Raw genomic sequence first — 230,686 nt, forward strand, 5'->3', positions numbered from 1 at the left:
CCAGAGAGGCCTGCTGGCGCTGCGCCGGAGTAGACGCTTTCTCTTCAGACTTGGCGCTGGACTCTTTGCCCGCGCTGTTGCCTTCACGCAGGCGGCCCAGGATCTGACGAGAGGTGACGGTCGTGCCTTCGTCTTCCAGGACTGCATCCAGAATGCCATCCGCTGAAGCCGGTACTTCCAGTACCACTTTGTCAGTTTCGATTTCTACCAGCACTTCATCGCGCTTAACGGCATCGCCAGGTTTTTTGTGCCAGGTGGCGACGGTCGCATCTGCTACGGACTCAGGCAGGTCGGGAACAAGAATATCTACGCTACTCATTATGTATCCTTTAATTAATCGACGTTCAGCGCGTCATTGACCAGATCTTGTTGCTGCTTCTGGTGAACGGACATATACCCTACCGCCGGAGAGGCGGAGGCCGGGCGACCTGCGTAACGCAGGGCAGACCCAAATGGAATCACTTCACGGAAATGATGCTGGCTGCAGTACCATGCGCCCTGGTTGAGCGGCTCTTCCTGGCACCAGACAAAATCATGCACGTGAGCGTATTGTTTCAGTACTTCCTGCATCGCCTGATGCGGGAAAGGATAAAGCTGTTCGATACGCACGATGGCGACATCTTTCTGATCGTTCTTACGGCGCTGTTCCAGCAGGTCGTAATAAACCTTACCAGAACACATTACGACACGCTTGACACCCTTCGGATCCAGCTCGTCAACTTCGCCGATGGCCGGCAGGAAGGTGCCATTCGCCAGCTCATCCAGGCTCGAAACGGCCAGCGGATGACGCAGCAGGGATTTCGGCGACATCACCACCAGCGGACGGCGCATACCGCGCAGCGCCTGACGACGCAGCATGTGGTAAACCTGAGCCGGGGTAGACGGTACGCAAACCTGCATGTTCTGCTCGGCGCAGAGCTGCAGGTAACGTTCCAGACGCGCGGAGGAGTGCTCCGGGCCCTGCCCTTCGTAGCCGTGCGGCAGCAGCATCACCAGGCCACACATACGGCCCCACTTCTGCTCGCCGGACGAGATGAACTGGTCGATAACGACCTGAGCACCGTTGGCAAAGTCACCGAACTGCGCTTCCCAGATGGTCAGGGTGCGCGGTTCTGCCGTGGCGTAACCGTATTCGAAGGCCAGCACCGCTTCTTCAGACAGCACGGAGTCCCAGACCTTGAACTGGCCCTGACCGTTATGCACGTGCTGCAGCGGGGTGTAGGTTGAACCGTTAGACTGGTTGTGAACAACCGCGTGACGGTGGAAGAAGGTGCCGCGGCCCGCATCTTCACCGGACAGACGAACGGGAATACCTTCGTCAACCAGCGTTGCGTAAGCCAGGGTTTCCGCACCGCCCCAGTCGAACAGCTTCTCGCCTGCTGCCATGGACTGACGGTCACCGTAGATTTTCGCTACGCGAGACTGCATCTCGATAGCGTCCGGTACGGTGCTGATGCGTTTAGCCAACTCCTGCAGGCGCTTCATCTCTACCTTGTTCGGGTAGCTCTCATCCCAGTCGTGGTTGAGGTACGGTGACCAGGTAAAGGAGTGCATGTTCATTGGGCGCAGCTCTTTCACTACGCATTCACCCGCATCCAGCGCGTCGCGGTAAAGATTGACCAGCTCGGTCGCATCTTCCAGCGTCGCCACCTTGTCGCCTTCCAGCTTGTCAGCATAGATTTTGCGCGGCGTCGGGTGTTTTTTGATTTTCTGGTACATCAACGGCTGCGTTGCGCTTGGCTCATCCGCTTCGTTGTGGCCGTGACGGCGGTAGCAGAACAGGTCAATCAGCACGTCGCGTTTGAAGGTATTGCGGTAGTCCAGCGCCAGACGGGTGACGAAAGCAACCGCTTCCGGGTCATCCGCGTTCACGTGGAAGATTGGCGCCTGTACCATTTTACCGATGTCGGTGCAGTATGGCGTTGAACGTGCGTCCAGCGGGTTAGAGGTGGTGAAGCCCACCTGGTTGTTGATTACGATGCGAACGGTACCGCCTACTTCGTAACCACGCGCTTTCGACATGTTCAGGGTTTCCTGAACCACGCCCTGGCCGGTAATCGCCGCATCACCGTGAATGGTGATTGGCAACACTTTATTGCTGCTTGGCTCGTCCAGACGGTCCAGACGCGCGCGCACGGAGCCGATAACCACCGGGCTCACGATTTCCAGGTGAGACGGGTTAAATGCCAGCGCCAGGTGTACCTGACCGCCTTCGGTTTCGATATCAGACGAGAAGCCCATGTGGTACTTCACGTCACCGGTGCCGAGGTGTTCTTTATGCTTGCCCGCGAACTCGTCGAACAGGTCCTGAGGTTTCTTACCCAGCACGTTAACCAGCACGTTCAGACGACCACGGTGCGCCATGCCCAGTACCACTTCACGGGTACCGCTCTTGCCTGCGTGGCGAATCAGCTCTTTCAGCATTGGTACTAACGCATCGCCGCCTTCCAGCGAGAAGCGTTTTGCGCCCGGGAATTTCGCGCCGAGATAGCGCTCAAGGCCTTCTGCTGCGGTCAGTTCGCTGAGGAAACGCTTTTTCTCTTCAACAGAGAAGGTCGCGTGACCGGCCACGGATTCGATACGCTGCTGGATCCAACGCTTCTCTTCGGTGGAGGTAATGTGCATATATTCCGCGCCGATGGAGCCGCAGTAGGTCTGCTTGAGCGCATCAATTAGCTCGCCCAGCTTCATCGTGTCTTTGCCGATGGCAAAGGAACCTACGTTAAAGCTATCCTGGAAATCGGCCTCGGTCAGATCGTGATAAGCCGGATCGAGATCCGCTACACGGTCCTGCTGCCACAGTCCCAGCGGATCGAGATTCGCATGCTGGTGACCACGGAAGCGATAAGCGTTGATAAGCTGCAGGACTTTAACCTGCTTCGCATTGGTGTCAGGGTCGGAAATCGCAGAAGAGTAACGTGAGGCATCCTTCGCCAGACGGCGGAAATAATCACGTGTTTTGGAGTGGAATTGATCCGGTTTGACTCCCGTGCCAGGCAACTCCTGGAACATGGAACGCCAGTTTGCGTCCACTGAGTCAGGATCGGTTAAGAAGTCTTCATAGAGCTGTTCAATCCAGCTCTGGTTCGCACCAGAAAGGAAGGAAGAGTCCAGCCAGGCTTTCATTGCGCCGTTCTGCATCGTGATCCCTTAAGCATTTTTATGCTTACTTTCGCCGTAGAAACTACCACGCACACCACGTGTACGTGCCGGGGTTCACCTGCGAGCTCTTTTCATTTGGCCCGCGAAGGAACCTTTAGAAACTGTCTTAAGGGTTTCCCCTCACCCCGACCCTCTCCCGTGGGGAGAGGGGGAAGGTCGTCGGCAGTTTTTAAAGATTTCCTGCAATCTGTTCCCTCTCCCAGTGGGAGAGGGTTAGGGTGAGGGGAACAGCGCTCCCCTCTCACTACTTACGCACTGCGCTGCAGCAGCATCGACTTAATATGGCCGATGGCGCGCGTCGGGTTCAGCCCCTTAGGACACACACTGACGCAGTTCATGATGCTATGGCAGCGGAATACGCTGAAAGCGTCACTCAGTCCTTCCAGACGGTTATCGGTTTCGGTGTCGCGGCTATCGATCAGGAAGCGATAGGCAGCCAGCAGACCGGCCGGGCCGATGAACTTGTCAGGGTTCCACCAGAACGACGGGCAGGACGTAGAACAACATGCACAGAGAATACACTCGTACAACCCATCGAGTTTTTCACGCTGCTCAGGAGACTGCAGGTGCTCACGAGCGGGTGGATTTTGCCCATTATTCAATAAGTAAGGCTTAATCTTCTCATATTGTGCATAGAATTGCCCCATGTCTACCACCAAATCACGCACGACCGGCAGGCCTGGCAGAGGACGGATAACAATTTTCTGACCGGGACGCTGTAGCGCCGAAATCGGCGTGATGCAGGCCAGGCCATTTTTGCCGTTCATGTTCACACCGTCGGAGCCACAAACCCCTTCTCGGCAGGAGCGACGGAACGACAGTGTCGGATCTTTTTCTTTCAGCTGCATTAAGGCATCCAGCAGCATCATGTCGCGACCTTCTTCCGCTTCCAGGGTGTAATCCTGCATGTGCGGCGCGTCGTCTACATCCGGGTTATAACGATAAACTGAAAATTCGAGTTTCATTGTCCTGTCTCCGCATTAATAAGTACGAATCTTCGGCGGGAACGCCGGACGCAGTTTCGGTTCCATGTTGACGCTACGACGCGTCATGGACTCCGACTCTGGCAAATACAGGGAATGGCACAGCCAGTTTTCGTCATCACGATCCGGGTAGTCGAAGCGGCTATGTGCGCCACGGCTCTCGGTGCGGAAGTTTGCCGACACCGCAGTGGCGTAGGCGGTTTCCATCAGGTTATCCAGCTCCAGACACTCAACGCGCTGGGTGTTGAACTCGCTGGAAGTGTCGTCCAGACGGGCATTTTTCAGACGCTCGCGGATCGCTTTCAGCTGCTCAAGCCCTTTGGCCATCGCGTCACCCTCACGGAAGACCGAGAAGTTGTGCTGCATACATTCCTGCAGCGCTTTGCGGATTTCCACCGGATCTTCACCGTTGCGGTTACCGTTCCAGCGGTTGAGGCGCTCAAGGGAAGCATCGATTTCAGCATCGGTTGCGTCGCGCAGGTCGCCCTGCTCGGCAATGGATTCCTGCAGATGCAGACCCACCGCACGACCAAACACCACCAGGTCCAGCAGGGAGTTGCCGCCCAGACGGTTTGCGCCGTGTACCGATACGCAGGCGATTTCGCCAACCGCGAACAGGCCAGGAATGACCACATCTTCGCCCTGCTCGTTCACGGTCAGCGCCTGACCGGTCACTTTGGTCGGAATACCGCCCATCATGTAGTGGCAGGTTGGGATAACCGGAATCGGCTCTTTCACCGGGTCGACGTGGGCGAAGGTGCGGGACAGCTCCAGGATGCCCGGCAGTCGGGATTCCAGAACCTCTTTACCCAGATGGTCAAGCTTCAGCTTCGCGTGTGGACCCCATGGGCCATCGCAGCCGCGGCCTTCACGGATTTCGATCATGATGGAACGCGCCACCACGTCACGACCCGCCAGGTCTTTCGCATTCGGGGCATAACGCTCCATGAAGCGCTCGCCGTGTTTGTTCAGCAGGTAACCGCCTTCACCACGGCAGCCTTCCGTCACCAGAACACCCGCGCCGGCGATACCGGTTGGGTGGAACTGCCACATCTCCATATCCTGCACCGGCACGCCGGCGCGGATAGCCATACCGACGCCGTCACCGGTGTTGATGTGGGCATTGGTGGTGGACTGATAAATACGGCCTGCGCCGCCCGTTGCCAGCACGGTCGCGCGGGCTTTGAAGTAGACCACTTCACCGGTTTCAATGCACAGCGCGGTACAGCCGACGACGGCGCCATCGGCGTTTTTCACCAGATCCAGCGCGTACCACTCTGAGAAGATGGTAGTGTGGTTTTTCAGGTTCTGCTGATACAGCGTGTGCAGCAGCGCGTGGCCGGTACGGTCGGCCGCTGCCGCGGTACGTGCCGCCTGCTCGCCGCCGAAATCTTTCGACTGGCCGCCAAACGGACGCTGATAGATGGTGCCGTTTTCCAGACGGGAGAACGGCAGACCCATGTGGTCCAGCTCCAGAATCGCTTCCGGGCCGGTTTTACACATATATTCGATGGCGTCCTGGTCACCGATGTAATCGGAACCTTTTACCGTGTCGTACATGTGCCATTCCCAGTTGTCTTCATGGGTATTACCCAGCGCGACGGTGATACCGCCCTGCGCAGACACGGTGTGGGAACGGGTTGGGAACACTTTAGAGAGCAGCGCACAGGTCTGGCCGCTCTGGGAAATTTGCAGCGCTGCGCGCATACCTGCGCCACCAGCACCAATCACGACAGCATCAAATTCTCTGACTGGCAGTTTCATTACACACCCCACACCACAACGAATCCATAAATAACGTAAACCACCAGCGCAACAACAACGATCAGCTGCAGCGGAAGGCGAATTGCCAGCGGTTTAACGTAATCGGTCAACACCTGCCACATGCCAATCCAGGCATGGATAAGGATGGAGAACAGCGCCAGCAGGGTGAACACTTTGGTGAAGGCCGATCCGAAGAATCCACTCCAGATCTCCCACGTCAGCGTGCCGCTGGTCGCGAAGAAACCGATCATATAGATGATGTAAAGCGTGAGGACGATGGCGGTAGCGCGGACCAGAATGAAGTCATGTACGCCGTTGCGTCCTAATGCGGAGGCGTTGCTTACCATACGAGAACTCCTGCGAGAAGTGAAAGCACGACAGTAATCACAAATGAAATGTTAGCGGAGCGTTTCCCGGCTTCGAAGGTCTCTTCGAGGTAGCCAAAGTCCATCAGCATATGGCGAACGCCCACAACGACGTGGTACGCCAGCGCGGTCAGAATGCCCCACATGATAAATTTCACGAAGAAGCTGTTCATAATGGCTGAGGCCTGGAGGAATCCTTCAGGAGATGAGAGGCTGGTTCCCAGCAGCCACAGCAGAATACCGACCGCCACAAACGTAATCACACCCGACACACGGTGCAAAATGGACGCTATTGCTGTTACAGGGAACCGGATCGTTTTGAGATCCAGATTGACAGGTCTTTGTTTTTTCACATTTCTTATCATGAATAACGCCCACATGCTGTTCTTATTGTTTCCTTCCTCCGGACTGCGATGCGGGTCAAGCAGCGTTCCTTTTCTATAACTGCGCGTCATGCAAAACATTGCTTCCAAATGCTAAAACGACACGTTACAACGCTGGGTGGCTCGGGATTGCAGGGTGTTCCGGAGACCTGGCGGCAGTATAGGCCGTTCACAAAATCATTACAATTAACCTACATACAGTTTGTCGGGTTTTCTCTGGAACAGTGATCAGGGTCACGATAACAACATCTTTTTAATTTTTAATCATCTGATTTGACAAATGTTAAACAATATTGTTACAAACGTCATCAGAAAAGGCATATAATGCGCAAAAGTTATGAGGTCTTACTTTCACCTGACAAATAGTTATGTAACAGTGTGATGGTATTGACCGAAGTTATCAGGACAGTTATTAGTGATATACAGGTTTGAATAATTCGGACTGCAAAAACGCTGATTTGCTGTTGTTTCACTGATATTTCATTCGTTTACCTGCAAGGCGCCATAGCTCTGTACCCTGGTTTCTCCTCGCGAGCTGAGCGGCAAGCCAAATAACAATCTGGTAACGATGAATAACAGCTGAAGGCAAATCCGGTGAACCGCAGTCTTAAGCATAAGGCGCTAAGGAGACCGTAAATGGCTGATACAAAGGCAAAGCTCACCCTCGGTGGTGACACTGCTATTGAACTGGATGTGCTAAAAGGCACGCTCGGTCAGGATGTTATTGATATCCGTACGCTGGGTTCCAAAGGAGTTTTCACCTTTGACCCTGGATTTACCTCTACCGCATCTTGCGAATCCAAAATCACCTATATCGACGGTGACGAAGGTATCCTGCTCCATCGCGGCTTCCCCATCGATCAGTTAGCCACTGAATCCAACTATCTGGAAGTGTGCTACATCCTGCTGAACGGCGAAAAACCGACCCAGGCTGAATACGATGAATTCGTGACCACCGTGACCCGTCACACCATGATCCATGAGCAGATTACCCGTCTGTTCCATGCGTTCCGTCGTGACTCTCACCCGATGGCGGTCATGTGCGGCATCACCGGCGCGCTGGCGGCGTTCTACCACGACTCCCTGGACGTGAATAACCCACGTCACCGTGATATCGCGGCGTTCCGTCTGCTGTCCAAAATGCCGACCATGGCGGCAATGTGTTACAAGTACTCCATCGGCCAGCCGTTTGTTTACCCGCGTAATGACCTCTCCTACTCCGGTAACTTCCTGCGCATGATGTTCTCCACGCCGTGTGAAGAGTACGTTGTTAACCCGGTACTGGAACGCGCCATGGACCGAATTCTGATCCTGCACGCTGACCACGAACAAAACGCCTCAACCTCCACCGTCCGTACCGCTGGCTCTTCCGGCGCGAACCCGTTCGCCTGTATCGCAGCGGGCATCGCCTCCCTGTGGGGACCGGCGCACGGTGGCGCGAACGAAGCGGCGCTGAAGATGCTGGAAGAGATCAGCTCCGTTGAGCACATTCCTGAGTTCGTGCGTCGCGCGAAAGACAAGAATGACTCCTTCCGCCTGATGGGCTTCGGTCACCGTGTTTACAAAAACTATGACCCACGCGCGACCGTGATGCGTGAAACCTGCCACGAAGTGCTGAAAGAGCTGGGTACCAAAGACGATCTGCTGGAAGTGGCGATGGAGCTGGAACACATCGCGCTGAATGACCCGTACTTCATCGAGAAGAAACTCTACCCGAACGTGGACTTCTACTCCGGTATCATCCTGAAAGCGATGGGCATTCCGTCCTCCATGTTCACCGTAATCTTCGCTATGGCACGTACCGTAGGCTGGATTGCGCACTGGAACGAAATGCACAGCGAAGGCATGAAAATCGCCCGTCCTCGTCAGCTGTATACCGGCTACGAGCAGCGTGATTTTAAGTCTGATATTAAGCGCTAACAGGAGTTGGGTGCGGTCTGATGCCCTCACCCCGACCCTCTCCCACAGGGAGAGGGAGAAAACCTTAAAAAACGGTAACCTTTGGGTTACCGTTTTACTTTTATTTCTGACAGTGTGGACACCAGTAAAAAGGTCTCGAGGAGAGCATAATCCTGTCGATAATACCGCCGCACCGCTCGCACTTCTTCCCCGCCCGATGAAACACCTTGAACCGGAACAGCGCCCCGTGATGCTTGTTCTCATCCACCACGCCGCGCGTGTTGTACGACAGCCGCGGAATATCCAGCAGCGCGTGGGATAACGCATCGAGCTGTTCATCATTGAGCTGAGACGCCTTATGCTGCGCCGCCAGCCCGACTTCCCAGAGGATCTCTACCCGCAGATAGTTACCCAACCCGGCCAGAAAGGCCTGGTCGAGGAACAGGCCGGAAAACTGTCGATTGCGGAATTTAGGTGATAACAACCGGGCCTTCACGTCGCTCGCCGTCAGGCGCAGATCCAGCACGTCCGGACCTACCCGCTGCAAGAACGGGTGAGTGAGCAGCTGCTCCGGCGTTAACATTTCGATATCAGAGGCGCTATACAACAGGATGGCTTTATCCGCCGTTTGCAGCCTGACGCGCAGCACGCGCGTAGTTTGGAGCTGCTCATCCGCATCAACCACCCGCCAGACGCCGTAAAGCTGGTTATGGCTATATAACGTCAGGTTATGGGAAAAGTGGGTGAGCAAGGCTTTGCCTCGCGTTTCAATGTGGGTCACCGTCTGCCCCACCAGCTGGGATTCAAACGGCTTAAGCTGAGGAAAGGCAAACCAGACTTCCGTCAGGGGTTTGCCCTTTATCGCCGCCTCCAGGCTATCCGCCGCGCGGCGGATCTCCGGACCTTCTGGCATCTTTTTGTCCTTATTGTGATTTCAGGCGCTGACGCAAATACCCTGCTCCGCAAATGCCGCCCGCAAGCGGCGTGCGAACTGCAGCGCATGCTCGCCATCACCGTGTAAACAGACCGTGTCAGCCTTCACCGCCGCAGACGTGCCGTCAATCGCCGTGACGTGTCCAGAGCGAACCATCTCCAGCGTCTGCGCCAGCGCCCGCTCTTCATCGGGAATAAGCGCGCCCGGCTGCGGGCGGGGGACCAGACTGCCGTCCGGCTGATAGCCCCGATCGGCAAAGACTTCCTGCCGGGTGGTTAACCCCAGGCGCTCTCCGGCGCGAATCAGTTCGCTACCCGCCAGTCCGACCAGAATCAGCGCCGGATTGCAGTCCCGCACCGCACGGGCGATGGCGTCCGCAAGCGCCGGATCTTTTGCCGCCTGGTTGTAAAGCATGCCGTGCGGCTTCACGTGGCGCAGCACGCCGTTCTCAGCGCGAACAATCGCCTCCAGCGCGCCAATCTGGTAGAGCACCTGAGCGTAGACCGTCTCAGGCGGCAGATCCATCGCCGTGCGGCCAAAGTTCTCCCGGTCAGGAAAGCTCGGATGGGCGCCTATCGCGACGCCATTTTTAACGGCATTACGCACGCTTGTGAGCATGGTGGGCGCGTCGCCCGCGTGGAATCCGCAGGCAATGTTGACCGACGAAACCAATGTCATCAGTTCCGCGTCGGCGCTGCCGCCCTCACCCAGGTCGGCGTTTAAATCAATCTTTACCATCGAGCCTCCACGCCAGCTGCTCAAGATAACGCTGCTGATCCTGCCGGGCTTTCAGCGCCTCCTCAAGCGAACACTGCACGAAGTGAATCGGCTGCCCGAGAGGAATCTGCGCCAGGTGGTAACGATCGGCGTCGATAATGCAGGCAATACGCGGATAACCGCCCGTCGTCTGCGCATCGTTCATCAGAACAATCGGCTGCCCGTTGCCCGGCACCTGAATCACGCCCGGCAACAAACCGTGGGAAAGCAGTTCCCGGTCCGTCGTGCGCGACAGCGGCTGCCCCTGCAGACGGTAGCCCATGCGGTTGCTTTGCGGGCTGATCTTCCACGGCGAGCGCCAGAAGGACTCTTGTGAGGCCTCATCGAACTCATGATATTCCGGCCCCGGTAAGGCGCGGATGTGGTTTCCCCACAGCAGCTGCTTCACGCCCTGAGCCGTCGAAAAATGACGCGCTGAGGGTTTAATTGCCAGGCGATCGCCGTCGCGCAGCAGGCGTCCTTCATGACCGCCTATTCCCGCTTTCTGGTCAGTGCTGGATGAGCCCAACACCTCCGGCACGTCAATACCGCCCGCGACAGCAAGATAGCTGCGCACCCCGTGCAGGGGCCGCCTGAGCGTCAGACGCTGCCCGGCTTTTGCCCGCAGACGCCAGCCTGTCCACACCGCTTTGCCGTCCAGCGTAGCATCGCAACCGGCACCGGTCAGGGCAAACCAGGTTTCCTGACTAAACTCAATCACGCACTGGCCAAGGGTAATCTCCAGCGCTGCGGTGCTGCCGGGGTTACCCACCAGCACGTTGGCAATTTCAAGCGCAGGGCGGTCCAGCGCGCCGCAATAGCTCACGCCCGACTGCCGCATGCCAAAGCGGCCGGCATCCTGCACGGAGGTGTAAAGCCCTGCGCGTATAAGCGTTAACATACCCCCTCCTTCTGCGGGATAAAGCGCAGCGTATCGCCAGGGCGAAGGAGAATCGGTGCATCCTGCCCCGGTTCAAATAACGGCGTGGACGTGTGGCCGATCAGCTGCCAGCCGCCCGGCGACGCGAGCGGATAAATGCCGGTCTGTTCGCCGCCAATCGCTACCGTCCCCGCAGGGACGCTCAGGCGCGGTTCGGCGCGGCGCGGGGTATGCAGCTGCGGAGATAATCCCCCCAGATACGGAAAGCCCGGCTGGAACCCCAGGAACCAGACGATGTAGTCCACTGAACTGTGCAGTTCAACCACCTGTTTTTGGGTTAATCCGGCATGTTCAGCCACCACGCCCAGATCGGGCCCACTCGTTCCGCCATAAACAACCGGGATCTCAATGGTACGGGACGCCGGTTCCAGCGCCTCGCTCTCCTCCCACCAGCGCTGCAGACGTTCGATGGCGTCCAGCGCCAGCGTGTGCGGATTACGCAGCACCACGGTGACATTGTTCATTCCCGGAATGGCCTCAACCACTTCCGGAATATCGGCCAGACGCTGCGTCAGCCGCCAGATACGCTTCTGCGTGGCAAGCGTGACGGGCGGCTCCAGCTCCAGCACCACCGCGGTTTCACCCAGAAGATAACAACGCGCTCGCTGCACTTAATTACCTCTCATCAGGCCGGGTTAGGGATATCAATAAATGTCACATCCAGATCGGTATTTTCCGTCAGCCATTCGCTGAGGGCGCGAATACCGCCGCGCTCGGTGGCATGGTGACCTGCCGCGTAGAAATGCAGCCCCTGCTCGCGGGCCGAGTGAACCGTCTGTTCAGAGACTTCACCCGTAATAAACGCATCGACGCCAAAGCGCGCCGCGCTGTCGATAAAGCCCTGGCCGCCACCGGTGCACCAGGCCACACGCTTCACCGTATCCGGTCCGGTATCGCCGCACCACAGCGGGCGACGCCCCAGACGAGCCTCAATCCACGAGGCTAATTCCAGCCCCGGGACCGGCATCGCCAGCTCGCCCCACGGCACCAGCGGCTCGATTTCGCCCATCACGGCGATCCCCAGCAGCTGCGCCAGCTGTACGTTATTGCCCAGCTCCGGGTGCGCATCCAAAGGCAGGTGGTAACCGTACAGGTTGATATCATTTGCCAGCAGCGTTTTCAGACGATTGCGCTTCATGCCGCGAATAATGGGTGATTCGTTTTTCCAGAAGTAACCGTGATGGACGATGACCGCATCCGCTTCCTGACGCACGGCTTCATCCAGCAACGCCTGGCTTGCCGTCACGCCGGTGATAATTTTCTGCACCGTTTCACGCCCTTCGACCTGCAGACCGTTCGGGCCATAATCGCTAAACGAGGCGGCGTTAAGTTTTTCGTTAATCAGGCTTTCAAGTTCGCTATTTTTCATCATCACTCTCTTATGCTTTACGGGCGGCTTCATACGCCGCCAGCGTGGCGACGCGCGCCTGTTTGTGGTCGACTACCGGGCGAGGGTAATCGAGCGTCATGCCCTGTTTGTCGGCCCAGGCCCACGGGTCGTGGATCGCTTTGGCGGGAACATGCTTAAGTTCTGGCACCCAGCGGCGGATGAACTCGCCGTCAGCGTCAAATCGCTCTCCCTGGGTGGTCGGATTAAAAATCCGGAAATAGGGAGCGGCATCGGTTCCGGTAGAAGCGGCCCACTGCCAGCCGCCGTTATTCGCCGCAAGATCGCCATCGATCAGCTGAGAAATAAAATAGCGCTCCCCGGCGCGCCAGTCGATAAGCAGATCTTTCACCAGAAAGCTGGCGGCGATCATCCGCAGGCGGTTATGCATCCATCCGGTTTCGTTAAGCTGGCGCATGGCGGCATCCACGATCGGGTAGCCCGTTTGCCCGGTTTGCCAGGCGTTAAGCTGCTCATCATTCGTTTGCCACTTTACCTTTTCAGTCCAGCGGATGAAGGGACGATGTTTACATAAATCAGGGTGATACGTCATCAGATGGCGGTAGAACTCGCGCCAGATAAGCTCATTCAGCCAGACAGAACCTGCGCCACCGTCCAGCGCCTGCGGCTGCTCCGCCAGCAGACGGTGCAGACACTGGCGCGGTGAGAGCACGCCCAGCGCTAAACAGGCCGATAAACGGCTCGTGCCTTCAGTCGCAGGGAAATCACGACGCGCTTCGTAGTCAGCGGCTCCCTGCCTGCAGAAGTGGCGCAGCTGAGCGATCGCCGCCTTTTCACTGGCGGGAAATAACGTTTCATCAAACGGCTGCTGCGGGTAATCAAAATTCAGCTCCGGCAAATCGGCTATTGCCTCACCCCTGACGGCGGGTGCGGCAACGCACTCCGGCAGCGCCTCTTTCAGGCGTTTAATGAAGGCATTTTTAAACGGCGTAAAAACTTTATACATCTCGTGGCTGCCGGTCATTACGCTGCCCGGCGCCAGCATCACGCTATCGTCAAACCCTTCGCAAACTACATCCTCAAGCATCTTATCCAGCTGACGATCGCGCTGCTGCTCGTTGAATTCATACTGGTAGTTGTAGAAAAGATGCGTGACGTCGTGCTCCCGACACGTCTCCTGCACCGTCTGCAGCTGCGCGGCAAAATCCCGCACCTCTTTGTAGATCAGCGGTATGCCCTTTTCGGCGAGCGTTTGCTGCAAATCATTCAGGTGCGAGAGGAGATAAGCCGCCTGCCGTGGCGCCATATCATGCTGCTGCCACTGCTCAGGCGTGGCGATAAACAGGGCCAGCACATTAGCGTTTTTGGCGCGGCAGGCGGCCGCAAGGGCGATGTTGTCTTGAATGCGTAAATCCGCACGAAACCAAACCAGATGGGTGGGCATAAAACTCCAGGCAATTGTCCATTATGTCCGTAAGGGCATGCCGCTAAAGGAAAAAGGCACGCTTTTAAATGTACTTTGCCATGAAGTGTAGACGCGATGAAATAAAAAAGGCCGCCCGAGGCGGCCTTAACGCTACTTGTCCTGCGCTGTCATGGCAAAAGCAACGAACACATTCGGTTCATCGCTCTTTACAACGAGTACGCTGGCGACAATGAACGCGATGCAAAAATAGCGTTTCATTATGCGGTCCCTGCTGCTAACCGCTCCACCGTTCACCACCGGTGATAAGTCGGTGGACACAAGCTCTGACGAGAGCCTGACTTACGGTTGTGGTAACACCTCTCCCGGGACCGGTGCCCATGTGCGAGATGGCGGAAAGGGACGCCGCATAATAGTTGGCCCGGGCGTAAAACGTAATCCACTGAAAGGATGTTTAAGAATATATTTAGGGAGTTGCAGTTTGATTACTCAAGGACCCGATATATGCTTGTAAGCCTCTGACGAGGGCTTGAAGTTCACCCAACGGACCGCGAATCCCGAGGGACAAAAAAACCGCCACATTGCTGATGGCGGTTTTTTTATTGCTGTGTGTAATCTTTCTTTTTAGTAGAAATCGCAGGTCGCTTTCTCGGCCTGATCCATCCACACCGGTTTCTCGCTGGTTTTCGCCCAGACGCGGTGCAGATAGCTGTAAAAACGTGCACGATCTTTCCAGAAAAGCATTACCGGCAGTGCCAGCACGCCAGCCACTACGGCGAAGGTGCGGCGCATGAAAACGATATGAGCCGGAAACTCTTTATAAAGATCCATAATTTTCTCCCCTATAGTTGGCCGGAAACGTCATCCGGAAAATTCAAAATCTGTGACCTGGCTAAAATAATATCGCTTTGTTTGTAATTTTACTACTCATCCGACCACTTATTTTCATCCATTTAGTGAATATTTACATTCCCGCCGTAATTAAGTTACAAGAAAGTTAACAGTTTACTTATCAATAGTTAAATTGTGGGCTTAGCCATTTTTATACTTTTTTTACACCCCACCGCCTGATTTTTGCGAAATCTTTGCGCCGTAAATCCTACCGTTAGCACAAATACAAATGTCACCCGGAGGTGGATTGTGAGTGCAGGTCTGATTACCGGCATCGTGCTGGTGTTCCTGTTGCTGGGTTATCTGGTTTATGCCCTGATTAATGCGGAGGCATTCTGATGGCTGCTCAGGCGTTTTTGCTTATTGCCAGCTTTTTACTGGTACTGTTCGTGCTGGCAAGGCCCTTGGGCGCCGGGCTGGCGCGAATGATTAACAACGTGGCGCTGCCCGGTACGGCAAGTGTTGAAAAAGGGATCTGGCGCATTCTGGGAACCCGCGATTCGGAGATGAACTGGCGTCAGTATCTGATGGCGATTCTGCTGCTGAACATCGTTGGCCTGTTTGCCCTCTTTGCCATGCTGATGCTTCAGGACCGTCTGCCGTTCAACCCACAGCAGCTGCCGGGCCTGTCCTGGCACCTGGCGCTGAACACGGCCGTGAGCTTCGTCAGCAATACTAACTGGCAGTCTTACGCTGGCGAAACCACGCTCAGCTATTTCAGCCAGATGGCCGGGTTAACCGTGCAGAACTTCCTCTCTGCGGCGAGCGGTATTGCAGTGATCTTCGCCCTGACCCGCGCGTTTGCCCGTCAGAACGTCAGCACGCTCGGCAATGCCTGGGTCGATTTAACGCGCATTACCTTGTGGATCCTGCTCCCCCTTTCGCTGCTTATTGCGCTGTTCTTTATCCAGCAGGGCACGTTGCAAAACCTGCTGCCCTATGCGCCTTACACCTCGCTTGAAGGGGCGAAACAGCTCCTGCCGATGGGGCCCGTGGCCTCGCAGGAAGCTATCAAGATGCTCGGGACTAACGGCGGCGGGTTCTTTAACGCGAACTCTTCCCACCCGTTTGAAAACCCAACGGCGTTAACCAATTTCGTACAAATGCTGGCGATCTTCCTGATCCCTACCGCGCTCTGCTTTGCCTTTGGCGACGTGGTTAACGATCGCCGCCAGGGCCGCACCCTGCTGTGGGCAATGTCGATTATCTTCGTGGTCTGCGTGGCGCTGGTGATGTGGGCCGAATGGAACGGCAACGGCCACTTCATGCAGCTTGGGGCTGACAGCAGCATCAATATGGAAGGCAAAGAGAGCCGCTTCGGCATTCTTGCCAGCAGCCTGTATGCGGTGGTGACAACGGCAGCCTCCTGCGGGGCGGTGAACGCCATGCACGACTCCTTTACGGCGCTCGGCGGCATGATCCCGATGTGGCTGATGCAGATTGGCGAAGTGGTGTTTGGCGGCGTCGGCTCGGGCCTGTACGGCATGCTGCTGTTCGTGCTGCTGGCCGTGTTTATCGCCGGGCTGATGATTGGCCGCACGCCTGAGTATCTCGGCAAAAAAATCGACGTACGTGAGATGAAATTAACCGCACTGGCGATTCTGGTCACGCCTGCCCTCGTGCTGCTCGGCACCGCGCTGGCGCTGATGACCGAGGCCGGACGCGGCGGCATCTTTAACCCCGGCATCCACGGCTTTAGCGAAGTGCTTTACGCCGTCTCTTCCGCCGCCAACAACAACGGCAGCGCGTTCGCGGGCTTAAGCGCCAACTCGCCTTTCTGGAACTGTCTGCTGGCGTTCTGCATGTTCGTGGGTCGTTTCGGCGTAATCATTCCGGTTATGGCTATCGCTGGCTCTCTGGTGAGTAAAAAAATTCAACCTACTACCACCGGTACCTTGCCAACACACGGCGCGCTGTTCACCGGGCTGTTGATCGGGACCGTGCTGCTGGTCGGCGCCCTGACCTTTATCCCCGCCCTCGCGCTAGGCCCGGTCGCGGAAACCCTCTCTTTACGCTGATTTTGCGGAGAATTTGTCATGAGTCGTAAACAACTGGCCCTGCTCGAACCGTCGTTAGTTCGTCAGGCCCTCATGGATGCGGTGAAAAAGTTAAGCCCGCGCGTTCAGTGGCATAACCCGGTAATGTTTATCGTCTGGATTGGGAGCGTGCTCACCACCGTACTGGCAATTGCCATGGGGACAGGTCACCTTTCCGGAAATACAATGTTTACCGCGGCCATCAGCCTTTGGCTGTGGTTTACCGTGCTGTTCGCCAACTTCGCCGAAGCCCTGGCGGAAGGCCGGAGTAAAGCTCAGGCCAACAGCCTGAAAGGGGTAAAAAAGACCGCATTTGCCCGCAAGCTGCGTGAGCCAAAATACGGCGCGCAGATGGACCACGTTCCGGCAGACGAGCTGCGTAAAGGCGACGTGGTGCTGGTCGAAGCCGGTGACATTATCCCGTGCGACGGGGAAGTGATTGAGGGCGGCGCATCGGTAGACGAAAGCGCCATCACCGGGGAATCCGCGCCGGTGATTCGTGAATCCGGCGGCGATTTTGCCTCCGTGACGGGCGGGACGCGTATTCTCTCCGACTGGCTGGTGATTCAGTGCAGCGTCAACCCGGGCGAAACCTTCCTTGACCGGATGATCGCCATGGTGGAAGGCGCACAGCGTCGTAAAACGCCGAACGAAATTGCCCTGACCATTTTACTGGTCGCCCTGACCATCGTCTTTCTGCTGGCAACCGCCACCCTGTGGCCGTTCTCGGCCTACGGCGGTACGGCAGTCAGTACCACCGTACTGGTTGCCCTGCTGGTGTGCCTGATCCCCACCACCATCGGTGGCCTGCTGTCCGCCATCGGCGTAGCCGGGATGAGCCGTATGCTGGGCGCGAACGTCATCGCCACCAGCGGACGCGCCGTTGAGGCCGCCGGAGACGTCGACGTGCTGCTGCTGGATAAAACCGGGACCATCACGCTGGGCAACCGTCAGGCCTCTGACTTCTTACCTGCACCGGGCGTGGATGAAAAAACGCTGGCAGACGCGGCGCAGCTCTCCTCTCTGGCCGATGAAACCCCGGAAGGCCGCAGCATCGTGATTCTGGCTAAACAGCGATTTAACCTCCGCCAGCGCGACGTGCAGAGCCTGCACGCTACCTTTGTTCCATTCACCGCCCAGACCCGCATGAGCGGAATTAACATTCAGGACCGGATGATCCGCAAAGGCTCCGTGGACGCTATTCGCCGTCATATCGAGGCTAACAGCGGCCATTTCCCGCCCGAGGTGGACAAGCTGGTTGAAAGCGTCGCGCGTCAGGGGGCAACCCCGCTGGTCGTGGCGGAAGGTTCAAACGTGCTGGGCGTGATTGCGCTGAAGGATATCGTTAAAGGCGGCATCAAAGAGCGCTTTGCGCAGCTGCGCAAAATGGGGATCAAAACGGTGATGATCACCGGAGATAACCGTCTGACCGCCGCCGCTATTGCCGCCGAGGCGGGCGTGGACGATTTTCTCGCCGAGGCAACGCCGGAAGCCAAGCTTGCATTGATTCGCCAGTATCAGGCAGAAGGCCGCCTGGTCGCGATGACCGGCGACGGCACCAACGATGCCCCCGCCCTGGCGCAGGCCGACGTGGCGGTGGCGATGAACTCCGGCACGCAGGCGGCTAAAGAGGCGGGCAACATGGTTGACCTCGACTCTAACCCGACCAAGCTGATTGAAGTGGTGCACATCGGCAAACAGATGCTGATGACGCGCGGTTCGCTGACCACGTTCAGCATTGCAAACGACGTGGCGAAGTATTTCGCCATCATCCCGGCGGCGTTTGCCGCCACCTATCCGCAGCTGAACGCGCTGAATGTGATGCATCTGCACTCTCCGTCATCGGCCATTCTTAGCGCGGTGATCTTTAACGCCCTGATTATCGTCTTCCTCATCCCGCTGGCGCTGAAAGGGGTGAGCTATAAGCCGCTGACCGCCGCGGCCATGCTGCGCCGCAACCTGTGGATTTATGGCCTTGGCGGGCTGGTTGTTCCCTTCATTGGGATCAAGGTTATCGACGTGCTGTTGACCCTCTTCGGGCTGGTTTAAAAGGTGAATCAAATGACGATGTTACGCCCCGCTATACTTCTGTTTATTCTGATGTCGCTGATAACCGGCGGGCTTTACCCGCTGGTGACGACGGCGCTCGGCCAGTGGTGGTTCCAGGACCAGGCCAACGGCTCGCTGATAATCCAGAACGGCGAGAGCCGGGGCTCGCGCCTGATTGGGCAGAACTTTACGGACGCACGCTACTTCCAGGGGCGCCCTTCCGCCACCGCGGAAAGCCCGTATAATCCGATGGCATCAGGCGGCAGCAACCTGGCGGGCAGCAACCCGGAGCTGGATAAAGCCGTTGCGGAACGCGTTGCCGCCCTGCGCGCCGCCAACCCGCAGGCCAGCCGCGAAGTGCCTGTTGAGCTGGTCACCGCCTCGGCAAGCGGGCTGGACTATAGCCTGACGCCGGAAGCCGTGGCATGGCAAATCCCGCGCGTGGCCGCTGCCCGCCAGCTGACGCTCGAACAGGTCAGCCAGCTGGTGGCAGAACACACGCAAAAGCCGCTGGTCAGCTTCATCGGCATGCCGGTAGTGAACATTGTTGAGCTGAATCTGGCGCTGGACGCGCTAAGGAAAAACTAAATGACCGACGAGCCCATGCGCCCGGATCCGGACAGGCTGCTCGAACAGACGGCTGAAGCCCATCGCGGCAAACTGAAAATTTTCTTCGGCGCCTGCGCGGGCGTCGGGAAAACCTTCGCCATGCTGACGGAAGCCCAGCGGCTTCGGGCGCAGGGGCTCGACATTCTGATCGGCGTGGTGGAAACCCACGGGCGTAAGGAGACGGCATCGCTGCTAAAGGGGCTGGCTACCCAGCCACCCCGGCGCATCAGCCACCGCGGTCGGTTAGTCACCGAATTCGATCTCGATGCCGCCCTCGCCCGCCGTCCGGCCCTGATCCTGATGGACGAACTGGCGCACAGCAATGCGCCAGGCTCGCGTCATCCGAAACGCTGGCAGGACGTGGAAGAGCTGCTGGAAGCCGGCATCGACGTGTTCACCACCGTTAACGTTCAGCATCTGGAGAGCCTGAACGACGTGGTGAGCGGCGTTACCGGCATTCAGGTGCGGGAGACGGTGCCCGATCCCTTCTTTGACTCCGCCGATGAGGTGGTGCTTGTCGACCTACCGCCCGACGACCTGCGCCAGCGCCTGCATGAGGGCAAAGTCTATATCGCAGGCCAGGCCGAACGCGCCATCGAACATTTCTTCCGCAAAGGCAACCTGATTGCCCTGCGCGAGCTGGCCCTGCGCCGTACCGCCGACCGCGTTGATGACCAGATGCGCGCCTGGCGCGACCTGCAGGGGCAAGAGCGCGTCTGGCACACGCGGGATGCCATTCTGCTGTGTATTGGCCACGGCAGCGGCAATGAGAAACTCATCCGTACCGCCGCCCGGCTCGCCGCGAAATTTGGCAGCGTCTGGCACGCGGTGTATGTCGAGACGCCGCAGCTTCACGCCCTGCCGGAAAACCAGCGTCGCGCGATCCTGAGCTCGCTGCGGCTGGCGCAGGAGCTGGGTGCGGAAACCGCCACGCTCTCCGACCCGGCAGAAGATAAAGCCATTCTGCGCTACGCGCGCGAGCACAACCTGGGCAAAATTGTGATTGGCCGTCGCCAGCACCGCCGCTGGTTTAGCCGCGAATCGTTCGCGGACAGGCTGGCCCGCCGCGCGCCGGATCTGGATCTGGTGATCGTGGCGCTGGACGACAAGCCCACGCTCCTGCCCAACCGCGCGCCGGACGCCCGCGCCTTCGGTGATAAATGGCGAATTCAAATCCGAGGCTGCCTTGTCGCCGTCGTGCTCTGCGCCCTGATTACCGTGATTGCCAGCCAGTGGCTGATTGCCTTCGACGCCGCCAACCTGGTGATGATTTACCTGCTCGGCGTGGTCGTGGTGGCGCTCTTTTACGGACGCTGGCCGTCCGTGCTGGCGACGGTTATCAACGTGGTCAGTTTCGATCTTTTCTTCATTGCTCCGCGCGGTACCCTCGCGGTATCCGACGTGCAGTACATTCTCACGTTCGGCGTAATGCTCACCGTCGGGCTGGTGATCGGGAACCTGACGGCGGGCGTTCGCTACCAGGCGCGGATTGCCCGCTATCGCGAGCAGCGCACGCGCCATCTGTATGAGATGTCCAAATCGCTGGCGGTCGGCCGTACGCCGCTGGATATTGTCCAGACCAGCGAGCAGTTTATTCGCTCCACTTTTCACGCCAGTAACCTCATCCTGCTTCCGGACGAGCATGGCACGCTTCGCCCCCTCACCTCCGCCACGGGAATGACGCCCTGGGATGAGGCCATCGCGCGCTGGAGTTTTGATAAAGGCCTGCCTGCGGGCGCGGGCACAGACACCCTGCCCGGCGTGCCGTATCAGATCCTGCCGCTGCGCAGTGCGGATAAAAATCAGGGGCTGGTCATCGTCGAGCCGTCAAACCTGCGCCAGCTGATGATCCCCGAGCAGCAGCGCCTGCTGGAGACCTTTACGCTGCTGGTTGCCAGCGCGCTGGAGCGCCTGGCGCTGACCGCCAGTGAAGAGCAGGCGCGGCTGGCAAGCGAGCGCGAAAGTATCCGCAATTCACTGCTGGCGGCGCTTTCTCACGACCTGCGCACGCCCCTCACCGTTCTGTTTGGGCAGTCCGAAATCCTGACGCTGGACCTGGCGGCCGAAGGGTCAAAACACGCGATGCAGGCCAGCGAGATCCGCCAGCACGTGCTTAACACCACGCGCCTGGTGAATAATCTGCTTGATATGGCACGCATTCAGTCAGGCGGGTTTAACCTCAAAAAAGAGTGGCTTACGCTTGAAGAAGTGGTGGGCAGCGCCTTAAAGATGCTGGAGCCGGGCCTGGGTGGCCGCCACATTGCGCTGAATATGCCTGATCCGCTGACGCTCATCCACGTCGATGGGCCGCTGTTCGAACGCGTGTTGATCAACCTGCTGGAAAATGCGGGTAAATACGCGGGCGCAAAGGCACACATTGGCGTGAATGCCTCGGTGGAAAATCAGGTGCTGCTGCTGGACGTCTGGGATACCGGGCCGGGCATTCCTGCCGGGCAGGAGCAGGCTATTTTTGAGAAATTCGCGCGCGGAAACAAGGAGTCAGCCATTCCCGGCGTTGGGCTGGGGCTGGCGATTTGCCAGGCCATCATCGAGGTGCACGGTGGAACGATTTCGGCAGAAAACCGTCCGGAAGGCGGGGCGCGTTTTTGTGTTAAACTTCCACTCGATGCGCCACCAGAACTTGATGAATTACCAGAGGATTTGTGATTAACGTCCTGATTGTTGAAGATGAACTCGCCATTAGCCGATTTCTGCGCGCCGCGCTGGAAGGCGACGGCCTGCGCGTTCATGATGCGGGCACGCTTCAACGGGGGTTAATTGAGGCCGCCACGCGTAAGCCGGATCTGGTGATCCTCGATTTAGGGCTGCCGGACGGTGACGGTATCGATTTTATCCGCGAAGTTCGCCAGTGGAGTCAGATGCCGATTCTGGTGCTCTCGGCCCGAACCGAAGAGACGGATAAAATCGCCGCGCTGGACGCCGGGGCGGATGATTACCTGATCAAACCTTTTGGCATTGGCGAACTGCAGGCCCGGCTTCGCGTGGCCCTGCGCCGACACAGTGGAACAACGCCTTCCGACCCGGTGCATACTTTTGGTGACATTCGCGTCGACCTTGCGGCGCGACGAATCGCGCGTGGAGAAGAAGAGATCCATCTCACGCCCATTGAGTTTCGTCTGCTCGCTGTACTGCTCAACAACCACGGCAAAGTCCTCACCCAGCGCCAGCTGTTAAGCCAGGTCTGGGGCCCTAACGCCGTCGAGCATAGTCATTATTTACGCATTTATATGGGCCACCTTCGCCAGAAACTCGAAGCCGACCCCGCGCGCCCGCGCCATTTATTAACCGAAACCGGTATCGGTTATCGGTTTATGCTGTGAATAACTATTCACTTTTATTTTTTATTAAATCTAAAAACATCGGCAAATATTAACTTCTTCTCGCTGGCCCGTTATTATCCCGCCCATTTTCGTCGCCATTAAACATTCCAAAAACAGACTATTAACATAACACCCACAAAACAGCGTTTTGATCTGCGATATGCACTCCTGACGACTAATTATTTCTGAAATGATCGGTTAACGGTGATCTTCTTCACAGTTAATCATCCTTTCATGGATAAAATGACCATGCTTTCAATTACTGAAAGGAATTTAAGCATGGAAAACAATAATCGTTTAATGCCCCATATAAGGCGAACAACGCATATCATGATGTTTGCCCACCGCAACTGCTTTGACTTTCATCTCTTTAACGCCCGGTAGTCCTTCGACTTCTGGCGCATCCGCTCACGGGTTATCCTGAAAAACGTTAGTTAACAGGCTGTTGCCTGTGGACACTTGCGCTTATTTATCTTGATCCAGACGTATCCGCAGCCGGGCGGCCTGGGTTTCATTTAACGAAAAGCAATTAACTGATTTTTTATCAGCGACCTCCTTTTGCTTTTTTACCGGTGAATATCGATTTCTTTTTTTTCGAGAAATCGAGGGACTCCTGTTGTCAAAATAAAGAGATAAAGATGAAAAATTTAAAAATCGCCGCCAGCCGTAACTGCCCCGACTGTTTTACCACCCGCCGCGAAATAGTGGATATCCACGCGACCGACTATATTGACGTTGCCGCCGTCGTGCTGGCCGTCAGCGATATTGCCGAGGGTGCGATAGAAGAAATAGAAGCAACCGGCTTTGGCATTCCTGTATTTATTGCCACCCATAAAGAAGAGATTGTTCCGGCGGATTATTTGTCGCGTATTCAGGGCGTTTTTGAGGACTCAGTGACCAGCAGTGATTTTTACGGTCGCCAGCTGGAAGCGGCAGCCCTTAAGTATGAAACCCAGCTGCGCCCGCCGTTCTTCCGCGCGCTGGTCGATTACGTTAAACAGGGCAACAGCGCGTTTGACTGTCCGGGGCATCAGGGAGGGCAGTTCTTCCGCCGCCATCCTGCCGGAAACCAGTTTGTTGATTTCTTTGGCGAAACGCTTTTCCGCTCGGACCTGTGCAACGCCGACGTGGCCATGGGGGATCTGCTGATTCACGAAGGCGCGCCCTGCATTGCCCAGCAGCATGCCGCCAAAGTCTTTAACGCCGATAAGACTTACTTCGTGCTGAACGGGACGTCATCGTCAAACAAAGTGGTGCTTAACGCCCTGCTTACCCCCGGTGACCTTGTGCTGTTCGATCGCAATAACCATAAATCCAACCACCACGGCGCGCTGCTGCAGGCGGGGGCAACGCCCGTGTATCTGGAAACGGCGCGCAACCCGTACGGTTTCATCGGCGGCATCGACGCGCACTGCTTTGAGGAGGGCTATCTGCGCGAGCGGGTATCCGAGGTTGCACCGGGCCGCGCGCGCGACGAACGTCCGTTCCGTCTGGCGGTGATCCAGCTGGGTACCTACGACGGCACGATTTATAACGCTCGTCAGGTGGTGGATAAAATTGGGCACCTGTGTGATTACATCCTGTTTGACTCTGCCTGGGTGGGCTACGAGCAGTTTATTCCGATGATGGCCGACTGCTCCCCGCTGCTGCTGGAGCTGAACGAAAACGATCCCGGTATTCTGGTTACGCAATCGGTGCATAAACAGCAGGCCGGCTTCTCGCAGACCTCGCAAATCCATAAGAAAGACAGCCACATCAAAGGCCAGCCGCGCTACGTCCCTCACAAGCGTCTCAACAACGCCTTTATGATGCACGCCTCCACCAGCCCGTTCTATCCGCTGTTTGCTGCCCTTGATATCAACGCCCGCATGCACGAGGGCCAGAGCGGTCGCAACATGTGGATGGACTGCGTGGTCACCGGTATTGAGGCGCGCAAGCTGATCCTGGAGAACTGCCGGTTTATCCGCCCATTCGTACCGGAGACGGTGGATGGCCGCGCGTGGGAAAGCTGGGATACCGCGGAGATAGCCACCGACCTGCGCTTCTTCCACTTCGTTCCCGGTGAACGCTGGCACGCCTTTGATGGCTACGCCGAGCATCAGTATTTTATCGACCCGTGCAAGCTGCTGCTGACCACGCCGGGCATCAACGCCCGCACCGGTGAGTATGAAGATTTCGGCGTGCCCGCCACTATCCTCGCCAACTTCCTGCGTGAAAACGGCATCGTGCCGGAAAAATGCGATCTCAACTCAATCCTGTTCCTGCTCACCCCTGCGGAGGATATGGGCAAACTGCAGCAGCTGGTCGCCCAGCTGGTGCGCTTCGAGAAACTGCTCCAGACGGATGCGCCGTTAAAAGAGGTGCTGCCATCCATCTGTAAACAGTATCCGGAACGCTACGCGGACTACACGCTGCGTCAGATTTGCCGGGAAATGCATGCGCTCTATGCCCGTAACAACGTGAAGCAGCTGCAAAAAGAGATGTTCCGCAAGTCCCACTTCCCGCGCGTGATGATGAGCCCGCAGGAGGCGAACTACGCGTATCTGCGCGGCAATGTCGAGCTGGTCTCCCTGCGCGACGCAGAAGGCCGCATCGCGGCCGAGGGTGCGCTTCCTTACCCACCGGGAGTGCTCTGCGTAGTGCCTGGTGAAGTCTGGGGCGGTTCCGTGCTGCGCTACTTTGCCGCGCTTGAGGAAGGCATCAACCTGTTACCCGGCTTTGCCCCTGAGCTACAGGGCGTGTACATCGAAGAGTGCGACGGTCGCAAACAGGTTCGCTGCTACGTGATCAAACAGCCTGCCGCTCAGCCTGCGCTGCTGAAAGGAGAAATGTTATGAGTAAGTCCAATAAGATGGGCGTGGTGCAGCTCACCATCCTCACCATGGTCAACATGATGGGTTCCGGAATTATCATGCTGCCCACCAAGCTTGCCGAAGTGGGAACCATCTCTATTATCTCCTGGCTGGTGACGGCGGTAGGCTCGATGGCGCTGGCGTGGGCCTTTGCCAAGTGCGGGATGTTCAGCCGTAAGTCCGGTGGAATGGGCGGCTATGCGGAATACGCGTTTGGCAAGTCGGGCAACTTTATGGCGAACTACACCTACGGCGTATCGCTGCTGATCGCCAACGTCGCAATAGCCATCTCGGCGGTCGGCTACGGTACGGAACTGTTTGGCGCCACGCTCAGCCCGGTGCAAATCGGGCTGGCAACCATCGGCGTGCTGTGGATCTGCACCGTGGCAAACTTTGGCGGCGCGCGTATTACCGGGCAGCTCAGCAGCATCACCGTCTGGGGCGTGATTATTCCGGTTGTTGGCCTGTGCATCATCGGCTGGTTCTGGTTTAGCCCAACGCTGTACGCGAACTCCTGGAACCCGCACCACGTGCCGTTCTTTACCGCGGTTGGTTCCTCCATCGCCATGACGCTGTGGGCTTTCCTCGGTCTGGAATCCGCCTGCGCGAACGCGGAGGTGGTTGAGAACCCGGAAAAGAACGTGCCGATTGCGGTACTCGGCGGCACGCTCGGCGCGGCGGTGATCTATATCGTTTCGACTAACGTGATTGCGGGCATCGTTCCGAATATGGATCTGGCTAAGTCTACGGCGCCGTTCGGGCTGGCCTTCGCGCAGATGTTCACGCCTGAGGTCGGAAAAGTGATCATGGGTCTGATGGTCATGTCCTGCTGCGGCTCGCTGCTCGGCTGGCAGTTCACCATCGCACAGGTGTTTAAATCCTCCGCTGACGAAGGCTATTTCCCGAAAATCTTCTCCCGCGTGAGCAAAGCAGATGCGCCGGTACAGGGCATGCTGGCAATTGTTATCTTCCAGAGCGGTCTGTCGCTGATGACCATCAGCCCGTCGCTGAACAGCCAGTTCAACGTGCTGGTCAACCTGGCGGTAGTGACGAACATCATTCCGTATATTCTGTCGATGGCGGCGCTGGTGATTATTCAGAAAGTCGCGAAGGTGGATCCACGCAAGGCGCGTGCGGCCAATATCGTGGCGCTGATTGGGGCAATCTACAGCTTCTATGCGCTCTACTCATCCGGCCAGGAAGCGATGCTGTATGGCGCGATGGTGACCTTTATGGGCTGGACGCTGTACGGCCTGGTATCGCCGAGATTTGAATTGAAGAATAAACATAGTTAGGTAAAAGCAAAACGGCAACCCTGAGGTTGCCGTTTTTAATGTTTTCTCCCTCTCCCTGTGGGAGAGGGATGGGGTGAGGGCATCAGCCCGCACCAAACACCACTTATGCGTTTTTCAGCACTTCGCTGACGATCTCTACCGCTTCTTTCTCGATCTGCTGACGGTGCTCAGCGCCGAGGAAGCTTTCACAGTAGATTTTATACGCATCTTCCGTACCGGATGGACGCGCGGCGAACCAGCCGTTTTCGGTCATCACCTTCAGTCCGCCGATAGAGGCACCGTTACCCGGCGCCGCCGTCAGGCGCGCGGTGATCGGATCGCCTGCCAGGGTGCTGGCGCTAACCATCTCCGGAGAGAGTTTGGACAGAGCCGCCTTCTGGGCAGAGGTCGCGCCGGCCTGAATACGGTTGTAGCTTGGCGCACCAAAGCGTTCCGCCAGCTCGTTGTAGTGCTCCTGCGGGTTTTTACCGGTGACCGCGGTGATTTCTGCCGCCAGCAGGCACATGATGATGCCGTCTTTATCGGTTGACCACGGCGTGCCGTCGAAGCGCAGGAAGGACGCGCCCGCGCTCTCCTCACCGCCGAAGCCAAAGCTGCCGTCGTGCAGGCCATCAACGAACCACTTGAAGCCCACCGGCACTTCCACCAGCTTGCGGCCCAGCGCGTCAACCACGCGGTCGATCATCGCGGAGGAAACCAGGGTTTTACCCACGGCAACCTCTTTGCCCCACTGCGGACGGTGCTGGAACAGGTAGTTAATGGCGACGGCCAGGTAATGGTTCGGGTTCATCAGCCCTGCCGGGGTAACGATACCGTGGCGGTCGTAATCCGGGTCGTTAGCAAACGCCAGATCGAATTTGTCGCGCAGCGCCAGCAGGCCCGCCATCGCGCACTCGGAGGAGCAGTCCATGCGGATCGCGCCGTCTTTATCCAGGTGCATAAAGCGGAAGGTCTGATCGACGTGATCGTTCACGATGGTCAGATCCAGCTTGTAATGTTCGGCGATGCGCTTCCAGTACTCAATACCGGAGCCGCCAAGCGGATCCACGCCCAGCTTCAGGCCGGCTTTCTGGATAGCCGCCATATCGACGATATCCGCCAGCCCTTCCACGAACGGCTGAACCAGGTCCTGCTCTTTCACGTGGCCGGACGCCATGGCGGCATCCAGAGAGATGCGCTTAACGCCTTTCAGATCGTCAGCCAGCAGCGCGTTGGCACGATCTTCCACCACTTTAGTGACGTTGGTGTCTGCCGGACCACCGTTAGGCGGGTTGTATTTGATCCCACCGTCATCCGGCGGGTTGTGGGATGGCGTGATAACGATACCGTCAGCCTGCGCACCGCCTTTTTTGTTGTGCACCAGGATGGCGTTAGAGACCGCAGGCGTTGGCGTAAAACCGTTGTTCTCCTGAACAATCACATCAACGCCGTTCGCCGCCAGCACTTCCAGCACGGAGATGAACGCCGGTTCAGACAGAGCATGGGTATCTTTCCCTACGTAGCACGGACCGGTGACGCCATTTTTGGCGCGCTCTTCCGCGATGGCCTGGGCAATGGCCAGAATGTGCGGCTCGTTAAAGCTATGGCGCGCCGCGCTGCCGCGGTGACCGGATGTACCAAACTTCACTGCGTGTTCTGCGTTGCCCACGGCCGGCTTCAGTACGTAATACTGTGCGGTCAGTTGAGCGACGTTAATCAAATCGCTTTGTTGTGCAGGTTGGCCTGCACGGCTGTGATTTGCCATTGCCTGGTCCTTCTGATGCAAGGGTTAAATTGTACCGCAAACCTTCTCAATCAATTCCGCCGGGAACTGCATGGACTGCATGATATGTTCAACCATGCTGCACTTGCGGCCCGTGTTGGTATTGGTGATTACCCAGTACGGTGTGCCCGGGACGTGTTTGGGTTTGGTTTGATTGCCATTTTGCAGCAGCGTCTGCTCATCGCCCGCGAAATACACGCGTGTGCGACCGTGCAGCGACTCGGTCGCTTCAGCAAATGCGTTGTTATCGAGTGAATAAAGTGTAGACAGCACCAGCATAAAGCGGTTAACCGCCTTTTTCTGCTCTGCGTATTCGTCAGAGAGCAGCAGTTCACGCACCGCGCGCACTTTATCTTTTACAGGCGTCACGGCAGGTTTTGCTTGTGCAACAACGCTCGGCTGAGACGCGACATCTTTTGTGGCTGGGGTAGCAGGCTGTGAAGCGGCGGAAATTTTAAGCATACGCCGTAAAATGTCGGACGCGCTCTCCCCGATATGCCGCGTTTGGCTGGCAATAAACTGATAGAGTTCGTCATCAACTTCGATTGTTTTCATCTTAATCCAGTGCGATATCTTATCTGAATACAAGTCGTTGGGATTATAGGGTCAAATCCCAACAGCGGATAGCGTCAAACCCGGTTGGCGGCAAAAGTCAGATTAAACTGGATCCTTGCAGCCGGGCGGCAGAATGGTCAACATGATACCCTAACCTGACATACGTAAAAAAAGAACTTTGCCATGAAATTGAATACCCGAGCGCAAACTGCACAATCGCCGAACAATAATTCTCCCATCGTACTGGTTCACGGGCTTTTTGGCAGCCTGGATAACCTGGGCGTGCTGGCGCGCGATTTGGTTATCGATCACGATATTTTGCAGGTCGATATGCGAAATCACGGCCTTTCCGGGCGCTCGGAGGAGATGACTTACGCGGCGATGGCGCAGGATCTGCTGGATACGCTGGACGCTAACGGCCTGCAGAAGGTGACACTCATCGGGCATTCAATGGGTGGCAAAGCGGTGATGGCCCTGACGGCGCTGGCGCCGGAACGTATCAATGGCCTGGTGGTCATTGACGTTGCGCCCGTGGATTACGACGTGCGTCGCCACGATGAGATTTTTGCTGCCATCAATGCGGTAACAGAAGCGGGGGTCTCTACCCGCCAGCAGGCTGCCGCGGTGATGCGTGAGCATCTGGATGAGGAAGGGGTTGTGCAGTTCCTGCTGAAATCCTTCGTCGACGGAGAGTGGCGCTTTAACGTGCCGGTCCTGTGGGATCAGTATTCTCATATTGTGGGCTGGGAAGCTGTTCCCGCCTGGCCGCACCCTACCCTCTTTATTCGTGGCGGAAACTCCCCTTACGTCACCGACGCTTATCGCGACACGCTGCTGGCGCAATTCCCGCAGGCTCGAGCCCATGTCATTGCAGGTGCCGGGCACTGGGTTCACGCGGAAAAACCGGACGCTGTTCTGCGCGCTATCCGTCGCTATCTCACTGATACTGCGAATTGATTAAAAAGACAGCGACTGGACGGCGATGGGCTTCCAGTCGTTGGCGCGCCGTTTTCGCTGATGTATGATGGCGCGCTTATCGCCCGGGCTTTAGCAGGGCGGCGTGTTTCCCCCGAAGTCTCAGAATTATGGCCAAAGAACAAACGGACCGTACGACACTAGATCTGTTCGCGAATGAGCGTCGCCCGGGAAGACCCAAGACGAATCCGCTTTCACGCGATGAACAGCTGCGTATCAATAAACGCAACCAGCTTAAACGCGATAAAACTCGTGGACTTAAGCGTGTCGAACTGAAGCTGAACGCCGATGCTGTCGATGCACTAAATGAGCTGGCAGAGGCGCGCAACATCAGCCGCAGCGAACTGATCGAAGAGATACTGATCGCTCAACTCGAGGCTTTGCGCAGCAAGGCATAAGTCTGAAAATCCCCTTTATTACCCTTTTCATGTAGCACAGAGTGCAGTCCTGCGTGATAGCTGTTTCCGCAGGGTTGTCTGTTCTGCTATTATTGCCCTTATCCGTGGACAAATTGCGCCACCATACCATTAAGTTTCAAGAGGTTATTTTACTCATGGCAATCATCGGCATTTTCTTCGGCAGTGATACCGGCAATACCGAAAATATCGCAAAAAACATTCAAAAACAGCTCGGTAAAGACGTTGCCGATGTGCACGACATCGCCAAGAGCAGCAAAGAAGACCTCGAAGGCTATGACATCCTGCTGCTGGGTATCCCAACCTGGTACTACGGTGAAGCCCAGTGTGACTGGGACGATTTCTTCCCGACGCTGGAAGAGGTGGACTTCAACGGCAAGCTGGTTGCGCTGTTTGGCTGTGGCGATCAGGAAGACTACGCAGAGTACTTCTGTGACGCACTGGGCACCATCCGCGACATCATCGAGCCACGCGGTGCTGCTATCGTGGGCCACTGGCCAACGGCGGGTTATCACTTTGAAGCGTCCAAAGGCCTGGCGGATGACGATCACTTCGTGGGCCTGGCTATCGATGAAGATCGTCAGCCGGAACTCACCGCTGAGCGCGTTGAAAAATGGGTTAAGCAGGTTCGCGAAGAGCTGAATCTGGACGACATTCTGAACGCCTGATGGCCCTGCGGCGCAGCCTTGGTTGCGCCCATTTTCCAGGTAAAACCGATTAAATTAATTGCTACAAACTTTTAACTTTTTCGCTCAGACCTGTACAATATCCCCCTGGTAAAAAGTGGGTGCCATCGAACAAGTTTGTTGGTGATACCACGTTTTTATAAGCATACTTTGCTTGAGACTTGCAGTTTTCATTTAGCCATGGCAGTTCTATAATGAGACGCATTATCCCAAGTGCATTTTCTGTCACTTCTTCATTAGAAGTGAATCGTTTAGCAACAGGACAGATTCCGCATGACTGACAACAATACCGCATTAAAGAAGGCTGGCCTGAAAGTAACGCTTCCTCGGTTAAAAATCCTTGAAGTGCTTCAGGGACCAGACAATCACCATGTCAGTGCGGAAGACCTTTATAAGCGTCTTATCGACATGGGCGAAGAGATTGGGCTGGCAACCGTGTATCGCGTGCTGAACCAGTTCGATGACGCGGGCATTGTGACCCGTCATAATTTCGAAGGCGGTAAGTCTGTTTTCGAACTGACCCAGCAGCATCACCACGATCACCTGATCTGCCTCGACTGTGGCAAGGTCATTGAATTTAGCGATGATTCCATCGAATCACGCCAGCGTGAAATCGCTGCCCGTCACGGCATCCGCCTGACCAATCACAGCCTGTACCTGTATGGTCACTGCGCTGAAGGCGACTGCCGCGAAAACGACCACGCGCACGACGCGAAGTAAGTTCGTGTTTATACTCTGAGCCAGCCATTAGGTTGGCTTTTTTTTTGCGTTAAAAAGCCCGGTGGCGCTGCGCTTGCCGGGCCTACGGGCTATGACACCTTTGTAGGACCGGTAAGCGCAGCGCCACCGGGCATAATAACAGCGAATTAATTACTGTTATTGCTTCGAATTTCTTTCCAAATCTGGTCGCAACGCTTCGCCACTTCCTGATCGTTACCGGTTTTACGCGCCTGAATGCAGGCCTGGTAATCCATCACGCGGACGTTTTCCTGCGTCGCGAACTGCTCGTGCGCTTTCTCTTTCTTCAGCACGTTAAGCACGCTCTGACAGGCCTCGATTTTCTCCGGCGAACCTTCCGCAGTATTGATGCAGGCGCTATACGCCTCCTTCAGACGGGTGTCCTCTTTCGGCGCCTGTGTCTGAGCACACGCCACCAGCCCTGATGCCAGCAACGCGACGATTACAATTTTTTTCATCATGTGCAGTCTCCATACCGGCGGGACTCAGCCCGCCGGTGCGTTCATCAGAAGATGGTGAATGGTGCGATAACCATGAATTTCACGTCACGTTCATCCTGGAAGATGTTGCCGTAACCGCCCGCATAGCTCGGAATGTCAGAGTGGTTGTCATACTGCGTGAAGTGCAGTTTAAACATCGTGCCTTTCGCGCGCCCATCCTGCAGGGTGTAGATCGCATCCAGGCTGTAAGAGGACTCTTTCAGACGGTAGTTTGGATCGTAGTATGCGTCCGGAGTGGCCATATCAGCAGGCTTCGCGTCCCAGGCATAAGCGTAAGATGCCCCCACCGCCCAGCCAGGCAGGTTCCAGTTTTTGAGGTCGTACATCGCGCCGAAGAAGAGCGCTTTTTCGCCGTCGGCGTTGAAGTCAGAGCGGTTATCCCACCAGATATCCAGACGACCGTTGGACGATGCATAGGTTGGCGTCATACGCTGCAGGAAGTAACCCTGCTGCCCTTCCGCCTTCACCCATGTCCCTTCAAGACGCAGATCAACCTGGCCCACTTTGTAGCCGAAGGTCAGCGCCTGCAGCCATGCGGTGCCGTCATAGATATCGTTGACGGTGCCATTGCTCGCTTTATCACGGGTACCGTAGAACTGATAGCTGGTGCTCAGCGGGCTGCCCGCAACATCAAATTTGTAGCTGGCTTTTGCAAAGTACTGGTCAATATACCCTTCCGCCTGACCAAAAGCGGCTTCAAGCACCAGGTCGTTTTTGAAGTCATACTTCGCGCCCAGAGAGTGGAGATAGTCCACTTTGGTCTTTTTATCGTTCTGGTAAAACTTGTCCATCTCGATGTGCCACGGCGCTTTATATTCGTTGGTCCACATGTAGGAGAAGCTCAACGCGCCCGCATCGCCGTAGTCAAAGTTAGCCCCGGCTTCGGCCCCCTGATAGGTGCCCGGCATAAAGCTCCAGTGCGGTGCTAACAGCGTTTGACCGGTTGGCTGAATATAACCACCGCGCGCCCATACCGGGCCGTATTTGAATTTCGCTGCTGCCTTATACAGGCTGACGCCGCTTTTATCGCCGGACCAGTCTTCTTTATAGGCTTTATTACTGGAGGAGAAGGCGATTTCGTTCGGGTGACCGCTGTCGCCGTTTTCCGCCATTTCAATGGCCGTGAAGGCGGCAATATCCAGACCGAACATATCTGCAGCATAGCCCGACTGGAAATCGAGGTTGGCGTTCCAGGTTGAGTGAGCAAGGTTGGTTTTATATTTGTTTTCGGTGACGTCTTTACGGTCACGTTGACGCTGCCAGTAATAAATACCGCCCGTGAGGGTAGAATCATCGATGAAACCTTCGGCCTTAGCTTCTGGGGTAATCACCAAGCTCGACATTGCTGTCACACCGGCGATAGCCAGCGCCAGCGCACTACGTTTGCCACTGAACGTACGCATAGATTATTCCTCTTTGACGAATTAAAACGCCTAAAACGGCGAAAATATAAAAGACCTAATGGTCAGGGGTAGTCAGAAATACCCTCGAATTAACTACCGCCTTTAGGTTATTTTTCGCGACGCGAATTATCAATGCTTTTTAATAAGCAAAAGTCAGGATTATGACGAAGTGCACATAATTAGTAGTGCTTTGTAACATTTACGGGGAGACGAGGAATGGCGGGATATAGCGAGAAATTTCAGGGCGTAAAGGCAGACTACCCCGTATGTTTTTTAGTCATCTCCATTTCCGTAAAAATAGAAACTTTATTTAAAAAAATAAGTAGCACCTCATTGACCTGATTTCCCGGCAGAGAATATTTCCTCAGACCGTTAATAGCATGATCGTTAAATAAAAAAACGCCGCATATAGCGGCGTTTGTCTCTCATTGACCAGAGCAGCGATATTATTCGCCGATCTTAGCCCAGGTATCACGCAGACCGACGGTACGGTTAAATACCGGCTTTTCAGCGGTGCTGTAGCGGCTGTCCAGGCAGAAGTACCCTTCGCGTTCGAACTGGAACGCTTTACCGGCTTCAGCGGCTTTCAGAGACGGCTCGGCATAACCCTGCTTGATAATCAGCGACTCGGTATTGATAACCGAGAGGAAGTCTTCCGCTGCGCCCGGGTTAGGCACGCTGAACAGACGGTCGTACAGGCGGATTTCCACCGGCAGCGCATGCGTCGCGCTCACCCAGTGAATAACGCCCTTCACTTTACGTCCGTCAGCAGGATCTTTGCTCAGGGTCTCTGCATCGTAAGAACAGAAGATGGTGGTGATATTCCCTTCTGCATCTTTCTCTACGCGCTCGGCTTTGATCACGTACGCGTTACGCAGACGCACTTCTTTGCCCAGCACCAGACGCTTGTACTGCTTGTTCGCTTCTTCGCGGAAGTCAGCACGATCGATCCAGATTTCGCCGCTGAACGGCACGTCGCGGGTCCCCATCTCCGGCTTGCTCGGATGGTTAGGCATTGCCACCAGCTCGCTCTTGCCCTGCGGGTAGTTTTCGATAACCAGCTTAACCGGGTCGATCACCGCCATCGCGCGCGGAGCGTTTTCGTTCAGGTCTTCACGGATGCAGGATTCCAGAGAAGCGATTTCAATGGTGTTGTCCTGTTTGGTGACGCCGATGCGTTTGCAGAACTCGCGAATTGACGCAGAGGTGTAGCCACGACGGCGCAGACCAGAGATGGTCGGCATGCGCGGATCATCCCAGCCTTCAACGTGCTTGTCGGTGACCAGCAGGTTCAGCTTACGTTTGGACATCACGGTGTATTCCAGGTTCAGACGAGAGAACTCGTACTGGCGCGGATGCACAGGAATAGTGATGTTATCCAGCACCCAGTCGTACAGACGGCGGTTGTCCTGGAACTCCAGCGTACAGAGTGAATGCGTGATGCCTTCCAGCGCATCGCTGATGCAGTGGGTGAAGTCGTACATCGGGTAGATGCACCACTTGTTGCCGGTCTGGTGGTGTTCCGCAAACTTAATGCGGTACAGCACCGGATCGCGCATCACGATGAACGGGGACGCCATGTCAATTTTGGCACGCAGGCACGCTTTGCCTTCTTCGAAGCCGCCGGCACGCATTTTTTCAAACAGCGCCAGGTTCTCTTCTACGCTGCGATCGCGGTACGGGCTGTTTTTGCCCGGCGCGGTCAGGGAGCCACGGTATTCGCGAATCTCGTCGGCAGACAGTTCGTCCACATACGCCAGACCTTTGTTGATAAGCTCTACAGCGTAGGCATACAGCTGATCGAAATAGTCAGAGGAGTAGCAGATATCGCCAGACCAGCTGAAGCCCAGCCACTGCACGTCGTTCTTGATGGACTCAACGTATTCGATGTCTTCTTTTACTGGGTTGGTGTCATCGAAACGCAGGTTGCACTGACCCTGATAGTCTTGCGCAATACCAAAGTTCAGGCAGATAGATTTCGCATGCCCAATATGCAGGTAGCCGTTCGGCTCCGGCGGGAAGCGGGTATGAACTGTGGTGTGCTTACCACTGGCCAGATCTTCATCGATGATCTGACGAATAAAGTTACTCGGGCGGGCTTCTGCCTCACTCATCGTGGATTCCTCAAAGCGTAAACAACGTATAACGGCATATGATCTTATAAGCCGGACGTAGTGACAACCCTTAAAACGTCTCTTGAGAAAATAATGGGGGCAGTTGCTGCAAAAAAAAGCGGCGGAGGATATCCCCCGCCGCTTAAGGCATGACTCTACTCAGGAGCGATTACTTGCCTTTAATCTCATACAGTGGCGTTTCGCCCGCAACAACCTGACCTTTCGCCTGGATAACCAGGCCGCTGAAGTCGTCGATGTTGCTGCACACGACCGGGCTGATCATCGAGCGCGCGTTGGCGTTCAGGAAGTCCAGATCCATTTCCAGAATCGGCTGGCCTGCGACCACTTCGGCACCCTCTTCTACCAGGCGAGTAAAGCCCTGACCGTTCAGCGCAACGGTATCGATACCCATATGGACAACGATTTCCGCGCCTTTTTCGGTTTCGAGGCAGAACGCGTGGTTGGTGTTGAAGATTTTCACGATGGTACCGGCAGCAGGAGACACAACGGTTTTGTCCGTTGGCTTCACGGCCACGCCGTCACCCACCGCTTTGCTGGCGAAGGCTTCGTCAGGCACCTGCTCAATGGCAACCACGTCACCGGTGACCGGGGATACCAGCGCGGCGATGGTCACGGCATTTGGCACAGCCTGTGGCCTGGCGGCGGCTGGTGCAGCAGCAGGGGCAGCTGACGCTTCCGCTGCGGCTACCGGACCGGTAGTTTTCATGGCGTTAGCAATTTTCTCCGCCACGAAGCCGACGATAATCTGCACGCTGGTTTTGTTCAGGCGGATAACGCCGGAGGCACCCAGGCGTTTTGCCAGCGCTTCGTTTACCAGGGAAGAGTCTTTCACGTTCAGACGCAGACGAGTGATACAGGCGTCGATACCGGTCAGGTTGTCAGAACCGCCCACGGCAGCGATGTACTGACGCGCCAGACCTGCAACGTCCTGCTCTTTGTCCGCGCTCACGTTCACGTCCTGACCATCCGCTTCGCTACCGGCAACTGCCAGCTCACGGCCCGGGGTCATCAGGTTGAATTTAGTGATGGTGAAGCGGAATACCACGTAGTAGATAGCGAAGAACACCAGACCTTGCGGGATCAGCATCCACCAGTGGGTCGCCAGCGGGTTACGGGACGACAGCACCATATCCACCAGACCGGCACTGAAGCCGAAGCCAGCAATCCACTGCATGCTTGCAGCGATGAACACGGAGATACCGGTCAGCACGGCGTGGATCACATACAGAACCGGGGCAACGAACATGAAGGAGAATTCCAGCGGCTCGGTGATACCGGTAAAGAAGGCGGCAAATGCACCCGCCATCATGATACCCAGCACCTTCGCTTTGTTCTCAGGACGCGCGCAGTGGTAGATAGCCAGCGCGGCACCCGGCAGGCCGAACATCATGATTGGGAAGAAGCCCGCCTGGTAACGACCGGTGATACCCACAACCGCTTTACCCGCTTCGATGGACTGTGCGCCACCCAGGAAGTTAGGAATATCGTTGATACCGGCAACGTCGAACCAGAATACGGAGTTCAGCGCGTGGTGCAGACCCACCGGGATCAGCAGACGGTTGAAGAACGCATAGACGCCCGCACCGACAGAGCCCAGCTTCTGGATGTGTTCACCGAAGTTCACCAGACCGTCGAAAATCACCGGCCAGATGTACATCAGGATGAACGCAACGAGGATCATCACGAAGGAGGTGAGGATTGGCACCAGACGACGGCCGCTGAAGAACGACAGCGCTTTCGGCAGCTCAACGCTGCTGAAGCGGTTGTACAGTTCCGCAGAGATGATACCGACGAGAATACCCACGAACTGGTTGCTGATCTTACCGAACGCGGCAGGAACCTGGTCCGCCGGGATCTTCTGGATCATGGAAACCGCAGCCGGCGAGCAGAGCGTGGTCAGCACCAGGAAGCCCACGAAGCCGGTCAGCGCCGCAGCGCCGTCTTTATCTTTGGACATACCGTAAGCCACACCAATGGCAAACAGCACGGACATGTTGTCGATGATGGCGGAACCAGACTTAATGAAGAACGCCGCTAACGCGTTGTCCCCACCCCAGCCTACTGGGTCAATCCAGTAACCGACACCCATTAATATCGCTGCCGCTGGCAGCGTGGCGACCGGCACCATAAGTGCGCGACCAACCTTCTGTAAATAACCTAGAATACTCACTTTCTTCCCCCTATGAGACCCCGTTAAGGCACGTTCTCAGCTGTGTTTTTTATTGTGTCACTAACTATAAATACAGTTGATGATTCACTGGCATTGTGAGTGTGTGGAAAATTAATTCGTATCGCAAATTAAACACCCATTTTTTGTGATTTTTGTCACCAAATATCGTAATCCCCCCTCCCTTTCACTGGCTAACAGCGAAAACTTATTTTATCATTCAAAAAATCAAGACGGATTGATCCGGCCTGAAAGGTTCCAGGTTACGCTTAAGTATCAGGCTGCACTAATCATCCGCCCACTTTTTTACTTTAACTTTAGAGGTGAACAATGAGACTGATTCCCCTGGCAACAGCTGAACAAGTCGGTAAATGGGCTGCACGTCATATCGTTAACCGCATCAACGCGTTCAAACCTACCGCCGATCGTCCTTTCGTTCTCGGCCTTCCAACCGGCGGCACCCCGCTGACCGCATATAAAGCTCTGGTTGAAATGCACAAAGCGGGCCAGGTTAGCTTCAAGCATGTTGTGACGTTCAACATGGACGAATATGTTGGCCTGCCAAAGGAGCACCCGGAAAGCTACCATAGCTTCATGCACCGTAATTTCTTTGATCACGTTGATATTCCAGCTGAAAACATTAACCTGCTGAATGGTAACGCGCCTGATATTGACGCAGAATGCCGTCAGTACGAAGAAAAAATCCGTTCCTACGGTAAAATCCACCTGTTTATGGGCGGCGTGGGCAACGATGGTCATATCGCGTTTAACGAACCCGCATCTTCCCTGGCTTCCCGCACCCGTATTAAAACGCTGACCCATGACACCCGCGTGGCAAACTCCCGCTTCTTTGACGGTGACGTGAACCAGGTGCCAAAATACGCGCTGACCGTGGGCGTAGGCACCCTGCTGGATGCCGAAGAAGTGATGATTCTGGTGCTGGGCGGCGTGAAGGCGCAGGCGCTACAGGCAGCCGTTGAAGGCAACGTTAACCACATGTGGACTATCAGCTGCCTGCAGCTGCATCCAAAGGCCGTCGTCGTGTGTGACGAGCCGTCCACGATGGAGCTGAAAGTGAAAACGCTGAAATACTTTAACGAGTTAGAAGCAGAGAACATCAAAGGTCTGTAATTGAATAACCGCCTCTGTCTGCAGGGGCGGTCGCTTTTTTAAACCGGGGGTCGTTATGTACGCTTTAACCCACGGTCGGATTTATACCGGCCATGAAATTCTGGATGACCACGCGATTGTTATCGCGAATGGCCTGATTGAACGTGTTTGCCCGCTGGCCGAGCTGCCGCCGGAGATAGAACAGCGCTCACTCAATGGAGCAATAATCTCCCCCGGTTTCATCGACGTGCAGCTTAACGGCTGCGGCGGCGTGCAGTTTAATGACACCGCAGAGGCGGTGACGGTTGAAACGCTGGAAATCATGCAGAAAGCCAATGAGAAATCGGGCTGCACCAGCTATTTGCCAACGCTTATCACCAGCAGCGATGACCTGATGAAGCAGGGTATCCGCGTGATGCGTGAATACCTGGCGAAATATCCAAACCAGGCACTCGGCCTGCACCTTGAAGGTCCGTGGCTGAACATGGTCAAGAAAGGCACGCATAACCCGGACTACGTGCGTAAACCGGACGCCGAGCTGGTTGACTACATGTGTGCCAACGCCGATGTGATTACCAAAGTGACGCTGGCCCCTGAAATGACCGGTACTGACGTCATCAGCAAGCTGGCTGCCGCCGGGATTGTGGTGTCAGCAGGTCACTCAAACGCCACGCTGAAGGAAGCCAAAGCGGGCTTCCGCGCAGGGATCACCTTTGCGACCCACCTCTACAACGCCATGCCGTATATTACCGGCCGCGAGCCGGGTCTTGTCGGGGCGATTCTGGATGAGCCAGACGTTTACTGCGGCATTATCGCCGACGGCCTGCACGTTGATTACACCAACATTCGCAACGCCAAGCGCCTGAAGGGTGACAAGCTGTGTCTGGTGACAGATGCCACAGCGCCAGCAGGGGCAAATATTGAGCAGTTCATTTTTGCTGGTAAAACAATATACTACCGCAATGGACTCTGTGTGGATGAGAACGGTACGCTGAGCGGTTCTGCCCTGACCATGATTGAAGGGGTGCGTAACCTGGTCGAGCACTGCGGTATTGCGCTTGATGAAGTGCTGCGTATGGCAACGCTTTATCCGGCTCGCGCAATGGGCGTGGATAAACAACTCGGTGGCATTGCACCGGGGATGGTTGCAAACCTGACGGCGTTCACACACGATTATAAAATTATTAAGACCATCGTTAATGGTAACGAGGTCGTCACTGAGTAAGTAAAAGTATGACACCAGGCGGACAAGCTCAAATCGGTAATGTCGATCTCGTTAAACAACTTAACAGCGCGGCAGTTTATCGCCTGATTGACTCACACGGGCCAATCTCACGCATTCAGATAGCCGAACAAAGCCAGCTTGCTCCCGCCAGCGTGACAAAAATTACGCGCCAGCTTATTGAGCGCGGCCTGATCAAAGAAGTCGATCAGCAGGCCTCCACCGGAGGCCGCCGCGCCATCTCCATCGTGACCGAAACCCGCAATTTTCAGGCCATTGGCGTTCGTCTTGGTCGTCATGACACCACGCTTACGCTCTACGATCTGAGCAGCAAAGCCATCGCCGAAGAGCACTATCCCCTGCCGGAGCGCACCCAGGAGACGCTGGAACACGCGCTGCTGAACACCATCGCCCAGTTTATTGAGCACTGTCAGCGCAAAATCCGCGAGCTTATTGCCATCTCCGTGATTTTACCCGGCCTTGTCGACCCGGAAAGCGGCGTCATTCGCTATATGCCGCACATTCAGGTTGAGAACTGGGGGCTGGTCGACGCGCTGGAAAAGCGCTTTAAGGTCACCTGCTTTGTGGGTCACGATATTCGCTCTCTGGCGCTGGCAGAGCACTACTTTGGTGCGAGCCAGGACTGCGAAGACTCTATTCTGGTGCGCGTTCACCGCGGTACGGGCGCAGGTATTATCTCCAACGGCCGCATTTTCATCGGCCGCAACGGCAACGTAGGCGAGATCGGCCACATTCAGGTGGACCCGCTCGGCGAACGCTGCCACTGCGGCAACTTCGGCTGCCTTGAAACGGTTGCTGCCAACGCCGCTATCGAACATCGGGTTCGTCATCTGCTGGAGCAGGGCTATCAAAGCCGCGTGGCGCTGGATGACTGTAAGATCGGCGCCATCTGCAAAGCCGCCAACAAGGGCGATGCGCTGGCCTGCGAAGTGATCGAGCAGGTTGGGCGCCATCTGGGTAAAACCATCGCCATTGCCATCAACCTGTTTAACCCGCAAAAAGTGGTGATCGCAGGCGAGATCGTCGAAGCGGAAAAAGTGTTACTGCCCGCCATCGAGGGCTGCATTAATACTCAGGCGCTGAAGGCGTTTCGTCAGAACTTACCGGTGGTGCGCTCAACGCTGGATCATCGCTCGGCGATTGGTGCTTTTGCCCTGGTAAAACGCGCCATGCTCAATGGGATCCTCCTCCAGCATTTGCTGGAATCCTGATCGGACCTTATAGTAACGCCTTCTTTTTTTGATGTCGGGAAGTCCATGACCATTAAGAATGTAATTTGTGATATCGACGGCGTGCTGATGCACGACAACGTTGCCGTGCCGGGTGCTGCGGAGTTTCTTTACCGCATCATCGACAAAGGAATGCCACTGGTTCTTCTCACGAACTACCCTTCCCAAACCGGTCAGGATTTGGCGAACCGTTTCGCTACCGCGGGCGTTAACGTACCGGACAGCGTGTTTTATACCTCCGCGATGGCGACGGCTGATTTCCTGAAGCGTCAGGAGGGGAAAAAGGCCTACGTGGTCGGTGAAGGTGCGCTAATCCACGAGCTGTATAAAGCGGGCTTTACCATAACCGACGTGAACCCGGACTTTGTGATCGTCGGCGAGACGCGCTCCTTTAACTGGGAGATGATGCATAAAGCAGCATACTTTGTTGCCAACGGCGCGCGTTTCATCGCCACCAACCCGGACACGCACGGCCGCGGTTTTTATCCGGCCTGCGGCGCGCTGTGCGCCGGCATCGAAAAAATTTCCGGTCGTAAGCCGTTTGTCGTCGGTAAACCGAGCCCGTGGATCATCCGCGCCGCGCTGAATAAAATGCAGGCCCACTCCGAAGAAACCGTCATTGTCGGCGATAACCTGCGCACCGATATTCTGGCGGGCTTCCAGGCGGGGCTTGAAACCATTCTCGTGCTCTCCGGCGTCTCTCAGCTTGATGACATCGACGCCATGCCGTTCCGTCCGAGCTGGATTTATCCCTCCGTCGAGGAAATCGACGTTATCTGATCCAGAACCACGCCTCAGGGCGTGGTTTTTCATTATCAGCCCCGCAAAACGCAACGACATCTAACAGAAAGCGTCATCCACTGCATAATCATCAATAAAAATGCTTTCTCCATACGCTTTTTTCAACATTCAGCAATCACTGTTGCACTATTTGCGTTTTCTCCGGCAAAACGCTTGCGCGCCCTCACCCTTTGCGGCATTTTCATAAGCAAGCAACATTACAAAGCAACAGGGTTAACGGAGAAGGTTATGTGTTCAATTTTTGGCGTACTGGATATTAAAACTGACGCGGTCGAACTGCGTAAAAAGGCACTCGAACTCTCGCGCCTGATGCGCCATCGCGGCCCGGACTGGTCAGGCGTTTACGCCAGCGATAAAGCGATTCTGGCCCACGAACGTCTGTCGATTGTTGACGTCAACGCCGGAGCACAGCCGCTGTATAACGAGAAAAAAACGCACGCGCTGGCTGTGAACGGTGAAATCTACAACCATCAGGCGCTGCGCGCAGAGTATGGCGATCGCTACGCGTTTCAGACCGGCTCTGACTGCGAAGTGATCCTGGCGCTGTATCAGGAGAAAGGCCCAGAGTTCCTGGACGACCTGCAGGGCATGTTTGCCTTCGCCCTGTACGACAGCGAAAAAGATGCTTACCTGATTGGCCGCGACCACATCGGTATTATCCCGCTGTACATGGGCCACGATGAGCACGGTAACTTCTACGTGGCGTCTGAAATGAAGGCCCTGGTCCCGGTGTGTCGCACTATTAAAGAGTTCCCGGCGGGCAGCTACCTGTGGAGCAAAGACGGTGAGATCCGCCAGTACTACCAGCGCGACTGGTTCGACTACGACGCGGTAAAAGACAACGTGACTGACAAAGCCGAGCTGCGTCAGGCGCTGGAAGACGCCGTGAAAAGCCACCTGATGTCAGACGTGCCGTACGGCGTGCTGCTCTCCGGCGGGCTGGACTCCTCCGTGATCTCCGCGATCACCAAGAAATTCGCCGCACGCCGCGTGGAAGATCAGGAACGCTCTGAGGCCTGGTGGCCGCAGCTGCACTCCTTTGCCGTTGGCCTGGAGGGTGCGCCTGACCTGAAAGCCGCGCAGGAAGTGGCAAACCATCTCGGCACCGTGCACCACGAGATTCACTTCACCGTGCAGGAAGGTCTGGATGCGATCCGCGATGTGATCTATCACATTGAAACCTATGACGTGACCACCATCCGCGCCTCTACGCCGATGTACCTGATGTCGCGTAAGATCAAGGCGATGGGCATCAAGATGGTGCTGTCCGGTGAAGGTTCTGACGAAGTATTTGGCGGCTACCTGTACTTCCATAAGGCGCCAAATGCTAAAGAGCTGCACGAAGAAACCGTGCGTAAGCTGCAGGCGCTGCACATGTTTGACTGTGCGCGTGCCAACAAAGCGATGTCCGCCTGGGGCGTGGAAGCGCGCGTGCCGTTCCTGGACAAGGCCTTCCTTGACGTGGCGATGCGCATTAACCCGCAGGATAAAATGTGCGGCAACGGCAAAATGGAAAAACATATTCTGCGCGAATGTTTTGAATCCTACCTGCCGGCGAGCGTTGCCTGGCGTCAGAAAGAGCAGTTCTCCGATGGCGTAGGTTACAGCTGGATCGACACCCTGAAAGAGGTGGCCGCAAAACAGGTTTCTGACCAACAGCTGGAAACCGCGAGCTTCCGCTTCCCGTACAACACGCCGGGCTCGAAAGAGGCGTATCTGTACCGTGAGATCTTCGAAGAGCTGTTCCCGGTTCCGAGTGCCGCTGAGTGTGTACCGGGTGGCCCGTCCGTCGCCTGCTCTTCCGCCAAAGCCATTGAATGGGATGAATCTTTCAAATCCATGAACGATCCATCAGGACGCGCGGTAGGCGTTCACCAGTCAGCCTATAAATAACGTTCAGATTGTAATCAGGCCCTCCGGGGCCTGATTTTTTTTACCCCACTTTTCACCCGTCAAAAACGATAAATAACCAATAATTGTCGAATATTCGGCCTCGCTGTTCGCAACCTAACCAAACAGTCACATTCCGGCTATTTTCGTTGAAAAAGGTGTTGACGCTGCAAGGGTCTATACGCATAATGCGCCCCGCAACGCCGATAAGGTAACGCGAAAAAAAGATGGCTACGTAGCTCAGTTGGTTAGAGCACATCACTCATAATGATGGGGTCACAGGTTCGAATCCCGTCGTAGCCACCATCTTTTTTTGCGGGAGTGGCGAAATTGGTAGACGCACCAGATTTAGGTTCTGGCGCCGCAAGGTGTGCGAGTTCAAGTCTCGCCTCCCGCACCATTCCCAAGTAAGCGTTGCACGGATGGGGTATCGCCAAGCGGTAAGGCACCGGTTTTTGATACCGGCATTCCCTGGTTCGAATCCAGGTACCCCAGCCATATTTCTTCGATTTTGCGGTTCTCCGCGGTATTGGGGTATCGCCAAGCGGTAAGGCACCGGTTTTTGATACCGGCATTCCCTGGTTCGAATCCAGGTACCCCAGCCATCGAAGATTGCAGTACTGGCTACGTAGCTCAGTTGGTTAGAGCACATCACTCATAATGATGGGGTCACAGGTTCGAATCCCGTCGTAGCCACCATATTAGTAATCTGTCGAATGATTCGATAGACTAAAAAAAATTGTTGGGGTATCGCCAAGCGGTAAGGCTCTGGTTTCTGATACCAGCATTCCGAGGTTCGAATCCTCGTACCCCAGCCAATTTAAAAAGTCGTTAAGCAGTTTGTTTAACGCAATTGGGGTGTCGCCAAGCGGTAAGGCACTGGTTTCTGATACCAGCATTCCGGGGTTCGAATCCCTGCACCCCAGCCAATCAGTAACAAAAAAGCCCGCTCTGCGGGCTTTTTTGTTTTTGTTGTTCAGAATTGTGCGGCCTGATGCCCTCACCCTGGCCCTCTCCCACAGGGAGAGGGAATAAAGATTAAAGGCCCAGGGCGTATTTCAGGGCCTGACGCTTCAAACCGCCGGCTCGCTCTGCCGCCATCAATCCAATATTTCGCAAAATGCGCACCGGCCCCAGGTCGTTGCTGAACCCTGCGTAGAATAGATCCATCCCCGACTGCATGATGAAGTTATCCGCCATGCGACGCGTCTGGTAGCGCTTCAGTACCCTCTGGCTGGACCAGGCCTCAGCGTGAGCGCGCGCTTTGCCTAACACGTCCAGCAGGGCGTCAACGTCACGATACCCGAGATTCACCCCCTGCCCGGCCAGCGGGTGAATGGTGTGTGCCGCATCCCCCACCAGGGCTAATCCTTCACGGGCATACTGCAGGGCATGGCGGCGCGTGAGCGGGAATGCGCCAGCCGCAACCGGCGTGACGTGGCCCAGGCGGCTCGGGAAGTGCAGCAGAATCTCACGCTGCAGCTGTTCCATGGTAAGCCCCTGCAGCTGACGAATGCGCACCGGCTTGTCGTACCACACCAGCGACGCCCAGTTATCAAACAGCGGTAAAAACGCGTGCGGGCCGTTCGGGGTGAAGTGCTGCCAGGTGCTTTCACCCGGTGCATTTTCAGACTGAACGGTGATCAGCATGCAGGACTGCTGATACTGCCAGGCATGAACCCCAATACCGGCCATCTGCCTGACCTGCGAGTTGGCACCATCGGCTCCCACCACCAGCTTCACGGCCAGCTCATCGCCGTTATCCAGCGTCAGCACATATCCCCCCGGTTGATGATGCAACGCCTTGAGGGAATCAGGAACGCGCAGCGTCACCTTCGGGTGCGCCTCCAGCGCCTGCCAGAGCGCGAGCTGGAGCACGTTGTTCTCTACCATATAGCCCAGGCGCGGCAGCTTCAGCTCGGCAGCATCAAACGCGACGTGGGCATTTTCCCACTCCCAGGTTTCGAGGCGACTGTAAGGATGGGCGCGCATCGCCAGCACCGCCTCCCAGACGCCCAGCCCGCGCAGCAGATCGACCGACGCCGCGCTTATCGCAGAAATGCGCACGTCCGGTTTGCTGGCGGGATCGAAGGCCGGCGGGGCGGCCTGTTCAATAACGGTTACCTCAAATCCCTGCTGCGCCAGCCCCAGCGCCAGCGCGCCGCCGACCATACCGCCGCCGACAACGGCAACTTCGGTGTGTAGGAGTGTCATGGTCATTTTTCCTTATTGGAGAATCCCTTAAGTTTACCGGATTTTTGCGGTCTTGAGACGCATAACCTTCATACTGGTCACAACCCCACCAAAGCATTACAATACGCGGCTTGCAATCCTGAGCTGAGCAAGTCGATGACGAAAAAACTCCATATAAAAACCTGGGGCTGTCAGATGAATGAATACGATTCATCTAAGATGGCCGATCTGCTGGATTCAACCCACGGATACCAGCTGACCGAAAACGTGAAAGAAGCCGATGTGCTGCTGCTGAACACCTGTTCGATTCGTGAAAAAGCGCAGGAAAAAGTCTTTCACGTATTAGGCCGCTGGAAGCTTCTCAAGCGCAAAAATCCGGACCTGATCATCGGCGTGGGCGGCTGCGTCGCGTCGCAGGAAGGTAAGCTGATCCGCCAGAGAGCGCCGTATGTGGATATTGTCTTTGGCCCACAGACCCTGCACCGCCTGCCGGAGATGATCACTAAAGTGCGCGGCAACCGTAGCCCGGTCGTTGACGTGAGCTTCCCGGAAATCGAAAAATTTGACCGTCTGCCAGAGCCGCGCGCCGATGGCCCGACCGCCTTCGTCTCCATCATGGAAGGCTGCAACAAATACTGTACCTACTGCGTGGTGCCGTACACGCGCGGCGAAGAAGTCAGCCGCCCGGCGGACGATATTCTGTTTGAAATCGCGCAGCTTGCCGCGCAGGGCGTGCGCGAAGTGAACCTGCTGGGCCAGAACGTGAACGCCTGGCGCGGCGAGAACTACGATGGCACCACGGGCAGTTTTGCCGAGCTGCTGCGCCTGGTGGCCGCGATTGACGGCATCGACCGCATTCGCTTTACCACCAGCCACCCGATGGAATTTACCGACGACATCATTGACGTTTACCGGGATACGCCGGAGCTGGTGAGCTTCCTGCACCTGCCGATTCAGTGCGGTTCCGACCGCGTGCTGAACCTGATGGGCCGTCCGCATACGGTGCTGGAGTACAAATCCACCATCCGCAAACTGCTTGCGGCACGTCCGGATATCCAGATCAGCTCCGACTTCATCGTCGGCTTCCCTGGCGAAACCACCGACGACTTCGAGCGCACCATGAAGCTCATCGGCGAGGTAAACTTCGACGTGAGCTACAGCTTCATCTTCTCTGCGCGTCCGGGAACCCCTGCGGCCGATATGGTTGACGACGTGCCGGAAGAAGAGAAAAAGCAGCGTCTGTATATCCTGCAGGAGCGCATCAACCAGCAGGCCAACGCCTGGAGCCGCCGTATGCTCGGGACCGTCCAGCGTATTCTGGTGGAAGGCACTTCACGCAAGAGCATTATGGAGCTGTCCGGCCGTACCGAGAATAACCGCGTGGTGAACTTTGAAGGCACCCCGGATCTGATCGGTAAATTCGTGGACGTCGAGATTGTCGACGTGCTGACCAACTCCCTGCGCGCGAAGCTGGTTCGTACAGAAGACGAAATGGGCCTGCGAATTGCTGAATCTCCGGAATCCGTTATTTCCCGCACCCGCAAAGTCAACGATTCTGGCGTGGGCATTTACCAGCCGTGATCCTTCTGGCCTGCCTTTCCGGCAGGCCTTGTATTTCCCCTTGTCGCCCCCAATATGCAAAGCATATGCTTGCGCCTTTATCCCGTGGCGTGAATACTTTCGGTAATGACAGCTTTATGCTGCCAGCACGACAAAACACTCAAAGAGGAACGGTTTGAATATAGACACGCGTGAAATTAGCCTAACGCCTGCAGACAACGCTCGCCTGCTGAGCCTGTGCGGGCCGTTTGATGACAACATCAAACAACTGGAGCGACGTCTGGGTATCGAAATCAATCGTCGCGATAACCATTTCAAACTCACCGGACGCCCTATCTGCGTCAATGCGGCGGCGGATATTCTGCGTAGCCTGTATGTCGATACCGCCCCAATGCGCGGTGAAACGCAGGATATCGAACCGGAACAGATCCACCTCGCCATCAAAGAGGCGCGCGTGCTTGAGCAGAGCGCGGAAAGCGTGCCCGACTACGGCAAGGCGATCAACATCAAAACCAAGCGTGGCGTGATTAAGCCGCGTACGCCAAACCAGGCGCAGTACATTGCCAACATCCTCGACCACGACATCACCTTCGGCGTGGGCCCGGCGGGTACGGGTAAAACCTATCTGGCCGTTGCCGCCGCGGTGGATGCGCTGGAGCGTCAGGATATCCGACGCATTCTGCTGACCCGCCCAGCCGTTGAAGCGGGTGAAAAGCTCGGCTTCCTGCCTGGCGATTTAAGTCAGAAAGTGGACCCGTATCTGCGCCCGCTGTACGACGCGCTGTTCGAGATGCTCGGCTTTGAGAAAGTTGAAAAGCTGATTGAGCGTAACGTGATCGAAGTGGCGCCCCTCGCCTACATGCGCGGGCGCACGCTCAACGACGCGTTTATCATCCTCGATGAGAGCCAGAACACCACCATCGAACAGATGAAGATGTTCCTGACGCGTATCGGGTTTAACTCGAAAGCGGTTATTACCGGTGACGTCACCCAGATCGACCTGCCGCGCAGCACCAAATCCGGCCTGCGCCACGCCGTTGAAGTGCTGGCCGAGGTCGACGAAATCAGCTTTAACTTCTTCCACAGCGAAGACGTAGTACGCCACCCGGTGGTCGCGCGCATCGTTAATGCCTATGAAGCCTGGGAAGAGGCAGATCAAAAACGTAAGGCCGAGCTGGCCGCAGAGCGCAAGCGCGACGCGCAGGAGCAAGAGAATAAATGAGTCAGGTGATCCTCGATTTACAGCTGGCCTGTGAAGACAATTCCGGCATGCCAGATGAGGCACAGTTTCAGGCATGGCTGGATGCGGTTATCCCCCAGTTTCAGGAAGAGTCAGAAGTCACGATTCGCCTGGTGGATGAAGCAGAAAGCCATGAGCTTAACCTGACCTACCGCGGGAAAGATAAGCCGACCAACGTGCTCTCTTTCCCGTTCGAAGCGCCGCCGGGCATTGAGATGCCTCTGCTGGGCGATCTGATCATCTGCCGTCAGGTGGTTGAACAGGAAGCCAAAGAGCAGCAGAAGCCGCTTGATGCCCACTGGGCGCATATGGTGGTGCACGGCAGCCTGCACCTGCTGGGCTACGACCATATTGAAGATGACGAAGCGGAAGAGATGGAGTCCCTCGAGACAGAGATAATGCTTGCTCTGGGCTATGAGGATCCGTACATTGCCGAGAAAGAATAGTCAGTCAATCGACTGACTACCATGCCGCCGCGAAAGGATATAGCGCGGCGGTAAACATTGAACTCACATGAGAACCCTTAACAAACGCCATGAGCGACGACAATTCACACAGTAGCGACACGACAAACAGTAAAAAGGGATTTTTCTCCCTCATTCTGAACCAGCTTTTCCACGGCGAACCCAAAAACCGTGATGAACTGCTGGAGCTGATTCGTGATTCCGGGCAAAACGACCTTATTGACGAAGATACGCGCGAAATGCTCGAAGGGGTTATGGACATCGCCGACCAGCGCGTTCGCGATATCATGATCCCCCGCTCGCAGATGATCACCCTGAAACGTAACCAGACGCTGGACGAGTGCCTCGATGTGATCATCGAATCCGCCCACTCGCGTTTCCCGGTCATCAGCGAAGACAAAGATCACATCGAAGGGATTTTGATGGCGAAAGATCTGCTGCCGTTTATGCGCAGCGATGCCGAAGCCTTCAGCATGGAAAAAGTGTTACGCCAGGCCGTGGTTGTGCCGGAAAGTAAGCGTGTGGATCGGATGCTAAAAGAGTTCCGCTCTCAGCGTTACCATATGGCGATTGTTATTGATGAATTCGGCGGCGTGTCCGGTCTGGTCACCATCGAAGATATTCTTGAGCTGATCGTGGGCGAGATTGAAGACGAGTATGACGAAGAAGAGGACATCGACTTCCGTCAGCTGAGCCGCCACACCTGGACCGTGCGCGCGCTGGCCCCGATTGAAGATTTCAACGACGCCTTCGGCACCCACTTCAGCGATGAAGAGGTCGATACCATTGGCGGGTTGGTAATGCAGGCCTTTGGTCATCTTCCGGCGCGCGGCGAGACCGTTGACATCGACGGTTACCAATTCAAAGTCGCCATGGCCGACAGCCGACGTATTATTCAGGTTCACGTCAGAACGCCGGACGACTCACCGGTGCCAAAACTGGAAGATTAATGTAAATGGCATTTGCCCCACTGCTTGAACGCCAGCGCGTCCGTTTGCTGCTGGCGCTGTTGCTCGGAGCCAGCGGTACGCTGGCTTTTTCTCCTTACGACATCTGGCCCGCGGCTATTCTCTCCCTGATGGGGCTTCAGGGCCTGACCCTGAATCGTCGTCCGGTACAGGCTGCCGCCATCGGCTACTTCTGGGGCCTGGGGCTGTTTGGCTCCGGCATCAACTGGGTCTACGTCAGTATCGCGCAGTTTGGCGGCATGCCGGGGCCGGTTAACGTCTTCCTCGTTGTGCTGCTCGCCGCCTATCTCTCGCTCTATACCGGCCTGTTCGCGGGCATTCTCTCCCGCCTGTGGCCTAAAACCACCTGGCTGCGCGTCGCCATTGCCGCGCCGGTTGTCTGGCAAATTACCGAATTCCTGCGCGGCTGGGTGCTGACCGGCTTCCCGTGGCTGCAGTTCGGCTACAGCCAGATTGACGGCCCCTTAAAAGGGCTGGCACCGGTAATGGGCGTTGAAGCGATTAATTTCCTGCTGATGGCGGTGAGCGGCCTGCTGGTGCTGGCGCTGGTCTCCCGCTGCTGGAAGCCGCTGGTAGTGGCGCTGGTGCTCTTCGCCCTGCCCTTCCCGCTGCGCTATATCCAGTGGTATACCCTGGTGCCTGAGCGCGCCACGCAGGTCTCCATGGTGCAGGGCAATATCCCGCAGTCCATGAAGTGGGACGAGAAAGAGCTGCTGAATACGCTGAAGATCTACGCCAACGCCACCGAAGAGGTGATGGGTAAATCACAGCTGATTATCTGGCCAGAATCGGCTATTCCCGATCTGGAAATTAACCAGCAGCCCTTCCTCAACATGATGAACGACCTGCTGCTGGCCCGCGGCAGCACGCTGATCACCGGCATCGTCGATGCCCGTTTGAATCAGCAGAACCGCTACGACACGTACAACACCATCATTACGCTCGGCAAAGACAGCGAATACAGCTACAGCTCCACCGACCGCTACAACAAAAACCATCTGGTACCGTTTGGCGAGTTCGTTCCGCTGGAGTCGGTCCTGCGCCCGCTGGCCCCGTTCTTTGACCTGCCAATGTCCTCCTTCAGCCGTGGCCCGTACGTTCAGCCCCAGCTGCGAGCACATGGGTTGGCCCTGACGGCGGCCATTTGCTACGAGATTATTCTCGGCGAGCAGGTGCGCGATAACTTCCGTCCGGACACCGACTTCCTGCTGACCATCTCTAACGATGCCTGGTTTGGTAAGTCGATCGGCCCGTGGCAGCACTTCCAGATGGCGCGCATGCGTTCCCTTGAACTGGCGCGTCCGCTGCTGCGCAGCACCAACAACGGCATTACCGCCGTGATTGGCCCGCGTGGCGAAATCCAGGCCATGATCCCGCAGTTCACCCGCGAAGTGTTGACGACAAAAGTCACGCCAACGACCGGCCTTACGCCCTACGCGCGTACAGGCAACTGGCCGCTGTGGATCCTGACCGCGCTGTTCGGCTTTGCCGCGGTGCTGATGAGCCTGCGTCAGCGTCGTAAATAACCTCACCTTCTGTTGCCGGGTGGCGCTGACGCTTACCCGGCCTACTTTCCCCTGGCTGTAGGTCGGGTAAGGCGTAGCCGCCACCCGACAATCCCTCCCCAATCTTAAATCTGGCACGCCTATTGCTTTGTTTATTCAGGTAAACGCAGTTTGGCTTAACGTGCAACCTTGTCGCACCAGCGTAGATCATCGGTAGCACCGAAACGGTGCAACGACAGATTATTGCCTCTGAATGGTGCGGCGCGCTTCGCAAAAATAAACAATAACGCAGCAAAATCTTTACATTAAGCCAGACTAAATGTTAACAAGCTTGCATAACACTGCACTCGCATCGCGCGAGATATAACAACATCACAATGGGTATCAATGCGTCACTGGCGCTGATAAGAAAGGAGTTGGGTATGCAATTACGTAAACTGGCCACAGCAATGCTGGTTATGGGAATGTCTGCAGGCGTCGTTCACGCTGAAGACGCTCCGGCAGCAGGAAGCACTCTCGACAAGATTGCCAAAAACGGCGTAATCGTGGTCGGCCACCGTGAATCTTCTGTCCCGTTCTCTTACTACGACAACACGCAAAAAGTCGTGGGCTACTCACAGGATTATTCCAACGCCATCGTTGAAGCTGTGAAGAAAAAGCTGAACAAACCTGACCTGCAGGTGAAACTGATTCCAATCACCTCACAGAACCGTATCCCTCTGCTGCAAAACGGCACCTTTGATTTCGAGTGTGGCTCCACCACCAACAACCTGGAGCGTCAGAAACAGGCTGCTTTCTCCGACACTATCTTCGTAGTAGGCACCCGTCTGCTGACCAAGAAAGGCGGCGAGATTAAAGATTTTGCAGACCTGAAAGGTAAAGCCGTTGTTGTGACGTCGGGTACCACGTCAGAAGTGCTGCTGCACAAGCTGAACGACGAGAAGAAAATGGATATGCGCATCATCAGCGCGAAAGACCACGGCGACTCCTTCCGCACCCTGGAAAGCGGCCGTGCGGTCGCGTTTATGATGGATGATGCCCTGCTGGCGGGCGAACGTGCGAAAGCGAAGAAACCAGATAACTGGGAAATCGTCGGCACCGCGCAGTCTAAAGAAGCCTACGGCTGTATGCTGCGTAAAGACGACGCTGACTTCAAAAAGCTGATCGACGATACCATCGCTCAGGCTCAGACCTCCGGCGAAGCGGCAAAATGGTTTGATAAGTGGTTCAAGAACCCGATTCCACCAAAAAACCTCAACATGAACTTTGAACTGTCTGACGACATGAAGGCGCTGTTCAAATCACCAAACGACAAAGCTCTTAACTAATTAGAACGACAGGGGCGGGATCTCCTGCCCTCTCGATTGTCGGGAAGCATGGACAGACTATACGCTGAGTGGTCGTTCCCCACTCAGCGCGAAAATGAGCTTCTCACCAATCTTCGAGGGTAGCGCTGCTACCCTTTTTTTTCTGGAGTTTATTATGTCAATTGACTGGAACTGGGGCATCTTTCTGCAACAAGCCCCGTTCGGCAACACCACCTATCTTGGCTGGCTATGGAGCGGCTTTCAGGTCACCGTCGCGTTATCGATAACGGCGTGGATTATCGCGTTTCTTGTCGGGTCGCTGTTCGGTATTCTGCGCACCGTCCCTAACCGCTTTCTTTCAACGCTTGGCACGCTGTATGTGGAACTGTTCCGTAACGTTCCGCTGATCGTGCAGTTCTTCACCTGGTATCTGGTCATTCCGGAACTGCTGCCGGAGAATATCGGCATGTGGTTCAAGGCGGAGCTGGATCCTAACGTCCAGTTCTTTGTCTCCTCCATGCTGTGCCTGGGGCTGTTCACCGCCGCGCGCGTCTGCGAACAGGTGCGTGCCGCCATTCAGTCTCTGCCTCGCGGACAAAAGAATGCTGCGCTGGCGATGGGCCTGACGCTGCCGCAGGCCTACCGCTACGTGCTGCTGCCAAACGCGTATCGCGTTATCGTGCCGCCGATGACCTCAGAGATGATGAACCTGGTGAAGAACTCGGCCATCGCCTCGACCATCGGTCTGGTGGATATGGCGGCGCAGGCCGGTAAGCTGCTGGACTACTCCGCTCACGCGTGGGAGTCCTTCACCGCGATCACCCTCGCCTATGTTCTGATTAACGCTTTCATCATGCTGGTGATGAACCTGGTTGAACGCAAAACTCGCCTGCCGGGCAATCTGGGGGGTAAGTAATGTACGAATTTGACTGGAGTTCTATTGTTCCATCCCTGCCCTACCTGCTTGATGGCCTGCTGATCACCTTAAAGATCACCGTGATAGCCATCATCATCGGTATCGTCTGGGGCACCCTGCTGGCGGTGATGCGTCTGTCGAGCTTTAAACCGTTCGCCTGGTTTGCAACCGCCTACGTCAACGTCTTCCGTTCCATTCCGCTGGTGATGGTGCTGCTGTGGTTTTACCTGATTGTTCCCGGCTTTCTGCAAAACGTGCTGGGGCTGTCGCCGAAAACCGATATCCGCCTGATCTCCGCCATGGTGGCGTTCTCAATGTTCGAGGCCGCTTACTACTCCGAGATTATCCGTGCGGGTATTCAGAGCATCTCCCGCGGACAGTCCAGCGCGGCGCTGGCGCTGGGGATGACGCACTGGCAGTCAATGCAGCTCATTATTCTGCCGCAGGCGTTTCGCGCCATGGTTCCGCTCCTGCTGACCCAGGGCATCGTGCTGTTCCAGGATACCTCACTGGTCTACGTGCTGAGCCTGGCAGACTTCTTCCGTACCGCGTCCACCATTGGTGAGCGTGATGGTACGCAGGTCGAGATGGTCCTCTTTGCAGGTGGGGTCTACTTTGTGATTAGTTTAAGCGCGTCGCTGTTGGTCAGCTGGCTGAAGAAAAGGACTGTGTAATGATTTCCCTGAAAAATGTTTCTAAATGGTATGGGCACTTTCAGGTGCTGACCGACTGCTCCACCGAAGTGAAAAAAGGCGATGTGGTGGTGGTGTGTGGGCCATCCGGTTCCGGTAAGTCGACGCTGATCAAAACCGTCAACGGCCTGGAGCCGGTGCAGCAGGGTGAGATTGTCGTCAACGGTACCAAAGTCAACGACAAGAAAACTAACCTCGCCCAGCTTCGCTCGCACGTGGGTATGGTGTTCCAGCATTTTGAGCTGTTCCCGCACCTCTCGATTATCGAGAACCTGACCCTGGCACAGGTGAAAGTGCTCAAGCGCGATAAAAAAGCGGCGCGTGAGAAAGGGCTGAAGCTTCTGGAACGCGTGGGGCTTTCTGCGCATGCCGATAAGTTCCCCGCGCAGCTTTCGGGCGGTCAGCAGCAGCGCGTGGCGATCGCCCGCGCGCTGTGCATGGATCCGGTCGCCATGCTGTTCGATGAGCCGACGTCGGCACTCGATCCAGAGATGATCAACGAAGTGCTGGACGTCATGGTTGAACTGGCGCACGAAGGGATGACTATGATGGTCGTGACCCACGAGATGGGCTTCGCCCGTAAAGTGGCCAACCGCGTGATCTTTATGGACGAAGGGAAAATTGTTGAAGACTCCCCTAAAGAAGAGTTCTTCGCCAACCCGAAATCCGAGCGCGCTAAAGACTTCCTCGCCAAAATCCTGCATTAATCTTTACGGTGCGCAATCTGCGGATTGCGCACTGCTTCACGCTTTGTACCTCTTCTTCTCGTCGACTTCACTTCGCGGCGTTAACCTTGTCACAAAATAACGCTAAGAATGGAGAACTCTATGGCACAGCCGATCATTCTCGATTGCGATCCGGGTCATGACGACGCAATCGCCCTCGTCCTTGCCCTTGCCTCGCCTGAACTGGACGTCAAAGCCGTTACCTCATCCGCCGGAAACCAGACGCCGGACAAAACCCTGCGTAACGTCCTGCGCATGCTGACGCTGTTAAACCGTACCGATATTCCGGTGGCAGGCGGCGCTGTTAAGCCGCTGATGCGCGAGCTTATCATCGCGGACAACGTCCACGGTGAAAGCGGGCTGGATGGTCCTGCGCTGCCGGAGCCAGGGTTTGCGCCGCAAAACTGCACCGCCGTGGAGCTGATGGCGAAGGTGCTGCGTGAAAGCGCAGAGCCGGTCACGCTGGTGGCGACCGGCCCGCAAACTAACGTTGCGCTACTGCTGAACAGCCATCCAGAACTGTACGGTAAAATCGCCCGGATCGTGATTATGGGTGGCGCAATGGGGCTGGGGAACTGGACGCCAGCGGCAGAGTTCAACATTTTTGTCGACCCGGAAGCGGCGGAGATTGTCTTCCAGTCGGGCTTGCCGATTGTGATGGCGGGGCTGGACGTTACCCACCGCGCGCAGATTATGGCGGACGATATTGAGCGCTTCCGCTCCGTGGGTAACCCGGTCGCCACGACCGTGGCCGAGCTGCTCGACTTCTTTATGGAATATCACAAAGCCGAGAAATGGGGCTTCCACGGCGCGCCGCTGCACGACCCTTGCACCATCGCCTGGCTGCTGAAGCCAGAGATGTTTACCACGGTGGAGAGATGGGTTGGCGTGGAAACGCAGGGTAAATACACTCAGGGTATGACGGTGGTGGATTATTATTCGCTGACCGGTAATGCGCCGAATACCTCGGTGATGGTGGACATAGATCGAGAGGGGTTTGTGGATTTGCTGGCGGAAAGGCTGGCTTATTATTCTGCGGCCTGATGCCCTCTCCCACAGGGAGAGGGAGCAGACACTAAAAACGGCAACGTCGTTGCCGTTTTGCTTTTATTTATGGCTCAAACGGCCGACGCTGGAACTGGTCGTGCCCGCACTTCGGACACAGCGGCAGCACGTCCGGCGTGTACACCGCAATATGGTGATGACACTTCTCACAGACCAGGTTTCCCAGCCCCACCACTTCCCCGCTCTGGTAGACGCCGTGATGGTTTAAATCCTGAAAGACTTCGCGCCACTCCAGCTGGGTTTTATCGGTGATATCCGCCAGCTCCTGCCACAGGCTCTCTTTAATCACCCGCATAAAGACGCTGTCGGCCATCTCGTCCTGGCTCTCTTCGTAGCTGCGCGCAAACTCTTCAAGGTCGCGGCGCACCGCACGCGTCACCTCTTCGACTTCGGTTCGCGTTAACTCACCCGTTTGCGTCACCCGTGCACGCGCCTGTTCAACCAACGCATCAATATCGCGTTCGCCATTGCGCAGCCGTTCCGTCAGTGTCGCTACCAGCTCGCGGTAAAATTGAGCAACCTTGTTCATCATTTTGCCTCCCGGGTAAGTAACTATTTCTAATAATAGACCTTATTTCACCGCCGCTTTGTCAGGTGAAGCACAGACCCGGTAAATTCCTGCAAAGTGCATTTGTGCTAAAGGCTGTTTTGGCGCGGGCGTTTGGGCTATGCTATGCGGATCTGAATTATCACATCCATTGGCTACATTTGTAGCTGTATTGAAAACAGGACCACTGGCTGCCATGCAAGAGCAATACCGCCCGGAAGAGATAGAATCAAAAGTCCAGCAACACTGGGACGAGAAGCGCACCTTCGAAGTAACCGAAGACGAGAGCAAAGAGAAGTATTACTGCCTGTCGATGCTTCCCTATCCTTCTGGTCGACTACACATGGGCCATGTGCGTAACTACACCATCGGTGACGTGATTGCGCGCTACCAGCGTATGCTGGGCAAAAACGTGCTGCAGCCAATCGGCTGGGATGCGTTCGGCCTGCCTGCAGAAGGCGCAGCGGTGAAGAACAATACGGCTCCGGCCCCCTGGACGTACGACAACATCGCGTACATGAAAAACCAGCTCAAAATGCTGGGCTTTGGCTACGACTGGAGCCGCGAGCTGGCCACCTGTACGCCAGAATATTACCGCTGGGAACAGAAATTCTTCACCGAGCTGTATAAAAAAGGGCTGGTGTACAAGAAAACCTCTGCGGTTAACTGGTGTCCGAACGACCAGACCGTTCTGGCGAACGAACAGGTTATCGACGGCTGCTGCTGGCGTTGTGATACCAAAGTTGAGCGCAAAGAGATCCCACAGTGGTTTATCAAAATCACCGCTTACGCTGACGAACTGCTGAACGATCTGGATAACCTGGATCACTGGCCTGATACCGTTAAGACCATGCAGCGCAACTGGATCGGTCGTTCTGAAGGTGTGGAAATTACCTTCAACGTTGAGAATTACGACCAGACCCTGACCGTCTATACCACCCGTCCGGACACCTTCATGGGTGCGACCTACCTGGCCGTGGCCGCAGGTCACCCGCTGGCGCAGAAAGCGGCAGAAAACAATCCGGAACTGGCGACCTTCATCGACGAGTGCCGCAACACCAAAGTGGCCGAAGCCGACATGGCAACGATGGAGAAAAAAGGCGTTGATACCGGCTTCAAAGCCATTCACCCACTGACTGGCGAAGCCATCCCTGTCTGGGCCGCGAACTTCGTTCTGATGGAGTACGGCACGGGCGCCGTAATGGCCGTTCCGGGTCACGACCAGCGCGACTACGAATTTGCCACCAAATACGGTCTGACCATCAAACCGGTTATTCTGGCCGCCGACGGTTCTGAACCAGACCTGTCCGAACAAGCGCTGACCGAAAAAGGCACGCTGTTTAACTCCGGCGAATTCGACGGCCTAAGCTTCGAAGACGGCTTCAACGCCATTGCCGACAAACTGGCCTCCCTTGGCGTAGGCGAGCGTAAAGTGAACTACCGTCTGCGCGACTGGGGCGTTTCCCGTCAGCGTTACTGGGGCGCGCCAATTCCGATGGTGACGCTGGAAGACGGCACCGTGCTGCCAACGCCAGAAGATCAGCTGCCGGTGATCCTGCCGGAAGATGTGGTCATGGACGGCATCACCAGCCCGATTAAAGCCGATCCTGAATGGGCGAAAACCACCGTCAACGGCCAGCCTGCTCTGCGTGAAACCGACACCTTCGACACCTTTATGGAGTCCTCCTGGTACTACGCGCGCTACACCTGCCCGCAGTACCAGGAAGGTATGCTGGATTCCGACGCGGCGAACTACTGGCTGCCGGTTGATATTTACATTGGCGGTATTGAACACGCCATCATGCACCTGCTCTACTTCCGCTTCTTCCACAAGCTGATGCGTGATGCAGGTCTGGTTAACTCTGACGAGCCTGCCAGGCAGCTGCTGTGTCAGGGCATGGTTCTGGCAGATGCGTTCTACTACGTCGGCGTGAACGGCGAGCGTAACTGGGTTTCTCCGGTTGACGCCATTGTTGAACGTGACGAGAAAGGTCGTATCGTTAAGGCGAAAGACGCCGAAGGTCATGAACTGGTCTATACCGGCATGAGCAAGATGTCCAAGTCTAAAAACAACGGCATCGACCCGCAGGTGATGGTTGAGCGTTACGGCGCTGATACCGTGCGTCTGTTCATGATGTTTGCCTCTCCGGCGGATATGACCCTGGAGTGGCAGGAATCAGGCGTTGAAGGCGCAAACCGCTTCCTGAAGCGCGTATGGAAACTGGTTTACGAGCACACCTCTCAGGGTGATGCGCCTGCGCTGAACGCGGCGGCTCTCTCTGAAGATCAGCAGGCGCTGCGCCGTGATGTTCATAAAACTATTGCGAAAGTAACCGATGATATTGGTCGTCGTCAGACCTTCAATACCGCAATTGCGGCTATTATGGAACTGATGAACAAGCTGGCGAAAGCCCCGCAGGAAGGCGAGCAGGATCGTGCCTTAATGCGTGAAGCCCTGCTGGCCGTTGTTCGCATGCTGAACCCGTTCACCCCGCACGCGAGCTTCACCCTGTGGCAGGAGCTGAAAGGCGAAGGCGATATCGACAACGCGCCGTGGCCGGTGGCTGACGAAGCGGCAATGGTAGAAAACACCACGCTGGTCGTCGTGCAGGTTAACGGTAAAGTGCGCGGTAAAATTACCGTCGCGGTTGATGCGACCGAAGAACAGGTCCGTGAACGCGCAGGTCAGGAACATCTGGTTGCGAAATATCTTGAGGGCGTTACCGTGCGTAAAGTGATCTACGTACCGGGTAAACTGCTGAATCTGGTCGTTGGCTAAGCGCGGGAGGAAACGTGCGACAACTGGCAACAATACTCTTATCTCTGGCGGTGCTTGTCACCGCTGGCTGTGGCTGGCACCTGCGCAACACGACGGCGGTGCCTCCACAGATGAAAACGATGATCTTTGACTCATCGGATCCGAATGGCCCGCTTAGCCGTGCAATTCGCAACCAGCTGCGTCTGAACGACGTTGAGCTGATCGAAAAAGGCACCCTGCGTCAGGACGTACCGTCATTCCGCGTCTTAAGCTCAACGCTGGCAAAAGACACCGCGTCCATCTTCCAGGATGGTCGTACTGCGGAATATCAAATGGTGCTGACCGTGAACGCGGCCGTATTGCTCCCGGGTAAAGACATCTATCCGATCAATACCAAGGTCTACCGCTCGTTCTTCGATAACCCGCAAACCGCGCTGGCGAAAGATGCCGAGCAGCAGATTATCATTAACGAAATGTACGACAAGGCGGCGGAACAGCTGATCCGTAAGCTGCCAAGCATTGCCGCATCGACAAAACAGGGCTCTGACATCATCGAAACACCGGATGCCAACGCACCGACCATGTCAACGTCAATGGGTAACTGATGATCAGGTTGTATCCTGAACAACTCCGCGCGCAGCTCAATGAAGGGCTGCGCGCGGCGTATCTGCTCCTCGGCAACGATCCGCTATTGCTACAGGAAAGCCTCGATGCCGTGCGGCAGGTTGCCGCCTCTCAGGGCTTCGATGAACACCATACGTTTCAGATCGATAACAGCACCGACTGGAATGCCCTCTTTTCAATCTGCCAGGCAATGAGCCTGTTTGCGTCGCGACAGACCATCCAGATCCTGCTGCCGGAAAACGGCCCCAATGCGGCCATTAACGAACAGCTGGCTACGCTGGTCAGTTTATTGCACAGCGATTTGCTTCTGATTGTCCGCGGCAACAAGCTCACCAAGGCTCAGGAAAATGCCGCCTGGTTTACTCAACTTGCTGCCAACGCCGTGCAGGTCACCTGCCAGACGCCTGAACAGGCGCATTTACCGAAATGGGTTGCCGCACGAGCAAAACAGCACAACCTTCAGCTGGATGATGCGGCGAATCAGCTGCTGTGCTACTGCTATGAGGGCAATCTGCTGGCGCTGGCACAGGCGCTGGACAGGCTCTCCCTGCTCTGGCCTGACGGCAAGCTGACGCTCCCGCGCGTTGAGCAGGCGGTTAACGATGCCGCACACTTCACCCCGTTCCATTGGGTAGATGCGCTGCTGTCGGCGAAAAGCAAACGTGCCCTGCATATCCTGCAGCAGCTGCGTCTTGAAGGCAGCGAGCCCGTCATACTGCTTCGCACGCTTCAGCGTGAGCTGCTGTTGCTGACGCATCTTAAGCGCCAGTCTGCTCATGCCCCGTTGCGCTCACTGTTCGACAAACATCGCGTGTGGCAAAACCGCCGGGCCATGACCACCGAGGCGATTAACCGTCTCAGCCATGAACAGCTGCGCCAGGCAGTACAGCTGCTGATGCGCGCCGAGCTTACGCTGAAGCAAGATTATGGTCAGTCAATCTGGGCGGAGCTGGAAAGCCTTTCTCTCTTACTCTGCCACAAGGCGCTGGCAGACGTGTTTATCGATGGATAATATGCACTCTTTACAGGCACTGTACGGCGGCACCTTCGATCCGGTACATTACGGCCACCTGAAGCCCGTCGAAATTCTGGCAAATCTGATTGGTCTCCAGCGCGTGACCGTCATGCCTAATAACGTCCCACCCCATCGTCCTCAGCCTGAGGCAACCAGCGAGCAGCGCAAAGAGATGCTCGCTCTGGCCATCGCCGATAAACCCCTTTTCACCCTTGATGAGCGAGAGCTGCGCCGGGATATGCCGTCCTGGACCTCACAAACGCTGCAGGAGTGGCGAGGCGAACAGGGGCCAGACAAGCCGCTGGCCTTTATCATTGGTCAGGATTCTCTGCTCAATTTCCCCAGCTGGCATCAGTATGAAACCATACTGGAGAACAGCCACCTTCTCGTCTGCCGTCGTCCGGGCTATCCGCTTACGATGCGCGAAGAGCAATATCAGCAGTGGCTTGAAGATCACCTGACGGACAACGTGGAAGATTTGCACAATCAGCCCGCCGGGAAGATTTATCTGGCCGAGACGCCGTGGTTTGATATTTCTGCCACCCTGATCCGCGAACGTCTGCAACAGGGCCTGCCGTGTGACGAACTCCTGCCCGCTTCAGTGCTGGCGTATATCCACGCGCACGGGTTGTACCAGAAAAGCGGTGATGAGCGGTCATGATGCGCGAAATTGTCTGTTATTGATTATCCTGCCTTGACAGGGTAAGCCATACTGATATCCTCCGCTGCCAGACTTTCCCGCCGATCGTTGCTTTACAGAAATTGTTTTACAAAAATGGCGATGCAATCTCAGGCGGAGGGTGGGATGATACCCGCCTTCAAAAGCCCGGCCGGTGACATTTGTCCCGACACAGGCGTCAGTTCAGGTATACTGTCTGGCCACGAATTCATAGTTTTACAATCTTATTCACCCCAGGGGGAAAACTTGCAGGGTAAAGCACTCCAGGATTTTGTTATCGACAAAATTGATGACCTGAAAGGTCAGGACATCATCGCTATCGACGTTAAGGGTAAATCCAGCATCACCGATTGCATGATTATTTGCACCGGGACTTCTACTCGCCATGTTGTTTCGATTGCCAACCATGTGGTTCAGGAATCGCGCGCAGCAGGGCTGTTACCGCTTGGCGTTGAAGGCGAAGCGACTGCTGACTGGGTTGTTGTCGATCTCGGCGATGTTATTGTCCATGTCCTGCAGGAAGAGAGCCGTCGCCTGTATGAGCTGGAAAAACTCTGGGGTTAATGCGTGAAGTTGCAGCTGGTCGCTGTCGGCACCAAAATGCCGGACTGGGTACAAACCGGTTTTACTGAGTATCTGCGTCGTTTTCCGAAAGACATGCCGTTCGAACTGGTGGAGATCCCAGCAGGTAAGCGCGGCAAGAACGCGGATATCAAACGTATTCTCGAAAAAGAGGGAGAGCTGATGCTGGCTGCCGCAGGCAAAAACCGCATCGTGACCCTCGATATTCCAGGCAAGCCCTGGGATACGCCGCAGCTGGCGCACGAACTTGAGCGCTGGAAGCAGGATGGCCGCGACGTCAGTCTGTTGATTGGCGGACCAGAAGGGTTATCCCCCGCCTGCAAAGCGGCAGCAGAACAAAGTTGGTCCCTCTCCGCGCTGACGCTTCCCCACCCGCTCGTTCGGGTTCTGGTGGCAGAAAGCCTGTATCGCGCGTGGAGCATTACTACCAACCACCCATATCACCGCGAGTAGTGAATGACCAGGGTAGATTAAGCAGCGGATGAAACTACAGAATTCTTTTCGCGACTATACGGCTGAGTCCGCGCTGTTTGTGCGCCGGGCGCTCGTCGCCTTTACGGGGATTTTGCTGCTGACCGGCGTGCTGATCGCCAACCTCTATAACCTGCAAATTGTCCGCTTTACCGACTACCAGACGCGCTCAAACGAAAACCGTATCAAGCTGGTGCCTATCGCGCCAAGCCGCGGCATTATCTACGACCGTAACGGCACCCCGCTGGCGTTAAACCGCACCATCTATCAAATCGAGATGATGCCGGAGAAAGTGGATAATGTTCAGGATACGCTGGACGCGCTAAAAAACGTTGTCGATCTCAACGATGACGACATCGCTGCCTTCAAAAAGGAGCGAGCCCGCTCGCACCGCTTCACCTCTATTCCTGTGAAAACCAACCTGACGGAAGTTCAGGTTGCGCGTTTTGCGGTAAACCAGTACCGGTTCCCCGGCGTCGAAGTCAAAGGCTATAAGCGCCGCTTCTACCCTTACGGTTCCGCGCTAACGCACGTTATCGGCTACGTTTCCAAAATTAACGATAAAGACGTCGAGCGCCTTGATAAAGACGGCAAGCTGGCCAACTACGCCGCAACGCACGACATCGGTAAGCTGGGAATCGAACGCTATTATGAAGATGTCCTGCACGGGCAAACCGGCTATGAAGAGGTGGAAGTTAACAACCGCGGCCGGGTTATTCGTCAGCTGAAAGAGGTTCCGCCGCAGGCCGGTCATGACGTCTATCTGACGCTCGACCTCAAGCTGCAGCAGTACATTGAAACCCTGCTGGCCGGCAGCCGCGCCGCCGTCATTGTTACCGACCCGCGCAGCGGCGGTATTCTGGCGATGGTCTCTATGCCAAGCTACGATCCCAACCTTTTCGTGGACGGCATCTCCAGCAAAGACTATTCCGGCCTTCTCAACGACCCGAATACGCCGCTGGTGAACCGTGCCACACAGGGCGTCTACCCGCCTGCGTCCACGGTTAAACCCTACGTGGCCGTTTCTGCGCTAAGCGCGGGCGTGATCAACCGCAACACCAGCCTGTTTGACCCCGGGTGGTGGCAGCTACCGGGATCTGAAAAACGTTACCGTGACTGGAAGAAATGGGGCCATGGCCATCTGAACGTCACCAAATCACTGGAAGAATCTGCCGATACCTTCTTCTATCAGGTCGCCTATGACATGGGTATTGACCGCCTCTCGACGTGGATGAGCAAATTCGGCTACGGGCATTACACCGGTATCGATCTCGCTGAGGAACGTTCAGGCAACATGCCAACCCGCGAGTGGAAACTGAAGCGCTTTAAAAAACCGTGGTATCAGGGCGATACCATTCCGGTAGGGATCGGCCAGGGCTACTGGACCGCAACGCCGCTGCAGATGAACAAAGCGATGATGATCCTCATCAACGACGGCGTGGTGAAGGTTCCGCACCTGCTGCAAAGTACGGTTGAAGACGGGAAGAAAGTCCCGTGGATCCAGCCGCATGAAGCACCGGTGGGCGATATCCATTCCGGCTATTGGGAAATTGCCAAAGACGGCATGTACGGCGTTGCCAACCGCCCTAACGGGACGGCGCATAAATACTTCGCCGGTGCACCGTACAAAGTGGCCGCCAAGTCGGGTACCGCGCAGGTCTTTGGCCTGAAGGCGAATGAAACCTACAACGCGCATAAAATTGCTGAACGTCTGCGTGACCACAAGCTCATGACGGCGTTTGCTCCTTATGACAACCCGCAGGTTGCGGTGGCGATGATCCTCGAAAACGGCGGCGCTGGCCCGGCCGTGGGTACCATCATGCGCCAAATCCTCGACCACATTATGCTGGGTGACAACAACACCGAACTGCCTGCTGAAAACCCGGCAGCCGCTGCGGCGGAGGACCAATAATCATGACGGATAATCCGAATAAAAAATCGCTGTGGGACAAAATCCACATCGACCCAGCCATGCTGCTTATCCTGCTGGCCCTGCTGGTCTATAGCGCTCTGGTTATCTGGAGCGCCAGCGGCCAGGACATCGGCATGATGGAGCGTAAGATTGGTCAGATCGCCATGGGTCTGGTCATCATGGTGGTAATGGCGCAGATCCCGCCGCGCGTGTATGAAGGCTGGGCGCCCTATCTCTACATTTTCTGTATCGTATTGCTGGTGGCCGTTGATGCCTTTGGTGCCATCTCCAAAGGGGCCCAGCGCTGGCTAGATCTGGGGATTGTCCGCTTCCAGCCGTCAGAAATTGCGAAAATTGCCGTGCCGTTGATGGTCGCGCGCTTTATCAACCGTGACGTCTGCCCTCCTTCGCTAAAAAACACCGCTATTGCGCTGGTGCTGATTTTCCTGCCAACCCTGCTGGTCGCGGCGCAGCCTGACCTTGGCACCTCGATTCTTATCGCGCTGTCTGGCCTGTTTGTGTTGTTCTTGTCGGGCCTGAGCTGGCGTTTAATCGGCATCGCGGTTGTGCTGGTGGCGGCCTTTATTCCGATCCTCTGGTTCTTCCTGATGCATGATTACCAGCGGCAACGCGTCATGATGCTGCTCGATCCGGAAACCGATCCGCTGGGCGCGGGTTATCATATTATTCAGTCGAAAATTGCCATTGGCTCCGGGGGCCTACGCGGTAAAGGCTGGCTGCACGGAACGCAATCGCAGCTAGAATTCTTACCAGAACGCCATACCGACTTTATCTTTGCGGTACTGGCTGAAGAGTTAGGTCTGGTGGGCATCCTGATCCTGCTGGCGCTCTACGTGCTGCTGATCATGCGCGGGCTCTATATCGCCGCGCGAGCACAAACCACCTTTGGCCGCGTAATGGCGGGTGGGTTGATGTTGATTTTATTCGTTTATGTCTTCGTAAATATTGGTATGGTGAGTGGTATTCTACCGGTTGTAGGCGTGCCGCTGCCGCTTGTCAGCTACGGGGGCTCGGCACTGATCGTGTTGATGGCGGGGTTTGGTATCGTCATGTCGATCCATACCCACAGAAAAATGTTGTCAAAAAGCGTATAAAAATAAGGGGATCGCAATGCGTAAGCAGTGGCTGGGGATCTGCATCGCAGCAAGTTTACTTGCAGCCTGTACAAGTGATGATGGTCAGCAACAGGCAACCGTCGCGCCGCCGCAGCCTGCGGTCTGTAATGGTCCGATTGTTGAAATCAGCGGAGCCGACCCCGTTTATGAACCGCTGAATGCCAGCGCGAACCAGGATTATCAACGCGACGGTAAAAGCTACAAAATCGTTCAGGATCCTTCCCGTTTCAGCCAGGCGGGCTTTGCCGCTATTTATGATGCTGAGCCGGGTAGCAACCTGACGGCATCAGGCGAAACCTTCGATCCGATGCAAATTACGGCAGCGCATCCCACGCTTCCGATCCCAAGCTATGTTCGCGTCACGAACCTGGCAAACGGCCGCATGATCGTGGTACGCATTAACGACCGTGGCCCGTACGGGAACGACCGTATTATCTCCCTGTCACGCGCGGCGGCAGATCGCCTGAACACCTCGAATAACACCAAGGTGCGTATCGACCCGATTATCGTGGCGCAGGACGGGACGCTTTCCGGTCCAGGTACAGCCTGCACGACCGTGGCAAAACAGACCTATGCCCTGCCCGCGCGTCCAGACCTGAGCGGCGGCATGGGCGGTGCGTCAATGCCGGCAGAGCCTGCTCAGCCGCAGGGCGAAGTGCGCGCCATCAGCAACGATACGCTGCAAAGCGATGACAGCACTGGCGCACCGGTAAGGAGCAGCGGATTCCTTGGCGCTCCAACGACCCTGGCGTCGGGCGTGCTTGAAGGCAGCGAACCTACACCGGCGCCCGTCGTAGCTGCACCTGTGGCACAGCCTGCCCCGGTTACCGCTCCAGCCGCTACGCAAAGCGCACCGGTCACCGCACCGGCAGCAGCAAGCGGCAGCTACGTCGTTCAGGTCGGTGCCGTCAGCGATCGAGCCCGTGCGCAGCAGTACCAGCAGCGCTTGAGCCAGCAGTTTGGCGTGCCGGGCCGCGTGGAGCAAAACGGTGCCGTCTGGCGAATTCAGATGGGACCCTTTGCCGGTAAATCACAGGCTGCATCCCTGCAGCAGCGCCTGCAAAGCGAGGCGCAGCTACAGTCCTTTATCACTGTTGCAAAGTAATGAATCGGCGGTATCCGAAATGTCAATTTGTGTAAAACACATTCACAATCTCATGATTAAAGTCGGATGCCTGCCTGTATAGCATTTGCTATAGTAAGGCACTTTTTTTAATTCCATCACGGATGTCGTAGTTCTGACCATGAAGACCACTTTTTCTGCTCGTTTTGTGCAGCGCATGGCGCTGACCACGGCTCTTTGCGCAGCCGCACTCTCTGCAGCTCACGCGGATGACCTGAACATCAAGACCATGATCCCTGGCGTTCCGCAAATCGACGCGGAATCTTACATCCTGATCGACTACAACTCTGGCAAAGTTCTGGCAGAACAGAATGCCGACACCCGTCGCGACCCGGCCAGCCTGACCAAAATGATGACCAGCTACGTTATTGGCCAGGCCATGAAGGCAGGAAAGTTCAAAGAAACCGACCTGGTGACCATCGGTAACGATGCATGGGCGACCGGTAACCCGGTGTTTAAAGGTTCATCGTTGATGTTCCTGAAGCCAGGCATGCAGGTTCCCGTCTCCCAGCTGATCCGCGGTATTAACCTGCAGTCCGGTAACGATGCCTGCGTCGCCATGGCCGATTTCGCGGCGGGCAGCCAGGACGCGTTTGTTGGTCTGATGAACAGCTACGTTTCCGCACTGGGTCTGAAAAACAGCCACTTCCAGACCGTCCACGGCCTGGATGCCGACGGCCAGTATAGTTCTGCGCGTGACATGGCGCTGATCGGTCAGGCATTGATCCGCGACGTGCCGAACGAATACACCATCTACAAAGAAAAAGAGTTCACCTTCAACGGTATCCGTCAGACCAACCGTAACGGCCTGCTGTGGGATAACAGCCTGAACGTTGACGGCATTAAAACGGGTCATACCGACAAAGCCGGCTACAACCTGGTGGCCTCCGCCACTGAAGGTCAGATGCGACTCATTTCAGCCGTGATGGGTGGCCGCACCTTTAAAGGCCGTGAAACCGAGAGCAAAAAGCTGCTGACGTGGGGCTTCCGCTTCTTCGAAACCGTCAATCCACTGAAAGCAGGTAAAGAGTTTGCCTCCGAACCCGTCTGGTTTGGGGATAACGATCGTGCCTCCCTGGGCGTGGATAAAGATCTCTATCTGACCATTCCTCGTGGCCGCATGAAAGATCTGAAAGCCAGCTACGTGCTGAACACCACCGAGCTGCACGCACCGCTGCAGAAGAACCAGGTTGTGGGCACCATCAACTTCCAGCTGGATGGCAAAACCATCGACCAGCGCCCGCTCGTGGTTCTGGATGAAATTCCAGAAGGCAATTTCTTCGGCAAAATCATTGATTACATTAAATTGATGTTCCATCACTGGTTTGGCTAAAAATTGAACACTTGAAAGTGTGATTTTGATCCCCATATACTAAGTATCCTGATAACTCCCACCTGACGTGGGAGTTATTATTTTTTGACGTTACGCCGGAGCTGACATGAAAACCAAACTTAACGAACTGCTTGAATTCCCTACCTCTTTTACTTACAAAGTAATGGGTCTGGCGAAGCCTGAGCTGGTTGATCAGGTGGTTGAAGTGGTACAGCGCCATGCGCCGGGCGATTACTCTCCGTCGGTAAAACCAAGCAGCAAGGGCAACTACCACTCGGTTTCTATTACCATTACTGCGACACACATTGAGCAGGTTGAAACGCTTTACGAAGAGCTCGGCAATATCGAAATCGTTCGTATGGTGCTGTAGTCCCTTTGCGGTTACCCGGTTTGCCGGGTAACCCGCTTCCCCGCTGTGATATACTCCCCGTTACCTTTTCTCTCCTTTCTTTGGGGACATCGTTTTGTACCAGGATAAAATTATTGTCCGCCATCTCGGGCTGCAACCTTATGAGCCTGTCTCCCAGGCTATGCATGATTTCACCGATTCCCGCGATGACACCACTCCCGATGAGATCTGGCTGGTAGAGCACCTTCCGGTGTTTACTCAAGGTCAGGCAGGAAAAGCCGAGCATCTGTTGATGACGGGTGATATTCCGGTGATACAAAGCGATCGCGGTGGACAGGTTACCTATCATGGCCCGGGCCAGCAGGTGATGTACGTGCTGCTCAACCTCAAGCGCAGAAAGCTGGGAGTCCGCGAGCTCGTCACCCTGCTGGAACAAACGGTGGTAAAAACCCTTGCGGAGTTCGGCATTGACGCCCATCCGCGCGCGGATGCACCCGGCGTGTACGTAGGAGAGATGAAGATCTGTTCGCTGGGCCTGCGTATTCGTAAAGGCTGTTCATTCCACGGACTGGCGCTCAATATTAATATGGATCTTACCCCGTTCCTGCGTATCAACCCGTGCGGCTATGCTGGAATGGAAATGGCGCAAATGCGTCAGTGGGTTGAAACGGCCACGCCGGATATTATTCGCCCTGTACTTTTAAACAAGTTTTTAGCGCTGCTTAACAATCCGCCTCACGAATATATCCCTGCTTAATATATTCTGCATGATGGCTCGTTTATTTGACGAGCCATGGTTTATTTCCCGCTTTTACGCTTTACAATAATCGGCATATTCTATATTTTCGAAGCGCCCGCAAATTAGCGTTACATATTATTCACCAAGCTGATAGTACCGCCCGCGGATCTCATGTTACTTGCGTGACAATCACCCAACTGTTTGTTTTTGATAAACAAGTGAAACACACATAACACTTTACGAATCTCTGCAAGCATAATAAATAAATTCAACTATCATTCATACTATGAATGAATATGGAGTGAAAGCGTGGAGTCTACGAATTTACCAGCCAAACGTATCAATGAACCCGGTGGTGAAGATAAACCGCACGTTTTTCGGACTTTACGAAATATTGATCTCAATTTACTGACTATTTTTGAGGCAGTATATGTCCACAAGGGTATCGTTAACGCTGCGAAAATTCTTAATCTCACGCCCTCTGCAATTAGTCAGTCAATCCAAAAATTGCGCGCTATATTTCCCGACCCTTTATTTATTCGCAAAGGCCAGGGCGTAACACCAACGGCTTACGCCACGCATCTGCACGAGTATATCAGCCAGGGGCTGGAGTCGATTCTGGGCGCGCTGGATTTAACGGGCAGCTACGACAAGCAGCGAACCATCACCATCGGCACGTCTGCATCGCTGGGTGTTCTCGTCATGCCCGCCATCTATCAGGCGATAAAGCAACATGCTCCGCAGCTGTTGATACGCAACGTGATGGTGACCGAGCCCGAAACCCAGCTGGCCCAATTCCAGACGGACCTGATTATTGATACGAATAGCTTCAGCGCCCGGGCGTTGGGACAAAACGTCCTCTACGCCGACAGCCTGACGCTAGTGTGCCGCAAGCAGCATCCGGCGCTCGCCGAGCCGCTAACAATAGATAATCTGCGCCAGTACGAGCACTCCTCCTTCGTGACCGACGGTCAGGGGCTGAGTCCATTACGTCAGCGCATTGATGAGCTCTTCCCGGAACGTCAGATTAGCTTCAGCAGTTACAATATGTTTACCGTCGCGTCCCTGATTGGCAGCAGCGATATGCTCTGCGTTATGCCCGCGCGCCTGTTTAACCTGCTGCGTAAATGCTGGCCGCTCGAGTGTATTCCGCTGAGCCAACTGAATGAAGAATCCTTAGAGATTTCGCTGCATTACAACAAGCTCAGCCTCCGTGACCCGGTTCTGGAAAACGTCATCAACGTCATCCGTCAGGCCTTCTGACAGGCTCGCTCAGCACAAGTCCCTGCGGCATGCAGGGCAAAAGGCACAAAACAACAACTATTTTACAATTTGGCGACCGGGCAGGCTGCTTTATAGACCGTTTCAATGATATACTGCCTGTCGTTCGTTCAAAAATAGTTGATAAATACAACATTCCTTGAATAGAAACGCTTTCCTTCGATATTCGCAACTGGAACACGCACGCTATGAGTAAACCCATTGTGATGGAACGCGGTGTTAAATACCGCGATGCCGATAAAATGGCCCTTATCCCGGTTAAAAACGTGGCTACAGAGCGCGAGGCGCTGTTAAGAAAACCGGAATGGATGAAAATTAAACTTCCGGCAGACTCTTCGCGTATCCAGGGGATCAAAGCGGCGATGCGTAAAAACGGCCTTCACTCCGTCTGTGAAGAGGCCTCATGCCCGAACCTTGCTGAATGTTTTAACCACGGCACCGCGACCTTTATGATTCTGGGTGCAATTTGTACCCGCCGCTGCCCGTTCTGCGACGTTGCTCATGGCCGCCCTGTTGCGCCAGATGCGAACGAACCGCAGAAGCTGGCGCAGACCATCGCCGATATGGCGCTGCGTTACGTGGTCATCACCTCGGTTGACCGTGACGACCTGCGCGATGGCGGTGCTCAGCACTTCGCGGATTGTATTACCGCTATCCGTGAAAAAAGCCCGACCATCAAAATTGAGACGCTGGTTCCCGACTTCCGTGGCCGTATGGACCGCGCGCTGGACATCCTGACCGCGACGCCGCCAGACGTGTTTAACCACAACCTTGAGAACGTGCCGCGCATTTATCGCCAGGTCCGTCCAGGTGCAGACTACAACTGGTCCCTGAAGCTGCTGGAGCGTTTCAAAGAAGCACACCCGCACATTCCAACCAAATCTGGCCTGATGGTTGGCCTTGGCGAAACAAATGCCGAGATCGTTGAGGTTATGCGTGATTTACGCCGCCACGGTGTCACCATGCTGACGCTGGGCCAGTACCTGCAGCCTAGTCGCCACCACCTGCCGGTACAGCGCTATGTTAGCCCGGATGAGTTCGATGAGATGAAAGCCGAAGCGATGGCGATGGGCTTTACCCACGCGGCCTGCGGTCCGTTTGTGCGCTCTTCTTACCACGCTGATATGCAGGCAAAAGGCGAAGAAGTTAAATAATCCTGTAATATTTAATTACAGTAATGCAAAAAAAACCGGCCTCGTGAGCCGGTTTTTTTATGCAAGCCTTGCAGCAGCGCCATTATTCTTTGTGCGAAAGCTTCTCTGCGGGAACGTCATCCTCAGCGCTTTTCTTGGCGGCCGCGTCATCGTCGTTCATCGCTTTCTTAAAGCCTTTAATGGCAGCACCCAGGTCTCCCCCCAGCGTGCGTAACTTCTTGGTACCAAACAGCAGGACGACCAGTGCGGCAACCACCAGCAGTTTGGTAATACTAATCTCACCCATAGATACCTTCTTTACTTAAAACAGGCTGCAGTCAGCGCCAAAAAACCTGATTGTATTAACGGTCATTTGACGCGCGCACACAATAGCAATCTGTAACAAGGTGAATCAAGCATTGTTGAAAAAAACGTCATAATAATTGCGGTGGCGCAAACCGGCGGTTACAAAGTACGGGCAGCTGCCGACGTGCAAGCGCGATTCGCTCTGACATTATCTCCGTGAGCAGCAGCGCAGGCGTTTCAGCTGCCGCTGCCACCGTCACGCCTAACGGGTCAACCACCCTGCTCTGCCCGATATTCTTATTCCCGCACTCTCCTGCCGCCACCACGTAACAGGTGGTGTCCAGCGCGCGTGCGGCCAGCAGCGTCGACCAGTGGTGCTCTTTTAAGGGCCCTTTGACCCACGCGGCAGGCAACACCAGCACATCAGCCCCCTGGAGCGCGAGGCTCAACGCCAGCTCCGGGAAACGAATATCGTAGCAGGTCATCAGCCCAATTTTTAAGCCTTCAATCTCGATAAGCGGCGGCACCTGGTTTCCCGGATCCACCAGCCGCGACTCCTGAATGCTGAAGGCATCATAAAGATGCAGTTTTGCATAGCTTGCAATAACCGCGCCTTCGCGTATCGCCACCAGCGTATTCACCGCCCTGCCCCGCGAGGAAGGCACGTGCACCGTCAAAATAGTGGTCATTGCGTTGCCAGCGCTCTGCGCCAGCAGCGTATGCAAAAAATCGCCCTCCAGAGGCTGCGCAGATTTCACCGACAGGTCCGGGTCATTGTCATCACGCGCCAGCAGCGCTTCGGGGAGCACCAGCAGCGATGCTCCCTTTTGCCGGGCCTGTGCCATCAGGGAGGCGCATTTTCCCGCATTCTCACGCCAGTCCGGCGTCACCGCAAACTGCCCTACCGCAACATACATATTTGTTCCCCAGTCAAAAACAGCGTTACACTCGATGCTCTTACACATCAAATAGCAGGTATTTAGAGTGTTACAACTACTTTTAGCCGTTTTTATTGGTGGGGGAACGGGTAGCGTGGCGCGGTGGTTCTTAAGCATGCGGTTTAATCCCTTGCATCAGGCCATTCCAATGGGGACGCTGGCAGCAAACCTGATCGGCGCATTTATCATCGGGATGGGGCTGGCCTGGTTTAACCGCATGACGCATATCGACCCAATGTGGAAGCTGCTGATTACCACGGGGTTCTGCGGCGGGTTAACCACTTTTTCTACCTTCTCAGCCGAAGTCGTCTTTCTGATTCAGGAAGGCCGCGTTGGCTGGGCATTGACGAATGTCGCCGTTAACATGCTCGGCTCATTTGCGATGACGGGGATCGCATTTTGGCTATTTTCGTCCGCCAGCGCGCACTGACTCTCGCCGCGTTAATGTTAGCTTAATTTTTCTCTGTCACGCTGAGTGCAATATTGAGCGAGGGTGACAGTATGAAAGAGAGTTTACTGAGCGCAGGAATGGTGTTGCTGAGCGTATTGATCGTGGCCAGCTTCCTGAAAATGTACCTGCTGGGTTGATTCAAAGCGAAAAAAAACCCGCTCAATGAGCGGGTTTTGAAATTCTTGCTGACGCGTCTGAATTACAGAGCGATTACGTTAGCAGCAGAAGGGCCTTTGGCACCGTTAGTGATTTCAAACTCAACGCGCTGACCTTCAGCCAGGGTTTTGAAACCATTGGTCTGGATTGCAGAGAAGTGTACGAACACGTCTTTGCTGCCATCTTCAGGAGTAATGAAACCGAATCCTTTGGACTCATTAAACCACTTAACGTTACCTTTAATCTTAGACATCAAAATTACCTTTACATTAAAAAACGACACAAATGCTGTGTCGGGTATCAGTACATCAATTACGGGACCTTTTGTCCAGCGGATATTTGATAAAAAGTGACAAAAGTCGCGTTAATTTTTGCTGGCCGATTTTTATCCTTTATGATTCAACGGCAGTACGTTTTTTCGCCGCTCCGTAAGGTTTTTTCAGTTAAAACTGAAAGCGCATCCAGGCAAAGTAAACGTTACCGTTGTTATAGGTTCCCGGGATATAGGTCATCTGGAATGTCGCAGGACCATAGCCAATGGAGGCCAGAGGCAACAGAACGGGTACCGGAATGTACTTCCAGTTATCGCGCGCCGTAAAGCCTGCCGTGTAGCCCAGACCCAGACGGAAGTTATCATCCGCTAAGGGACGCCAGGTCTTCTCCCACCCGTAGCCGCCAATCGGCTCCCACTTGTTGTAAGAGTCCTTAAACGCCATCAGATACAGGCCGTGCCAGTTGCCTTTTTCATCCCAGCGGGATTGGCCAAAACCCGCCCCCCATGGGCGCTCGTTGTATCGGTCCGTCTTTTCTTTGTCATAGGCAAAACGCGCATGCCATGTTATTGCCGGAACGTAGAGGTCGTAATGTTCTGGCTCATTCCAGGTTTGCGCGACGTTATCCTTAAACGTTGAGAACCACCCTTTATCCGTCGCATTGTCTTCGGCATTGACAACAGAAGAGAACGTTAACTGCCCAAAAATAAACAACAAAATCAGGAAAAATTTATTACGTACGATCACAATGCAATTACCATTCTCAGTATTTGGGGCAAATTTTATCATAGAATAGTTGAATGAAGACTTAACAACATCAGCGGTATTCCTAATTAGTCACGCTCGATCTGGGAATATTCTGATAGTCGCTTTCCTGCATACCTGAATAAGCGCATGCAGGAAATAAATTTAACGTTGATGTAACAATTTATACAGGGCCGGAATAACCAGCATCGACAATAAAGGCGCAGTAATCATTCCACCAATCATCGGTGCCGCAATGCGCTGCATCACCTCTGAACCACTGCCTCCGCCCCACATGATGGGCAGCAATCCCGCCATGATGGTCGCTACCGTCATCACTTTAGGACGCACGCGCAGTACGGCCCCCTCATGGATGGCGCGCATCAGCAGAGCATTTCCCGCCCCCGGCTCTCGGCCCCGATATTTATCCAGCGCATGATTTAAATAAAGAACCATAATTACGCCGAATTCTGCTGCCACGCCTGAGAGGGCGATAAACCCGACAACGCCCGCCACCGACAGATTATATTCAAGCAACCACAACAACCACACGCCGCCAATAAGCGCGAACGGTAATGTCCCCATTATTATCAGGACATCTGATACCCGTTTAAAGGTTAACCACAGAAGGATAAATATAATCATTAGCGTTACGGGTAAGACTATTTTAAGCTTTTCCGTTGCTCGCTCAAGATATTCAAACTGCCCGGACCAGGAAAGTGATACGCCCTGCGGTAAAACCACCTGCTCAGCCACACGCTTTTGCATCTCCTCTACGGCAGACTTCAGATCGCGCCCGCGCAGGTCCACGTAGATCCAGTTAGAAAGACGCGCATTTTCATTCTTTAACATCGGTGGCCCTTCGGTCACCACGATGTCCGCCAGCTCGCCAAGCGCCACCTGGCTGCCGTTGGCCGCGATGACCGGTAACACCCTCAGCTTATCAACATTATCGCGGAGGTCGCGCGGATAGCGCAGATTAATGGGATAACGCTCGCGCCCCTGCAGCACTTCACCAATGTTGTCGCCGCCCACCAGCGTGGAAACCATACTCTGCAACTCGTCGACAGAGACGCCGTAGCGCGCGGCCTTCTGCCTGTCGATGCGAATATCCACATAGCGGCCACCGACGAGGCGCTCCGCCAGCGCTGACGTGACGCCTGGAACCTGCTTCACCACCTGCTCTATCTGCTGGGCCACCCGCTCGATATCGGCAATATTATTGCCGTTTACCTTAATGCCTACGGGGCTTTTTATCCCCGTTGCCAGCATGTCCAGCCGGTTGCGGATGGGGGGCACCCACACGTTTGCGATCCCAGGCAATGACACCGTTTTATCCAGTTCTTCCACCAGCTTCTGCGGCGTCATACCCGGTCGCCACTGGTCACGCGGTTTAAAGTGGATCGTCGTTTCAAGCATGGTTAACGGCGCGGGATCGGTTGCTGATTCGGCCCTGCCCGCTTTACCAAACACGCTTGCCACTTCCGGAACGCTTTTGATAAGCCGGTCAGTTTGCTGCAGCAGCCTGGATGCCTCCCGGGCTGATATTCCAGGCAGCGTGGATGGCATATAGAGCAAATCCCCTTCATCGAGCGGCGGCATAAACTCGCTTCCCAGGCGGCTTAACGGCCAGAGCGTAGCAAGCAAAAGCGCAAAGGCCAGCACCAGCGTGGTTTTCGGGAACGTCAGCACCTTGTCCAGCAGCGGCTCATACAGGCGGATCAGCACGCGGTTGATCGGATTAGCCTTCTCATCGGGGATCTTTCCGCGAATAAAATAGCCCATTAACACCGGAACAAGAGTAATGCCCAACCCTGCGGCCACGGCCATCGACCAGGTTTTGGTAAAGGCCAGCGGCGAGAACATTCGTCCCTCTTGCGCCTCGAGCGAAAACACAGGAATAAACGACAGCGTGATGATTAAGAGGCTGCAAAAAAGCGCCGGCCCAACCTCTACCGCCGCACGCTCCGCAAGACGCCAGTAATCCCCCGACGTCGGCTCCTGCCCGGGGTGAGCATGTCGCCACTGCTCAAGCACTTTGTGCATGTTCTCAATCATGACAATGGCGGCATCCACCATCGCCCCGATGGCGATCGCAATCCCGCCCAGCGACATAATGTTTGCGTTAATACCCTGGTAATGCATAACCACAAACGCGCCCAGTATGCCCAGCGGCAGCGAAACAATCGCCACCAGCGCAGAACGGAAATGGAACAAAAACAGCGCGCACACCGCCACAACGACGGCAAACTCTTCGAGCAGTTTGTGCGTCAGGGTTTTGACCGACTCCTCAATCAACGTGGAACGGTCATACACCGGGACAATCTCGACGCCCGGCGGCAGTGTTTTTTGCAGTTCATGCAGCTTCGCTTTTACCGCATGAATCGTCTCCAGCGCGTTCTGTCCGTAGCGCATAACCACCACGCCACCCGCCACTTCGCCTTCGCCGTTCAGCTCCGCCACACCGCGGCGGATCTCCGGGCCAAAGCCGATGGTCGCAACGTCTTTGAGGAGAACGGGTACCCCCTCACGGCTGGCGATGACCACGTTGCGAAAATCATCCAGCGAGCGCAAATAGCCCGTGGTGCGCACCATATATTCCGCCTCTCCCATCTCCAGCAGTGCGCCACCGCTCTCCTTATTCGCCGCCTGAACGGCACTGGAAAGCTGGCTATGGGTAATGTTCAGGGCGCGCATCTTCGCGGGATCGGCCACAATCTGGTACTGCCGTACCATCCCGCCAATGCTCGCTACTTCCGAAACGTTCGGTACCGTTTTAAGCTCAAACTTCAGCGTCCAGTCCTGAATAGCGCGCAGGTCCGCCAGGCTATGCTGACCGCTGCGGTCGATCAACGCATACTCGTAAATCCACCCTACGCCCGTCGCGTCTGGCCCCAGCGAGACGTTTATCCCCGCGGGAAGCTGCGCCTGCGCCTGGCTGAGATATTCCAGTACCCGTGAGCGCGCCCAGTAAAGATCGGTACCGTCTTCAAAAAGTACGTAGACGTAGGCATCGCCAAACATGGAAAATCCGCGAACCGTTTTTGCCCCCGGAACGGAGAGCATTGAGGTCGTCAGCGGCCACGTCACCTGATCTTCAATCACCTGCGGCGCTTTGCCGGGATAGCTTGCCTTGACGATAACCTGCACGTCCGACAAATCAGGAAGCGCATCCAGCGGCGCGCGCTGAACGGCCCATACGCCCCAGCCCGCCATCACCAGCGCGGCCAGAATCACCAGCAGCCGGTTACGTAATGAAGCCCGAATCACGGCGGCAATCATGGTGTCACCTCCGGCATTACGCTGCGCAGGCTGGCTTCCGAGTCGATCAGGAACTGCCCGGAGGTCACCACGTTATCCCCCTCTTTCAGCCCCGAGCGGATCTCCGTCCACCCCTGCGCCGTTAGCCCCGTGTCAACATTCACCGGATGGAAGTACCCGTCTCCGGTCGCTATCAGCAGCCGCGAGGATTCACCGGAATTGATCACCGCCTCTTCCGGTACCGCCAGCACCGGCGCACGTTTGGGTTCTTCCGCACGCGCGACGGAAAGGTACATACCCGGCTTTAGCCTCTGCTCTTTATTGTCCAGCACGATGCGCGCCTTCAGGGTGCGCGTCGTGGTCTCCATCTGCGGCAGCAGTTCGCTCACCGTGCCGCGAAACTGCACTCCCGGCCAGCTTTCTGTCGTCGCCACCATTTGGCTTCCCACCGTCAGAGACTGCGCCTGCGTCTGGGGATAATCGACAACCAGCCAGACCGGGTCGAGACGGGCTATCTCAAACAGCGGTGCCGTTGCCGTAATCTGCGCCCCTTCCCGCACATCCAGCTTGACCACATAGCCTGCCTGCGCGGCACGAAGCGTCAGCGTCGTTTGCGGTTTACCGCTGCGCTCGAGCGCCTGGATAACCTCCTGCGGCATAAACTGCAGCGCCAGCCGCTCCCGCGCTGCGCGCGTCAACGCCGCATCGCCAAGCTGACGCACCGCCAGATACTCCTGCTGGGCCGCCGTCCACTGTGGGATCCAGAGCTGCGCCAGCGGCTCTCCCGCGCGAACCTGCTGCTGTGGCGCCTTCACGAACAGCGTCGAAACCACGCCATTCGCGGGCGCCGACACCACGCTCACGCTGCGCTCATCCGTCGATACGGTGGCAAAGGCGGAGAAAGGTGAAACCAGCTGGCGCATCTGCGCTTTGGCCGTTTTCATGCCCAGGTTTTGCTGCTGCTGCGTGCCGATCCCGACGCCGGTCGCGGCTTTCTCTTCATCGGCGTAGCGCGGGACCAGATCCATGTCCATAAAGGGAGATTTGCCGGGCTTGTCAAAACGCTGGCCGGGCATCATGGGGTCGTACCAGTACAACACCTTTCGCTCTGCGGGCTGCGCTGTCTGCTGCGCCTGATGAGACTGCCTTTGCCCGATAACATAGCCACTCCCCGCCGCGGCGATGAGGGCAGCGATAGCGGCAATTACGGTTGTTTTTTTCATTGCGCCAGCTCCTGCGGTATTAGCCAGTTTACGGCAGCCCAGGCCCGCGCCATCTCGCGTTCCGCCTGGTTCACCGCCAGTTCCGTATCCAGCACGCCACGACGCGCCTCCAGCAGTGCCGGGAGTTCCGACTGCCCGGAACGGTACTGTGCCGTCAGCACGTCCAGCCGCTGACGCTGTAAGGGCAGAACGTCATCGCGCTGGCGCTGCCACAAGGTCTGCGCGGCCCGGTACTGCGCGACCAGCGTTTGCACCTGCGCGATATGTTCACGTTTAATGAGCGTGAGCTGGTCCACCGCCTGCATCGAACGCGAGACGTCGGCAGCGTAATCTTTGTCCTGCCGTTTCGACTGGAACAGGGGCAGATCCACGCTGAACATCACGCCCGCCATATCGTCATACCCTTCGGCGCGGTGGGCGTAAAAGACCTCCACGTCCACATCCGGTATGGCCGCGACGGCAGACTGCGCGGAACGGGCTTTGGCCGTCTCGGCTTCGCGCCGGGCAGCCTCCACTTCAGGGTGCCGGACAATCCCCTCTTCCAGCGTTTTTTCATCGGCGGGGAGGCGTTGATAACGCGGCAGAGGCCCGCGAACAGCCGGGATGGATTGCCCCGTCAGCTGCAGCAGGCGGCTTTGCGCCAGCTGCACGTCGCGCTGAGCCAGCGTCTCTTTATCGCGCATTGCGCTTAGCGTCATCTGCAGCGACAGCACGCCGTCCGGGGTGGAGCTTCCCGCCCCGACGCTCGCCTTCTGCACGCCGCGCTGACGCTCGGTTTCGCTGACCAGTTTTTTTGCCGTCTTCAGCGCCTGCTGAGCGAGCGCTAAATCCAGCCATGCCTGCGCGGAATCACGTTGCAGCGCGGCGCGAATGGCTTCTGACTTTGCCAGCACGCCCCGCGCCTGTGCCTGAAACGTCTGCGCCTTACGCTCGCGCTTCTCTGAACTGACGTAGCTCTGCATGATGCCCACTTTCTGCATCGTCATGCCTTCACGCGTCAGCCGCCTGTCGCTGCTGCCCTGCACCGGGACGTTTTCAATGCCAAATTTCAGTTTCGGGTCGGGTAATTGGGTTGCGGAATCCGCCATCGCATCCAGCGCCTGCGCTTCGTTACGGCTGGCAGATAACTCCGCTGAATAGCGTTGTGCTTCGGTCAGGGTCTGTTCAAGCGTCCACGGCTCCGCCTTCGCGGCGGAGCCAAAAAACGCGAACGCCACCCCACCGAGCCACAGGCCCAGTGTGTGTAGTTTCATGGTCTCCTCGCTTAGCGCTTAGGCGTCAGCGAGACAATCTGGAAGCCGTCACCCGCACGCTCAAGCGTGAAGGTCACCTCGTCACCGGGTTTTGCACCGTTTAGCTCTGCGCCCGCAGACAACGTGAACGGCATGGTCATCGCCGGCCATTTCAGTTCGGGAATGGCGTCATGCTGAAGCATGACGGCGTCCTTAGAAACAGACTGAACCACCCCGTGGCCCTGCCAGCTCTGGTTGGCCTGTACGGAATAAGAAGCGAAAGAGACGGACGCGCCAAGCAGCGCGGAAAGGTATAAAGCACGCATGATAAAACTCCTGTTAAACGTTAATTAAATTAAAAACAACGGATTAACAGGTGTATCTACTCTCTGAACCGGCAATAGCGAATCGTTGCCGGGGGCCCCACAGCAGGCGGAGACAGTGACCACGCAGCGTGGCTGACGGAGGTGCATTCTGGCGGAGTGAAGGAGAGCATCATGGCGGCAGGAAGCGCCACCAGCTGCGGCTGTGCGGGATCTTTCTGAACCTGATCCGGCACGCAGTGCTTTTCGCACAGCGGCGACGCGTCGACCGCATGGTGCGGACCCGGTTTCGCCATCATATCCATATGCTGGATAGCCGCGACCTCACCGCGCAAATCGATAGAACAGTCGTGGGAGGCAATCGCCACCTGACTCTGAATGAACAGCCAGCCAAAGGCGACCAAAAACATCAGCAGATGTTTTTTGAGGAAGCGCAGGCGACAGGACCAGCTGGCATGCATATCGGTATCGTCAAGTGAGAAAAGGTAGCCGGAGTATAAGCAGGCAAAAGAATGGATGAAAAGCGCTTTTAACGAGTTTTACGTTAATTACCGGCTGGCGGGCCATTAACGCTTAATAACTTAACAATGCCATATCAATTTAATGACATATAATGATGATTAAGCCAATCAATAATGAAGTGATAAAAATGGCGCTACGTTGGCAAAAATATCGTCATCATCTCCTTTAGTAGTAATTTTATTGATTTTAATCAGCAAGGAGTGGCCATTTATTCGGCACATTTCATGCTTCTTTTTTATTGATTATTCGTGCTCTCGGGCAGCAAGGGTACAGGGGAAACCATGCTTACGTTTATCGAGCTCCTTATCGGAGTCGTCGTCATTGTGGGTGTAGCGCGCTACATCATTAAAGGCTATTCGGCCACGGGCGTGTTATTCGTCGGCGGCCTGACGCTGCTGATCGTCAGTGCGCTAATGGGCCATCAGGTTTTACCGGCCAGCGAAACCAGTACCGGCTATACCGCCACTGACATCGTTGAATATATTAAAATCCTGCTTATGAGCCGCGGCGGCGACCTGGGCATGATGATCATGATGCTGTGTGGTTTTGCCGCCTATATGACCCATATCGGTGCCAACGATATGGTGGTTAAAATGGCCTCTAAGCCACTTCAATATATCAACTCCCCGTATCTGCTGATGGTCGCCGCCTATTTCCTGGCCTGCCTGATGTCTCTTGCCGTTTCGTCGGCGACCGGTCTTGGCGTACTGCTGATGGCGACGCTGTTCCCGGTGATGGTCAACGTGGGCATCAGCCGCGGCGCGGCGGCGGCAATTTGCGCTTCCCCTGCGGCCATTATTCTCTCTCCCACCTCTGGCGACGTGGTGCTCGCCGCGAAGGCCGCAGAGATGTCGCTCATCGACTTCGCGTTCAAAACCACGCTGCCCATCTCCATTGTGGCCATCGTCGGAATGGGCGTCGCGCACTTCTTCTGGCAGCGCTATCTCGATAAGAAAGAGAACATCAGCCACGAGATGATGGACGTCAGCGAGATCACCACCACCGCGCCAGGGTTCTATTCCATTCTGCCGTTCACCCCGATCATCGGCGTGCTGATTTTTGACGGCAAATGGGGTCCGCAGCTGCATATCATTACTATCCTGGTGATCTGCATGCTGCTGGCCGCCCTGCTGGAATTTGTGCGCGGGTTTAACACGCAGAAAGTCTTCTCGGGCCTGGAAGTCGCGTATCGCGGCATGGCCGATGCGTTCGCTGGGGTGGTCATGCTGCTGGTGGCGGCGGGCGTGTTTGCCCAGGGTCTGAGCACCATCGGCTTTATCCAGAGCCTGATCTCCATCGCAACCTCGTTTGGCTCTGCCAGCATTATCCTGATGCTGGTGCTGGTTGTGCTGACCATGCTGGCGGCCATGACCACCGGTTCAGGGAACGCACCGTTCTACGCCTTCGTTGAGATGATCCCGAAACTCGCGCACTCCTCCGGCATCAACCCGGCCTATCTGTCTATCCCTATGCTGCAGGCCTCTAACCTGGGGCGCACCATTTCCCCGGTATCGGGGGTGGTGGTCGCGGTGGCGGGTATGGCAAAAATTTCGCCGTTTGAAGTGGTAAAACGCACCTCAGTCCCGGTACTGGTGGGTTTGATCATCGTTATTATCGCCACGGAAGTGCTGGTTCCCGGCGCCGCCTAAGCTAAATTTCTGAATACCTTAAAGCGCCTGCGGGCGCTTTTTGTGTTTTAATAACTGCCAGAAATTAATCGCGTTTCATCAATCAGGAAATCAAATGTTCAGGAAGGATGTCATTATCCCGTCCGGCGCCATGGCGCTCGCACTTTGTGTATTCTCCATCGAGGCCGAACCGCTCAAGGCAACGCAATACGCCGATTTCGATCGCTACGTTCTGGCGCTTTCCTGGCAAACCGGGTTTTGTCAAAGCATGGCCGATCGCAGCCGCAAGGAGCCTGACGAGTGCCGCCTGCAAAAAGAGAGTGCCAGCAAGAGTGATTTCCTGACCGTTCACGGCCTGTGGCCCGGCCTGCCGAAGTCTATAGCGTCGCGCGGGGTAGACGAACGTCGCTGGATGCGCTTTGGCTGCGCCACCCGCCCGCTGCCGAACATGCCGGAAGCCAAAGCCAGCCGCAAATGCGCCGCCGCCGAAACCGGCCTGTCCCTGTCCGGGGCGGCAAAGCTGAACAGCGTCATGCCCGGCGCGGGCGGGAACTCCTGCCTGGAACGCTACGAGTATGCTAAACACGGCGTCTGCTTCGGGTTCGACCCCGACGCCTATTTTGGCACCATGGTGCGTTTGAATCAGGAAGTCAAAAGCAGCGCGGTGGGAAAATTCCTCGCGGATAACTACGGCAAAACCGTTACCCGCAGCGCCTTTGACAAGGCTGTCGCCACCACCTGGGGCAGGGAAAATGTCAAAGCGTTCAAGCTCACCTGCAACGGTAACCCGGCCTACCTGACGGAAATGCAGATCTCCCTGAAGGCCGACACCATAAATAATCCGCTTTCCGCAGGTTCGTTTGCGCCACAGCCGCATCCCGGCAGCTGCGGCAAACAGTTTGTAATCGACAAAGTCGGATATTAATTCTCTTCCGGGCCTCCCCTGCCCGGATTTTCATTCATTTCCGTTATATGACGATTAGCGTCACACTTCCGCGCATACGCATCATTCATCCAGCTATTGCATCATTTATCCGGTAAACACAATCGAAACCTCCCCGCCATAATCGAGGCGTCATCTACTGGAGGAATTTCACATGGCTAAAAAATTGATCGCGCTGTGCGCCTGCCCGATGGGTCTGGCACATACCTTTATGGCCGCTCAGGCGCTGGAAGATGCCGCCACGGAAGCAGGCTACGAGGTCAAGATTGAAACGCAGGGTGCAGACGGCATCCAGAACCGCTTAACGGCGCAGGATATCGCCGAAGCCGACATTATCATCCACGCCATCGCCATCACCCCGGAAGACAACGAGCGCTTCGAAACGCGCGACGTCTACGAGATCACGCTTCAGGACGCCATTAAAAACGCGGCGGGCACCCTGAAAGAGATCGAAGAGATGATCGCAGCAGAACAATAATAATTTTCAACCTCAGGGGTTTTCGTCATGGCAATTAAAAAACGCAGTGCGGTTCGCCCGGAAGGTCACGAGGGCGGTACGCTCGCAATCAAACCCGCGCCGGTTGCCACCAGCAACGCTTTCTGGAAGGAACTTCCTCAGCACATTATGTCGGGTATTTCCCGCATGGTGCCGACACTCATTATGGGCGGGGTGATCCTCGCCATTTCACAGCTTATCGCCTACGTCTGGCTGGAAATTCCGCCCGATACCGGCATTTTGGACGCGCTGAACTCGGGCAAATTTACCGGGTTCAATCTCTCCGTTCTGAAATTCGGCTATCTCACCGAATCCTTCGGCGGGCTGCTGTTTAGTTTTGCAATCCCGATGTTTTCCGCCTTTGTCGCCAACTCCATCGGCGGCAAGCTGGCCTTCCCGGCCGGTTTTATCGGCGGTCTAGTCGCCACGCAGCCCACGCTGGTATTGAATTTCGATCCTGAAAAACTGACCTGGCTTGCCACCAAACCCGTGCCTTCCACCTTTATTGGCGCGCTGATTATCGCGATTGCAGCAGGCTACCTGGTGAAGTGGCTGAACACGAAAATCAGCGTGCCGCAGTATCTGCTGGCCTTCAAAAGCACCTTCCTGATCCCGATTCTCTCCGCGCTGTTTGTCATGCTGGCGATGTATTACGTCATCACCCCCATTGGCGGCTGGTTAAATGCGGGTATGCGCACCCTGCTGCTCGCTGCTGGTCAGGCGGGTTCGATGATGTACGCCATCGGCATGGCGGCCGCGACGGCCATTGATCTCGGCGGGCCTATCAACAAAGCGGCCGGTTTTGTCGGGCTGGGGTTAACCACCGACCACGTATTGCCGATCACCTCGCGCGCGGTGGCCATTGTCATTCCACCGATTGGCCTCGGCCTGGCCACGCTTATCGATCGCCGTCTGACCGGCAAACGCCTGTTCAGCCCGCAGCTCTATCCGCAGGGCAAAACGGCGATGTTCCTCGCCTTTATGGGGATCAGCGAAGGCGCCATTCCGTTTTTACTGGAGAACCCGCTCGCTACGCTGCCCGCGTACATGATCGGTGCGATCGCCGGCGCCATGACCGCTACCGCGCTGGGTGCCGTTCAGTGGTTCCCGGAATCGGCAATCTGGGCGTGGCCGCTGGTGACCAATCTCGGCGCCTATATGCTGAGCATTCTTGTCGGCGCGGTCATTACCGCCCTGCTGGTGGTCACCATCCGCAACAGCATGCACAAACGCGGAAAACTCGCCATCGATACGCTGTAATGGGGTGAAGAATGGATTTACTGACAAAGCTCCGCCACTGGCTGGCAGCAGAAAAGCTGGATGGCGTACTGATTGCGTCGCGCCAGAATAAACAGCCGCATCTGGGGATTTCAACCGGTTCAGGCTACGTGCTGGTGACGCAGGCGCGCGCACACATCCTGGTGGATTTTCGCTATTACAACGATATCGCCTCGCGCGCGGCGGGCTACCGGATGCATCTGCTTGATGCAGCAAACCCGTTTGCCACGGTAGTGAACCGCCTCATTGCCGAGGAAAACCTCGCCACGCTGGGGTTCGAAGGTGAACACGTCAGCTGGCAAACCGGCAGTCAGTGGCGCGACACGCTAGGTACAACGCTTTGCGGTATCTCCCTTGATGCCCTGCGGCAGATAAAAACGGCGGACGAAATTGCCCGCATTCGCGCGGCCTGTCGCATTGCCGACAGCGCAGCACGGCACATCCGTCGCTTTATCCAGCCAGGCATGCGCGAGCGCGAGGTCGCCGCCGAGCTGGAGTGGTTTATGAAGCAGCAGGGGGCGGAAAAGCCCTCTTTCGACACCATCGTTGCCAGCGGGCCGCGCGGCGCCCTGCCGCATGGAAAAGCCTCTGACAAAGTGATTAATGCAGGGGAACTGATCACTCTCGATTTTGGCGCCCAACACCAGGGATACTGCTCGGACATGACGAGGACGTTCCTTGTCGCCGGACAGAGCCAGAGCCCCGAAAAGCATCCGCTTTATCAGGTCTATCAGACCGTGCTGGAGGCGCAGCTCGCGGCCATCCGCGCGATTCGCCCCGGTATTCCCTGCCATCAGGTGGACAGCGCCGCCCGCTCGGTGATTGAACGCGCGGGCTACGGGCCGCAGTTCGGCCACAATACCGGGCACGCCATCGGCATTGATGTCCATGAAAACCCGCGCTTTTCTCCAACCGATAGCACGCTGCTGCAGCCCGGTATGCTCTTGACCGTCGAACCGGGTATCTACCTTGAGGGCGCGGGCGGCGTGCGCATTGAAGACGTCGTTCTGGTGACGGAGACGGGAGCCGAGGTGCTCTACGCCATGGATAAGACCCTGCAAATAACGGGAGAACGGTAATGGACCATGAATTACTGCGCGCGCTGAGCGAAGCCGATGCGATTGCCGCCTCAGAACAGGAGGTGCGCGACATCCTGATCGGTGAGGCGCATAAGCACCATAAAGAGGTGCAGTTTGACGGCCTCGGCTCCGTGCTCATCCGCGTTAACCAGAGCAGCGGGCCGAAGGTGATGGTCTGCGCCCATATGGACGAAGTCGGGTTTATGGTGCGCAGCATTACGAAGGAAGGGGCGATCGACGTGCTGCCGATTGGCAACGTGCGCATGATGGCACGCACCCTACAGCCGGTCCGCATAACCACGCGTGACGGACGGAAAATCCCCGGTTTGCTGGATGGGGACGTCAACGGCGCTACCGTTGACAATCTGCGCGTCGACATCGGTGCCATCTCGGCTGAAGAGGTGTTAGCCAGCGGCATTGACGCGGGTGACCGCGTGACGTTCGATACCCTGTTTCAGCGTCTTCCCCACCGCCGCGTGATGGGAAAAGCCTTTGACGACCGGCTCGGTTGTTACCTGCTGATCGCCCTGCTGCGCGAGCTCCATCGGGCGCCGCTCGACTGCGAGCTATGGCTCGTAGCAAGCTCAAGCGAGGAGGTAGGCCTGCGGGGTGGAGAGACCGCTACGCGGGCCATCAACCCCGATATCGCGCTGGTGCTCGATACCGCCTGCTGGTCTAAAAACTTTGATTACGGCAGCGCAAACCATCGCCAGATTGGCGCGGGCCCCATGCTGGTGCTGTATGACAAAACCCTTATCGCCCCGCCAAAACTGACGGCGTTTATTGAAAAAGTCGCGCGCCCATTAGGCATCCCGCTGCAAAAAGACATGTTCAGCAACGGCGGCACCGACGGGGGAGCGGTACATCTCTCCGGCACGGGCGTGCCTGCCGTGGTGCTGGGCCCGCCGACCCGACACGGGCACTGCGCGGCATCCATCGCCGACGAAAACGACATTAACCACACCCATCAACTGCTTGTCGCCCTTGTGGCATGCATGAACCGTGAGACCGTGGCTCACCTGACGGACTTCAGGTGCTGATCTCACGCGGTAAGGAGTAACCATGCTTTCGATTGAATTTTTCTGCCCACTGCCCAACGGGCTGCACGCGCGCCCGGCCTGGGCGCTGAAGGAGCAGTGCAGCGCATGGCACTGCGATATCCGTTTTATCAACAAACGCCTTAACACCCACGCGGATGCCAAAAGTTCGCTGGCGCTGATCGGCACGGGGACGCTGTTCAACGACAGCTGCGTGCTGGAACTGAGCGGTAGCGACGAGGAGCAGGCACGACGCGCCCTTGAGCAGTATATCAATGCGGAATTTATCGACAGCGACAGCATACCTTCCGGTGATGCGCCCCACGTTGCCCATCCCCTTCCCCGCTCGCTGGTGCGGCTCAACCCGCAGCTGCAGCACGCCATTACGCTCGCCACCGGCATCGGTACCGGCACATTGCAAGGCTGGCAAAGCGATAATCTCCAGCGCTATCGCCAGAACCCGGCGTCGCCGGAGGACTGTACGCGCCTGGAACACAGCCTGGCCACGCTTGCAGAGCAGCTTAACCATCGCCTGCGCGGGCTTGAAGGCGAGAGTAAAACCATCATCAGCGCCCATCTCTCGCTGATTCAGGATGATGAATTTGGGGGCAACATACGCCGCCTGATAAGCAGCGATCGGCTTAGCCTTGCCGACGCCATCATTCGTAACATGGAGCAGATCTGCGACAAGCTGTCTAACTCGGCCAGCGACTACCTTCGTGAGCGCGTCAGCGATATCCGCGACATCAGCGAGCAGCTGCTGACTATCACCTGGCCTGAACTCCAGCAGGCCTCCGGGTTTACCCTCAACGCGCCCACGATTCTGGTGGCCGAAGATTTAACGCCCAGCCAGTTTTTAAGCCTCGACACCCGCTACCTGGCAGGCATGGTGCTGGAGAAAACGGGGCGAACGTCGCACACGCTGATACTGGCACGCGCCGCGTCCATTCCCGTGCTGAGCGGCCAAACGGTCTCCTCGCTGGCGCCGTTTATGGGCAAAGAGGCGGTTCTGGACGGCATCTGCAGCGTACTGGTTACGGAGCCCAATGAGGCCGTGAGCCGCTACTATAGCGTGGCGCAGCGCCTCGCCGAGATCCGCCACCAGCAGCAGATCAAAGACGCAGGGCTGCCTGCACTCACGCGGGATAACGTTCCGGTAGATATTGCGGCCAACATCGGCAGCGCGCTGGAGGCCCCTGGCGCGTTCGCCTGCGGCGCGCAGGGCGTTGGCCTGTTTCGAACCGAGATGCTTTACATGGACCGCGATAGCGCCCCGGACGAGCAGGAGCAATTTGAAGCCTACCAGCAGGTCCTTCTCTCCGCAGAGGGTAAACCCGTCATCTTCCGCACCATGGACATTGGCGGCGACAAGCAGATCCCGTACCTGAATATTCCGCAGGAGGAGAATCCGTTCCTCGGCTATCGCGCGGTGCGCATCTATCCGGAGTTTGCTCACCTGTTCCGCACCCAGCTTCGCGCCATTTTACGCGCGGGTGCCAGCGGAAATGCGCTGCTGATGATCCCGATGGTGCATAGCCTGGATCAGATTTTATGGGTCAAAAAGGAAATGCAAAACGTGCGGGACGAGCTGGCGTCGCAAGGACTGCGCCATACGCCGCACCTGCCGCTGGGGATTATGGTTGAAGTGCCTGCCGTCTGTTTTATCATCGACCACTTCTGCGAAGAGGTCGATTTCTTCAGCATCGGCTCAAACGACATGACCCAATATCTTTACGCGGTCGATCGCAACAACCCGCGCGTATCGCCGCTATACAACCCGATCGCGCCGTCATTTTTACGCATGGTGCGCCAGATCGTCACGGCCGCCCACCGCTACGGTAAATGGGTCGGGATTTGCGGTGAGCTTGCCGGCGAACGTCGTTATCTCCCCCTGCTGCTGGGGCTTGGCATCGACGAGTTCAGCATGAGCGGGCCGCGTATCCCCGCCGTGAAAACCCAGCTGCGCCAGCTGGCGATGACGGCCTGCCGGGAGCTGGCCGATAGCGCCTGCGAGTGTCGCAGCGCGGAAGAGATAGAAACCCTGCTGGCCGATTTCACACCTGAAGAGCCCGCGCGACCGCTGCTGGCGCGGGAGACCATCGTCTTCGGTCAGCCGCTCACCTCCAAAGAGCAGGTGCTCCAGTATCTGTGCGGCAACCTGGCGATTCAGGGACGCACAGATAATCCGCTGGAGCTGGAAGAGGATATCTGGCAGCGCGAAGAGATTGTCACCACGGCCGTCGGGTTCGGCGTGGCCATTCCGCACACGAAATCGCAGTGGATACGCCACTCCAGCATCAGCATTGCGCGTCTGGAAAAGCCCATCGACTGGGAGTCCGACATGGGCGACGTGGAGCTGGTGATCATGCTGACGCTGGGCGCGCAGGAGGGGAACAACCATGTGAAAGTATTCTCACAGCTGGCGAGGAAGCTGGTGAACAAAGCGTTTCGGGAAGCCCTGTTCGCGGCTGATTCACCGGAAAGCATGCTTGACCTGCTCACTGCTGAAATCACCTTTTGATTGCTACTGGAAGCGGGCGCGATACTCCCCCGGCGTCAGACCAAACTGGCGCCGAAACAGCCTGGAAAAATAGTCGCTGTCGGCGTACCCGCAGCGCTTCGCCACCTCGCCCACCGGCAGGTGGTATTTTTGCAGAATAGTGCGCGCTTTGCCCATTCGCACCCAGCGAACGTAATCCACAAAGCTCATCGTGCCGTGCTGCGAAAACAGGCGCGACAGGTGGTTAGGGGAAATCGTAAACAGCGCGGCGACGCTCTCACGCGAAAGGGGTTCCGCATAATTATTCTGCAGCCAGCTGCAGATGCTCTGGTAGAGAAACGCCCCGCGCGAAAGCCCCGGCTCGGCGCATGCCGAGGCCACCTTCCGACACCAGTGAAGCAGGCTTAGCGTCAGAGGCTGAATAATGGCCTGATCCTGCGGTGACGCGCTCAGATGCGTAAGCGCCATCAGCATGGCGGCACACTCGCCTCTTTCCGGATGCGGAAGCTGCACGTTGCGCTGAGGCTGCCCGTTGCCCGGCCCCTGAAACGCCAGCCCCAGCCAGGAGGGTGCAAAGACAATGCTCAGCAGCATCACCGGCTCGTCAAACATCGGCACATTGGCCGCCTGGGCAGGCACAAACAGCATCTCCCCCTGACGGATCGCCTTTTGCTCCGGGATCAGCTGGTTGCCATACACCCCGCGCAGGACCACGTCGAGACGGGGCCACTCAGAACGAAAACGCCCGGCAGGTGCCGGGGCCGGCGAGTGAGCAAACCAGACCCGCCCCAGCTGCTGGGGGTTCAGCACCAGCCCGCTGAGCAGGTCGGCAAAAAACTGCCGATCGGCGGGAAGCCGGGTATCAAGCATGTTATCCCCTGCGCGCGTCGGGGCGAACCAGGTCAAACCGATGCGTATCGCTGATCCCATAGTAGGCCGTTGGCCCACCCGCGCGCAGAATCGGCTGCGCCTTCGCGGTCTGGTAAATGCCCTCTTCCAGCAGCGTATCGGCAATATGAATACCGACCACTTCCCCCAGCACCAGCCAGGTGTCAACCGGCGTACCGTCGGCGCCCGTCAGCTGGATGCACTGCGACAGGCGGCACTCAAAGTTAACCGGGCTTTCCGCCACGCGCGGCGCGTTCACCAGCTGGCTGGCCGCAGGCGTGAGCCCGGCAAAGGTAAATTCATCTTCACCGTGGGGAAGCGTGACGGAGGTTTCATTCATTGCCTCGGCCAGGTCGCGCGTCGCCAGGTTCCAGACAAATTCGCCCGTTTCGGTAATATTGCGCACGCTGTCCTTCCAGCCGTTGCTGGAAAAGCCGATGATTGGCGGGCGGTAGTTGAAGCAGTTAAAGAAGCTGTACGGGGCGAGGTTAAGCTGGCCCGCTTTGTCGCAGGAAGAGATCCAGCCAATCGGACGCGGGCCGATGATGGCGTTCAGCGGGTCATGCGGCAGGCCGTGCCCCTGAGAAGGTTGGTAGAAGTACATAGTGCTCTCTCATTGGTGGGGCAGACGCGAACTACGCTTCGCTCATTGCCCTGTTTCAGGACGCTCAGCGTAACGCAATCCGCCAAAAATTAAGAAGGATAATGCAGATTTGTATCGCGTCACGTTTTTCGCCAAAAATTCATATGACCGATGAATGTGACCAACATCACTTCAAACTTGCCCGCTCAGTGAGTATCATCGGGAGAGTTAAACCCTCGCTGCCAGACGGCGAGGGTTTTCTTTTGGATTGGTTTCTGCGTTACACGCAGCATTAACGACATGGAGTAAAAAATGTCCAGACCCACAATTATCATTAATGAACTCGACGCAGAACGCATTGACCGACTTCTGGAAAAAGCTGAATTCGCTTCACTCCCGGTAGCAGACGCGCTGAATGAAGAACTCGACCGGGCGCAAATGTGTACGGCTGAAACCATGCCGCATGACGTGGTGACCATGAACAGCCAGGTCAAATTCCGCAACCTGACCACCGGTGAAGAGCTGACCCGCACGCTGGTCTATCCGGCGCAGATGACCGACAGCAGCGCCCAGCTCTCCGTTCTGGCCCCCGTTGGCGCAGCCCTGCTTGGGCTTCGCGCGGGTGACACTATCCACTGGGAATTACCGGGAGGTGCCTCCGCCCATCTGGAAGTGCTGGAACTGCTTTATCAGCCAGAAGCGGCGGGCGATTACCTGCGTTAATTCACCCGCTCTCATTGCCCAGAGGATGCATACGCATCCTCTTTCGGTGATATCACCCATTTTTCCTATGTCGCTCAAAATCCCCTTAATCCACGCTTAATCTGTTTTAGTGCCGCGGGGACGGTCATGGGTGAAACACTCGCTATTATGCTGGTTTTTCTGATTTTTTTGGCGGTAATCGTCACGGCAGTGCTGTATCTTGAGCGTCACTGGTAAGCGAGCTGCGTCACACCACCCCGCCGGGGAACGCGTTGACCAGCCCTTTTACCTTCTGCTCCGCCGCCTCAGGCGTATCTGCGCCAGGCACCAGGATCACCTTGCGGCACTCCTCTTCCCGTTTTTCAAAAATCTTGTAGGCGCGTTCAGCATCCGACAGCGGCAGATAGTGCGTGACGATCTCCTCAGGCGTGAGCAGGCCTTTTTCAATCAGCGGCAGCAGCTCTCCCAGCCAGGCATGCACGTGCGTCTGGCCCATCTTAAAGCTCAGCCCCTTATCAAACGCATCGCCAAACAGGAAGCCGTGTATAAAACCGGCATAGACGCCGGGCACGCTCACCACGCCGCCGCGACGCACGGCTGCAATACACTGGCGCAGGGCTTTACCGCTGCTGCCCTCAATTTTGAGATTGCTGAGGATCGTTTCCGTGGTGCTGCCTTTGGCTTCAAACCCGACGGCATCAATCACCGCATCTACGCCGCGCTGCCCGGCCGTCTGCTCGATAATTTTTTCCGCCGCATCGTTATCGTCGTCGAAGTTAATGGGGATGGCACCGTAACGCTCCTGGGCAAATCGCAGCCGATACGGGTGATGGTCAATCACGAAAATCTGCTCAGCGCCCAGAAGCCGCGCGCAGGCAATGGTCAGTAAACCGACCGGCCCCGCGCCGAAAACCGCCACGCTTGAGCCTTTTTCAATCTGCGCGTTTTTTGCCGCCTGCCAGGCGGTAGGCAGGATGTCAGACAGGAACAGCGCTTTATCATCGGAGAGAAGCTGGGGCACTTTGAACGGCCCCACGTTGCCCTTCGGCACGCGAACGTACTCCGCCTGACCGCCCGGTACCCCGCCGTAAAGGTGGCTATAGCCGAACAGCGCTGCGGGCGCGGGGATCTGCTTCTTATTCAGCGCAGCCCCCTGCCCGGCGTTGGTTTTCTCGCAGGCGGCGTACTGCTGCATCTGGCAAAAGAAGCAGTCCCCGCAGGCAATGACGAAGGGAATAACCACCCGCTCGCCCTTCTGGAGGTTCTTCACATCCCTTCCCGTTTCGACCACTTCGCCCATAAATTCATGGCCAAAAATATCGCCGTGTTCCACCTTCGGGATCTTGCCGCGATAGAGATGCAGGTCGGACCCGCAAATCGCCGTGGCCGTCACGCGCAGGATGATATCGTCAGGTTGTTCAATTACGGGATCGGGGACATTCTCAACGCGAACATGGTGCGGACCGTGGTAGGTGAGTGCTTTCATGCGACCTCCGAAAGGATGTGGGTAAGCTTATAAAAGGGTAGCGTCCTCTGGCGGTCTGCCCTGGAATCCGGGCGTTTTGAGATTTATCCTGGCGAGATAAAAAAGTGCTGTTGAGATTACAGAAACCAATAATATTTTATGTTTGAATGAATTCAGCGTTTATAAACAAGGAGAAACGGTTATGTATAAGACAATCATTATGCCGGTTGATGTTTTTGAAATGGAACTGAGCGACAAGGCCGTACGTCACGCGGAATTCCTGGCGCAGCAGGACGGCATTATTCATCTCATGCACGTATTGCCGGGTTCCGCCAGCCTGAGCCTGCACCGCTTTGCCGCCGACGTGCGCCGCTTCGAAGAGCATCTGCAGCACGAAGCCGAAACGCGCCTGCAAACCATGGCCGGGCACTTCACTATCGATCCTTCTCGCATTAAAACCCACGTCCGGTTCGGCAGCGTGCGCGACGCCGTTAACGAGCTTGCGGAGGAGCTAAAGGCTGACGTTGTGGTGATCGGCTCCCGCAATCCGTCGATTACCACCCATCTTCTGGGATCGAACGCGTCGAGCGTCATCCGCCACACGCACATTCCGGTGATGGTGGTCAGATAAAAAAAAGAGGCCACCTTTCGGTGGCCTCTTGCTATTGCAGGTGTCGTCTTACTTTCTTTTATTATGCTGTTTTGGTACGGATCAGGTAGTCAAACGAACTCAGTGACGCCTTCGCACCTTCGCCGGTCGCGATGATGATCTGTTTGTAAGGCACGGTCGTACAGTCACCCGCCGCAAACACGCCCTTCACGCTGGTTTCGCATTTGGCATCGATGATGATTTCGCCCATGCGGTTGCGCTCAATCGCGCCTTCCAGCCAGGTGGTGTTTGGCAGCAGGCCAATCTGGACGAAGATCCCCGCCAGCGGCACGCTGTGAACATCACCCGTTACGCGGTCGCGGTATTCCAGACCCGTCACTTTGCTGCCGTCGCCCTTCACTTCCGTGGTCTGCGCGTTCAGCACGATATCGACGTTTTTCAGGCTGCGAACTTTATCCTGCAGCACCTGGTCGGCCTTCATCTCTGGCGCAAATTCCAGCAGGGTCACGTGTTCAACGATACCCGCCAGGTCGATAGCCGCTTCCACGCCGGAGTTACCGCCGCCGATCACCGCCACGCGCTTGCCTTTGAACAGCGGGCCGTCGCAGTGCGGGCAGTAGGTTACGCCTTTAGTGCGATACTGATCTTCACCCGGCACGTTCATGTTGCGCCATTTCGCGCCGGTCGCAATGATGATGCTGCGCGCTTTCAGCACCGCGCCGGACGCGGTTTCAATCTGGTGCAGACCACCTTCAACCGCCGCAGGAACCAGCCTGCTGGCGCTCTGGCTGTCGATGACGTCAACCTCGTAATCGCTAACGTGCGCCTTCAGCGCGCCGGCCAGCTTCTGACCTTCGGTTTTCGGCACGGAGATGTAGTTTTCGATGTCCACGGTATCGAGTACCTGGCCACCAAAACGTTCGCCCATCAGGCCGGTACGAATGCCTTTACGCGCGGAATACACCGCCGCCGCCGCCCCCGCAGGGCCGGAGCCCACAATCAGCACGTCGTATGCATCACGCTTGTTCAGCGCTTCCGCCGTGCGTTTTTCGGCACCGGTATCCACTTTGGCAACGATTTCGGTCAGCGTCATGCGGCCCTGGCCGAACTCCTGGCCGTTCAGGTAGACCGCCGGAACGCCCATCACGTTACGATCGGTGATTTCGTTCTGGAACGTACCGCCGTCAATCGCCGTGTGCTTGATGCGCGGGTTCAGGACTGACATCAGGTTCAGCGCCTGCACCACGTCCGGGCAGTTGTGACAGGAGAGCGAGTAATAGGTCTCAAACTCAAAATCGCCGTCGATATCGCGGATCTGCTCCAGCAGCGCCTGCGCTTCTTTAGACGGATGACCGCCGGTCCACAGCAGCGCCAGCACCAGAGAGGTAAATTCGTGCCCCAGCGGCGAACCGGCAAAACGCGGCCCGCGATCGGAACCCGGGTTGGTAATCAGGAAAGAAGGTTTGCGAACGGCCAGCGTGTTGTCTTCTTTGAACGTCACCTTTGGTGACAGCTCGGCGATCTCTGCCAGCAGCGCTTTGATTTCTGCCGATTTCGCGCTGTCGTCAAGCGTAGCAATCAGCTCCACGGGTTTGGTCAGTTTCTCAAGGTAGGCCTTGAGCTGGGTTTTCATGTTTGTGTCGAGCATTATTCTTCCCTCTCTTAAGACGTCATCATGCAAGCTGCCTTGCACAGGCGGCCTGAATGCAACTTGCATCATGGTGCTTGGATGAAATGGGCGCGGGTGCGCCCATTGATTGCCGGGTGGTACTTCGATTACCCGGCCTACGATACTGTAGGCCAGTGCAAGCGCAGCGCCGCCGGGCTTTACAGACTTAGATCTTGCCGACCAGGTCTAAAGATGGAGCCAAAGTCGCTTCGCCTTCTTTCCATTTCGCCGGGCACACTTCGCCTGGGTGAGAAGCAACGTACTGAGCGGCTTTCACTTTACGCAGCAGGTCAGATGCGTCACGGCCGATACCTTCAGCGGTAACTTCGATAGCCTGGATAATGCCCTGCGGGTCAACAACGAAGGTCGCACGGTCAGCCAGGCCTTCATCTTCACGCATGTTTTCGAAGTTACGGGTCAGGGCGCCAGTCGGGTCACCGATCATCGCATATTTGATTTTTGCGATGGTTTCAGAGCTACCGTGCCATGCTTTGTGGGTGAAGTGGGTGTCGGTCGAAACAGAGTAAACGTCTACGCCCAGCTTCTGCAGTTCGTCGTAATGGTCAGCCACGTCACCCAGTTCGGTCGGGCAAACGAAGGTGAAGTCAGCCGGATAGAAGAAGAACACGCTCCAGCGGCCTTCGGTATCTTTCTCGGTTACTTCGATGAACTCACCGTTTTTGAACGCCTGGTTTTTGAAAGGTTTAATTTTAGTGTTAATCAAGGACATCTGTACTTCCTCCGTGTTTTCGTTGAGAGGTAAGGTAACCAACTTTACTCATCGGGGCTAATGCGTATGCTTTATCAAATCAATCAGCCAAACCTTACAACCTCAACAAGACAGCAAGGTGAACCTTGAACAGGAAAGCCTGAAAGTAAAAAGGCCGCCTCAATGGGCGGCCCTGATACCTGAATTCCCCGCAGGTTCATTCAGTGCCAGCCGAAGCTGACGTTGCGTTGCGCTCTACAACCCTTAGCTTCAAGGCGGTAACAGCGGTTTGATTACACCATTCGGGCCGGGATTGAGCAATCCATAAGAGAGGCATTCCTGCCTATGACTGTGATAGGTAAAATCAAAAATGCTTTCAAAAGGTTATAAATTAAATTTTATTATAAATCACTCCCCATATATAAATATCGTTTGTCATTCAAATAATCCACTCACGCTTTAAAGATAAAATTATCTTCATCGCCCGTGAAGTTCTGTTTCATTAATCTAACGCCGTGATATATTAAGGCTATGTAAATATAAACTTAAGTAAGTGAACCCCTACGATTGTAAATAGTTCGCTTCATTCTATAGTTATCAATGATGTGATAACGACAGCAAACGCGGCACACTCAGGACGAACCATGGCAAATCTCTACGATCTTAAAAAATTCGATCTCAATCTGTTAGTCATATTCGAATGCATATACCAACATCTCAGTATCAGTAAAGCCGCCGAAACGCTCTATATCACCCCCTCTGCCGTGAGCCAGTCGCTGCAGCGCCTGCGCGGCCAGCTCAATGACCCCCTCTTCATACGTTCCGGTAAGGGGATTACGCCCACAACGGTCGGCACCAACCTGCACTATCATCTTGAGCAGAACCTCAACCAGATTGAGCAAACTATCAACCTGATGCACCACACGGAGATCAAGAAAAATTTCGTCATTTATTGCTCTCAAATGGTGACGCCAGGCTATATGCTTGAACCAATGAAGCTATTAATGGCTGAAGATAATTATGAAATAGAACAACGCGATATGCTTCTCTCCCCGGAATCCGCAGAAGATCTGCTTGCGTACCGTAAGGCGGACCTGATCTTCACTAATGCACCGGTAAATAACCGCTCTGTGGTCTGCACCCACTTTACCACGGTGCCGATAGTGCTAATTTGCAGAGACGGCCATCCGAGGATTGCCGACCCGACCACTGCCGAAGCGTTATACCGGGAGAAGTTTACCTTTTACCAGAGTAGTCACCCGGGCGTTAAGGAATTCCAGAACCGCGCCAATGACGTCTTCCCGGAGAGAAACATCGCGTTTCGTACTGACTCCGTCAGCTCGCTCATCTCTATGGTCAGCTCATCGGATTTATTAGGCTTTATTCCCGTTTCAATCTTTGAGACATATAAAGACGCGTTAAAATTAAAACTGATTACCCCCCCCTTTGAACTTCCCCAGATGCATGTCTATATGCTCTACAGTCGTTCATCACTGAACAGCAGCGTTTTCTCAACATTCATTGAGAAAATGCATAAACTCTGTTTTTCCCCTTTAACTGATTAAGAATCATTTGCAAGGTACACGATTAAAAACAGGGGAAAGAAAATGATTTCGTGAAAGTAAGAATAAATACTTTCATAATAACCGTTAATTTCGGTTAGGCATTTACCACGCAGGATGCGATGAACCATGTCGATCTATAAAATCCCTTTACGGGAAAATGTTCTTGAGGCCGCTGCTGAACGCATAGGCTGGACGCTTAACAATTTTCAGCGAGTGTGTATTTCCTTTTCTGGCGGAAAAGATTCTACCGTGATGCTTCATCTTGTGGCCCTCCAGGCGCGGCAGATGAAACGAAAAATAGATGTGTTCTTTCTGGACTGGGAAGCGCAGTTTTCATTAACCATCAGGCATATTGAAACACTGCGGGCGCTTTATCAGGATGTTATTCAACAGTTCTGGTGGGTGGCGCTCCCGATTACGACCCAAAACGCCCTCTCTCAGTTTCAACCTGAATGGCAATGCTGGGCACCCGAAACGCGCTGGGTTCGCCAGCCGCCGGAAGATGCCATTACCGATGCTCACTATTTCGATTTTTACCAGCACGGCATGACGTTTGAGGCCTTCGTCCGCGATTTTGCCGAATGGTACGCGCAAAAACGCCCCGCAGCGGTCATGGTTGGGATCCGCGCTGATGAGTCCTACAACCGTTTTCTGGCTATCGCCTCTGCACGTAAGCAGCGTTTTTCTGATGATAAACCCTGGACGACCGTCGCACCGGGCGGGCATGCCTGGTATGTCTACCCCCTCTATGACTGGAAAACAGCCGATATCTGGACCTGGTTTGCAAAAACCGGCTGCTGCTATAACCCGCTATACGACCTGATGTACCAGGCCGGCGTGCCGCCGCGCTATATGCGTATCTGCGAACCCTTTGGCCCCGAGCAGCGCCAGGGGCTGTGGCTCTACCATGTTGTTGAACCCGAACGCTGGGCCGCCATGTGCGAGCGCGTCAGCGGCGTGCGCAGCGGGGGAATTTACGCCGGACACGACAATCATTTTTATGGCCATCGCAAAATACTGAAGCCCGAACGCCTTTGCTGGCGTGAATACGCCATGCTGCTGCTCGACAGCATGCCGCAAAATACGGCAGAGCATTACCGCAATAAAATCGCGGTGTATCTTCACTGGTATCAAAAGCGCGGCATGGAGGATATCCCCGACACCCAGGACAGCGATATCGGAACCAAAGATATTCCCTCCTGGCGGCGTATCTGCAAGGTTTTACTCAATAACGATTACTGGTGTCGGGCACTTTCCTTCAGCCCAAACAAACCCAAACATTATCAGCGCTACAGCGACAGAATGAAGGCCAAACGCAAGGAGTGGGGCATTTTATGCGACAGCGAATAATCACCGAAATGGAAACGTACCTTCAGTCACTTCCCGAAGAGGACCGAATAGGCGCCATTAACGCTTTTAGGCTGGCGATACATAAAAACAGCCCTTTCCGTGAGCAGCCTATAGACTGTGTGCTCTGGGTTAAGCAGGATGATATTACCGCCAACGATTACAACCCCAACAACGTTGCCCCTCCGGAAAAACGCTTGCTGAGCAAGTCCCTGGAGCTTGATGGATTCACTCAACCTATCGTTGTGACGCAGAATGCGTCTCGGCACTACGAAATTGTCGACGGTTTTCATCGCCATGAGATTGGCGCGAACCGGGCGTCGTTAAAGCGCCAGCTCAAAGGCTTCTTGCCCGTCACCTGTCTGCGCCAGGATCGGCAGGACAAACATAACCGCATGGCGGCCACCATTCGCCACAACCGGGCGCGCGGGCGACATCAAATCAACGCCATGTCAGAGATCGTCCGTGAGCTGGTTCAACTCGGCTGGAACGACGAAAAAAATAGGCAAGGAGCTGGGGATGGATAGCGACGAAGTGTTACGCCTTAAGCAAATCAACGGCCTGCTTGAGCTGTTTGCAGACCGTCGTTACTCCGAAGCCTGGACGGTAAAATAATCAGAGCGTATTCAGACGCTCAGCCGCCGCCAGCAGCGTCGATTCCTGTTTCGCAAAACAGAGGCGAATCAGCCTGTGCGGGAAGGGATCGGCGCAGAACACCGACAGCGGGATGGCGGCAACGCCCACCTCTTTCGTCAGCCACTGGCAAAAGCTCACGTCGTCCAGGTCGGAAATCGCGCTGTAGTCGGCCAGCAGGAAGTAGGTCCCTTCGCAGGGTAAAATCTCCAGACGGCTTTTGCTCAGCGCGTTTACAAACAGATCCCGACGTTTTCGATAGAAGTCCGGCAGATCGCGATAGTGCTCAGGTTCGGCGCGCAGCATATCCGCCAGCGCCAGCTGGGCAGGCGTGTTCACGGCAAACGTCAGGTACTGGTGCACCTTGCGCAGCTCGGCGCTGATGACTGCCGGTGCCACACAGTAGCCCACCTTCCACCCGGTCATGTGGAAAGTCTTACCGAACGAAGAGACGGCAACAGCGCGCTCGCGCAGCTGCGGATGCGCCAGCACGCTGGCGTGGCCTTCTTCAGCAAAACAGATGTGCTCATACACTTCATCACTCAGCACGTAAATTTCACGTTCCGCAATCGCCTGCCACAGCGCGGCGAAGTCGCTTTTCTGCCAGACCGTCGCGGACGGGTTGTGCGGCGTATTCAGGATCACCAGACGGGTTTTATCGCTCAGCAGCGCAGCAAACGCCTGCCAGTCCGGGCGGAAATGGGGTGGCTGCAGCGCCACGCGTTTCACTACGCCGCCGGAAAGCTCGATGGCAGGCGCGTAGCTATCGTAGCTTGGGTCAAAGCAGATGACCTCATCGCCCGTGCGCACCAGCGCGGTAATCGCGGCGTACAGCGCCTCGGTTGCCCCTGCCGTTACCGTGATATCGCTGTTCGCATCAGGCCTGTAGCCATACAGCTCGGCCGTTTTATCCGCAATGGCGTCCCGCAGCGCCTGCACGCCGGTCATCGGCGCGTACTGGTTCGCCCCCTGCGCCACGTGATGGGCCAGACGCGCCTGTAAATAGTTCGGGCCGTCAAAATCCGGGAACCCTTGCGAAAGGTTAATGGCGTTGTACTGCTGCGCCAGGGCGCTCATCTGCGTAAAGATGGTGGTACCGAGATTGGGGAGTTTACTCTGCGGAATCAATGCGTTATTGCTCATTGTGCGGTGCCTGCTTGTAATACTTATGTTGCTGACACTATAACACGATGTTAGTCTTTGGCAATCAAGACGCTTAGACGTCTATACCATATCAATATTCCTGGCCGCGAGGGTAAAAGGAAATGACAGACAACCTGCAACTCACACACCTTGTCGACGCCTGCCGCTGGATTGGCGCCAAAGGCTGGGCGCCCGCCACCGGCGGCAACATGTCGGTGCGTCAGGATGAACGCCTGTGCTGGCTCAGCGAATCCGGTAAAGACAAGGGCAGCCTCACGACGGAGGATTTTCTGCAGGTGGAGATCGCCACCAACCGCGCGCCTTCTGGCCGCAGGCCGTCGGCGGAGACCGGGTTGCACACCCTTATCTATCGTCTGTTCCCGGAGGCCAACGCCGTCCTGCACGTTCATACCGTCAACGCCACGGTGCTGTCGCGTCTGGTGAAAGAAGCCGAACTCAACATCAGCGGCTTTGAAATGCAAAAATCCCTCACCGGACAGACCACGCATCTGGATACGGTAGCCGTTGCGGTATTTGATAACGACCAGGATATCGACGCCCTCGCCTCGCGAATCGCCCATTACGCGCAGGAACGCCCGCTTAATTATGGTTTTCTTCTGCGCGGCCATGGCTTAACCTGCTGGGGACGCGACGTGGCCGAAGCCCGCCGTCACCTTGAAGGATTAGAATTCCTGTTCGAATGTGAAATGCGTTTACGACAACTGGAGAGAGTATGATTCGCGCGATTGTGACGGATATTGAAGGGACCACCAGCGATATCCGTTTTGTCCATGAGGTTTTGTTCCCCTACGCGCGTGAGCGGCTGGGGGCCTTCGTGACCGCGCAGCAGTACGCCGAGCCGGTGAAATCTATTCTGGACAACCTTCGTGATGAAATTGGCCACCCGCACGCCAGCGTCAGCGAACTTATCGAGGCGCTGTATGCCTTTATGGATGAAGACCGCAAATCGACGGCGCTGAAAGCCCTGCAGGGGATCGTCTGGCAAGACGGCTACGTGAACGGCGACTTTACCGGCCACCTCTATCCGGACGTGCTGCCTGCGCTGGAAAAATGGAAGGCACAAGGCATTGATCTCTATGTTTATTCCTCTGGCTCCGTCGCCGCGCAGAAACTGTTATTTGGCTACAGCGACGAAGGTGATATTACTCATCTGTTCAGCGGCTATTTTGATACTCACATCGGCGCCAAGCGCGAGGTGCAGTCTTATCAAAACATTGCGGCACAAACGGGCATCGCCCCGTCGCAGATCCTGTTCCTGTCCGATATTCATCAGGAGCTGGACGCGGCTGAACGGGCAGGTTTTCGCACCCTGCAGCTGATTCGCGGCGATGATGACGGCGCAAGCCATCATCATCAGATCCACCAGTTCGACGAGATTAATCCGGAGCAGATCCCTTCATGAGCGCATTGACCATTTATTCCGATAAAGACGCCAGCCAGCCTCAGTGGCACAGCACCGACGCCGCCGAGATCGCCCAGCAGCTCAACGCTAAAGGGGTGAGGTTCGAACGTTGGGCGGCGGATCGTGACTTAGGCCAGGATCCCGCGCCCGAAGCCGTGATCGCGGCGTATCAGCACGCGATCGACAAGCTGGTGGCCGAGAAAGGCTATCAAAGCTGGGACGTGATAAGCCTGCGCGCCGACAACCCACAGAAAGAGGCGCTGCGCGCGAAGTTCCTGAACGAACACACCCACAGCGAAGACGAAGTGCGCTTTTTCGTGGAAGGCGCGGGGCTGTTCTGCCTGCACATTGGCGATGAGGTGTATCAGGTGCTGTGCGAGAAAAACGACCTGATTTCCGTTCCCGCGGGCACGCCGCACTGGTTTGATATGGGCTCAGAGCCGAACTTTACGGCGATTCGAATTTTCGACAATCCGGAGGGCTGGGTGGCCCAGTTTACCGGTGATGCGATTGCGGAAGCGTATCCTCGCCTGGCATAGGTGAAAGCAAAACGGCAGCTATCGCTGCCGTTTTTAGTGTTTGCTCCCTCTCCCTGTGGGAGAGGGCTGGGGTGAGGGCATCAGGCCGCTCGAGCTTCAACGCTCCAGTCCCTTCACATACCCCACCAGCTGATCCAGCACAATCCCCCACCCTTCGTGGAAGCCCATCTGCTCATGCTGTTCGCGAATTTCCTTCGTCGGATGACGCGCAATCGCCGTATAGCGGGTTTTGCCCTCACCTACGTCTTCCAGCAGCAGGATCGCCGTCATAAACGGTTTCTCGGCAGGCTTCCAGCCTTCGGTATAACCGTCGGTAAAGACCAGCTTTTTACCGGGATCGATTTCAAGAAACACGCCCCGGTTATCCATCCGCTGCCCGTCCACCTCAAACACGGTGTTGAACCGCCCGCCCACGCGCAGGTTGAGATCGCATTCGATCACCCTATGGGGAGCAGGAATGAAGAAGTTTTTGATATGTTCTGGCGTGGTCCAGCAGAGCCACAGCAGGTCGCGCGGTGCGTCCACCACGCGCTCCAGTTTTAAGTCTGTTTCAGGATCGAGCGTCACGATGCTGTCCTCTAAGGGGAGCCCCTTACAAGGATAGCCGGACTCAGGCGAATTTCCCGTTTGCCACCTCTTGCGGCGTGACCACGCCCGTATCCAGCACCCAGCCGCTAATCAGCGAGGCAGGCGTAACGTCAAACGCCGGGTTGTAGACCTGTGCATCTTCCGGCGCCCACTGCACCGCGCCAAAGCTTCCGGCCACGCCCGTCACTTCGCTGGCGGCGCGCTGCTCAATCGGGATCGCGTCACCGTTCGGGCAGTCCGGGTCGAGGGTCGTTTGCGGCGCGGCAACGTAGAACGGAATGCCGTGGAATTTCGCCAGCACCGCCAGGGAATAGGTGCCAATCTTGTTCGCCACGTCGCCGTTGGCGGCAATACGGTCTGCGCCCACCCACACGGCGTCCACCTGCCCTTTCGCCATCAGGCTGGCGGCCATGGAATCGGTGATGAGCCGATACGACACGCCCAGCTCGCCAAGCTCCCACGCGGTCAATCTACCGCCCTGCAGCAGCGGACGGGTTTCATCCACCCAGACGCTGCTGACGTTACCGTCCCGATGCGCGCGGGCAATCACCCCCAATGCGGTGCCGACGCCCGCCGTTGCCAGCCCGCCGGTGTTGCAGTGGGTCAGCAGATGGCTGCCGGGCTTAACCAGCGCGCTTCCCGCTTTCGCAATCGCATCGCAAAGCCGTTTGTCTTCTTCAATCAGCCGCAGCGCTTCGGCGACCAGCGCCGGAACATAATCTTCCTGCCACAGCGCAATCTTCATGCGGTCAAGGTTGTTCATCAGGTTCACCGCCGTCGGGCGTGACGCGCGCAGGGTGTCCAGCGCCGCCGCCAGCTCGTCGCGGCTTTTACCGTTTTCCGCCAGCAGCGCCAGCAGCAGGCTTGCAGAGAGACCAATCAGCGGCGCGCCGCGCACCCGCAGGGCGTGAATGTGCCCAACCAGCGCCTCAACCGTCGAAGCGTCCAGCCAGCGTTTCTCCTGCGGAAGCGCCTGCTGGTCGAGAATAAAGAGCTGATTATCCGCCACCCGCAGGCTGGTCGTCTGTAATGTCTGCATGTCGTTAATTCCCTGTTGCGTTGTTGTATCACATTGTGTCAGGATGAAGTCCAGATGTATAGACGTCTACATGTCTTTATTAGCAAACCCGTGAGGAACAGGCCATGTCGCAATACCGTACCTTTACCGCTCAGGACGCCGTGGAGTATGCCAGGCAGTTTGGCGGCCTTGATGACCCATCATCGCTGGTGGAGGCGCAGGAGGTAGGCGACGGCAACCTCAATCTGGTATTTAAAATTTTCGACGGCGCGGGCGTGAGCCGCATCATCGTTAAGCAGGCGCTGCCCTACGTGCGCTGCGTCGGGGAGTCCTGGCCGCTGACGCTGGACCGCGCCCGTCTTGAGGCGCAAACCCTGGTCGAGCACTACCAGCACAGCCCCCAGCACACCGTGAAAATCCACCACTATGACCCGGAACTGGCGGTAATGGTGATGGAAGATCTGTCCAGCCACCGCATCTGGCGCGGCGAGCTGATCAACAACATTTACTACCCGCAGGCGGCGCAGCAGCTGGGCGAATACCTCGCGCACGCGCTGTTCCACACCAGCGATTTCTACCTGCACCCGCACGAGAAAAAAGCGCAGGTGGCGAAATTCATCAACCCGGAGATGTGCGAGATCACCGAAGATCTGTTCTTCAACGATCCGTACCAGATCCACGAGCGCAACAGCTACCCGGCCGAGCTGGAAAATGACGTAGCGGCCCTGCGCGACGACGCTCAGCTTAAAGTTGCCGTGGCCTCCCTGAAGCACCGCTTCTTCTCGCAGGCTGAAGCCCTGCTGCACGGCGATATTCACAGCGGGTCGATTTTTGTGGCCGACGGCAGCCTGAAGGCCATCGACGCCGAGTTCGGCTATTTCGGGCCGATAGGTTTTGATATTGGCACCGCCATTGGCAACCTGCTGCTGAACTTCTGCGGCCTGCCGGGGCATCTTGGCATTCGCGATGCCGCCGCCGCGCGCGAGCAGCGCCTGACCGATATTCAGGAGCTGTGGAACACCTTCGCGGAACGCTTCCAGGCGCTGGCAAACGAGAAAGCTCGCGACGCCGCGCTCGGCGCGCCGGGCTATGCCTCCGCGTTCCTGAAAAAGGTCTGGCATGACGCCATCGGCTTCTGCGGCACCGAGCTGATTCGCCGCAGCGTCGGGCTTTCTCACGTCGCGGATATCGACACCATTCAGGACGAGGCGATGCGCCACGAATGCCTGCGCCACGCCATTACGCTCGGTAAAGCGCTGATTGTCATTGCCGACCGTATCGACAGCGCGGAAGAGCTGGTGGCACGGGTGCGGCAGTACAGCTGATTTTCTCCCTCTCCCCGTGGGAGAGGGCCGGGGTGAGGGCACTAAACCGCACTTACCCCAAATACTCAATCACCGACAGCCCGCCGTTATAGTCCGTGCTGTAAATAATCCCCTGCGCATCCACAAACACGTCGCACGACTGGATCACCTGAGGGCGATTCGGCCGCGTGTCCATCATCCGCTCAGGTGCCGCTGGCACCAGCGCGCCGGTTTCAACCGGCCGATACGGATTGGAAATGTCATACGCGCGCACGCCCGCGTTCTGGTACGTGGCAAAAATCAGCGTCGAGCTGACGAAGCTTCCCGGCCGGTTCTCGTGCAGGTTGTGCGGGCCGAAATGCGCCCCTTTCGCCACGTAGTCGGTTTCATCCGGCTGCGGGAAGGTCGAGATGCTCACCGGGTTCGACGGCTCGCGGATATCAAACAGCCAGATTAGCTTTTCGCCGTCCTGCTGGTTATCCAGCACCGCTTCGTCCAGCACCACCAGCAAATCGCGGTCCGGCAGCGGCAGCGCGGTGTGCGTGCCGCCGCCAAACGGCGGGCTCCAGCTGCGGTGGCTAATCAGCTTCGGCTGCGCGCGGTCTTTCACGTCCAGCAGCGTCAGGCCGCCGTCGCGCCAGCTGCCGTAGGCGGTATCACCCGCGATAATCGCGTGGTGCAGCGCGTAGCGTTTTCCTTCCGGCCAGTTCGGCTTCTCCCCTTCTGCCTGGTTCATCCCCGGCAGCCACCAGCGCCCCGCCACTTCGGGCTTGCGCGGGTCCGCAAGATCGATGGTCAGGAAGATGTAGTCGGTAAAGCCGTCGATCAGCGCTGAAACGTAGGCCCAGCGGCCGCCGACGTACCAGATGCGGTGAATGCCGATGCCGCTCAGCGACAGAAAGCCGATTTCGCGCGGCCTGTCCGGCGTGGAGATATCAAAGACGCGCAGCCCGGCGCTCCAGCCTTTGTCCTGCACGTCGCTGACGGTCTCCCCCACCTGGCGGGTGTAGTAGACCTTCTCGTCGGCAAAGCGGGCATCGGCAAACAGATCCCGGGCGTTAATCACCAGCAGCAGGTCGTCATGCGCCTGCAGGTGCACGTTCCAGGTGCCGGGCGGCGCGGGCACGTAGCCCGCCGCTTTCGGTTTCTGCGGGTCGCGCACGTCGACAATCGAAAAGCCCTGCGACACCATGTGGCCGATATAGGCGAAACCGCGGTGCACCATCAGCTGCACGCCGTCCGGACGACCGCCCTGGTCGCTATGGCCAATCAGCCGCATATTGCGGCTGTATTCGGGTTGAGGTAATGCAGACATATTTGAGTCCTTTCGCCGGATGGCGGCTGCGCCTTATCCGGCCTACAACACCGTAGGCCCCGTAAGCGCAGCGCCACCGGGCATTATTTTGACCTGGCTTCGAGCGTCGCAAACCACGGCGCGATAAAATCTTCCGTCTGGCCCCAGCCCGGAATGATTTTACCCAGCGACGCCACGTTCACCGCGCCCGGCTGGGCGGTCAGCAGCGCCTGCGGGATCGCCGCCGCTTTGAAATCGTAGGTCGCTGGCGTCGCTTCCCCGGCAATCTTGTTCGCGACCAGACGCACGTTGGTCGCGCCAATCAGCTTCGGATCCACCGCCACGCTCACCTTCCACGGGCTGCCGGACTCGCGCATCAGCTGCAGATCCTGGTTGGAAATATCGATGCTGTAGAGCTTGATCTCGGTGCGGCCGTTCTCCTTGAGCGCCTTATACGCGCCCTGGCTGAAGGCGTCCCACGTGCCCCAGATGGCGTCGATTTTGCCTTTCGGGTATTTCGCGAGGATCGCACCCACCTTGTTGGCGGTATCGCCCTGCACGTCAGAGGAGACGGCGCCGATAGACTCCAGCTCTTTGATGTCCGGATACTGCTTTTGCAGCTCTTTGTACGCCGCCTGACGACGCTCCATCGGCGGGAAGCCCGCCACCCACAGCTTGACGATATTGGCCTTGCCGTTGAAATCTTTCGCCAGCTGGCCGAAGGAGAGGTTGGTCAGGGAGGCATCGTCCTGCTGGGTCACGGTCACGCCCGGGATCTCGCCGTTAACGGCGGTATCAAATACCGAGACTTTGATCCCGGCATCCACCGCTTTCTTCACCAGCGCGGTTGCATACGGGTCGCGGCCCTGAGACAGAATAATCCCGTCGTACTTCTGGCTAATGGCCTGGTTAACGAAGTCCTGGAATTTGGCATCGTCGCCGTTGCTTAAAAAGGTGCTGACCTTAAAGCCGAGCTTTTTCCCTTCCTGAACTGCGCCGGCGACAAACTGCGTGGTGTTGTCGTCTGAGCCAAGGTTGCGGATCACCGCGATGCGGATCGGGCCGTCATGGTTCGCAATGGCCGCCGGAAGCGGCGCGGGCGTAGCCGCGAAGCCTGGCAGAGCCGTGAGCAACCCAAGTGCCACCAAAGAGAGTGCAATCTTTTTCATTTTTTATCCCGTTGTGTTGTCAGCGTTTTTGTATGTAAGTAATCGCCAGTGCCACCGCGAGCACCAGCCCTTTTATAATGTCCATGGCGTAATACGGCACGGAGAGCATCACCAGCCCGTTCGACAGCACGCCGAGGATCACCGCCCCGACCAGGGTTCCCAGCGCGTTCGGCTTGCCTGAGCCTGCCAGCGAGAAGCCAATCCACGCCGCCGCCACCGCGTCCATCAGGTATCCGCCGCCCGCATTCACCTGCGAGGAGCCAATGCGCGAGGCCAGCAGGATCCCGCCCAATCCCGCCAGCAGCGAGGCGATCACGTAGGCCGCCACCTTGTAGCGCGTGGTGCGAATGCCGGAGAGACGCGCCGCTTCCGGGTTGCCGCCGATGGCGTACATCCGGCGTCCGTGAGTGGTCAACGACAGCCCCAGCTGCGCCAGCACGGTCACCACCAGCATGACGATCACAATCGTCGGCACCTGCCCCAGCAGGCTGAACGCCGCCGGAATGGTTCCTTCCGCCATGTCGCCGCTCGGCAGCACCATGTTCTCGGTAATCGAGCCGCCGTAGCTGTAGGTCATCGCCACGCCCTGAATCACAAACAGGCTGGCAAGCGTTGCGAGCATGTCCGGAATGCGCAGAATGACGATCAGGAAGGCGTTAAACAGGCCCACTAGCGTGCAGAGCGCGAGGGTGATCAGAATCGACTCGGTGGTGCCAAAGCCGTGCCAGACGAAGAGTGAAACCACCAGCGCGTTCGCCAGCGAGGCGGTCGATCCGACCGACAGATCGAACCCGCCGATGGTCAGGGAGATCGACACGCCGATGGCAATCACCGTCACGATGGCGATCGAGCGCAGAATGTTGATGATGTTGTTCGGATCGAGGAAGTTGTCCGAGGCCAGGCCAAAGACGGCCACCAGCGCGACGACGGTCAGCAGCATGCCCCACTTATACAGAAAATCGAAAATGTACTGACGGCCAGACGCCGCCGCGGTCACTGAAAGGGCCTTGCTCACGACGCCGTTCCTCCGGTTGAATAATAAAGTAGTGTCTCTTCACGGGCTTCTGCCCCGGCGATTTCCGCCACGATGCGCCCGTCCCACAGCACGCAGATGCGGTCGCACAATCCCACCAGCTCGGCAAACTCGCCCGAGGCGTAAATCACCCCTTTGCCCTCGCGCGCCAGGCCGTCAATCAGCTGGAACAGATCGGTTTTGGCCTTCACGTCCACGCCTTTGGTCGGCTCGTCGAATATCAGCACGCTGGCGTCATTGCGCAGCCATTTACCGATGGCCACCTTCTGCTGGTTGCCGCCAGATAAGCGGCGCAGCACCTGTCCCGGCCCTCGGGCGCGCACGCCAACGCGTGCAATCACCTCTTCCGCCCAGCGCCACGCCTGACGATGGCCAAACAGGCTCCAGCGCGAAAAGCTGTTATCGGCGCACACGGCAAGGTTCATGCTCACCGGCTCGTCGATAAAAATACCCTCTTTGCGCCGCTCCTCCGGGACCAGCGCCAGCCCTCGCAGCACCGAGTCGGCGGGGTCACGCGGTTTCCAGGCCTGATGGTTCAGCTCGCCGCGCGCCACGCGACTTTTGGTCGCGCCAAAAAGCGCCTTGCAGAGTTCGGTTTTCCCCGCCCCCGCCAGCCCGGCAATCCCGAGGATTTCGCCTTTGCGCAGGTGCAGGGAGATATCTTTAAGCAGTGCGTCGTCGTGCAGCCCCTCGACGCGCAAAAGCGTCTCTTCGCCGTGCGGCGGGCGCGCGGGCGGGTAGATATCGCTCAGCACGTGGCCGAGCATCTTCTCGACGATGGCTTCGCCGCTCAGCTCGGCCATCGGACCGGACTCAATCAGCTTGCCGTCGCGCAGCACCGTCAGGGTGTCGCAGATGGCCTTCAGCTCGTGGATGCGGTGTGAAATAAACACCACGCCGATGCCCTGCTCTTTTAAACGTCTCACTACCGCAAACAGACGGTCGCTTTCATGCGCGTCCAGCGGGGCGGTAGGCTCATCCAGAATTAAAAAGCGGCAGCGATGTGACAAGGCGCGTGCCAGCAAAATCTGCTGCTTTTCGGCCAGCGAACAGCTGTCGATGGAACGTCGAACGTCTAGCTTAACGTCAAGCTGCGCCAGCGCCTGCCTCGCCTGCTGGCGAACGGTGCGCCAGCTGTAGCGATGGCCCGGCTGCGCCAGCTGGTCGAGCATGATATTTTCAGCGATGCTCAGACCGGGGATCAGCGCCACGTCCACCTCCTGCTGCACGAGGTGGATGCCCAGCCGTTTGGCGTCCAGCGGTTCGCGGATCGTCACCGACTGGTTATTAATGCAGATCTCACCCTCGTAGCGATCGTGGGTGCCGCACAGCACCGCCATCAGCGTCGATTTTCCCGCGCCGTTTGCGCCGGTCAGCGCGTGCACGGTTCCGCCCGTGAGCGTAAAGTCCACGCGCGACAAGGCCTGAAAGCCGGAAAAGGCCAGACTAATACCGCGCATCTCAAGGCGACTGGAACCCATTCGCGTAAATCCTTCATTACTCTTCTGATTTATCGAATTTTTCACAGCTCCGGTTGACTGACAACGACGGAAAAGGCATAAGATAAAGCGAAATATTATTAGCCATCCGGATGTCCAGACATAACATCGGGTTAGCGCTTGCTAAAAAAAGGACAACATCATGAGCAACACCGATATCCGCGTCGTGCCCGGCCCGGCGAACTACTTCTCTCACCCAGGCAGCCTTGCGCAGCTGGATCGTTTCTTTACCCCGGAGCAGCTTTCCCGCGCGGTGTGGATTTACGGCGAACGCGCCATTGCAGGCGCACGCCCTTTCCTGCCGGAAAGCTTTAACGCCCCGGGGGCAAAACACCTGCTGTTCAAGGGCCACTGCAGCGAGCGCGACGTCACCCATCTGGTCAATGAATCCGGCAGCGATGCCAGCGTGGTGATTGGCGTCGGCGGCGGCGCGGTGATGGATACCGTCAAGGCCGTGGCGCGCCGCTTAGGCATTCCATTCGTGGGCATCCCCACTATCGCCGCCACCTGCGCGGCCTGGACGCCGCTCTCCGTCTGGTACAACGATGCCGGTCAGGCGCTGCAGTTTGAGATTTTCGACGATGCCAACTTCCTGGTGCTGGTAGAGCCGCAGATCGTCCTCAACGCCCCGGCGGAGTACCTGCTGGCGGGCATCGGCGATACGCTGGCGAAGTGGTATGAAGCCGTTGTGCTGGCACCCGAGCCGGAGAGCCTGCCGCTGACCGTACGTCTTGGTATCAACGGCGCGCTGGCAATCCGCGACGTGCTGCTGGAACGCAGCGAAGAGGCGCTGGCCGACCAGCAGCGCGGCAACCAGACGCAGGCGTTTCGGGACGTAGTGGACGCGATTATCGCCGGTGGCGGCATGGTGGGCGGCCTGGGCGAACGCTACACCCGCGTGGCGGCAGCGCATGCGGTGCACAACGGGTTGACCGTGCTGCCGCAGACGGAAAAATTCCTGCACGGCACCAAGGTCGCCTACGGCATTCTGGTGCAAAGCGCGCTGCTCGGCCAGGACGACGTGCTGGCGCAGCTGGTGGCGGCGTACCAGCGCTTTAACCTGCCGACCACGCTTCGCGAGCTGGACGTGGATATCAATAACCGAGAAGCGCTGGATAAGGTCATTGCCCACACCCTGCGCCCGGTAGAGTCGATTCACTATCTGCCGGTTGCGTTAACGCCTGAGGTTCTGCGCGCCGCGTTTGAGAAGGTGGAATCCTTCCGCCGTTAATCGCGCCGACCGTCTATACCTAATGATGATTCTCACCACTCTCGCAACGAGGTCATCATGCAGATCGATTTAACAGGTAAGAAGGCGCTGGTCACCGGCGCCAGCCGTGGGTTGGGTCGTGCAATTGCTCTGTCGCTGGCGCGCGCCGGCGCCGATGTGGTTATTACGTATGAAAAATCCGCAGAGAAAGCCCAGGCGGTCGCCGATGAGATCGCGGCGCTTGGGCGGCACGGCGAGGCCGTTCAGGCCGACAGCGCCAGCGCGCAGGCCATTCAGGATGCCGTGACTCATGCGGCACGTTCCCTTGGCGGGCTGGACATTCTGGTCAACAACGCCGGGATCGCGCGCGGCGGCCCGCTGGAGTCCATGACGCTGGCGGACATTGACGCCCTTATCAACGTCAACATCCGCGGCGTGGTGATCGCCATTCAGGAAGCGCTGGTGCATATGTCCGACGGCGGGCGCATCATCAACATCGGCAGCTGTCTGGCGAACCGCGTGGCGCAGCCGGGCATTGCCGTTTACTCGATGACCAAATCGGCCCTCAACTCCCTCACCCGCGGACTGGCCCGTGATTTAGGGCCGCGCGGCATTACCGTTAATCTGGTCCACCCCGGCCCCACCAACAGCGATATGAACCCGGAAGACGGCGAACAGGCTGACTCTCAGCGTCAGCTTATTGCGTTGGGTCATTACGGCCAGCCGGAAGACGTCGCGGCGGCGGTCACGTTTCTTGCCAGCCCGGCAGCCGGGCAGATCTCCGGTACCGGTCTGGACGTGGACGGCGGTTTGAACGCCTGATCGCATATTCCCTGCACGCCTCTGTCGCCCGACAGAGGCCATCCCGAGCGCCCTCGACGGTTCGCGTCAGGAGATGGCGGTAATCTACGGCTGCAAGCAGGAGCAAATCAGCCTTTATTTACCGAAAGATAGTTAACAGCACTTCGCCCCGCCCTTGCCGCCGTAGCGGGCGTCCTGGCGGTCGCGGAAAAATTCTTCGTAGGTCATGGGCGTCTGGTCCGGATGGTTGACGCGCATATGCTCGACGTAGTTGTCGTAGTCCGGCACGCCAATCATCATTTTGGCGGCCTGGCCAAGGTACTTACCTGCTTTGGAAAGGGTGTCGAACATAAGTCATTTCTCGTTTGTTTCCCCCTCACCCTGACCCTCTCCCCAAAGGGGAGAGGGAAGTTACAACACCCTCTCCCCTTTGGGGAGAGGGCTGGGGTGAGGGGATTTGGTTAATGCGCCCCTTTGGCCTGGGTCACAATCGCATCCAGGTTTTCAGGCATCGGCTCGTACGGCGTCTCTTTCGCCGTTGGCTTATCGTTTTTCAACGCCGCCAGCGCGGTCTTGAGAGAATACAACGCCAGCACCACGACCACCACCATAAAGAAGATGGTCAGCCCGGCGTCCAGACGGTTGTTAAACACCAGCTGCGACAGCTGTGATTCCGTGTACTGCGCCGGGATCTTACCGCTGTCGATCATCGCCTGGAACTTGTTGGCAATCGCCAGGAAGCCGACCTTGTTGTCCGGACTAAAGGCTTTCTGCCAGCCCGCCGTCAGGGTACAGATCAGCAGCCATGCGGTTGGCACTAATGCCACCCACGCGTAGCGCTGGCGCTTCATCTTGAACAGGACGACGGCGCAGAGCATCAGCGCCATGCCTGCCAGCATCTGGTTAGCGATACCGAACAGCGGCCACAGGGTGTTGATCCCGCCCAGCGGATCGACCACGCCCTGGTGCAGGAAATAGCCCCACGCCAGCACGCACAGCGCGGTTGCCAGCAGGTTGGCCGGGAGCGAATCGGTGCGCTTCAGGTTCGGGGAGATCACGCCCAGCAGGTCCTGCAGCATAAAGCGCGCCGCACGGGTTCCCGCATCCACCGCCGTCAGGATAAACAGCGCCTCGAACAGGATGGCAAAGTGATACCAGAACGAGACGTCCATCAGCCCGCCCAGCGCGCCGTGCAGGATGTAGGCCATCCCCACCGCCAGCGTCGGCGCCCCGCCCGCACGGGAGATAATCGACTGCTCGCCCACTTCACTGGCGATGTGCGTCAGCGTTTCCGGGGTAATCGCAAAGCCCCAGCCGCTGACAACCTGTGCGGCAGACGCCACCACGTCGACGGTTCCGGCAGGCGCCAGCACCGCCATCGGGCTGTTCATCGCGAAGTACACGCCCGGGTCGATAATGCAGGCCGAGACCAGCGCCATGATGGCGACGAAGGACTCCATCAGCATGCCGCCGTAGCCAATCAGGCAGGCCTGATTTTCATTGGCCAGCATCTTCGGCGTGGTGCCGGAGGCAATCAGCGCGTGGAAGCCGGACACCGCGCCGCAGGCGATGGTGATAAACAGGAACGGGAACAGGTTACCGGTCCAGACCGGGCCGGTGCCGTCGATGAATTTAGTCAGCGCGGGCATGGTCAGGGTCGGGCGCATGATCAGAATGCCGATAGCCAGCCCGACGATGGTGCCGATTTTCAGGAACGTAGAGAGGTAGTCACGCGGGGCCAGCAGCAGCCACACCGGCAGCACCGCCGCCACAAAGCCGTAGCCCACCAGCATCCAGGTCAGCTGCACGCCGGTAAAGTCAAACCACGGTGCCCACGTCGGGCTTTCCGCCACCCAGCCGCCCGAGATAATGGCGAACACCAGGAATACCAGACCAATCACCGACACTTCACCAATGCGCCCCGGGCGCAGATAGCGAATGTAGATCCCCATAAACAGCGCCAGCGGAATGGTGAAGGCAACGGTGTACGTCCCCCACGGGCTGTGGGTCAGCGCTTTCACCACGATCATCGCCAGCACCGCGAGGATGATCACCATGATCATAAAGGTCGCCACCAGCGCAATCACCCCGGCGGTGGCCCCCATCTCCTCTTTCACCAGCTCGCCCAGCGAACGGCCGTCGCGGCGTGTAGAGACGAACAGCACCATGAAGTCCTGCACCGCCCCTGCCAGCACCACGCCGGCAAGGATCCAGATCATCCCCGGCAGGTAGCCCATCTGCGCCGCCAGTACCGGGCCCACCAGCGGCCCTGCCCCGGCAATCGCCGCAAAATGGTGGCCGAACAGCACTTTTTTATCGGTCGGCACGTAGTCCAGCCCGTCGTTGTGGCGAACGGCGGGCGTCATGCGCGTGCTATCAACCCCCAGGACATTGTTAGCGATGAAGCGACCATAAAAACGGTACGCGATCAGATAAATACAGACGGAGGCGACGACGATCCACAGCGCGTTGATCTGTTCCCCCCGGTTGAGGGCGATGTAGCCCAGGGCAAAGGCTCCCACAACGGAGAGCCCTGCCCATGTAAGGTATTTCCCTGAGTTGTTCATAGTGGTTATCCGTTGTTGTGAAACAGTGAGATGTTACATTTTGTTTCTAGAACAACGACGAAAATTTAACAACTTTGAAACGCAATAATGCGTGGTCAAACCAGACATTTACACCACATTGTTAAGCCGATCACTTTCGCGACGTCCTCGGTCACACTTTTGCCTTTTTCAGCCAGACGCGGCCTTACGGAATGATTTGTATCATTTTTTTTGCTCATAACCTCGCCAGAATGATCCTGCGCAATCGCGCGCTTACAAGGAAAAGGATATGAACAGTTCTGTACCTCAGGATCATAAGGTCGGGCCGGGCGCGTACTTCGCCCTGGCGTTTGCAGCCGTTTTCTTCTCTGGCCTGTTAGGCGGAAAAGAGTGGTACGGCGTCTTTGATTTCACCACCCTCAACGGTGCGTTTGGCAAGGTGGTCAGTAAGGCCAGCCTGGACGACGGCACCCTGACGACCGCCACCAGCGCCTTTCGCGGCACCGGCGGCAGCGGCGCGATGGACGGGTTTCTCTTCGCGCTCGGTTTAATTCCCGCGGTAATGTTCGCGCTGGGGATGATCAACGTGCTGGAGCACTACGGCGCCCTGCGTGCCGCCCGCAAGCTCTTAACACCGCTGCTGCGCCCGCTGCTGGGCATTCCCGGCACCACCGGGCTGGCGCTGATCGGAAGCCTGCAAAGCACCGACGTGGGCGCGTCGCTTACCCGTAACCTGTCTGATGAAGGGCAAATCAGCGAAAAGGAGAAAGACGTTTTCGCCATGTTTCAGTTCTCCGCCGGGGCGATGATCACCAACTTTTTCTCTTCCGGGGCGATCCTCTTCACGCTGGTCGCCGTTGACGGCACGGCGGCGGTGCCTGCGTCCATCGGAGCCTGTATCGCCGTCATGTTCATCATGAAAATCGTGGGCGCAAATCTGCTGCGCTTGATCCTGTCCTTCACCCGTAAAGGAGACGCCGCATGAGTGCCCCACAGTCTAACCCCGTGATTACCGATGTCTTCGTCGAAGGCGCGCGCAAGGGCTGGAGCATTGCCACCGGCAGCACCCTGCCCAACGTGGTGATGGCGTTTATCATCATCAAAGCGCTGGAAATTACCGGTGCCCTGAAAGGGCTGGGCATGATCTTCTCGCCGCTGATGGGCCTGTTCGGCCTGCCGGGTGAGGCCGCCGCCGTGCTGATTGGCGGCTGGATGTCGATGGGCGGCGGGATCGGCGTCGCCATCGGCCTGTTTGATAAAGGCATTATCACCGGCGAGCACCTGGCGATCCTGGCACCCGCCATCTACCTGATGGGCTCGCAGGTGCAGTATCTGGGCCGCATTCTGGGCGTGATCGGCACCCGGGCCAAACTTATCCCGCTGATGATCGCCATCTCAGTAGTCAACGCGTTTTTAGCCATGCTGCTGATGCGCATTATTCTCTGAACAGGACGTGAACATGAATCTTGACCACTATATTGAAGAGCTGAAAACCCTGGTGAACGTGGACTGCGGCACCCAGACCGTTGCGGGCGTTGCCGCCGTGGCAGGCATTATGCAGCAGCTCTGGCAGCGTGAGGGCTGGCACACCGAGCAGGTGAATCTGGGCGATAAGGTGGGCCCGGGGGTGTTCGTCAGCAACAAACCGCAGGCGGAGCGCTTTAACGTGCTGCTGGTCGGGCACCTGGATACCGTGTTTGCCCCCGGCACCGTCGCCGAGCGCCCGATGAGCGAGGACAATACCCGCCTGTACGGCCCCGGCGTCTCGGATATGAAGAGCGGACTTCTGAATATTTTGTGGGCGATGCGCGGGCTCGACGCTGCGGACAAAGATCGTCTCGCGATTGCCGTGGCGATGAACCCGGACGAAGAGACCGGCTCGGTGCATTCCCACGAATGGATTGGCGAGCTGGCTACGCGTTCCCGCTGCGTGCTGGTCTGCGAAGCCGCCCGCGCCGACGGTTCGCTGGTGAAAGCGCGTAAAGGAATGGCGGGCTATCACCTCACCTTTAGCGGCGTTGCGGCACACGCGGGTAACGACCCGGAGAAAGGCCGCTCGGCAATTACCGCCCTGGCAAACAGCGTCATCGCGATTAATGCGCTAACCGACTGGGATCGCGGCACCACGCTCAACGTCGGGGTGATTCACGGCGGCAGCGCGGCCAACGTGGTGGCGGATAACGCCGTAGCCGAACTCGACGTGCGCTTCTGGGAAAACGACGAGTACGACCGGGTGAATCAGGCGCTGGAGGCGTTATGTGAAAGAGGCTTTTTAGAGGGCGTGACCACTACGCTTGCGCGGGTGAATCACAAACCGGCGATGGCAGCCAGCGTTGCGACGCAGGCCCTGATGCAGCAGGTTGAAGCCGCAGGAAAAGCGGAGGGTATCGCCATTACCTGGCAGGCGGTCGGCGGCGGCAGCGACGCCAACCACACCGCCGCGCTGGGCATCCCGACGCTCGACGGCCTGGGGCCGATAGGTGCCGGGTTCCACAGCCCCGCGGAATGGCTGGATAAAGCGTCCATTGAACCGAGAATTCGGCTGTTGAAGCGGGTCGTCTCGATGTTGTAAACGCCGGGTGGCGGCTTCGCCTTACCCGGCCTACACCTAATTTTGCACTAAACCGTCCCCTCTCCCTGTGGGAGAGGGCAACAGACCGCATAAAATCAACCCAACACCATCGTACTCAACCGGCAGGTGCAGCACCGCCGCCCCTGCTCGTCGAACACCACAATTTCCCAGCTCTGGCTGGAGCGCCCGAGATGCAGCGGCTGACACACCCCGCGCACCTTACCGTGAGAGACCGCCCGGTGGTGCGTAGCGTTCAGCTCCGTTCCCACCACATTCTGCCCGTCGCGGGTCATCAGAAAACCGGCCATCGACCCCAGCGTTTCCGCCAGCGCGGCCGACGCGCCGCCGTGCAGCAGGCCAAACGGCTGATGGGTGCGGGCGTCCACCGGCATTTCGGCTTCGAGCGTATCGTCCCCGAGGCGGGTATAGACGATGCCAAGATGCGCCACCATGGTGTTCTCGCTGGTGGCGTTCAGCGCCTCGAGCGATAAATGACGTTTCCAGATCATCTTACGCCCCCAGCGTGGAGCCGCCGTCCACAACGATATCCTGCAGGGTGATATGGCTGGCGGCATCCGAGGCAAGGAACAGCACGGTGCTGGCAATCTCCTGCGGACGGGCAATCTTGCCGAGCGGTATGCCGAGCTTGAACTGCTCGCCAAAGCCGCGAATGCGCAGCTGTTCGGCATCGCTGCTGGTCCACAGGGTGCGCTGCATGTCGGTGTCCGTTGAGCCCGGCGACACGAGGTTACAGCGCACGCCGCTGCCCGCCAGCTCCAGCCCGACGGTCAGGGCCAGGCTTTTCAGCGCCGCCTTCGACGCGCCGTAGGCGCTCATGCCGATGCGCGGCGTGTGGGCCGCGTCGGACGCCACGGTCACTATCGCCCCGCCCTGCTGACGGCGGAACTGGCCCATCGTCTGCTGGAACAGGTTGAACGCGCCGCCGACGTTGACCGCGAAGGTCTGCTGCCAGTCCTCCTGCGAGAGCTGGTCCGTCGCCCCCATGCGCAAAATGCCCGCCGCGTTGACCAGCACGTCCAGCCGCTCAAGCGACGCCAGCGCGCGCCCGCACACCTCCTGCACCTGCGCGGCGTTCGCCACGTCCAGGGTTTCGGTGGCGAACGGATAATCACCCAGCGGAAACGCCAGATCGAAGCCGGTCACCTGCGCGCCCGCCTCCACAAACGCCAGCGCCGTCGCGTAGCCAATCCCCTTCCCCGCGCCCGTCACCCAGACGGTTTTGCCGGTAAAATCAAAACCCATCACTTCACCTCGCGGGAGAGCAGCGCCCACCAGGCGTCGATTGTTGGATTTTTGGCCAGCATCACGAAATCAATGTCGCCGTGCACTTTGCGCCAGCGGGCGGCCAGCGCCATCATGCGCACCGAATCCAGACCGTAGTCGATCAGGTTTTCGTCATCCATCGGCTCGTCGGACTCGTCCAGCAGCGGCAGGATCAGCTCGCGCAGCGCGGCTTTAGTCGCCGGAACGGACGGCAGCAGCTCGTCGGTCATCACCACGCGGCCCGAGCGTCCCGCTACGTAGTTGAGCGACATCAGGTGCTCGTCGCGGGTGAAATCCGCCAGCGCGTCGGCGATAAAGAACGGCTTGATGTCGCGCATAAAGGCATCGGTGGCGGTGGTCATGCAGCCGATATGGGCATACACGCCGGTAATCAGCAGCTGGTTGCGGCCCGTCTCCTTCAGCATCTGCTCCAGCGGCGAGCGGTGGAACGCGCTGTAGCGCCACTTCACCAGCACCGTGTCGGCTTCGTCCGGCGTCAGTTCAGCGACGATACGCTGCTGCTCGGGCGAGCGGGTCAGTCCCGGCCCCCACATGTCGTTCAGCAGGGCGCGGTCTTCATCGCTCTGCTCTTTAGGCTGGGCGGTGTAGTACACCGGAATATTGTGCTCTTTGCAGTAGGCGCGCAGCCTGGCGATGTTCGCCACCACCTGCTGCATCATCGCGCTGTTTTCGCCCCAGAAGTTCAGGAAATACTCCTGCATATCGTGGATCAGCAGCGCGGCGCGCTCCGGCTCAAACGCCCAGTTTACTTTATTCGTCGGCAGCTCTGCGGCGGTCGGCAGCGCGTAAGCGGTTAATTTTGGAATGGCCATGTTCTGTTCCTCAGCCCCGGGCGCGTTCAGCGAGCCACAGGCGCAACTGTTTCTTATCGACTTTGCCGACCGGCGTCAGCGGCAGCGCATCCACGCTCTCCACGCGGTCCGGCAGCTTGAATTCGGCAACGCCCTGCTCGCGCAGGAAGCGACGCACCTCGACCGCGCGCAGCGGCTGTTTCACCACCAGATACGCGCAGCTTTTTTCGCCCAGCAGGCTGTCCTCCATGCTCACCAGCGCGGCGTGGATCACCGACTCGTGGCGCAGCAGCAGGTTTTCAATCTCTTCGGCGGCGATCTTCTCCCCGCCGCGGTTGATCTGATCCTTCTCGCGCCCCTGCACGGTGATGTAGCCCTGCTCGTCGATGGCGATCAGATCCCCAGAGCAGTAAAAGCCGTCGGCGTCAAAGGCGCTGGCGTTGTGTTCCGGGCTGTTGAAATAGCCGCGGAAGGTGTACGGACCGCGCGTCATCAGACGCCCGACTTCGCCGCGCGGCAGCGGGTTACCGTGCTCGTCCGCTACCCACACTTCATCGTCCGGGCACATCGGGCGGCCCTGGGTGTTGATGATGCGTTCCGGCGCGTCGTCGAGCGCGGTGTAGTTCACCAGCCCTTCCGCCATGCCGAACACCTGCTGAAGCTGACAGCCGATTTCCGTCGGAATGCGCGCCGCGAGCGTAGCGGACAGGCGTGCGCCGCCCACCTGCAGCAGCTTGAGGGATCTGAGCTGGGCGTTCCCCGCCCCTTCGGCAATCGCCTGCAGCCACAGGCTGACCGCAGGCGGTACCAGCGAGGTGACGTTAACCTGATGCTGTTCAATCAGCGGGAAGCAGAGCGTGGCGCTCGGGTCGTTCGCCAGCACCACGCAGCCCCCGGCGGTGAAGATGCCGAGCGATCCCGGCGAGCTCATGGCGTAGTTATGCGCCGCAGGCAGGGCGTTGAGGTAACGTGTTTCGGCAGTGATACCGCAAATCTCGTTGCTGCGGCGGATGCTGTAGTCGTAATCGTTATGCGTGCGCGGGATCAGCTTCGGCGTGCCGGTGCTGCCGCCGGAAAGCTGGAAGAACGCCACCTCGTCGGCGGGGGTCGGGTTCGGGATAAAGTTGTCGGCCGGACGCGCAATCGCCGCTTCCAGGGCGTGTTCGCCCTTATCGCCGCGCAGCAATACCACGCGAACCGAGCGGTGGTCATCCACAAAGGCGTTGAGGAACTCATCGCCCGCGAACAGCGCGTGGTCGCGATCGGCAATCAGCACGGCGGGTTTGATCTGCGCGGCGTAGGCGTTCAGCTCGCTGCGCTGATGGCTAAAGAGCGCGTTGACCGGCGCCACGCCGATTTGCAGCAGCGCGAAGAAGGTGATGTAGAACTCGGCCACGTTGCCGAGCTGCACCAGCGCCGTCTCGCCGCGGTGCAGCCCCTGCGCCTGGAGAGCTGAGGCCAGATTGTTCACCGCCTGATTAAACGCGCGGTAGGTAATGCGCCGCTCGCCGTCGATAATCGCCACGGCATCGCTGTCCGCGCGGTCCGTGAGGATGTGGGTCAGCGGCAGATCCTGCCAGTAGCCTTTCTCACGGTAGCGGCGGGCAAATTCCTCTGGCCAGCGGGTAAAGGGGATGGTCATGAGTATTCCTTAGTGCAAACCAAAAACGTTGAGCATGGTGGAGAGCTTCACGCCGGTTTCGCGCCACTCGCCCACGGGCGAGGAGGCGGGCACAATGCCCGCGCCGGCAAACAGGCGCACGGTATTTTCGCGTAGACGCGCGCAGCGGATAGTCACCACCCACTCGCCGTTACCTTCGCTGTCGCACCAGCCGACAATGCCGCCAAACAGCTCGCGGTCAAACGGCTCCAGCTCGGCAATCAGCTGTTTTGCCGCCTGATGTGGGAAACCGCTCAGGGCAGGCGTCGGGTGCAGCAGGCAGGCCAGGGTCAGGGCGTTTTCGTTCTCGCGCGCGTCACCTTCTACCGGCGTCGCCAGGTGCCACAGGGTCGGCGTGGTGATCAGCTGCGGAGAAGACGGCATGCTCAGGCGGTGGCTGCGCGGCGCCAGAATGGCCTTCATCGCCTGGGTCACCAGGTCGTGCTCGTGACGGTCTTTTTCGGAGGCCAGCAGCTTGTTGCCCGCTTCACGATCCAGCACGTCGTCCGGCTGACGGCGGGCAGAGCCTGCCAGCGGCAGCGAGCTAAAGTGCGCGCCTTCTTTGCGCAGCAGCAGCTCCGGGCTTGCGCCCAGCAGCACGCCGCCGTCCTCCAGCGGCACGTGGAAGTTAAAGCTCGCCGGGTTCTGGGCGATCAGGCGCTCCATCAGCGCACCGCTGTCGAGGGTTTTGTCGGTCGCAATATCGATCAGGCGCGAGAGCACCACCTTGTTCACCTGCGGCGTGGCGGTCAGCGCTGCCGCACGGGCAACCATCTCTTCGAACACCGGCTGCGGCGGGATCTCGGTACGTTTTTCCACGTTCAGCGTCTGCGCACCGGTGAAATAGCGCGAAGACTGCTGGCGCGCCGAGCGAGAGAAGGTCTGCCAGCGTTGCGGAATAAACAGGGACGACGGTTTGCGGGTATCGAACGGGATAGCCCCCACCATTACCGGGTGGGCAATGCCGCTGGCCTTCGCGTTCTGGAAAGCCTCGGCTAATTTTTGCTGGAAGTGACCGGCCGGATCGTCGCCGCCGACGGCGGACTCAGAGAAGCGGGCAAAACAGCCTGACGTGGTAAAACTGCGATAGGGCGACATAAAGAAAAAGCTGTCTGATTGCAGCGTGGTCGCGGTGTGCTGGGTATCCTCAGCCAATGACGTATCCATATCATCCTCCTAAAATGATAAAGGCAGTAATAATGATTATCATTTATATTTTCGACGGCTAACCTAATCTCACAGCGCCCCGGTGTCAACCGCGGAGCAAACAACTTGTGCGACTAACGCTTGCATCCCGTCTCCGCAATCATGAAAATGAGAAGCATTAACTTCAACAAAAACAGGATGCCGCTCTGTGAAATTCCCTGCCGTTTGCCGTAATGCCCTTCTTTTAACAGGACTTTTTGTTTTAGGACTAACCTCAGCGACCGCCGCCGGCTGGCCGCGTCAGGTGACCGACAGCCGCGGCGTTCACGCGCTTGAGAGCAAGCCAACGCGCATTGTCTCCACCAGCGTGACCTTAACCGGCTCCCTGCTGGCGATTGACGCCCCCGTCATTGCCAGCGGTGCCACCACGCCGAACAACCGCGTAGCGGATGCGCAGGGCTTTTTACGCCAGTGGGGAGATATCGCAAAACAGCGCAAGCTGGCCCGGCTGTACATCGGTGAGCCGAGCGCCGAAGCGGTCGCGGCCCAGATGCCGGACCTGATTTTGATAAGCGCCACCGGCGGGGATTCCGCGCTGGCGCTGTACGACCAGCTTTCCGCTATTGCGCCCACGCTAATCATTAACTACGACGATAAAAGCTGGCAGGAACTGCTGACGCAGCTGGGCACAATTACCGGACAGGAAAAACAGGCCGCAGAGCGCATCGCCGCGTTTGATAAACAGCTCGCGCAGGTGAAACAGCAGATGAAGCTGCCGCCGCAGCCGGTGAACGCCATCGTCTACACCGCCGCCGCGCACAGCGCCAACCTGTGGACCGCTGAATCCGCACAGGGCAAGCTGCTGCACCAGCTGGGCTTTACGCTGGCGGAGCTGCCCGCCGGGCTGCAGACGTCCAAAAGCCAGGGCAAGCGCCACGACATTATCCAGTTAGGTGGTGAAAACCTGGCGACGGGGCTGAACGGGGAAGGATTGTTCGTTTTTGCGGGTGACCAGAAAGACGTGGATGCGATTTACGCTAACCCGCTGCTGGCGCATCTGCCGTCGGTGAAAAACAAGCGCGTCTGGGCATTGGGAACCGAGACGTTCCGCCTGGATTATTACAGCGCGATGCTGGTGTTAGACAGATTGAGTGCGTTGTTTAAGTAGGCATTTCCCCTCCCTCTCCCTGTGGGAGAGGGCCGGGGTGAGGGCATCAGGCCGCACCGTCGGTCAACACACTCTCCTGCCTGAAACGCCGCAATTCCACCAACGCCACTAACAAAATCACACCAACCATCGCTAACGCAAACCCGCTGCTGCTCGCCGACGCCACCGGGGTCATCATCGCCCCCAGCCCGCCGAGGATCGCCGCGCCAATCGCATCGCCCGTCACGTTCTGCGCCGTCCACAGGCCGTTAATTCGCCCGAGCATGCCTTCCGGCGTCTGGGTCTGAATCAGGGTGTACTGCAAAAGCGAGCTGATGGCGCTCAGCCAGCCGAAGATGACCAGGCACAACACGCCCAGCGCCCACACCGGCATCAGGCTGAAGAAGCCAATGGCGATAAACGACGCCAGCGTGGCAAGCAGCATAATCAGCCCCGGACGCGCGCTCTGCGCCAGGTTGCCGCTGGTCAGCGCCCCGCACGCCGCGCCGAGCGGAATGGCGGCATACAGCACGCCAATCTCCGAGGCGCTCATCTGCCACTCTCCCGCTAATGCCGGGTAGAGCACGCGCACCGCGCTCGCCATGGTCAGCAGGCCGCCGAGCAGCGCAATGCCGCCTATCAGCGGGTTGCTGAACAGAAAACGAATGGCCGCCATCAGCGATTTCAGCGGATGCTCGCGCGGCTGCGGCGGAGGCGGCAGATGCGGCAGGCGCAGCAGCGTCAGGGTGGTGATAAAGGTCCCCGCCGCCGCCAGGCCGTAGTTCCACGCCACGTTGCCTGTCGCCAGCAATAATCCGCCCACCATCGGTGAAATCACCGAGCCGAGGCGTACGGTGAGCATGGTGATCGCCCCCGCCTGCATCAGGTTCTCGCGCCCGACCAGCGCGGGCGTCGCCGCCAGCAGCGCCGTCACGCCTAATGAGGCAAAGAAGCCATCCCACAGCCCGAGGGCATAAATCGCAATCAACGACGGCTCCGGCAGCATGGCGTTCAGACACAGCCCGATAAAGCCCACCCCGCAGGTGCCGCGCGCCAGCAGGATCAGCTTTTTACGCTCGTAGCGGTCCGCCAGCACGCCGCCCACCATCAGGCCGATAAACATCGCCCCGCCGGTTAAGGTGACGGATAACCCCACCAGCCAGCTGGAGTGGGTCATGGTCTGGATCTGCACCGGCACGGCAACGCCGAGCAGGCCGAGGGACAAAATGGAGATAAAACGGGCGATAAAGACGGCGCGAAACGCCGGATGGGTTTTGAGCAGGCTGAGGTTGAGCAGCCAGGATTTTTGATTCATGACAAGGCCTTGAGGTATCGGTCTACCATTTCCATGGGCGCACATGCTAACATAGCCAAATAAGATAGATAACGATAATTACTATCATTATCACATCATGGACGTTGCTATGTCGTTTTCCTCTTCCGCGGTGCGCGCCGTAGCCGTGCCCGTTTTATTGCTGCTGTTGATCCTTGCGATTGCACTCAGTTTGCTGGTTGGCGCGAAGCCGCTGCCCGCGTCCGTTATTGTCGATGCGCTCTCCGGTACCTGCCAGAGCGCCGACTGCATTATCGTGCTCGACGCCCGCCTGCCCCGCACCCTTGCCGGACTGCTGGCCGGCGGCGCGCTCGGCCTTGCCGGTGCCCTGATGCAAACCCTCACCCGCAACCCGCTGGCGGACCCCGGCATCCTCGGCGTTAACTCCGGCGCCAGCTTTGCCATCGTGCTCGGCGCGGCGCTGTTCGGGTTGACCTCTCCGTCCGAGCAGCTGGTCATGGCCTTCTGCGGCGCGCTGGCCGCCTCGCTGGTAGTGGCCTTTACCGGCAGCCAGGGCGGCGGGCAGCTGAGTCCGGTACGTTTAACGCTGGCGGGCGTGGCGCTCGCGGCGGTGCTGGAGGGCTTGTCCAACGGCATCGCCCTGCTCAACCCCGACGTCTACGACCAGCTTCGCTTCTGGCAGGCCGGCTCGCTGGATATCCGCACCCTTGAAACCCTAAAAGTGGTGGCGTTCCCGGTCATCCTCGCCGCCGCCGTGGCGCTGTTCTTAAGCCGAGCGCTCAACAGCCTGAGCCTCGGCAGCGACACCGCGACCGCCCTCGGCAACCGCGTGGCGCGCACGCAGCTGATAGGTCTTTTGGCCATCACGGTTCTGTGCGGCAGCGCGACCGCCGTGGTCGGCCCCATTGCCTTTATCGGCCTGATGATGCCGCACATGGCCCGCTGGCTGGTGGGGGCGGATCACCGCTGGTCGCTGCCGGTGACGCTGCTGGCAACCCCGGCCCTGCTGCTGTTTGCGGACGTGCTGGGCCGCCTGCTGGTGCCCGGCGAGCTGCGCGTCTCGGTGGTCAGCGCCTTTATCGGCGCGCCGGTGCTGATCTTCCTGGTACGCCGCAGGCGCGGAGGTGGCGCATGATGGCCCCGTCCCGTCGTTTAGTCACCAGTGTCTCCCTGCTGGCTATTGTCATTCTGCTGCTGGCGGTCTGGAGCCTGCGCAGCGGCGCGGTGACGCTCGATTTTGCTCAGGTGTTTGACGCCCTTCTCGGCAGCGCGCCGCGCAACATCACCATGGTGGTGACGGAGTGGCGTCTGCCGCGCGTGGCGATGGCCATACTGGTCGGCGCGGCGCTCGGCGTGAGCGGTGCGATATTCCAGTCGCTGTTGCGCAACCCGCTCGGCAGCCCGGACGTGATGGGCCTCAACACCGGGGCCTGGAGCGGCGTGCTGGTGGCGATGGTGCTGTTCGGCCAGCACCTGACGGCGATTACCTTTACGGCGATGGCGGGCGGCATTCTCACCTCCCTGCTTATCTGGGCGCTGGCCTGGCGCAACGGCATCGACACCTTCCGCCTGATCATCATCGGGATCGGCATCCGCGCCATGCTGATGGCCTTTAACACCTGGCTGCTGCTGCAGGCCTCGCTGGAAACCGCGCTCTCCGCCGGGCTGTGGTACGCCGGCTCCCTCAACGGCCTGACGTGGGGCAAAACCTGGCCCGCCGCGCCGCTAATTATCCTGATGTTTATCGGCGCGCTGCTGCTGGTGCGGCGCATGCGGCTGCTGGAGATGGGCGACGACAGCGCCTGCGCGCTGGGCGTAAGCGTCGAACGCTCGCGCCTGATGCTGATGCTGGTCGCGGTACTGCTGACCGCAGCGTCTACGGCCATCGCCGGGCCGATCTCGTTTATCGCTCTGGTCGCCCCGCATATTGCCCGGCGCCTCAGCGGCACGGCGCGCTGGGGGTTAACTCAGGCGGCGCTGTGCGGCGCGCTGCTGCTGCTGGCCGCCGATCTCTGCGCCCAGCAGCTGTTTATGCCTTATCAACTTCCGGTGGGCGTGGTGACCGTCAGCCTCGGCGGGATTTACCTCATCGTCTTGCTCGTTCAGGAGTCACGCAAGAAATGACAGATTCTACAACCCGCTTGCGCGGCGAAAACCTCACCCTCGGCTACGGCAAAAAAATCATTGCTCGCGACCTGAGCGTTGCCATTCCGGACGGCCATTTTACGGCAATCATCGGGCCGAACGGCTGCGGCAAATCGACCCTGCTGCGCACCCTGAGCCGCCTGATGACGCCGTCTGAAGGCAGCGTGTTCCTCGACGGGGAGCAGATCCAGCGCTTTGCCAGCAAGGAGGTGGCGCGGCGCATTGGGCTGCTGGCGCAAAACGCCACCACGCCGGGGGATATTACCGTGCAGGAGCTGGTCTCGCGCGGGCGCTATCCGCACCAGCCGCTGTTTACCCGCTGGCGTAAAGAGGATGACGAGGCGGTCAGCCGCGCGATGCAGGCGACGGGGATTACCGATCTGGCCCAGCAGAGCGTGGACACCCTTTCCGGCGGACAGCGCCAGCGCGCGTGGATTGCGATGGTGCTGGCGCAGGAGACCTCCATCATGCTGCTGGACGAGCCGACGACCTGGCTCGACATCAGCCATCAGATTGACCTGCTGGAGCTGCTGAGCGAGCTCAACCGCACGCAGGGGTATACCCTGGCGGCGGTGCTGCACGATTTAAACCAGGCGTGCCGCTACGCCACGCACCTGATTGCCTTGCGAGACGGTGAGATCGTGGCGCAGGGCGCGCCGAAAGAGATTGTGACGCCGGAGCTGATCGAACGGATCTACGGCATGCGCTGCATGATTATTGACGATCCGGTGGCGGGTACGCCGCTGGTGGTGCCGCTTGGAAAACGTGCGGTCTGATGTCCCCTCACCCTGACCCTCTCCCCAAAGGGGAGAGGGGGACGATTACACCCTCTCCCCTTTGGGGAGAGGGCTGGGGTGAGGGGCTTTTGACGTTACCCCAATATCTCCTTTAACACCGGCCCAATCTTCTCAAACGCCTGCGGTGAAATGATATCCACGTGGGCGCAGTCCTGGCTGTACACCTCCAGTTCCCCAACCCACGGTGCCCACGCGACCTGCGGATCCATCGTTCGCGTGCGCTCGGCGACAAACAGCGTCGCTTTGCCGTCAAACCGCGCGCTGTGCGCCGTGGTTAACAACCGCACCGCGTCGGCGTAGTTGCCTTCAATAGCGTTAAACAGCTCGCTGGAGCCCTGCCCCTGCTGAGCGGCGATAAAGGCCTGACGCTCGCGCTCGATTTCCGCCAGCACCTCCGGGTCGAGGCCGTTGGCCTCTTTCTCCGCCCAGTTTTGCGTTTCCGGCGGCCAGGTATCCAGCAGGCCGAGGAAGGCCACCTCTTCACCCTGCTCGCGCAGACGGGCGGCAATGCCCTGCGCCAGCGTGCCGCCGAGGGAATAGCCGAACAGGTAATACGGCCCCTGCGGCTGCTGCTTACGCAACGTGTTCAGATGGTGCTCAATGACTCCATCCAGATCCGCGCGCTGCTGCATCGGGCCGTCCGGGCGCGGCGACTGAATCCCGACGATAGACCAGCGCGGGCTGAGGTAGCGCACCAGGACGCTAAACTGCCAGGCAAAGCCGGACGCCGGATGGAAGCAGAACAGCGTCGGGCCGCTGCTTTCACGCAGCGGGAGAAGGGTTTCATACCCCAGACGCTGAGCCTGCTCGTCGCTCATCTGCGAGTCCAGCAGCGCGCTGAGCTTGCTCACCGTCGAGGCGACCATAATCTGCCCCGGCGTAACCTTGCGCGAGAATGTGCGGCTTAGCTGCGCGGCCAGGCGCATCGCCAGCAGCGAGTGGCCGCCGAGGGCAAAGAAGTCGGCCTCAATATCGTTCACCTCGCAGCCCAGCAGGTCGGAAAACGCCTGCGCGACGGCGGCTTCGGTTTCCGTCTCCGGCGCGCGGCCGGAGGCTTTACTCGTCAGCTCCGGCAGCGGCAGCGCCTTGCGGTCAAGCTTGCCGTTCGCGCTGAGCGGCAGCGCGCTGATTTGCAGCAGCACCACCGGCACCATGTGCGGCGGCAGCTGCGCTTTGAGCGATTCCAGCAGCGCGTCGCGATCCAGCGGTAAGCCGGATTCGGAAACCACGTAGCCCACCAGCTGGCGGGCATCGCCGCCGGTGGCCGCCGCCTGGTTGAACACGCAGGCGTGGGCCACGGCCTGAGCCACGTCCGGCAGCGACAGCATCGCCCGGTCGATCTCGCCCAGCTCGATGCGCTGGCCGCGAATTTTCAGCTGATCGTCGCTGCGGCCCAGGTATTCCACCGCCCCGTTGTCCAGCCAGCGGGCAACGTCGCCGGTGCGGTACATCCGCTCGCCGGGGGCAAACGGGTCGGCAATAAAGCGGCTGGCGGTGAGGTCCGGACGGCCCAGATACCCCTGCGCCAGCTGAATGCCGGTGAGATAAAGGTCGCCCGCCACGCCAAACGGCACCGGGCGCATCATGGCGTCCAGAATGCGCAGCCCCGTGTTCCACACCGGGAAGCCGATCGGCACGCTGCTGCCCTCCACCGCCGCCAGCTCGGGGCCAAACGCCGGATACCAGCTTACGTCCACCGCCGCTTCCGTTGGGCCATAAAGGTTGTGCAGCGGCGCATGGGTGAGCTGCTCCCACTCGCGGCACAGCTCGGTCGGCAGCGCTTCGCCGCTGCAGAACACCTGCTTAAGGGTTTTGCAGCAGGCCACGTTTTCCGGCGTCAGCGAGGCGACAAACGCCGCCAGCATCGAGGGTACGAAGTGGGTAGTGGTCACGCCGTACTGGGCGAAGAAGCTCTGCATCGCCTGCGGATCGCGGTGCGCGTCCGGCTCGGCCATCACCAGCTTCGCCCCGGCGATAAACGGCCACCAGAACTCCCACACCGACACGTCAAAGCTGCACGGCGTTTTCTGCGCTACCACGTCAGTTGCGTTCAGCGGGTAGCGATCCTGCATCCACTTCAGGCGGTTAACGATGGCGGTATGGCCGACCATGACGCCCTTCGGGCGGCCCGTCGAACCGGAGGTAAAGATGATGTACGCGGTCTGCTCCGGCGTCGCCAGCCGCAGCGGTTCAGCCCCCGCAGCCGGTAACAGAGTGTTGTAACTAAACGAACTCATCGGCAGATCGCTAAAGCGCGGGAGCTGCTCGTCGGTAGTGATGAGCAGGGACGGCTTCGCGTCCTCCAGCATCATCCGCAGACGGTCGTCCGGGTAGCCGGTATCGAGCGGCAGCCATGCGGCGCCGGCCTCGACGATGCCGTGCAGCGCCAGGGTCAGGAACACCGAGCGCGGGAGCGCCACCGCCACGCTGTCGCCCGGCTTGACGCCGCGATCGCGCAGCAGGTTAGCCAGCGCGACGACCTGCTCGCGCATCTGGCGATAGCTGAGCTCAACGTGCGCATCCGCCAGCGCGGGGGCGTCCGGCGTTTTGCTCGCCTGCTCCGCCACCAGATCCGCGAGCGTAGTGGACGGCAGCGCCAGCCCGGTGTCGTTGATGCGCGACAGCTGCGCGTACTCCTGCTCAGAAACGGTTTCCACTTCGCCGCAGCGCAGGTCCGGATTAGCCGCAAACTGCTGCAGCATCGCGTTCAGGCGCGCCGCGTGGCGCTTCAGCTCCACCTCATCGTAACGCTGTTTATTGGCGAGGATCTCAATGCTCAGCCCGCCCTGCTCGTCCGGGAACAGCGCCAGCTCCAGATCGTTTACCGGGCCGGTGGCCAGCGTGTGGGTGATGGCCTCCACGCCGTCGATATCCAGCTGATAATCGAAGACCTTAACGTTCAGCACCGGGCCAAACAGCGCTTCGTCGCCCGCGGCACGCCCGCTGTCGCGCACGATCTGCTCGGCGTCGTAGCGCTGGTGGCGGCGCATTTTTTTCAGCTGGTTCGCCAGACGCAGCGCCAGCTCCGGCAGGCTCTCCTGGGCGTTGATGTTCACCGCCAGCGGCAGGACGTTGAGCACCGGCCCGGTCGCGGTCAGCGCGGCGGAGCCCATGCGGCGCATGAAGATAAACCCGGCGGCGTAGTCCAGCCGTCCGGTCAGGCGGCCCAGCCACAGCGCCACCAGCGCAAGCGCCAGATCGGTGCGCTGCACCTGCCCTGCCGCCTGTGCAAGCTGGCTAAAGGCGCGGCCGTCGGTAGCAATTTTCAGGCGCAGGATATCGGTTGTCGCCGCGCGGCCCGGTAAAGGAGCAGCAGAAAGCGACACCGGAGAAGGAAGCTGCCTGCGCTGCTCTGCCCAGAAGGCACCGTCGCGCGCGTATGCCTCGCTGTCGCGATAGCGCTGATACTCGTCCACCACCTCGGCAAACGGCGTAAACGGGGATGCGGGCGTCGGGTCACCCTTTTTCCAGGCGGCATAAATCGCGGCGATCTGGCGGGTAATGGCCGGGAAGCTAAAGCCATCCACCACCAGATGGTGATAGCGCTGATACCAGTACCAGTGGCTTTCGCCCACCCGAATCAGCTGGTGAAACGCCAGCGGCTGCCCGCTCTCGACGCGCAGGTTTTGATTGAGATCGGCCTCCATCAGCGCCACGGCGTCGTCGTGAGAGGTAACGCGAACGATGGATGGCTCCGGCAGAATGACGGTGTCATCCACCCACTGCCACACCTCGCCGTTATCCTCGGCAAAACGCGTGCGCAGGGTATCGGCCTGCATCATGCCAGCGGCAATCGCCTTTGCCAGCAGCGGCGCATCGATGTCGCCTTTCAGTTCGGTGTAGTGCGCCACGCTCCAGGCGTTTGGCAGCGTGGAAAGCTGCTCCGCCATCCAGATACCCGGCTGGGCGGCGACAAGCGGAAGACGGTTCATGCGTGCTCCTCCGCAAAATGAGAAGGTTCAAGCGTTTTCCAGCGTTCGGCCAGCCACTGCTGGCACGCCTCCTGGGACTGCGGCTCGCAGACAACGCGCCAGCCTGCGGGCAGCTCGCACTGCTGCGGCCACAGGCTGTACTGCCCCTGGTCGTTTTGCAAAATGGCGAACTGTCCCTGCGGATTATCGAAAGGATTGCTGAATTCCATACAAACTCCGTTATTAAATAAGCGGCTGCCAGAGGGTCATTAGCCCCTGCGTCAGCCCACCGCGCCAGCAAAGCGCATCGTGCCCGCCGTCAACCTGACGCCAGATAACCGGTTGCTGTGTGTGTTGTAGTTCGGCGTAAAGCGCCTGATTTGCGCGGAAAATGAGCGGCTCGTTGCGCCCGGCCTCAAGGACGATGCGCAGCCCGCGTGCGGTTTTTTCACCCGCTTTAAGTTGTTCGATAAGCAGCCCGTCCCGCTGCGCGCCGCGGTGCGGCCACCAGTAGGAACCGGACTGGCTGAGCACGCAGCCAAAACGCTGCGGCCAGTTGAGCCCTGCGTAAAGAGAGGAAAGCCCGCCGAAGCTCTGCCCCGCCACAACGGTACGCTCGGCGCGGTCGCTGAACGGTGCGAGGGTTTTCACCCGCGGGAGAAGTTCTTCCTGCACCGCCAGCCAGAACTCGGGGTTGCAGGGCAGCTCGCGGCTGCGGTGCTCGGTATCGATCGCGTCGATTAACACGTAGACCGCAGGCGGCAGCTTGCCTTCATCCGTGAGCGACGTCAGCGCAGGCCAGACGGGCATGCTTTCGGCCCAGAACTGCCCGTCGAGCAGGACCGCCAGCGGGCGCTCGGGGTTCTCGTCACCGGTGGTAAAAATCCAGACGCGGCGGCGGTTGCCCAGCCGCGCGCTGTTCCACTCAATGCTGACGGGCTTTTTGTAGGGCGCATCGGGATGGTTCCAGCCCGGCTGCACCGGGGCCTCAGGCATTTCCAGCGCCGAGACGGCGTGGCCGCGCCCGCCGCGCCAGCTTTGCGGGTTCAGCGGGTCGGACACCGCGTGCGGCAGCAGCTTGCGCCAGCCTTCGCGCAGCGCCATGCGGTCCGGCAGCTCGCCTTCAAACACCGCGCTGGAAAAGTCGTCTTCATGACTGGAGGGAATAAAGCAGTAGCTGCCGCGCCATTCCGGGCTGAAATCGCCCTGCCACTGCCAGACGTCGGTATCCGGGATGCGTTCGAGAGACTGCGGGCGGGCATTCTGATGGTGATCGGTCACGCCGGTGATATAGAGCCAGACGCGCTTCACCGCGGACGTTTTCTGGGTTCCTGCCGGGTCACGCCACCAGAAGGTGACGCGATAGCTCTCCTTCTGACGTTCCCATTCCGGCCCGTTTTTCGATTGCCACCACCCTTCACTTCCGGTTGTTAACGCCGTCACCCTTATAACCCCATGTTTAGCTGACTTTTTTGCTTCAGAGCAAATTTTATTGATAATATTATTGATAACTATTTGCATTTGCAATAGCGTAATGCCCGCGCTGTGGGAAGCGCGTTCATAAATAATCATAAAAGCGGGACGTACAATGAATAAGAAGATTCACTCTCTGGCATTGCTGGTCAATTTAGGGATTTATGGGGTCGCGCTGCCCGCTATGGCAGACGACAGCACCGCCACCGCGCAGCACGAAGACACGATGGTGATCACCGCCGCAGAGCAAAACCTGCAGGCGCCAGGCGTATCGACCATCACGGCCGATGAAATCCGTAAAAACCCTCCCGCGCGGGATGTGGCGGAAATCATCCGCACCATGCCGGGCGTTAACCTGACCGGTAACTCCACCAGCGGCCAGCGCGGCAACAACCGCCAGATCGACATTCGCGGCATGGGCCCGGAGAATACCCTGATCCTGATCGACGGCAAGCCGGTCACCAGCCGCAACTCCATCCGCCTGGGCTGGCGCGGCGAGCGTGATACCCGCGGCGATACCGGCTGGGTACCGCCAGAGATGATCGAACGCATCGAAGTGATCCGCGGCCCGGCTGCGGCTCGCTACGGCAACGGCGCGGCAGGCGGCGTGGTCAATATCATCACTAAAAAATTCGACAACCAGTGGCACGGTTCCTGGAACACCTATCTGAACGCGCCGGAACATAAGGATGAAGGTTCCACCAAGCGAACCAACTTCAGCCTGAGCGGCCCGCTGGGCGGCGACTTCAGCTTCCGCATGTTCGGCAACCTGGATAAAACTCAGGCCGACGCGTGGGACATTAACCAGGGCCATCAGTCCGATCGCACCGGCGCGTATGCCGACACGCTGCCGGCGGGCCGTGAAGGCGTAGAGAACAAAGACATCAACGGCGTGGTGCGCTGGGACTTCGCGCCTATGCAGTCCCTCGAATTTGAAGCGGGCTACAGCCGCCAGAACAACCTCTACGCGGGCGATACCCAGAACACCAACAACGACAACAGCTCCAACGGCCTGGTGAAGAAAAACTACGGTAAAGAGACAAACCGTATCTATCGTCAGAACTTCGCGGTGACCTGGAACGGCGGCTGGGATAACGGCATCACCACCAGCAACTGGGCGCAGTACGAACATACCCGCAACTCGCGTCTGGGCGAAGGGCTGGCGGGCGGTCTGGAAGGGTTATTCAACAGCAATAAATTCACCGACACCGATCTTGCTGACGTGATGCTGCACAGTGAAATCAACCTGCCGATCGATTTCCTCGTCAACCAGAACCTGACCCTGGGCACCGAGTGGAACCAGCAGCGCATGAAGGATTCCACCTCCAACACCCAGGCCCAGCAGGGCGGCACCATCCCGGGCATGAGCGACGACCGTAGCCCGTACTCCTCGGCGGAGATTTTCTCCCTCTTCGCCGAGAACAACATGGAGCTGACCGACAGCACCATGCTGACCCCGGCGCTGCGCTTCGACTACCACACCATTGTGGGCAACAACTGGAGCCCGTCCCTGAACCTGTCGCAGGGCCTGGGGGATGACTTCACGCTGAAAATGGGTATCGCGCGCGCTTACAAAGCCCCGAGCCTGTACCAGACCAACCCGAACTACCTGCTGTACAGCAAAGGCCAGGGCTGCTACGCCAGCTCTGACGGCGTGGGCTGCTACATGATGGGTAACGACGACCTGAAGGCCGAAACCAGCATCAACAAAGAGATTGGCCTTGAGTGGAAGCACGACGGCTGGCTGGCGGGCGTGACCTGGTTCCGTAACGACTATCGCGACAAGATTGAAGCGGGCTACGCGCCGATTGGCCAGACGTCCACCAGTAAAGTCACCACCGACATTTACCAGTGGGAAAACGTGCCTAAGGCCGTAGTTGAAGGTCTGGAAGGCTCCCTGAACGTGCCGGTAAGCGACACGATCAACTGGACCAACAACATCACCTACATGCTGCAGAGCAAGAACAAAGAGACCGGCGACCGTCTGTCGATCATTCCTGAGTACACGCTGAACTCAACCCTGAGCTGGCAGGTCCATCAGGACGTATCGCTTCAGTCGACCTTCACCTGGTACGGCAAGCAGCAGCCGAAGAAATACAACTACAAAGGTCAGCCTGTTACCGGGTCTGAGAAAGACGAAGTTAGCCCGTACAGCATCGTTGGCCTGAGCGCGACCTGGGACGTGACCAAAAACGTCAGCCTGACCGGCGGGATTGATAACGTCTTCGATAAACGTCAGTGGCGCGCGGGTAATGCCCAGACCACGGGTAATACCACGACGGGGGCGTATATGTACGGCGCAGGTGCCTATACGTATAACGAGCCGGGCCGTACCTGGTATATGAGCGTGAATACGCATTTCTAGGTAAAAGCAAAACGGCAACCCTGTTGCCGTTTTTAATTTCTCCACCCTCTCCCCGCGGGAGAGGGCCGGGGTGAGAGCCTCAGACCGCATATTCCCCCTTCATCTGAAAGTTTACATTCGCCCCTTTCAAATAAAAGTCTACATTTATAAATCTGGCATAATTCGTTGTGTTTACATTGCCACTAACGGTTATTTCCCACAAGCACTTAACAAACACCCAATTTATTTCTCCTGATATTCAATTTAATTATTTAAAACAGAAAAACATAAATTAATACAATAAAAAACCTGTTGTCTCGCCATAAGAAACGCCTGTAATCTCTGCCACGCCCGCCCGTCCTGGCGGTAAGCACCTATAAACACTGCATTCAGGAAAGAGCCACGGCATAAAAGCCGAGGCGCACGTACGCACGCTGTAAAAGCATCCGCACGTTTATACGAATAGTTTTTAATTACAAGCATCAGAATTGTAACGCTGGGCAGTAATGAAAACCCTGGGCAGTTCATAAATCAAAGGGAATAAACTAAGGATTTCCATTGTGAATTCCTGGTCCGCTCTATATTTAATTTAATGCGAGTTTACAATGAAAAAATCTATTATTGCTGTTCTGCTTTCTGCTGTTATTACGCCTGCGGCTTTTGCTGATTCATTTTCACTGACATTAGACCAAAACGGTAACGTCGCCCAGGGTGTGCAAAATCCTGCTCAGGGAATATTTGACGTCAACCCAACCGCTGGCAAAGTTACCTTGTTCGGTACAGAAAATACGGTGGCTAACCTTGATCAGATTCAGAACAACCTTAGTCTCATTCAAGACCATCAGAGCCAAATTACAGCGAACAACATTGCAATAGGCAATGAAACTACCCGCGCAGAAGTGGCAGAGCAGGGATTAGCGCGCAGTAAAGTCGATATCACCGACTACAACATCGACCAGCAGCAGCAAGCCGACCTCAATACTAAGACCGATAAAGAGCTGGATGACCATGCCTACCAGCTGAGACTGCTGGATAGCCGCTCTCAGGGCCTGCAGGCTGCCATCGTTTCACACGGCGACCGCATGAACGCGATTCAGTCTGACGTTGACAGCAACGCCGCAAATATTACCGTGAACACCAACGCAATCAACAATGAGTCCGATCGTGCCAAAGCTGCGGAAACCGATCTCGACCGCAATAAAGTGAACATTGCTGATTACAATATCGACCAGTCGAAACAGGATACGGTGAACAAGGCTGCCACTAAAGAACTGGCCGAACATGATGACAACCTGCGCCTACTGAACAGTAAAGCTACCGGTCTGCAGGATTCCATCGTTTCACACGGCGACCGCATGAACGCGATTCAGTCTGACGTTGACAACGATACTGCGAAGATTAACAAAGAAACCACTGACCGCAGCGCGGCTGACCAGCGTCAGCAACAGCAAATCACCAACAATACTAATGCAACACGTACCAACGCTGGCGCCATTACCGCGAATCAAAAAACTATCGCCAACAACAAAACCTCCATCGATCGCCTTTCAGGGCAAAACGGCACAACCTATAAACTGGCTGCGGCGACTGCCCGCCTGAGCATTCATGAAGAGCAACAAATCGTCACCCTGGCTCAGGATACGAAGGTCGCCCAGGCCACAGGTGAATACGCTCAGTCTCGCGCTCAAATCGCCATGCAAAACGCCGAGAAAAACCGTGCCGCTCTGGTCGCCTCCAACAAGAAGATCGCCGCGAACAGCGTCGCACTTGCCGATCATGAACAGCGCATTGAGACGCTTGAGCAGAGCAACAGCAGTAATTTTGGCAAACTGAAAAGTGAGGTGGACGAGAACCGCAAACGCGCTTCCGCAGGCATCGCGGGCGTTGCGGCGATGGCGAACATCCCGCAGGTGACCAACACGCAGAACTTCTCCGTGGGCGCCGGTGTGGGCAATACCGATGGTGAAAACGCGCTGGCGGTGGGCTTCTCTGCACGCGCAACGGAAAACGTGGTGGTGAAAGCCTCCGTGTCTGACGATTCTCAGCATAACTTTGTTGTCGGCGGCGGCATCGCATACGGCTGGTAACGCAACTCGCCGGGTAGCATTTGCTTACCCGGCACTTTTATCTGCGGTAAAGTAAGCGTTTTAGCGAGCAAGCGAGAACAATAATGCAGGTGACACATTCCACGTTTTTTCTTGCAGGGCTTACCGTCCATCATGTCACCTTCGATCCCTCAACCTTCACCGATGCCGATCTTCTCTGGCTCCCCCACCACGCTGAGCTTTCAAACGCCGGGCGTAAACGCAAAGCGGAGCATCTTGCCGGACGCATCGCCGCCGCGCATGCCTTACCTGACCACGCCGTTCCTGGCATCGGCCCCAGCGGCGAACCGCTCTGGCCGGAAGGTATTTCAGGCAGCATCACCCACTGCGGCACGCAGGCCATGGCGGTTGTCGTCCGTCATCCAGATGCGCTGGTGGGTATTGATTGCGAAGCCATTCTTCCAGATCCTGAAGCCCGCGACATCAAGGACGGTATCGTTGATGCGCAGGAAGCGATATGCCTGACGCGCTCGGGCTACTCTTTTGCGCTGGCATTGACGCTCGCTTTTAGCGCCAAAGAGAGTTTGTTTAAAGCCCTCTTCCCGCAGGTGAAGATTTTTATGGGCTTTGAGTGTGCGAGAGTCACAGAGGTAACGGAAAAAACCATCACACTGGCGCTTTCGCGCCCGGCTGGAGAATATCCTGAGGGTAAACGCTTCACCCTCGTCTGGCAGAATAATGATGGGAACGTGTGGACGCTGCTAAAAGCCTGATGGCGCTGCGCTTATCAGGCCTACGGTAAAGCGGTTTTGTAGGCCGGGTAAGCGCAGCGCCACCCGGCAAGAAAGACAGCTGAACTGTTAATAACCGACGTTTGTCATCAATCAAACATCCGGGAACATCACGCTGTTCCCCGGCGCTTCCCTGTGCAGATGGATGAAGTTCAGGTGCCGCTCATACTGGTCCAGAATGTCCGTAATCACCTGCTCTTTACTGTAATCCATCAAATCATTCCCCTGGCTGCCTTCCAGCAGGAAGGTTTCCAGCCGGTAGTAGGTTGATTTCCCGCTGCGCGCTCGGTAGGTAAACCCGGGAATTGAATACTGCTGCGGCCAGATCTGATAGACAAAGTTCTGCTCATCGCCCATGTGCACCAGCAGATCCAGGTGCCCCAGGTTATCGCCGTCTTCCGGCGGCAGGCTTTTCAGCTCCACGTACGCACCGCGCAGCTTCAGCTCCTGCGCCACCTCTTCCATTGCCGGGAAGCATACCGTCTCCATCATCTGTTTGGTGTAGCGCGTGCCCGGGTAGTTCATCAGGCGCGAAAGACGTTTCTTCCAGCTCAGGCGATCCTGCACGCCTAGCGGTCGCGGCGCGGTGTCGCGGTTGGCGCTTTCGCGGCGGTAGTCTTCCACCTTGAGGGATTTATACAGCCCGGCCATCACGAAGAAGATCACGAAGCTGAACGGCAGTCCCATGATCACCGTGGTGTTCTGCAGCGCAGAGATACCGTTGGTCATCAGCATGCCGAGCGTCAGCAGGCCGATGGCGACGGACCAGAAGATGCGCAGCCAGTTTGGCGCATCGCTGTTGATGTCCTTCAGCTTCGAGGTGAAGTTGCCCAGCACCAGCGCGCCGGAGTCCGCCGAGGTGACGTAAAACAGCAGGCCGGTGATGGTCGCCACGGAGGCGCTAAAGGTAAACGCCGGATACTGCGCCAGCAGGCTGTAGAAGCCGCGCTCCGGGTGCGCCATCGCTTCCTGCGCGAAGGTTGCGTTGCCGTGAATGATCTCGTGCAGCGCGCTGTTGCCGAAAATCGACAGCCACAGCAGCGTAAAGGTGAACGGGATAATCAGCGTGCCCATCACAAACTGGCGAATGGTGCGTCCACGCGAAATGCGCGCGAGGAACAGGCCGACAAACGGCGACCACGCCACCCACCACGCCCAGAAGAACAGCGTCCAGTTGTTCATCCACTCGACCGGGCGGTCAAAGGCAAAGCTGTTCAGCGTCATGCCCATAAAGCGGTTCACGTAGTCGCCCACGTTGAGCACTAAGGCATTGAGCAGGAAAGAGGTGTCGCCCATAAACAGCACGAACAGGATCAGGCCCAGCGCCAGCGCCACGTTCAGCTCGGAAAGCACGCGGATGCCTTTATCAACGCCCGACGTCACCGAGATGGTGGCGATAATGACGGAGAGCGCAATCAGCGCCGCCTTGGCCGCCATCGAATCCGGGATATCAAACAGCACGCTCAGGCCGTAGTTGAGCTGCACCACGCCGATGCCGAGCGTTGTCGCGATACCAAAGATGGTGCCGATCACCGCCGCAATGTCGACGCTGTGGCCTATCGGGCCGTTAATCTTTTTACCGAAGATCGGGTAGAGCGCGGAGCGGATGGTGAGGGGCAAATTATAACGATAGCTAAAGTATCCGAGCGCCATGCCCATCAGGGCGTACATCGACCAGCCGGTCAGGCCGTAGTGGAACAGCGTCCAGACCATCGCCTGGCGCGCGGCCTCCATCGTCTGCCCTGCCCCCTCCGGCGGCTGCATATACTGCGTGACCGGTTCCGCCACCGAGAAGAACATCAGGTCGATGCCGATGCCCGCGGCAAACAGCATCGCGGCCCAGCTCAGCAGGCTGAACTCGGGCTTTGACTGCTCTGGCCCGAGCTTCACCGAACCGAAGCGCGAGCAGGCAATGCAGACCACGAAGACGATATAGAGCGTCGCGGCCAGCAGATAGTACCAGCCGAAGGTCTTCGACACCCAGTTCAGGGTGCGCCCAATCCACTCGGCAGAAAAATCACGAAAGAAGATCGTCGTCAGGGAAAACAACAAAATCAGCCCGGCGGAAGTAAAAAAAACGACCGGGTTGATTTTGTCTTTTTCTCTGTCCTGTGAAAGGTCTGTCATCCAGTATCCCCACTGTTTTTGTAACTATTAAAATCCAAAACCGCAACAATTAAGACACATTTTATATTGAACGTCCAATCAAAAACCGCTTTAATGGTTAACCAACGCTGATGAATGGAGTGGCAAAAATGCCCAAAGTGGGGATGCAGCCGATCCGGCGCAGGCAGCTAATCGATGCCACGCTGGAAGCAATAAATGAGGTGGGTATGCATGATGCGACCATCGCGCAGATCGCCCGTCGGGCCGGCGTTTCCACCGGGATCATAAGCCACTACTTCAAAGACAAAAATGGCCTGCTGGAAGCGACCATGCGCGACATCACCGGCCAGCTGCGCGACGCGGTGTTAAGCCGCTTACGCGCCCTTCCGCACGGCAGCGCGGAGCAGCGACTGCAGGCGATTGTCGGCGGCAACTTTGATGAAACCCAGACCAGCGGCGCAGCGATGAAAGCCTGGCTGGCCTTCTGGGCGAGCAGCATGCACCAGCCGATGCTCTACCGCCTTCAGCAGGTGAGCAGCCGCCGCCTGCTGTCGAACCTGGTGTACGAGTTCCGCCGCGAGCTGCCGCGCCAGCAGGCCGAAGAGGCGGGCTACGGGCTGGCGGCGCTGATTGACGGGCTGTGGCTGCGCGCCGCGCTGAGCGGCAAGCCGCTGGATAAAACCCTGGCCCAGTCGCTTACCAGCCACTTTATCAGCCAGCATTTACCGACCGATTAACCGAGGAGAAATTATGTCCCGAATGGCAGAACAGCAGCTTTATATCAATGGTGGTTATACATCGGCCACCAGCGGTCGCACCTTCGAGACCATCAACCCGGCCAACGGTGAAGTCCTGGCGAGCGTACAGGCCGCCGGGCGCGAAGACGTGGACCGCGCCGTCGAAAGCGCAAAACGCGGGCAAAAAATCTGGGCGGCGATGACCGCCATGGAGCGCTCGCGCATCCTGCGTCGCGCCGTCGATATCCTGCGCGAGCGCAACGACGAGCTCGCAAAGCTGGAAACCCTCGACACCGGTAAAGCATTTTCTGAAACCTCAACCGTCGACATCGTCACCGGCGCGGACGTGCTGGAGTACTATGCGGGGCTGATCCCGGCGCTGGAAGGCAGCCAGATCCCGCTGCGCGACACCTCGTTCGTCTACACCCGCCGCGAGCCGCTGGGCGTGGTGGCGGGTATCGGCGCGTGGAACTACCCGATCCAGATTGCCCTGTGGAAATCGGCCCCGGCGCTGGCGGCGGGCAACGCGATGATCTTCAAGCCGAGCGAAGTGACCCCGCTTACCGCCCTGAAGCTCGCCGAGATCTACACCGAAGCGGGCGTGCCGGACGGCGTGTTTAACGTCCTGCCGGGCGTGGGCGCGGAGACCGGCCAGTTCCTGACCGAACATCCGGGCATTGCCAAAGTCTCCTTTACCGGCGGCGTCGCCAGCGGCAAAAAGGTGATGGCTAACTCGGCGGCCTCGTCCCTGAAAGAGGTGACGATGGAGCTGGGCGGCAAATCCCCGCTGATTATTTTCGACGACGCGGATCTGGATCTCGCAGCGGACATCGCGATGATGGCGAACTTCTTCAGCTCTGGCCAGGTGTGCACCAACGGCACACGCGTGTTCGTGCCTGCGACGTTCAAGGCCGCGTTTGAGCAGAAGATCGTCGAGCGCGTGGGCCGCATCCGCGCGGGCGATCTGTTCGATGAAAACACCAACTTTGGCCCAATGGTCAGCTTCCCGCACCGCGACAGCGTGCTGCGCTACATCGCCAAAGGCAAAGAGGAAGGCGCGCGCGTGCTGTGCGGCGGCGATGCGCTGAAGGGTGACGGCTTTGACAACGGCGCGTGGGTCGCCCCGACCGTGTTCACCGACTGCACCGACGAAATGACCATCGTGCGCGAAGAGATCTTCGGCCCGGTGATGTCCATCCTCACTTATGAAGGTGAAGAAGAAGCCATTCGCCGCGCCAACGACACCGACTACGGCCTGGCGGCGGGCATCGTCACTGCCGACCTGAACCGCGCGCACGGCGCTATTCATCAGCTCGAAGCGGGCATCTGCTGGATCAACACCTGGGGTGAATCCGCCGCAGAGATGCCGGTTGGCGGCTACAAACACTCCGGCATTGGCCGCGAGAACGGCGTGATGACGCTGCAGAGCTACACCCAGGTGAAGTCCATCCAGGTTGAGATGGGTAAATTCCAGTCCATATTTTAACCGGGAGGTTTATTTGCAATTTGACTACATCATTATCGGGGCCGGCTCTGCCGGCAACGTACTGGCAACGCGACTGACTGAAGATCCGAACACCACCGTCCTGCTGCTTGAGGCGGGCGGCCCGGATTACCGTATGGATTTCCGCACCCAGATGCCCGCCGCGCTGGCGTTTCCGCTGCAGGGCAAGCGCTACAACTGGGCGTACGAAACCGAGCCGGAGCCGTACATGAACAACCGCCGCATGGAGTGCGGACGCGGCAAAGGGCTGGGCGGCTCGTCGCTGATCAACGGCATGTGCTACGTGCGCGGCAACGCCATGGATCTGGACAACTGGGCGAAAGAATCTGGCCTTGAGCACTGGAGCTACCTCAACTGCCTGCCCTACTACCGCAAGGCGGAGACCCGCGACGTGGGGCCGAACGACTACCACGGCGGCGACGGTCCGGTGAGCGTCACCACCTCGAAACCGGGCGTGAACCCGCTGTTTGAAGCGATGGTCGAAGCGGGCGTGCAGGCGGGCTATCCGCGCACCGAGGATCTCAACGGCTACCAGCAGGAAGGCTTCGGCCCGATGGACCGCACGGTCACGCCGCAGGGCCGACGCGCCAGCACCGCGCGCGGCTATCTGGACCAGGCGAAGCCGCGTCCGAACCTGACCATTCGCACCCACGCCATGACCGATCATATTATCTTTGACGGCAAGCGCGCGGCGGGCGTCGAGTGGCTCGAGGGCGAAAGCACCATTCCGTCCAAAGCGACGGCAAATAAAGAAGTCCTGCTGTGCGCAGGGGCGATTGCCTCGCCGCAGATCCTGCAACGCTCCGGCGTGGGTAGCGCAGAGCTGCTGAAGCAGTTTGATATTCCGCTGGTGCACGACCTGCCCGGCGTGGGCGAAAACCTGCAGGATCACCTGGAGATGTACCTCCAGTACGAGTGCAAAGAGCCGGTCTCCCTCTACCCTGCCCTGCAGTGGTGGAACCAGCCGAAGATTGGCGCCGAGTGGCTGTTTGGCGGCACAGGCGTGGGCGCGAGCAACCACTTCGAAGCGGGCGGGTTTATCCGCAGCCGCGAGGAGTTTGAATGGCCGAACATTCAATACCACTTCCTGCCGGTGGCGATTAACTACAACGGCTCGAACGCGGTAAAAGAGCACGGCTTCCAGTGCCACGTCGGCTCCATGCGCTCCCCGAGCCGCGGCCACGTGCGCATCAAGTCGCGCGATCCGCACCAGTATCCGGCGATCCTGTTCAACTACATGTCCCACGAGCAGGACTGGCAGGAGTTCCGCGACGCGATTCGCATCACCCGCGAGATCATGCACCAGCCCGCGCTGGACAAGTACCGCGGTCGTGAAATTAGCCCGGGCGTCGAGTGCCAGACCGACGAACAGCTGGACGAGTTCGTGCGTAACCACGCCGAAACCGCGTTCCACCCGTGCGGTACCTGCAAGATGGGCTATGACGAGATGGCGGTGGTCGACGGCGAAGGCCGCGTTCACGGGCTGGAAGGGCTGCGCGTCGTGGATGCGTCGATCATGCCGCAGATCATCACCGGCAACCTGAACGCCACCACCATCATGATTGGCGAGAAGATTGCCGACGCCATCCGCGGGCGCGGGCCGCTGGCGAAGAGCACGGCGGCGTATTACGTGGCGAACGGGGCGCCGGTAAGACGCTAAGTCATTCCCCTCACCCTGGCCCTCTCCCCACAGGGGAGAGGGGATTAACCTTGCCAAAATTATTTTCATTTCCCTGCATCCAGTTTCCCCCCTGCCCTCGTATGTGAGTATGTGAGCAACGCCTTTGCTCCCTAATCCGAGGATAAATGATGAAAAAGCTACTCAGTGTTGCATTGGTATCCAGCGCTTTGCTCTTCTGTGCAGGCGCATCAGCGGCCATGACGTCTGGCTCCGTGATGGTGGGCGGAGCGGAAATGTTCCCGAGCAAAAATATTGTTGAGAACGCCGTGAACTCGAAAGATCACACCACGCTGGTGGCGGCGGTCAAAGCGGCCGGGCTGGTGGATACGCTTCAGAGCAAAGGGCCCTTCACCGTTTTTGCGCCAACCGATGCGGCGTTTGCAAAATTGCCTGCGGGTACGGTCGACAATCTGGTGAAGCCGGAAAATAAAGCCCTGCTCACCAGCATCCTGACCTATCACGTGGTCGCCGGTAATTACGATATGAAAGCGCTGGAGCAGAAAATTAAACAGGGCGGCGGCCACGCGGAGCTGAAAACCGTTAACGGTCAGCCTCTGTGGATCATGAGCAACGGCCCGCACAATATTCAGCTCAAAGATGGTAAAGGCAACGTGGCGAACATCAGCACCTATGACGTTCATCAAAAAAATGGCGTGATCGACGTCATTGATACCGTCCTGATGCCTAAGTAGTTGTCTATACTTCGGAAGTGTGAGGTTGCCTTCCGGGAAAAACATGGATAACGCGCTGGCTGAACAGCAGTTGAAATTAATGCAGGCGGTCGCAAACGGCGATCGCCGCGCATTTGAACAACTTTACCGACTCACTTCGCCTCACCTGTTTGCCGTCGCGCTGCGCATGCTGCGCCATCGCGCCTGGGCAGAAGAGATCCTTCACGACTGTTTTGTCACCGTCTGGAGTAAAGCCGAAACCTATAACGCCGCCCTGAGCTCCCCGATGACCTGGCTCACGCATATTGTTCGCAACCGCTGTATTGACTGGCTGCGCAGCGGGCAAACCCGGGCTGCCGCCCGTGAAGAGTCGTATTCCGAAGATATTCTGCTGAGCGAAAGCGATGAGCAGAATAACTGGCACGACGACGCTCAGGCAGCACGGCTCAGACATTGTCTGGAACATCTAAGTAACGAGCAGCGCCAGAGTATTACGCTCGCCTACTATCAGGGCATGTCCCACAGCGACATTGCCGACTGGCTCCAGCAGCCCGTGGGCTCGGTAAAAAGCTGGATCCGCCGGGCGATGGATCATCTTCGGGAGTGTGTGGGCCTATGAACGACGGCGATAAACGTGATGACATGCTGGCAGCAGAATATGCGCTCGGCACCCTGCGCGGCGGGGCGCGGCTTCAGTTCCAGAAAAGGCTTGCCGCTGAGCCCGGTCTGGCCGCCCGCGTGGCGTACTGGCAGGAAACGTTCAGCACGCTCGACAGCCATCTCGCGCCCGTTACCCCACCCGAGACGGTGTGGAAGAGGATCGCCCTCGATCTGCCGGCGAAAAAGCCTTTGCGCCAAAACCGGCCTTATCTCGGCTGGATGATTGCGGCCGGCATCGCCGCCGTTAGTGCGATAGCCTGGTATTCCACCCGCGTGCCGGAACTCGCACCGATGCTGGTGCTCAACGATGCCCAACAGCACGGGCAGTGGATCGTCAGTGCGGACGCCCGCCGCCAGTATCTGAGCATAACCCCTCTCAGACCGAACGCTGTCGCGGCGCAAAATAGCCTGCAGCTTTGGCTGATGCCTGCCGGTGAGGCCCCGATATCCCTGGGCCTGCTGCATAACGCTGTACCGACGAGCGTTGTCCTGAAGCACGAAACCCTTACTCCTGACGCCATAATAGCCATAAGCCTCGAGCCTGAGGGGGGATCGCCCACCGGCCAACCCACCGGCCCCGTGCTCTACAGTGGAAAAATTTAATTCTCAGGCCCTGCTGGCAGGGCCGCGAGCGTCTTAATAAACCTTTCGCCACGATACGAAAAGAGAGCGTTTTCAAAGCTAAACCTTATTTCTATAATATTCACTTTTACATATAAGAATTAAATATTAGCACGCCAATGAATTTAATTATTTAAAACGTTATTGACACTCTCTCCTGAACTCTATTAAGTTTAATCGAATGCCATCCCATTCAATATATACAATATATCGTTCTAAGGATTAAAGAATTTGTCATTATTCTTTAATCCTTTCCTGCCTTTTATTTTTTGAATCACGCAACAGTGAGATAAGATCATGAATAATAGTGCAAACAAGATTATCGTTATCACCGGCGCCAGCAGCGGCATCGGCGAGGCTATTGCTCTTTATTTAGCGGATAAGGCGTTTTCGCTGGTCCTGGTAGCGCGCCGCCTCGAGAGGATTAACGCCCTGGTGGATCGGATCATTCAGCAGGGAGGACAGGCGATTGCCGTTAAGGCCGACGTCACGCGGCAGGAGGAGGTGCAAAAGGCCATCGATGCTGCCGTCGCGGCATACCAGCGCGTCGACGTGCTGATAAATAACGCCGGTTTTATGGCTATCGCCCCCCTCAGCGAGCTAAAAACCGACGAGTGGGACCGGATGATTGATACCAACCTGAAGGGCGTACTGTACGGTATCGCCGCGGCATTCCCGGTATTCCAGCGCCAGGGAAGCGGCCACATTATCAACGTGGCATCTGTGGCGGGTATCAAAGTGCTTGCCCCCGGCGGCGTGGTGTATAGCGCCACGAAATTCGCGGTTCGCGCCCTGAGCGAAGGCCTTCGCCAGGAGGCAGGCAGGACCATCCGAACCACCCTTATTTCTCCGGGCGCGGTCGAAAGCGAGCTGCAGTTCGGCAGCTCTGATGCCCCGAGCAAACAGTTCCTGCATGAATTTTATAAGCAGGCCATACCGGCAGACGCGATTGCCCGCGCCGTTTTATTTGCTATTGAACAACCCAACGACGTTGATGTGAATGAAATTATTGTCCGACCGACGCAGGAAGAATTTTAGCATGACTTAATTAATACTGAATGAGGTGTCATTATGATTAAATCATTAACGTCCTTATCAGATTTAAATATGCGCTCAGGTGCCGATATTCTCCTCAACGTGCTGGAGAGTGAAGGCGTGGAATATATATTTGGCAACCCCGGCACGACGGAACTCCCGCTGATTGACGCCCTGCTCCGGCATGAAAACATTCACTATATTCTGGCACTCCAGGAGAGCAGCGTGGTTGCCATTGCCGACGGCTATGCGAAAGCCTCCGGTAAGACCGGTTTTATCAATTTACATACCGCCAGCGGCCTCGGTCACGGCATGGGGAATTTAATCAACTCGCGGATCATGAAAACGCCGCTGGTTGTGACCGTCGGGCAGCAGGACACCCGGCACTACGTGCGCGATCCGCTTCTGTATGACGACATTGTTTCCATTGGCTCGCCGGTGGTGAAGTGGGCGCAGGAGGTCACCAGCGCCGATCAGCTCCCGGTTCTGGTGCGCCGCGCCTTTCATGCTGCCAGCTACCCTCCCGCGGGCCCGGTGCTGCTCTCTCTGCCGATGAACGTGATGGAGGAGCTCAGCGACGCCGGGATACAAACGGCCTCTAAGGTGAACTACCACACCGTGGCGGGCTCGCTGGACGAACTGGCGGAGGAGCTGAGCCAGGTTACGCCCGGCAGGATCATGATCGTGGCGGGGGATGAAGTACACTCCAGCGGCTCAACGCAGGAGATAGTCCAGCTTGCGGAAGCGCTCGGCGCCCACGTCTACGGCTCCTCCTGGCCGTTAAATCTGCCCTTTCCCACACAGCACGCGCTCTGGCGCGGCAATATGCCCACCACCGCCTGCGAAATCGCCGGCATCGTCAATGGCTACGACGCGGTGTTTATCATCGGCGGCAGAAGCCTGATCACCATTCTTTACAGCGAAGGGGACGCAATCCCGGGTTCTTGCGCGGTATACCAGCTCTCCGCCGACATGAACGAGCTGGGCCGCACCTACGCGACGCGCCTCTCGGTAATGGGGGATATCAAACTCTCCCTGAAAGAACTGTTACCGAAGCTTGAGCAGCGCCGGGTGGCAAGCAAATTAACGCATCAGCGGCTGCTCAAAGCGGCGCGCGCCGAACGGGAAAAAGAGTGGCAGGAGCAGGAAAAGCGGCTGGCTGCCGAGCGGCTGCGCCCGGCGATTTCGCCGATGGTCGCGGCATACGAGGTGATTAAATCCGTTCCGCCGGGCACCACGATTGTTGACGAGGCGATTGCAACGGCAAGGCACGTTCGCCGGGTGATCTCGGACCAGCAGCACCTGCGCTACTACTTTATGCGCGGCGGCGGGCTGGGCTGGGGTATGCCTGCGGCAGTCGGCCACTCGCTGGGGCTGGGCCGCGAGCCGGTAGTGTGCCTGATGGGCGACGGCGCGTCCCTTTACTCACCGCAGGCGCTCTGGACGGCGGCACACGAAGAGCTGCCCGTGACCTTTATCGTCATGAATAACCTGGAGTACAACGTTCTCAAAAACTTTATGAAGAGCCAGCCCGCCTACAGTTCGACGAAGCTGGGGCGCTTTATCGGAATGGATTTGGTTGACCCGCACATCGATTTTCAGTCGCTCGCCACCGCCATGGGCATTCGCTGCTGTCGGGTCACCCAGGCGGCGGACATCGCCGCCGCGGTAACTCAGGGGCTGCAGTCCGGCAAAACCAACTTAATTGAAATCGTGATTTCGGCAGATTAATCACCGGATTTCGCTGTACCCTACATACACGTTCTTATAACCGAAAATCCTCCAGCCGCTTAACCTGCCGCCCTTCCCCGTCAAAATTATCTGCCGACAGCCAGGCGCGCAGCTCTGCATCGCGCTGCGGCCATTCGCTATCAATAATAGAGAGCATATCGCTGTCGCGGTTGCGCCCTTTGCGCACCAGCTTCTGGCGAAGCCGCCCTTCCCAGACGAATCCCAGCCGCTCCGCCGCGCGGCGAGAGGCGGTGTTCATCGAATCGCATTTCCACTCCAGCCGACGATACTTATGCTCAAACGCATTTTTCAGCAGCAGCCACACCGCTTCGGTGCCGATGCGGGTGCCTTTCATCCTGCGCGACCAGGTGACGTGGCCGATTTCCACCGAGCCGAGAAACCGCTCGATCGCCATATAGCTCACCAGCCCTACGGCCTTTTCGGTCTGTACATCAATAACGGCGAAGGGCACCAGGTCATCATCCAGCACCTTTCCCAGCACCCAGTGCGCGGTGGCCTCAAGGCTTTCCGGCTGGGTGCTGGCAAGCCACGTCCAGTCGCTGTCGTCCCCCAGCGCGTAGGCGTCAAACAGGTCTGGAGAGTGGCGGTCCGCATCCAGCGGCTCCAGACGACAATACTGGCCGGTCAGCGCCGTGCGGGTTAATACCTGCGCGCATTTCCAGTCGGGAACAATATCGTTAACGGTTTGACCATGATGATTGATTTCGGGCACGGCGGTGACTCCCTGAAAGGTAAGGGATTTGTTATAGCAGGTTAAAAAGCGGACGAAAAGAGAGGTGACTAATAACCAGGCCGAATGCGTTATACCCGGATGGCATAAGCAAAGCAGAATTTCGACTTTGAGGAAATCCTTAGTCAGCCTACCGTAGCGGAGCATAAAACAATCACAATATATTTTCTTCAGGGATCGCTATGACTAAAAAACTGCTGCCGTTACTGGTGCTGGCTGCGCTCTCAAGCGCTGCCCACGCCGCTACTCCGCCCAACACGCTGGTTGTCGCCCAGGGCCTTGATGATATCGTGAGCCTCGACCCGGCCGAAGCCAACGAGCTTTCCAGCATCCAGACCGTGCCGAGCCTGTATCAGCGCCTGGTTCAGCCGGACCGCGATAATCCGGAAAAAATCACCCCGATTCTGGCGGAAAGCTGGGACGCGGACGCGGCAGCAAAAACCCTGACCATCAAACTTAAGCCCGATGCGAAATTTGCCTCCGGCAATCCGCTGCGCCCGGAAGACGTGATTTTCTCATACACCCGCGCCGTGACGCTGAACAAATCTCCGGCGTTTATTCTCAACGTGCTGGGCTGGGACGCGAGCAACATCGCCAGCCAGCTTAAAAAAGTGGACGACCATACCCTCCAGCTTCACTGGACGGCGGACGTCAGCCCGTCGGTGGCGCTGAATATTCTCTCCACGCCGATTGCCTCCATCGTCGATGAGAAGCAGGTTGCGGCGAATGTTAAGGATAACGACTTCGGTAACGCCTGGCTGAAAATGCACTCGGCGGGCAGCGGCGCGTTCAAAATGCGCGTCTATCAGCCACATCAGGCCATCGTGCTGGAAGCCAACGAATCCGCCCCCGGCGGCGCGCCGAAGCTGAAGAGCATCATCATCAAAAACGTTCCCGACCCGGCCTCTCGCCGCCTGCTGATCCAGCAGGGTGACGCGGACGTGGCGCGCGACCTGGGTGCAGACCAGATTAGCGCCCTGGACGGCAAGCCGGGCGTGAAGGTGCTGAGCATTCCGTCCGCCGAGCAAAATTACCTGGTGTTTAACACCGGCAACAGCGCCAACCCGCTGCTGAACAACCCGGCGTTCTGGGAAGCCTCGCGCTGGCTGGTGGACTATGAAGGCATCACCAAAGACCTGCTGAAAGGCCAGTACTTTGTACACCAGAGCTTCCTGCCGGTCGGGCTGCCGGGCGCGCTGGAAGATAATCCGTTTAAGTTTGACCCGGCAAAAGCGAAAGAGATCCTCGCCAAAGCGGGCATTAAGGACGCGCATTTCACGCTGGACGTGGAGAACAAGCCGCCGTTTATCACTATCGCGCAATCCATGCAGGCGAGCTTTGCCCAGGGCGGCGTGAAGGTCGATCTGCTGCCCGCAGCCGGAAGCCAGGTTTATGCCCGCGTGCGCGCTAAGCAGCATCAGGCGGCGATCCGTCTGTGGATCCCGGACTACTTCGACGCCCACTCTAACGCCAGCGCCTTCGCGTGGAACGACGGCAAATCCAGCACCGTGGCCGGCCTGAACGGCTGGAAAATTCCCGAGCTGAACAAGGCGACGCTGGCGGCGGTGGCCGAGCCGGACCCGGCGAAGCGTCTGGATCTGTACAAGAAGATGCAGGAACAGCTGCAGCATAGCTCGCCGTACGTGTTCGTCGATCAGGGCAAAACCCAGATCGTGGTGCGCGATAACGTGAAGGGGTATCAGCAGGGGCTGAACGCGGATATGGTCTGGTACGACCGCGTCACGAAGTAGCCTTTCTCCCTCTCCCCGTGGGAGAGGGTTGGGGTGAGGGCAACATCGCGCAACAGAGTCGCCTGTTCCCCCTCACCCCCGCCCTCTCCCAAAGGGAGAGGGGGTCGTCCGTGCATATTTTCAGGATAATGATTTTCCCATGCCACATCTTTCCACCCGCGTGCTTCAGGGTCTGCTGACCCTGCTGCTCACGCTCTTCGGGCTGCTGCTCGTCACGTTTGCGCTCTCGGCGTTTTCACCTGTCGATCGCGTGCTGCAGATCGTGGGCGATCACGCCAGCCAGTCAACCTACGATCAGGTACGCCACCAGCTCGGGCTGGACAGGCCCCTGCCCGTGCAGTTCTGGCACTACCTGCAAAACCTGGCCCACGGTGATTTAGGCACGGCCAGCGCCACCGGGCAGCCGGTGCTGCAGGACTTACTCCACGCGTTCCCCGCTACGCTGGAGCTGGCCACGCTGGCGTTAATCATCGGGTCCGTCCTCGGCGTAACTGCCGGTGTGCTTTGCGCCCGCTACGCCGGCTCGCCGCTCGATTTAGCCATTAGAACGCTCACCCTACTCGGCAACTCGGTGCCGATTTTCTGGCTCGGCCTGCTGATGCTGGCCCTGTTCTACGCGAAGCTGCAGTGGAGCGCGGGCCCCGGCAGGCTGGACGATATCTGGCAGTTTACCGTGGAACCGCGCACCGGCTTTGCGCTGATTGATACCTGGCTTTCCGGCGACCGAGAGGCGTTCCGCAACGCCATCAGCCACCTGGTGCTGCCGGTACTGCTGCTGGCCTATTACTCGCTGGCGAGCATCACGCGCCTGACGCGCTCCGCCTGCCTGAGCGAGATGAACAAAGAGTACATTCTGCTCGCCCGCGCCAAGGGTGCCGGGGAGATGACCATCCTGCTGCGCCACGTGCTGCCGAACATTCGCAGCACCCTATTGACGGTGATTGCCCTGGCCTACACCAGCATGCTGGAGGGCGCGGTGCTGACAGAAACCGTCTTCTCGTGGCCGGGCATCGGGCGCTATCTCACCACGGCCCTGTTCGCCGGAGACACCACCGCCATTATGGGCGGCACGCTGCTGATTGGCGTGAGCTTTGTGCTGATCAACAACCTTACCGACCTGCTCGTGCGGGCAACCGATCCCAGGGTGCGCTAATGCCGTTTTATCTTTTCTTACGCCGCCTGCGCCGTTCCCCTGCCGCATTTTGCGGGCTGACTGCCATCGCGCTGCTGGTGCTTATCGCCCTGCTCGCGCCGTGGCTCGCGCCGCTTGATCCGAACTGGCAGGACGCCGCAGCGCGCCTGCAGGCACCGAATACTCAGCACTGGCTGGGCACCGACAGCTACGGGCGCGACCTGCTTTCACGCCTGATTTACGGCACCCGTCCGGCGCTCGGGCTGGTGGCGCTAGTCACCGTTATCACCCTGCCCGCCGGGCTGCTGGTGGGAATTTTGTCCGGCTACTACGGCGGCTGGCTGGAGCGCATCCTGATGCGCTTTACCGACGTGGTAATGTCGATGCCGCGCCTGATCCTTGCCTTCGCGTTTGTGGCGATGCTTGGCCCGGGGCTCGTCAACGGCGCGCTGGCGCTGGCCTTAACCACCTGGCCCGCCTACGCGCGTCAGGCGCGGAGCGAGATCCAGCGCCTGCGCCACAGCGACTACCTCGCCGCCGCCGAGATGATGGGCATTCGCGGCCCGCGCCTGCTGGTTGGCCATATTCTGCCCCTGTGCCTGCCGTCCGCGATTGTGCGGCTGGCGCTGGATCTGGCGGGGATTATTCTGGCAGCCGCCGGGCTGGGCTTCCTCGGCCTTGGCGCGCGTCCGCCGATGGCCGAATGGGGCGCGATGATCGCCGACGGCATGCAGGTCATTTTCGACCAGTGGTGGATCGCCGCCATTCCGGGCGGGGCGATTCTGTTTGCCAGCCTGGCCTTTAACCTTCTGGGCGACGGCCTGCGCGACGTACTGGAGCCACAGCATGACTGAACAACGCGTCATCGTCGATGCGCTGAATATCGACTACCCCGCCGCGCGCGTGGTGAATAACCTGAGCTTCACGCTTGGCAACGAGCGGCTGGCGCTGGTGGGGGAATCCGGCTCGGGCAAATCAATGTCCGCCCGCGCCCTGATGGGGCTGGTGCGTAGGCCCGGCATCGTGAGCGCGAAACGCCTTAACGTGCTCGGCAACGACCTGCTGACCCTGAACAGCCGACGCTGGCAGGCGCTGCGCGGCAACGGCATTGCGATGGTCCTGCAGGACCCGCGCTACGCCCTGAACCCGGTGAAAAACGTCGCCGCCCAGCTTGATGAGGCGCTAACGCTTCATCAGCGCCTGCCCCGCGCCGAGCGCCTGGCGCGCATTCACGACGTCATCCGCGCCGTCGGACTCAACGAACATGTCCTCCAGCGCTACCCCGGCGAACTCTCCGGGGGCATGGGCCAGCGGGTGATGATTGCGATTGCGCTCATCAACAACCCGCAGGTGCTGATCGCCGACGAACCCACCTCCGCGCTGGACGCCCGCCTTCGCAACCAGATCCTTGAGCTGCTGGTGGAGCAGTGCGAGGCGCGGCAGATGGCGATGCTGTTAATCAGCCACGACCTGCCGCTGGTGGCGGAACACTGCGACCGCGTGCTGGTAATGTATCAGGGTGAGAAAGTTGACGAGATGGCGGCGAACCGGCTGTCGCAGGCGACGCACCCGTATACGCGCACCCTGTGGACCTGCCGGCCCAATGCGGAAACCTTTGGCCAGGTGCTGCCGACGCTGGACCGCTCGCAGCCGTGGAAGGAGGCGAACAATGGCCCTCGTTGAGGTAAACCAGCTCCAGGTGAGCTTCGGTGAAAAAACGGCGGTGTCCGCCGCCAGCTTTGCCATTGGGCAAGGCGAAACTTTCAGCCTGATCGGCGAATCCGGCTGCGGTAAATCGACTATTCTGCGCGTGCTGGCGGGATTGCAGCGCGAGTGGAACGGCCGCATTTCGATCCTGGGAGACGCGCTACGGCCAGGACGGCGTTTTGAAGGCGAGCTTCGTCGCAACGTGCAGATGGTGTTTCAGGATCCGTGGGCCTCTTTGCACCCGAACCACACCGTTGAGCGCACCCTGTCGGAGCCGTTACACATCCACGGCGAAAAGCAGGTTGCTGAAAAGGTGGCGGATGCGCTGCGGCAGGTTGGCTTGTCAGCCGACGCGGGCAGGCGTTATCCACACCAGCTTTCCGGCGGACAGCGCCAGCGCGTGGCGATTGCCCGGGCGCTGCTGCTGCGGCCTCAGCTTCTGCTGCTGGACGAGCCGACCTCGGCGCTGGATATGTCGGTGCAGGCGGAAATTCTCAATCTTTTGAACCGCCTGAAAGCCGAGCACGGCATGACCTATCTGCTGGTGAGCCACGACGCGGACGTGATTGCGCATATGTCCGACCGGGCGGCGTTTATGGCGCACGGGGAGATCCAGAAGGTGTTTGACCGTGAGGCAATGTTAAGGGGTGAGCACAGGATGGGGTAAGTGCGCGCGGCGGTGCCCGGTGGCGCTGCGCTTACCGGGCCTACGTTTCGTGCCGCGTTGAGGTTTTTTTGTAGGCCGGGTAAGGCGTAGCCGCCACCCGGCAACAAATCACTTCAGCAGCTTCACCGTGGCGTCGATGTCGATCTCGTCTTCGGTAAAGATCATCGTCGTGTTCTGGAAGGTGGTGATCGCCAGCTTCTTCACCGAACGCGTTTCGCCCGGCTTTTTATCGGACTTCGGCTTGATGCTGTTCATCAGCAGCCCTACCGACAGCACCGCGTTCTCTTTGTCGATTTTGGCATCAACCGGCTCTTCTTCGCTGAACACCACGAAGGATTTGATCGAGGTGAGCTTTACGCGCTCGCCCGCGATAAAGAGGTGCTTGCTTTCAGGGATCACCTTCACCGCATACGCGGAAAGGCCTTTGTTGTTGGTGGTTGGCTCGAAGGTCACCGCCGCATCTTTCTTAATCAGATCAGGGTTGGCGACCTTAATCACATGAAAATAGCGGTTGTCGCCGTTTTCATCTTTGATAAATCCGAAGCCTTTATCTTTAAACCACGTTGTGATTGTACCGTTCATCGCTGTTACCGCCTGTCAGATCTCTGAGACTAAAGTTTTGCAGCGCGCAGTGTAATGCACAATGGCTGAGGAGACAAAAAAAAGCCCCTGCAATCGTGCAGGGGAAAGTTCATGTCAGAGCTTATCGTTATTTTTTAATTAAACACCATCCCACCATCAATCAAGAGCGACTGGCCGGTCATGTAGTCGGAGTCCGGCCCGGCGAGGTATGAAACGCACGCGGCCACGTCTTCAGGCTCGGACAAACGGCCAAGCGTAATGCGTTTGGCAAAGGTTTCGGTTCCGTAGCCGAGCGGTTTACCCGCCGCCTCGGAGACCTGACGGTCGATCTCCGCCCACATCGGCGTTTTGACGATGCCCGGGCAGTAGGCGTTAACGGTGATCCCCAGCGGCGCGAGGTCCCGTGCCGCTGTCTGGGTTAAGCCGCGCACCGCGAACTTGCTGGAGCTGTAGACCGCCAGTTCAGGGTTGCCGGTGTGGCCCGCCTGGGAGCAGGCGTTGATGATCTTGCCGCCGTGCCCCTCTTTGCGGAAGGCGTCAATCGCGGCCTGAATGCCCCAGATGACCCCCTTCACGTTGATGTTGTAGACCTTGTCGACAATCTCCGGCGTGATGGATTCGATAGGGGTAGACGGTGCCACCCCGGCGTTGTTGACGATAACGTTGAAGCCGCCCAGCGCGGTACGGGCTTTCTCCACCGCCGCGAACACCTGGTCGCGGTCAGAGACGTCCACCTTCACGGCGACGGCTTTACCGCCGCTGCGGATGATTTCATCGGCCACGGCCTTCGCCGTCTCTTCGTTATAGTCAGCGATGGCAACGGCAAAGCCGTCCTTCACCAGGCGAAGCGCGATCGCTTTACCAATCCCCTGGCCTGAGCCGGTTACGAGAGCAACTTTTTGCATGTCTCTGTCCTTATATTGATTCACAAAATCTGGCTGAGATGGAGCTGGCCCATCAGCAGCGGGTTATCGCTGTAGTCGACGGGAATGGCCACCACGGCAGGGCCGTCGACATCCATCGCCGCGCGCAGCGTCGGCTCAAGCGCGTCCGCGCTCTCCACGGCAAAGCCCTTCGCGCCAAAGGCATCGGCATAGGCTTTGAAATCGACCGGGCCGAACTCCACGCCGGAAAGACGCTGGTATTTTTTCTCTTCCTGAATCGCCACCATGTTGTAGGCGTTATCCACCCAGATGATGTGCAGCACGTTGGCGTTGAGCCGCACCGCGGTTTCCAGCTCCATGCTCGACTGCAGGAAGCCGCCGTCACCGGAGACCGAAACCACCTTGCGGCCCGGGTTCACCAGCCACGCGCCAATCGCCCACGGAAGGGCCACGCCCATGGTCTGCTGACCGTTGGAGATCATCACCTGACGCGCCCGGAAGCTGTAGAGATAGCGGGCGATCCAGATGTGGAAGCTGCCCATGTCGACGGTGAGCGTCACGTCGCTGTTCACGATGTCCTGCATGGCGCGCACGATGCGCAGCGGGTGCAGGGCAAACTGGTTGAGCGAGGCGCCGCGGCGATCGAGCAGATCGCGCTGATGCTGGCGATCGACCAGAATTTCGGAGGCCCGCTGGCTCAGCTCGAGCTTATGGTCGATGCGGTTAGCGAGCAGGTTCAGCGTTTCGGCGATATCCCCCACCAGTTCGAGATCGGGAACATACCTGCGCTCCTCGTAGGCGGGCAGCACGTCGATATGTACCAGCGTCGCGTCGCCGCTGTTCCACATGGACGGCTCGTATTCCACCGGGCTGTAGCCGATGCAGATAATCAGATCCGCCAGGTGCAGCAGACGGTCGCCCGCCTGGTTGTTAAACAGGCCGACGCGTCCGGCAAAGCGGGTGAAGTGCTCCTGATTTACCGCCCCGGCGGCCTGATAGGTGCTGGTGACCGGAATGCGGCTTTTCTCCAGCAGCGTGCGCAGCGCGGCGCTGTTGGCGGGCTGGCTGGCCATCAGGCCGAGTAAAATAACCGGGTTTTTGGCCTTTTCAATCAGCTTCGCCACGTCGTTAATGGCCGACGCCGGTGCCGGGCCCATCAGCGCCGGGCCGCTGGCGGGCAAAATCGCGCCCGCGGTGGGCTGGTCGACAATATCCTGCGGCAGGCTGACGAACGCCCCGCCCGGCCTGCCCTGCTCGGCGGCGCGAAACGCGTTCGACACCACCTCGGCAATCGCGTCCGGTGAACTGACTTCTACAGCGTATTTGGTGACCGGGCTGAACATGGCGACGGTGTCCATGCTCTGGTGCACCAGCTTGGCTTTATCCGCCCGCTTCACCGCCCCGCCCAGCGCTACCACCGGGTCGCCTTCGCTGTTGGCGGTGGCGATGCCGGTGATCAGGTTCGAACAGCCCGGCCCGGAGGTGACCAGCGCGACCCCGGCCTTGCCGGTTAACCGCCCTACCGCGGCCGCCATAAACGCCGCGTTCGCCTCGTGGCGGACGGGAATAATCTCGATGGAGGAGTCCAGCAGGGAGTCAAAGACCTTGTCGATTTTCGCACCCGGAATGCCGAACACCTGCTTCACGCCCTGCGCTTCCAGCTGGCCGACAACCATATCGGCGCCGTGCGCCCACTGACGTGACTGTTTCTCACTGTTCACGGTAGTTCTCCTGTTAGTTTTCGACGGAACGGATCGCTGCATCAAGATTGCTGGGGTGAAGGTTGGCCTGTAAAAACGCGCTGTCGGCGGGCAGGTCAATCATGAGCTTGTGAATTTCACCGAAGGTGAGCACGCCGCTCTCCAGCTGGTAGTCGAGCAGATGTCCCCCGCCCTGACGGTCGTCGGTGATAAAGTGTTCGTGATAGCCCGCCACGTTAATGCCCTGCATATGCTGCGGCGTACGGAACCCGACCAGCACCCCTTCGCGCTGGTTAAAGCGGAACACCGGCTGGTCGTCCAGCACGTCGGTCATCGCCCTGTACGGCGGCGTCTGGCGCGGCACGGTGCGGGTGTGCGCATGGCGAAAATTGCCGTCGATGCGCAGCGCGCAGAACAGGTTATCGGAGGGGATCTGCTGGTCGATGACGTCGTGGATCTGCTGGCGGCTGACCGGCCCGTCGAAAGTTTTGCGGTACTGCGGCTGGAACCAGGTCATCACCGCGAATGGCGTTTTCTGGTCCGGCTTCGCGGCCCGGGCGCTGCCGTCGGCGCGCAGCTGGTAAACCTGGCTGCTGAAGGCGATCATCTCACCGTCCAGCTCGTTGAAGGTGCCAAGGCCAAAGTCACCGTGCGAAAGCAGGTCGGCAATCGTGGTCTCCCCTTCGTATACGCCGCTTAGCAGGGCGCTCATTAGCGATGTCTGATAGATCACGCTGTCAGGATGCTGGGCGGAGAATCCCCGCAGGGTCTCGCACAGGCTGGCCTCACAGTCGCAGGCAGATGAATGCAGCATCGTGCTGGTCCTCTTCAACTTTATTTATAAAGGTTAAATAAATGTTGACCCGATTCAGCAGAGAGTTCCAATATAGAAACCATGCTGGTTTGAGACGTTTTTGATATGGAACTTCGATATCTGCGGTATTTTGTCGCCGTGGCACGCGAGCGACACTTCACAAAGGCGGCTAAAGCGCTGGGTATTTCACAGCCTCCTCTGAGTCAGCAGATCAAGCGGCTCGAAGAGGAAGTGGGCACGCCGCTGTTCAGGCGCCTGACGCGAGGCGTGGAGCTGACCGAGGCGGGAGAGGCCTTCTACGAGGACGCCTGTAAAATCCTGGCGATGAGCGACGCCGCGCTGGAGAAAGCCCGGGGCATCGCGCGCGGGCTGAACGGCAGCCTGTCGATTGGCATCACCAGCTCCGACGCCTTTCACCCCAAAATCTTCACCCTGATCCGCCAGTATCAGGTGCAGAACATGGCGGTGCGGGTTCATCAGGTGGAAGCCAACATGTCTTCGCTGATGACGATGCTGGCGGAGGGTGAGCTGGATATTGCCTTTGTGCGCCTGCCGTGCGAGAGCAGCAAGGCGTTTGACCTGAAAATCCTCGACCGTGAGCCGATGGTGGTGGCGCTGCACCGCGACCACCCGCTGGCGGCGTGCGGCGAACTGGCGCTGGAGCAGCTTCGTGATACGCCGGTGGTGCTGTTCCCGCAGGAAGTCGCGCCGGGGCTGTACGACCGGGTTTACGGCTGCTGCGAACGGGCCGGAATTGACGTACAACGCGCGCTGCAGTCGTCTCAGCTTTCCTCCTCCCTGAGCATGGTTTCCGCGGGCGGCGGCTTCGCCCTGGTGCCGCAGTCGATGGCGGCCATTTCACAGCCGAATGTTACCTATCATGCGCTGAGCGCGCCGGCGCTTTATACCGATATCGCCATCTGCTGGCGGCGCTTTGAACGTTCCCGGACGGTGAAGCGGTTTCTGGCGATGATGAGCGAGGGGTAGCCGCCGGTTTGGTTGGGGGGTGTTGTAGGCCGGGTAAGGCGTAGCCGCCACCCGGCAATGCCCTTCTGGAAGCCGCCTCGCAAACCTGCAAGCAACCTTATGTAATTCAGGGGCATCCCTTTTAATCCCTTCTTCGCGGTCGTAAAGTGCCTGCGTTGCGGCACATCCGTAACCGGGCGTAGGAACCCGTTAGCATAACGTGACGTTAAATTGCAAAAAGAGGATGCTAAATGGCTACTATTCCTGAGTTTTCTTATGCGCTTTCTGAAGAAAGCGCTGTTCATCACCTCATCAATCTTGAGCTTTGCGATTCCGCAGATCTCTTCGAACTGGCTGACACCTGCGCCGCCTGTGTGAGCGTGCTGGTTGAAACTGACGATCCCGTGACGTTTTCTATACTTTGCGAGCGCTTGCTGGAACTGCTTAAACGCCTGCGTGAACGTTGCGATACGGAACTGCCCCCACATTTGGTTGAACGACTCATCGCGGGGGAGAAGATCGTTTCCTGCGTGCCGGACTGCTGGCAGGAGACGGCGTTGCAGGTGGATTATGCTGTGGCGTTAACGCTGGCGGTGATGGGCGGGACACTGCCTGCGAGCGTGGCGAAAGAACTCACTGGGCTACTGCATGATATGGTCTGGCTGCTGGCTGAGTTTGTGAAGGAGCCGTATATTCCGGTGCATTAAGGCGGGTGATAGAAGACCGGGGTTCTGCTGCTGCGGACGGGCGAGGATTTCGGCCAGATACCCCTCTCTTTTCCTGGTAATTGTATATATCAAAGCATCTGTTACTCTGGCTGGGCTCAAAGGATGACAAGGATGACAAGGATGACAAGGATGAGAGATGCTGAATCCAGGATTCGTTACCCGCAAAGCGCTTACTCACTGGCGGGACGTTCCCGCTTTTCTACCCCAGTTTCAATTTCATGAGAAACATCGAACGGTCATTCATACTGATCATCCTGAAACTATTCTGCCATTGATTGCTAACTTTGACGTCCGGCAAGACCCCGTGATTCGGCGGCTAATGTCATTACGTCAAATACCGCAGAAATTTCTGCGCAACCCGCAGTCTAACGCGATCGGCGACTTTGGTTTGCACAGCTTTACCCTTTTGAAAAGCTCAGCATCTGAGCTGTGCTATGGCTTAATCGGGCAATTCTGGCGGACAGATTTCGGTCTGGAAGACGTGCCGGATGCCAGTGCTTTTCAGACGCCAGCCGCTCCGGGCAGTGCGAAATTGTTACTTCGCTATCGGATAACGGAACTGGTGCCAGGGCAACATGAACTCTGCACGGAAACGTTCGTCAATTGTCCGGACAGAAGCACTCGGCTAAGGATGACAGCTTACTGGCTGGTAATCCGGGCGGGCAGCGGCTGGATCCGTAAAAGGACGCTGAAGGCGGTCAGAGAGAATATTGAAAGTCAGACGTGAGGTGTACCTGTGAAATGTTCCGAAAGGGAACCTTGCGGGAATATTTTCCTGAACGTTTATGGGTTGAACAATGGAGGTTTTGATGAATAAGCGCTATTGCATGTTTCCTCTTTCTCAGTGCGTTCGCTGTAAATGCTGCTGATGGCGGTAAGGGTGGTGATGGAGGAAATGGCTCTGATGGCGGAAACGGTTCTGATGGCACCGCCTCATCTAATGGCCGAGCGGGTTGTCCGGGCGGAACTAGTCCGGATCCATCGGGGCATTTTTATCTTCCCGGTACAAAACAGCAATGCAACCCGGGGAAGCAGGATGCAATGAAGAGCGCCAGGCAATGAGATAAAGCGTGACAATACGCTAGCTCATCCTGATTCTGTTTCCTTACCTGCCTCCAGCTCCCGGCAAAATGTTTAGCAAGGTAAAAGATAGGCATCACGACGACACCGACAGAAAAGCGTTTATGGAAAGCTTCTCCATGAAAAAAAACAGAACCACCTGAGTGCTTCTCACGAAAAAATCGATTTGATCTTTTCGGGCAGCACGAGGTTGAAAAGAGCTATCGATCCAGCGTTATTATTACAATAATGTTGACCTTATCTGGGTTCGGTATATTCATCCTTTAGTTAAGCGTCTATTCATTATGTCATTAACATAATGTTCAATCGAAATATTGTGCTCCCCATTAATCTGAGAAATGAATGCGCTAAGATGCTCTTGCGATGCATGAAGAGTAGTGGCGATAAGGTTATCAAAATCGTTCTGAGTGAATCGTTTGTGTCCCTTCAACGTCGAACGCTGGAGCAAAGTGTGTGCGGTCACTTCCAGGACGGCCCGCCGGTAATGATCGGACAGCAGGACGTCAAGATCGGTCTGAAGAATATCAAACTCAAAATGAAAGCTGACAAATCCCGATTCGACAGGTAATGAATAAATCAATTTGTCACCTAATTGCTCAACGTAAGGTTCATATCCTTCTCCCATTACTCGCGTAGTCTGCATATAACCCCTCTTCTTTCATGCATTAGATTAATTCCACTTGAATAAAAACACAGAATTACTATTTTAAATCTTGCTTACAATACCCCGTAATAAAAAAGAGAATATATCCTCGCTATAAAATTATATTTTACCGTGCGGGTTTCCTTTTAAAGAAAAAATCTATCCATAAAAATAATTATAAAACGCATTGAAATTTTCATTACCAATAAGAGGCACAATCCTTTCCCGCAGCTCATCAATAAAATCATCTTTTACTTCGTAATTATCATCTGCTATATCAAAGATATCGTATTGACCATATACCAAATCAATAAGCTCAGCTAAAGAATATATGAACCCAGAGAGACTACTAGCTATCTGAAACGGTTCAATTACATCATAACCTGCATAAACAGAGGAACTCCCTTCACCGATAACCGCAATTATAGGTTTACCTCCACCTAAATCATCGCCAATAGCAAGAAAATTATCTGGTAAGTGTTCATAACCACTTTGAGCCTTCAAGAGTTAATTGACTGAGTGAAATTTAATTGGCGTGAAGCCTGTTTCAATCTTTAACTTTTCAGGATTATAATTTTTATATAAAAAATCCACCTCTGTTGAACGAGGTAAGTCGGACGGGAAGGCATTGTCCAGATCATTGACGGTGCTGAAACTCCCTGACAGCGAGTATTTATTGCAAATGACAATAAGCTGTTTTAATGCTTTTTCAATCTCATTCACAATGGTCTCAGACGCATCCATAAATATAGCCCTCAGTAATAACCAATTAATTTAGAATAACATTCTCAGTATGTACTACCTTCAAACAAGCTAAGTAAATCAATTTTCAATTACTCTCTCGATCTTTAAATCAAAGCTCTATGAAATTATCGTTCTCGAGATAAAAATTTAAACCTGATATGAAATCCTCTACAGATGGCTTTTCTCTTTGGATAGAGATATTATGTAATACATCTATAAATTGCTCTCCATAGAAAAAGAGCTCTAGCGAATTTTCGACAACAAAATCAGGATATACTTCCTCATCGTCATCACTAATGACAGGATAGTTATCTAAATAACAAACAAGCTCTTCTTTAGCATATGCTTCATATTCTTTTGTATACACACAAAAATTATCTAATGTATTCCCACCCATAACTTTACATATTAAGTCATCTAAACCATACGCTTTTCTGTATTCTAACCGACTCATACGCACAATCCTTGAGGCTTATCTTTCATACTTTGCAAAGCAAGTAGTTAATGATAAGTTCATATATTCCACTGAACTGTAATTTAAATGATTTTTATAATCCGGGAAATTATCCCCCGGACCATTTTGACTAATTCAAATCTTACTCATATTAATAAATAGGGTCGGCAAAGTCTATTCCTTTCACGTTATTCTTAGAAAGGAACTCTTTAAATTCATTTGAAATAATTATGCAAGATTTATACTCACTACATCTTGCCATACTAAAATCTTCAATAACATTTTCTTTGAAGACTATTTTACTAAACTTCCTTGGACCATTAGGTAAATAACTTAATATAGGTTGACTTTCCGAAGATTCCATATCGATGCATGAAACCTCTCTTAGTATATTAATTATTTTATACCCTTGATGTTGGGTTTCATTTACAGATACAGTTGCGTCAATAAGTTGAACATCAGTCCGAAAAACATCGTAACAAGAAATTAGTGATGCTAGTCTGGGTGATATGAATATAGGCCCATCACTATAATAAAAATCATATGCAAGCAGTGCCTTCTCACTCACCTTAGATTTTAATTTAAAAAAACACCCCTCGTTAGTTTCAATTGATTTACATTGATAGAAAGCACTTCCAGATATGTCAGGATGCTGGTATTCAAACCAATAACTATTGGGGTAATCAGAAGCAATTCGTAGCTCATACATACTTAGCACCTCACTTTTCTAACCGAATTTTTGTTAAGAATACTTTTCCCACCGCGTAAATCGGCACGTTCATTTTTTATAATTTCACTAACAGCCTGTTTATACTCTGCTTGTTTCCAGCCGTTTTCCTTCCCGTATTCATATATAGCATCCATCTGGTCACCTATATTTTTTGTATAAACAGGATGAGACCCACTATGGATTGTTCTTGTCGGATGGTAATCAACTGACTTAGGTAAATAAATAACATTTTCAATATCATGGATATTAAAATCAGCCGCTTTTATTAAATCATGGCCTTTTAACTGTTGTGGAATAATATGATGCTTTTGGAAACCAGTAATACTCGGCATCGTGTTATAGGTCAGCAATCCCAGCGGATCAATCCACCCCAACGGATTCGGCGCATACTGATAAAGGTTCCACCCACCATTCAGCCCAATCGGATCCTGCACAATAAACCGCCCGACCTGCGGGTCGTAGTAGCGGAACAGGTTATAGTGCAGCCCCGTTTCACCGTCAGCGTACTGCCCGGCATAGCGAAGCGTCTGGTGTGCCATCGCCGAGCGATTCACAAGCCGTGAGAACCCTTCGCTCTGGTGGCGTACCTCGCTAAAGCTTGCCGTACTGGCCGCTCCAGCGCACCGCGCCGCGCTCGTCTGTCACTTCAAGCGGCGCGCCGTTCAGATCGGTATTGAACCAGTAAATCTCACCGCAGCTCTGGTCACGAAGGTGATCCACCCGCGCCAGCGGGCTCCAGGCTTCATTCGGGTCGTAAACATAGGTGCTGCACAGCCCGCTCTCCTGCTGCTCCTGCAGCAGGCGGTAGCCCTGCCACAGGAAGCGGGTGTTGGCGGTGCCGTGCGTCGTGGCGACGATTTTCCGATTAGAAAACAGTACTTACCAGACTAAAAAAGGTTGATGCGGCAGAATTACACTCACATTCTTTGATTATTATTACCAAAGCATGAAAATTAGTACCAGCCCAAGAAACACCAAAAACTGGCACCTAATTTTACATACTTTTTGTAACTAGAACCACTTTGTGATTCTAGTAAAGAAGGATTGACAAGCATCGTTTTCAGTAGCAAAGTATTCTACCTCTGTGCGTTTTCCATGTTCACTATAAAAAACACACCATAGCCCTCCATCGAGGATCAAACATAATGCCTCATCCTCAACACCATCAATAGAATAGCTATCTCTTGGTATTTTTAATTTATACAACTCATTTTGTAACTCTACTCTACCCACCGGTTAAGCCTTGTGCTTGCTAAATTAATTTCAAATATCCGGAATCAATATAACTCTGCATACATTATTGGGGCTTATATTGAGTATCCGTATCCAATTTACCAAACAAAGGGACAGTTTTACTTCCCTATACGCTTGGTATACATCTCATAAATAATATAAGGTTGTGCATCAGTTCCTGGAAGCAAAGCGCGTATCGGATCTGAAAATTTCAATAGTTACCGTACAATATCAATAAATCCGACATAAGCCGGGCTATAAATTATTAAATCAATGACTGAACTTAAATATTTTAGACAGACTCTGACTTTAGATTTCGACAACAACAACCTCACTTTCGAGAATTTTAGAAACTGCCTTTACTTTCAAGAAAACAATTCTTCTAAAAATTCTGAGAAAGAATCGGCAACCAATTCAACCTCTTTATCATCCATCAGAAAAATAAAAACCTTCCCTAATGAATCATCAGATTTGAGAGATAGTAGAAAAGTATTGCCTCCGTCATCATAAGCAAAAGGAACCATATTCCTTAACTCGCCAAACGACTCGATAAGGTCACGATAGAGTTGCTCAATCGGCAGGTCACCATATTTTATAGGGTTAAAACCGCCAATTATAAAAGGATTACCATCTTCATTATCGTGAGTATACCCACCATTATTTTTAAGATAAAAATCAAGAAATGATGCGGGAACATGATGATCAAAATATGCATTGAACGCGTTTATTTCGTCTACAGTCAGTTTATTTTCTGAATCAGTAAGATACATTAGCATTTTCCTCCAACGGATCTGCGGGCACGGTTTCTAGCTGGATGAGTATAGGCATTTCCAGTGGCAGTCTTGTACTGACTAACGCCACCAGTATGCGAAATTCCCTGATGAGCACTTTGTTTAACCAATTGCATAGTCCCTTTGTTAGTTTCAGGATTATAATCATCAAGATGGTGCCAGACATAGCCACTTGGTGTGGTTTTTTGATTCAATCCGGCCTCTATATTTGCTGCATGGAAATCTTGCAAATAATCTCCGGTATATTCAATAGAGACAACAGGATTAATGCCAGCTTTATTATACAAGGCATTACTTCCAGAATAATCCAGCCCGCCAGTTGGTGTTTGAACAACACTACTGTATCCACGCTCACTAAGCTTGGCGATTGGGTCAACGGCAAGACCCAGCGGATCAATCCACCCCAACGGATTCGGCGCATAATGATAACGATTCCACCCATCATTCAACCCAATTCGGATCCTGCACAATAAACCGCCCGACCTGCGGGTCGTAGTAGCGGTACAGGTTATAATGCAGCCTGGTTTCACCGTCAGCGTACTGCCCGGCATAGCGCAGCGGCTGGTGTGCCATCGCCGTGCGGTTCACAACCCGTGAGAACCCTTCGCTCTGATGGCGCATCTCGCCAAAGCTGCCGTACTGGCCGCTCCAGCGCAACGCCGCGCTCGTCGGTCACTTCCAGCGGCGCGCCGTTCAGGTCGGTGTTGAACCAGTAAATGTCACAGCTGCTTTGGTCATGAAGATGATCCCCTGTGCCTGCGGGAACTAGGTTTCATTCAGGTCGTAAATATAAGTACAGCAGAGCCCGGCATCCTGCAGCAGGCGGTAGTCCTGCCACAGGAATGGGTCTACCCGATCGGATAGACATAATTAAATTTTATAAAAATGCTGTTTCGCTACTACCAATTTTCTTCACTTCAAGCCCTTTAAATTTGATGCCAATCCCATGATCCTTATCTAAATTGGTCGAGAACATGAACCCAAATTCATTGTCCTCATCTGGGGAAAGATAAACTTTCAGCAAAATCAAGTCTTTTGCATCCACACCATAAATACGCTTGCTATATGTCTGGGTTTCAGTTGCGATTTTCTCGGAAAAATATTTCTGTTTCTTAATAAGAAAATCGATGTCTTTTTTCATTTTTTCATCGACCGAATCAAATTCAAGTTTTATGCTCTGGACGAGAGAAGGACCAAATGCCGATAATACAAAATCGACTGAAATACCTTCATCATCTTCATAAAACTCCATATCCGCTGGCATTGAAAAACCTCTTTCATTATGAATCACAGATCAATAGTTAGATTCATTCCTGAGCCAAATGATGACTCACAAATTCTCTCGTAAAAATCAGTAAATCCATTACTAATTCTATAAATATTTCCGCACTCATTTTTCTCAGCGATGTCAAACTTTTGGATATCATCCTCTGCATGCAGATGTGTTCTATCCCAATAATAAACACCTTGGCTTTTACTGCCATTTAATATAAGGTAAAAATTACCTCCAGGATCATCGCCAATGATTAATTTATCATCAACAAAATCAAGTTCATTTAAAAAATTTTCATTTTGACGAAAAATGTCGTGGTTTGGATTTTTCATATTTATTCCAAAAAGGGCATAAAAGGCGATTACCCCTTCATCGACACCTTCATACTCCAACTCACAAAAATCCGGAGATTATACAATAAAGCCATTTTTCAACCTGAGAAATTCTTTATAATCTTCAGGTAAACTGATTTTGAATTTTCTCTCCAAAACTTTTATTTCATCTTTATTTGCAGGTTTACCACATGAAATAGGCATAAGCTCTCCTTGCTAAGGTCATGACTTAGTGATCTTAGATACTCCACCTCTGTTATGGAAAAATCGATGGTAGTAATTAAAGCTGGAACTTAATGGTTTCCGGCATATTCCATTCATTTATCCAAATAAAAAAACATGTACCCTAGCCATAAAATTAATTATAGAATGCATTAAAATTTTCATTACCGATAAGAGGCACAATTCTTTTCCGCAACTCATCAATAAAGTCAACTTTCACTTCGTCATTATCATCTGCTATATCAAAGATATCGTATTGACCATATACCAAATCAATAAGCTCAGCTAATGAACATATAAATACAGAGAGACTGCCAGCTATTTTAAATGGTTCAATTACATCATAACTAGCATAGACAGAGGTATTCCCTTCATCGATAACCGCAATTATAGGTTTACCGCCACCTGAATCATCACCAAAAACAAGATAATTCTTTGGTAAGTACTTATAACCACTTTGAGCCTTCGAGAGCTCACTGACAGAATGAATTTTATTTGGCGTGAAGCCTGTTTCAATCTTTAACTTTTCAGGATTATAATTTTTATATAAGTAATCAACATCTGTTGAACGAGGTAAGTTGGTCGGGAAGGCATTGTCCAGATCATTGACGGTACTGAAACTCCCTGACAACGAGTGTTTATTGCAAATGACAATAAGTTGTTTTAATGCTTTTTCAATCTCATTCACAATAGTATCAGACCCATCCATAAATATAGCCCTCAGTAATAACTAATTAAATTAGGAAAAATTTTATAAAAGCAATCAAAAAATAAGAAAGTAAATGCATTATGAATAAAAACATCATCTGTATTATATAAGTCTGAAATAATTAATATTAACCCGGCCTTTATTAATCACTTATCTTTACGAGCACTGCCAAAAACCAGCTATAATATTTCCGTCGGATATATTTTTATACAAATACAAAGCACCATAACCAAAGATGTAATCACCATCAAGCAATGCATCTGGATAATAATCTTCATCTATCTGCATGAAAAATTTATAATCATCCTTCTGCAAAGCATCAAAATAATAAGCTTCCGTTTGTATTAACCTTGCTTCTTCGGTTTTAGTGATAAAATCAAACTCTTCATCTTCAACCTTATCATAACCAACAATAACTGCCTTGTTAATGTGTTTTATCGTAAATGCATCATTATTGCTTTCATCAGAATGCGTGTGCGTAAAAATTTTTACTGAACAATTAGGGTAGATTTTTTTATCAATCATATCATCATATCGTTCAGGAGTAAGTATCGTAATATACTCATGTCCATCATCAGGATTCTGAACTGTCAAATAAAACTTATACCCCTGAATCTCATCTAGTTTATCTAAAAATAATTCAGGGATATTTCCACCAATCCGCCCAATGACATTACCATCAGAAAACATACTTATTTTAGAGATCAGATTATATTTAATCATTTCTTAAACTCGCACCCATAAAAAGTACATTTTCTCTTTCCTAATCCCCATAACCATTTCAACGAACAAATTCTTAGCATCTTTAAGTCGCATTTATGATTAACTTCAATATACGTCTCTTTTAGGTATAATTGAAAAATACATTAATAAAAGCCGGAAAAGTTTATTTTCTTCGCCGGCTAATGGATTTAATAAAGCCTGGAGTCTGAGCGTGGTTCAACATCTCTTATCCCAAGTTGATTCGTTTTTTCAAAAATTAAATCATAGCAATAAACAGTCTCCCCCCCCTTTAATAAATGAACCCCTTCAAGGCTCACTTTATATATTCCTTTAGGAATATCAGCGTTAATCCAACCAGTATAATCTTCCCATTCCCAAAATACTGCCATATCAGCAACGTATAAATCACCAGTTACATTAAGATAGAAATATTTATCTGTGAATATAACTCCCCTGTCTTTATTGTCGGGAAATTCATTTAAAAAAAGCCTAACAACATAGCCACCATCATCAAGGCCCATAATAGGTAAGGCAATACCTTCATTAAGAACAAGATCCCCTTTATCTGTGGTGGTGAATTCCTGGAGAATGTTATCTCCATCCTCTATTTTCCCACCAAATGGGGCCAGTATTCCTGGATAATCGAAAATTATTATCCCGTTAAAATCCACATCAATGTCAATTGTTTTAACCACATCTGCCTCCTGATGCCTTACCTGTTTGTTTATTATTGAACCACTCCAGCAGTTTTGAATGTGCTTCTTTAGGAGTGACATTTCTGGCTAAGATTTCACCCGTCGAAGGAATCTTTAAATCACCTCTTATATGTGAAACGGAATCTAAATTACGGCTAGACGCATTGAATAAATCTTCCGCGGAACCCTGCCACGGCCCCTGAATTTTTCCAATATCGTTTTTAATAGCTCTATGTAATTCTTCATGCATTCCAGCACTATAAGGATCCGGGAAAAACGTTGGCGTATTTTTCATAGTACCAAGATCGGTTAGCCCAATGCTGTTGGCCTTGTTTCGTGGGATTAAATGGTGTCCCATTCCATTTGGGTTCCATGCCCATGGCATTAGCCCTAATGGATCTATCCAAGTAAGAGGGTTAGGAACGTATGAATATAAATTAAAACCACCATTTAACCCAATCGGGTCCTGCACAATAAACCGCCCTACCTGCGGGTCGTAGTAGCGGAACAGGTTATAGTGCAGCCCGGTTTCCCCGTCAGCGTACTGCCCTGCATAGCGCAGCGGCTGGTGCGCCATCGCCGAGCGATTCACAAGCCGTGAGAACCCTTCGCTCTGGTGGCGTACCTCGCCAAAGCTGCCGTACTGGCCGCTCCAGCGCACCGCGCCGCGCTCGTCTGTGATCTCCAGCGGCGCGCCGTTCAGGTCGGTATTGAACCAGTAAATCTCACCGCTGCTCTGGTCACGAAGATGATCCACCCGCGCCAGCGGGCTCCAGGCCTCATTCGGGTCGTACACATAGGTGCTGCACAGCCCGTTCTCCTGCTGCTCCTGCAGCAGGCGGTAGCCCTGCCACAGGAAGCGGGTGTCGGTGGTGCCGTGCGTCGTAGTGACGATTTTTCGCGTGCGGCGGCCCAGCGCGTCGTAGTGATAGCGCGCCTCAAACCGCCCTTCCGGCCCGGTTCCCCGGGCGGACACCAGACGGTTCTCGGCGTCATAGGCATAATGCTGTTCATACAGCCCGTTGCGGCGGCTGACCAGGTTGCCCCAGTGGTCGTATTTCATAAAAAGCGCCTGCCAGTGCTGCAGGCGGTTATCCGTGACCGGTACCGGATCGTCATTGGCGGCGAGGTTATCCGCGGCGTCGTAGCTGAACTGCGCGCGGCTGCGCCCCTGGCGGGCCTCGTAGTGCTTCAGCAGACGCCCTTCAGCGTCGTAGCCGTAGTCCACCTCACCGCGCAGGCTGTCACTGACGCCGGAAAGCTCGCCGCGCGCGGTGTAGCGATACAGGCGTTCCAGTAGCGCCTGCTCCGGCAGGGTCACGTCCGTGCTCAGTTCGCTGCGCTGCAGGGTGCGTCTGCCGAGGCTGTCATACTGACGGAGCTGCTCGCGCGCGCCCTGAGTGCGGCGCACCTCGCGGTGCAGGCGGTCGCGGGTGAACTCGGTCACCAGCTGCTGCCCGAAGCGGATGGCGCTGACGTGGCCGGAGCCGTAATGTAGCCAGGCCAGCTTTTGCTCGCCGGGCAGCGTCAGGCCGGTCAGGTTGCTCAGGGCATCCCATTCGTAGCCCACCGCGCCGTTAATGCCGGACTCGCTCAGCACGCGCCCGGCGGCGTCGTGGCGGTAAGCGATCTCATCGCTTTCGATACCCAGGGCAACGCCTTCGGCGGTTGGCGTGCGGCGGATGCGGGTAATCTGGCCGCTCAGGTCGCGGAAGTAGCGGTACTCCGCGTGGCGCTGAGTGCGGCCGATCAGCAGCCCGCTGTCGTCATAGCTGAACTGCTGGACGCGACGGGCGATACCGCCGTCGGCGGCAGGCCGGCCGTTTTCTTCGAGCGCGCAGAGGAACCCTCGCGCGTCCCATTCCATATGGCGCACGGTCTCGTCCGGGCGCGTTTCGCTGAGCGGGCGACCCACGGCGTCGTAGGTGAAGCGGTATTCCGCCCCGTTGCCGTTATCGAGTCGCAGCAGGTTACCGCGCGGGTCGTAGCGCCACTGGCGCACGCGGCCAATACGGTCGGTAAGGCTGACCGGTAGGCCGAGCGCGTTATAGGCCCAGCTCACCTCGCTTTCCAGCGGATCGCGCCAGCCCGTGAGCTGGCCGCGTTCGTTCCACACCAGCGACTCGCGGCTGCCGTCCGGATGAATCACGACGCTCAGCAGCCCGGCACGGCTCCACTCCCGGCGCGTGATATTCCCTTCCGCATCCTCGCTGGCAATCAGCTGTCCGAAGCGGTCGTAGGTGAAGCGGGTGACGCTGCCGGAGCAGTCGGTGCGCTGCGTCAGCAGCCCCTGGTGGTTCCAGACCAGGCGCACCACGCCGCCGATGGCGTCGGTGATGCTCTCCGGCAAGTTTTCTTCTTCATCGGGATAGTCATACGCGGTGGTGCTACCGGCCGGATCCGTTTCCGACAGCAGGCGACCGCGAAGGTCGTACATGGCCTGCGCTGAGGTGCCGTCCGGGTACACCGTGCGGGTGATACGGTCGGTCAGGCGATGCCAGTGATACTCCGTGCGGCGGCCCGCCGGGTCCGTCTCGCTGGTCATGCGGCCGTATTTGTCCCACGTGCTGCGGCGCATCGCCCCGCCGGGCAGTATGACGTCGCAGAGCTCGCCGTCGCGATAAACAAACGTCGTCTGGCGGCCGTCGTAATCCGTGAAGCGCGCGACGTTGTCGTCGTCGTCCACCAGCCAGTGCGCCTGCGCGCCGTCTTCGCGGCTCGCGCGGCGGGTGCCGTTATCAAAATCGTATTCGAACGTCAGCTGTTCGCCGCCGCTGTGGCGGAAGCCGACCACGCGCGGCAGGCCGTCAATCTCCCGCCAGCGATATTCGCTCAGCAGGCCGTTGGCGTCCTCGTGGGCGCTCATCAGCCCGTCCTGCCAGCTAAAGCGTCGGCGCACGCTACCGCCCCGGCCGGTCACGGAGACCAGCCGGCGCTGTTCATCATAAGCGTAACTGACCAGGCAGATCTCGTCATCCAGCCAGGCGCCCACGAGTCTGTCACGGTCGTAGCGGCAGGCCACGCGCTGGCCCGCGCTGTCGGTCAGAGCATGCAGGGTATTATCCGCATTCCACTCGAAGAGAATATGGTTGCCGCAGGGTTCAGAGATGCGCTGGAGCAGCGACGGGGCATCATCCCGCAGCGGCGCATAGTGCCAGCGCTCGCCGCTGACGTCATACACCGACCAGCTGTCGTCCTGATGATGTTCAAGCCAGTTTTTTTCGCTTTCGCAGTAGGAGCGCATCCCTTTCGGGACCTTCGGGAAGGCGACGTAATCGCCGGACGGTGCGCGCCACACCAGGCCGTCCTGATACATCTCCAGGCGGCTTTCCCAGAACAGGCTCCAGCCGCGGCCCAGCACGCTGTCGCCGGGGTTGCCGCTGCGCCAGTAGCGCTGCCAGCGCACCGGAAGACGGGAAGGCAGGACGAAGTCTAGCTCATCATCCCCGCTGAGAAACTTCTGTCCGCTGACGATATCCACCGGGCGGGCGATGATCCCCGCGGCCGCCACGCCGGTCATCAGCGTGCCGGCGCGACAGGCGATACGGGCCAGCTTGTTGATGCCGGGGATTTTGCCCAGCAGCTTAGAGAGCGCCCCGACTTTGCCAGCGGCGCCGCCCCACCCGCCGATAAGCCCGGCGAACAGCAGGGTCAGATCGGAGACCTTGTAGAGCCACTCGGGGACTTCAGACTGAATGGGGAGGGTTTGCTGCGGGTCGCCGCCGATAATGACGTTGTCCGAACCGGTCATCACCTTCGCGTCGCAGGTGGTGCGATCCCCGATGCGGGACGCAGGCTGGCTGTTAATGGAGACACGCTTAGAGCCTTCGGCCATCTGCTGCGAGCCGTCGTCAGAACAGTCGACGGTGCTATCGGTGGCAAGCGCGGCAGGTTTACCGTTAATAAACACGTTGGACGAGCCGGAGGTGATGACGCCTTTCTTCGTCATGCTGGACGCCCCGGCGTCCGCGATGCTGTCGCGGGCGGCGGTTGCCAGCTCCCCGGTGTAATACCCCACGGCCAGGCTGGCGCCGACGAGCAGGACGCCCACGCCAAGGCAGGATGCGCCGAGGCCCGCAATAAACATGGCCCCCGCCAGAATGCCCCCGGCGGCGGCAATCAGGCCACCGACAATCGTTCCGGCAATCATCCCGGCCAGCGCACCGGAGTGGCCTATATCATCACCAACGCGTGCTGCTTCAAACATAACAACGGTTCCTGGTGTTAATGGTGGAAGCGGAAGCTCCTGAGAAGATCGCCAAACAGCGCGCCGTCGGCATCGCCCAGCGCGCGGGTGCAGGTCATGGTGAAGACCAGAATTTTATTGCCGTCGACGTTAAACACGGCCTGCTGCTGCCAGATGCGTTTCCCGTCGCGCAGGTAGCTGGCATGGACGGTTTCACCCTGTGAAAGGCCGTCGCCCAGCGTAGCGGCGCTGCGCTCACCCTGCTTCCAGCCCTTGATGTGTTTTTCCATCAGGCCGAGCTGGCGATCGATATACGCGGCAAGCGCTTCGCCGGCGTTGAGGGCATCGCGGGAGATGTTGAACGCCGGCGCATCCGCAGCGGGCGGCGCGAATACGTTGACGGTACGATCCTGATAACCCTCAGGAAAGTTGATCAGTCCTTCACTGAACAGGCACTGCGAATGTTGTTCTGACATTGAGCGGGTCCCACCACATATTTTCAGAAGCGGTAAGTTTCGCATATGTGTTTAAGGCTGACTATCCCCAGATTATTGCCCCACCGCCACGCTCGCCGACAGCCTCGCCACTAGCTCATCCCCCTCTGGTAACCTGTCGATATGAATGCGCACCGGCACGCGCTGCGCCAGCCGCACCCAGCTAATGGTGGGCACGACATCGGGCAGATCCAGCCCGCCCGCCCTTATCGCCGCCGTCAAAGTCGACATCAAAAGCGACGAGGTCAAACACGACATCATCGAAAGCATGCTCGAAATCGCCACCGGCGGGTATTCTGACGAGCCGGCAGGAGCTGTTAATCAACTACTAAATCGTCAAAACGATGTGAACCTAATAACAGATCAATTATTTATTACATCTACAATAATGATTTACTTAATCAAGTTTTAAGTTAAACCAGGGTATTAATCATTAGAACTATATCCAGATACAAACCGTAAGATCTCAACATTTCTTATTTTTCATCAACGAAACTACAGATCGTTTTATATCCTCGCCGTACACTAATTGACGGGCCATTTTAGAAGCGCTAGCGTCTCACTCTTACGTAACCGATTAAAGTAAAAAGCTTTTCAGGATCCCCTTAAATGGAGTTTTAAATAAATGGCTATTCCCGCATATTTATGGCTTAAAGACGATGGTGGTACCGACATCAAAGGCTCTGTCGATATATATGGTCGTGAAGGTAGTATAGAAATAATCGGACTGAATCACGGCGTGATGCAACCAACGGACAAGCATAACAGCAAGGCAACTAGCCTTCGCGTCCATTCCCCCTACTCTTTCGATAAAGAGATCGACGCCTCCAGCTCCTATTTGTACAAGGCTGTCAGCACGGGTCAAAAGCTAAAATCCGCAGAGGTAAAATTTTATCATATCAACGATGCCGGTCAGGAAGTGGAATATTTCTCCACCCTTATGGAGGGAGTGACGGTTGTCAGCATCTGTCCAATGATGCTAGACGTCAATGACCCTGACTATGAGAAACATAACCATCTTGAACTGGTGGAACTGCTGCTCGGGCCACTGCCTCGCGGGACGTATAAAATTGCGGGTCATTCGAATTCTAAAGGACCGATAACCATCATCCTTGAGCAAACCTCGGGAGAAAGTTTTGGTCGCTCAGAATTCCGCATTCATGGTGACCACAAGTATGGTCCCGCCGGTTATGCATCAGAAGGGTGCATCATTCTCTCGCCGTCAACGAGACGTAAGATTCTTCGCGACGGCGGCGTGCTTGAGGTAGTGCGATGAAATACCCGATTGGACTGCTGCTATGTGCTCTTACAGCCCCGGCAATAGCTGACGTTACTGACTGGTCGTCAGCAGTAAAGGGAATTGCCGCAGGTGATGCACATTGGATTGAGCAAACCCCAGCGCTGGCTGCCAGGGCTGACGTTAAGCAAGCACAGCAGCTTGAAGATGCCTTAGCCACAGCGCTCACCACAAACACCAACGCCTCGCTGAAAGCGCTCCGGACAATTGACGCTGGAAAGGGGCCGCACATGGTAGGCAGCGATATTGTCTGCACGCCGCCATTAGAGAAATCACCCGCCGAAATCGACGCGTTCTATCAGCGTACCCGCCGGGCGCTGCTGGAAAACGTAGACGGTGCTCGGTGTCTCTGGATCCTGGAGGCAACGATGGAAGAACTAAAAGCAGACAAAGCGCGTCAGGCTAAGTAACAGTCACCCGGCACGCAACAGCCGGGTCTTTTCTCGGTCCAGACCGTATCTCACCCCGGCCCCTCGCTCCCCGCCGCCAGCAGCGGCACCACCACGTCGCTGATGGGTACAGTAATCCCGTGCTTGCGGCCGTAGCGCTGGATCACCCCGTTGCGAATATCCCACTCCATCGGGCGATCCGCCTGGCGGTCGGCAAGGATCGACGTGCCCAAATCCTCAGGGGCACGCTGGAAGCTCGCCAGAATCTCCTGCGCCACGTCATCTTTCAGCCTTGCCCCCTCGGCGCGGGCGACGGCAAGCCCCTCGCGCAGATAGGCCAGCGCAAGCTCGCTGATATCCTCGCGCCTGAACATTCCGGCGCGGCGGTTGGCCAGCACCATCAGCCCGGCGACCGCGTTTTGCAGCAGCTTGCGCCAGGCGACGGTAGGGAAATCTGCCGAGAGCTCAACTTCACAGCGCGTTCCGTTAAGCGCCTGCACCACCCGCTGCGCCTGCGGCACGTCCGGCAGCGTAAGGCGCGGTTTCGCACGGAGCCAGACGGAGGCATCCGGCTCGCGCTGCGCCGGGAACCAGACCACCGACGGCAGCACCGTTGCACCATTAACCAAAGGCTCAAGCTGGGCCTTTTGCTCCATGCCGTTTTGCAGGGCGCAGACCACGGTGTGCTCATTGCACAGGGCGCGCAGCCATCCGGCGCTGTCGGCATTTTGCGTCGTTTTAACCGCCACAAAAACGAGATCGACGGGGCGCGTGATGGCGGCCGGATCCGTTAATACCGGGCCGGGCACCACCGTTTCACCCTCGTCGTGGCGCAGGCGTAACTCCGGATGCGCGGTGCGTCCGCACAGCAGCGGCGTGCGGCCAGCGTCATGCAAAACTGCGGCAATGGTGGTCCCAATGGCACCGGGACCTATCAGCGCAATGGTTGGATAGTCAGACATCATTCACTCCCCTTTTGCTAAGCCTGCTATCAGTTATACCACCCTGAGACGAGCGCGCCACGCCCGTTGTCTATACTCAACTCATAACAGACAACGGAGTGCGCCATGCCTTTACCCGACTTCAAATCCTCTGAACCCTACACCCTCGGCATCGAGCTCGAACTGCAGGTGGTTAACCCGCCGGGTTACGATCTGAGCCAGGACTCCTCCGCGCTCATCGCCGCCGTTAAAGACGACATCAAAGGCGGCGAGGTCAAACACGACATCACCGAAAGCATGCTCGAAATCGCCACCGGCGTGTGCCAGAACATCGACCAGGCGGCGGCGCAGTTCTCGGTGATGCAGCAGAGCATCCTGCGCGCGGCGGCGGAGCAGCATATCCAGATCTGCGGCGGCGGGACGCACCCGTTCCAGAAGTGGCAGCGGCAGGAGGTGTGCGACGACGAGCGCTATAACGTCACGCTGGAGCGCTTTGGCTACCTGATTTTGCAGGCGACGGTGTTCGGCCAGCACGTGCACGTGGGGTGCCGAAGCGGGGACGACGCCATTTACCTCCTGCACGGCCTGTCGCGCTTCGTGCCGCACTTTATCGCCCTTGCCGCCTCGTCGCCGTATATGCAGGGCACGGACACGAAGTTCTCCTCGTCGCGGCTCAACATCTTCTCCGGGTTCCCGGATAACGGCCAGATGCCGTGGGTCAACAGCTGGCAGGAGTTCGAGGGGCTGTTCCGCCGCCTGAGTTCCACCAGCATGATCGACAGCATTAAAGATCTGCACTGGGATATACGCCCCAGCCCGCACTTCGGCACCGTGGAGGTGCGGGTGATGGATACGCCGCTGACGCTCGGCCACGCCATTAATATCGCCGGGCTGATTCAGGCAACGTCGCACTGGCTGCTGACCGCGCGGCCCTATAAGCATCAGGAAAAAGATTTTCTGCTGTACCGCTTTAACCGTTTTCAGGCGTGTCGCTACGGGCTGGAGGGGATCCTGACGGACGTGCACACCGGCGAGCACAAAACCGTGGCGGAAGACATTGCGTGGCTGCTTGAGCAGGTTGCGCCGTCGGCCGAGAAGCTCGGCGCGACGAGCGCAATCAATGAAATTGCCCTGCTGTTAAAGCAGGGCAAGAGCGAGGCGCAGCGCATGCGGGAGTTTATCGCCGACGGCGGCTCGCTGATCTCTCTGGTTCAGAAGCACTGCGAGCTGTGGGCTACGAGTCCGTAAGCCGATGGCCCCACTCGCGCAGGCGCTGGAACAGCACGAACAGCGCCGGGATAAACAGGATCCCTACGACGGTCGCCACCAGCATGCCGCTGAATACCGTGGTGCCGATAATGCGGCGGCTCTGGGCGCCCGCCCCGGTCGCCAGCATCATAGGCAGGACGCCGATGATGAACGACACGGCGGTCATCATCACCGCGCGGAAGCGGCGCGAGGCCCCTTCACGTGCCGCATCGACAATATCCATCCCGTCCATACGCCGCGCGCGGGCGAACTCTACGATCAGGATCGCGTTCTTTGCGGCGAGGGCGATTAACAGTACCAGGCCTATCTGCACGTACACATCGTTGGCATAGCCCGCTAACCACAGCCAGACCAGCGCCCCGCCGATGGCGAACAGCACCGAGAGCATCACGCTCGCCGGAAGCGTCCAGCTCTCGTACTGGGCGACGAGGAACAGCCACGCCATCACCACCGCCGCCAGCACGATCCATATTGCCTGGTTGCCGGTCTGCTGCTCCTGATACGACATGCCGCTCCAGGCGTAGTCGTACCCGGCGGGCAGGTTCTCCGCCAGCAGCTGGCCCATCACCGCCATCGCCGTACTGCTGCTCACCCCTTCCGCCGCCGAGCCGCTCACCGACACGGACGGGAACTGGTTGTACTGCTGCAGGAACGGCGCGCCGACGCTCGGCGTGATGGTGACGAGGTTGCTCAGGCGCACCCGCTCGCCGCTGTTGCTGCGCACGAACAGCTCGCTTATCTGCTCGGCGCGCTCGCGCCACTGCATCTCGTTCTGCATCACCACGTGGTAGACGCGGTTGTTAACGCTGAAATCCCCGGCGCGCGTGCCGCCGAAGGCGGTCTGCAGGCTGCTGAAGATGCGCGACACCGGCACGTCGAGGCGCGCGGCGCGCTCGCGGTCAACGGTCAGCGTCAGCTGCGGCACGTTGCTGCTCCAGGTGGTAAACACGCGGCTCAGCTGCGGATGCTGGTTAGCTTTCGCCAGCACCTCACGCGTCACGCGCTCCAGCTCCGCCGGGCTCTGCCCCGCCTGCGCCTGAATGCGCAGGTCGAAGCCGGAGGCGTTGCCCAGCCCCGGCAGCGTCGGCGGCGCAAAGGTCATGATGGTCGCCTCCGGCAGGGCCAGCAGCTGGCGCTGCAGGGTACCCATCACCTCGTCCAGCGGCGGGCGCTCGCTCCAGTCTTTGAGCATGATGGAGATAAACCCGCCGTTGGAGGCGCTGGTACCGTTGAGGATGTTAAATCCGGACACCTGAATCACGTCTTCCACCGCCGGATTTTTGGCGATCAGCTCGCGCGCCGTGGTCATCACCGCTTCGGTACGCTCCAGGGATGCGGCCTCCGGCAGCTGGACGCTGGCGAAGAAGTAGCCCTGGTCTTCCTGCGGCAGGAAGCCTTTTGGCATCGACATAAAGCTGAACGCCACCACGACCGCCGCGCCCGCGGTGGCCAGCAGCGCCAGCCACGGGCGCAGGTTTAATACGTTCACGATGCGGGTGTAGAAACCGCGCGTGGCGTCCAGCCCGCGGTTAAAGGCGCGATAAACCGCGGCAGGTTTTTCCGGACGCGGACGCAGCAGCATCGCGCACAGGGCCGGCGTCAGGGTGAGCGCCACCAGGCTTGAGAGCGTGACGGCGGTCGAAAGCGTGACCGCGAACTGGCGGTACAGCTCGCCGACAATCCCCGGCAGCAGCGCTACCGGCACAAATACCGCCAGCAGCACCAGCGTCGTCGCGATGACCGGCCCGGCAATCTGGCGCAGCGCCAGCGCGGTCGCCGCCGTGCGGCTCTGCCCTTCCGCCATCAGCGTTTCGACGCTCTCCACCACCACGATGGCGTCATCCACCACCATGGTCAGCGCCAGAATGATGGCGAACAGGCTGAGCGTGTTGGCGGAGTAGCCGAGCGTGTAGAGCACCGCGAAGGTGCCCACCAGCGACACCGGAATGGCGAGCGCGACAATCAGCGTTGCGCGCCAGCTTTGCAGGAACAGGGAAACGACCACCACAACCGCCAGCATGGTGAGCGCCAGCGAGACGCCGATCTCCTTAATGGTGGCGGCAACAAACGAGGTGGTGTCGAATTTCACCTCATAGACCAGGTCGTCCGGGAAGCGCGTTGAGAGGCGCTCCAGCTCCGCGCGCACCGCGTCGGCCACGCGCAGGGCGTTGGCGGACGGCGTCGGGTAGATGCCGAGGTAGGCTGAGTCGTTCCCGTTCAGCTGCGCGCCGGAGCTGTAGCTGCGCGAGCCGAGCTCGATGGTGGCGACGTCATTCAGGCGCACCAGCTGACCCATCTCTCCGGCGCGGATAATGATGTTGGCAAAGTCTTCGGCCTGGTTCAGGCGCCCCAGCCCGTTGATGGTCAGGGTCTGCTGCTGGCCGTTAAACACCGGCGGCGTGCCGACCTGGCCTGCCGCCCCCTGCACGTTCTGCTCGCGCAGCGCCTGCGCCACGTCGTCGGTGGTGACGTTTAGGGCGTTCATGCGGTCGGGACGCAGCCAGATGCGCATGCTGTAGTCGCGCGCGCCGAACATCTGCACCTGCCCGACGCCCGGCAGGCGGGACAGCGCCTCGCGCACCTGGGTGCTGGCGTAGTTGCTGACGAACAGCGGCGTGTGGGTGTTATTCGGTGAGTAAAGGCTTACCCCCATCATCAGGTTGGTGGCCCGCTTGCGCACCTGCACGCCGTTTTGCTGCGCCTCGGTCGGCAGCTGCGCCACGGCCTGCGCCACGCGGTTCTGCACGTCGATGGCGGCAAGGTCAGGATCGGTACCCGCCGCAAAGGTAATATTCAGGCTGTAGGTGCCTTCGTCCGAGCTGGTGGACTCCATATAGAGCATGTGATCCACGCCGTTAAGCTGCGTCTCCAGCGGCGTGGCTATCGCTTCTGCCACGTCAGCCGAGCTTGCGCCAGGCCATGACGCTGACACATTCACGACCGGCGGCGTGATCTGCGGGTACTGCTCTACGGGAATAATCCTCAGCGCGATGGCCCCCAGCAGGGTGATGACTAGCGCAATCACCATCGCGAAGCGCGGGCGTTTGATGAAAAACGTCAGCATGATGGCTCCTTAATTCAGTATCTGGACGGCAGCACCTGGCTGCACGCGCTGCGCACCGTCAGTGATTGCTCGCTCACCGGGCTTCACGCCGGATGAAATCTGAAACTGCTGGCCAATCTGTCCGGCGACCTTCAGCGGGCGCATTTCGGCTTTGCCGTCGGCGTTAACCACCCAGGCAAAGAACCCGTCGCCGTTCTGCTGTACGGCAGCGGCGGGCAGGGTCAGCACAGGCTGTTCGCTGGTCGGGCGCAGGTAGACGTTAACGTTACCGCCGGGCAGGAGCTGATGGCGCGGGTTGGCGAACTCGGCGCGCAGCATCACGCTGGCGGTGCGCGGGTCAATGCGGTTGTCCACGGAGGTCAGTTCACCGCTGACGCGCTGGCCGTTGCTGTCGATAAGCGCCTGCCAGGCCTTTTTCATGGCGTTAATATCAGGATGCTGTCCGGCTTTGGTGGCAAAGGCCCCCTCTTCCAGCGCAAAGGCGATGCGGATGGGATCGAGCTGCACGACCTCTACCAGCACGCCGCTTGCGGGGTTGACCAGGCTGCCGACGTGGAAGTTGCTGTGCCCCACGCGCCCGTCAATCGGCGAGGTGATTCGGGTATAGCTCAGGGTGACGTTGCGGGTTTCGAGGCGGGCCTTCGCCTGCTCCAGCGCCGCGCTGGCGACGTCGCGCTGCATGCGGGCGTTATCCACGTCGTGACGGCTGATGGCGTTGCTGCTGCCCAGGCTTTCAAAGCGGGAAAGCTGCTGCTGCGCCTGGCGCAGCGTGGCCTGGGCGCTTGTTACTTCCGCCTGCGCCAGGCGCACGGCGGCGCGCGGCTCGGCGTCGTCCAGTTCGAACAGCACGTCGCCTTTTTTCACGTACTGCCCGTCGCGGAACGGGGCTTTGACGATCGTACCTTCCGTGCGGGCGCGCAGCTCAACGGTGTGGATGGCTTCAATACGGCCCGGAATTTGCCGCTCGGCGGCGTGAGCGGTCTGCTCTACGGCGGCGACGCGAACGGGGATGGCGGCAGCGAATGCGGGTTGCAGGGTGCAGGCAAGGAGCGCGAACAGGAGTGGGAATTTCATTAAGAGGTACCTCAGTATTTTCCCCTCACCCCGCCCCTCTCCCACAGGGAGAGGGAGGTCAGAGTCCCCTCTCCCTGTGGGAGAGGGTTAGGGTGAGGGCAAAAGGTTACGCAGCCTTACGGAACCTGCGGGTCAGTCGCTTCTCGATTTCGACGACGAAGAACATCACGCCCGCAACCGCCAGAGTCACAAACCAGTAGCGCAGCGGCAGCGCTTCGGTGCCGAACAGCATCTGCATAAACGGCAGGTAGATGATTGCCGCCTGGAGCAGGAACAGCACGCCCGTCACCAGCCAGATGCCTTTGTTCGCCAGCAGACCGCGGTTCAGAGAGAAACCTTCGGTGTTACGGCAGTTAATCATGTAGACCCACTGCGCGCTCACCAGCATCTGCAGCAGCACGGTGCGGATGAACTCCGCGCTGTGGCCGCGCGGTGCCAGCCAGGCTTCCAGCGCAAACGCCGCAATAGCAATCATAGTGCCGACGAAAGCTACTCGCCACACGGCGTAAGCATCCATCACGTGCTGACCGGTCTGACGCGGCGGACGGCGCATAATGTTGCGCTCGGCGGCTTCAAAGGCCAGGCCGAAGGAGAGCGTGGCGGAGGTGGCCATGTTCATCCACAGAATCAGCACCGGCGTCAGCGGGATGATGTTCCCCGCCAGCAGCGCAATCACAATCAGCAGACCCTGCGCGAGGTTGGTCGGCATGATGAACAGAATCGTCTTCTTCAGGTTGTCGTATACGCGACGCCCCTCTTTTACCGCGCTGGTGATGGTGGCGAAGTTATCGTCCGTCAGGACCATATCCGCCGCCTCTTTAGTGACTTCCGTCCCTTTGATACCCATCGCAATGCCCACGTCCGCCTGGCGCAGCGCCGGCGCGTCGTTCACACCGTCGCCGGTCATGCCGACGATTTCGCCTTTATCCTGCAGCGCTTTCACCAGGCGCAGCTTATGCTCCGGGCTGGTACGGGCGAAGATGTCATACTTCACCGCGGCTTCCGCCAGCTCGGCGTCGTCCATCTTCTCCAGCTGGTAGCCGGTCACCGCCTGCTCGCTGTTGGTAATGCCCAGCATCTGGCCGATGCTCATCGCCGTCTGCGGGTGATCCCCGGTGATCATCTTCACGCGGATCCCCGCCTGCTGGCAGGCGTTAATCGCATCAATCGCTTCCGGACGCGGCGGATCCATCATCCCGGCGATGCCGAGGAAGATCAGGCCGTGGCTCAGGTCGTCGTGCGTCAGTTCCTGCTCGCCGTTCGCCGGCTTGAACGCCGCGGCGACCATGCGCAGCCCCTGACGCGCATAGCGCTCCATCTCGTTTTCCCAGTACGCGCGGTTGAACGCTTCCGCACCGTTGCGGGTCTGCTGCTGGGCACAAAGGGCGAAAATCACGTCCGGCGCGCCGGTAATCAAAATCTGCTCCTCACCGCCAATCTGGTAGTGGGTGCTCATGTACTTGTACTGCGAGTCGAACGGGATCTTGTTAATCAGCGTGGTCATGACCGGCGCGAGGCTGGCTTTCGCCGCCAGCACCTTCAGCGCGCCCTCGGTTGGCCCACCGGTAATGCCCCACAGGCCGCGCTCGTCCTGCATCATCTGGCTGTCGTTACAGAGGTCGACGGTGCGCAGGTACTGCTCCAGCACGGTGCCCGACTGGATCTGCACCGGCTCGTCGCTGCCTTCCAGGTAGATGTTGCCCACCGGCTCGTAGCTGTTGCCGTCCACGCGGTAGCAGGCGTCGGCGGTGATGATGGCTTTAACCGTCATCTCGTTCATGGTCAGGGTGCCGGTTTTATCCGAGCAGACCACGGTCATCGCGCCCAGGGTTTCAACCGTCGGCAGCTTGCGAATAATCGCCCGCTTGCGCGCCATCGCCTGCACGCCCAGAGAGAGGATGATGGAGATAATCGCCGGCAGACCTTCCGGTACGGAGGCGACCGCCAGGCTAATCAGGGAGAGCAGCAGCTCGCCCATCGGGATCTCGCGGAACACCAGGCTGAAGACAAACAGCGCGGCCATCATCGCCAGAATAATGGCGAAGATCGCCTTACCGAGCTTGTCCATCTGCACCAGCAGCGGGGTACGGTGCTTTTCGATACCCGCCATCATCTGGTTGATGTGGCCGAGTTCCGTATCCTTACCGGTCGCGGTGACCAGGCCGACGCCGCCGCCCGCGCTCACGGTTGTCCCGGAGAAGACCATATTGGTGCGGTCGCCCAGCGGCAGTTCACCGGTCAGCGGGTTTGTGTGCTTATCCACCACGGTGGATTCACCGGTCAGAATCGCCTCTTCCACGCGTAAATTATGTGCTTCTATTAAGCGCATATCCGCCGGAATACGATCGCCCGCGCGCAGAACAATAATATCGCCCGGAACGATTTCCGTCGTCGGTATGGTTTCATGGCTGCCGTTACGAATAACGCGCGCCTCGCTGGAGAGCATATTGCGAATACTCTTCAGGGATTTTTCCGCGTTGCTTTCCTGAATGTGGCCAATTAGGGCATTGATGACCGCCACGCCGAGAATAACCAGCGTATCGACCCAGTGGCCCATCACCGCGGTTAATACGGCCGCCGCAAGCAGAACGTAAATCAGGACATCGTTAAAGTGCGCGAGAAAACGCAGCCATCCCGGCTTGCCTTTTTTCTCCGGCAGCGCGTTTGGGCCATGCTTATCTAAACGCGCCTGCGCCTCGGCGCGGTCAAGGCCGTTAGCCTGGCTTCGCGCCTGAGCAAGCGCCTGCTCTACGGTCTGCTGGTACGCCTGCCCGCCCGCGGGTGGCATATTCTGTGAGAAATTTTTTTTGGTCATGGTATTTTTCCTTCAATATCCGGTGGACGGAAGCCGGAATTCCTTTCTGGCTTAAATTAATTCGTTTTTAATACTTGCGGGTTAAATTGATCTACCGCAATATAATGACGACTGGGTTATTCAAAAATGATAAAAATTAATTCGATAAGATGATTTTTACAAAAAGTTTCTAAACCAACATTAAACAAGGAGACAGCATGTTTGGTATTTATCGCGGACGGCGCCTGGCGTTATACATTGTCGTAGCCATTGTTATTGCTACGTTAATTGGATACAGCACCTATACATTTGTAAAATTATTTTCCTGAAGCAGACGTTTATTTACATAACGCGATATTAATTTAATCGGTCGGGCAATATTATTCTTTTTTTAGTTTTTAAAAGCAGAATATTGGCCGCGTGATATTCAAAAACGGCGGTCGGGTTGATATTGCTTTACGTTAGAGGATGCCGGACAATGACATTTTTAACTGACGATTAACATTACGATGAAACACCCGTTAGAATCGCTGCTTACGGCCGGGGGCATTTTATTGCTGGCCCTGATCTCCTGTCTGCTGCTACCCGCCCCGTCGCTGGGTCTGGTGCTGGCGCAAAAGCTGATGACGACCTTCCACATGGTCGATCTTAACCAGCTTTATACCATTCTGTTCTGCCTGTGGTTTTTGGTGCTCGGCGCCATCGAATTCTTCGTTCTGCGTTTCGTCTGGCGCCGCTGGTTTTCACTGGCGTCGTAAGCCGGTGAAATCGCGCATGCCGTGGATCAGCGCTTCGCACCAGGCCGCGTAGTCGTGGCCGCTGGATGACGGGTGGAAGCTGACGCGGTAGCCTTTGGCGCGCAACACCGCTTCAAATGCCAGCGTACCTGGATAGTTCCCGCCGCCCGGCCCGGCCATTTCAAACCTTCCCGCCTGCAGCCAGAAACGCACCGGATACTGCGGCGACTGCTGGTACTGGCGCGTCAGCCAGCCGGGCGCTTCGCCTTTTGGCGCCCACCAGTACGAGCCAGAAAGGCTCAGCACATTACCAAACAGTCGCGGGTAGCGCAGCGCCACCCACGACGAAGCAATTCCCCCGTAGCTCGACCCCGCCAGCACCGTTTTCTGCCGCTGCATCGCGATGCCCTGCCCGCGCAGCCACGGCAGCAGCTCGTGCGCCATAAAGTCGGCGAAGTCCGGGTTTGGCGGCAGTTCTTTACCGCGCCGGGCATGATCGAGACTGTCGATAAACACGACGTTGACGGGCGGAAGATGATGTCGGGCGATCAGCCCATCCAGCACGTTGGCGAAATGGTACTCGTCCTGATAAACCTGCCCGTCGAACAGGACTAACGTCCAGCGTGCAGGCTGCGCGCCGCGCGGCTTGTAAATCATCACCTCGCGGGTATTGCCGAGACGGGGACTGGCAAATTTCTGTCGGCTTAGCGTGCCTTGTCCCAGCGGCTGGGCTGCAGCCTGTGCTGAGCAATAGCGCGTTGGGGTGAGATCGAGCAGCGAAGAGCGGTTCCAGCGATCGGCCTTATGCTCGCCAAAGGCGTTCGGGTTGAGCGGATCGGCCTGCGCGCTAACCAGGATCGCCCGTCGCCGATCGCGCGGGGATCCGCCGATAAACGGCACGTCCGGGGCAAGTTTATACTGCATCACCGTATCGGCCGGCACGACATAGCTGCGAAACCAGACGTCGCTTTTGCCCAGACGAAACAGCGGATCGTGTTCGCCCGCCGGTGAGCCCAGCAGGAACACGTTTTCACGCGCCCCGCGCCAGAGAAAGGTGACGCGCTTGTGGCTGGCATCCACCGGCTCCACCATCGGCGTTCCCTGACGGGTTTGCGCCTGCCAGAACGCATCGGTGCTTCCACCAGCTGCAACCGTTTCTGCCAGCGCCTTCAGCGCCGGGCTCTCAGGCTCCAGCACCTGGGTGCGCGGTAACGCGGAGGTTTCTTTCATTCGCCACTGAAAACGCCAGGGTTTACCCGCTTCACCGTGCAGCACCAGCGAGGTATTTTGCTTCACCGGCAGGGCAAATAGCAGGGTGTACTCCCCATCGGCGGGGCCATTCTCAACCAGCGTGCGGATGCCGTTGTTTTTCTCGTCCAGCAGGCGGGCATCCGTTACGCCGTTCAGCGTGGCGGAAACGTAATTCTCGTCCAGCGGCGGAAGTAAAAAACAGACTTCACCGCTGGCATCAAACTTCCCCTGAACGTCTCCCTGCAGGGAAGCGTGCTCACAGGTCGCCGCCATCGCGGGCAACGTACCAATACCGAGTAACAACCCGCTCCATACCCTCTTCATTACCGCTTGTTCCCCAACGAAATTTGCCACCAACGCTAATGCAAATGGTAATAATTTGCAATATCATCAATGGCATTTCATCGGTCTTTTTTAGGGCGAAAGCAACCAGGGAATAATTGTTAACCCATTTAAAAATAAGGGGATGATAGAGATCTGACTGCTAAGCCGGGGATGGAAAACCGGGTGGATTTACGGGCTCCGTGCCAACAAAAAAAGCCGGGTGGCGGCTTCGCCTTACCCGGCCTACGCGCACCATTTTAATGTGCACGACTGTGATTCTCTTTACGGTACGCGCCCGGCGGCTGGTTGAAGGTGCGGGTAAAGATGCGGGTAAACGTCTGCTGCGAGTCAAACCCGTAGCGCAGGCAGATGTCATACACGCGCTCGTCCGATTCACGCAGGTCGCGCGCCGCCAGCAGCAGCTTGCGCTCGCGAATATAGCGCCCCAGGCTCTCCCCTTTGTACTGCATAAACAGCCGCTGCAGATGCCACTTCGAATAGCCCGCGTGACGGGCAATCTCTTCGATGCGCAGCGGCTGATGTAGGTTGTCGTCAATCCACTCGACGATGGTGTCGATGACCTGAGCGGAAATAGTCATGCTGCTCTCCCCCTCTGCTTCTCGGTTAAACATTATTCCCACCACTCACGAAATTGTTGCGTGCTGTCGCTCACGCGGACCGGTTCACCCAGCTCCGGCGTCAGCAGCCGGTAATTTTTGTCCCTGCTGGCCCGCGCCAGCTGGATCAGCGGATCGTTCCAAGTGTGTTTCGCCAGCACGAAGCGCCCGTTGTGTCCTGGCACCACCGCTTTCGCGTTGAGATCCGCCGAGGCCTGCGCCGTTTCATCCGGCAGCATATGGATGTACTTCCAGTCCTGGTCGTACTGACCGTTTTCCATAATGGCTAAATCCACTTCGCCAAACTGCTCGCCGATGGCCCTGAAGTGCGGGCCGTAGCCGGAATCTCCGCTGTAGTAAACCTTCTGCTCTGGCGTGACGAACATAAAGCTGCCCCACAGCGTCTGGTCGCGCTTGATGCCGCGCCCGGAAAAGTGGCGCGCCGGCAGCACGTGCACCGTCAGTTCATCGCTAATGAGTACCGACTGGTTCCAGTCCCGCTCGTCGATAATCTCCGGGTTCATGCCCCAGTAGCGCAGGTGCGAGCCCACGCCGAGCGGCGTTACGACGCGCTTCACCTTCGGCAGCAGCGCCCTGATGGTGGCGTAGTCCAGGTGATCGTAGTGATCGTGCGAGATAATCAGCAGGTCGATCTCCGGCATGCTTTCGGCGTGCCACGGATATTCCCCCGCAAAGGCTTTATTGAGGAACGAAAACGGCGCGGCGTAGTTGCCGAGAACCGGGTCGATCAGGATGCGTTTACCCGCCAGCTGCATATACCAGGAGGAGTGGCCGAGCCACACCAGGGTGTCCTGCTCCAGCGGCAGGCTGGCGAGATCGGTTTTCACCACCGGCAGCGGATGTGCCGGGCGGGCGTTTTCGGTTTTTTTGGTCAAAAACTCCCACATTGCCACCAGCATATTTTTGTCGCCGTTATAGCCAGGCGTCGGCAGCGTGTTGTGGAATTTCCCCTCGCGATACTGCGGAGAGGCTTCCACTTCGGAGAGCTGCTCACCCTGTGGGGTCTGGCCAAATCCGGCATTCAGGACAAAGGGTAAACTCGCAGCTGAAGCAATAATCATGACAAACACCACGCAGATGAATAGAGGCTTTTTCATTTCCTGACCCGAATACGCGCCCCGTCCGATGGTTTACGCGGGTTAAACTTGATTATGAGTGAGTAAGCACTCATTATTGTGTATGATGAATATATCGTCAAGACGTTTTCGATCTTTGACATTCCGCGTTGCAGCGGTATGAACCGCATGCTTCAATACGTTTTTTTACATTTGACAAAGGGGAGAATTGAGTGGCACGTCCGAAGAGTGAAGATAAAAAACAGGCCTTACTGGAAGCCGCAACCGTTGCGTTTGCGCAGTCGGGAATTGCCGCTTCAACGGCGCTCATTGCACGTAACGCGGGCGTTGCCGAAGGTACACTGTTTCGCTACTTTGCGACGAAGGACGATCTGCTGAATGCCCTCTACCTGCACCTGAAGCAGGATCTCTGCCAGGCGATGCTGTCTAATCTGGATCGCTCACTCACCAGCCCAAAAGAGCACACGCGTAACATCTGGAACAGCTATGTCGACTGGGGGATCAAAAACCCTCTCGCACACGCCGCCATTCGCCAGCTTGGCGTCAGTGAGAAGATCAACGCCGAAACGGAACAGGCCGTGAAAGAGATGTTCCCGGAGCTGCACGAGCTGTGCCGCCGCTCGGTGCGCCAGGTGTTTATGTCCGACGAATTTAAAACGTTCGGCGATGCGATTTTCTTATCGCTGGCCGAAACCACCATGGAATTTGCCACCCGCGCTCCCTCCCGCGCCGTCGATTTTAAAGCGCTCGGTTTTGAGGCCATGTGGCGCGGGCTGGCCGAGGAGGATAGCGATGGACGGTAAGTCATTGCAGGAACACGCAAAACGCGTGGCGCTGGAACTGCCTTTTACGGAACACTGCTGGCCGTTTGGGCCCGAATACGACGTGTTTAAAGTTGGCGGGAAGATTTTTATGCTGATGGCGGTTGTACGCGGTCGCCCCCACGTCAGCCTGAAATCCGATCCTGAAAAATCGCTGTTAAATCAGCAAATTTATCGCGGCGTTGAACCGGGCTATCATCTGAATAAAAAGCACTGGATTTCACTCTACGGCACCGATGACATCACGCCTGAAGTGGTTACTGATTTCATCAATGACTCATGGAATCTGGTGGTCGATAAGCTGCCGAAAAAAGACCAGAAGTGGATACGCCCGGCCTGATTGTTCGGCTGAGACGAACAGATTAAGCGCTCGAATCGCACTTATCTTTTCCCGCTTCGCGCGGTAATCTGCACTCCTTTCGCGCCCGCGTACGGGCGAATTTTATTACCAGGAGTTGTTATGGATATCATTTCTGTCGCCCTGAAACGCCACTCGACCAAGGCGTTCGACGCAAGCAAAAAACTGACCGCTGAAGAAGCGGAAAAAATCAAAACCCTGCTGCAGTACAGCCCGTCCAGCACCAACTCCCAGCCGTGGCACTTTATTGTCGCCAGCACCGAGGAAGGTAAAGCGCGCGTGGCGAAATCCGCTGCGGGCACTTACGTGTTCAACGAACGCAAGATGCTGGACGCCTCTCACGTGGTGGTGTTCTGCGCGAAAACCGCCATGGACGATGCCTGGCTGGAGCGCGTCGTGGATCAGGAAGAGGCAGATGGCCGTTTCAACACGCCAGAAGCCAAAGCCGCGAACCACAAGGGCCGTACCTACTTCGCCGACATGCACCGCGTGGATCTGAAAGATGACGATCAGTGGATGGCAAAACAGGTTTACCTGAACGTCGGTAATTTCCTGCTGGGTGTAGGTGCGATGGGTCTGGACGCGGTGCCGATTGAAGGCTTTGACGCGGCGATCCTCGACGAAGAGTTTGGTCTGAAAGAGAAAGGCTTCACCAGTCTGGTGGTGGTGCCGGTTGGGTATCACAGCGTGGAAGATTTCAACGCCACGCTGCCGAAGTCTCGCCTGCCGCTGAGCACGATTGTGACCGAGTGCTAATCTCTACAGGCGCGCCCGTTACCGGCGTGCCTGTTTCAATAGAGCGTAATCTGCGGGTGTTTAACCCCACACACCAGTGCATAACGCGTTAAGGTATCAAGACTCGCCCGGGTTATATTCGCTTCCATTCTTGATACTGTGGGTGCGCTGACGCCCATTCGCTCCGCCACCTGCGCGCGCGTCAGACCAGCCTGGTTTCGCCATTGCGCCAACATTTCGCGCAAGCGCTCTTTTCGTTCTTCAGCATCAAAAGAAGTCTGTACCTCTGAATCGCTTAACAGCTCAGATCGGAGTTCATCCCAGTCAATAATCTTCTTGCTCATCCAACATCTCCTGTTGTCGCTTCAGTGCCAGACGAAGTTCAGCAGAGGGCGTTTTTTGCGTTTTCTTGATAAACACTCGCAGCAGAAAAATTGTCTTTTCCCGCTGATAAACGTAAATCCCCCGAGTATGGATCAGCCCGACGGTTCTGATTTCGAACAAACCATGCGGTAAGGGTTTGCTGTCAGGTTCCCGCAGTGCTGTCGGGTTAGCGCGTAATTTATCAAGCTGGCGAATCAGCTTCGCCTTTACCCCAGCGGGCAGTAAGAGGATCTCTTCTCTGACTGCCTCATGAACGATGAGTCTGAACACGGTTATTCATCCCTGATGATATTAGCATATAAGGCAATTTGTATTAAAGGCTAATTTTGCCTTTCATGTTTACCTTACCTGCTTTTAGCAAACATCACCGGATCAGCATTAACTCCCTGAAAGCATCTCGCAAAAAACTTACTTCCCCTGCGCCGCCAGCCATTCCATCGCCCTCTCCCCCGCCTCATCCACCGGCAGATAAACCAGCAGCCGCGAGCCGTTTCGCGGCGCGGAGTACCAGTACATCTGCTGCAGCGTAAAATCCCCCAGTTCGGGATGGGTAAACAGCTTGAGCTGGTTCTCCACGCCGCGCACGTCGTTGCGCTGGTGCCACAGGGTTTTGAACTCTTCGGACACCGCAAAGAAGCGCGCCAGCTTCGCTTCCCACAGCGGGTCCCCCCGGTGCTCCGCCATTGCCGCGCGGAAGTAGGAGACGAAAATCGGCAGCACGTCATCGCGCCTGCCGAGCCGCGCGCGCCACGCCGGATGCGTGAGGAACAGATAAATACAGTTCCGGTCTTCCGGCGGAATTTCATTGAAATCCACCCCCATCAGGTGACCAAAGCTGTCGTTCCACGCCACGATGTCAAAGTTAGGTTTCTGAATGCTGGCAGGCTTGGGCATGAGGGTATCAAGCAGGCGGCGCGTGCCTTCGCTGATGCCCTCGCAGCAGACGGCCTGCGGGGCTTCACCCGGCGGCAAACCGGCGAGCACGAAAACGTGTCGGGCTTCGGTCGGGGTGCACTGCAAGGCTTTCGCTACGGCTGCCATCACCGCGCTCGACGGGTTGACGTCCCTGCCCTGCTCAAGCCAGGTGTACCAGGTCACGCCCACGTCAGCGAGCATCGCCACCTCTTCGCGGCGCAGGCCCGGCGTACGGCGGCGTCCGCTGCGCGGCAGGCCGAGACGCTGCGGATCGAGGCTTTCACGGCGCGCGCGCAAAAATGCACCGAGCTGTTTTCGCGTGTCATCCTGAAGTGAGACGACGGGTTCAGACATCAAGGCCATAATTCCCCCTGCATGGTAGTGCCAGTACCAGTATAAGCAAGAACTGGTACCCGTTTATCAGATGGTTGATGCTACGACCATCTGATGAATGACGCAATGGAGATCCCATGAATACGTCAGTTGTTTCACCGGGCCGCGCTGGCCTGATATTGCTGTTAACAGGCCAGATGCTGCCGCTGATTGATACCTCAATTACCAACGTCGCGCTGGACTCCATCACCCACTCTTTACACACCACGGCGACCGAACTGGAGCTGATCGTTGCGCTCTACGGCGTAGCCTTCGCCGTCTGCCTGGCGCTCGGCAGCAAGCTGGGGGACAACCTCGGGCGCCGCCGTCTGTTCATGTGGGGCGTGGCGAGCTTTGGCCTGGCCTCGCTGCTGTGCGGCATGGCGGGCAATATTGAACAGCTGCTGGCCGCGCGAATCGTTCAGGGTGCGGGCGCGGCGCTGATCATGCCGCAGATCCTTGCCACCCTGCACGTGACCTTAAAGGGTACGGCGCACGCCAAAGCCATCAGCCTGTTCGGCGGCATCGGCGGAATTGCGTTTATCGTCGGCCAGATGGGCGGCGGCTGGCTCGTGTCGGCGGACATCGCCGGGCTGGGCTGGCGGAACGCCTTCTTTATCAACGTCCCCATTTGTCTGGTGGTGCTGGCGCTGAGCCGCCGCTACGTGCCGGAGACCCGCCGCGATACCCCGTCACGCATCGACTGGCCGGGCACGGCTTTGCTGGCAATGATTCTCTGCTGCCTGCTGTTCCCGATGGCGCTCGGCCCGCAGTGGCACTGGTCGTGGCCGCTTAAGGCTGCGCTGCTGGCCATTATTCCGCTGGCCTGGCTGATGGTGCTGAACGCGCGTAAAAAAGAGCGTGAAGATGCCCACCCGCTGATCCCGCCGCGTCTGATGCAGCTCAACAGCATCCGTTTTGGCGTGCTGATCGCGCTGCTCTTTTTCAGCGTCTGGTCCGGGTTTATGTTCTGCATGGCGCTCACCATGCAGACCGGCCTTGGCATGGCGCCGTGGCAGTCCGGGAACAGCTTTATTGCCCTCGGGGTCACCTACTTTATCTCCGCGTGGTTTGCCCCTCGACTGATCGCCCGCTACAGCACCAGCACCATCCTGCTCACCGGGCTGGCGATCCAGATCATCGGCCTGCTGGCGCTGGTTGCCACGTTCCGCACGTGGGGCATGAACAACACTGCGCTGACGCTGGCACCCGCGACCGGGCTGGTCGGCTACGGGCAGGCGCTGATTGTGAACAGCTTCTACCGCATCGGGATGCGCGATATTAAGCCCGACGATGCGGGTGCCGCGAGCGCCATTCTCAGCACGCTGCAGCAGGCCGCGCTGGGGCTTGGCCCCGCCATATTCGGGGCGATTCTGCTGCACGCGCTACACAACCATCACGGGGATTACACCCAGGCGATCAACGTTTTTCTGATGGTGGAAACCGCGATGATGGCCGTGCTGGCGTTCGCCACGCTGCGCATGCGCCATCGCCTCTGTTTACCCGCGGTGAAGGTTTGCCAGGCCACCAAATAAGCCCGTGAATTTGCATAATAGATCCGCAGCCGCCATTATGGGGCTGCATCAATACAGGAGACGTTATGCAGGAATTAATTGCTCAGGTTGAAGAGTTAGGGATTGAAATTAATCACACCACCTCTTTAGTGATTATCTTTGGTATTATTTTTCTTACCGCCATCATCGTTCATTTTATTCTGCACAAGCTGGTGCTTCGCGCTTTCGAGAAACGCGCGCAGGCCAGCAGCCATTTGTGGCTGCAGATCATCACCCAGAATAAGTTATTTCACCGTCTGGCCTTTACCCTACAGGGGATAATCGTCAACGTTCAGGCGGTACTGTGGCTGCAAAAAGGCAGCGAAGCGGCTGAAATTCTCACCACCTGCGCGAAGCTGTGGGTGATGGTCTATGCCCTGCTCTCCTTCTTCTCGCTGCTGGACGTGATATTTAACCTTTCGCAAAAGATGGCGACCGCGTCCCAGCTGCCGCTGAAGGGGATCTTCCAGGGCGTTAAGCTGGTGAGCGCCATTCTGGTGGGGATACTGATTATCTCCCTGCTGATCGGCCAGTCCCCCGCCATACTGATAAGCGGCCTGGGTGCGATGGCTGCCGTTCTGATGCTGGTGTTTAAAGACCCGATACTCGGCCTGGTGGCGGGCATTCAGCTCTCCGCCAACGACATGCTCAAGCTCGGCGACTGGCTAGAGATGCCGAAATACGGCGCCAACGGCACGGTGACCGACATCGGTTTGACCACCGTCAAGGTGCGCAACTTTGATAACACCATCACCACGATCCCGACGTGGGCGCTGGTCTCCGACGCCTTTATCAACTGGAGCGGGATGTCGGCGTCCGGCGGTCGACGCATTAAGCGCAGCCTGAATATCGATACCACCAGCATTCATTTTCTCGACGAGCAGGAACAGCAGAAGCTGATTCAGGCGAAGCTGCTGAAGCCTTATCTGGCCGCGCGCCACGAGGAAATTAACCTCTGGAACCAGCAGAACGGCGAGGGGGAATCGGTGTTAAACCTGCGCAAGATGACCAATATCGGCACCTTCCGCGCCTACCTGAATGAATATCTGCGCAACCACCCGCGCATTCGCAAGGATATGACGCTGATGGTGCGCCAGCTCGCGCCGGATGCCAACGGCCTGCCGATTGAAATATATGCCTTCACCAACACGGTGGTCTGGGCAGAATATGAAGAAATTCAGGCCGACATCTTCGACCATATTTACGCGGTGGTGGATGAATTTGGTCTGCGCATTCACCAGTCGCCGACCGGGAACGATATTCGCTCCCTGGCGGGCGCACTCGTCAAATAATCAGGCGCTGGCGCGGGAAATAAAGCGCCAGTCCATCATCACCCTTTCCGTGGGCGCATCCGGGTTGTCGATTTTATTCATTAACAAATCGACCGCCTTGCGCCCGATATCCCGCGACGGCTGTTCAATGGTGGTGAGCGAAATCATGTCCGCCAGCTCGGTGCCGTCAAACCCCACGACCGCGATGTCCGCCGGCACCCGCAGACCCGCCTGCTGAATGGCGCGCAGCGCGCCTGCTGCAAGGGTATCGGACACCGCAAAGACCGCGTCCGGCGGGTTCTCTTTCAGCAGATTTTCCATCGCCGCCATCCCGGCGCGGGAGCTGAGCTCGCTCGCGTACTCCACCGCCTGATAGTCCAGGTCCTTCAGGTGGATCACGCTCTTGTAGCCGCGCTCGCGCAGGCGGGCATATTTATAGCTAAGGTCGTGGTTAATCATTGCGATACGCGTGCGCCCGCTCTCGGCCAGCTGGCTGACGGCGTGCTGCGAGGCGTCGACGTCGTTAATCCCTACGCAGGAGACCGCGCCCGCATCGGCATATTCGGCGCACTGCACCCACGGCGCGTTGCCAATCAGCGCGGCCAGCTCAGGCAGCTTCGAGAAGGCGTCCATGGTGATAATGCCGTCGACGATTTTTCCCGACAGCAGGCTTAAGCCCGAGCGGGAGCGCTCGATGTCCGAGCCGGAGTTGCACAGCAGGATGCGGTAGCCGTTTTTCTCGGCCTCTTCTTCAATGCCCTTCACCACCTCGGCGCAGAACGGGTTGGCGATGTTCGACACCATCACCAGGATCATGTAGCTGCGGGCGGTGCGCAGCTGGCGCGCCAGCAGGTTTGGCTGGTAGTTGCTCTCCTGGATCGCCTGCAGGACGCGCTCGCGGTTTTTCGCCTTCACGGTGTCGCTGTTGTTGAGCACGCGGGAGACCGTCGCCACGGAGACTCCGGCGAGCTGAGCGATTTTCTGAATAGACATAGCGACGATACATCCTGCGGTTAGCGTTTTGTGCAGGCTACCATAAAACGGTTGCCCGGCGAACCGGGCATGCCGTCAATACGCCACGCGCACCCAGCGCTGCTGCTGATGGCTTTTCACTATCGCATCAATGATATACATCACGTTCGCGCCGTCGTGAAAGGTTGCGAACGGCGGATTATCCGGCATCGCGCCCGCCTGCACGGCGCGGTAGAACTGCGCCATCATATTTTTGAAGGCGTCGGGCCAGCCTTCGATATGCCCGCCGGGGAAGTGGGCGCTGTCGGCCACGTCAGGGTTCATCAGGCCCGGATCGTCGGTGAGCGTCTGGTTAGCCTGCGCGCGATGGCCGATCCACAGCCGCTGCGGGGTCTCCTGATCCCAGGCTACGGACCGCTCGCTGCCGTTGATCTCAAACGTCAGGCGGTTTTTACGCCCCGCGCTTACCTGCGAGACGCTAAAGCTGCCCCTGCTGCCGTCGTCGAAGCGGAACAGCACCGAGCCGAAGTCTTCGGTGGTGACCGGCCTGTCTTCATACTGCGCGTGCGCATCGTGGGTGAAGGTCTGATTACCCGCCACACTGGCTTTTCGCGTCGGCCAGACGATGGCGAGATCGGCCATCACCTCGGTAATGCGTCGCCCGGTGACGAACTGCACCGTGTCGCACCAGTGGGAGCCGATGTCCGCCACCGCGCGCGATGCGCCGCCGAGCGCGGCGTCCACCCGCCAGTTGTAGTCGGTTTCCAGCAGCATCCAGTCCTGCAGATAGCTGCCGTGCGCGGCGAACAGCCGCCCGACGCTGCCCGCAAGCATCATGCTCGCCGCCTGGCGCACCATCGCAAACTGGCGATAGACAAAGCTCACGCCGTGTATCGCGCCGGTCTTCTCCGCCAGCGCCACCAGCTCGCGCGCCTCGTCCGGGGTCATGCACAGCGGCTTTTCAGAAAACACGTGCTTGCCCGCCCGCAGGATCTGGCGGTTAATCTCAGCGTGCAGATGGTTCGGCGTGCAGTTGTGCACCACCTGCAGATCGGGGTGCGCAAGCAGTTCCTCCACGCTGCCGTACGCGTGCGGCACGTTGAGCTGGCGCGCTTTTTCCTGCGCCTGAGCCAGCGTTCCGTCGCACAGGGCAACCACCTGCACAAAACCGAGGCGCCTGAGCGCCTCGATATGCGCCGGGCCGATAAAGCCGCTGCCGATAATGCCGACGTTAATCATGGCCGCCTCCCGCCGCGAAGTCGTCAAACGCGCGTCCGGAGACCGGAATAATGTGGCGGCGGATAAAGTCGCTGCCCTCACTGGCACCGGTCTCACCGTCCTTCAGGCAGCACTCCCACTCCAGCACCGCCCAGCCGTCGTAGTCGTACTGGGTTAGCCTGCTGAAAATGCCCTTAAAGTCGATCTGCCCGTCGCCGAGCGATCGGAAGCGCCCGGCGCGGTTGATCCACGGCTGGTAGCCGCCGTACGCGCCGCTGCGCCCGCTGGGGCGGAACTCGGCATCCTTCACGTGGAACGCCTTGATGCGCGCGTGGTAGATATCGATAAAGGTCAGGTAGTCCATCTGCTGCAGCAGCATATGGCTCGGATCGTAGAGAATGTTGCAGCGCGGGTGATTATCCACCAGCGCCAGAAAACGCTCGAAGGTCACGCCGTCGTGCAGGTCTTCCCCAGGGTGCAGCTCGAAACAGACGTCCACGCCCTGCTCGTCGAACGCGTCCAGAATCGGCCGCCAGCGGTTTGCCAACGCCTCGAACGCATGCTGAAAACGCTGCTCGTTGTGCGGCGGCCACGGATAGAAAAACGGCCACGCCAGCGAGCCGGAGAACGTCGCGTGCGCTTTCAGCCCTAGTCTTGCTGAAGCCACCGCCGCCTGCTTCAGCTTTTCCGTCGCCCAGGCCCGGCGCGCCGCATCGTTACCGCGCACGGCGGCGGGCGCAAAGTGGTCAAACGCCTCGCTGTAAACCTCATTTACGGCGATAAGCTGCCCTTCCAGATGGGTCGACAGTTCGCTGATGACCAGCCCGCGCGCGGCGAGCTTGCCGGTGATTTCATCACAGTAGTCCTGGCTTTCAGCCGCCTTCTCGACGTCAAAAATGTGCGGATGGTTGCAGGGGATCTGCACCGCCCTGTAGCCCTTTTCTGACGCCCATCCTGCCAGCCCGTCGAGGGTGTTAAACGGCGCTTTCGCGCCGATAAACTGCGACAGAAAAATACCGGGTCCTTTCATCGTCCTCATACCACCTCCTGAACGTTACGCCTTGTCATCGTCATACTTGAACGTGAGAAGGAAAATCAGCGCGATCGCCGCGGCAGCCACCGCCGGGATCCACCAGAATGTTACCCACGCCTGCGGCACGGCCTGCCCTGCCACCAGGCGGTTGTAGAGCGCGCCGGAAATCTGCGAGCCGAGCAGCATGCCGATGCCGTAGGTGAACATCACGATCATGCTCTGCGCCTGGCCCTTCACCTTTTCGCCCGCCACGCGGTCGGTATAGATAAAGCCCACCACAAAGAAGAAGTCATAGCACACGCCGTGCAGCAGGATGCCGATATAGAGCAGGAATCGCCCCTCCTCGCTCACGCCCAGCGCGAACATGGCGTAACGCACAAACCACGCCAGCATGCCGATCAGCAGCATGTATTTCACACCCAGGCGGCGGAACAGCAGCGGAATGACCAGCATGAAGAAGATCTCGGACATCTGCCCGAAGGACATGGCGGTGCTGACGTCGGCAATGCCGGCATCCGCCAGATACGAGGCGGTGTAGGCGTAATAGGTACCGAGCGGAACGGAGATCAGCATCGCGCAGACGGAGAAAACGAAGAAGTGGCGGGTTTTGAGCAGCGCAAAGGCATCCGCGCAGAAGAGGTCGCGCACCTTAACCGGCAGCCCTTTGGCCGGGGCAGGCGTGTGCGGCAGCGTCAGGCTGTAGAGCGCCAGCAGCACGGAGCTGGCCGCCGCCACCTGGAAGATGGTCACGCTGGACGCCACGCCGGTCACGCCGATGAAAATGCCCGCAACGATCCAGCCGATGGTGCCAAACACGCGCACCACCGGAAAGGTCTTATCGACGTTCGCCAGGCTGTGAAACGCGATGTTGTTGGTCAGCGCCAGCGTCGGCATGTAGCAGAGCGTGTAGCCAAACAGCAGGCCGATCAGCAATGCGCCGTTTTCAGCAACGAGCGCCCCCGGTACGAACCAGAGGATCGCCGCGCCCGCGAGGTGCATCACCGCCATTACCTTCTGCGAGGCGAAAAAGCGGTCCACCAGCATCCCGAGCACGAACGGCGAGAGAATAGACGCGATTGGCCCTGCGGAAAACGCATCGCCAATCAGCAAAGACATGTTGTGCTGGGTCATCACCAGGCCGAGCGTGACCGACCAGCTACCCCAGATAAAAAACTGCAGAAACATCATCAGCGACAGACGCGGAACCAGCATCCGGTGCTGTGCTATCGCCTTTCCACTACTTTCAGTTGTTGACACCATGATGAGCCTCACCCAGAAAAAGTAATCGATTACAAAACCGTTCAAATAAAAAGTAATCGATTACAAAATAAAGATCCTGTGGATCAAAACGGAATTGGGAGGGAGGTCACGATAAAGGTGGAGTGGTGTTGTGTAGGCCCGGTAAGCGAAGCGCCACCGGGCGTAAAGGCGGGTGCGGTCTGGTGCCCTCACCCCGGCCCTCTCCCACGGGGAGAGGGTGCAAACACTAAAAACGGCAACCAGGTTGCCGTTTTCTTTTACCTTCGCGAGAGCTTGAACGCCACAAACAGGAACACCACCCACACCGGCAGCAGCATCGCTGACAGGCGCATCTCATCCATGGTGCACATCAGCACCAGAATCAGCCCCAGGAATGCAATGCAGATGTAGTTCCCCGCCGGGTAGAGCAGCGCTTTAAACTGCGTCTCACGTCCCTTGCGGCGCATCGCCGCGCGGAAGCGCAGGTGCGCCAGGCAGATCATGATCCAGTTCAGCAGCAGCGTCGCGACCACCAGCGCCATCAGCAGGCCAAAGGCCTGTTTCGGCAACAGGTAGTTGATCAGCACCACCAGAGAGGTAATCGCGCCGGAAAGGAACAGCGAGTTGACCGGTACGCCGCGACGGCTGACGCGGGTCAGGTACTTCGGCGCGTTGCCCTGCACGGAGAGGCCAAACAGCATGCGGCTATTGGAGTAAACGCCGCTGTTATAGACGGACAAAGACGCCACGAGGATGACGAAGTTCAGCGCCGATGCCACCAGGTTGCTGTTCATATCGTGGAAAATCATCACGAACGGGCTGCTGTCGGACTTCACTTCCACCCAGGGATAGAGCGCGAGCAGCACCACCAGCGAGCCGATGTAAAACAGCAGAATACGGTACACCACCTGGTTGACCGCTTTCGGGATGCTCTTGTGCGGATCGCGCGCTTCCGCGGCGGTAATCCCGATCAGCTCCAGCCCGCCGAAGGAGAACATAATCACCGCTAGCGACAGAATGAGCCCCTTCCAGCCGGTCGCCAGAAAACCACCGTGCTTCCACAGGTTGTCGATAGTCGCGCGTTCGCCGCCGTGGCCGGAGAACAGCAGCCACAGGCCAAAGCCGATCATGCCGATAATCGCCAGCACCTTGATCAGCGCAAACCAGAACTCGGTTTCGCCATACAGGCGCACGTTGACGAGGTTAACGGCGTTGATAATGATGAAGAAGGCCGCCGCCCAGATCCACGTCGGGACGTCCGGCAGCCAGTACTGCATGTAGATGCCTGCGGCAGTCAGCTCCGCCATCCCCACCAGCACGAACATCACCCAGTAGTTCCAGCCGGAGAGGAAGCCGGCAAACGGGCCCCAGTACTTATAGGCAAAGTGCGCGAAGGAGCCTGAAACCGGCTCTTCAACGACCATCTCGCCGAGCTGGCGCATGATCAGGAAGGCAATAACCCCGGCGATGCCGTAACCCAGCAGTACCGCCGGGCCAGCCATCTGAATGGCGGGGCCGATGCCGAGGAACAGCCCGGTACCAATCGCGCCGCCAAGGGCAATAAGCTGAATATGTCGATTTTGCAAACCACGTTGCAGCGTCGGATTCTGATCCGACGAGGCTTCAGCGCTACCGTTGGCTGAAGCGGATGACGCGTCTTTCACGTCCTACCCCTGTCTCTTTTTTAGAAGGGGCACGTTTTAACACTTCATGCTGGTGGTAGCAAGGGATTGGGGCATCCCTGCCCCGGATAACGAGGGTGGAACGCTTAGAACTCGTAGCCAACCGAAACCTTAAAGGTGCGCGGTTCGCCCTGAGACAGGTAGGTGCCGGAGTCATCTACGCTGGCCCAGTAGTTTTCATTCGTTACGTTGTCGATGCCCGCACGAACGGTCATCTGGTTTTCATTGTGGTTCACCGCGAAGCGATAACGCATCCCCAGATCCAGCGTGGTGTAGCTGTCCAGCTTTTTGGTGTTCGCGAGGTCGGCATACTGGGTGCCGGAGTGGTTCACGCGGGCGGTGGCCGTCAGGCCATCAATCGGCTTGATGTCATACTCCGCGCCCAGCACGGCGTAAAAATTCGGGATACCGATCGCATCGTTACCCTGGTTCAGGCCGCTGTTGGTTTTGGTCATCTCCGCCCGCAGCCAGGTGGCGCTGGCGTTCAGACGCATGCCCAGCATCGGCTCGCCGAAGACGTTCAGCTCCACGCCGCGGTTACGCTGCTCGGCATCCAGACCGTAGTGTTTGGTCACGCTGTCCAGAATAGCCGACGGCATTTTGATTTCGAACAGCGCCAGCGAGCCGCCCACGCGGCCAGCGTCCACCTTCACGCCCACTTCGTTCTGCTTAGAGTGAACGATACCGGTGCTTTGACCGTAGTTGGTGGCGGTATTAGGTGCGGTTTGACCCGGCTGCAGCGCTTCGGTGTGGTTGGCGTAGAGTGAAACTTCATCCAGTACTTTGTAAACCACGCCGTAGGTTGGCATCCAGCGGCTGCCGTCGAAGCTGTCAGATTCATTTTCCGCACCGGTGATTTTGTTGTAGCCGCGGATCACCACCTTCTGATGACGCGCGCCGGCGGTGAACAGCAGCGTGTCGTCCAGCACGCCCAGGGTATCGCTCAGCAGCCAGCCCTGCGTGCGGGTGCGTCCGCTGGTCAGCGGGTCGCTGTAATTCCCGCCGGAGCCGTTGAAGTTAGTGCTGTCCGGCGCGTTGACGCCGGTGTTGTGATAGATGTTGGTATACGGGTTATCCGCCGCCGCCGACATTTTCCACGCTATTTTTTCGTTTTTGGTCATCGCCGAGTAGCCGACGTTCACCTTGTGCGACACGAAGCCGGTATCAAAGCTGCCGCGAATACCCGCCATTCCGCTGACGGAGTCGCTGATGCGGTTGGTGTCCAGGCGCGTCGCCGTCGACGTGCCGTCTTTGTTCCACAGCTTAGCTCCGCTGTATAACCCTTCTTCATGGGCGTGCTGAGCGCCAAGGCCGGTGTAGGCCGTCCAGCTGTCGGTAATGTCGTATTCGCTGCGCCACATGCCGAACTCATTTTCGATATTGCTGTACGCCCACTTCTGGGAATAGTTGCGATCGTTTTTTGGCGGCGTCGGGATGAAATCGACGGCGGAGATATTGACCCCGGTTTCGCTGCCGTGGAAGGTTTTCTTCTGGTAGCCCACGTCGAGCGAGGTGCGGAAGTTGTCGCCTTTGTAATCCAGCCCGGTAGAGAGCAGCGTGGTGCGGCGACGATCGTTGGCGATGGCCGTTTCTCCTTCACGGTGGACCAGGTTTACGCGCGCGCCAAACTGGTCGCTGTCGCCAAAGCGGCGGCCCGCATCCAGGGTGGTGCCAATCTGTGAATCGGAGGTGTAATCCACCCCCACTTTCGCCTGCGGCGTTTCACCCGCATGCTTTGGCTCAAGGTTGATCATCCCGCCCACGCCGGAGCTTGCCGCGCCGTTCATCAGGGCGTTTGCCCCTTTGAAGATCTCAATGCGGTCAACCATCTGCGCGTCCACCACCTGACGCGGCAGCACGCCGGACAGGCCTCCAAAGGTCATGTCGTCGCCGTCAAACTTCAGGCCACGGATGCGGAAGCTTTCCGCGCTGTTGCCGTAACCCTGAACGTACTGCACGCCCGCGTCGTTAGCGACAACGTCGGCAATGGTTTTCGCCTGCTGATCTTCTACCAGCTTCGAGGTGTAGCTGATGATATTGAACGGTACGTCCATCGCGTTCTGCTGGCCGAGCATCCCCATGCGTCCGCCGTTTGCCACCTGCCCGTCGAGGAAGGCCGGAACGAGCTGGTCACCGCCGGGTTTGAAATCGCTGGCGGGCGTTGACTGGACAACAATGGTGTCCTCTTTTTGAGGGGCCGCCGCACAGGCGGAGTGTGTAACCGCGCCAACGGCGAGCGCCAGCAGCGTTTTATGCATTGTGGTGTTGTTCATAAGTAACTCTTTAAAGTGCGCGCAAAAATGGCCCGTCGCCGGGCCTTATAATTTAGTTAAGTGCAATGCGGACAACGCTGTCCGGCCCGTTAGTGGAGTGGTCTTTATTGAAAGCCTGTTTAACGGTGACGTAGAGCGTTTGGCCATCCGCCGACAGCAGCAGGCTGTTTGGATTCGGCGGCAGATCCCAGGATTGCTTCACGGCATAGGTCGTGGCGTCCAGGCTCAGCAGCTTTCCGCTTTCGCGCTGGGTGATGTAGAGCTCGTTGCGTTTGGCGTTGAATTTCACCGCCAGCGAATCACCGACGTCGAGCTTTTTGAGCACCTCACCGGTGTGAATATTCAGCACCAGGGTAGTTTTGGCTTTGGAGTTATCGGTGACGAACAGACGCCCTGTCGCCCTGTCTTCTGCCAGGTTAAGCAGCAGCGCAGGCTTGTCGCCCAGCGGTTTCCAGCGTTTTTCGATTTTATTGCTGTGCGGGTTGATCGCCAGGATCTCACCGCCGCCGTTGGCGGCATAAATCCGGTCGGTTTGTTCTGACCACAGCAGCCCGGTAACCCACTGGCCGGCATTCTTGATAGTCTTTTTCAGCTTCAGCGTCTCTGCATCAACCACCCAAATCACGCCCGGATCGCCTACCCCGCCAACGTACAGCGAGCCGTCATGCAGCAGAATTTCACGCGCGCCGAACGGGAAGCCTTCCTTGTTGCGTTCGGTAAACATCAGACGCTTTTTAATTTTGCCGTCCGCGGTGCTGATGGCGCTAATGCCGCCGTCCAGCGAGTTCGTGACATAGATCGTCTGCCCGTCCGGGGAGATTGTCATCGCAAAGTTTTTGAGATCGGTATGGCTACGGCCAATGGTTTTGAGCGTGGCGGGGTCGAGCTTATAGATCACCCCACCCTGCACGTCCTTGAAGCCCTCAGAGCTGGCAACGAACAGCGCGTCACCTTTCTGATTAAGCACCATTTCGTACAGGCCATCGGCCAGCTCACGCTTGATCACGCCCGTCTCAGCCGGAGCCTCTACGGTTTTCGACGCTTCGGCCGCCGGTGTTGCCGCGTGCTGAGCAGCGCAGCCTGAAAGAGAGGCAGCGACGAGCAGCGCCAGCGCGGACAGTTTTTTGGTCATCAGGAATATCCTTTACCGTGCAAAGATAATCAGGCGGGGATCTGCGTCGCATGCGGCTGCGATTATGATGTCGTTGGAGGCCGTAAGGCCTGAGCAGGATCCACCGTTATACTCAGTGTTCCGTGTGAGATCTGCTCACTGTTAATGCGGGAAATGTCCGTCGGCGCCCGCAAACACTAAAGAGAATGAGAACTATACTCATTATCTTTGTATGATCAAGTGTAAATATGCGTAACGCCTTAAATCGACAGAGGATGTGCTGAGAGGGAAAGGCACTCAGCTTTTGGTGCAATACAGCGCCGGGGAATTCCCAAAGCTAAACAGGTAGCTTGCGGCATTCACGCGAACAATCTCTACGCGAATACCGCGATCGCGCTGATGGAAAAAGTCGGGAATAAAGCGGCGGAAGGGTTCGTCTTTTTTTGGCAGCTCGTTGGTATCGCTGGACACCATAATAACGTTGCCCTCTTCGCGCCAGTAATTAAACGTGATTTTATTGCTAATGGCTATCGTTGGTTTTCCGCTCTGGCTATATTCGCCGGTGGAATCATACGTACCTGAACCGCTGCGCAATCTGAACGCAATCAGCAAATCCACCACGGAGCGATCGTCAACAATGATTAAATGGCTCTCACAGGAAATATTATCCCGCTGAAAATGAACGTACCAGGCCAGGCATAACGGTGTGATAATCGCTAACAGGATGATTATCCAGCGGGCAACCGGATTATTCATTCTCATGATATTGCTCCCTGTACAAAATGGAGTCACATTGTGCACCCTTAATATCGGGCCGCCTGTCGCATACCATCAGCGATGTGCCAATCTGAAAGCGATTAAGCGTCATATATACCTCAGCGCCCGCGCTGCATTTAACGGGATAGCGTTTTGCGAGCGCTGTAAAAATTTGCTCGCTTTTACTTTTATCGTGCCAGGAGGAGTAGACGTTGCACCCGTTTATATTACCCACGGGCTGAAAACTCTCAAATCCGGCTTGCCGTTCGTTTAGCTGTAGATAAAGCACAGAACAGGATGCGATAAATAACGCCCCTGCCGCGGCATAAGCCATTTTCAATCTCAGGCTAGTATTATGCCGGGGCGGCAGCTCGGCTGGCGCTGCGACAGCCATAAAAGCGTCGAGCTCGCCCACCTGAATCCTCGCGACCGACTTAAACCCCTCCTTTGGCACCGTCTGGACAATATTATCTTCCAGACCCGCAGCCTTTAGCGCCTTACGCATGGAGGCGATGGTCTGGTACAGGGCATTGGTCGTCACAATCGCCCCCTGTTTTTCCCAGACCGCGGCAAACAGAGAGCGCTGAGTGATGACTTCGCCGTTGTGTTCAAGCAGTTGAAGCAGGCACTCACTTACCGGCCCGTGCAGGATCACTGCACGCTCGGGATAACCCGCAAGCGGGCAAAGCTGCCTCTTGTCTGGCTCAAACAGCACGGCATCGTTGATCAGAAAGACGGGCTTCATCGGGGAGCTGCCAATAAGATACAGGGTATATATTCATTCATGATTGTTATTTTCCCGCAGCCGTATACACGTTCTGATTCAGATTTTTAAAGATAAGTATCAGTAAATTGCCCCATCTACTCGACAAAAATTTGCCCTTAAGCGCCATCCCTCTCTCCTCTTTGATCAGTATAAATCATATAACTTCACTCCTCTGCGTAACTGAAAAATCCTAATCTGATCGGCATAAGCATGAGTGTGCCAGGCAAGTCGCTTCGCCCGGACGCTCAGACAGAGAGATCGTCTAATTCTGACGAAAAATTCACTCATTAATGTTGAGCTGTCACCTGAAGATCGAAAACCAGAACAAACAATAATACAAATTGCCATAGGGTAGATTTTAACGCTGAAAATACAGGTTAAATCGACAATTACTCTATGAAAGAGGACTACGCGAACGGTTTCTTATAGCGCACAGGGGTGTGTATTGGAAAGCATTCATAGCAGCCATATAATCCACCACACAAAATGTATGGATTATCTCTGGATTTATCTGTAGGGCTGCAGGTCAGTTTCAATTCAATATGGGCAGACACTATGGGCTATCGTCTATATGGATTTATGATCGGTGAAGAAATTCATTTCGATATTTCTAATCGCAGGCTATACCGACTCACAGGTAGCCATACCGAGAAAAGTATTGCTTTCGCATCTATTTATTTCAATGAAACGATGCTCAGGCTATTTCTTTATTTACTGATGAATGGCAGAGCCAAGCCAGTCTCGAAAGAAGAGCTATTTGATAAAGTCTGGGAGGCGCACAACCTAAGCCCGTCTACGCAGCGGTTATGGCAGGTTCTGCACAATCTTAATAATAAGCTGAAATTATTAGATCTGCCCGACGATTTTATTCGCAATATTAAAGGGCGTGGTTACATCATCAATTATCCGGATGTAATCCCCGTTTATTACAGAATGAGCGAACTCCCGGCTCATTCCGTTAAAAAAGAGGAGAAGACAGATAGCCTGAGTGAGTGATGTCAACCCAGGTTTTTTGCCCTGAGCGCTTAGGTGTGAGGGGCTTTTTTTTATCAACTCTCTTCCGCATTTTATTATTCCGTTAATGATTTACTAGCACTGTTGCTCGGTCTGGACCGACACTGGAAATGTATATGAGCATAATCAATCGCTTCGCCAATTTAAAAGTCAGCAAGAAGTTATTCCTTGGATTTTCCCTCGTGCTGCTCGTGACTATCGTAATTCTGGTTTCGGGTTTGCTGGGTATTAGCAGCATTCAGGACAAGGTCCAAAAGAACAGCCATACCACCGATCTGTTTAACGCCCTGTCACAGGTGCGCTTAGGACGGACAAACTTCCAGTATACGCTGGACCAGAAGTATCTTGACCAGACTAACGCCGCGACTCAGAAAATGCAGAGCATTGTGGCCAGCATGGAAGCATTATCATGGTCTCCGGAGGGGAAAAAAGCGCTGGATGATACCGCGACGGCGGTGGACAGCTACGTCGCAACCCTGGTGCCATTCACTAAATCCCTTGCGGAAAAGAAAATCAGTGAACAAAAAATCAGCACTCAGGGGTTGTGCGATAACTCCGAGCTCGCCTCCCAGCTCAGTCGAAAGGGTAACCTGGACCCTCAGCATGCGCTCGTGGCGGCTCAGATTGCGTTCATCATGAGCGACATCGATTCGCAGGTTACTCTTTATAAACAACACCCAACGGATGCTTTGCTGCAAGGGATCCGCACGCGTCTTGAGACCGCGAAATTTGACACCGAACAGCTGCTTCCTGTGGCATCTGAGGAACAAAAGGTCTGGCTTCAGTCTGGCCTCGAAGACATGCACAGCGTCGGAGCAGAGCTACTGGAGTATAAAAACGTCTGGAATCAGCAGGCCATCCTTTCCGACACCTTATCAGGAAAAGCCCTGACGCTGACCCAGGCGATCCAGACGCTGTTTGACATGCAGCAGGAAATGGTCGCGGATACCGTCGATAGCGTTCAGGTGCAAATGGGTATTGTTGCCGCCATTGGCATCGCGCTCGGCATCCTCCTGGCGATGGGCATCACGCTGTCTATTACCCGGCCGCTGGGTGAAACCCTGCGCGTGGCAGAGCAGATCGCCAAAGGCGACCTCACCAGCACCCTGACCAGCACCCGTCGTGATGAACCGGGCCTGCTCATGCAGGCCGTGGCTACCATGAACGCTAATCTAAAAAACATCATCAACGACGTGCGTGACGGTGTCGATAGCGTCGCGCGCTCGTCGTCGGAAATTGCGGCCGGGAATATGGATCTCTCAGCCCGAACAGAGCAGCAGTCTGCCGCGGTAGTCGAAACCGCGGCCAGTATGGAAGAGCTGACCTCAACCGTCGCGCTGAATGCGGAAAATGCCAACCATGCGCGTCTGCTGGCAGAAGAAGCCTCGCATAACGCCAGCGAAGGGAGCCAGATTTCACTCAAGGTGATTGATACCATGAAGAACGTGCGCAGCAGTTCGCACCGTATTTCTGAGATCACCACCGTGATTAACAGCATCGCTTTCCAGACCAACATTCTCGCGCTCAATGCCGCCGTAGAAGCCGCCCGCGCCGGCGATCAGGGAAAAGGGTTTGCCGTGGTCGCAGCCGAAGTGCGTACGCTTGCCCAGCGCAGCGCCCAATCCGCAAAAGAGATTGAAAACCTGATCAACGAGTCCGTCGTGCATGTGGACACCGGCTTCAGCCTGGTGGAAAGCGCGGGCGATGCCATGACCAAAATCGAAACGTCCGTTGCGCAGGTTCGCGACATCATGAACGAAATCGCCTCGGCCACCGACGAGCAGAGCCGCGGCATTTCACAGATTGCGCAGGCCATGGCGGAGATGGATACCACTACGCAGCAAAACGCCGCGCTGGTGGAAGAGTCTTCTGCTGCGGCAAGCTCGCTGGAGGATCAGGCCGTGCAGCTTGAGAAAGTGGTGTCGATCTTCCGCGTCTCCAGAGAGCAAACCGCACGTGCGGAACACCGTCGGGGAAACGGTGGGATTGCCGCCAGCGTGACCCCGCTTCCACGCCCCTCCGCCAACGACCAGGGCGACTGGATTAAATTCTGATGATACCGGGCGGTTGTCCTGATGGACGACCGCTCGCCAGAGACGCGCAATGATGACCTCAATGATACATAACCCTGGACTGCTCTCCGGCGTCGGCGCTCTGCTGGCCCGCTTTTTTACCCACGCCCCGGAAAGAACGTTGCGCGAAGCCATTGCTCAGCGCCAGATCGGGCCGGTATATCAACCCTTTTACGACAGCCAGACGGGCGTAATGGCGGGTATTGAAGTGCTCGCCAGATGGACGCATCCGCTTTACGGCAGCGTCGCCCCGGACATGTTTATCCCGCTGGCAGAGAAGCACAACCTCATCGCCCCGTTGACCCATCGGCTGATCCAGCAGGTTATCGCCGATCTGCAGCATCGGATCCACCTCTTCCCCGACGGGCTGTACATCAGCCTTAACCTGAGCCCGCACAACTGTCTCGACCCCCGTTTTGAATCGGATACGCTTGAGCTGTTGCAAACCTTCGCCTCACATCACGTTCAGGTGGTCGTCGAAATTACGGAAAGGCACCCGCTGCACGTCACCCCTCAGCTAAGCGAGTGGTTTGCTGCACTGCGAAAGTCCCGTATTTCCGTTGCGCTGGATGACTTCGGCACCGGGTATTCCAACCTGGCTTACATCCACGCGCTGGATCCGGAATTCATCAAGATAGACAAACTGTTCGTCAGCCAGATTGGTGAAAATGGCGATACCCGTCTCGTGGACACGCTTATCGAGCTTGCCAAAACCATGAATCTGAGGATTATTGCGGAAGGTGTTGAAACGGCGCTACAGGCAGACTATTTACGCGGCAAAAACAGCGATTTTTTGCAAGGTTACTATCTCTGTCGGCCCGTACAAATTAACGAACTCGTCAGAATGGCGCTCAGCAAAAAAAGTGAAGTGAACTAAGACGAAGGGACAACCACCCCGGTAAACGGGGTGGCCGCAGGAACATTATTTTTTCTTGTAGATATCGGCAGTACCGTGGATCTTGTTGTTCGTATTTCCGGACGTCAGCACCAGCACGTCGGCGCCCTCTTTATCCGCTTTCTCGATTAGCTCTTTCTTCGCATCGTCAACCGATACTTCACCGGAGGTATTAACGGTACCGATCTTTTGATACTGAGATTCAACTTTCTCGAAATCATTCTTGGTCAGAAGTTCTGCTGCAAATGCATTAGTCGTAATCAGAAATGCGGTTCCCAACAAAATAGCAGTCGTTTTTTTCATAACTTTTTCCTTGAGATTAATAAGCAACCACACCAAAACCTCAGCATAAAGCGTAAGGTTTAATCAGCATGGTAGAGAATCAGCGGAAATTCCACACGCTCGGGAAAATTCTTCTATAACAAACTGTTGTCGAAAAAAACTAACGAGCATTAATAATCTTTGCGCCCCTAATCCCTCAGAAAACACGGGCTGTCCCGACGATATCAATACGCACTGACGCACCGGGGCGCCACCCCGGCTGGCTGACCGTTTTCAGAACCAGCGGCTCGGATTCATTACCCAATGCGAGGGTCAGCGTCGACAGGTGTCCGGTGAAATCGACATCGAGAATTGCTACCTCGCTCTCGTGCGGCGCGCATGCGGTAACGTGAAGCTGCTCGGGTCGCAGCATCATCCGCCCGGCCCCCGTCGCGTGCTGATTATCCGTCTCGATGTCACCCAACGCGCAAACCGCGCGCCCGGCGTTCAGCTCTGCGGGCAGAACCAGCGCATCGCCCAGAAACAGGGCGGTCTCTTCGTCCACGGGACGGGTATACACCTCAAACGGCGTTCCTACCTGGGTAAAACGCCCCCCGCGCATCACCGCAACCTGGGTGGCAAAGGAGAGTGCTTCATGCTGATCGTGGGTCACCAGAATAGAGGCCACGCCTGCTTCGGCAAGAAGATCGGCCGTCGCCCTGCGCGTCATGGCGCGAAGCCCGGTGTCCAGCGCTGAGAAGGGTTCATCCAGCAGCATCAGGGAAGGACGCTGCGCCAGCGCGCGGGCAAGCGCCACGCGCTGCTGCTGCCCGCCGGAAATCTCATGCGGCCAGTGGGTTGCCAGCTGCCTGTCCAGCGCGACCATCTCCATAAGCGCCTCAACGCGGCGGCGCTTCTCCTGACGGGTGCCCTCCAGCCCCCAGGCAATGTTATCCGCCACGTTGAGATGCGGAAACAGCGCCCCCTCCTGCGGCACGAAGCCGATGCCGCGCTGATGGGCAGGAATAAAGTGGGCTTCATCAAACAGCGTTCGGCCCTGCATCATTATCCGCCCGGCGTCCGGCGTTTCGAAACCCGCAAGAATACGCAACAGCGTCGTTTTTCCCGATCCTGACGGCCCGACAATGGCCGTCCGGCTGCCCGGCGCAACGCTCAGGTTAATACTGTCGAGCACCCGCGCGTCGGCAAAGGATTTAGAAATGGACGTTAATTCAAGCATGTCAGAGCCCTGCAATTTTTTTAGACTGCACATAAAGAATACCGGTGAGCGGCAGCGAGATAAGGATCATCAGCATGGCGTAAGGGGCAGCGGCGACGTAATCGATCTCGCTGGTGAGCGCCCAGAAACCGGTTGAGAGCGTGCGCGTGCCGAGCGGCGAGAGCAGCAGCGTGGCGGTCAGCTCATTGCTGACGCCCAGAAATACCAGGGCGGCACCGGCCGCCGCACCGGGTGCCGCCAGACGCATCGTTACGCGCCACAGCGCTTGTGCAGGCGAACTGCCGAGGCTGCGCGCCACGTTTTCCAGCTCCACCGGCGCCTGCGCCATACCCGCGCGCAGGTTGATCAGCGCGCGGGGCATAAACATCAGCAGGTAGGCGAGGAACAGCGTCACTTCGGTTTGATAGATCGGGCGAGCGTAGTGAATGGTTACCGTCACCAGCGCAAGCGCCGTCACGATACCCGGCAGAGAGCTGGTAATGTAAATGCACCCTTCCAGCAGCCGGAAAATGCGATGGGGATAGCGTATACCAAGCCAGGCGATGGGAATGACGCACAGGGTTGTCAGGAGCGCGCCGCCCGCGCCGAGCATCAGCGTCTGACGAAATGCCTGCCAGAGCTCGGGGCTCAGCCAGTTTTGCACGCCGCCGAGCCATATCCACCGGCATAGCACTGTCAGCGGCACACCCAGCGCCAGGACAACCAGCGTGACAAACAGCAGCTGCCCCAGCGCGGCCGCAGCAGGCCTGAGCGGCCAGCGCTTTTGTTCACGCGCGGCCCCGGAGCCAATGCGTGCATACCGCGCTTTGCCACGGGTCGCCCCTTCCAGCACCAACATCACCAGACAGCACAACGCCAGCACGCCGGCCAGCATGTTGGCCGCCGGGCCGCTGAAGGTTGACTGGAACTGATCGTAAATTGCGGTGGTGAACGTATCAAAGCGGATCATGACGTACAGGCCATACTCCGCCAGCAGGTGCAGCGCCACCAGCAGCGCGCCACCGCAGATAGCCAGCTTGAGCTGCGGCAGCACCACGCGGAAAAAGACCTGCCACGGCGGCGTGCCGAGCGAGGCGGCCACATCTTCAAGCGTAGGGTCGAGACGGCGTAAAACGGCCGCAACGGGCATGTAGATAAACGGGTAATAGGCTAAAACCGAGAGAAACACGCCAGCGGAAAGACCGTGCATCGACGGTACCACGCTAATCCAGGCGTAGCTTTGCACAAAGGCGGGAATAGCCAGCGGCGCGACCGCCAGCGCAGACCATATCCCCCGGCCCGCCAGCGACGTGCGCTCTGTCAGCCAGGCCATCGCCACCCCCACCATAATGCACAGAGGGACCGAGAGTGCCGTCAGCCACAGCGTGTTGCTGAGCAGCTCAGCAACGCGCGGGCGAAACACCAGCACCCGAATGGTTTCCCAGCCCGTTTCGATGCCAATGGCAACGATAAAGCCCAAAGGCAGCAGCGCCAGCAGTGAGAACAGAATCGCTAACGCTACCATCGGCAACGCAGGACGCCTGCGGGCAGGCTGTCGGTGCGTATTTTTACCAAGGTCGAGACTCAAGCCAGACATAAGGTGTTCACTTTATTCTTTAATCACAGCAGACCAGCCTGCGTCATCAGATCGATGACTTTTTTACCGTTGAGCGTTGAGGGTTCAACCTTTGGCGCATCAAGATCTTTCAGCGGAACCAGCTTCGGGTTAGAGGCTGCATTCACGCCCACCGCATATTCAAACGCGTTGTTGGTCCGCAGTAGCTCCTGCCCCTCTTTACCGGTGATCCACTTAATGAACGCCTGAGCCTGCTCTTTATGCTTGCTGGAGGCCAGCACGCCGCCGCCGGAGATGCTGACGAATGCGCCAGGATCCTGATGCTTAAAGTAGTGGAGCTGGGTGTTTTTGCTGTTCTCGCCGGTTTTAGACTGGTCAACAAAGCGGTAGTAGTGATAAATCACCCCGCCATCGATTTGGCCCGCATTGACGGCTTTCATCACCGTGCTGTTGCCTTTATAGGCGACAAAGTTGGTCTTCATGGCTTTGAGCCACTCAAGCGTCGCCTGCTCACCCTTCAGCGCCAGCATCGCACTGACAATCGCCTGGAAATCCGCACCCGACGGGGAAGCCGCCCAGCGACCTTTCCATTCCGGTTTCGCCAGATCCATCAGTGATGTCGGCAGCTGCTGCTCGCTCAGTCTGGATGGGTTATACACAAATACGGTGCTGCGCGCGGCTATTCCTGTCCAGCGGCCATGTGCCGGGCGAAACTGCGCAGGGACCTGATTTAATGTCGCAGCATCTAACGGCGCAAAGAGTTTTGCATTATCAACCAGTACCATAGACGGAGAGTTTTCCGTCAGAAATACATCCGCGGGAGACGCACTTCCTTCCTGAACCAGCTGATTACCCAGCTCGCTATCATCGCCATTACGCAATGTGACTTTAATTCCGGTTTCTTTTGTAAAACCATCGACCCACGACTTCACCAGATTTTCATGCTGGGCGTTATAAACCACGATACCGTCGTTACTATCAGCAGCAAGTGTCTGTGTTGAAAGGAAAATTGATGAAGACAATAGAGCAAGCGAGAAGCATGACAAAACGCGAGAATTCATACAGATATCCTTAATAGATCAAAGTCATTAATAGCGAATGGCGTTGCGGGTAAGGATTAAAGCATACAAAAATGCTAATGATAATTACTATCAATCAAGTTTAGGCGTAAAAGTGTAAAATATCTGTTTCGCGCAATTTAAGGTGATAAATATCCATTTTAAAAATGAAGATTAATTAAAGATTAAGAAAACCTTAAGGCCTGGCTTAATACATTTTATTAGCAACCTATTTATTAGGCGGTAATGACATTGGGCAACAGGGAAAATAAGGATGATTAATGCGAGACGGAGACACAGGGATGATGACGAACGGGGTGTGAATGGTACGCCCTGTAGGATTCGAACCTACGACCTACGGCTTAGAAGGCCGTTGCTCTATCCAACTGAGCTAAGGGCGCACGGAGAAGCGCAAACTTCGCGGTGGTGAAACGCGAGGAATTATACGGTCAATGACCGATGAGTCAATGCCTTTTCCGCCTTCTCGGTCTATAAGGACTAGTCGGTTGTAAATACGGCTGTTTTTTCTCCGTTAGCGCCTGTTTCCCGAGCAGAATGCGTCAGTGCGAAAAGGCTTAGCCGCATTTAAGTAACGCCTGCTGTTTTCCCGTTCTGCTCACCGTCACACTCGTGTGCGGTATCCCGGCCGCCCGGAGGCTGGTCAATGACAGGACAACGGAGTGACAGCACAAAACCTGACGCCTTCCCCCTCACGCGCGCAGTACACCTTGCCAGGCATTACCGGTATTAAGCTTGAACCTATCGTCGCCCTCGCCTCATCCCGCACCGTCGGCGTTGAAGTGCTCAGCGTTTTGTCGCCGCATCTGCAAAGTGAGTGCTATTTTCACGATCAATCGGCTGTTCAGTCACTTATGCTACTTGAAGCGCAACTCGCCACGTTAAAAAAGGCACGCACCGGTGACAATCTTTTTATCAATCTGCCGATAACCGTATTAACAGTGCCGGAAATATTCCGGCGGCTGCTTCGGGTGGCCTGCCGGCCGCTCAACATTGAGATTGTCGAGCCAGCATCATTTTTATCGCTGTCTGCGGCGCTTCGCGCGCGCGCGTTCCGGCATATGCAGCAGCTAAGCGCAGAGGGCCACCGTATCTGGCTGGATGACGTTGATGAAGCGTTAGCGTCATCGTTTTTATCCTGTCACCTGCCGTTAAGCGGGGTAAAGATCGATAAGTTCGCATTCTGGCGTTTACGCGCCACGCCAGCCCTCGCGCATCTGGTCTCGCTCTGCTCAGAGCTTGCCGCGAACGTGCTAATCGAAGGGATTGAAACAGACAAGGATCATGCATGTGCTCTGCAGGCAGGCGCGGGGTTCGGTCAGGGATATTACTGGCCCTCCTGGACATGGCCGGAGGACTAAGCGGCCATCGCTGAGAGGGAAGCTATGCGAATGACAGTGCGCCGTTACAGGCGGCGTCGTACAGGAAGTGATTCACTGGGATTTACGCACTCGCCATTTGCTCCGCCTTTTTTCGATCGCCTCGAATTTTTGAGCCAGTCTATCAACCAGACTCGCAAAACCGATGCGCCTTTTATCATTTTGGTTACTGAGGATAACTTCCTGCGTTCGGGCCTCCTGAACGGGCAATCGCCATTGAGCAATTGCAGTGACTACAACACCCTGAAAAGCGCGCTCGGTGCCCTGAATCACTGGCCCTTAGCCCGGCTGGTGGTGGATATCGATTGCCGGGCGTCAAGGCTTATCGACATGCTGGACCAGCTGAGAAGGCAGAGCCTTTATCCGCCCTACCTGAAACCGCATCTGCTCGTCCGGGCAGATGATTACGACACCCGCCTTTTTTGTCGCGCCTCCGGCCCTTTCAACGTGCTGGAGCGGCAGCTCACCGCCCCGGCACTGCAGCAAAGTCTTCTGGAGCCCACCCACCCACCGGGTTCCGACAAAGAGTGGTTCTCCCGCAGCGAGTGGCCTGTTTTGCAAGATCTCTCGCGGGGGCACTCGCTGAAGCAGATCGCCCTACGGCATAATCGCCCCTACAACCGCATTATTTATCGACTCAGCTGCATTCTGGCAAAGCTTGGGTTAAGCCATCGGCAGGAGCTGCTGCATCTTCTCAATAACCTTTCAGACTTCGCTCGTTAGCGCCCCACTAACTCCTTAATTCCTAAACACCTTTAAGAAATTACTTACCGCCAATGTTAATTTTATGTTTAATTTTAACAATTTCACTCATTTTATAACTATTCCTAATTCAGGAACTTAAACCACGCTAAATGCTAAGAAAAGCCTTAATACCAGTACTTTACACCGTGCGTTACGCGCCTGGTTAATGCGTTAATAAAATGATAACGATGTATTAGCAGGCATTATTGCTGTATTGACAGGAAAGCCGTTGCAGGCCATCCAGCATATCCTGCTGCCCTTAGTTAAGATTTTTCTCAGAAGTCGAGAGGCTTTCAGATGAAGGTAACGCGCAGGATTGGCGAAGATTTACGCTACCGCTGCCTGCAGGCGACTGGATTGACGGTGCTGATTTTTTTAACAATTAATCAACATATAGTGATATCGTTTATTTTTTGTTATTACATAAAGATGAAAGATTGCATAAAAACAAATAACAGGACATTTCAGCTAAATTTAAAATAATCATCATTACGATCCAGTAGATAATAATCAACAACCCTCTCAGATTAATTTACAGGCTTTTCGGAGAATGCTTACGCGGTATAATAAGACGCGTTGCAAAGTTGAATAAGAAAAACCTTTTTTGCCATCATCAGCTCAATGAGTTATCCACGCTGCGGCATAGATTTCATCACTACGTTAACAAGGATGCTTTCGCTCTTTCCAGGGAAATACCACCGTATAAGGATCTGCATAATTATCCTTCCGGCTTTTCGAGAGTTTTAACAAAACTCAGCATAACGCTTTTAACAATCTGAGGCATAAAAAATGAAACCGGCATCCGTTATCATTATGGACGAACATCCTATCGTCAGAATGTCGATAGAAGTCCTGCTACAGAAAAATAAAAACATCATCGTCAAACTCAAGTCTGGTGATAGTCACGAAGTGCTTGATTGCATACGTAACCATACGATCGACCTGGTGATCCTCGATATCGAAATGACAGGCACTGACGGGTTCTCATTACTTAAGAGAATCAGGAACTTAAATAAAGAGATCAAAGTTCTTTTCTTGTCGTCAAAATCAGAGTCTTTCTATGCCGGGCGCGCCATTCGTGCAGGCGCCAATGGCTTTGTCAGCAAGCGAAAAGATTTGGGCGAGATCTACAATGCGGTCGAGATGATACTCACCGGTTATTCGTTCTTCCCTTCAGAAACGCTGAGCTTTATAAATCATCTGGGCTCACGAACGGGGGCTGAGGTGGATATGCCGTTATCAAATCGCGAGGTCACGGTTCTGCGCTATCTGGCGAACGGATTATCAAACAAGGAGATTGCCGATCAGTTATTATTAAGCAACAAAACAATCAGCGCGCACAAATCCAATATCTATTCCAAGCTGGGTGTGCAGAGTATTGTTGAATTAATTGATTACGCGAAGGCACACGAGTTGCTATAACCTGAAATCACTCCCTGCAACTTATATGAGTTGCAGGGAGTGCAGTCAGTTCTAATTATAATTAATCATAAAGGTGGCGTCGGCATCGGCTTTGCCTGGCTGGGGGTTATCTGCGGTAGCAATATAATTAGCATAAAATGACAGCTCTGCATTTCCTTCAGCATCAACCGCCACGTCCTGACTGGCCTGCTGCAGCGCCAGGCGCGTTTTATCCCTGTCTCGGATCTCCACGGCCACGTTGCTGGCGGCGCTGGCGTCATTCAGCGCCAGCAGGCTGCTGTCGCTCCCGTCCGCTTTTCCCGAAAACGTGACGGAGGCAGACCCGGGCGGGCAGCCGGTAAGCCTGAGCGAAAAGGGCATAGCCTGGGTGCGGCTGCCCGCCGTGCGAAGCTGTTTCGTCGGCCAGGTGCCCAGCGGAACGGTTTTGTCGCTGTCGCTGCCCTCTGCCACACAGGTAAAATCGACAATGTTGCCGTACATCTGGATATTGATTTCACCCAGTGCCGTCGCGGCATGCGAGCTAGTATGAAGCATCAACAGTGCGACCGCAGAAAAGTACCTGCTCCAGTTGTGCATCTCCCCTCCTTAATCGTAATCCACACGCAAGTAGCCGCGCGAGGTGAAGCGCCCTTCAGAAGGCTTATTACCCGTGACACTGACCGGCCAAACCCTGATACCCACCTGAGCCTGCGCGCTGTCGTCAAGGCGGAACGGAATTTTACTGGACAGGCTATTAGGCGTGAGCGGCGCCCCACTTTCGTTAGCGACCACAAACCCAAGGTCTTTGTTATCCGACACCAGCGCATTCCCCTGCACTTTGTCGCTATCCGCTTCAATACGCATCGTCAGATAGGCATTGGCTTCCACGTTTGTGCATTTAATGGCGATAGTTTTACTTTGCGGCGAGACTTTTTGCGGACGGTTTCCGGCACCTGCATCGCTGAACAAGGACGCCCGGATGTCACCGAAATCAAATTCCACTATCTGGCCCGCGTTTATTGCACAGCTCTGCGGAACCTGAATCGTCCCGCTGTAGCTGATGGAGTAAACCTCTGTACTGAGAGGATCGGATGATGTGGTCGTCACATAGACGCTAAACATCTTCTGCGGCGGGATCACCACCATGTTGATAAACCGCCGCGTCACCCTCAGCCGAAAGACCAGCTTCGAATCGGTTACCGGAAAAGCTTTGTTGTTTGGTACGTTGGGATGTTGGCCCATCTGAATATATTTGGCTGGCGGATAAAACGTGCCGGCGAAGTCATCATGGATCTGCATCGCACCGTCGAGATAGTCATTGAGCTGTACGTACTTATAGTTATCTATCTCCGTGGTAACCGGCAGATCGGTAACATAGCTGCGCATGGTGGATTTGCCGCTGGTTCCTTTAGGGCAAATGGCGTTTACGCCCACCAGCCCCGATTTTTGCGCCAGGGTGACAATTTCCCCCGGTTTATTGTTGGAGCTATTAAATACGTTTGAGAGATCGTAGGAAATGTCTTTCGCCACGCCAGTCGAATTTTGACAGACCGTTGCCCAGGCGGGCATCGAGCTGCAAAGCAGAGCGAGGCTCACCAGATTGCGGTAAATGCTCATCGTTGAATTCCTGTTAGCGTTCACAGCTTACCCCCGCTAGCGTGATGGCCTGGTTCAGGCTCTCAGGCGGTAAATGATAGAGGGCTCGGCACTGGGATTGCATTCCATTACCCCACTGAATGAGCAACTCGCCTTTCAGCGGTAGCCCGCTCAGGTAAATTTGCCCGTCATCCCCCACCATGCTGGTAACGCCGCTTTGGGTTTCACGCACCACCGCGCCAAACGGCACGGGCTGGCCATCGCGCTTCACCGTCAGCAGCGCGCGCACGCCAATGCGGGTATCGAAGCTGGCGCGAACCAGCGCCCCTTTCGTTGGCACCACGCTGCTGACGTTGTTCTCAATATCGGTGTTGTTGCTCATGGTGTTGGTATCCAGCGCTACGCGGTTGTAGCGGTACACCGTGGCATACGGCATCACCGCGTAGCCCCGCCAGTCGGTTTTCACCCCGGTCTGGTTTTCGACGCTCACGCCCGACGCTCCCGGTGCCTTAATCAATACGTTGGTATCTCCCAGCGGCTGGCTGAAGGTCACGCCGTCGGAATGCCCCACCACGCCGCCAGAAAGCTGCCAGTTAAGATCGTGCTGGTCGCGCGCGTAGTTGTAGCCGACCCCCAGCGTGCCGTAGGTGGCCTGCCAGTTTGCGCTGGCGCTGCCGCTTGCCCCGTTGTTGCTGGCATGCCCCTGCGTCACGCTGTAGCTCAGGTTGCGGTCCTGCAGCAGGGTGCCGCTGACGCCGGTTTGCCAGCTGGTATCCCCGTCGCTGTTGCGGCTGGCGGATGCCGTGGCGTAGGCCCGGTCAATCGCGCTGTCCCTGCGGTAGCCGTGCCGGGTAAAGAGGCTGAACGGCACGGAGACGTTAACCGACGCGATCCTGTCCGTTCCGTCGATGCCGACAGATTTGTTCCACGACCAGGAGAGGGAATAGCTGATCCCCTGCACGCCGCCCGCGTAGCCCAACTGATACCAGACGTTCGACTCGCTGGTGCCCCAGTAGCTTTGCTGGCTGCCCGACACGTAGACCGAGCCGTAATCCCCCAGCGACTGGGAGATATTGAGCTGGAAACGCCCTTTTTTATTCCACGTCAGGTTGTGATAGCTCTGGACGTCCGGCACGCCGTCATCGTCCTTGCTGTCGCCATACTGGTAGCCCTCCATGGAGCGCCAGGCCACGTCGTCGAGGGTGTAAAATCCTTTCGTGGAATAGCGATAGCCCAGCAGCTGGAAGTTGGTCCCGAAGCCGTTGAGCGATTTTGCGTAGAGAAAACGCAGCGATTGCCCCTCATGACGGCTGTCGTCAGCAAGCTGGCTGCGGGCGTGGGTGAGGTCGAGCGAGACGGCGCCCCAGTCACCGAGGTTTTTCCCGGCACCGATCGCCAGCGCGGTGTAGCGCGACGCCAGCTGCGTGCCGCCGTACAGGGTATAGCCGTCTGCCAGGCCGGCAATCATCGTGCCCTGGGTAAAGAACGGCGTGTCCTGCTCGCTGTTGCCGCTGCGGTAGTCGCCCGCGACCAGGTCGTATTTCCAGCGGCCTTCGCGCTGCAGGAGCGGCACGGTGGAGTACGGCACGGTATAGCGCTGCGGGCTGCCGTCTTTCTCTTCGACCGTTACCTCGAGGTCACCGCTCGAAGAGGTTGGGTTCAGGTCGGTAATGGCAAAGGCGCCGGGCTGCACATAGCTCTGGTAGATGACGTAGCCGTTCTGGCGGATCACCACTTTGGCAGGCGTACGGGCGATACCGCGCACGGTCGGCGCGTAGCCCTGCATGCTGTCCGGGTACATGCTGTCGGAGGAGAAAAGCCGCCCGCCGCGGAAGCCGAGGCTGTCGAAAACATCGTTGCCGGTGTTGCTGTCGCCGAGCACCAGCTCGCTTTTCAGAGGGATAACGGTACGCTGTGCCCAGGTGCCAATGTTCTGCCAGTCGCTGTGGCGCTGGCCGTTGCTTTGGGTGTAGCGCCACGAACCGTTATTGCGCAGGCGCCAGGCACCGTAGTTCAGCCCGCTCTGCAGGTTAAGATAGTAACTGTCGTCGTCGCTCCCCCGGTTACCGGTGAAGCTGTAGTTTACCAGGGCAGCGGGTATCCCTTCATCCCACTGCTCAGGCGGGATGTAGCCCCGGGCGCTGTTCTGCATCGCCACCTGCGGCAGGCTGACGTTCAAACGCTGCGACGCGAAGTTGAAGACCGTTTCGCTTCCCGGTATAGCCTCGGTCAGCGGCACACAGGTTTCGCCCTGCACGTTTGCCAGCGCAGGGAAGGCGGCGATATTGACGCCAAAGCGATCGAGCATCCCGCGCGTAATGCACGGCGACAGACCGCCAGCTACCGGCGGCGTATCGTCAGCCTGCTCGAAGCGTACGTCCTGGGTACCGATAAACTCATCGTTACGCCAGATATCGACGCGGTAGACGCCCGGCGCCTGCTGGTACCCTTTCTCAAAACGCGACAAATCCGCCACGCTGGCGGCGTCATCGGATAAAAAGGCCGGGTTGAAGTAGCTTTCACCCCAGCCGGCGTGCGGCCAGAGCGTTGTCATCAGTGCCAGTGCAACCGGGCAGTAACGCCATTGAGTGTTCATCGCCCTGACTCTTCTCACAGGTTGACGCTACGCGCCGGCGTGATAGCGCCGTAATCGTTCACGCTCTGCCAGGAGAGCGTTCCGCTCGCTGCGGAAGGCAGCACCTGCTGCGCCGAGTTTTTCGGGGCGATCATCAGGTTGTCGAGGGTTTTCCCGCCGAGCTGCAGGTTGACCAGCGTGACGTAATAGGGCGAAGCGTTGCTGACTTTGAGATGGTTCCCGACGCGTTCAAAACGCAGCTGAGAGAGCGCCTCTTCCGGTGGCATCGAAAGGTTAGCCGGGCGCACAAACAGCTTGATGCGTGACAGAATAGCCAGCTGCAGGACGTTGTTTCCCTCCTGCTGCGATTTGCTTACCGACGGGATCGCCTTCACGTTCATGTAAAACAGCGACTCGTGGTCCGCGGGCAGCGCCGGTCCCGCATAAATGATACGCAGCGTGTTCTCGCTGTCCGGTTCACTCACAAACAGCGGCGGCGTGACGGCAAAGGTTTTCTCCTTTTGCCCGTTGGCATTTTCAATCCACGCGTTAATTAAATAGCGTTCTTTCTTATTACTGTTGGTAATCGCCAGCGATGTCTGTTTTGCCTCCGCCGGATAAATAACGCGCGTGGCGCCCAGCGCAATTCCGCCCGACGCGTTTGCGCAGGCCGAGACCATCATCAGAATAAAAGATAAAAATATTGCAGGTTTAATTAGGGTGTTCATCACAACCGTACCTTTAATAATATGTTCTCAGGCGTCAGGGATAAATCAACGTAAACCAGACATCCGACTGAATATTGCCCGGCACAAGGTGTTCGGAAATCGCCCGGTAGCGAGCGCTGAAATGAAACGCCAGCTCGTGGGTATCAATGGGCAACCAGCTGACCGCCGTGGCGTTCGGGATAATCTGACGCTGCTGCTCGTCGAAGAGCGCCAGCCCAACGCCGCTGCTGACAGGGGTTTCACCTGGCCGCGATGTCGCCAGGAAAACCTGCGGATCTTCTGCTGGCGTGACGCCCTGAAACTGAATCCCCACGGTGCGCGAAACGTCCACGCTGCAGTCCAGCAGCCGCACGGTAAACGGCACATTCACCGTTGAAAAACTGCCGACCCCGGAAAAGGCGTTGGTGCGGTACTGCCCCATGTCGACGCGCATATTCTGGCTGTCCGGCGCAACGGCGCAGCCGCCGTTGACCAGTTCCCCTCTCAGGTGAACCTTGCCGCCGTCGATTACCACGGTATGTGCGTTTACCGCTGAGGCAATCGCAAGGGCAAAAAACAGTATCCCAGTCCTTGTCATCCTTCGTTCCCGGCATTAGCGATTAAAAGACCTCCTCCCTGAGGTCGACCACATCCCTGTACTCAGGCATTACTCGTATTTCATTACGAAGGTAGCGTCAGCGTTCGCCTGGCCTGGTTCGGTAGTCGCAGCGGTCGCTTTATAGCGTGCGGTGAAGTTCAGGGTGTTGGTCCCTTCAATCAGGCTCTGTGCGGCAGAGAAAGTCGCACCGTCTGGGGTCAGGACGCTGGACTTGCTGTCGAGGATCTCGATACCCACGCCTTTCGCGGTGTTGTCGTTGTTGCCGGAGGTTACCGCCAGCAGGGTTTTATCGGTCGCGTCGATCTGACCGGTGAACGCAACGGCAGCCGTTTTCGCAACCAGCGGATCGCAATCGTTCAGTTCAATGGTGAACGGAATATTGGAGGTGGTGTCACCCACTTTGGTGAATTTCGCAGTACGGTACTGGCCAAGCTTAACGGTCTGCTCGGAGGAGTCAGTATTTACTGAACACGCGGCATTCACTAATTCACCTTTAAAGTGCACGGTACCGCCATTAACGGAAACCGGCGTGGTGGTATCATCTGCATGAGCGGCGCCCGCGACCAGGGCCAGAGAAGCAATGACGGTAGATGCAATATTGCTGAATTTCATGTCTATTCCTTTAAAATGTAAATAACCCTTCCCGTGAATTATCGGGAATAAGAAATATGTTCAATTGATAAATTGAAGGCTTATTTCGGAGGAGATAAAGTAGCCTATGGATGTATTTTTAAATATGTCAAAACGCTGCGATTTACCCAGGGCACATCCTAAACCGCCCTAGGAAATTGACCATGCGATAGGAAGGGCTTTTGAGGTCCCTTTTCGAAATCTCGCAAAGGGTGACTGACAGCGGCGCTCGCTTCTGACAAAATATAGGCAATCCCCCCTTTCGAACGTTACAGACGGAATCTTCTCTCTGATGGCAGCAAAGATTATTGACGGTAAAACGATTGCGCAGCAGGTGCGCTCTGAAGTTGCGGAAAAAGTGAAGGCGCGTACAGCGGCCGGAAAACGCGCTCCCGGGCTGGCCGTTGTGCTGGTTGGCAGCAACCCGGCATCGCAGATTTATGTCGGCAGCAAACGCAAAGCGTGTGAAGAGGTGGGGTTCGTCTCCCGCTCTTACGATTTGCCGGAAACCACCAGCGAAGCGGAACTGCTGGAACTTATTGACACCCTGAATGCCGACAGCGCGATCGACGGTATTCTGGTTCAGCTGCCGCTGCCTGCGGGCATCGACAACGTGAAGGTACTGGAGCGTATTGCGCCGGACAAAGACGTGGACGGTTTCCACCCGTACAACGTTGGCCGCCTGTGCCAGCGCGCGCCGCGTCTGCGTCCGTGCACGCCGCGCGGCATCGTTACGCTGCTGGAACGCTATAACATCGATACTTACGGCCTGAACGCCGTGGTAATTGGCGCATCCAACATCGTTGGCCGCCCGATGAGCATGGAGCTGCTGCTGGCCGGCTGCACCACCACCGTGACCCACCGCTTCACCAAAAACCTGCGTCACCACGTCGAAAATGCGGACCTGCTGATCGTCGCGGTCGGTAAGCCGGGCTTTATTCCAGGCGAGTGGATTAAAGAAGGCGCGATTGTCGTGGACGTGGGTATTAACCGTCTGGAAAACGGCAAAGTGGTTGGCGACGTGGTGTACGAAGACGCCGCCGCGCGCGCGTCTTACATTACCCCGGTTCCGGGCGGCGTAGGCCCGATGACCGTAGCAACATTAATTCAGAATACCTTGCAGGCGTGCGAGGAATACCACGACGTAGAGGACGCGTAAGATGGCCACTTTTTCATTAGGCAAACACCCGCACGTTGAGCTGTGCGACCTTCTCAAACTGGAAGGCTGGAGCGAAAGCGGCGCGCAGGCGAAAATCGTTATCGCCGACGGGCGGGTATTGGTCGACGGCGCGGTGGAAACCCGCAAGCGCTGCAAGATTGTCGCGGGCCAGACCGTGAGCTTTGAAGGACAGAGCGTGACCGTGACGGCCTGAGCCGTTTGATGCCCTCACCCTAACCCTCTCCCACCGGGAGAGGGGATAAAATCCCCCTCCCCCCATCACGGTTATTTATCGATCAACTTCAAACAATCACTCTTTCATCTGAAGAAATGTGAAATTTAAGTTGCGCGGAATTCATGCTTTCATCACGATAAGTAGAACGTTCTACTAAAACGTTCTACTTACAATAACAGCGCTAAAAAAGCGCTACTCGGGGGAAATCAGCATGGGTCTGATATCAGGGTTTGTTAAATCGTTGTCAAAGTTATCGATGATTGGTCGCGCCTTAATGCTGCCAATTTCACTGCTTCCCGCTGCGGGCCTGCTGCTTGCCTTCGGCGATAAATTTCACCTGCCGCTGATGATGAACGCGGGCGGGGTTATCTTTGATAACCTGCCGATGCTGTTCGCCATCGGCTCTGCCGTCGGCCTGGCGTCAGAATCCGGCATCGCGGCGCTTTCTGCGGCGGTCTCGGTATTTGTCACCAACATCACCATCGGCACCGTGCTGAGCATCACGCCGGAGATGGCCTCTCAGGGCGGGAAATACGCCATGGTGGTCGGCATCCCGACGCTGCAGATGGGCGTCTTTGGCGGCCTGATCTGCGGTATTCTCGCGGCCTGGTGCTACAACCGTTTCCACACCATGCAGCTACCGGAGTTCCTCGGCTTCTTCTCCGGCAAGCGTTTTGTGGCGATAGCGACGGCGTTCCTGTCGTTCCTGCTCGGCCTGCTGCTGCCGTACGTCTGGCAGCATATTCAGTCCGGTATCGACACGCTTTCCGTGGTGGTAAACGGGGATAACCAGGCGGCTTCGACCTTTATCTTCGGCCTGGTGGAACGCGCGCTGATACCGCTCGGCCTGCACCACATCTGGTATCCATCCTTCTGGTATTCCTTCGGGGATTACACCACCCAGGCGGGCCAGGTGATCCACGGCGACCAGACCATGTGGTTCAAGATGCTGGAAGAAGGAGTGAAATCCTTCAGCAGCGACACCTACCAGAACGCCGGCAAGTTCATGCAGGGCGAGTTCCCGCTGATGCTGTTCGCGCTGCCCGCAGCGTGCCTGGCGATGTACCACGAAGCCCATACGAAGAATAAGAAAATCGCGGCCGGTATTCTCTTTTCAGCGGCGCTGACCTGCTTCCTGACGGGGATCACCGAGCCGGTAGAGTTCACCTTCATCTTCGTGGCGCCTATCCTTTACGTCTTCAACGCCATCATGGCGGGCCTGGCGTACATGACCATGTACCTGCTGCATGCGCACATCGCCAAGTCTTTCTCGGCGGGCTTTATCGACTACCTGTCGTTCGGGATCCTGCCGTCGTTTAACGGCTACCAGACCAATTTCCTGAGCGCCGCGATCGTCGGTATTCCAATGGCGCTGATTTACTACTTCACCTTCCGCTTCGTGATCCGTCGCTTTGACGTGAAAACGCCGGGCCGTACTGAAGTAACTGCCAATGCGAATGACAAGTCCGATTCCGAACTTGCCACCGAGATCATCGGCCTGCTGGGCGGCGCGCAGAACATTGACTCCGTCGGCGCCTGCATCACCCGCCTGCGTCTGGAAGTGGCGAAGAGCGATGTGGTGGATAAAGACGGTCTTAACGGACTCGGCGCGCGCGGCGTGGTCTTCGTTGGCGACAACGGTATACAGGTGATTTTCGGTGCCAGAGCACAGTTTATCGCCCAGACCATGTCCACCATGATCGGCAAATAATAAGATGCCTGAAAGACACGTCTCCTGTACGCTGGGAGGCGTGTCTTATCTGGCTGATAATCGGTAAATTTCAGGGAGCGGTTTTGAAGAAAGTCAGCATTATTGATGTCGCAAAGCACGCGGGCGTCTCGGTGTCTACCGTGTCGCTGGTGCTACGCCAGAAAGGAAAAATCTCAGAGGCGACGATCGGGAAGGTCAATGCCGCCATCACTACGCTGGGCTATGTTCATAACGTCGCCGCTGCCAACCTTCGCGCCAACAC

The 230,686-nt window shown here is 56.9% G+C and carries 206 protein-coding genes, 8 tRNA genes and 6 pseudogenes (2 of these 220 cut by a window edge); 115 read left to right on the forward strand and 105 right to left on the reverse strand.

Going from position 1 to position 230,686, the window contains the following annotated elements; translation table 11 throughout:
• From odhB to sdhC, 6 genes are all read right to left on the reverse strand, one after another.
• A protein-coding gene (gene odhB, locus D5067_RS16155) for a 2-oxoglutarate dehydrogenase complex dihydrolipoyllysine-residue succinyltransferase (protein WP_119935047.1) crosses the window boundary here: on the reverse strand, positions 1 to 319 show its 5' end (the start). The gene continues 902 nt to the left of window position 1, outside the view; only the first 319 of its 1,221 coding nucleotides appear in the window; the start codon lies at positions 317 to 319; its stop codon lies off the left edge, out of view.
• 14 nt (positions 320 to 333) lie between these two features.
• Positions 334 to 3,141 carry a 2-oxoglutarate dehydrogenase E1 component gene (gene sucA / locus D5067_RS16160; RefSeq protein WP_119935048.1) on the reverse strand — a complete coding sequence of 936 codons (2,808 nt, stop codon included), beginning with the start codon at positions 3,139 to 3,141 and terminating at the stop codon, positions 334 to 336.
• A gap of 269 nt (positions 3,142 to 3,410) precedes the next feature.
• The gene (locus tag D5067_RS16165; RefSeq protein ID WP_119935049.1) at positions 3,411 to 4,127 is read right to left on the reverse strand and encodes a succinate dehydrogenase iron-sulfur subunit; all 717 of its coding nucleotides are present in this window, start codon (positions 4,125 to 4,127) and stop codon (positions 3,411 to 3,413) included.
• Between the two features lie 15 nt (positions 4,128 to 4,142).
• A complete protein-coding gene (sdhA, locus tag D5067_RS16170; RefSeq protein ID WP_119935050.1) occupies positions 4,143 to 5,909 on the reverse strand; it encodes a succinate dehydrogenase flavoprotein subunit in 1,767 nt (588 codons plus the stop codon).
• A complete protein-coding gene (gene sdhD / locus D5067_RS16175; protein ID WP_119935051.1) occupies positions 5,909 to 6,256 on the reverse strand; it encodes a succinate dehydrogenase membrane anchor subunit in 348 nt (115 codons plus the stop codon). Before sdhD ends, sdhA begins: the two co-directional genes overlap by 1 nt.
• A complete protein-coding gene (gene sdhC / locus D5067_RS16180) occupies positions 6,250 to 6,654 on the reverse strand; it encodes a succinate dehydrogenase cytochrome b556 subunit (RefSeq protein ID WP_020684965.1) in 405 nt (134 codons plus the stop codon). Before sdhC ends, sdhD begins: the two co-directional genes overlap by 7 nt.
• 639 nt (positions 6,655 to 7,293) lie before the next feature.
• Here sdhC and D5067_RS16185 point away from each other — a divergent pair.
• On the forward strand, positions 7,294 to 8,577 hold the full coding sequence (locus D5067_RS16185; protein ID WP_119935052.1) for a citrate synthase: 1,284 nt from the start codon (positions 7,294 to 7,296) through the stop codon (positions 8,575 to 8,577).
• A gap of 100 nt (positions 8,578 to 8,677) precedes the next feature.
• Here the strand turns inward: D5067_RS16185 and nei are convergent, their stop codons facing one another.
• The 7 genes from nei to D5067_RS16220 form a co-directional block, all read right to left on the reverse strand.
• Positions 8,678 to 9,469 (reverse strand): endonuclease VIII, encoded by a 792-nt coding sequence (gene nei / locus D5067_RS16190; protein WP_119935053.1) that lies wholly within the window; start codon positions 9,467 to 9,469, stop codon positions 8,678 to 8,680.
• A gap of 21 nt (positions 9,470 to 9,490) precedes the next feature.
• The gene (gene pxpA, locus D5067_RS16195) at positions 9,491 to 10,228 is read right to left on the reverse strand and encodes a 5-oxoprolinase subunit PxpA (RefSeq protein WP_119935054.1); all 738 of its coding nucleotides are present in this window, start codon (positions 10,226 to 10,228) and stop codon (positions 9,491 to 9,493) included.
• On the reverse strand, positions 10,215 to 11,147 hold the full coding sequence (gene pxpC / locus D5067_RS16200) for a 5-oxoprolinase subunit PxpC (protein WP_119935055.1): 933 nt from the start codon (positions 11,145 to 11,147) through the stop codon (positions 10,215 to 10,217). The genes pxpA and pxpC overlap by 14 nt, the downstream gene beginning before the upstream one ends.
• Entirely contained in the window at positions 11,141 to 11,797 is a 657-nt protein-coding gene (pxpB, locus tag D5067_RS16205) for a 5-oxoprolinase subunit PxpB (protein ID WP_119935056.1), read from the reverse strand. Before pxpB ends, pxpC begins: the two co-directional genes overlap by 7 nt.
• Before the next feature lie 14 nt (positions 11,798 to 11,811).
• On the reverse strand, positions 11,812 to 12,555 hold the full coding sequence (locus tag D5067_RS16210) for a type 2 GTP cyclohydrolase I (protein WP_119935457.1): 744 nt from the start codon (positions 12,553 to 12,555) through the stop codon (positions 11,812 to 11,814).
• Between the two features lie 10 nt (positions 12,556 to 12,565).
• Positions 12,566 to 13,978, reverse strand: a complete 1,413-nt coding sequence (phrB, locus tag D5067_RS16215; RefSeq protein ID WP_119935057.1) for a deoxyribodipyrimidine photo-lyase — start codon at positions 13,976 to 13,978, stop codon at positions 12,566 to 12,568.
• A 603-nt stretch (positions 13,979 to 14,581) separates the two neighbouring features.
• Positions 14,582 to 14,788, reverse strand: a complete 207-nt coding sequence (locus D5067_RS16220) for a YbfA family protein (RefSeq protein WP_028019445.1) — start codon at positions 14,786 to 14,788, stop codon at positions 14,582 to 14,584.
• A 309-nt stretch (positions 14,789 to 15,097) separates the two neighbouring features.
• Between D5067_RS16220 and kdpF the strand changes: the two genes are divergently transcribed.
• The 9 genes from kdpF (at position 15,098) to potE (ending at position 27,030) form a co-directional block, all read left to right on the forward strand.
• Positions 15,098 to 15,187 (forward strand): K(+)-transporting ATPase subunit F, encoded by a 90-nt coding sequence (gene kdpF / locus D5067_RS16225; protein ID WP_015386886.1) that lies wholly within the window; start codon positions 15,098 to 15,100, stop codon positions 15,185 to 15,187.
• Positions 15,187 to 16,866 carry a potassium-transporting ATPase subunit KdpA gene (gene kdpA / locus D5067_RS16230; RefSeq protein WP_119935058.1) on the forward strand — a complete coding sequence of 560 codons (1,680 nt, stop codon included), beginning with the start codon at positions 15,187 to 15,189 and terminating at the stop codon, positions 16,864 to 16,866. The genes kdpF and kdpA overlap by 1 nt, the downstream gene beginning before the upstream one ends.
• Before the next feature lie 18 nt (positions 16,867 to 16,884).
• A complete protein-coding gene (gene kdpB, locus D5067_RS16235; protein WP_119935059.1) occupies positions 16,885 to 18,933 on the forward strand; it encodes a potassium-transporting ATPase subunit KdpB in 2,049 nt (682 codons plus the stop codon).
• 12 nt (positions 18,934 to 18,945) lie between these two features.
• The gene (gene kdpC / locus D5067_RS16240; protein ID WP_119935060.1) at positions 18,946 to 19,521 is read left to right on the forward strand and encodes a potassium-transporting ATPase subunit KdpC; all 576 of its coding nucleotides are present in this window, start codon (positions 18,946 to 18,948) and stop codon (positions 19,519 to 19,521) included.
• Positions 19,522 to 22,209, forward strand: coding sequence for a two-component system sensor histidine kinase KdpD (gene kdpD / locus D5067_RS16245; RefSeq protein WP_119935061.1), 2,688 nt, complete (start codon positions 19,522 to 19,524; stop codon positions 22,207 to 22,209).
• A complete protein-coding gene (gene kdpE, locus D5067_RS16250; RefSeq protein ID WP_119935062.1) occupies positions 22,206 to 22,883 on the forward strand; it encodes a two-component system response regulator KdpE in 678 nt (225 codons plus the stop codon). Before kdpD ends, kdpE begins: the two co-directional genes overlap by 4 nt.
• A 279-nt stretch (positions 22,884 to 23,162) precedes the next feature.
• A complete protein-coding gene (gene speFL, locus D5067_RS16255; protein WP_003858645.1) occupies positions 23,163 to 23,267 on the forward strand; it encodes a leader peptide SpeFL in 105 nt (34 codons plus the stop codon).
• A gap of 254 nt (positions 23,268 to 23,521) precedes the next feature.
• On the forward strand, positions 23,522 to 25,720 hold the full coding sequence (speF, locus tag D5067_RS16260) for an ornithine decarboxylase SpeF (RefSeq protein WP_119935063.1): 2,199 nt from the start codon (positions 23,522 to 23,524) through the stop codon (positions 25,718 to 25,720).
• Positions 25,717 to 27,030 (forward strand): putrescine-ornithine antiporter, encoded by a 1,314-nt coding sequence (potE, locus tag D5067_RS16265; RefSeq protein WP_119935064.1) that lies wholly within the window; start codon positions 25,717 to 25,719, stop codon positions 27,028 to 27,030. The genes speF and potE overlap by 4 nt, the downstream gene beginning before the upstream one ends.
• Before the next feature lie 103 nt (positions 27,031 to 27,133).
• On the opposite strand, the gene pgm is transcribed toward potE, so the two are convergent.
• Together pgm and seqA are read right to left on the reverse strand one after the other, a co-directional pair.
• Positions 27,134 to 28,774 (reverse strand): phosphoglucomutase (alpha-D-glucose-1,6-bisphosphate-dependent), encoded by a 1,641-nt coding sequence (pgm, locus tag D5067_RS16270; protein WP_119935065.1) that lies wholly within the window; start codon positions 28,772 to 28,774, stop codon positions 27,134 to 27,136.
• Between the two features lie 24 nt (positions 28,775 to 28,798).
• Complete coding sequence (gene seqA, locus D5067_RS16275) at positions 28,799 to 29,347, reverse strand: replication initiation negative regulator SeqA (RefSeq protein WP_119935066.1); 549 nt, start codon at positions 29,345 to 29,347, stop codon at positions 28,799 to 28,801.
• A 183-nt stretch (positions 29,348 to 29,530) separates the two neighbouring features.
• Between seqA and ybfF the strand changes: the two genes are divergently transcribed.
• From ybfF to fur, 4 genes are all read left to right on the forward strand, one after another.
• The gene (gene ybfF / locus D5067_RS16280; RefSeq protein WP_119935067.1) at positions 29,531 to 30,304 is read left to right on the forward strand and encodes an esterase; all 774 of its coding nucleotides are present in this window, start codon (positions 29,531 to 29,533) and stop codon (positions 30,302 to 30,304) included.
• Between the two features lie 128 nt (positions 30,305 to 30,432).
• Entirely contained in the window at positions 30,433 to 30,720 is a 288-nt protein-coding gene (gene ybfE, locus D5067_RS16285) for a LexA regulated protein (RefSeq protein WP_119935068.1), read from the forward strand.
• 155 nt (positions 30,721 to 30,875) lie between these two features.
• Positions 30,876 to 31,406: a flavodoxin FldA gene (gene fldA, locus D5067_RS16290; protein WP_003858653.1), complete on the forward strand. Its 531-nt coding sequence runs from the start codon at positions 30,876 to 30,878 to the stop codon at positions 31,404 to 31,406.
• 291 nt (positions 31,407 to 31,697) lie between these two features.
• On the forward strand, positions 31,698 to 32,144 hold the full coding sequence (gene fur / locus D5067_RS16295; protein ID WP_119935069.1) for a ferric iron uptake transcriptional regulator: 447 nt from the start codon (positions 31,698 to 31,700) through the stop codon (positions 32,142 to 32,144).
• Positions 32,145 to 32,290: 146 nt separating this feature from the next.
• On the opposite strand, the gene chiQ is transcribed toward fur, so the two are convergent.
• The 4 genes from chiQ to nagE form a co-directional block, all read right to left on the reverse strand.
• On the reverse strand, positions 32,291 to 32,620 hold the full coding sequence (gene chiQ, locus D5067_RS16300) for a ChiQ/YbfN family lipoprotein (RefSeq protein ID WP_048976320.1): 330 nt from the start codon (positions 32,618 to 32,620) through the stop codon (positions 32,291 to 32,293).
• 47 nt (positions 32,621 to 32,667) lie between these two features.
• Positions 32,668 to 34,065 (reverse strand): chitoporin ChiP, encoded by a 1,398-nt coding sequence (gene chiP / locus D5067_RS16305; RefSeq protein WP_119935070.1) that lies wholly within the window; start codon positions 34,063 to 34,065, stop codon positions 32,668 to 32,670.
• Positions 34,066 to 34,511: 446 nt separating this feature from the next.
• The gene (gene glnS / locus D5067_RS16310) at positions 34,512 to 36,179 is read right to left on the reverse strand and encodes a glutamine--tRNA ligase (RefSeq protein WP_119935071.1); all 1,668 of its coding nucleotides are present in this window, start codon (positions 36,177 to 36,179) and stop codon (positions 34,512 to 34,514) included.
• Between the two features lie 169 nt (positions 36,180 to 36,348).
• Positions 36,349 to 38,370, reverse strand: coding sequence for an N-acetylglucosamine-specific PTS transporter subunit IIBC (gene nagE / locus D5067_RS16315; RefSeq protein ID WP_119935072.1), 2,022 nt, complete (start codon positions 38,368 to 38,370; stop codon positions 36,349 to 36,351).
• 327 nt (positions 38,371 to 38,697) lie between these two features.
• Between nagE and nagB the strand changes: the two genes are divergently transcribed.
• The 12 genes from nagB to D5067_RS16375 all read left to right on the forward strand — a co-directional run bounded on the left by nagB (position 38,698) and on the right by D5067_RS16375 (position 45,569).
• Positions 38,698 to 39,498, forward strand: a complete 801-nt coding sequence (gene nagB / locus D5067_RS16320; RefSeq protein ID WP_010428635.1) for a glucosamine-6-phosphate deaminase — start codon at positions 38,698 to 38,700, stop codon at positions 39,496 to 39,498.
• Between the two features lie 55 nt (positions 39,499 to 39,553).
• Complete coding sequence (gene nagA, locus D5067_RS16325) at positions 39,554 to 40,702, forward strand: N-acetylglucosamine-6-phosphate deacetylase (RefSeq protein WP_119935073.1); 1,149 nt, start codon at positions 39,554 to 39,556, stop codon at positions 40,700 to 40,702.
• An 8-nt stretch (positions 40,703 to 40,710) separates the two neighbouring features.
• The gene (gene nagC, locus D5067_RS16330) at positions 40,711 to 41,931 is read left to right on the forward strand and encodes a DNA-binding transcriptional regulator NagC (protein ID WP_119935074.1); all 1,221 of its coding nucleotides are present in this window, start codon (positions 40,711 to 40,713) and stop codon (positions 41,929 to 41,931) included.
• Positions 41,932 to 41,976: 45 nt separating this feature from the next.
• Positions 41,977 to 42,729, forward strand: coding sequence for a ribonucleotide monophosphatase NagD (gene nagD, locus D5067_RS16335; RefSeq protein WP_119935075.1), 753 nt, complete (start codon positions 41,977 to 41,979; stop codon positions 42,727 to 42,729).
• A gap of 249 nt (positions 42,730 to 42,978) precedes the next feature.
• The gene (gene asnB, locus D5067_RS16340) at positions 42,979 to 44,643 is read left to right on the forward strand and encodes an asparagine synthase B (RefSeq protein WP_119935076.1); all 1,665 of its coding nucleotides are present in this window, start codon (positions 42,979 to 42,981) and stop codon (positions 44,641 to 44,643) included.
• A gap of 226 nt (positions 44,644 to 44,869) precedes the next feature.
• Positions 44,870 to 44,946, forward strand: a tRNA-Met gene (locus tag D5067_RS16345).
• 9 nt (positions 44,947 to 44,955) lie between these two features.
• Positions 44,956 to 45,040 (forward strand) — tRNA-Leu (locus tag D5067_RS16350).
• Positions 45,041 to 45,063: 23 nt separating this feature from the next.
• Positions 45,064 to 45,138: transfer RNA gene (locus tag D5067_RS16355), tRNA-Gln, on the forward strand.
• A 32-nt stretch (positions 45,139 to 45,170) separates the two neighbouring features.
• Positions 45,171 to 45,245, forward strand: a tRNA-Gln gene (locus tag D5067_RS16360).
• A 17-nt stretch (positions 45,246 to 45,262) separates the two neighbouring features.
• Positions 45,263 to 45,339, forward strand: a tRNA-Met gene (locus D5067_RS16365).
• Positions 45,340 to 45,383: 44 nt separating this feature from the next.
• Positions 45,384 to 45,458, forward strand: a tRNA-Gln gene (locus tag D5067_RS16370).
• A gap of 36 nt (positions 45,459 to 45,494) precedes the next feature.
• Positions 45,495 to 45,569 (forward strand) — tRNA-Gln (locus D5067_RS16375).
• Positions 45,570 to 45,678: 109 nt separating this feature from the next.
• Here D5067_RS16375 and ubiF read toward each other — a convergent pair.
• Positions 45,679 to 46,854 carry a 3-demethoxyubiquinol 3-hydroxylase gene (ubiF, locus tag D5067_RS16380; RefSeq protein ID WP_119935077.1) on the reverse strand — a complete coding sequence of 392 codons (1,176 nt, stop codon included), beginning with the start codon at positions 46,852 to 46,854 and terminating at the stop codon, positions 45,679 to 45,681.
• A 135-nt stretch (positions 46,855 to 46,989) separates the two neighbouring features.
• Between ubiF and miaB the strand changes: the two genes are divergently transcribed.
• From miaB to rihA, 10 genes are all read left to right on the forward strand, one after another.
• Positions 46,990 to 48,414 carry a tRNA (N6-isopentenyl adenosine(37)-C2)-methylthiotransferase MiaB gene (miaB, locus tag D5067_RS16385; protein ID WP_119935078.1) on the forward strand — a complete coding sequence of 475 codons (1,425 nt, stop codon included), beginning with the start codon at positions 46,990 to 46,992 and terminating at the stop codon, positions 48,412 to 48,414.
• Between the two features lie 154 nt (positions 48,415 to 48,568).
• The gene (locus tag D5067_RS16390) at positions 48,569 to 49,615 is read left to right on the forward strand and encodes a PhoH family protein (protein WP_119935079.1); all 1,047 of its coding nucleotides are present in this window, start codon (positions 48,569 to 48,571) and stop codon (positions 49,613 to 49,615) included.
• Positions 49,612 to 50,079, forward strand: coding sequence for an rRNA maturation RNase YbeY (ybeY, locus tag D5067_RS16395; RefSeq protein WP_119935080.1), 468 nt, complete (start codon positions 49,612 to 49,614; stop codon positions 50,077 to 50,079). Before D5067_RS16390 ends, ybeY begins: the two co-directional genes overlap by 4 nt.
• 89 nt (positions 50,080 to 50,168) lie before the next feature.
• Positions 50,169 to 51,047, forward strand: coding sequence for a CNNM family magnesium/cobalt transport protein CorC (gene corC, locus D5067_RS16400; RefSeq protein WP_119935081.1), 879 nt, complete (start codon positions 50,169 to 50,171; stop codon positions 51,045 to 51,047).
• Positions 51,048 to 51,052: 5 nt separating this feature from the next.
• Complete coding sequence (gene lnt / locus D5067_RS16405) at positions 51,053 to 52,591, forward strand: apolipoprotein N-acyltransferase (RefSeq protein WP_119935082.1); 1,539 nt, start codon at positions 51,053 to 51,055, stop codon at positions 52,589 to 52,591.
• Between the two features lie 401 nt (positions 52,592 to 52,992).
• Positions 52,993 to 53,898, forward strand: a complete 906-nt coding sequence (locus tag D5067_RS16410; RefSeq protein WP_119935084.1) for an amino acid ABC transporter substrate-binding protein — start codon at positions 52,993 to 52,995, stop codon at positions 53,896 to 53,898.
• Positions 53,899 to 54,052: 154 nt separating this feature from the next.
• Positions 54,053 to 54,793 (forward strand): glutamate/aspartate ABC transporter permease GltJ, encoded by a 741-nt coding sequence (gene gltJ, locus D5067_RS16415; protein WP_119935085.1) that lies wholly within the window; start codon positions 54,053 to 54,055, stop codon positions 54,791 to 54,793.
• Positions 54,793 to 55,467, forward strand: coding sequence for a glutamate/aspartate ABC transporter permease GltK (gltK, locus tag D5067_RS16420; RefSeq protein ID WP_119935086.1), 675 nt, complete (start codon positions 54,793 to 54,795; stop codon positions 55,465 to 55,467). The genes gltJ and gltK overlap by 1 nt, the downstream gene beginning before the upstream one ends.
• Positions 55,467 to 56,192, forward strand: coding sequence for an amino acid ABC transporter ATP-binding protein (locus D5067_RS16425; RefSeq protein WP_047347097.1), 726 nt, complete (start codon positions 55,467 to 55,469; stop codon positions 56,190 to 56,192). The genes gltK and D5067_RS16425 overlap by 1 nt, the downstream gene beginning before the upstream one ends.
• A gap of 120 nt (positions 56,193 to 56,312) precedes the next feature.
• Positions 56,313 to 57,254: a pyrimidine-specific ribonucleoside hydrolase RihA gene (rihA, locus tag D5067_RS16430; protein WP_119935087.1), complete on the forward strand. Its 942-nt coding sequence runs from the start codon at positions 56,313 to 56,315 to the stop codon at positions 57,252 to 57,254.
• 67 nt (positions 57,255 to 57,321) lie between these two features.
• On the opposite strand, the gene D5067_RS16435 is transcribed toward rihA, so the two are convergent.
• Positions 57,322 to 57,804: a zinc ribbon-containing protein gene (locus tag D5067_RS16435; RefSeq protein ID WP_119935458.1), complete on the reverse strand. Its 483-nt coding sequence runs from the start codon at positions 57,802 to 57,804 to the stop codon at positions 57,322 to 57,324.
• Positions 57,805 to 58,018: 214 nt separating this feature from the next.
• On the opposite strand from D5067_RS16435, the gene leuS reads away from it, so the two are divergent.
• The 14 genes from leuS (at position 58,019) to lipA (ending at position 72,978) form a co-directional block, all read left to right on the forward strand.
• Positions 58,019 to 60,601: a leucine--tRNA ligase gene (gene leuS, locus D5067_RS16440; RefSeq protein WP_160117933.1), complete on the forward strand. Its 2,583-nt coding sequence runs from the start codon at positions 58,019 to 58,021 to the stop codon at positions 60,599 to 60,601.
• Positions 60,602 to 60,615: 14 nt separating this feature from the next.
• Positions 60,616 to 61,185 carry an LPS assembly lipoprotein LptE gene (gene lptE / locus D5067_RS16445; protein ID WP_119935089.1) on the forward strand — a complete coding sequence of 190 codons (570 nt, stop codon included), beginning with the start codon at positions 60,616 to 60,618 and terminating at the stop codon, positions 61,183 to 61,185.
• Positions 61,185 to 62,216 carry a DNA polymerase III subunit delta gene (gene holA / locus D5067_RS16450; RefSeq protein WP_119935090.1) on the forward strand — a complete coding sequence of 344 codons (1,032 nt, stop codon included), beginning with the start codon at positions 61,185 to 61,187 and terminating at the stop codon, positions 62,214 to 62,216. The genes lptE and holA overlap by 1 nt, the downstream gene beginning before the upstream one ends.
• Positions 62,209 to 62,880 carry a nicotinate-nucleotide adenylyltransferase gene (gene nadD / locus D5067_RS16455; protein ID WP_133302813.1) on the forward strand — a complete coding sequence of 224 codons (672 nt, stop codon included), beginning with the start codon at positions 62,209 to 62,211 and terminating at the stop codon, positions 62,878 to 62,880. Before holA ends, nadD begins: the two co-directional genes overlap by 8 nt.
• 264 nt (positions 62,881 to 63,144) lie before the next feature.
• On the forward strand, positions 63,145 to 63,462 hold the full coding sequence (rsfS, locus tag D5067_RS16460; protein WP_119935091.1) for a ribosome silencing factor: 318 nt from the start codon (positions 63,145 to 63,147) through the stop codon (positions 63,460 to 63,462).
• 3 nt (positions 63,463 to 63,465) lie between these two features.
• A complete protein-coding gene (rlmH, locus tag D5067_RS16465) occupies positions 63,466 to 63,933 on the forward strand; it encodes a 23S rRNA (pseudouridine(1915)-N(3))-methyltransferase RlmH (protein WP_014069327.1) in 468 nt (155 codons plus the stop codon).
• 28 nt (positions 63,934 to 63,961) lie between these two features.
• A complete protein-coding gene (gene mrdA, locus D5067_RS16470; protein WP_119935092.1) occupies positions 63,962 to 65,863 on the forward strand; it encodes a peptidoglycan DD-transpeptidase MrdA in 1,902 nt (633 codons plus the stop codon).
• Positions 65,864 to 65,865: 2 nt separating this feature from the next.
• Entirely contained in the window at positions 65,866 to 66,978 is a 1,113-nt protein-coding gene (gene mrdB, locus D5067_RS16475; RefSeq protein WP_119935093.1) for a peptidoglycan glycosyltransferase MrdB, read from the forward strand.
• 16 nt (positions 66,979 to 66,994) lie between these two features.
• A complete protein-coding gene (gene rlpA / locus D5067_RS16480; RefSeq protein WP_119935094.1) occupies positions 66,995 to 68,104 on the forward strand; it encodes an endolytic peptidoglycan transglycosylase RlpA in 1,110 nt (369 codons plus the stop codon).
• A gap of 139 nt (positions 68,105 to 68,243) precedes the next feature.
• Positions 68,244 to 69,455, forward strand: a complete 1,212-nt coding sequence (gene dacA / locus D5067_RS16485; RefSeq protein WP_119935095.1) for a D-alanyl-D-alanine carboxypeptidase DacA — start codon at positions 68,244 to 68,246, stop codon at positions 69,453 to 69,455.
• Positions 69,456 to 69,561: 106 nt separating this feature from the next.
• A complete protein-coding gene (gene ybeD, locus D5067_RS16490; protein WP_006177135.1) occupies positions 69,562 to 69,825 on the forward strand; it encodes a DUF493 family protein YbeD in 264 nt (87 codons plus the stop codon).
• A 94-nt stretch (positions 69,826 to 69,919) separates the two neighbouring features.
• On the forward strand, positions 69,920 to 70,561 hold the full coding sequence (lipB, locus tag D5067_RS16495) for a lipoyl(octanoyl) transferase LipB (RefSeq protein ID WP_119935096.1): 642 nt from the start codon (positions 69,920 to 69,922) through the stop codon (positions 70,559 to 70,561).
• A 291-nt stretch (positions 70,562 to 70,852) separates the two neighbouring features.
• Entirely contained in the window at positions 70,853 to 71,806 is a 954-nt protein-coding gene (locus D5067_RS16500; protein ID WP_119935097.1) for a YbeF family transcriptional regulator, read from the forward strand.
• Positions 71,807 to 72,012: 206 nt separating this feature from the next.
• Positions 72,013 to 72,978 (forward strand): lipoyl synthase, encoded by a 966-nt coding sequence (gene lipA / locus D5067_RS16505; RefSeq protein ID WP_119935098.1) that lies wholly within the window; start codon positions 72,013 to 72,015, stop codon positions 72,976 to 72,978.
• Between the two features lie 82 nt (positions 72,979 to 73,060).
• Here lipA and tatE read toward each other — a convergent pair whose 3' ends face one another.
• Positions 73,061 to 73,264 carry a twin-arginine translocase subunit TatE gene (gene tatE, locus D5067_RS16510; RefSeq protein ID WP_014069320.1) on the reverse strand — a complete coding sequence of 68 codons (204 nt, stop codon included), beginning with the start codon at positions 73,262 to 73,264 and terminating at the stop codon, positions 73,061 to 73,063.
• Positions 73,265 to 73,391: 127 nt separating this feature from the next.
• Positions 73,392 to 74,180: a deaminated glutathione amidase gene (locus D5067_RS16515; protein ID WP_119935099.1), complete on the reverse strand. Its 789-nt coding sequence runs from the start codon at positions 74,178 to 74,180 to the stop codon at positions 73,392 to 73,394.
• 67 nt (positions 74,181 to 74,247) lie between these two features.
• Between D5067_RS16515 and crcB the strand changes: the two genes are divergently transcribed.
• Positions 74,248 to 74,631, forward strand: a complete 384-nt coding sequence (crcB, locus tag D5067_RS16520; RefSeq protein ID WP_119935100.1) for a fluoride efflux transporter CrcB — start codon at positions 74,248 to 74,250, stop codon at positions 74,629 to 74,631.
• A gap of 220 nt (positions 74,632 to 74,851) precedes the next feature.
• Here crcB and cspE read toward each other — a convergent pair whose 3' ends face one another.
• From cspE to D5067_RS16555, 7 genes are all read right to left on the reverse strand, one after another.
• Positions 74,852 to 75,061, reverse strand: a complete 210-nt coding sequence (gene cspE / locus D5067_RS16525; protein WP_000034825.1) for a transcription antiterminator/RNA stability regulator CspE — start codon at positions 75,059 to 75,061, stop codon at positions 74,852 to 74,854.
• Positions 75,062 to 75,251: 190 nt separating this feature from the next.
• Positions 75,252 to 75,869, reverse strand: coding sequence for a lipid IV(A) palmitoyltransferase PagP (pagP, locus tag D5067_RS16530; protein ID WP_162844778.1), 618 nt, complete (start codon positions 75,867 to 75,869; stop codon positions 75,252 to 75,254).
• A 120-nt stretch (positions 75,870 to 75,989) separates the two neighbouring features.
• Positions 75,990 to 79,106 (reverse strand): efflux RND transporter permease subunit, encoded by a 3,117-nt coding sequence (locus tag D5067_RS16535; RefSeq protein WP_119935102.1) that lies wholly within the window; start codon positions 79,104 to 79,106, stop codon positions 75,990 to 75,992.
• Positions 79,103 to 80,308 carry an efflux RND transporter periplasmic adaptor subunit gene (locus D5067_RS16540; protein ID WP_119935103.1) on the reverse strand — a complete coding sequence of 402 codons (1,206 nt, stop codon included), beginning with the start codon at positions 80,306 to 80,308 and terminating at the stop codon, positions 79,103 to 79,105. The genes D5067_RS16535 and D5067_RS16540 overlap by 4 nt, the downstream gene beginning before the upstream one ends.
• Positions 80,305 to 81,561: a TolC family protein gene (locus D5067_RS16545; protein WP_119935104.1), complete on the reverse strand. Its 1,257-nt coding sequence runs from the start codon at positions 81,559 to 81,561 to the stop codon at positions 80,305 to 80,307. The genes D5067_RS16540 and D5067_RS16545 overlap by 4 nt, the downstream gene beginning before the upstream one ends.
• Before the next feature lie 11 nt (positions 81,562 to 81,572).
• Entirely contained in the window at positions 81,573 to 81,866 is a 294-nt protein-coding gene (locus D5067_RS16550) for a copper-binding protein (protein ID WP_119935105.1), read from the reverse strand.
• A 56-nt stretch (positions 81,867 to 81,922) separates the two neighbouring features.
• A complete protein-coding gene (locus tag D5067_RS16555; protein WP_119935106.1) occupies positions 81,923 to 82,324 on the reverse strand; it encodes a hypothetical protein in 402 nt (133 codons plus the stop codon).
• A gap of 342 nt (positions 82,325 to 82,666) precedes the next feature.
• Between D5067_RS16555 and dcuC the strand changes: the two genes are divergently transcribed.
• From dcuC to ptsP, 7 genes are all read left to right on the forward strand, one after another.
• Positions 82,667 to 84,034 carry an anaerobic C4-dicarboxylate transporter DcuC gene (dcuC, locus tag D5067_RS16560; protein ID WP_119935107.1) on the forward strand — a complete coding sequence of 456 codons (1,368 nt, stop codon included), beginning with the start codon at positions 82,667 to 82,669 and terminating at the stop codon, positions 84,032 to 84,034.
• Positions 84,035 to 84,128: 94 nt separating this feature from the next.
• Positions 84,129 to 84,938 carry a ribonuclease I gene (rna, locus tag D5067_RS16565; protein WP_119935108.1) on the forward strand — a complete coding sequence of 270 codons (810 nt, stop codon included), beginning with the start codon at positions 84,129 to 84,131 and terminating at the stop codon, positions 84,936 to 84,938.
• A gap of 172 nt (positions 84,939 to 85,110) precedes the next feature.
• A complete protein-coding gene (locus D5067_RS16570; protein WP_119935109.1) occupies positions 85,111 to 85,434 on the forward strand; it encodes a PTS fructose transporter subunit IIB in 324 nt (107 codons plus the stop codon).
• Between the two features lie 27 nt (positions 85,435 to 85,461).
• Positions 85,462 to 86,712: a PTS fructose transporter subunit IIC gene (locus D5067_RS16575; RefSeq protein ID WP_119935110.1), complete on the forward strand. Its 1,251-nt coding sequence runs from the start codon at positions 85,462 to 85,464 to the stop codon at positions 86,710 to 86,712.
• A gap of 11 nt (positions 86,713 to 86,723) precedes the next feature.
• Positions 86,724 to 87,809, forward strand: coding sequence for an aminopeptidase (gene ypdF, locus D5067_RS16580; protein WP_119935111.1), 1,086 nt, complete (start codon positions 86,724 to 86,726; stop codon positions 87,807 to 87,809).
• On the forward strand, positions 87,809 to 88,849 hold the full coding sequence (gene ypdE, locus D5067_RS16585; protein WP_119935112.1) for an aminopeptidase: 1,041 nt from the start codon (positions 87,809 to 87,811) through the stop codon (positions 88,847 to 88,849). The genes ypdF and ypdE overlap by 1 nt, the downstream gene beginning before the upstream one ends.
• Before the next feature lie 22 nt (positions 88,850 to 88,871).
• Positions 88,872 to 91,367, forward strand: a complete 2,496-nt coding sequence (gene ptsP / locus D5067_RS16590) for a phosphoenolpyruvate--protein phosphotransferase (protein WP_119935113.1) — start codon at positions 88,872 to 88,874, stop codon at positions 91,365 to 91,367.
• A gap of 3 nt (positions 91,368 to 91,370) precedes the next feature.
• Here ptsP and D5067_RS16595 read toward each other — a convergent pair whose 3' ends face one another.
• Both D5067_RS16595 and D5067_RS16600 read right to left on the reverse strand, forming a co-directional pair.
• Positions 91,371 to 92,216 (reverse strand): helix-turn-helix transcriptional regulator, encoded by an 846-nt coding sequence (locus D5067_RS16595; protein WP_119935114.1) that lies wholly within the window; start codon positions 92,214 to 92,216, stop codon positions 91,371 to 91,373.
• Position 92,217: 1 nt separating this feature from the next.
• Positions 92,218 to 92,838, reverse strand: a complete 621-nt coding sequence (locus D5067_RS16600; RefSeq protein WP_119935115.1) for a flavin reductase family protein — start codon at positions 92,836 to 92,838, stop codon at positions 92,218 to 92,220.
• Positions 92,839 to 93,129: 291 nt separating this feature from the next.
• On the opposite strand from D5067_RS16600, the gene rnk reads away from it, so the two are divergent.
• Together rnk and yldA are read left to right on the forward strand one after the other, a co-directional pair.
• Complete coding sequence (gene rnk / locus D5067_RS16605; RefSeq protein ID WP_119935116.1) at positions 93,130 to 93,540, forward strand: nucleoside diphosphate kinase regulator; 411 nt, start codon at positions 93,130 to 93,132, stop codon at positions 93,538 to 93,540.
• A 147-nt stretch (positions 93,541 to 93,687) separates the two neighbouring features.
• Positions 93,688 to 93,756 carry a small membrane protein YldA gene (gene yldA, locus D5067_RS24160; protein ID WP_374208615.1) on the forward strand — a complete coding sequence of 23 codons (69 nt, stop codon included), beginning with the start codon at positions 93,688 to 93,690 and terminating at the stop codon, positions 93,754 to 93,756.
• Positions 93,757 to 93,766: 10 nt separating this feature from the next.
• On the opposite strand, the gene D5067_RS16610 is transcribed toward yldA, so the two are convergent.
• Positions 93,767 to 95,005 (reverse strand): zinc-dependent alcohol dehydrogenase, encoded by a 1,239-nt coding sequence (locus D5067_RS16610; RefSeq protein ID WP_119935117.1) that lies wholly within the window; start codon positions 95,003 to 95,005, stop codon positions 93,767 to 93,769.
• A gap of 181 nt (positions 95,006 to 95,186) precedes the next feature.
• On the opposite strand from D5067_RS16610, the gene uspG reads away from it, so the two are divergent.
• Positions 95,187 to 95,615, forward strand: a complete 429-nt coding sequence (gene uspG, locus D5067_RS16615; RefSeq protein WP_119935118.1) for a universal stress protein UspG — start codon at positions 95,187 to 95,189, stop codon at positions 95,613 to 95,615.
• Between the two features lie 61 nt (positions 95,616 to 95,676).
• On the opposite strand, the gene ahpF is transcribed toward uspG, so the two are convergent.
• Both ahpF and ahpC read right to left on the reverse strand, forming a co-directional pair.
• Complete coding sequence (ahpF, locus tag D5067_RS16620) at positions 95,677 to 97,242, reverse strand: alkyl hydroperoxide reductase subunit F (RefSeq protein WP_119935119.1); 1,566 nt, start codon at positions 97,240 to 97,242, stop codon at positions 95,677 to 95,679.
• Positions 97,243 to 97,429: 187 nt separating this feature from the next.
• Entirely contained in the window at positions 97,430 to 97,993 is a 564-nt protein-coding gene (ahpC, locus tag D5067_RS16625; RefSeq protein ID WP_010428492.1) for an alkyl hydroperoxide reductase subunit C, read from the reverse strand.
• A gap of 623 nt (positions 97,994 to 98,616) precedes the next feature.
• Here ahpC and citR point away from each other — a divergent pair.
• From citR to D5067_RS16640, 3 genes and pseudogenes are all read left to right on the forward strand, one after another.
• Positions 98,617 to 99,537, forward strand: coding sequence for a DNA-binding transcriptional repressor CitR (gene citR / locus D5067_RS16630; protein ID WP_119935120.1), 921 nt, complete (start codon positions 98,617 to 98,619; stop codon positions 99,535 to 99,537).
• Positions 99,538 to 99,663: 126 nt separating this feature from the next.
• Positions 99,664 to 100,887, forward strand: a complete 1,224-nt coding sequence (locus D5067_RS16635; RefSeq protein ID WP_119935121.1) for a phosphoadenosine phosphosulfate reductase — start codon at positions 99,664 to 99,666, stop codon at positions 100,885 to 100,887.
• Positions 100,872 to 101,499: pseudogene (locus D5067_RS16640) on the forward strand (IbrB-like domain-containing protein). Before D5067_RS16635 ends, D5067_RS16640 begins: the two are co-directional and overlap by 16 nt.
• Here D5067_RS16640 and D5067_RS16645 read toward each other — a convergent pair.
• Positions 101,500 to 102,660, reverse strand: coding sequence for a pyridoxal phosphate-dependent aminotransferase (locus D5067_RS16645; protein WP_119935122.1), 1,161 nt, complete (start codon positions 102,658 to 102,660; stop codon positions 101,500 to 101,502).
• Positions 102,661 to 102,782: 122 nt separating this feature from the next.
• Here D5067_RS16645 and D5067_RS16650 point away from each other — a divergent pair, with 122 nt between their 5' ends.
• The 3 genes from D5067_RS16650 to D5067_RS16660 are packed head-to-tail and all read left to right on the forward strand — an operon-like array spanning position 102,783 to position 104,622.
• Complete coding sequence (locus D5067_RS16650; protein WP_119935123.1) at positions 102,783 to 103,397, forward strand: methylthioribulose 1-phosphate dehydratase; 615 nt, start codon at positions 102,783 to 102,785, stop codon at positions 103,395 to 103,397.
• A complete protein-coding gene (mtnC, locus tag D5067_RS16655; RefSeq protein ID WP_119935124.1) occupies positions 103,394 to 104,083 on the forward strand; it encodes an acireductone synthase in 690 nt (229 codons plus the stop codon). The genes D5067_RS16650 and mtnC overlap by 4 nt, the downstream gene beginning before the upstream one ends.
• Complete coding sequence (locus tag D5067_RS16660; RefSeq protein ID WP_119935125.1) at positions 104,080 to 104,622, forward strand: 1,2-dihydroxy-3-keto-5-methylthiopentene dioxygenase; 543 nt, start codon at positions 104,080 to 104,082, stop codon at positions 104,620 to 104,622. The genes mtnC and D5067_RS16660 overlap by 4 nt, the downstream gene beginning before the upstream one ends.
• Positions 104,623 to 104,718: 96 nt before the next feature.
• Here D5067_RS16660 and D5067_RS16665 read toward each other — a convergent pair whose 3' ends face one another.
• Together D5067_RS16665 and mtnA are read right to left on the reverse strand one after the other, a co-directional pair.
• Entirely contained in the window at positions 104,719 to 105,189 is a 471-nt protein-coding gene (locus D5067_RS16665; RefSeq protein WP_119935126.1) for an SRPBCC family protein, read from the reverse strand.
• A gap of 43 nt (positions 105,190 to 105,232) precedes the next feature.
• A complete protein-coding gene (gene mtnA / locus D5067_RS16670) occupies positions 105,233 to 106,249 on the reverse strand; it encodes an S-methyl-5-thioribose-1-phosphate isomerase (protein ID WP_119935127.1) in 1,017 nt (338 codons plus the stop codon).
• Positions 106,250 to 106,353: 104 nt separating this feature from the next.
• Here mtnA and mtnK point away from each other — a divergent pair, with 104 nt between their 5' ends.
• Positions 106,354 to 107,553 carry an S-methyl-5-thioribose kinase gene (mtnK, locus tag D5067_RS16675; RefSeq protein WP_119935128.1) on the forward strand — a complete coding sequence of 400 codons (1,200 nt, stop codon included), beginning with the start codon at positions 106,354 to 106,356 and terminating at the stop codon, positions 107,551 to 107,553.
• 52 nt (positions 107,554 to 107,605) lie between these two features.
• Here mtnK and D5067_RS16680 read toward each other — a convergent pair whose 3' ends face one another.
• The 4 genes from D5067_RS16680 to D5067_RS16695 all read right to left on the reverse strand — a co-directional run bounded on the left by D5067_RS16680 (position 107,606) and on the right by D5067_RS16695 (position 112,509).
• On the reverse strand, positions 107,606 to 108,847 hold the full coding sequence (locus tag D5067_RS16680; protein WP_119935129.1) for an LVIVD repeat-containing protein: 1,242 nt from the start codon (positions 108,845 to 108,847) through the stop codon (positions 107,606 to 107,608).
• 83 nt (positions 108,848 to 108,930) lie between these two features.
• Positions 108,931 to 109,995 carry a sugar ABC transporter substrate-binding protein gene (locus D5067_RS16685; protein WP_119935130.1) on the reverse strand — a complete coding sequence of 355 codons (1,065 nt, stop codon included), beginning with the start codon at positions 109,993 to 109,995 and terminating at the stop codon, positions 108,931 to 108,933.
• A 19-nt stretch (positions 109,996 to 110,014) separates the two neighbouring features.
• Positions 110,015 to 111,010, reverse strand: a complete 996-nt coding sequence (locus D5067_RS16690) for an ABC transporter permease (protein WP_119935131.1) — start codon at positions 111,008 to 111,010, stop codon at positions 110,015 to 110,017.
• Positions 111,007 to 112,509, reverse strand: a complete 1,503-nt coding sequence (locus tag D5067_RS16695) for a sugar ABC transporter ATP-binding protein (RefSeq protein WP_119935132.1) — start codon at positions 112,507 to 112,509, stop codon at positions 111,007 to 111,009. The genes D5067_RS16690 and D5067_RS16695 overlap by 4 nt, the downstream gene beginning before the upstream one ends.
• 160 nt (positions 112,510 to 112,669) lie before the next feature.
• On the opposite strand from D5067_RS16695, the gene D5067_RS16700 reads away from it, so the two are divergent.
• Entirely contained in the window at positions 112,670 to 113,758 is a 1,089-nt protein-coding gene (locus tag D5067_RS16700; RefSeq protein WP_119935133.1) for an oxidoreductase, read from the forward strand.
• A gap of 57 nt (positions 113,759 to 113,815) precedes the next feature.
• Positions 113,816 to 114,559, forward strand: coding sequence for an SDR family NAD(P)-dependent oxidoreductase (locus tag D5067_RS16705; RefSeq protein ID WP_119935134.1), 744 nt, complete (start codon positions 113,816 to 113,818; stop codon positions 114,557 to 114,559).
• 132 nt (positions 114,560 to 114,691) lie between these two features.
• Here D5067_RS16705 and D5067_RS16710 read toward each other — a convergent pair whose 3' ends face one another.
• Entirely contained in the window at positions 114,692 to 114,889 is a 198-nt protein-coding gene (locus D5067_RS16710; protein ID WP_006809671.1) for a YbdD/YjiX family protein, read from the reverse strand.
• 110 nt (positions 114,890 to 114,999) lie between these two features.
• Positions 115,000 to 117,105 carry a pyruvate/proton symporter CstA gene (gene cstA, locus D5067_RS16715; protein ID WP_119935135.1) on the reverse strand — a complete coding sequence of 702 codons (2,106 nt, stop codon included), beginning with the start codon at positions 117,103 to 117,105 and terminating at the stop codon, positions 115,000 to 115,002.
• A 268-nt stretch (positions 117,106 to 117,373) separates the two neighbouring features.
• Here cstA and D5067_RS16720 point away from each other — a divergent pair, with 268 nt between their 5' ends.
• The 3 genes from D5067_RS16720 to D5067_RS16730 are packed head-to-tail and all read left to right on the forward strand — an operon-like array spanning position 117,374 to position 119,656.
• Positions 117,374 to 118,069, forward strand: coding sequence for a nucleoside recognition domain-containing protein (locus D5067_RS16720; RefSeq protein WP_119935136.1), 696 nt, complete (start codon positions 117,374 to 117,376; stop codon positions 118,067 to 118,069).
• Entirely contained in the window at positions 118,066 to 118,530 is a 465-nt protein-coding gene (locus D5067_RS16725; RefSeq protein WP_119935137.1) for a YjiG family protein, read from the forward strand. The genes D5067_RS16720 and D5067_RS16725 overlap by 4 nt, the downstream gene beginning before the upstream one ends.
• Positions 118,531 to 118,543: 13 nt before the next feature.
• Positions 118,544 to 119,656, forward strand: coding sequence for a M20 family metallopeptidase (locus D5067_RS16730; protein WP_119935138.1), 1,113 nt, complete (start codon positions 118,544 to 118,546; stop codon positions 119,654 to 119,656).
• Between the two features lie 95 nt (positions 119,657 to 119,751).
• Here D5067_RS16730 and entH read toward each other — a convergent pair whose 3' ends face one another.
• From entH to entC, 5 genes are read right to left on the reverse strand one after another with little or no spacing between them, the layout of a single operon-like run.
• Positions 119,752 to 120,165 (reverse strand): proofreading thioesterase EntH, encoded by a 414-nt coding sequence (gene entH, locus D5067_RS16735; RefSeq protein WP_119935139.1) that lies wholly within the window; start codon positions 120,163 to 120,165, stop codon positions 119,752 to 119,754.
• 1 nt (position 120,166) lies between these two features.
• On the reverse strand, positions 120,167 to 120,919 hold the full coding sequence (gene entA / locus D5067_RS16740) for a 2,3-dihydro-2,3-dihydroxybenzoate dehydrogenase EntA (RefSeq protein ID WP_374208519.1): 753 nt from the start codon (positions 120,917 to 120,919) through the stop codon (positions 120,167 to 120,169).
• Positions 120,919 to 121,773: an isochorismatase gene (locus D5067_RS16745; RefSeq protein WP_119935141.1), complete on the reverse strand. Its 855-nt coding sequence runs from the start codon at positions 121,771 to 121,773 to the stop codon at positions 120,919 to 120,921. The genes entA and D5067_RS16745 overlap by 1 nt, the downstream gene beginning before the upstream one ends.
• A 10-nt stretch (positions 121,774 to 121,783) precedes the next feature.
• Positions 121,784 to 123,394: a (2,3-dihydroxybenzoyl)adenylate synthase EntE gene (gene entE, locus D5067_RS16750; protein WP_119935142.1), complete on the reverse strand. Its 1,611-nt coding sequence runs from the start codon at positions 123,392 to 123,394 to the stop codon at positions 121,784 to 121,786.
• A 9-nt stretch (positions 123,395 to 123,403) separates the two neighbouring features.
• Positions 123,404 to 124,579 carry an isochorismate synthase EntC gene (gene entC / locus D5067_RS16755; RefSeq protein WP_119935143.1) on the reverse strand — a complete coding sequence of 392 codons (1,176 nt, stop codon included), beginning with the start codon at positions 124,577 to 124,579 and terminating at the stop codon, positions 123,404 to 123,406.
• A 187-nt stretch (positions 124,580 to 124,766) separates the two neighbouring features.
• On the opposite strand from entC, the gene fepB reads away from it, so the two are divergent.
• Complete coding sequence (gene fepB / locus D5067_RS16760) at positions 124,767 to 125,726, forward strand: Fe2+-enterobactin ABC transporter substrate-binding protein (RefSeq protein WP_119935144.1); 960 nt, start codon at positions 124,767 to 124,769, stop codon at positions 125,724 to 125,726.
• A gap of 46 nt (positions 125,727 to 125,772) precedes the next feature.
• On the opposite strand, the gene entS is transcribed toward fepB, so the two are convergent.
• On the reverse strand, positions 125,773 to 127,020 hold the full coding sequence (gene entS / locus D5067_RS16765; protein WP_119935145.1) for an enterobactin transporter EntS: 1,248 nt from the start codon (positions 127,018 to 127,020) through the stop codon (positions 125,773 to 125,775).
• 109 nt (positions 127,021 to 127,129) lie between these two features.
• On the opposite strand from entS, the gene fepD reads away from it, so the two are divergent.
• Genes fepD through fepC form a run of 3 tightly spaced genes read left to right on the forward strand, consistent with a single transcriptional unit; the run spans position 127,130 to position 129,920 of the window.
• Positions 127,130 to 128,134 carry a Fe(3+)-siderophore ABC transporter permease gene (fepD, locus tag D5067_RS16770; RefSeq protein WP_119935146.1) on the forward strand — a complete coding sequence of 335 codons (1,005 nt, stop codon included), beginning with the start codon at positions 127,130 to 127,132 and terminating at the stop codon, positions 128,132 to 128,134.
• Positions 128,134 to 129,123: an iron-enterobactin ABC transporter permease gene (gene fepG, locus D5067_RS16775; protein WP_119935460.1), complete on the forward strand. Its 990-nt coding sequence runs from the start codon at positions 128,134 to 128,136 to the stop codon at positions 129,121 to 129,123. Before fepD ends, fepG begins: the two co-directional genes overlap by 1 nt.
• Positions 129,120 to 129,920, forward strand: a complete 801-nt coding sequence (gene fepC, locus D5067_RS16780) for an iron-enterobactin ABC transporter ATP-binding protein (RefSeq protein WP_119935147.1) — start codon at positions 129,120 to 129,122, stop codon at positions 129,918 to 129,920. Before fepG ends, fepC begins: the two co-directional genes overlap by 4 nt.
• Positions 129,921 to 130,015: 95 nt before the next feature.
• Here fepC and entF read toward each other — a convergent pair whose 3' ends face one another.
• The 3 genes from entF to fes are packed head-to-tail and all read right to left on the reverse strand — an operon-like array spanning position 130,016 to position 135,295.
• Positions 130,016 to 133,873 carry an enterobactin non-ribosomal peptide synthetase EntF gene (entF, locus tag D5067_RS16785; RefSeq protein ID WP_119935148.1) on the reverse strand — a complete coding sequence of 1,286 codons (3,858 nt, stop codon included), beginning with the start codon at positions 133,871 to 133,873 and terminating at the stop codon, positions 130,016 to 130,018.
• Positions 133,870 to 134,082: an MbtH family protein gene (locus tag D5067_RS16790; RefSeq protein ID WP_119935149.1), complete on the reverse strand. Its 213-nt coding sequence runs from the start codon at positions 134,080 to 134,082 to the stop codon at positions 133,870 to 133,872. Before D5067_RS16790 ends, entF begins: the two co-directional genes overlap by 4 nt.
• A 13-nt stretch (positions 134,083 to 134,095) precedes the next feature.
• The gene (gene fes / locus D5067_RS16795; protein ID WP_119935150.1) at positions 134,096 to 135,295 is read right to left on the reverse strand and encodes an enterochelin esterase; all 1,200 of its coding nucleotides are present in this window, start codon (positions 135,293 to 135,295) and stop codon (positions 134,096 to 134,098) included.
• 145 nt (positions 135,296 to 135,440) lie between these two features.
• Between fes and D5067_RS16800 the strand changes: the two genes are divergently transcribed.
• The 3 genes from D5067_RS16800 to entD all read left to right on the forward strand — a co-directional run bounded on the left by D5067_RS16800 (position 135,441) and on the right by entD (position 140,487).
• Positions 135,441 to 137,690: a TonB-dependent siderophore receptor gene (locus D5067_RS16800; RefSeq protein WP_119935151.1), complete on the forward strand. Its 2,250-nt coding sequence runs from the start codon at positions 135,441 to 135,443 to the stop codon at positions 137,688 to 137,690.
• Positions 137,691 to 138,460: 770 nt separating this feature from the next.
• Positions 138,461 to 139,756, forward strand: a complete 1,296-nt coding sequence (locus D5067_RS16805) for a YadA C-terminal domain-containing protein (protein WP_160117934.1) — start codon at positions 138,461 to 138,463, stop codon at positions 139,754 to 139,756.
• A gap of 83 nt (positions 139,757 to 139,839) precedes the next feature.
• Positions 139,840 to 140,487: an enterobactin synthase subunit EntD gene (entD, locus tag D5067_RS16810; RefSeq protein WP_119935153.1), complete on the forward strand. Its 648-nt coding sequence runs from the start codon at positions 139,840 to 139,842 to the stop codon at positions 140,485 to 140,487.
• A 111-nt stretch (positions 140,488 to 140,598) separates the two neighbouring features.
• Here entD and betT read toward each other — a convergent pair whose 3' ends face one another.
• Positions 140,599 to 142,632 (reverse strand): choline BCCT transporter BetT, encoded by a 2,034-nt coding sequence (gene betT, locus D5067_RS16815; RefSeq protein ID WP_119935154.1) that lies wholly within the window; start codon positions 142,630 to 142,632, stop codon positions 140,599 to 140,601.
• Positions 142,633 to 142,760: 128 nt separating this feature from the next.
• On the opposite strand from betT, the gene betI reads away from it, so the two are divergent.
• The 8 genes from betI (at position 142,761) to D5067_RS16855 (ending at position 151,251) form a co-directional block, all read left to right on the forward strand.
• A complete protein-coding gene (gene betI / locus D5067_RS16820; RefSeq protein WP_119935155.1) occupies positions 142,761 to 143,348 on the forward strand; it encodes a transcriptional regulator BetI in 588 nt (195 codons plus the stop codon).
• Between the two features lie 13 nt (positions 143,349 to 143,361).
• Positions 143,362 to 144,834: a betaine-aldehyde dehydrogenase gene (gene betB, locus D5067_RS16825; protein WP_119935156.1), complete on the forward strand. Its 1,473-nt coding sequence runs from the start codon at positions 143,362 to 143,364 to the stop codon at positions 144,832 to 144,834.
• Positions 144,835 to 144,847: 13 nt separating this feature from the next.
• Positions 144,848 to 146,512 (forward strand): choline dehydrogenase, encoded by a 1,665-nt coding sequence (betA, locus tag D5067_RS16830; RefSeq protein WP_119935157.1) that lies wholly within the window; start codon positions 144,848 to 144,850, stop codon positions 146,510 to 146,512.
• A gap of 149 nt (positions 146,513 to 146,661) precedes the next feature.
• Entirely contained in the window at positions 146,662 to 147,225 is a 564-nt protein-coding gene (locus D5067_RS16835; RefSeq protein WP_119935158.1) for a fasciclin domain-containing protein, read from the forward strand.
• Positions 147,226 to 147,268: 43 nt separating this feature from the next.
• Entirely contained in the window at positions 147,269 to 147,823 is a 555-nt protein-coding gene (locus D5067_RS16840; protein WP_119935159.1) for an RNA polymerase sigma factor, read from the forward strand.
• Positions 147,820 to 148,467: an anti-sigma factor gene (locus D5067_RS16845; protein WP_119935160.1), complete on the forward strand. Its 648-nt coding sequence runs from the start codon at positions 147,820 to 147,822 to the stop codon at positions 148,465 to 148,467. Before D5067_RS16840 ends, D5067_RS16845 begins: the two co-directional genes overlap by 4 nt.
• 315 nt (positions 148,468 to 148,782) lie before the next feature.
• Entirely contained in the window at positions 148,783 to 149,523 is a 741-nt protein-coding gene (locus D5067_RS16850) for an SDR family oxidoreductase (protein ID WP_119935161.1), read from the forward strand.
• A 33-nt stretch (positions 149,524 to 149,556) separates the two neighbouring features.
• The gene (locus D5067_RS16855; RefSeq protein WP_119935162.1) at positions 149,557 to 151,251 is read left to right on the forward strand and encodes a thiamine pyrophosphate-binding protein; all 1,695 of its coding nucleotides are present in this window, start codon (positions 149,557 to 149,559) and stop codon (positions 151,249 to 151,251) included.
• Between the two features lie 34 nt (positions 151,252 to 151,285).
• Here D5067_RS16855 and D5067_RS16860 read toward each other — a convergent pair whose 3' ends face one another.
• Positions 151,286 to 151,984: a GNAT family N-acetyltransferase gene (locus tag D5067_RS16860; RefSeq protein WP_119935461.1), complete on the reverse strand. Its 699-nt coding sequence runs from the start codon at positions 151,982 to 151,984 to the stop codon at positions 151,286 to 151,288.
• 200 nt (positions 151,985 to 152,184) lie between these two features.
• Between D5067_RS16860 and D5067_RS16865 the strand changes: the two genes are divergently transcribed.
• The 5 genes from D5067_RS16865 (at position 152,185) to D5067_RS16885 (ending at position 157,259) form a co-directional block, all read left to right on the forward strand.
• Positions 152,185 to 153,753, forward strand: coding sequence for an ABC transporter substrate-binding protein (locus D5067_RS16865; protein WP_119935163.1), 1,569 nt, complete (start codon positions 152,185 to 152,187; stop codon positions 153,751 to 153,753).
• 139 nt (positions 153,754 to 153,892) lie between these two features.
• Positions 153,893 to 154,906, forward strand: a complete 1,014-nt coding sequence (locus D5067_RS16870) for an ABC transporter permease (RefSeq protein ID WP_119935164.1) — start codon at positions 153,893 to 153,895, stop codon at positions 154,904 to 154,906.
• Complete coding sequence (locus D5067_RS16875; RefSeq protein ID WP_119935165.1) at positions 154,906 to 155,739, forward strand: ABC transporter permease; 834 nt, start codon at positions 154,906 to 154,908, stop codon at positions 155,737 to 155,739. Before D5067_RS16870 ends, D5067_RS16875 begins: the two co-directional genes overlap by 1 nt.
• Entirely contained in the window at positions 155,732 to 156,568 is an 837-nt protein-coding gene (locus tag D5067_RS16880; protein ID WP_119935166.1) for an ABC transporter ATP-binding protein, read from the forward strand. The genes D5067_RS16875 and D5067_RS16880 overlap by 8 nt, the downstream gene beginning before the upstream one ends.
• Positions 156,555 to 157,259, forward strand: coding sequence for an ABC transporter ATP-binding protein (locus D5067_RS16885; protein ID WP_119935167.1), 705 nt, complete (start codon positions 156,555 to 156,557; stop codon positions 157,257 to 157,259). Before D5067_RS16880 ends, D5067_RS16885 begins: the two co-directional genes overlap by 14 nt.
• Before the next feature lie 108 nt (positions 157,260 to 157,367).
• Here the strand turns inward: D5067_RS16885 and D5067_RS16890 are convergent, their stop codons facing one another.
• The 4 genes from D5067_RS16890 to budA form a co-directional block, all read right to left on the reverse strand.
• The gene (locus D5067_RS16890) at positions 157,368 to 157,841 is read right to left on the reverse strand and encodes a cold-shock protein (RefSeq protein ID WP_119935168.1); all 474 of its coding nucleotides are present in this window, start codon (positions 157,839 to 157,841) and stop codon (positions 157,368 to 157,370) included.
• A gap of 134 nt (positions 157,842 to 157,975) precedes the next feature.
• Positions 157,976 to 158,746: a (S)-acetoin forming diacetyl reductase gene (locus D5067_RS16895; RefSeq protein WP_119935169.1), complete on the reverse strand. Its 771-nt coding sequence runs from the start codon at positions 158,744 to 158,746 to the stop codon at positions 157,976 to 157,978.
• 20 nt (positions 158,747 to 158,766) lie between these two features.
• Positions 158,767 to 160,401 (reverse strand): acetolactate synthase AlsS, encoded by a 1,635-nt coding sequence (gene alsS, locus D5067_RS16900; RefSeq protein WP_235843239.1) that lies wholly within the window; start codon positions 160,399 to 160,401, stop codon positions 158,767 to 158,769.
• A gap of 58 nt (positions 160,402 to 160,459) precedes the next feature.
• Entirely contained in the window at positions 160,460 to 161,239 is a 780-nt protein-coding gene (gene budA / locus D5067_RS16905) for an acetolactate decarboxylase (protein WP_119935171.1), read from the reverse strand.
• A 105-nt stretch (positions 161,240 to 161,344) separates the two neighbouring features.
• On the opposite strand from budA, the gene D5067_RS16910 reads away from it, so the two are divergent.
• The 3 genes from D5067_RS16910 (at position 161,345) to D5067_RS16920 (ending at position 163,660) form a co-directional block, all read left to right on the forward strand.
• Positions 161,345 to 162,226 carry a LysR substrate-binding domain-containing protein gene (locus tag D5067_RS16910; protein ID WP_119935172.1) on the forward strand — a complete coding sequence of 294 codons (882 nt, stop codon included), beginning with the start codon at positions 161,345 to 161,347 and terminating at the stop codon, positions 162,224 to 162,226.
• A gap of 230 nt (positions 162,227 to 162,456) precedes the next feature.
• Complete coding sequence (locus D5067_RS16915; RefSeq protein ID WP_119935173.1) at positions 162,457 to 162,912, forward strand: hypothetical protein; 456 nt, start codon at positions 162,457 to 162,459, stop codon at positions 162,910 to 162,912.
• Positions 162,913 to 163,069: 157 nt separating this feature from the next.
• Positions 163,070 to 163,660: a hypothetical protein gene (locus D5067_RS16920; protein WP_119935174.1), complete on the forward strand. Its 591-nt coding sequence runs from the start codon at positions 163,070 to 163,072 to the stop codon at positions 163,658 to 163,660.
• A 609-nt stretch (positions 163,661 to 164,269) separates the two neighbouring features.
• Here D5067_RS16920 and D5067_RS16925 read toward each other — a convergent pair.
• The 16 genes and pseudogenes from D5067_RS16925 to D5067_RS17015 all read right to left on the reverse strand — a co-directional run.
• On the reverse strand, positions 164,270 to 164,656 hold the full coding sequence (locus tag D5067_RS16925) for a hypothetical protein (RefSeq protein ID WP_119935175.1): 387 nt from the start codon (positions 164,654 to 164,656) through the stop codon (positions 164,270 to 164,272).
• Between the two features lie 159 nt (positions 164,657 to 164,815).
• Complete coding sequence (locus D5067_RS16930) at positions 164,816 to 165,160, reverse strand: hypothetical protein (RefSeq protein ID WP_235843215.1); 345 nt, start codon at positions 165,158 to 165,160, stop codon at positions 164,816 to 164,818.
• Between the two features lie 3 nt (positions 165,161 to 165,163).
• Entirely contained in the window at positions 165,164 to 165,400 is a 237-nt protein-coding gene (locus D5067_RS16935) for a hypothetical protein (RefSeq protein ID WP_235843217.1), read from the reverse strand.
• A gap of 109 nt (positions 165,401 to 165,509) precedes the next feature.
• Positions 165,510 to 165,854, reverse strand: a complete 345-nt coding sequence (locus D5067_RS16940; protein WP_119935176.1) for a DUF7716 domain-containing protein — start codon at positions 165,852 to 165,854, stop codon at positions 165,510 to 165,512.
• 151 nt (positions 165,855 to 166,005) lie between these two features.
• On the reverse strand, positions 166,006 to 166,563 hold the full coding sequence (locus tag D5067_RS16945) for an imm11 family protein (protein ID WP_119935177.1): 558 nt from the start codon (positions 166,561 to 166,563) through the stop codon (positions 166,006 to 166,008).
• Between the two features lie 2 nt (positions 166,564 to 166,565).
• Positions 166,566 to 167,448 (reverse strand): annotated as a pseudogene (locus D5067_RS24075) (RHS repeat-associated core domain-containing protein); the annotation flags it as partial.
• Between the two features lie 734 nt (positions 167,449 to 168,182).
• Positions 168,183 to 168,587: an SMI1/KNR4 family protein gene (locus tag D5067_RS16965; protein WP_119935178.1), complete on the reverse strand. Its 405-nt coding sequence runs from the start codon at positions 168,585 to 168,587 to the stop codon at positions 168,183 to 168,185.
• Positions 168,587 to 169,451 (reverse strand): annotated as a pseudogene (locus D5067_RS16970) (RHS repeat-associated core domain-containing protein); the annotation flags it as partial. The gene D5067_RS16965 and the pseudogene D5067_RS16970, both read right to left, overlap by 1 nt.
• A gap of 34 nt (positions 169,452 to 169,485) precedes the next feature.
• Complete coding sequence (locus D5067_RS16975; protein ID WP_119935179.1) at positions 169,486 to 169,872, reverse strand: hypothetical protein; 387 nt, start codon at positions 169,870 to 169,872, stop codon at positions 169,486 to 169,488.
• A 23-nt stretch (positions 169,873 to 169,895) separates the two neighbouring features.
• Positions 169,896 to 170,417, reverse strand: a pseudogene (locus D5067_RS16980) (SMI1/KNR4 family protein).
• A gap of 154 nt (positions 170,418 to 170,571) precedes the next feature.
• The gene (locus D5067_RS16990) at positions 170,572 to 171,144 is read right to left on the reverse strand and encodes a hypothetical protein (RefSeq protein ID WP_162844779.1); all 573 of its coding nucleotides are present in this window, start codon (positions 171,142 to 171,144) and stop codon (positions 170,572 to 170,574) included.
• A gap of 156 nt (positions 171,145 to 171,300) precedes the next feature.
• Positions 171,301 to 171,867 carry a hypothetical protein gene (locus D5067_RS16995; protein ID WP_119935180.1) on the reverse strand — a complete coding sequence of 189 codons (567 nt, stop codon included), beginning with the start codon at positions 171,865 to 171,867 and terminating at the stop codon, positions 171,301 to 171,303.
• Positions 171,868 to 172,055: 188 nt separating this feature from the next.
• Positions 172,056 to 172,562 carry a hypothetical protein gene (locus tag D5067_RS17000; protein ID WP_119935181.1) on the reverse strand — a complete coding sequence of 169 codons (507 nt, stop codon included), beginning with the start codon at positions 172,560 to 172,562 and terminating at the stop codon, positions 172,056 to 172,058.
• On the reverse strand, positions 172,555 to 176,769 hold the full coding sequence (locus D5067_RS17005) for an RHS repeat-associated core domain-containing protein (protein WP_235843225.1): 4,215 nt from the start codon (positions 176,767 to 176,769) through the stop codon (positions 172,555 to 172,557). Before D5067_RS17005 ends, D5067_RS17000 begins: the two co-directional genes overlap by 8 nt.
• 17 nt (positions 176,770 to 176,786) lie before the next feature.
• Positions 176,787 to 177,224 carry a DcrB-related protein gene (locus tag D5067_RS17010; protein ID WP_119935182.1) on the reverse strand — a complete coding sequence of 146 codons (438 nt, stop codon included), beginning with the start codon at positions 177,222 to 177,224 and terminating at the stop codon, positions 176,787 to 176,789.
• Between the two features lie 72 nt (positions 177,225 to 177,296).
• Positions 177,297 to 177,443 (reverse strand): annotated as a pseudogene (locus D5067_RS17015) (efflux transporter periplasmic adaptor subunit); the annotation flags it as partial.
• 424 nt (positions 177,444 to 177,867) lie between these two features.
• Between D5067_RS17015 and tssD the strand changes: the two are divergent.
• A pseudogene (gene tssD, locus D5067_RS17020) lies at positions 177,868 to 178,278 on the forward strand (type VI secretion system tube protein TssD); the annotation flags it as partial.
• A 236-nt stretch (positions 178,279 to 178,514) separates the two neighbouring features.
• The gene (locus D5067_RS17025; protein WP_119935184.1) at positions 178,515 to 178,949 is read left to right on the forward strand and encodes a hypothetical protein; all 435 of its coding nucleotides are present in this window, start codon (positions 178,515 to 178,517) and stop codon (positions 178,947 to 178,949) included.
• 50 nt (positions 178,950 to 178,999) lie between these two features.
• Here the strand turns inward: D5067_RS17025 and D5067_RS17030 are convergent, their stop codons facing one another.
• On the reverse strand, positions 179,000 to 179,890 hold the full coding sequence (locus D5067_RS17030; RefSeq protein ID WP_119935464.1) for an oxidoreductase: 891 nt from the start codon (positions 179,888 to 179,890) through the stop codon (positions 179,000 to 179,002).
• A gap of 105 nt (positions 179,891 to 179,995) precedes the next feature.
• Here D5067_RS17030 and D5067_RS17035 point away from each other — a divergent pair, with 105 nt between their 5' ends.
• Positions 179,996 to 181,117, forward strand: coding sequence for a YbdK family carboxylate-amine ligase (locus tag D5067_RS17035; protein WP_119935185.1), 1,122 nt, complete (start codon positions 179,996 to 179,998; stop codon positions 181,115 to 181,117).
• On the opposite strand, the gene D5067_RS17040 is transcribed toward D5067_RS17035, so the two are convergent.
• From D5067_RS17040 to D5067_RS17050, 3 genes are all read right to left on the reverse strand, one after another.
• On the reverse strand, positions 181,104 to 184,202 hold the full coding sequence (locus D5067_RS17040) for an efflux RND transporter permease subunit (RefSeq protein WP_119935186.1): 3,099 nt from the start codon (positions 184,200 to 184,202) through the stop codon (positions 181,104 to 181,106). The genes D5067_RS17035 and D5067_RS17040 overlap by 14 nt on opposite strands.
• Positions 184,203 to 184,211: 9 nt before the next feature.
• Positions 184,212 to 185,276, reverse strand: a complete 1,065-nt coding sequence (locus tag D5067_RS17045; protein ID WP_119935187.1) for an efflux RND transporter periplasmic adaptor subunit — start codon at positions 185,274 to 185,276, stop codon at positions 184,212 to 184,214.
• A 106-nt stretch (positions 185,277 to 185,382) separates the two neighbouring features.
• Entirely contained in the window at positions 185,383 to 188,091 is a 2,709-nt protein-coding gene (locus tag D5067_RS17050; protein WP_119935188.1) for a cation-transporting P-type ATPase, read from the reverse strand.
• A 488-nt stretch (positions 188,092 to 188,579) separates the two neighbouring features.
• Between D5067_RS17050 and D5067_RS17055 the strand changes: the two genes are divergently transcribed.
• The gene (locus tag D5067_RS17055) at positions 188,580 to 188,828 is read left to right on the forward strand and encodes a DUF1158 domain-containing protein (RefSeq protein ID WP_119935189.1); all 249 of its coding nucleotides are present in this window, start codon (positions 188,580 to 188,582) and stop codon (positions 188,826 to 188,828) included.
• Here D5067_RS17055 and D5067_RS17060 read toward each other — a convergent pair.
• The 3 genes from D5067_RS17060 to D5067_RS17070 form a co-directional block, all read right to left on the reverse strand.
• Entirely contained in the window at positions 188,814 to 190,382 is a 1,569-nt protein-coding gene (locus D5067_RS17060; protein WP_119935190.1) for an alpha/beta hydrolase-fold protein, read from the reverse strand. The genes D5067_RS17055 and D5067_RS17060 overlap by 15 nt on opposite strands.
• Positions 190,383 to 190,639: 257 nt before the next feature.
• Positions 190,640 to 190,981 carry a RamA family antibiotic efflux transcriptional regulator gene (locus D5067_RS17065; protein ID WP_119935465.1) on the reverse strand — a complete coding sequence of 114 codons (342 nt, stop codon included), beginning with the start codon at positions 190,979 to 190,981 and terminating at the stop codon, positions 190,640 to 190,642.
• A gap of 32 nt (positions 190,982 to 191,013) precedes the next feature.
• The gene (locus D5067_RS17070; protein ID WP_119935191.1) at positions 191,014 to 192,117 is read right to left on the reverse strand and encodes an MBL fold metallo-hydrolase; all 1,104 of its coding nucleotides are present in this window, start codon (positions 192,115 to 192,117) and stop codon (positions 191,014 to 191,016) included.
• Between the two features lie 191 nt (positions 192,118 to 192,308).
• Here D5067_RS17070 and D5067_RS17075 point away from each other — a divergent pair, with 191 nt between their 5' ends.
• The 3 genes from D5067_RS17075 (at position 192,309) to nfsB (ending at position 194,031) form a co-directional block, all read left to right on the forward strand.
• The gene (locus D5067_RS17075; RefSeq protein ID WP_119935192.1) at positions 192,309 to 192,899 is read left to right on the forward strand and encodes a TetR/AcrR family transcriptional regulator; all 591 of its coding nucleotides are present in this window, start codon (positions 192,309 to 192,311) and stop codon (positions 192,897 to 192,899) included.
• Positions 192,889 to 193,257, forward strand: a complete 369-nt coding sequence (locus tag D5067_RS17080) for an MmcQ/YjbR family DNA-binding protein (RefSeq protein ID WP_119935193.1) — start codon at positions 192,889 to 192,891, stop codon at positions 193,255 to 193,257. The genes D5067_RS17075 and D5067_RS17080 overlap by 11 nt, the downstream gene beginning before the upstream one ends.
• A gap of 120 nt (positions 193,258 to 193,377) precedes the next feature.
• Positions 193,378 to 194,031: an oxygen-insensitive NAD(P)H nitroreductase gene (gene nfsB / locus D5067_RS17085; RefSeq protein WP_119935194.1), complete on the forward strand. Its 654-nt coding sequence runs from the start codon at positions 193,378 to 193,380 to the stop codon at positions 194,029 to 194,031.
• A gap of 35 nt (positions 194,032 to 194,066) precedes the next feature.
• On the opposite strand, the gene D5067_RS17090 is transcribed toward nfsB, so the two are convergent.
• The 3 genes from D5067_RS17090 to D5067_RS17100 all read right to left on the reverse strand — a co-directional run bounded on the left by D5067_RS17090 (position 194,067) and on the right by D5067_RS17100 (position 195,672).
• Positions 194,067 to 194,354: a helix-turn-helix domain-containing protein gene (locus D5067_RS17090; RefSeq protein WP_119935195.1), complete on the reverse strand. Its 288-nt coding sequence runs from the start codon at positions 194,352 to 194,354 to the stop codon at positions 194,067 to 194,069.
• Positions 194,335 to 194,664 carry a type II toxin-antitoxin system RelE/ParE family toxin gene (locus D5067_RS17095; protein ID WP_089599387.1) on the reverse strand — a complete coding sequence of 110 codons (330 nt, stop codon included), beginning with the start codon at positions 194,662 to 194,664 and terminating at the stop codon, positions 194,335 to 194,337. Before D5067_RS17095 ends, D5067_RS17090 begins: the two co-directional genes overlap by 20 nt.
• A gap of 138 nt (positions 194,665 to 194,802) precedes the next feature.
• Complete coding sequence (locus D5067_RS17100; RefSeq protein WP_119935196.1) at positions 194,803 to 195,672, reverse strand: helix-turn-helix transcriptional regulator; 870 nt, start codon at positions 195,670 to 195,672, stop codon at positions 194,803 to 194,805.
• 107 nt (positions 195,673 to 195,779) lie between these two features.
• On the opposite strand from D5067_RS17100, the gene D5067_RS17105 reads away from it, so the two are divergent.
• Positions 195,780 to 197,216 carry an MFS transporter gene (locus tag D5067_RS17105; protein WP_119935197.1) on the forward strand — a complete coding sequence of 479 codons (1,437 nt, stop codon included), beginning with the start codon at positions 195,780 to 195,782 and terminating at the stop codon, positions 197,214 to 197,216.
• 65 nt (positions 197,217 to 197,281) lie between these two features.
• The gene (locus D5067_RS17110; RefSeq protein WP_119935198.1) at positions 197,282 to 198,526 is read left to right on the forward strand and encodes a mechanosensitive ion channel family protein; all 1,245 of its coding nucleotides are present in this window, start codon (positions 197,282 to 197,284) and stop codon (positions 198,524 to 198,526) included.
• Here D5067_RS17110 and D5067_RS17115 read toward each other — a convergent pair whose 3' ends face one another.
• The 9 genes from D5067_RS17115 to D5067_RS17155 all read right to left on the reverse strand — a co-directional run bounded on the left by D5067_RS17115 (position 198,527) and on the right by D5067_RS17155 (position 209,534).
• Positions 198,527 to 199,498: a LacI family DNA-binding transcriptional regulator gene (locus tag D5067_RS17115; protein ID WP_119935199.1), complete on the reverse strand. Its 972-nt coding sequence runs from the start codon at positions 199,496 to 199,498 to the stop codon at positions 198,527 to 198,529.
• Positions 199,499 to 199,573: 75 nt separating this feature from the next.
• On the reverse strand, positions 199,574 to 200,716 hold the full coding sequence (locus D5067_RS17120; RefSeq protein ID WP_119935200.1) for a Gfo/Idh/MocA family protein: 1,143 nt from the start codon (positions 200,714 to 200,716) through the stop codon (positions 199,574 to 199,576).
• Positions 200,709 to 201,734 carry a sugar phosphate isomerase/epimerase family protein gene (locus tag D5067_RS17125; protein ID WP_119935201.1) on the reverse strand — a complete coding sequence of 342 codons (1,026 nt, stop codon included), beginning with the start codon at positions 201,732 to 201,734 and terminating at the stop codon, positions 200,709 to 200,711. The genes D5067_RS17120 and D5067_RS17125 overlap by 8 nt, the downstream gene beginning before the upstream one ends.
• A 15-nt stretch (positions 201,735 to 201,749) precedes the next feature.
• On the reverse strand, positions 201,750 to 202,988 hold the full coding sequence (locus D5067_RS17130) for an MFS transporter (protein ID WP_119935466.1): 1,239 nt from the start codon (positions 202,986 to 202,988) through the stop codon (positions 201,750 to 201,752).
• A 257-nt stretch (positions 202,989 to 203,245) separates the two neighbouring features.
• Positions 203,246 to 204,631: a phenylalanine transporter gene (pheP, locus tag D5067_RS17135; protein ID WP_119935202.1), complete on the reverse strand. Its 1,386-nt coding sequence runs from the start codon at positions 204,629 to 204,631 to the stop codon at positions 203,246 to 203,248.
• Between the two features lie 104 nt (positions 204,632 to 204,735).
• Positions 204,736 to 206,922, reverse strand: coding sequence for a TonB-dependent receptor (locus D5067_RS17140; RefSeq protein ID WP_119935203.1), 2,187 nt, complete (start codon positions 206,920 to 206,922; stop codon positions 204,736 to 204,738).
• 52 nt (positions 206,923 to 206,974) lie between these two features.
• A complete protein-coding gene (locus D5067_RS17145) occupies positions 206,975 to 208,054 on the reverse strand; it encodes a YncE family protein (protein WP_119935204.1) in 1,080 nt (359 codons plus the stop codon).
• 276 nt (positions 208,055 to 208,330) lie between these two features.
• Entirely contained in the window at positions 208,331 to 208,795 is a 465-nt protein-coding gene (locus D5067_RS17150; protein WP_125914610.1) for a YqeJ family protein, read from the reverse strand.
• Positions 208,782 to 209,534 (reverse strand): winged helix-turn-helix domain-containing protein, encoded by a 753-nt coding sequence (locus D5067_RS17155; RefSeq protein WP_119935206.1) that lies wholly within the window; start codon positions 209,532 to 209,534, stop codon positions 208,782 to 208,784. The genes D5067_RS17150 and D5067_RS17155 overlap by 14 nt, the downstream gene beginning before the upstream one ends.
• 576 nt (positions 209,535 to 210,110) lie before the next feature.
• On the opposite strand from D5067_RS17155, the gene D5067_RS17160 reads away from it, so the two are divergent.
• From D5067_RS17160 to D5067_RS17170, 3 genes are all read left to right on the forward strand, one after another.
• Entirely contained in the window at positions 210,111 to 210,551 is a 441-nt protein-coding gene (locus D5067_RS17160) for a winged helix-turn-helix domain-containing protein (protein WP_119935207.1), read from the forward strand.
• 134 nt (positions 210,552 to 210,685) lie between these two features.
• Positions 210,686 to 212,623, forward strand: a complete 1,938-nt coding sequence (locus D5067_RS24080) for a methyl-accepting chemotaxis protein (RefSeq protein ID WP_279400997.1) — start codon at positions 210,686 to 210,688, stop codon at positions 212,621 to 212,623.
• 49 nt (positions 212,624 to 212,672) lie between these two features.
• Positions 212,673 to 213,518 carry an EAL domain-containing protein gene (locus tag D5067_RS17170; RefSeq protein WP_119935209.1) on the forward strand — a complete coding sequence of 282 codons (846 nt, stop codon included), beginning with the start codon at positions 212,673 to 212,675 and terminating at the stop codon, positions 213,516 to 213,518.
• Positions 213,519 to 213,563: 45 nt separating this feature from the next.
• Here D5067_RS17170 and yahO read toward each other — a convergent pair whose 3' ends face one another.
• From yahO to D5067_RS17195, 5 genes are all read right to left on the reverse strand, one after another.
• The gene (gene yahO / locus D5067_RS17175; RefSeq protein ID WP_119935210.1) at positions 213,564 to 213,839 is read right to left on the reverse strand and encodes a DUF1471 family periplasmic protein YahO; all 276 of its coding nucleotides are present in this window, start codon (positions 213,837 to 213,839) and stop codon (positions 213,564 to 213,566) included.
• A gap of 175 nt (positions 213,840 to 214,014) precedes the next feature.
• Positions 214,015 to 215,037 carry an ABC transporter ATP-binding protein gene (locus D5067_RS17180; RefSeq protein WP_119935211.1) on the reverse strand — a complete coding sequence of 341 codons (1,023 nt, stop codon included), beginning with the start codon at positions 215,035 to 215,037 and terminating at the stop codon, positions 214,015 to 214,017.
• 1 nt (position 215,038) lies between these two features.
• On the reverse strand, positions 215,039 to 216,613 hold the full coding sequence (locus D5067_RS17185) for an ABC transporter permease (protein WP_162497929.1): 1,575 nt from the start codon (positions 216,611 to 216,613) through the stop codon (positions 215,039 to 215,041).
• Positions 216,614 to 216,636: 23 nt separating this feature from the next.
• Complete coding sequence (locus D5067_RS17190; RefSeq protein ID WP_119935213.1) at positions 216,637 to 217,653, reverse strand: iron ABC transporter substrate-binding protein; 1,017 nt, start codon at positions 217,651 to 217,653, stop codon at positions 216,637 to 216,639.
• 321 nt (positions 217,654 to 217,974) lie between these two features.
• Positions 217,975 to 218,051, reverse strand: a tRNA-Arg gene (locus tag D5067_RS17195).
• Between the two features lie 279 nt (positions 218,052 to 218,330).
• On the opposite strand from D5067_RS17195, the gene D5067_RS17200 reads away from it, so the two are divergent.
• The 3 genes from D5067_RS17200 (at position 218,331) to fimZ (ending at position 221,213) form a co-directional block, all read left to right on the forward strand.
• Positions 218,331 to 219,029 carry an EAL domain-containing protein gene (locus tag D5067_RS17200; RefSeq protein ID WP_119935214.1) on the forward strand — a complete coding sequence of 233 codons (699 nt, stop codon included), beginning with the start codon at positions 218,331 to 218,333 and terminating at the stop codon, positions 219,027 to 219,029.
• 24 nt (positions 219,030 to 219,053) lie between these two features.
• Positions 219,054 to 219,770 (forward strand): helix-turn-helix transcriptional regulator, encoded by a 717-nt coding sequence (locus D5067_RS17205; protein ID WP_119935215.1) that lies wholly within the window; start codon positions 219,054 to 219,056, stop codon positions 219,768 to 219,770.
• Between the two features lie 810 nt (positions 219,771 to 220,580).
• The gene (fimZ, locus tag D5067_RS17210) at positions 220,581 to 221,213 is read left to right on the forward strand and encodes a fimbria biosynthesis transcriptional regulator FimZ (protein WP_119935216.1); all 633 of its coding nucleotides are present in this window, start codon (positions 220,581 to 220,583) and stop codon (positions 221,211 to 221,213) included.
• Positions 221,214 to 221,264: 51 nt separating this feature from the next.
• On the opposite strand, the gene sfmF is transcribed toward fimZ, so the two are convergent.
• The 6 genes from sfmF to fimA all read right to left on the reverse strand — a co-directional run bounded on the left by sfmF (position 221,265) and on the right by fimA (position 227,301).
• Positions 221,265 to 221,789, reverse strand: coding sequence for a fimbria assembly protein (gene sfmF / locus D5067_RS17215; RefSeq protein WP_119935217.1), 525 nt, complete (start codon positions 221,787 to 221,789; stop codon positions 221,265 to 221,267).
• Positions 221,790 to 221,798: 9 nt separating this feature from the next.
• Entirely contained in the window at positions 221,799 to 222,809 is a 1,011-nt protein-coding gene (gene fimH / locus D5067_RS17220; protein WP_119935218.1) for a type 1 fimbria D-mannose specific adhesin FimH, read from the reverse strand.
• A 13-nt stretch (positions 222,810 to 222,822) separates the two neighbouring features.
• Positions 222,823 to 225,384 (reverse strand): fimbrial biogenesis usher protein, encoded by a 2,562-nt coding sequence (locus tag D5067_RS17225; RefSeq protein ID WP_119935219.1) that lies wholly within the window; start codon positions 225,382 to 225,384, stop codon positions 222,823 to 222,825.
• Between the two features lie 14 nt (positions 225,385 to 225,398).
• Positions 225,399 to 226,091, reverse strand: coding sequence for a type 1 fimbria chaperone FimC (gene fimC, locus D5067_RS17230; RefSeq protein ID WP_119935220.1), 693 nt, complete (start codon positions 226,089 to 226,091; stop codon positions 225,399 to 225,401).
• Positions 226,092 to 226,125: 34 nt separating this feature from the next.
• A complete protein-coding gene (gene fimI / locus D5067_RS17235; RefSeq protein ID WP_119935221.1) occupies positions 226,126 to 226,668 on the reverse strand; it encodes a type 1 fimbrial protein subunit FimI in 543 nt (180 codons plus the stop codon).
• Positions 226,669 to 226,737: 69 nt separating this feature from the next.
• Entirely contained in the window at positions 226,738 to 227,301 is a 564-nt protein-coding gene (gene fimA / locus D5067_RS17240; protein WP_119935222.1) for a type 1 fimbrial major subunit FimA, read from the reverse strand.
• A gap of 310 nt (positions 227,302 to 227,611) precedes the next feature.
• On the opposite strand from fimA, the gene folD reads away from it, so the two are divergent.
• The 4 genes from folD to malI all read left to right on the forward strand — a co-directional run.
• Complete coding sequence (gene folD / locus D5067_RS17245) at positions 227,612 to 228,478, forward strand: bifunctional methylenetetrahydrofolate dehydrogenase/methenyltetrahydrofolate cyclohydrolase FolD (RefSeq protein WP_119935223.1); 867 nt, start codon at positions 227,612 to 227,614, stop codon at positions 228,476 to 228,478.
• Between the two features lies 1 nt (position 228,479).
• Positions 228,480 to 228,692, forward strand: a complete 213-nt coding sequence (ybcJ, locus tag D5067_RS17250) for a ribosome-associated protein YbcJ (RefSeq protein ID WP_116341500.1) — start codon at positions 228,480 to 228,482, stop codon at positions 228,690 to 228,692.
• A gap of 232 nt (positions 228,693 to 228,924) precedes the next feature.
• Positions 228,925 to 230,424 (forward strand): PTS transporter subunit EIIC, encoded by a 1,500-nt coding sequence (locus D5067_RS17255; protein ID WP_119935224.1) that lies wholly within the window; start codon positions 228,925 to 228,927, stop codon positions 230,422 to 230,424.
• 83 nt (positions 230,425 to 230,507) lie between these two features.
• Positions 230,508 to 230,686 carry the 5' end (the start) of a Mal regulon transcriptional regulator MalI gene (gene malI / locus D5067_RS17260; protein WP_119935225.1) on the forward strand. It continues 838 nt past the right edge of the window, so 179 of the gene's 1,017 nt are visible here — the first part of the coding sequence; the start codon lies at positions 230,508 to 230,510; its stop codon lies off the right edge, out of view.

This window comes from Enterobacter huaxiensis, assembly GCF_003594935.2.
Classification (GTDB): domain Bacteria; phylum Pseudomonadota; class Gammaproteobacteria; order Enterobacterales; family Enterobacteriaceae; genus Enterobacter; species Enterobacter huaxiensis.

What these genes read in the sequence shown, in the direction of transcription:
- sucA (WP_119935048.1), bottom strand. Translation starts at nt 3,141, where the DNA reads ATGCAGAACGGCGCAATGAAAGCCTGGCTGGACTCTTCCTTCCTTTCT.
- D5067_RS16165 (WP_119935049.1), bottom strand. Translation starts at nt 4,127, where the DNA reads ATGAAACTCGAATTTTCAGTTTATCGTTATAACCCGGATGTAGACGAC.
- sdhA (WP_119935050.1), bottom strand. Translation starts at nt 5,909, where the DNA reads ATGAAACTGCCAGTCAGAGAATTTGATGCTGTCGTGATTGGTGCTGGT.
- sdhD (WP_119935051.1), bottom strand. Translation starts at nt 6,256, where the DNA reads ATGGTAAGCAACGCCTCCGCATTAGGACGCAACGGCGTACATGACTTC.
- sdhC (WP_020684965.1), bottom strand. Translation starts at nt 6,654, where the DNA reads ATGTGGGCGTTATTCATGATAAGAAATGTGAAAAAACAAAGACCTGTC.
- D5067_RS16185 (WP_119935052.1), top strand. Translation starts at nt 7,294, where the DNA reads ATGGCTGATACAAAGGCAAAGCTCACCCTCGGTGGTGACACTGCTATT.
- nei (WP_119935053.1), bottom strand. Translation starts at nt 9,469, where the DNA reads ATGCCAGAAGGTCCGGAGATCCGCCGCGCGGCGGATAGCCTGGAGGCG.
- pxpA (WP_119935054.1), bottom strand. Translation starts at nt 10,228, where the DNA reads ATGGTAAAGATTGATTTAAACGCCGACCTGGGTGAGGGCGGCAGCGCC.
- pxpC (WP_119935055.1), bottom strand. Translation starts at nt 11,147, where the DNA reads ATGTTAACGCTTATACGCGCAGGGCTTTACACCTCCGTGCAGGATGCC.
- D5067_RS16210 (WP_119935457.1), bottom strand. Translation starts at nt 12,555, where the DNA reads ATGAAAAATAGCGAACTTGAAAGCCTGATTAACGAAAAACTTAACGCC.
- phrB (WP_119935057.1), bottom strand. Translation starts at nt 13,978, where the DNA reads ATGCCCACCCATCTGGTTTGGTTTCGTGCGGATTTACGCATTCAAGAC.
- D5067_RS16220 (WP_028019445.1), bottom strand. Translation starts at nt 14,788, where the DNA reads ATGGATCTTTATAAAGAGTTTCCGGCTCATATCGTTTTCATGCGCCGC.
- kdpA (WP_119935058.1), top strand. Translation starts at nt 15,187, where the DNA reads ATGGCTGCTCAGGCGTTTTTGCTTATTGCCAGCTTTTTACTGGTACTG.
- kdpB (WP_119935059.1), top strand. Translation starts at nt 16,885, where the DNA reads ATGAGTCGTAAACAACTGGCCCTGCTCGAACCGTCGTTAGTTCGTCAG.
- kdpC (WP_119935060.1), top strand. Translation starts at nt 18,946, where the DNA reads ATGACGATGTTACGCCCCGCTATACTTCTGTTTATTCTGATGTCGCTG.
- kdpD (WP_119935061.1), top strand. Translation starts at nt 19,522, where the DNA reads ATGACCGACGAGCCCATGCGCCCGGATCCGGACAGGCTGCTCGAACAG.
- speFL (WP_003858645.1), top strand. Translation starts at nt 23,163, where the DNA reads ATGGAAAACAATAATCGTTTAATGCCCCATATAAGGCGAACAACGCAT.
- speF (WP_119935063.1), top strand. Translation starts at nt 23,522, where the DNA reads ATGAAAAATTTAAAAATCGCCGCCAGCCGTAACTGCCCCGACTGTTTT.
- potE (WP_119935064.1), top strand. Translation starts at nt 25,717, where the DNA reads ATGAGTAAGTCCAATAAGATGGGCGTGGTGCAGCTCACCATCCTCACC.
- pgm (WP_119935065.1), bottom strand. Translation starts at nt 28,774, where the DNA reads ATGGCAAATCACAGCCGTGCAGGCCAACCTGCACAACAAAGCGATTTG.
- seqA (WP_119935066.1), bottom strand. Translation starts at nt 29,347, where the DNA reads ATGAAAACAATCGAAGTTGATGACGAACTCTATCAGTTTATTGCCAGC.
- ybfF (WP_119935067.1), top strand. Translation starts at nt 29,531, where the DNA reads ATGAAATTGAATACCCGAGCGCAAACTGCACAATCGCCGAACAATAAT.
- ybfE (WP_119935068.1), top strand. Translation starts at nt 30,433, where the DNA reads ATGGCCAAAGAACAAACGGACCGTACGACACTAGATCTGTTCGCGAAT.
- fldA (WP_003858653.1), top strand. Translation starts at nt 30,876, where the DNA reads ATGGCAATCATCGGCATTTTCTTCGGCAGTGATACCGGCAATACCGAA.
- fur (WP_119935069.1), top strand. Translation starts at nt 31,698, where the DNA reads ATGACTGACAACAATACCGCATTAAAGAAGGCTGGCCTGAAAGTAACG.
- chiQ (WP_048976320.1), bottom strand. Translation starts at nt 32,620, where the DNA reads ATGAAAAAAATTGTAATCGTCGCGTTGCTGGCATCAGGGCTGGTGGCG.
- chiP (WP_119935070.1), bottom strand. Translation starts at nt 34,065, where the DNA reads ATGCGTACGTTCAGTGGCAAACGTAGTGCGCTGGCGCTGGCTATCGCC.
- glnS (WP_119935071.1), bottom strand. Translation starts at nt 36,179, where the DNA reads ATGAGTGAGGCAGAAGCCCGCCCGAGTAACTTTATTCGTCAGATCATC.
- nagB (WP_010428635.1), top strand. Translation starts at nt 38,698, where the DNA reads ATGAGACTGATTCCCCTGGCAACAGCTGAACAAGTCGGTAAATGGGCT.
- nagA (WP_119935073.1), top strand. Translation starts at nt 39,554, where the DNA reads ATGTACGCTTTAACCCACGGTCGGATTTATACCGGCCATGAAATTCTG.
- nagC (WP_119935074.1), top strand. Translation starts at nt 40,711, where the DNA reads ATGACACCAGGCGGACAAGCTCAAATCGGTAATGTCGATCTCGTTAAA.
- nagD (WP_119935075.1), top strand. Translation starts at nt 41,977, where the DNA reads ATGACCATTAAGAATGTAATTTGTGATATCGACGGCGTGCTGATGCAC.
- asnB (WP_119935076.1), top strand. Translation starts at nt 42,979, where the DNA reads ATGTGTTCAATTTTTGGCGTACTGGATATTAAAACTGACGCGGTCGAA.
- ubiF (WP_119935077.1), bottom strand. Translation starts at nt 46,854, where the DNA reads ATGACACTCCTACACACCGAAGTTGCCGTTGTCGGCGGCGGTATGGTC.
- miaB (WP_119935078.1), top strand. Translation starts at nt 46,990, where the DNA reads ATGACGAAAAAACTCCATATAAAAACCTGGGGCTGTCAGATGAATGAA.
- ybeY (WP_119935080.1), top strand. Translation starts at nt 49,612, where the DNA reads ATGAGTCAGGTGATCCTCGATTTACAGCTGGCCTGTGAAGACAATTCC.
- corC (WP_119935081.1), top strand. Translation starts at nt 50,169, where the DNA reads ATGAGCGACGACAATTCACACAGTAGCGACACGACAAACAGTAAAAAG.
- lnt (WP_119935082.1), top strand. Translation starts at nt 51,053, where the DNA reads ATGGCATTTGCCCCACTGCTTGAACGCCAGCGCGTCCGTTTGCTGCTG.
- D5067_RS16410 (WP_119935084.1), top strand. Translation starts at nt 52,993, where the DNA reads ATGCAATTACGTAAACTGGCCACAGCAATGCTGGTTATGGGAATGTCT.
- gltJ (WP_119935085.1), top strand. Translation starts at nt 54,053, where the DNA reads ATGTCAATTGACTGGAACTGGGGCATCTTTCTGCAACAAGCCCCGTTC.
- gltK (WP_119935086.1), top strand. Translation starts at nt 54,793, where the DNA reads ATGTACGAATTTGACTGGAGTTCTATTGTTCCATCCCTGCCCTACCTG.
- D5067_RS16425 (WP_047347097.1), top strand. Translation starts at nt 55,467, where the DNA reads ATGATTTCCCTGAAAAATGTTTCTAAATGGTATGGGCACTTTCAGGTG.
- rihA (WP_119935087.1), top strand. Translation starts at nt 56,313, where the DNA reads ATGGCACAGCCGATCATTCTCGATTGCGATCCGGGTCATGACGACGCA.
- D5067_RS16435 (WP_119935458.1), bottom strand. Translation starts at nt 57,804, where the DNA reads ATGAACAAGGTTGCTCAATTTTACCGCGAGCTGGTAGCGACACTGACG.
- leuS (WP_160117933.1), top strand. Translation starts at nt 58,019, where the DNA reads ATGCAAGAGCAATACCGCCCGGAAGAGATAGAATCAAAAGTCCAGCAA.
- holA (WP_119935090.1), top strand. Translation starts at nt 61,185, where the DNA reads ATGATCAGGTTGTATCCTGAACAACTCCGCGCGCAGCTCAATGAAGGG.
- nadD (WP_133302813.1), top strand. Translation starts at nt 62,209, where the DNA reads ATGGATAATATGCACTCTTTACAGGCACTGTACGGCGGCACCTTCGAT.
- mrdA (WP_119935092.1), top strand. Translation starts at nt 63,962, where the DNA reads ATGAAACTACAGAATTCTTTTCGCGACTATACGGCTGAGTCCGCGCTG.
- mrdB (WP_119935093.1), top strand. Translation starts at nt 65,866, where the DNA reads ATGACGGATAATCCGAATAAAAAATCGCTGTGGGACAAAATCCACATC.
- rlpA (WP_119935094.1), top strand. Translation starts at nt 66,995, where the DNA reads ATGCGTAAGCAGTGGCTGGGGATCTGCATCGCAGCAAGTTTACTTGCA.
- dacA (WP_119935095.1), top strand. Translation starts at nt 68,244, where the DNA reads ATGAAGACCACTTTTTCTGCTCGTTTTGTGCAGCGCATGGCGCTGACC.
- ybeD (WP_006177135.1), top strand. Translation starts at nt 69,562, where the DNA reads ATGAAAACCAAACTTAACGAACTGCTTGAATTCCCTACCTCTTTTACT.
- lipA (WP_119935098.1), top strand. Translation starts at nt 72,013, where the DNA reads ATGAGTAAACCCATTGTGATGGAACGCGGTGTTAAATACCGCGATGCC.
- tatE (WP_014069320.1), bottom strand. Translation starts at nt 73,264, where the DNA reads ATGGGTGAGATTAGTATTACCAAACTGCTGGTGGTTGCCGCACTGGTC.
- D5067_RS16515 (WP_119935099.1), bottom strand. Translation starts at nt 74,180, where the DNA reads ATGTATGTTGCGGTAGGGCAGTTTGCGGTGACGCCGGACTGGCGTGAG.
- cspE (WP_000034825.1), bottom strand. Translation starts at nt 75,061, where the DNA reads ATGTCTAAGATTAAAGGTAACGTTAAGTGGTTTAATGAGTCCAAAGGA.
- pagP (WP_162844778.1), bottom strand. Translation starts at nt 75,869, where the DNA reads ATGATAAAATTTGCCCCAAATACTGAGAATGGTAATTGCATTGTGATC.
- D5067_RS16535 (WP_119935102.1), bottom strand. Translation starts at nt 79,106, where the DNA reads ATGATTGCCGCCGTGATTCGGGCTTCATTACGTAACCGGCTGCTGGTG.
- D5067_RS16540 (WP_119935103.1), bottom strand. Translation starts at nt 80,308, where the DNA reads ATGAAAAAAACAACCGTAATTGCCGCTATCGCTGCCCTCATCGCCGCG.
- D5067_RS16545 (WP_119935104.1), bottom strand. Translation starts at nt 81,561, where the DNA reads ATGAAACTACACACACTGGGCCTGTGGCTCGGTGGGGTGGCGTTCGCG.
- D5067_RS16550 (WP_119935105.1), bottom strand. Translation starts at nt 81,866, where the DNA reads ATGCGTGCTTTATACCTTTCCGCGCTGCTTGGCGCGTCCGTCTCTTTC.
- D5067_RS16555 (WP_119935106.1), bottom strand. Translation starts at nt 82,324, where the DNA reads ATGCATGCCAGCTGGTCCTGTCGCCTGCGCTTCCTCAAAAAACATCTG.
- dcuC (WP_119935107.1), top strand. Translation starts at nt 82,667, where the DNA reads ATGCTTACGTTTATCGAGCTCCTTATCGGAGTCGTCGTCATTGTGGGT.
- rna (WP_119935108.1), top strand. Translation starts at nt 84,129, where the DNA reads ATGTTCAGGAAGGATGTCATTATCCCGTCCGGCGCCATGGCGCTCGCA.
- D5067_RS16570 (WP_119935109.1), top strand. Translation starts at nt 85,111, where the DNA reads ATGGCTAAAAAATTGATCGCGCTGTGCGCCTGCCCGATGGGTCTGGCA.
- D5067_RS16575 (WP_119935110.1), top strand. Translation starts at nt 85,462, where the DNA reads ATGGCAATTAAAAAACGCAGTGCGGTTCGCCCGGAAGGTCACGAGGGC.
- ypdF (WP_119935111.1), top strand. Translation starts at nt 86,724, where the DNA reads ATGGATTTACTGACAAAGCTCCGCCACTGGCTGGCAGCAGAAAAGCTG.
- ypdE (WP_119935112.1), top strand. Translation starts at nt 87,809, where the DNA reads ATGGACCATGAATTACTGCGCGCGCTGAGCGAAGCCGATGCGATTGCC.
- ptsP (WP_119935113.1), top strand. Translation starts at nt 88,872, where the DNA reads ATGCTTTCGATTGAATTTTTCTGCCCACTGCCCAACGGGCTGCACGCG.
- D5067_RS16595 (WP_119935114.1), bottom strand. Translation starts at nt 92,216, where the DNA reads ATGCTTGATACCCGGCTTCCCGCCGATCGGCAGTTTTTTGCCGACCTG.
- D5067_RS16600 (WP_119935115.1), bottom strand. Translation starts at nt 92,838, where the DNA reads ATGTACTTCTACCAACCTTCTCAGGGGCACGGCCTGCCGCATGACCCG.
- rnk (WP_119935116.1), top strand. Translation starts at nt 93,130, where the DNA reads ATGTCCAGACCCACAATTATCATTAATGAACTCGACGCAGAACGCATT.
- D5067_RS16610 (WP_119935117.1), bottom strand. Translation starts at nt 95,005, where the DNA reads ATGAAAGCACTCACCTACCACGGTCCGCACCATGTTCGCGTTGAGAAT.
- uspG (WP_119935118.1), top strand. Translation starts at nt 95,187, where the DNA reads ATGTATAAGACAATCATTATGCCGGTTGATGTTTTTGAAATGGAACTG.
- ahpF (WP_119935119.1), bottom strand. Translation starts at nt 97,242, where the DNA reads ATGCTCGACACAAACATGAAAACCCAGCTCAAGGCCTACCTTGAGAAA.
- ahpC (WP_010428492.1), bottom strand. Translation starts at nt 97,993, where the DNA reads ATGTCCTTGATTAACACTAAAATTAAACCTTTCAAAAACCAGGCGTTC.
- citR (WP_119935120.1), top strand. Translation starts at nt 98,617, where the DNA reads ATGGCAAATCTCTACGATCTTAAAAAATTCGATCTCAATCTGTTAGTC.
- D5067_RS16635 (WP_119935121.1), top strand. Translation starts at nt 99,664, where the DNA reads ATGTCGATCTATAAAATCCCTTTACGGGAAAATGTTCTTGAGGCCGCT.
- D5067_RS16645 (WP_119935122.1), bottom strand. Translation starts at nt 102,660, where the DNA reads ATGAGCAATAACGCATTGATTCCGCAGAGTAAACTCCCCAATCTCGGT.
- D5067_RS16650 (WP_119935123.1), top strand. Translation starts at nt 102,783, where the DNA reads ATGACAGACAACCTGCAACTCACACACCTTGTCGACGCCTGCCGCTGG.
- mtnC (WP_119935124.1), top strand. Translation starts at nt 103,394, where the DNA reads ATGATTCGCGCGATTGTGACGGATATTGAAGGGACCACCAGCGATATC.
- D5067_RS16660 (WP_119935125.1), top strand. Translation starts at nt 104,080, where the DNA reads ATGAGCGCATTGACCATTTATTCCGATAAAGACGCCAGCCAGCCTCAG.
- mtnA (WP_119935127.1), bottom strand. Translation starts at nt 106,249, where the DNA reads ATGCAGACATTACAGACGACCAGCCTGCGGGTGGCGGATAATCAGCTC.
- mtnK (WP_119935128.1), top strand. Translation starts at nt 106,354, where the DNA reads ATGTCGCAATACCGTACCTTTACCGCTCAGGACGCCGTGGAGTATGCC.
- D5067_RS16680 (WP_119935129.1), bottom strand. Translation starts at nt 108,847, where the DNA reads ATGTCTGCATTACCTCAACCCGAATACAGCCGCAATATGCGGCTGATT.
- D5067_RS16685 (WP_119935130.1), bottom strand. Translation starts at nt 109,995, where the DNA reads ATGAAAAAGATTGCACTCTCTTTGGTGGCACTTGGGTTGCTCACGGCT.
- D5067_RS16695 (WP_119935132.1), bottom strand. Translation starts at nt 112,509, where the DNA reads ATGGGTTCCAGTCGCCTTGAGATGCGCGGTATTAGTCTGGCCTTTTCC.
- D5067_RS16700 (WP_119935133.1), top strand. Translation starts at nt 112,670, where the DNA reads ATGAGCAACACCGATATCCGCGTCGTGCCCGGCCCGGCGAACTACTTC.
- D5067_RS16705 (WP_119935134.1), top strand. Translation starts at nt 113,816, where the DNA reads ATGCAGATCGATTTAACAGGTAAGAAGGCGCTGGTCACCGGCGCCAGC.
- D5067_RS16710 (WP_006809671.1), bottom strand. Translation starts at nt 114,889, where the DNA reads ATGTTCGACACCCTTTCCAAAGCAGGTAAGTACCTTGGCCAGGCCGCC.
- cstA (WP_119935135.1), bottom strand. Translation starts at nt 117,105, where the DNA reads ATGAACAACTCAGGGAAATACCTTACATGGGCAGGGCTCTCCGTTGTG.
- D5067_RS16720 (WP_119935136.1), top strand. Translation starts at nt 117,374, where the DNA reads ATGAACAGTTCTGTACCTCAGGATCATAAGGTCGGGCCGGGCGCGTAC.
- D5067_RS16725 (WP_119935137.1), top strand. Translation starts at nt 118,066, where the DNA reads ATGAGTGCCCCACAGTCTAACCCCGTGATTACCGATGTCTTCGTCGAA.
- D5067_RS16730 (WP_119935138.1), top strand. Translation starts at nt 118,544, where the DNA reads ATGAATCTTGACCACTATATTGAAGAGCTGAAAACCCTGGTGAACGTG.
- entH (WP_119935139.1), bottom strand. Translation starts at nt 120,165, where the DNA reads ATGATCTGGAAACGTCATTTATCGCTCGAGGCGCTGAACGCCACCAGC.
- entA (WP_374208519.1), bottom strand. Translation starts at nt 120,919, where the DNA reads ATGGGTTTTGATTTTACCGGCAAAACCGTCTGGGTGACGGGCGCGGGG.
- D5067_RS16745 (WP_119935141.1), bottom strand. Translation starts at nt 121,773, where the DNA reads ATGGCCATTCCAAAATTAACCGCTTACGCGCTGCCGACCGCCGCAGAG.
- entE (WP_119935142.1), bottom strand. Translation starts at nt 123,394, where the DNA reads ATGACCATCCCCTTTACCCGCTGGCCAGAGGAATTTGCCCGCCGCTAC.
- entC (WP_119935143.1), bottom strand. Translation starts at nt 124,579, where the DNA reads ATGGATACGTCATTGGCTGAGGATACCCAGCACACCGCGACCACGCTG.
- entS (WP_119935145.1), bottom strand. Translation starts at nt 127,020, where the DNA reads ATGAATCAAAAATCCTGGCTGCTCAACCTCAGCCTGCTCAAAACCCAT.
- fepD (WP_119935146.1), top strand. Translation starts at nt 127,130, where the DNA reads ATGTCGTTTTCCTCTTCCGCGGTGCGCGCCGTAGCCGTGCCCGTTTTA.
- fepG (WP_119935460.1), top strand. Translation starts at nt 128,134, where the DNA reads ATGGCCCCGTCCCGTCGTTTAGTCACCAGTGTCTCCCTGCTGGCTATT.
- fepC (WP_119935147.1), top strand. Translation starts at nt 129,120, where the DNA reads ATGACAGATTCTACAACCCGCTTGCGCGGCGAAAACCTCACCCTCGGC.
- entF (WP_119935148.1), bottom strand. Translation starts at nt 133,873, where the DNA reads ATGAACCGTCTTCCGCTTGTCGCCGCCCAGCCGGGTATCTGGATGGCG.
- D5067_RS16790 (WP_119935149.1), bottom strand. Translation starts at nt 134,082, where the DNA reads ATGGAATTCAGCAATCCTTTCGATAATCCGCAGGGACAGTTCGCCATT.
- D5067_RS16800 (WP_119935151.1), top strand. Translation starts at nt 135,441, where the DNA reads ATGAATAAGAAGATTCACTCTCTGGCATTGCTGGTCAATTTAGGGATT.
- entD (WP_119935153.1), top strand. Translation starts at nt 139,840, where the DNA reads ATGCAGGTGACACATTCCACGTTTTTTCTTGCAGGGCTTACCGTCCAT.
- betT (WP_119935154.1), bottom strand. Translation starts at nt 142,632, where the DNA reads ATGACAGACCTTTCACAGGACAGAGAAAAAGACAAAATCAACCCGGTC.
- betI (WP_119935155.1), top strand. Translation starts at nt 142,761, where the DNA reads ATGCCCAAAGTGGGGATGCAGCCGATCCGGCGCAGGCAGCTAATCGAT.
- betB (WP_119935156.1), top strand. Translation starts at nt 143,362, where the DNA reads ATGTCCCGAATGGCAGAACAGCAGCTTTATATCAATGGTGGTTATACA.
- D5067_RS16835 (WP_119935158.1), top strand. Translation starts at nt 146,662, where the DNA reads ATGAAAAAGCTACTCAGTGTTGCATTGGTATCCAGCGCTTTGCTCTTC.
- D5067_RS16840 (WP_119935159.1), top strand. Translation starts at nt 147,269, where the DNA reads ATGGATAACGCGCTGGCTGAACAGCAGTTGAAATTAATGCAGGCGGTC.
- D5067_RS16845 (WP_119935160.1), top strand. Translation starts at nt 147,820, where the DNA reads ATGAACGACGGCGATAAACGTGATGACATGCTGGCAGCAGAATATGCG.
- D5067_RS16850 (WP_119935161.1), top strand. Translation starts at nt 148,783, where the DNA reads ATGAATAATAGTGCAAACAAGATTATCGTTATCACCGGCGCCAGCAGC.
- D5067_RS16855 (WP_119935162.1), top strand. Translation starts at nt 149,557, where the DNA reads ATGATTAAATCATTAACGTCCTTATCAGATTTAAATATGCGCTCAGGT.
- D5067_RS16865 (WP_119935163.1), top strand. Translation starts at nt 152,185, where the DNA reads ATGACTAAAAAACTGCTGCCGTTACTGGTGCTGGCTGCGCTCTCAAGC.
- D5067_RS16870 (WP_119935164.1), top strand. Translation starts at nt 153,893, where the DNA reads ATGCCACATCTTTCCACCCGCGTGCTTCAGGGTCTGCTGACCCTGCTG.
- D5067_RS16875 (WP_119935165.1), top strand. Translation starts at nt 154,906, where the DNA reads ATGCCGTTTTATCTTTTCTTACGCCGCCTGCGCCGTTCCCCTGCCGCA.
- D5067_RS16880 (WP_119935166.1), top strand. Translation starts at nt 155,732, where the DNA reads ATGACTGAACAACGCGTCATCGTCGATGCGCTGAATATCGACTACCCC.
- D5067_RS16885 (WP_119935167.1), top strand. Translation starts at nt 156,555, where the DNA reads ATGGCCCTCGTTGAGGTAAACCAGCTCCAGGTGAGCTTCGGTGAAAAA.
- D5067_RS16890 (WP_119935168.1), bottom strand. Translation starts at nt 157,841, where the DNA reads ATGAACGGTACAATCACAACGTGGTTTAAAGATAAAGGCTTCGGATTT.
- D5067_RS16895 (WP_119935169.1), bottom strand. Translation starts at nt 158,746, where the DNA reads ATGCAAAAAGTTGCTCTCGTAACCGGCTCAGGCCAGGGGATTGGTAAA.
- alsS (WP_235843239.1), bottom strand. Translation starts at nt 160,401, where the DNA reads ATGGTTGTCGGCCAGCTGGAAGCGCAGGGCGTGAAGCAGGTGTTCGGC.
- budA (WP_119935171.1), bottom strand. Translation starts at nt 161,239, where the DNA reads ATGCTGCATTCATCTGCCTGCGACTGTGAGGCCAGCCTGTGCGAGACC.
- D5067_RS16910 (WP_119935172.1), top strand. Translation starts at nt 161,345, where the DNA reads ATGGAACTTCGATATCTGCGGTATTTTGTCGCCGTGGCACGCGAGCGA.
- D5067_RS16915 (WP_119935173.1), top strand. Translation starts at nt 162,457, where the DNA reads ATGGCTACTATTCCTGAGTTTTCTTATGCGCTTTCTGAAGAAAGCGCT.
- D5067_RS16920 (WP_119935174.1), top strand. Translation starts at nt 163,070, where the DNA reads ATGCTGAATCCAGGATTCGTTACCCGCAAAGCGCTTACTCACTGGCGG.
- D5067_RS16925 (WP_119935175.1), bottom strand. Translation starts at nt 164,656, where the DNA reads ATGCAGACTACGCGAGTAATGGGAGAAGGATATGAACCTTACGTTGAG.
- D5067_RS16935 (WP_235843217.1), bottom strand. Translation starts at nt 165,400, where the DNA reads ATGGATGCGTCTGAGACCATTGTGAATGAGATTGAAAAAGCATTAAAA.
- D5067_RS16940 (WP_119935176.1), bottom strand. Translation starts at nt 165,854, where the DNA reads ATGAGTCGGTTAGAATACAGAAAAGCGTATGGTTTAGATGACTTAATA.
- D5067_RS16945 (WP_119935177.1), bottom strand. Translation starts at nt 166,563, where the DNA reads ATGTATGAGCTACGAATTGCTTCTGATTACCCCAATAGTTATTGGTTT.
- D5067_RS16965 (WP_119935178.1), bottom strand. Translation starts at nt 168,587, where the DNA reads ATGTATCTTACTGATTCAGAAAATAAACTGACTGTAGACGAAATAAAC.
- D5067_RS16975 (WP_119935179.1), bottom strand. Translation starts at nt 169,872, where the DNA reads ATGCCAGCGGATATGGAGTTTTATGAAGATGATGAAGGTATTTCAGTC.
- D5067_RS16990 (WP_162844779.1), bottom strand. Translation starts at nt 171,144, where the DNA reads ATGGATGGGTCTGATACTATTGTGAATGAGATTGAAAAAGCATTAAAA.
- D5067_RS16995 (WP_119935180.1), bottom strand. Translation starts at nt 171,867, where the DNA reads ATGATTAAATATAATCTGATCTCTAAAATAAGTATGTTTTCTGATGGT.
- D5067_RS17005 (WP_235843225.1), bottom strand. Translation starts at nt 176,769, where the DNA reads ATGTTTGAAGCAGCACGCGTTGGTGATGATATAGGCCACTCCGGTGCG.
- D5067_RS17010 (WP_119935182.1), bottom strand. Translation starts at nt 177,224, where the DNA reads ATGTCAGAACAACATTCGCAGTGCCTGTTCAGTGAAGGACTGATCAAC.
- D5067_RS17025 (WP_119935184.1), top strand. Translation starts at nt 178,515, where the DNA reads ATGAAATACCCGATTGGACTGCTGCTATGTGCTCTTACAGCCCCGGCA.
- D5067_RS17030 (WP_119935464.1), bottom strand. Translation starts at nt 179,890, where the DNA reads ATGTCTGACTATCCAACCATTGCGCTGATAGGTCCCGGTGCCATTGGG.
- D5067_RS17035 (WP_119935185.1), top strand. Translation starts at nt 179,996, where the DNA reads ATGCCTTTACCCGACTTCAAATCCTCTGAACCCTACACCCTCGGCATC.
- D5067_RS17040 (WP_119935186.1), bottom strand. Translation starts at nt 184,202, where the DNA reads ATGCTGACGTTTTTCATCAAACGCCCGCGCTTCGCGATGGTGATTGCG.
- D5067_RS17045 (WP_119935187.1), bottom strand. Translation starts at nt 185,276, where the DNA reads ATGAAATTCCCACTCCTGTTCGCGCTCCTTGCCTGCACCCTGCAACCC.
- D5067_RS17050 (WP_119935188.1), bottom strand. Translation starts at nt 188,091, where the DNA reads ATGACCAAAAAAAATTTCTCACAGAATATGCCACCCGCGGGCGGGCAG.
- D5067_RS17055 (WP_119935189.1), top strand. Translation starts at nt 188,580, where the DNA reads ATGAAACACCCGTTAGAATCGCTGCTTACGGCCGGGGGCATTTTATTG.
- D5067_RS17060 (WP_119935190.1), bottom strand. Translation starts at nt 190,382, where the DNA reads ATGAAGAGGGTATGGAGCGGGTTGTTACTCGGTATTGGTACGTTGCCC.
- D5067_RS17065 (WP_119935465.1), bottom strand. Translation starts at nt 190,981, where the DNA reads ATGACTATTTCCGCTCAGGTCATCGACACCATCGTCGAGTGGATTGAC.
- D5067_RS17070 (WP_119935191.1), bottom strand. Translation starts at nt 192,117, where the DNA reads ATGAAAAAGCCTCTATTCATCTGCGTGGTGTTTGTCATGATTATTGCT.
- D5067_RS17080 (WP_119935193.1), top strand. Translation starts at nt 192,889, where the DNA reads ATGGACGGTAAGTCATTGCAGGAACACGCAAAACGCGTGGCGCTGGAA.
- nfsB (WP_119935194.1), top strand. Translation starts at nt 193,378, where the DNA reads ATGGATATCATTTCTGTCGCCCTGAAACGCCACTCGACCAAGGCGTTC.
- D5067_RS17090 (WP_119935195.1), bottom strand. Translation starts at nt 194,354, where the DNA reads ATGAGCAAGAAGATTATTGACTGGGATGAACTCCGATCTGAGCTGTTA.
- D5067_RS17100 (WP_119935196.1), bottom strand. Translation starts at nt 195,672, where the DNA reads ATGGCCTTGATGTCTGAACCCGTCGTCTCACTTCAGGATGACACGCGA.
- D5067_RS17105 (WP_119935197.1), top strand. Translation starts at nt 195,780, where the DNA reads ATGAATACGTCAGTTGTTTCACCGGGCCGCGCTGGCCTGATATTGCTG.
- D5067_RS17110 (WP_119935198.1), top strand. Translation starts at nt 197,282, where the DNA reads ATGCAGGAATTAATTGCTCAGGTTGAAGAGTTAGGGATTGAAATTAAT.
- D5067_RS17115 (WP_119935199.1), bottom strand. Translation starts at nt 199,498, where the DNA reads ATGTCTATTCAGAAAATCGCTCAGCTCGCCGGAGTCTCCGTGGCGACG.
- D5067_RS17120 (WP_119935200.1), bottom strand. Translation starts at nt 200,716, where the DNA reads ATGATTAACGTCGGCATTATCGGCAGCGGCTTTATCGGCCCGGCGCAT.
- D5067_RS17125 (WP_119935201.1), bottom strand. Translation starts at nt 201,734, where the DNA reads ATGAGGACGATGAAAGGACCCGGTATTTTTCTGTCGCAGTTTATCGGC.
- D5067_RS17130 (WP_119935466.1), bottom strand. Translation starts at nt 202,988, where the DNA reads ATGGTGTCAACAACTGAAAGTAGTGGAAAGGCGATAGCACAGCACCGG.
- D5067_RS17140 (WP_119935203.1), bottom strand. Translation starts at nt 206,922, where the DNA reads ATGAACAACACCACAATGCATAAAACGCTGCTGGCGCTCGCCGTTGGC.
- D5067_RS17145 (WP_119935204.1), bottom strand. Translation starts at nt 208,054, where the DNA reads ATGACCAAAAAACTGTCCGCGCTGGCGCTGCTCGTCGCTGCCTCTCTT.
- D5067_RS17150 (WP_125914610.1), bottom strand. Translation starts at nt 208,795, where the DNA reads ATGAGAATGAATAATCCGGTTGCCCGCTGGATAATCATCCTGTTAGCG.
- D5067_RS17155 (WP_119935206.1), bottom strand. Translation starts at nt 209,534, where the DNA reads ATGAAGCCCGTCTTTCTGATCAACGATGCCGTGCTGTTTGAGCCAGAC.
- D5067_RS17160 (WP_119935207.1), top strand. Translation starts at nt 210,111, where the DNA reads ATGGGCTATCGTCTATATGGATTTATGATCGGTGAAGAAATTCATTTC.
- D5067_RS24080 (WP_279400997.1), top strand. Translation starts at nt 210,686, where the DNA reads ATGAGCATAATCAATCGCTTCGCCAATTTAAAAGTCAGCAAGAAGTTA.
- D5067_RS17170 (WP_119935209.1), top strand. Translation starts at nt 212,673, where the DNA reads ATGATGACCTCAATGATACATAACCCTGGACTGCTCTCCGGCGTCGGC.
- yahO (WP_119935210.1), bottom strand. Translation starts at nt 213,839, where the DNA reads ATGAAAAAAACGACTGCTATTTTGTTGGGAACCGCATTTCTGATTACG.
- D5067_RS17180 (WP_119935211.1), bottom strand. Translation starts at nt 215,037, where the DNA reads ATGCTTGAATTAACGTCCATTTCTAAATCCTTTGCCGACGCGCGGGTG.
- D5067_RS17185 (WP_162497929.1), bottom strand. Translation starts at nt 216,613, where the DNA reads ATGTCTGGCTTGAGTCTCGACCTTGGTAAAAATACGCACCGACAGCCT.
- D5067_RS17190 (WP_119935213.1), bottom strand. Translation starts at nt 217,653, where the DNA reads ATGAATTCTCGCGTTTTGTCATGCTTCTCGCTTGCTCTATTGTCTTCA.
- D5067_RS17205 (WP_119935215.1), top strand. Translation starts at nt 219,054, where the DNA reads ATGCGAATGACAGTGCGCCGTTACAGGCGGCGTCGTACAGGAAGTGAT.
- fimZ (WP_119935216.1), top strand. Translation starts at nt 220,581, where the DNA reads ATGAAACCGGCATCCGTTATCATTATGGACGAACATCCTATCGTCAGA.
- sfmF (WP_119935217.1), bottom strand. Translation starts at nt 221,789, where the DNA reads ATGCACAACTGGAGCAGGTACTTTTCTGCGGTCGCACTGTTGATGCTT.
- fimH (WP_119935218.1), bottom strand. Translation starts at nt 222,809, where the DNA reads ATGAGCATTTACCGCAATCTGGTGAGCCTCGCTCTGCTTTGCAGCTCG.
- D5067_RS17225 (WP_119935219.1), bottom strand. Translation starts at nt 225,384, where the DNA reads ATGAACACTCAATGGCGTTACTGCCCGGTTGCACTGGCACTGATGACA.
- fimC (WP_119935220.1), bottom strand. Translation starts at nt 226,091, where the DNA reads ATGAACACCCTAATTAAACCTGCAATATTTTTATCTTTTATTCTGATG.
- fimI (WP_119935221.1), bottom strand. Translation starts at nt 226,668, where the DNA reads ATGACAAGGACTGGGATACTGTTTTTTGCCCTTGCGATTGCCTCAGCG.
- fimA (WP_119935222.1), bottom strand. Translation starts at nt 227,301, where the DNA reads ATGAAATTCAGCAATATTGCATCTACCGTCATTGCTTCTCTGGCCCTG.
- folD (WP_119935223.1), top strand. Translation starts at nt 227,612, where the DNA reads ATGGCAGCAAAGATTATTGACGGTAAAACGATTGCGCAGCAGGTGCGC.
- ybcJ (WP_116341500.1), top strand. Translation starts at nt 228,480, where the DNA reads ATGGCCACTTTTTCATTAGGCAAACACCCGCACGTTGAGCTGTGCGAC.
- D5067_RS17255 (WP_119935224.1), top strand. Translation starts at nt 228,925, where the DNA reads ATGGGTCTGATATCAGGGTTTGTTAAATCGTTGTCAAAGTTATCGATG.